We start from the raw sequence: 230686 nt of genomic DNA, 5'->3' as shown, positions 1-230686 counted from the left end.
GAAACCCTGATGCGATGGCAGGCCTAGCCGGGGCCACAGTTGCTGCCGCCAGGCCCTAAAAGAAAACGGCCCGGCCGCCGAAGCGACCAGACCGTTCTTCCTGTCGGGATGCAGGCCGGCTTACACGTAAGCCGCCAGCGCACCCTTCATCTTCTTCAGCGCAGCCGATTCGATCTGGCGGATACGCTCGGCCGACACGCCGAACTCCTCGGCCAGCGTGTGCAGCGTGGCGCCCGAGCCGTCGTCGTTGGCCAGCCAGCGCGCTTCGACGATGCGGCGCGAACGCGGGTCCAGTTTCGACAGGGCGGTCTCCAGGCCTTCCGACTGCAGGCGGGTGACCTGCTCGGCCTCCAGCACCCTGGTCGGTTCCTGCTGGTCCGACGACAGGTAGGCGATCGGGGCGAACTTGTCGTCCTCGTCGTCGGTCGGCGATTCGAGCGCGATGTCGCGGCCCGACAGGCGGGTTTCCATCTCGATGACTTCTTCGCGCTTGACGTCGAGCATCTTGGCCAGTTCGTCCACCTGGGCTGGCGACATGGCGTCCAGGCCGGTCTTGTTGCTGCGCAGGTTGAAGAACAGCTTGCGCTGGGCCTTGGTCGTGGCGACCTTCACCAGGCGCCAGTTCTTCAGGATGTATTCGTGCATCTCGGCCTTGATCCAGTGCATCGCGTACGACACGAGACGCACGCCCTGGTTCGGGTCGAAGCGCTTCACTGCCTTCATCAGGCCGATGTTGCCTTCCTGGATCAGGTCAGCGTGCGGCAGGCCGTAGCCGAGGTAGCCGCGCGCGATCGACACCACCAGGCGCAGGTGCGACAGGACCAGTTTTTGCGCCGCTTCCAGGTCATTCTTTTCCCGCAGCGACTTGGCCAGCGAGATTTCTTCCTCGTGGGACAGCATCGGCAGACGGTTGACGGCCGAGATGTAGGCGTCGATGTTGCCGAGATTGCCGGTGAAACCAAGTCCCAGAGCACGACTTCCAGCTGGAACCAATGCGGATTGTGCGGACATATTCATTTCCCTCGTAGTAATCTTGCTGCATCCTCAATGTGCCACGGACCCATGCCGCGCGACAGCAGCGTTACCGCCTGTTACTGGATGCTTTCCTTGATTTTCTCTGTATTCGAGTCATATATTAGCACTCTCCTGGGGTGAGTGCTAGGCAAGCCATCGCTTTGCCGGAATCGATTAAGTTTGGCTAAAGTATTGCCTGAGAGAATCAAAAACCTGTCGTTTCCACTGTAGAGCAGACGACCTTGATTCGATTGATTCAGCTCAAAAATGAGCCCAGAAGTACTGGAAAACCGCCTTGAAGACAGGTTAAAGGCGCGTCTTGACGCCTTCTGTTGGATGGCGCACGTTCGCTGGGGACGCTCTGTAGGATTTCAACCCGTCTGAGCGTAGGGAGGGACGGCTAAGCAGTTTCGCCAGAGGGCGCAAACCTTGTTGCAGGGTGGACGGCGCGTCCCTCCACCCTGCGGTCAGGTCAGGTCAACGTACCCGCGCCAGGTGGCGCTGCACCGACAGCATGGCGCCGATCAGGCCGAGTCCGGCGCTGATCGCCAGCACGCCGGCCATTTCCAGGGCGCCGAGCGGCGCCAGCTGGAACGCGGACTCGTACAGGCGTGCGAAGTCGGCGATGGCGCCGTTCAGGGGCGCCAGTCCCAGCGCCACCACGCCCAGCGCCACGGCGCCGGCGCACAGGCCGAGCAGGGCGCCCGTGTAATAGAACGGACGGTGGATGAAGTTGTCCGTCGCGCCCAGCAGCTTGGAAACGGCGATCTCTTCCTTCTGCGTCAGCACCTGCAGGCGGATCGTGTTGAACACGACCGCGATGACGACGATGCCGAGCGTGATGGCCAGCAGCAGCAGGGCCAGGCGCAGGACGTTCAGGGCCGCGGCGAGGCGCTTGACCCAGACCGAATCCACCTGCACCACATCGACGCCCGGCAGGGAGCGCAGTTGCTCGACCATGGCATCCACCTGGCCCGCGGCGCCGCTGCCGCCGAGCGTCATCTTGTAGCTGTCGGGCAGCGGGTTTTCCCCGAGCGTATCGATCACGTCGCCCAGGCCGCTCGTTGCCTTCATCGCGGCCAGCGCTTCCTCGCGCGGGACGAATTCGACATCCGCGCGCCCGCCCGTGGCGGCGATCGCCCGGATCTGCGGCGCCAGCGCGGCGGCTTCCTCGCGGGTGGCCTCCAGCTTCATGAACAGGCTGATCTCGGGATCGACCGACAGCTGTTGCGACAGCGGCCGCACGTTGTCGAGCAGGGTGATGCCGGCAAAGGGCAGGGTCAGCGCCAGGGCGATGACGACCACGTTGAACAGGAAGCTCCCGGGCGCCTTGCGCACGGTGGACAGCGCCGCGCCGAGCGCGAAGCGGTGCTGGCGGAACCACGGGCTCATACGGCGCCTCCGGGGCGGGCTGCATCGACAAGCTGTCCCTGTTCGAGGCGGATCACGCGCGCCGCGGCGCTGTCGAGCACCTGGTCGTCGTGGGTCGAGATCACGCAGGTCACGCCCACGGCATTGAAGGCGCGCAGCGCGTCGAGCACCTTGTCGGCCGCCACGCGGTCGAGGTTCGCGGTCGGTTCGTCGGCCAGGATGATCTGCGGGCGGTTGACGATGGCGCGCGCGACCGCCACGCGCTGCTGTTCGCCGCCGGACAGCTCCAGCGGCATCGCCCTGGCGCGCTCCAGCAGGCCGACCTTGTCGAGCGCCGCGCGGGCGCGCTGCTCGGCCTGCGCCCTGGGGGCGCCGGTGACGAGCAGTGGCAGCATCACGTTGCCGAGGATGTTGCGGTCGTTGAGCAGGCGCTGGTGCTGGAAGATCAGTCCCAGGTTACGGCGCAGGAAGGGGATGCCGGCCTTGCCGATGCGGCCGATGTCCTGGCCGTTGACGGTCACCGTGCCGCTGGTGGGACGCTCGACGGCGGCCACCATCTTCATCAGGGTCGACTTGCCGGCGCCGGACGGGCCGGCCAGGTAGACCAGCTCGCCCTTGGCGATGTCGAGGGACACGTCGCGCAGCGCGTAGGCATCGGTGGAATATTGTTTGGAGACGGACTGGAACTCGATCATGGGTGCCGTTCTGTTTAACCGAGCAAGGCGTCGACGAATTCTTCGGCGTCGAACGGCTGCAGGTCGTCCAGCTTCTCGCCCACACCGATGAAGTACACCGGCACCGGGCGGGTACGCGCGATCGCCGCCAGCACGCCGCCCTTGGCGGTGCCGTCCAGCTTGGTGATGATCAGGCCGGTCAGCTGCAGCGCATCGTCGAAGGCCTTTACCTGCGCCAGCGCGTTCTGGCCGGTATTGCCGTCGATGACGAGCAGGGTCTCGTGCGGCGCGCTTTCCATGCCCTTGCCGATCACGCGCTTGATCTTCTTGAGCTCTTCCATCAGGTGCAGCTGGGTCGGCAGGCGGCCGGCCGTGTCGACCATGACCACATCCACGCCCTTCGCCTTGCCCGACTGCACTGCGTCGAAGGCGACGGCGGCCGGGTCGCCCGACTGCTGCGAGATCACGGTGACGTTGTTGCGCTGGCCCCAGACCATCAGCTGCTCGCGCGCGGCGGCGCGGAAGGTGTCGCCGGCGGCCAGCAGCACCGACTGGTCGAAGCGCTGCATGTGCTTGGCCAGCTTGCCGATGGTGGTGGTCTTGCCGGCGCCGTTGACGCCCGCGATCATCATCACGAGCGGCTCGTGGCGGCCGAGTTCGAGCGGCTTTTGCAGCGGCTGCAGCATCTCGATCATCAGTTGCTTGAGCGCGGCCTTGACGGCGGCAGCGTCGAGCAATTTCTCTTCCTTGACCTTGCGGCGCAGGGCGGTGAGCAGGTGGTCGGTGGCGTCCATGCCGGCGTCCGACATCAGGAGCGCCGACTCGAGTTCCTCGTACAGGTCTTCGTCGATGCGCGCGCCGACGAACAGCAGCGACAGGTTGCTCGAGGTCTTGGACAGGCCGGCCTTCAGGCGCGCCATCCAGGAGCGCTTGCGCTCCGCCTCGGTGGTCGGGCGTTCGGCGGTTTCCGGGAACAGCTCCCCGGCGTCGGGCGTGCCCGGCGCAGCCAGCGGCGCGGTCGTGGAGACGGTAGGCAGCGCGCCGGGTACGAACATCGGCGCAGCCGGTTCGGATGCGGGTGCGCCAGGGACGGGAGCGGAGTCCGGCGCGCTCGGCGCGGCGACCTCGGTTTCCGGCTTCTTTCTTTTGAAGAAACTAAACATAGTGTGGGGGCGGATCCTGCGCTCAGTGCCGACTGGCGTCGGCGATGAAAAAAGTAGCGAATATTTTACCAGAGCAGCAAGACGATCCCGCCCTCGGTACCTACGCCGACGTTTGGAGATGCATCGAAGGAACTCCCTGTTGCGTGATTGATGAAACCGGCAGGCTACTCAACAGTGCGGAACTGGAAAACGATTGCGAACTGCGTTAAATTGAACACGGAGAGAGGAAACCTAAAAACCGAACAACGGGGACCAACCGTGAGAATCACGAATATCCTTAAGCGGCTCATCCATGGCGACGACGCCACGGGTGGCAGCGCCGCGGCTTTGCGCAACGTTATTGTGTGGGCGTTCATTGCCCTCGTCGCATTGTTCCTTACCAACTCGTCGAGCGAGGCGATCAGTTTCTTCGACAAACCGATCCCGCTGCCGGCCGAACTCGGCCTGGGCCAGTAGGGTGGCCGGCTCTGCCGGCCGCGCGTTCAGCTTACGTATGAACAAGCATCGCCGCTCATCGTAAGCCGGTTGAGCGCGCGCACGGCCAAGCCGTCCACCCTGCAAACGATGCGGGATCAGCGGCCGGCCTTGGCCGCTTCCGCCGCCTTGCGGATGGTTTCGAGCGACGCGTTCGGCGTGATGAGGTTGCCGTCGTAGCGCAGTTCGATGACTGCCGGCATCTTGCGCTCGTTCGCATGTGCCAGCGCGCGCTGCAGGGCCGGTGCGAACTCCTCGGTCTTCTCGACCACCTCACCGTGGCCGCCATAGGCGCGCGCCAGGGCGGCGAAATCCGGATTGTGCAGGCTCGTGCCCGACACGCGGCCCGGGTAGTCGCGTTCCTGGTGCATGCGGATCGTGCCGAACATGTTGTTGTTAAAGACCAGCACCACGACGCCGGCTCCATACTGTACGGCGGTCGCCAGTTCCTGCCCCGTCATCATGAATTCGCCGTCGCCGGCAAAGGTCACGACCGTGCGCTGCGGGTCGGCGATCTTGGCCATCACGCCGGCCGGCACCGCATAGCCCATGGCGCCGTTGGTCGGCGCGAGCTGCGTGCGCTTGCCGCCGTAGCGGTAGAAGCGGTGCGCCCAGGTCGCGTAGTTGCCGGCGCCGTTGGTGATGATGGTGTCGCGCGGCGCCTGGCGCATCAGTTCCTGCACCACTTCCCACAGGTCGAGCGGGGCGCCGCCTTCGCGGAAGATCGGCGGATGCGCCTGCCAGGCGGCCAGGTCGGCTTTCGCTTCCTCGACAGTATTTTTCCATGCCGTCGCGTCGACCGGCTCCATCGCGGCCAGCATGGCGCACACCTGCGGCGCGCCGCTGGCGATCATCAGGTCGGCCTGGTAGACGCTGCCCAGTTCATCCGGGTCGGCGTGGATGTGGACCAGGCGCTGGCGCGGCACCGGCGACGACAGCAGCGAGTAGCCGCTGGTGGTCATCTCGCCCAGGCGCGGGCCGATGGCGATGACCAGGTCCGCTTCCTTCACGCGCGCGGCCAGCTTCGGGTTGATGCCGATGCCGACGTCGCCCACGTAGTTCGGGTGTGCGTTGTCCAGCAGGTCCTGGAAGCGGAAGGTGCAGCCCACCGGCAGGTGGTTGGCTTCGGCAAAGCGTGCCAGGTCGGCGCAGGCCTGGTCGGTCCAGGAGCCGCCGCCGAGCAGCACGATCGGGCGCGCAGCTTGCGCCAGCATGCCGCGCAGCGTAGCGATCTGCGCCGAGGAGGGCGCCGCCTGCACCGGCTGGTAGCGGCGCGCATCGGCGACCGCCGCTTTGGTCACCAGCATGTCCTCGGGCAGCGCCAGCACCACCGGGCCGGGGCGGCCGCTGGTGGCGACCTGGAAGGCGCGCGCGATGTATTCGGGAATGCGGTCGGCGCGGTCGATCTGGGTCACCCACTTGGCCATCTGTCCGAACATGCGGCGGTAGTCGATTTCCTGGAAGGCCTCGCGGTCGATGAAGTCGCTGCCGACCTGGCCGATGAACAGGATCATCGGGGTCGAGTCCTGGTAGGCGGTATGCACGCCGATCGAGGCGTTGGTGGCGCCCGGGCCGCGGGTGACGAAACAGATGCCCGGCTTGCCGGTGAGCTTGCCGTAGGCCTCGGCCATGAACGCCGCGCCGCCTTCCTGCCGGTTGATCACGAAGCGGATATCCGAATCGTGCAGGGCGTCCAGCACGTCGAGATAGCTTTCGCCGGGCACGCCGAAGGCAGTGTCCACGCCGTGGGTATGGAGCGCATCGACCAGGATCTGGCCGCCGGTGCGGGAAGGGTGGGTCATGGTTGGGTCTCGTCCTTGATGGTTTTGCTATCCAAACATTCTATGTGGATGAGGTGGGGAAGGATTTTGAAATGGCGACACGAAATTTCAGAAAACGTGGTGCAAGCTTGACCTTGGTGGAACGCGACAGAATTGGATCCCCGCCTGCGCGGGGACGACGGGTTTATGGCTGAAGGCCGCGAACGCTTCTGTAGCCCGCACACTCAGCACGTCGTTCCCGCGAAGGCGGGCACCCAAGTTTGCATAAAAACCGACACCAACCCTTTCACCCGTCCAGCAGCATCCTCAATCGGTTACAATGCCCCCGTGAAGCAGGCCAGGCAGCCGCTGGCCGTCACCCTCGGGTGATGGCGGGAGGAAGGTCCGGACTCCACAGAGCAGGGTGACGGTTAACGGCCGTCCGCTGAAAGCCGCAAGGTATAAGGCGAGGAACAGGGCCACAGAGACGAGCGTATTAAGTTACGGTGAAACGCGGTAACCTCCACCTGGAGCAATTCCAAATAGGCACGCGTTGATGTTGCTCGCGGAGCGTGCGGGTAGGAAGCTTGAGCGCTGGAGTAATCCAGCGCCTAGAGGAATGGCTGTCATAGGGGCGTCCCGCAAGGGAGACCACTACACAGAATCCGGCCTATCGGCCTGCTTTACATGAATTCAGACGGTCCGTCAGGGCCGCAGCCTGGCGCTGGAGACAACGATGCAGAAATACATCCTGGCTCTCGACCAGGGCACCACCAGCTCGCGCGCCATCGTCTTCGACCACGAAGGCATCCCGGTCGCGAGAAGCCAGCACGAATACCCCCAGCACTTCCCCCGGCCCGGATGGGTCGAGCACGACGCGCTCGACATCTGGCACAGCCAGCTCGCCTGCGCGCGCGAAGCCTTGCGCGACGCCGGCATCGCGGCATCCCAGGTGGCGGCCATCGGCATTGCCAACCAGCGCGAAACCACGGTGCTGTGGGACCGCGCCACCGGCGAGCCGGTCGCCCGCGCCATCGTCTGGCAGGACCGCCGCACGGCCGACCTGTGCGACCGCCTGCGCGCGCAGGGCAAGGCCCCCGAGATCCAGGAGCGCACCGGCCTCGAAGTCGACGCCTATTTTTCGGCGACCAAGCTGCAATGGCTGCTCGAGCACGTGCCCGGCGCCCGCGCGCGTGCCGAGCGTGGCGAACTGGCGTTCGGGACGGTGGACAGCTGGCTCGTGTACCGCCTGTGCGGGCGCCATGTCACGGACGTGAGCAACGCGGCGCGCACGATGCTGTTCAACATCCACACGCTGCGCTGGGACGACACGCTGCTGGCGCTGTTCGGCATCCCGCCGGCGCTGCTGCCGGAAGTGGTCGCCAGTTCGGAAGTCGTCGGGCTGGCCGCCGAGGAATGGTTCGGCCATGCGGTCCCGATCGCCGGCATCGCCGGCGACCAGCAGGCCGCCACCTTCGGCCAGGCCTGCCACCGCAAGGGCCTGGTCAAGAATACCTACGGGACCGGCTGCTTCATGCTGATGCACGCCGGCGACGCGCCCCCCAGGTCGCACAACCGCCTGCTGGCCACCGTCGGCTGGACGGTCAAGGGAAGGACCGACTATCTCCTGGAAGGCAGCGTCTTCATGGCCGGCGCCACGGTGCAGTGGCTGCGCGACGGCCTGGGCATCATCAGGCAGTCCGGCGACGTGGAGGCGCTGGCCCTGAGCGTGCCGGACAGCGGCGGCGTGATGCTGGTGCCGGCCTTCACCGGTCTCGGCGCCCCGCACTGGGACCCCTACGCACGCGGCGCCATCGTCGGCATGAGCCGCGGCACGACCGCCGCCCACATCGCCCGCGCCGCGGTCGAGGCGATCGCCTACCAGAGCGCCGAGCTGCTCGCGGCCATGCAGAAGGACACGGCCTGCGCGGTCCTCGAGATCCGGGCCGACGGCGGCGCCGCGCGCAACGACCTCCTGATGCAGTTCCAGGCCGACCTGCTGGGCATCCCGGTGGTGCGGCCGCGCGTGCTCGAAACGACGGCGCTGGGCGCGGCCTACCTGGCCGGGCTGGCGGTCGGTTACTGGGAAACGGCACAGGACATCGCGCGCCAGTGGCGGGTCGAGCGGCGCTTCGAGCCGGCGATGGATGCGGGCCGCCGCGGTGAGTTGCTGGCGCGCTGGGGCAGGGCGGTCGAGCACGCCAAGGCGTGGGAGAACCCCTGAGGGCGCCGCCGCGCTTGCGCGAGCGCCCCTGCGCCGCCGGAACACATCAGGAAGCTGGCAAATCTGCTAAGGTAAGACCGGTGTGATCCTGGAGGACTTGTGGCATGACGTTCGACATCCCTGCCGCCGGCAGCGGACCTTACCTGACCCTGCTCGGCATTACCCTGTTGCCGGCGCTGCTGCCAGTGCTGCTTGCACGCCGCCGCACGCTCGCGGCCAACCTCAAGACCATGCTCGCCTGCGTCCTGCTGATCCTGCCGTTCACGGCCTTCCTCGCGGCCGACGTCTCGCGCAACAGCCTGCAGGTGCGCGACGGCAAAGTGCAGGTAAAAGCCGGCTACTTCCGCGAATACGAACGCAAGCTCGCCGACTTCGACCTGGCGGGCGCCCGCCACGGCAACTATGCGGCAATCGATCCGGCGCAGATCGCCTGGCGCAGCAATGGCGTCGGCCTGCCGGGCTATCTGGCCGGGCGCTTCACCGGGGAAGACCGCAGCAAGCTGTTCGTCGTGATGACCGACCGTGAGCGCGTCGTCTATCTGCCGGCGAAGGGCGGGCAATCGCTGCTGGTGAGCGTGAAGCAGGGCGAACAGCTGCTGGAGGCGCTGCGCAATGCGCAGCTGCAGCTGACCCGGCGCGACTGGCCGGTTGCCCAACCGTGCCCGGCATCGCATGCCGGATACCGTATGATCCCTGCAGGGTGGCGCGGCATGCCGCCGTTCGCATGGGAGGCAAGATGATGAGATTGGGAGACACGGATCCGCGCCTGGTCCAGAAGCTGGGCACGCTCTCGGCGCGGGTGGTCGAGGATGCGCTGGCGTCGGGCCTGACCTGGGACCAGGCGATCGTGGCCTTCGGTATCGCGGCAAAGGCAATGGCGGCCAAGGCTGCCAGCCAGGGCGGCGGCACGCCGGACGAGTACGCGCTGCATGCCGAAAAGCGCCTCAAGGAAGGAATGAACCGCAGCAGCGCTGTCCTGAAGGCCTATCTCCGCTAGGGCCGGCAGAGCCGACCACCTTACCCATCTAGAAACCGATGCGCGACTTGCCCGGCACCTGGCGCAGCCGGATGTCCTCCACCGTGACATGCGCGCGCCCATCGGCCACCGCGTGGCCGAGGCCATCGAGCAGCGTCTTGCGCAGGTCGCGCGGCGACACCCCCGCCAGTTTGTCGAGCACCTTGTCGGCCAGGTGATCGTCGAAGCCACCCAGGTTCAGTTCGCGCACCAGGCCGCGCACCATGCGCTGGGCGATGCCCGCCGCCTGCTCGGGCGTCGGCGCCGGCACCTCGTATACCGCCATGCGGTTGAGCAGCGGCGCCGGAATCCCTTCGACCGAGTTCGCCGTCAGCACCCAGAAGATTCGGCTGGCATCGACTTCCACATCGATGAACTCGTCGCGGAAGGCCTTCGAGGTTTCCGGCTCCAGTAACTGGTAGAGGGCCGCCAGCGGATCCGACTGGCTCGACCCGGTCGCCTTTTCCACTTCGTCGAGCACTACCACCGGGTTTGCGTACTGTCCGCGCACCAGGCGCTCGGCCACCTTGCCGCACTTGGCGCCGCGCCAGCTGGCCGAACTGCCGGTGATGACGAAGCCGGCCGACAGTGCGTTCATGCTGATCAGCTCGCACTCGGTCTGCATGACCTTGGCCAGCCGCTTGGCGAAATGGGTTTTTCCGACGCCCGGGCCGCCCAGCAGCAGGATCGGCATGACGTTGAAGCCCTTGTCCCCTGCATGCGCGAGGCGCAGGTAGCGCGCCAGGTCGTCCAGGACTTCGTCGAAATTCGGGCATTCCTCGAACAAGGGGTCGAGGGCGTCGATGGAGGAGGGGGTGGTGACGAAACGGTCGGCCCCGGTTTCCAGCATGCGCTCGTAGAAGGCTTCGAGATCCGGGGAGCGGCCGCGGCTGCGGTCGAGCGCTTCCTGAACTTCGATCAGGTCGTAGACCGCGCAGGTACGGGCGAGAGTGATGCTCACGTCTGTCTCCTCGGCAGACCTGGGTGCAAGGACCCGAGCTCCGCCAGCATGGCCCGCCCCGTCCGGCTGTGCCACCCCGCGAGCGGGCCGTATGCAGGATGGGTCATTGCCTTGCTTTGATCCTAACCCTTCCTGACGAGCCCCGCAATGTCGAAACGGGCAATGCTGCACACCAAAATTTGTTTCCACAAGTAAACAAACCAGGTCCGTATGAGGCAGATCAAACCAAATGTTGTCATTACAAGTGAGGTGGAACCTTCACTCCGTTTCCTAAGTGACTGATTTACGAGACATTTTACCTTGGCGAAGCCTTAACACATGCCGCTAAGTCCTTGGTTTCATTAGTAAATTTAGGAATTGCAAAGACCGAATTCGCTTGACCGTCAACATTGATTCCAATAAAGTGGGAAACAGTGTGAAAAAGTGTCGAATTGTGGGGGATTTCCGGAACCGCAAGCACTAAAAAATACTAAATTGATAACTCTCCAGACTAGGTAAATACGTGTTCCAGGGCGCGTCAGCGATCAATCTCGATGCTAAGGGAAGGATGTCGATTCCGGCAAAGCATCGTGACGCCCTCGCGGTCCAGTGCGAAGGACGGATGACCTTGACGAAGCATCCGCACGGTTGCCTGTTGTTCTTCCCACGCCCGGTGTGGGAACAGCACCGCGAGCAGATCGCCGGCTGGCCGATGTCGGCCAGGGCATGGCAGCGCATTTTCCTTGGTAACGCGTGCGATGTCGAGTTGGACAGCGCAGGCCGGGTGCTGATTTCGCCCGAGCTGCGCGCCGCCGTTGGGCTGGAGAAGGAAGTCATGATGCTCGGGATGGGGACCCATTTCGAGATCTGGGATGCCGCCAAGCTCGCCGAAAGCGAAGCTGAAGCCGTGGCCGGCGGCATGCCCGATGTGCTTTCCAACTTCTCTTTCTGAGGCGCCGATGACGGAAACAAGGACGGTGCCTGCATTCCAGCATCGCACGGTGTTGTTGGACGAAGCAGTCGATGCGCTCAACCTGGTGGGCGAGCGCATCAACGGTACTTATATAGATGGCACGTTTGGCCGCGGCGGACACAGCCGCCTGATCCTGTCCCGGTTGGGCGAACGCGGCCGCCTGGTGGCGTTCGACAAGGACCCGCAGGCGATTGCCACCGCAGAGGGGGTGAATGACCCCCGTTTCACGATCGTGCACGACAGTTTTGCCACGATGCTCGACGCGCTTGCCGCGCGCGGCATCAGCCAGGTGGACGGCATCTTGCTGGACCTTGGTATTTCGTCGCCCCAGGTGGACGACGCCACCCGCGGATTCAGTTTCCGGCAGGATGGCCCGCTCGACATGCGCATGGATACCACGCGCGGCATGTCGGCGGCCGACTGGCTGGCCACCGCGGCGGAACAACAACTGGAAAAGGTCATACGAGATTATGGAGAAGAGCGGTTTGCTTTCAAGATTGCAAAGGCGATTGTTGCTCGCCGGTCAATCGAGCCAATTTCGACCACACGACAGCTTGCCGCAATCGTGGCAGACGCGGTCAAAACCCGGGAAAAGGGCAAGGATCCGGCAACCCGGACCTTTCAGGCTATCCGGATTTTCATCAATAAGGAGCTTGAGGACCTCGAGCAAGGCCTGAGCGCGGCCTACGCCATGCTCGCGCCGGGCGCGCGCATGTCCGTGATCAGCTTCCATTCGCTGGAAGACCGCATGGTCAAGCAGTTCCTGGCATCCAAGGCCAAGGTCGAGCAGCCGGACCGCCGCCTGCCGATCCGCGCCGCCGACCTGCCGCAGCCCTTGATGAAGCTGGTCGCCAAGATCAAGCCGTCCGACGCGGAGGTCGGCGCCAACCCGCGCGCCCGCTCGGCGGTCCTGCGCGTGGCCGAGCGCCTGGGCGAGCACCTGGAGAGCGCGGCATGAGTGCCAAGCTGAGCATCGTGCTGACCGTGGTGCTGGTCGGCTGCGCGCTGTCGGTGGTGAACGCGCGCTACCAGGCGCGCCACCTGCTCATCGAGCTGGAGCGCCTGCAGCAGCATTCGCGCCAGCTGGAGATCGACTGGGCCCAGCTCCAGCTCGACCAGTCCACGCTCGGCAAGAACGAGCGCATCGAGCAGATCGCCCGCAACAACCTGAACATGGCTCCGCTGACCCCGGCCCGTACCCAGTACCTGACGGAAGGCGCGCAATGAGCCGGAGCGCACAACGGGCCAGCGCCCGCGTCGCCGCGTCCAAGGGCGTGGCCTTCTCCAAGAGTCCGGTGCTGGCCGTGAACGTGCCGAACTGGCGTTCGCGCCTGGTGCTGTTCGTGCTGTTCGCCGCATTCGCGGCGCTTGCCGTGCGCGCGCTCTGGCTGCAGGGCGTGTCCACGCAGTTCCTGCAAAAGCAGGGCAAGAGCCGCTACGAGCGCACGCTTGAACTGCCGGCCACGCGCGGCAAGATCATGGACCGCAACGGCGCCGTGCTGGCCTCGTCGCTGCCGGTCCGCGCGGTGTGGGCGATTCCCGAAGACCTGCTCAAGAATCCGCCCGGGAAGATCGCCGAACTGGCGCGCCTGCTCGAGATGCCGGAGGCGGACCTGCGCAAGAAGCTCGATTCGGACCGCACCTTCGTCTACCTCAAGCGCCAGGTGGAGATGCCGGTCATCGCCGAGATCGAGAAGCTCAAGCTCGGCGGCCTCGACACCCGCAAGGAATTCAAGCGCTTCTACCCGCAGGGCGAAGTGATGACCCACATGGTCGGCTTCACCAACGTCGAGGACGTCGGCCAGGAAGGCATGGAGCTGTTCCACCAGAAGTCCCTGATGGGCGTGCCGGGCAGCCGCCGCGTCATCAAGGACCGCCTCGGGCACATCGCCGAAGACCTGGGCATGTTCCGCGAGCCGCACCAGGGCAAGGACCTGACCCTGTCGATCGACAGCAAGCTGCAGTACATCGCCTTCACCAGCGTGAAGAACGCGGTCGAGAAGTTCAACGCCCAGGCCGGGGGCGCGGTGGTGCTCGACGTGCACACCGGCGAAGTGCTGGCCATGGCCAACTACCCCACCTACAACCCGAACGACCGCAAGAACCTGACCGGCGCCCAGCTGCGCAACCGCGTCATCACCGACACCTTCGAGCCGGGTTCGACCCTCAAGCCGATGACCGTGGCGCTCGGCCTGGAAAAGAAGAAGATCACGCCGGACACCGTGTTCGACACCTCGGGCGGACGCATCGTGGTGGGCGGCCGCCCGATCCGCGACATGCACCCGAAGGAAGCGCTCACGGTCAGCGGCATCATCCAGAAGTCGTCGAACGTCGGCACGGTCAAGATCGCCCAGATGCTCGAACCGAAGGACATGTGGGAGCTGTACACCAAGCTCGGCTACGGCCAGGCGCCGCGCTTCGGTTTCCCGGGCGCGGTGGCCGGCCGTGTGCGCCCATGGAAATCGTGGAAGCCGATCGAATATGCCAACATGTCCTTCGGCCACGGCCTGTCGGTGTCGCTGCTGCAGCTGGCGCGCTCGTACATGGTGTTCGCGCGCGAAGGCGACATCATCCCCTTGTCCTTCCTGAAGGTGACCGAAGAGCCGGTCGGCCAGCCGGTGATCTCGCCGAAGACCGCCGCCCAGGTGCGCACGATGCTGGAATCGGTCGTCGGCCCGGAAGGCACGGCATCGAAAGCCCAGGTCGCCGGTTACCGCGTCGGCGGCAAGACCGGCACCGCCGAAAAGATCGTCAACGGCCGCTACTCGAAGACTGACAACATCGGCTATTTCGTCGGCATCGCGCCGATGTCCAAGCCGCGCTTCGTCATCGCGGTCATGATCGACAACCCGAGGGGCGCGTTGCGAACCGGCGGCAGCGTCGCCGCGCCGACGGCTGCCGACCTTGCATCGAATGCGTTGCGGGCGGCAAACATACCGCCCGACTCCTCGGTGACCGACATCATCATTCCGGAACATCCCCTAGAGGAGAGCATGTGATGCTCATGAATGAGAACGACATCACCCAGCCGGACCTGGCCCGGCGGATCCGTGCCGCCGCCCCGGGCGGCCGTCTCGTTTCCGACTCCCGCCGCCTGAAGGCAGGCGACGTGTTCTTCGCCTATCCGGGCGAGGCTGCCGATGGCCGCAACTTCATCGCTGCGGCCATTGCCGCCGGCGCCGCCGCCGTCGTCTACGAAGAAAGCGGCTACACCTGGAATACGGAGCACGACGTCCCCCATTTCGCCGTCCCCGAGCTGAAGAAGAATGCGGGTCCGATCGCCCACGCCGTATTGAACTGCCCGGACGCGCAGATGTTCACCGTCGCCGTCACCGGCACCAACGGCAAGACCTCCTGCGCCGTATGGACCGGCCAGGCGCTGGCGCGCCTGGGCGAGACCGCGGCCGTGGTCGGTACCCTGGGCGTGGGCGTCATGAAAGGCAAGGGAAGCGCGGCCGAACCGCAGTTCGACGCCACCGGCTACACCACGCCGGACGCGGTGCTGCTCGCGCAGACACTGGCCGACCTGCGCGGCCGCGGCGCCACCGCGCTGGCCATCGAAGCCTCGTCGATCGGCCTGGTGCAGGACCGCGCCGCGGGGATGCATTTCGACGTCGCCATTTTCACCAACCTGACGCGCGACCACCTCGACTTCCATGGCAGCATGGAGAACTACGAAGCCGCCAAGGTCAAGCTGTTCGAGTGGGAAGGCCTGAAGCATGCGGTCGTGAACCTGGATGACCCGGCGGGCCGGCGCCTGGTGGCGCACCTGCGCGCGAACTTCGCCCAGCTGCCGGTCACCGGCTACACGCTCAAGAACGACACCGAGCAGGCCGCCATCGAAGGCGTGCGCATCCTGCGCGCCTCGCAGCTGCGCAGCCGTAACGCCGGCACCGAATTCCACCTCGATTCCCCGCTGGGCGCCGCCACGGTCAAGACCCGCCTGGTCGGCCATTTCAACGTCAGCAATGCGCTGGCGGTACTGGGTGCGCTGCTGGCGAAGGACGTGCCGCTCAAGCAGGCGGTCGATGCGATCGAGGCGCTGGTGCCGGCCCCGGGCCGCATGCAGCAGATCGGCGGCCAGGACGCGCCGATGGTCGTGATCGACTACGCCCACACGCCGGACGCACTGGAAAAGACGCTCGACGCCCTGCGCCAGGTCGCGCACGAACGCGGCGGCCAGCTGTGGTGCGTGTTCGGCTGCGGCGGCGACCGCGACCCGGGCAAGCGCCCGCAGATGGGCGCGGCTGCCGAGGCCGCCGACCACATCCTGGTCACCAGCGACAATCCGCGCAGCGAAGAACCTGCCGGCATCATCGCCCAGGTCGTCGCCGGCATCCGCAAGGAATACCAGGCCGTGGAGGACCGTGCCACCGCCATCCTGCTGGCCGTGAAGAATGCCGCCAAGCCGGACGTGATCCTGCTGGCAGGGAAGGGCCACGAGCCCTACCAGGAGATCAAGGGCAAGAAGATCCCGTTCTCCGACGCCGACCATGCTTCGCTGGCCTTGACCGCGCGGCTCACCATGATGAGGACCCACTGATGCGCGGTACGCTCGCACAACTCGCCGCGGCCATCCCGGGCGCACGGCTCGTGGGCGACGACGTCCCCTTCGTGGGCGTCTCGACCGACAGCCGCACGGCCAACGCCGGCGCGCTGTTCGTCGCGCTGCGCGGCGAGACCTTCGATGCGCACGACTTCCTCGACCAGGTCGCGGGACGCGGCGTGGCCGCGGTGGTGGTCCATGCGCTGCCGGCAGGCTGGACCCTGCCGGCCATCGTGGTGCCGGACACCCTGGTGGCGCTGGGCCGCATCGCCAATGCCTGGCGCAAGCACTATGCCATCCCCGTGATCGGCGTGACCGGCTCGAACGGCAAGACCACGGTCAAGGAAATGATCGCGTCGATCCTGGCCGCCGCGTTCGGCGACGAGGCGCGCCTGGCGACGCAGGGCAACCTGAATAACGAGATCGGCGTGCCGCTGACGCTGTTCCGCCTGGGCGCGCAGCACCGCGCGGCGGTGATCGAGATGGGCATGAACCATCCGGGCGAGATCGGTCGCCTGGCCGCCATCGCCGAGCCGACCGTCGCCATGGTCAACAACGCCCAGCGCGAGCACCAGGAATTCATGCACACCGTGGAAGCGGTGGCGCGCGAGAACGGGTCGGTCCTGGCGGCGCTGCCGGCGGACGGCGTCGCGGTGTTCCCGGGGGACGATACCTATACGGACCTGTGGCGCGGGATGGCCAGGAGTTCCACCCTGACGTTCGGCCTGACCAACGACTGTGACGTGAGCGCGACGTACACGTCGACCGGCTTCGGGAATGAAGTACGGGTCATCGCAGGCGGCGCGCTGTCGACGGTGAAGCTCGCCGCCGCCGGCGAACACAACGTGCGCAACGCGCTCGCCGCCTTCGCCTGCTGCCTGGCCGCCGGCATCCCCGCCGATGCCATCGTGCGCGGCCTGGAAAGCTTTGCCCCGGTCGGCGGCCGCCTGCAGCGCAAGCAGGCCGCGAACGGCGCCACCGTGATCGACGACACCTACAACGCCAACCCGGATTCGATGCGCGCCGCGATCGACGTGCTGGCCGCCTACCCGGCCCCGCGCATCCTGGTGGTGGGCGACATGGGCGAGGTCGGCACCCAAGGAAAAGAGTTTCATGAAGAAGTCGGTGCCTATGCCCAGGAGCGTGGCATCGACAACGTGCTCGCTTTTGGCGAACTGGCCCTCCACATTGCAAATGCGATGACGGCGTCGGGAGCACGGCATTACGAGCAGTTCGACGAATTATTGGCAGCACTGGATGTAACTCTGGGCGGCAACGCAGGTGCCAAATGCGACGCGACTGTGCTGGTGAAGGGCTCGCGCTTCATGAAAATGGAGCGCGTGGTCCAGCACCTGACTCAATCAAACCACCCAGGCAAGGACACCCACTGACATGCTTCTCTGGCTCGCCCAATATTTCCAGGACTACATCGGTCCGTTGCGCGTATTTAACTACATCACCTTCCGCGCGGTGTTCGCGACCATCACCGCGATCGCCATCGGCCTGATCTGCGGCCCGGCCGTCATCCGCAAGCTCACCGCCATGAAGGTCGGCCAGGCGGTGCGTACCTACGGCCCGCAGACCCACCTGGCCAAGCACGGCACCCCGACCATGGGCGGCGTGCTGGTCCTGATTTCGATCGGCATCTCGACCCTGCTGTGGTGCGACCTGTCGAACCGCCTGATCTGGCCGGTGCTGGTCGTGACCATGGGTTTCGGCGCCGTCGGCTGGGTCGACGACTACCGCAAGGTGGTCTACAAGGACCCGGAAGGCATGCGCTCGGGCGAAAAGTACTTCTGGATGTCGCTGATCGGCATCGCTTCGGCCCTGTACCTGGCCTTCTCGGTGTCGGCCGAGAATCCGTGGGAAGTGCTGCAACTGTTCTACGCCTGGGTGCAGTCGGGCTTCTCGATGACCCTGCCGCCCAAGGCCGACCTGATCGTCCCGTTCTTCAAATCGATCAGCTATCCGCTGGGCGTGTGGGGCTTCATCGCGCTGACCTACTGCGTCATCGTCGGTTCCTCGAACGCGGTCAACTTCACCGACGGCCTGGATGGCCTGGCGATCATGCCGACCGTGATGGTCGGCGGCGCGCTCGGCCTGTTCGCCTACCTGACCGGCAGCGTGACCTATTCGAACTACCTGTTCATTCCCTATATCCCGGGCGCCGGCGAACTCTTGATCTTCTGCGGCGCGATGGCGGGTGCGGGGCTGGCCTTCCTGTGGTACAACGCGCACCCCGCGCAGATGTTCATGGGCGACGTCGGCGCGCTGGCGCTGGGCGGCGCGCTCGGCACCATCGCCGTCATCGTGCGCCAGGAAATCGTCCTGTTCATCATGGGCGGCGTGTTCGTGGCCGAGACCCTGTCGGTGATCATCCAGGTGACCTGGTTCAAGTACACCAAGAAGCGCTACGGCGCCGGCCGCCGCGTGTTCCTGATGGCGCCGCTGCACCACCATTTCGAACAAAAGGGCTGGAAGGAGACCAAGGTCGTGGTCCGCTTCTGGATCGTCACCATGATGCTGGTCCTCGTGGGCCTGTCCACTCTGAAGCTGCGTTGAGATGACTTACGAAGGCAAATCCGCATTGGTGCTGGGCCTGGGCGAATCCGGGCTGGCGATGGCGCAATGGCTGGCCCGTTGCGGCGCGCGCGTGCGCGTGGCCGACACCCGCACCGAGCCGCAGCGCCTGTTCGCCCTGCGCCAGGCGGTGCCGACGGCCGAATTCGTCGGCGGGGACGCATCCGGCGCATTCGACGAAAGCCTGCTCGACGGCATGGACTTCGTCGCCGTCAGCCCGGGCCTGGCCCCGGAGCGCGAACTGGCGCGGATTGCGCCGGCCGCGCAGGAACGCGCCATCCCGGTGTGGGGCGAGATCGAACTGTTCGCCCAGGCGCTGGCGCACCTGCGCACTGAACGCGCTTATGCGCCGAAAGTCATCGCGATCACCGGCACCAACGGCAAGACCACGGTAACCAGCCTGACGGGCCTGCTGTGCCGCCGCGCCGGCCTGAGCACCCGCGTGGCCGGCAACATCAGCCCCGCCGCGCTGGACGTGCTGCGTGAATGCCTGGACGGCGACGAGCTGCCGCAGGCCTGGGTGCTCGAGCTGTCCAGCTTCCAGCTGCACACCACCGCCAGCCTGCAGGCCGATGCCGCAACGGTCCTCAACGTGACCCAGGACCACCTCGACTGGCACGGCAGCATGGATGCCTACGCAGCGGACAAGGCGCGCATCTTCGGCCCCGCGACGGTGCGCGTCCTGAACCGCAACGATGCGATCGTGATGCGCATGGGGCCGGCGGACACGCCGGCCGCCGACGTCCCGGCCTATACCTTCGGTACGGACGAGCCCCTTGAACCGGACAGCTTCGGCCTGCTCAACGAGCGTGGCGTGCTGTGGCTGGCCAATGCCGTGGCGCTGGATGACGAAGCACCGAAAAAACTGAAGAAGGGCGAACTGCCGCCGCCCGTGGAGGTCGCCGTCAACCGCCTGATGCCGGCCGACGCCCTGAAGATCCGCGGCCTGCACAATGCCTCGAATGCCCTGGCCGCACTGGCCCTGTGCCGCGCCTGCGGCTTGCCGCTGGCGCCGCTGCTGCACGGCCTGCGCGAATACGCGGGCGAGCCGCATCGCGTCGAACTGGTTGCCAGCATCGACGGCGTGGATTACTACGACGACAGCAAGGGCACCAACGTCGGCGCCACCGTCGCGGCACTGGAAGGCCTGGGCAAGGCCTTTGCCGGCGAAGACCAGCAGATCCTCCTGATCGCCGGCGGCGACGGCAAGGGCCAGGACTTCGCACCGCTGGCACTCCCGGCATCGCGCCACGTGCGCGCCGTGCTGCTGATCGGCCGCGATGCGCCTGCTGTCAGGGCCGCCATCGAGCCGACCGGCGTGCCGGTGTTCGACCTGCCCGGCCTGCCGGAAGCCGTGCGCCGCGCCGCCGGCCTCGCGCGCCCGGGCGACGCGGTGCTGCTGTCGCCGGCCTGCGCCAGCCTCGACATGTTCACCAACTACGCGCATCGCGCGCAGGTGTTCGTCGAGGCCGTGCGCGACATCGCACTGGAAAAAGGACAGGAGATCTGATGCCTTTCCAGATTCCATTCAAGTTCTCCGGATCGAGCAGCGACGCGACCATCGCGGCGCGCAGCCGCCCGTCGAAGATGATGGGCTACGACCAGCCGCTGGTCTGGGTCACCGTGCTGCTCATGCTGTTCGGCCTGGTGATGGTGTATTCGGCCTCGATAGCGTTGCCGGATTCGCCCAAGTTCGCCTACCTGGGCGACAAGAACGAATACTTCCTGTACCGCCAGGCGATGTACATTGCCGTCTCGATGGCGGCCGCCGCCGTGGTGTTCCAGATCCCGGTCGCCGTGTGGCAGAAATGGGCGCCGATGCTGTTCATCGGCACCCTGGTGCTGCTGGTGATCGTGCTGATCCCGGGCATCGGGCACTCCGTCAACGGCGCACGCCGCTGGCTGCCGCTGAAGTTCATGCTGCTGCAGCCGTCCGAGATCATGAAGATCGCCGTCGTCCTGTACGCGGCCGACTTCACGGTGCGCAAGCAGGAATACATGCACAAGCTGACCAAGGGCTTCCTGCCGATGATGGTCGCGATCGGCCTGGTCGGCGGCCTGCTGCTGATGGAGCCGGACCTCGGCGCCTTCGGCGTGATCGTCTGCATTGCGATGGGCATCCTGTTCCTGGGCGGGATCAACATCGTCTGGTTCGGCGGCATCGGCGCGCTGCTGGTGCTGATCTTCAGCACCATCATCGCGCTCTCGCCGTTCCGCCGCGCCCGCATGTTCGCCTACCTCGACCCATGGGAAGAGGGTAATGCGCTGGACAAGGCGTACCAGTTGACGCATTCCCTGATCGCCTTCGGGCGCGGCGAGTTCTTCGGCGTGGGCCTGGGCGGCAGCGTCGAGAAGCTGTTCTACCTGCCGGAAGCGCACACCGACTTCATCATGGCGGTGATCGGCGAAGAGCTCGGCCTGGCCGGGGTGCTGGTCGTGATCGCGATGTTCTACTGGCTCGTCAAGCGCGCCTTCGACATCGGCCGCCAGGCGATCGCCCTGGACCAGATCTTCGCCGGCCTGGCCGCGAAGGGGATCGGCATCTGGATCGGCGTGCAGACCTTCATCAACATGGGCGTGAATCTCGGCCTGCTGCCGACCAAGGGCCTGACCCTGCCGCTCATGAGCTTCGGTGGCTCGGGTGTGCTGTTCAACTGCGTCGGCCTGGCGATCCTGCTGCGGATCGATTACGAGAACCGGGTGCGCATGCGTGGGGGGCGGACATGAGTACGCAAACGAGCAAGCGCCTGATGATCATGGCGGCCGGCACCGGCGGCCACATCTTCCCCGGCATCGCGATCGCGCAGACCATGCGCGCGCGCGGCTGGGAAGTGTCGTGGCTGGGCACCGCGCACGGCATGGAAAAAGACCTGGTGCCGAAGGCCGGCATCGAGATGGACACCATCGACTTCGCCGGCCTGCGCGGCAAGGGGCTGGGCCATGCCGTCAGCGGCGCCTTCAAGATGGCCGGCGGTTTCCTTGCCTGCCGCCGCATCCTCGGCCAGCGCAAGCCGGACGTCGTGCTCGGCATGGGCGGCTACGTGACGGTGCCGGGCGGGATGATGGCGCGCGCGCGCGGGGTGCCGCTGGCGCTGGTGAACGCCGATGCGGCGCTGCTGCTGTCGAACAAGACCCTGGCCCCGATCGCCCAGCGCGTGCTGTTCGGCTTCCCGGCCGATTTCGGCAAGGCCGCCGGCAAGGCGGTCGTCACCGGCAACCCGGTGCGCCAGCAGATCCTCGACCTGCCGGCACCCGCGACGCGCTTTGCGGGCCGCAGCGGCCCGCTGCGCGTGCTGGTGGTGGGCGGCAGCCTGGGTGCCAAGGTGCTGAACGACAGCGTACCGGCCGCGCTCGCACAGATCGACCCGGCCTTGCGTCCCGTCGTGACCCACCAGTCGGGCAAGAAGAATATCGACGCGCTGCGTGCGGCCTACGCGCAGGCGGGGGTGCAGGCGAAGGTCGTCGACTTCATCGACGACATGGCGGCAAGCTACGCCGATGCCGACCTCGTGATCTGCCGCGCCGGCGCGATCACGGTGTCGGAACTGACGGCCGCCGGCGTGGCCAGCGTGCTGGTGCCTTTCGTGGCCAGCACCACCAGCCACCAGCGCGACAACGCGGTCTGGATGCAGGAACAGAAGGCGGCACGCTACCAGCCGCAGGGCGAACTGAATCCGCAGCGGCTGGCAAGCCTGCTGCAGACGACGTCGCGCGACGATTGCCTGGCGATGGCCCAGGCGGCGCACGGCGTGGGCAAGCGCGATGCCAACGAGGCGATCGCGCGCGAACTGGAAAAACTGGCGGGATGAACGGGAACCCATGAAACACAAGATCAAGAACATCCATTTCGTCGGCATCGGCGGCAGCGGCATGAGCGGTATCGCCGAAGTGCTGCTGAACCTGGGGTACAACGTGTCGGGCTCGGATCTGTCGAGCAATGCGGCCAGCCAGCGCCTGGCCGAGCTGGGCGCACGCGTGTATACCGGTCACTCGGCCGAGCACGTGGTCGGCGCCAACGTGGTCGTGACCTCGACCGCCGTCATTGACACCAATCCGGAAGTGGTGGCCGCCCGCGCCGCCAAGGTGCCGGTGGTGCCGCGCGCGATCATGCTGGGCGAACTGATGCGCCTGAAGCGCGGCATAGCCATTGCCGGCACCCACGGCAAGACCACCACCACCAGCCTGGTGGCGTCGGTGCTGGCGGCGGGCGGCATGGACCCCACCTTTGTCATCGGCGGGCGCCTGACGGCCGCCGGCGCCAACGCCAAGCTCGGTACCGGCGAGTACATCGTGGCCGAAGCCGACGAATCGGACGCGTCGTTCCTGAACCTGTCGCCGATGATCGAGGTGATCACCAACATCGACGCCGACCACATGGAGACCTACGAGCACGATTTCGAGAAGCTCAAGGCCGCGTTCGTGAACTTCACCCACCGCCTGCCGTTCTACGGCCGCGTGATGCTGTGCATCGACGATCCGCACGTGCGCGCCATCCTGCCGCAGGTGACCAAGCCGGTGACCACCTACGGCTTCTCGCCGGAAGCCGAAGTGCGCGCGCTCGACGCCCATGCAGAAGGCGTGCAGATGCACTTCACCGTGCGCCAGCAGGGCTACCCCGACACCAGGTTCGTGCTGGCCCAGCCGGGCATGCACAACGTGCTCAATGCCTGCTCGGCCATCGCCATCGCGCGCGAGATCGGCATCCCGGATGAAGCCACCAACCAGGGCCTGCAGAATTTCAGCGGCGTCGGCCGCCGCTTCACCCGCTACGGCGAAGTCGCGCTCCCCGGCGGCGGCAGCTTCACGCTGGTGGACGACTTCGGCCACCATCCGGTCGAGACCGAGGTCACGCTGGCCGCCGCGCGCGCAGCCTATCCGGGCCGCCGCCTGGTGCTGGCCTTCCAGCCGCACCGCTACAGCCGCACGCGCGACCTGTTCGAGGACTTCGTGAAGGTGCTGGCGACCCCGGACGTGCTGCTGCTGGCCGACGTCTACCCGGCGGGCGAGGCCCCGATCGTGGCCGCCGACGGCCGCGCCCTGGCGCGCGCGCTGCGCACCGGCGGCAAGGTGGAACCCATTTTTGTCGAGGCGATCGCCGACATGCCCGCAGCCATCCTGAACGTGGCGCGCGACGGCGACGTCGTCATGACCATGGGCGCCGGCTCGATCAGCGGCGTTCCTCATCAACTGACCAATGCAAAGGGCTGATATCGTGAACGCATCCACGGTGAATGTAAACTCGACCTTCGACCCGGCATCCTTCGGCAAGGTCGGCGTGCTGTTCGGCGGCCGCTCCGCCGAACGCGACGTGTCGATCATGTCCGGCACCGGCGTGCTGAACGCCCTGAGGAGCCGCGGCGTCGACGCCCATGCCTTCGATCCGGGCACCCAGAGCCTGGCCGAACTGGCCGAACAGCGTTTTGACCGCGTGTTCATCGCGCTGCACGGCCGCTACGGCGAAGACGGCAGCCTGCAGGGCGCCCTGGAGCAGCTCGGCATTCCATACACCGGCAGCGGCGTGATGGCATCGAGCGTCGGCATGGACAAGATCACCACCAAGAAGATCTGGAAGATGGACGAGATCCCGACGCCGGATTACGTGCAGATCGACCCGTCCACCGACCTCGACGAGGTCCTGGTCTCGCTCGGCCTGCCGATGATCGTCAAGCCGCCGCTCGAGGGCTCGACCATCGGCATCACCAAGGTCAACAAGGCCGACGAACTGAAGGCCGCGGTCGACCTGGCCATCGGCTTCGACCCGGTGGTGCTGGCCGAGGAATTCGTCACCGGCCGCGAGTTCACCGTCGCCGTGCTCGGCACCGGCAAGACCGCGCGTGCGCTGCCGATCGTCGAGATCGTGGCCCCGGAAGGCAACTACGACTACCAGAACAAGTACTTCACCGACGACACCAAGTACCACTGCCCGGCGCCGCTCGATCCGGCGCTGGCCGAAGAGATCCAGCGCCACGCCGTGAACGCCTATCGCGCGCTCGGCTGCGAGGGCTGGGGCCGGATCGACGTGCTGGTGCGGCAGGAGGACATGCGCCCGTTCCTGCTGGAGGTGAACACCTCGCCGGGCATGACCTCGCACTCGCTGGTGCCGATGGCCGCGCGCGCGGTGGGCATCAGCTACGAGGACCTGTGCCTGGAAATCCTGGCCTCGGCCCGCCTGAAGATGGCCAGGGTAAAGGAATAAGCACGCATGTGGCATGACGTCCGCGCCCTCAACGCAACCGCCAGCAGCCTGGTGGCGCTGGTGGTGCTCGCCTGTCTCGGGTCCGGCGTGTGGTGGCTGTCGCAGCTGCCCATGTTCTCGCTGCGCACGGTGACGGTGGAAAGCATGTACGGGATCGACCTGCGCCACGTGAACGAACTCACGGTGCGCAACGGCGTCATCGGCAAGATCCGCGGGAACTTCTTCACCGCGAACCTGGAGCAGGTGCGGGCCACGTTCGAGACCGTGCCCTGGGTGCGCCGCGCAACGGTGCGGCGCGAGTGGCCGAACCAGCTGGTGGTCGAGGTGGAAGAGCACGAGGCGCTCGGCACCTGGGGCGAGGATGGCCGCCTGCTGTCGGTCAAGGGCGATATCTTCACCGCCAACCTGGCCGAAGCCGACGACGACCATGAGCTGCCGGCCTTCGACGGCCCGCCCGGCAGCGAGAAGGAAGTGCTGGCGCGCTTCACCGAGCTGCGCTCGCTGTTCGCGCCCGTGCAACTGGTGCCGCAGGCGCTGTCGCTGTCCAACCGGTACGCCTGGACCGTGAAGCTGGACAACGGCATGAGCGTGGCGCTCGGCCGGGAACAGGACCGCGACATGCTCAAGAAGCGCGTGCAGCGCCTGGTGAGCGTCTACCCGCAGCTGGTCGCGCGGCTGCAGGAGGGACGCATCGACACCATCGACATGCGCTACCAGAACGGACTGGCGCTGTCGTCGGCGGCCCTGAGCGTGCCGGAAGACGCCACCAAGCCGGTGAAGCCGGCAAAGAAAAAACCGAATCAACCCAACAAAACAACCAAGCAAACATAAGCAGGCAACAGCAATGACAAAAGACGCGAAGAACCTGATCGTCGGCCTCGACATCGGCACCTCGAAGGTGGTGGCGGTCGTGGCCGAAGTGATGTCCGACGGACGCCACGAGGTGATCGGCCTCGGTCAGCACGAGTCGAAAGGATTGAAGAAGGGCGTGGTCGTGAACATCGAGGCCACCGTCGAGTCGATCCAGCGTGCGCTCGAGGAAGCGGAGCTGATGGCCGACTGCAAGATCCGCAACGTCTATGCTGGCATCGCCGGCAGCCATATCCGTTCGTTCAACTCGAGCGGCATGGTTGCGATCAAGGACAAGGAAGTCACCGCCACCGACGTGGCGCGCGTCATCGAGACCGCCAAGGCGGTCAACATCCCGACCGACCAGCAACTGCTGCACACCGTGCCGCAGGAATTCATCGTCGACAACCAGGAAGACGTGCGCGAACCGATCGGCATGAGCGGCATCCGCCTGGAAGTGCGCGTGCACATCGTCACCGGTGCGGTATCCGCGGTCCAGAATATTGTAAAGTGCGTGCGCCGTTGCGGGCTCGAGGTTTCGGACCTGATCCTGCAGCCGATGGCGTCGGCCGACGCCGTCCTGACCACCGACGAAAAAGAACTGGGCGTGGTCCTGATCGATATCGGCGGCGGCACCACCGACATCGCCGTGTTCTCGGATGGCGCCATCCGCCACACCGCCGTGCTGCCGATCGCCGGCGACCAGATCACCAGCGACATCGCGATGGCCCTGCGCACGCCCACCGGCGAGGCCGAGGACATCAAGATCCGCTACGGCGTGGCCAAGCAGGTGCTGGCCGACCCGGGCGAGACGCTCGAGGTGCCGGGGCTGGGCGACCGCGGTCCGCGCGCGCTGTCGCGCCAGGCGCTGGCGGCCGTGATCGAGCCGCGCGTGGAAGAACTGTTCGCGATGGTGCACACGGTGGTGCGCGAGTCGGGCTACGAGGGCGTGCTCTCGTCGGGCATCGTGCTCACCGGCGGCAGCTCGATCATGCCGGGCATGATCGAGATGGCCGAAGACATCTTCCTCAAACCGGCGCGCCTCGGCACGCCGGACTACCGCGGCCAGCTGGCCGACGTCGTGCGCAGCCCACGCTACGCCACGGTGCTCGGCCTGCTGCTGGAAGCGAAGAAGCAGTACCTGCGCGGACACATCGTCACGCGCCAGGACGGTTCGGTGAAGGCAGTGTGGCAGCGCATGAAGGAATGGATAGCAGGGAATTTCTAAAGTAGTGGTTCAGGGCATGAATTTTTTTGGTACGACAGTAGTAAATCGTTCACGGGTCAAGGTTTTTTAAATACAATCGCTACTTCCGGTCACGGGGCCTGTCAGGGGCCTGGCAAATCCCCGTGAGGGAAGCAGCATCTTGAATATTGGGAGTCATCATGGAGTTCGATATGGTCGATAACGCAGCACTGGGAACCGTTATCAAGGTCGTTGGCGTCGGCGGCGCCGGCGGCAATGCGGTTCAGCACATGATCAATAAGGGTGTGTCCGGTGTCGAGTTCATCGCCGCAAACACGGATGCGCAGGCTCTTGCCGCGTCGAGCGCCAACAACATCATCCAGATCGGCGAGTCCGGCCTGGGTGCGGGCATGCGTCCGGAAGTGGGCCGCCAGCTCGCCGAGCAGTCGCGTTCGCGTATCGAAGATGCGCTGCGCGGCGCGCACATGGTCTTCATCGCTGCCGGCATGGGCGGCGGCACCGGCACCGGCGCCGCACCGATCGTCGCCGAAGTGGCCAAGACCATGGGCGCCCTGACCGTTGCCGTGGTCTCCAAGCCGTTCTCCTACGAAGGCGAGAAGTGCATGCAGGTCGCCGAAGAGGGCCTGGAAGAGCTGACCAAGCACGTCGACTCCCTGATCGTCATCCTGAACGAGAAGCTGGAGGACATCTACGAAGACGAGTCGATGCTCGACTGGATGAAGCATGCCGACGACGTCCTGAACAACGCGGTCGCCGGTATCGCCGAGATCATCAACGTGCCGGGCCACATCAACGTCGACTTCAACGACGTGAAGACCATCATGAGCGAGCAGGGCAAGGCCATGATGGGCACCGCGACCGCGTCGGGCGTGGACCGCGCGCGCATCGCCGCCGAGCAGGCCGTGGCTTCGCCGCTGCTGGACGGCATCGACCTGTCGGGCGCCAAGGGCGTGCTGGTCAACGTGACCGCCAGCCGCGGCCTGAAGGGCAAGGAGATCAAGGAAGTCATGGCCGCCGTACGCGCCTTCGCCGCACCGGACGCATCGATCGCACAGGGCATCGCCTACGACGACGCGATGGGCGACGAGCTGCGCGTGACCGTGGTCGCGACCGGCCTGGGCAAGAACAAGAAGATCTCGCTGGTGCAGCCGCAGCAGGTGCTGCGCACCGGTACCCACGGCTACAACGCGCCGGTGATGGCCGGTGCCGCGACCATGACCGGCGGCGTGGCCATGGGCCACACCCAGGGCGACGCCATGGGCGGCATGAAGCAGCCGGCAGTGTGGCGCCGCGAGCAGGCATCGGAGCAGGTGCAGGCAATGCAGCGCAACGGCGTCGAGACCTACGACATCCCGGCGTTCCTGCGCAAGCAGGCCGACTGATTCGATATCAGTTGGAATATGAAAGGCCGGCGCGAGCTGGCCTTTTTCTTTGGTGCGGATCGTTCAGGCACGGTCGGCCGGCTACTTATGGACGTCATTCCCGCGAAGGCGGGAATCAACGTTCGTCTCACAGGCGCCAGCGCGTGCCGGAGTGGGTACGCAAGCAAAATTGGCTTCCCGCCTTCGCGGGAACGACGGTTTTGATGGCATCGGTGCGTAAAGAGGCAACTCTGCCCGTCATTCTGCAAGCTCGAAGCGAATCAGCGATAATTGCCGGATTCTCAAAACACAAAAAGGAACACGTCATGACCATCCAGATCGGCGACCGCCTGCCGGAAGGCACCCTGTCGGAATTCATCGAAACCGAAACCGCCGGCTGCTCGCTCGGCCCGAACACTTTCCAGGTGGCCGACCTCGTGCAGGGCAAGAAGATCGTCATCTTCGGCCTGCCGGGCGCCTTCACCCCGACCTGCTCGGCCCAGCACGTGCCGGGTTACGTGCAGCACGCAGAAAGCCTGAAGGCCAAGGGCGTCGACGAAATCTGGTGCATCTCGGTGAACGACGCCTTCGTCATGGGCGCCTGGGGCCGCGACCAGAAGGCCACCGGCATCGTGCGCATGATGGCCGATGGTAACGCCGCCTACTCGAAGGCCCTGGGCCTGGACGCCGACTTCTCGAAGCACGGCATGGGCACCCGCTCGAAGCGCTACTCGATGCTGGTCGAGGACGGCATCGTCAAGCAGCTCAACGTCGAAACCGCCGGCTTTGAAGTCTCGGGCGCCGAGAAGATGCTGGAGCAACTGGGCTAAGCACCCCCACGCTGATGCAAACGGCGCTGCGGCGCCGTTTTTCGTTCATCGAACGCCAGCCTTGAACATGGAAGCAATGCCTTGAAACGCCCCGCCGGAAACCTGTACAGCATCTACGCGATGATGCTGGCCGTCTTCATGTTCGCCCTGATGGACACGGTAATGAAAGTGCTGTCCCAGGATTATCCGGCGATCCAGGTGGCGGCGCTGCGTTCGCTCACCTCGCTGCCGCTGGTGGCGGCCTACGTGGGCTGGCGTATCGGCTACCAGGACATCTTCCGGATCCGCTGGCCGCTGCACCTGCTGCGCGCGGTGCTCGGCATCGCCATGCTGAGCTTTTTCGCCTTCGGCATCCGCAAGCTCTCGCTGGCCGAGGCGTACACGATCTTCTTCATCGCGCCCGCGCTCATCACCGCGTTGTCGGTCTGGTTCCTGAAGGAGCGCGTCGACCTGGCGCGCTGGATCGCCATCGCGGTGGGGCTGGGCGGCGTGCTGGTGGTGCTGCGCCCGAGCGGCGCCGGCTTTCTCACCATCGGCGGCCTGGCCGTGCTGGGCGCGGCGGCGATGTACGCCGTCTCGGCGATCACGGTCGGCATTCTCGCCCGTACCGATCGCAGCGAGCACATGGTGTTCTGGCTGATGGTGATGATGTCGATCGGCGCCGGGCTGCTGGCGGCGCCGGGCTGGGTGGCGATGCGCATGGCGGATATCCCGCTGCTGCTGGGACTGGCCCTGAGCGGCTTCATCGGCCAGCTGGCGATCACCGAGGCCTTCGCCAAGGGCGATGCATCGAGCGTGGCGCCCTTCGAATACACGGCCCTGGCCTGGGCGGTCGGGCTGGACTGGCTGCTGTGGCAGGCCCTGCCGGACGGCTGGACCATCGTGGGGGCGGCAATCATCATCGGCAGCGGCATGTATCTGATTCGCCACGAAAAGGTGCACGTCGAATCGGACCATCCGTAGAACCGGAGGGGCCGTCGGCGAGCCCGGAAGCGCTGGGCTATAATCGGCGGATGCTGAAACAACGAACCATCAAACAGGTCGTCCGCACCACCGGTGTGGGCGTGCACTCGGGCACCAAGGTCGAGCTGACCCTGCGTCCGGCTCCGCCGGGCGCCGGCATCACCTTCCGCCGCGTCGATTATGATCCCATCGTCGCCATCCCGAGCGCGGCCGACGTCGTCGGCGAGACCCGCATGGCCACCGTCCTGATCAAGGACGGTGCGCGCGTGTCCACCGTCGAGCACCTGATGTCCGCCTGCGCCGGTTTGGGCATCGACAATCTCACCGTCGACGTGACGGCCGAAGAGATCCCCATCATGGACGGCTCGGCCGCTTCCTTCGTGTTCCTGCTGCAGCAGGCCGGCCTGGAGGAGCAGGACGCGCCCAAGAAATTCATCCGCGTGCTCAAGGAAGTCGAGATCCGCCAGGGCACCGGCAACAACGAGAAGTGGGCGCGGCTGTCGCCGCACGAGGGCTTCAAGCTCGACTTCTTCATCGAATTCAACCACCCGGCCGTGGACGGCACCATGCAGCGCGCCTCGGTGGACTTCGGCGACGTCTCCTACGTGCACGACGTGGCGCGTGCGCGCACCTTCGGCTTCATGCAGGACGTGGAAACCCTGCGCGGCCTGGGGCTGGCGCGCGGCGGTTCGCTGGAGAACGCGATCGTGATGGACGAGTACCGTATCCTGAATGCGGACGGCCTGCGCTACGAGGACGAGTTCGTGCGCCACAAGATCCTCGATGCGATCGGCGACCTGTACATCGTCGGCCACCCGCTGCTGGCCAGCTACACGGCGCACAAGTCGGGGCATGCGCTCAACAACGAACTGCTGCGCAAATTGCTGGCGCAGCCGGATGCGTACGAGATCGTCACCTTCGAGTCGCTCGGGGAGGCGCCGCCATCGTATGTGCGGCAGATGACGCGCGAGTGGGCGCAGATGTGATGGGTACGGGCGTGCGGTAGTGGTGCGCATGCAAGATTGGATCCCCGCCTACGCGGGGATGACGGTCTCCAGGCTAGTGAATTAGCCGAGACTTTAACTAACGACCACTGCCCTTGGCACGTCGTTCCCGCGGAGGCGGGAACCCAAGTTCATAGCGGATCCGTAGCTCGTCCTTTAGAACGTCTAACAAAACTTTCAGGGCAAGGCGCAGCAGCGAAGACAGTACGCCTGTACGGCGATGCGGTGCAACGCAGCCATGGAGGTTTTGTTAGGGCGTCCTCCCATTGCTCTTGGTCAGCAAAGGGGACACTACTTCCTCTTCGCCGCCAGCCGCTTCAGCGCCGCCACCAGGTCCTTGTTCTGGTTCGTCTCCGGTAACGACTCCGCCAGTTCCTCGAACGCCTGCACCGCCGTCGGCGGCAGTTCCAGGATGCGCGGTTCCGGCTTCTCGGGCATGGCCCGCGCCACCTGCACCTTCAGGCGGATCGATTCCACCTGCCAGCCGCGCTGGACGAGCGAGGCCTGCAGCTTGGGCAGCATCTGTTTCATGCGCGCAGCCACGGCCGAACTCGGCACAGCCAGCACCAGCGCCCCATCCTGGAACGAGATCACGTCGGTGTTGCCGGCCATGACCGGCAGGATGGCGGCACAGTCCGATTGCAGGCGCGCCATGCGCATCGCCGCGGGCAGCAGGCTGGCCATGCGGTCGTTCTTGCGCAGGAAATCGGTCGCGACAATCGATGTCTGCCGGTTCTTGGTACCGTAGATGTGCACTGGGAGAATAAGGAAATCGTGGGAGGTAAAGCGCGATGCCACAACATACCACAGCTCGGAAGGATGCGGGGTGCATGGAAACGCATCCTGTCGCGTGCGCAGCGTGGGTCTCAGTGCAATTTGATAACATTCTGCTGCTCAAGAGTCTTGTTATCCAGCCCAACATCCCCAAGTATGGCCGGATCGCATGATAAAATTAGTAGCTTTTTGCCATAGGCGGTCTCCGGCGGGTCGTATTGACGACCTCCCCAGGCTCTTTTTGCGGCGTATTTTTTGTAGAAATTAAGCATGTCATTCCTGACCCAGATTTTCGGCAGCCGTAACCAGCGTCTGCTCAAGCAATACCAAAAGACCGTGCGTCAGATCAACGCGCTCGAGCCGCAGATGGAAAAGCTGTCCGACGCCGAACTCCAGGCCAAGACGCCCGAGTTCAAGGAGCGCCTCGCGGGTGGCCAGACGCTCGACGACATCCTGCCGGAAGCCTTTGCCGTCTGCCGTGAAGCGGCCAAGCGCGTCATGAAGATGCGCCACTTCGACGTCCAGCTGATCGGCGGCATGGTCCTGCATCAGGGCAAGATCGCTGAAATGGGCACCGGCGAGGGCAAGACCCTGATGGCAACCCTGCCGGTCTACCTGAACGCCCTGGCCGGCAAGGGCGTCCACGTCATTACCGTCAACGACTACCTGGCGCAGCGCGACGCCGAGTCGATGGGCCGCCTGTACGGCTGGCTCGGCTTGAGCACCGGCGTGAACCTGTCGCAGCTCGACCACGACAGCAAGCAGAAAGCCTACGCCTCCGACATCACCTACGGCACCAACAACGAGTTCGGCTTCGACTACCTGCGCGACAACATGGTGTACGACGCGCGCGAGCGCGTGCAGCGCACGCTGAACTTCGCCGTGGTCGACGAAGTCGACTCGATCCTGATCGACGAAGCGCGTACCCCGCTGATCATTTCCGGCCAGGCCGAGAACCACACCGACCTGTACCACCGCCTGAACGAAGTCCCGCCGCAGCTGACCCAGCAGATCGGCGAAGAGACCCCGGACGGCAAGGGCAAGATCGAAGTCCCGGGCGACTACACCAAGGACGAAAAAGCGCACACCGTGCTGCTGACCGAGGCCGGCCACGAGAAGGCCGAAGCCATCCTGACCAAGATGGGCCTGCTGCCGGAAGGCGCCTCGCTGTACGACGCGGCCAACATCACCCTGATCCACCACCTGTACGCGGCGCTGCGCGCCCACGTGCTGTACCACAAGGACCAGCACTACGTGGTGCAGAACGGCGAAGTGGTGATCGTCGACGAATTCACCGGCCGCCTGATGACGGGCCGCCGCTGGTCGGACGGCCTGCACCAGGCCGTCGAAGCCAAGGAAGGCGTGCGTATCCAGAACGAGAACCAGACCCTGGCCTCGATCACCTTCCAGAACTACTTCCGCATGTACGCCAAGCTGGCCGGCATGACCGGTACGGCCGACACCGAAGCCTACGAATTCCAGGAAATCTACGGCCTGGAAACCGTGGTCGTCCCGCCGAACCGTCCGTCGCAGCGCAAGGACCGCCAGGACCAGGTGTACAAGTCGGCCGAGGAAAAGTACAACGCGATGGTAAGCGACATCCGCGACTGCTACGAGCGCGGCCAGCCGGTGCTGGTCGGTACCACCTCGATCGAGAACTCGGAACTGCTGTCCGGCATCCTGAACAAGGCCAATCTGGCGCACAACGTGCTCAACGCGAAGCAGCACGCACGCGAGGCGGAAATCATCGCCCAGGCGGGCCGCCCGAAGATGATCACCATCGCCACCAACATGGCCGGCCGCGGTACCGACATCGTCCTGGGCGGCAACGTCGAGAAGCAGATCCAGCTCATCGAAGCCAATCCCGCGCTGTCGGATGCCGACAAGGCGGCGCAGGCCAAGCAGCTGCGCGACGAATGGCAGTCGCTGCACGACCACGTGGTGAGCGTGGGCGGCCTGCACATCATCGGTACCGAGCGCCACGAGTCGCGCCGGGTCGACAACCAGCTGCGCGGCCGTTCGGGCCGCCAGGGCGACCCGGGTTCCTCGCGCTTCTACCTGTGCCTGGACGATCCGCTGCTGCGCATCTTCGCCGGCGACCGCGTGCGCGCGATCATGGACCGCCTGAAGATGCCGGAAGGCGAGCCGATCGAGGCGGGCATCGTGACCCGTTCGATCGAAACCGCCCAGCGCAAGGTCGAGGCCCGCAACTTCGACATCCGTAAGCAACTGCTGGAATACGACGACGTCGCCAACGACCAGCGCAAGGTGATCTACACCCAGCGTAACGAACTGCTCGAGTCGACCGACATGGGCGAAACCATCGCTTCGCTGCGCGCAGGCGTGTTCACCGACCTGGTGCGCACCTTCGTGCCGGCCGAATCGGTGGAAGAGCAGTGGGACATCAAGGCCCTGGAAGACACGCTGGCGACCGAGTGGAGCCTGAACGTGCCGCTGCAGCAGATGCTGCAGGACGATCCGAACCTGAACGACGACGACATCCTCGAAGCCGTGCTGAAGGCGGCCGAAGAGTCGTACAACGCCAAGGTGGCGGTGGTGGGCCGCGAATCCTTCGGAGGCTTCGAGCGCAACGTCATGCTGCAGAGCGTGGACACCCACTGGCGCGAGCACCTCGCGGCGCTGGACCACCTGCGCCAGGGCATCCACCTGCGCGGCTATGCGCAGAAGAACCCGAAGCAGGAGTACAAGCGCGAAGCCTTCGAACTGTTCAGCGACATGCTGGACCGGATCAAGAACGAAGTGGTGCGCACCGTGATGACGGTCCGCATCCAGACCCGCGAGGAAGTCGAGGCGGCGGAAGCGGCCATGGCGGCGCAGGCGGCACACCTGGAGAACATCAACTTCCAGCACGCCGACTTCAACCCGTCGGCTGCGCCGGAAGAACTGCTCAACCCGAACCCGGTGCGCGCGGATTCGGCCCCGGTGGCGGCCGAGGACCACAACTCCTACCTGGGCATGAAGGTCGGCCGCAACGACCCGTGCCCGTGCGGCAGCGGGAAGAAGTTCAAGCAGTGCCACGGCAAGCTGGCGTGATCGCTGCGTAGAGGTAAACGGAAAACGGCCGGACTGGATGTCCGGCCGTTTTTTCATGTTCGCACCGCGATACGGAATCGGGCCCCGGCCCGCGCCGGGACCACATTGATCGACTCGGGTGCCTCGTCGTCTGTCCGAACCCTGTCGCCGAACTCGAAACCGTCGTTCCCGCGCAGGCGGGAACCCAATGTTGTGTGCCTACAGATAACGCCGATGGAAGCGGCTACCCAGGCGCGTCAGCACCTCGTACCCGATCGTCCCCGCGGCACTGGCCACCTCGTCCACCGTCTGGTGCGCCCCCATCAGTTCGACCTCGGCGCCAGGAACGATCCGTTCGGCAGGGATGCCTGTCACGTCCAGTCCCATGCTGTCCATCGACACCCGTCCCACGATCGGCACCTTGATGCCGTCCACGAACGCGAAACCGCGCCCCGACAGCGAACGCAGCCAGCCATCGGCATAGCCGACGGCCACGGTCGCGATGCGCCGTTCGCCCGCGCAGACGTGATGCGCGCCATAGCCGACCACGTCGCCCTCGCACACGCTGCGCACCTGCACCACGCGCGCGCGCAGCGACACCGCCTGGCGCAGCGGATTGGGCATGCCCGGCTGCGGGTTGATGCCGTACAGCGCCGCGCCCGGGCGCAGCAGGTCGTAGTGGTAGTCGGGCCCCAGGAACACGCCCGAGGAATTGGCCAGGCTGGCCGGCACGCCGGGCAGCACTTCGCGCAGGGTGTCGAAACGGCGGCGCTGCGCATCGTTCATCGGGTGGCCCGGCTCGTCCGCGCAGGCCAGGTGGCTCATCACGAGGGTGGGGCGCAGGCCCTGCAGCCAGTCGCTGGTCCTGCTGAGTGCCGCCAGGTCGGTGCTGGCGATGCCCATGCGCGACATGCCGGTGTCGAGCTGGATCGCGGCCGGCAGCTCGCGGCCGAGCTTGTGCGCCACGGTGCGCCATTCGTGCAGCTGGCCCGGATCGTTCAGCACCGGCGTCAGGTCGTACTGGAAGCATTCCTTCGCCGTGCCCGGCGGCGGGCCGTGCAGCACGTAGATTGCGCAGTGTTCCGGCACCAGTTGGCGCAGGCGGATGCCTTCCTCGAGGTGCGCTGTGAAGAACACCTTGCAGCCCTCCAGGGCCAGCGCCGGCGCCACCTGTTCCATGCCGATCCCGTAGGCGTCGGCTTTCATGACGGCCGCGCAGGCCCCCCTGGTCATGTTCGCGAGCTGCCGGTAATTGGCCCGGACCGCGCCCAGGTCGACCGTCAGCACCGCCCCGGCGCGGGGCGCTTCTACCGATTCCACCATGGAGCGTTACGCCTTGACCAGTTCCGGCGAAGCGCCGTGCGCCGGAACGCCGGCGTAGCGGAACACCGCGAGGTCGTCGGCGCGGATGGCCGGCTGCTTGCCGCTCACCAGGTCGGCGATCACGGCGGCCGAGCCGCAGGCCATGGTCCAGCCCAGGGTGCCGTGGCCGGTGTTGACGAACAGGTTGCGCAGCGGGGTCGGGCCGACCACCGGGGTGCTGTCCGGCGTCATTGGGCGCAGGCCGGTCCAGAACGATGCCTGGCTGGTGTCGCCGGCGCCCGGGAACAGGTCGTTGACGACCATCTCCAGCGTCTCGCGGCGCGCCGGGTTGGGGGCCTTGCTGTAGCCCGCGATCTCGGCCATGCCGCCCACGCGGATGCGGTCTTCGAAGCGGGTGACTGCGATCTTGTAGGTCTCGTCGAGGATGGTCGACACGGGCGCGCGGCTGGCATCCGTGATCGGGACGGTGATCGAGTAGCCCTTGAGCGGGTAGACCGGCAGCGTGAAGTGGTTCTTGAGCAGCAGGCGCGAATAGCTGCCCAGCGCCAGCACGTAGCGGTCGGCCGTCAACACTTCCTTGTCGGTGCGCACGCCGGCGATCTGGTCGCCGGTGGTGAGCAGTTCACGGATGTCGGAGTCGAACACGAAGCGCACGCCCAGGTCGCGCGCCATGACGGTCAGGCGGGTGGTGAACAGCTGGCAGTCGCCGGTTTCGTCGTTCGGCAGGCGCAGGCCGCCGACCAGGGTGCCGTGGCTGCCCAGTGCCGGCTCGGCCTTGCCCAGCTCGCGGCCGCGCAGCAGCTCGTATTCGACGCCGGCTTCCTTGAGTACTTCGATGTCCTTGCCGGCGCTTTCCAGCTGCTGCTGGGTTCGGAACAGCTGGATGGTGCCCAGGGTGCGGCCTTCGTATTCGATGCCGGTTTCCGCGCGCAGCTCGCGGATGCAATCGCGGCTGTACTCGGCCAGGCGCACCATGCGCTCCTTGTTGACGGCGTAGCGGTCCGCGGTGCAGTTGCGGTACATCTGCCACATCCAGGCAAGCTGGAACAGCGAGCCGTCCGGACGGATCGCCAGCGGCGCGTGCTTCTGGAACAGCCATTTCGCGGCCTTCAGCGGGATGCCCGGCGCCGCCCACGGCGAGGCATAGCCCGGCGAGATCTGGCCGGCGTTGGCGAAACTCGTCTCCAGGGCAGGGCCGGGTTGACGATCGATGACGGTGACGTCGTGGCCGGCCTTGGCCAGATAGTATGCGGTGGTGACGCCGACCACGCCGCTGCCCAGTACGAGAACTCGCATATTAGTGTGAAGATCCTGAAAAATTTCGAGGTTTAGGAAAGATTGCCATATTACCTGCGGCAGTGGAATAATGGTTCCTGTTATTACACAGGTTTTCAGTGAAAAATCATGCGCGTCCAAAAGAATTCCCACCGTGTGCTCGACAAGATCGATCTGCACATCCTGTCCATCCTGCAGGCCGATGCGCGGATCGTGATGAAGGACCTGGCCGAGCAGGTCGGGCTGTCGCTCACGCCCTGCATCGAGCGGGTCAGGCGGATGGAGCGCGACGGCGTGATCACCGGCTACCACGCACGGGTGAATCCCCAGGCGATGGGCCTGCAGATCCTGGTGTTCGTCGAGATCACGCTGCACCAGAAATCCGAAAAGGCCTTCGACCGCTTCCGCCGCGCGATGCTGGGGATTCCCGAGGTAATGGAATGTCACCTCGTATCTGGGGACTTCGACTACCTGATCAAGGCCCGCATCCCCGAGATGTCGGAATACCGGCGCCTGCTGGGCGAGATCCTGCACGTGGCCGACGCCGGGCAGTCGAAGAGCTACGTGGTGATGGAAGAGCTGAAGGAAACGCTGGCGCTGTCGATCCCGCGCTAGGAAGAAAAGCCGCAGGCCCGCGCGGACCTGCGGCCGATGATGCGGCCGGGGCGGCGCGCTTACCAGGCCATCTTGTTCCAGGTATTGTCGCCGACGATGCCGTCGGCGCTCAGGCCCTTCGAGGTCTGGAAGTTGCGCACGGCGGTGGCCGTGGCCGGGCCGAACACGCCGTCCACGCTGATGCCTGCGCCGCTCTCGTTGAGCTGGCTCTGCACCGCGCGCACCTTGGCGCCCGAATCGCCCTGCTGGGTGAGGATGGTCAGCGCCGGCCAGGTGGCGTTGCCGACGATGCCGTCCGCTCCCAGGCCGTGCGAGGACTGGAAGTTCTTCACCGCGTTCTGGGTGGCGGTGTCGAAACTGGCGTTCACGGTCAGCGAGTAACCCCACTGCTGCAGCAGGTACTGGATGGTGCGCACGCGCTCGCCCTTGTTCCCGTACTGGACCAGCGGCCAGCTCAATGTGGTGCCGGTGCCGCCACCGCCGCTGGTGCCGCCGGCGACCAGGGTCTTGTAGCGCGGCCAGTCCCAGCCCGAACCCGGGTCGGTGTGGCTCTGGTTGGCGTAGTTGACGTGGCCCTTGACGTTGTACAGCGAGTCGGCCGGCACCGCGTTCCAGCCGCTGCTGCCGTTGTACACCTTCTGCGCCAGGCCGCGCGAGGCGAGGATGTCGCGCGTGAGCGCCGCCGACGCGTTGTACATGGCGGTGGTGTACCAGGCCGAGGGATTGTTGACATAGCCTTCGTGCTCGATGCCGACGGTGTAGCCGTTCGAGTTCCCGACGTGCCAGGCCTTGTCGGCCTCGCGCACCATCTGGGTCACCTGGCCGTCCGAGGAGCGGATCACGTAGTGCGCGCTGACGCCGGCGCTGCAGTTCTGGAACCACGAGATCGAACCCGCGTACGAGCCCTGGGTGGTGTGCACGGTCACGTGGGTGACCGCTGCGCTGCGGCTCGAGTAGTTGCAGCTGGCGGCCGGGTTCCAGATGGCCGGCGGGTAGTCGGCCGAGGCGAGCGCCGGCTGGACCGATGCGGCAAGGCACAGGCCTGCGAATAGTTTGGCCAGGCTGCCTTTGGATAAGGTCTTCATGCGTGCTGTCTCCGTATGTTGTGCTTGTTATTTTTTATTCGGGGTGTCGACGAAATCCGGCGCCGAGATCTTCGGATCGGGCGTGCCGGTTTCGATCATGATGCGGCGCGCGGACAGCTTGCGCAGCTTGTCCTTGCCGTAGACCTTTTCCATCTCGACGTGCTTCTGGTCGATCTCGAACATGTTGCTGCGGCGGCCCTGGCGGATCGCGGTCAGGACCTCGTAGGTGTAGATCTGGGCGATCTCGGGCTGCGGGATGCCGCTGTAGCGCGCCACCGCGCTTTCCCAGTCCTCGAGGGGAAAGGCCTTGTTCTTGCGCGCGCCATAGTGCGCCAGCAGGGCGGCGGCGGCGCGAATGTTGGTGCGCGTGTCCGATGCGGCCTGTTCCGGCGTCACGCGGATGAGGGCGGCGCCCTGGACCAGCGACTGGCCGAAGTGGCCGTCGTTGCGCAGGCCCATGATGCCGTAGCTGATCGGCTGGCCGTGGTGCGATTCCACCTCGACTTCGGGCTCGCCGTTCTTCTTGCCCTTGCCCTTGGGGACGTGTGGGTGCCAGCGGGTTTCGGCGTAGGCGATCGACTGCAGCAGTTCGACCGGCACGTCGAACTCCTTCGACGCTTCCCTGAAATACTGCTTGTACTGCTTGGCCGATACGGTCAGTTCGGTGGGCGTGCCGTCGGCGAATGCCAGCGGCGCCGATGCCAGTCCGGCCAGGCCCAGGCCGAGCGCAACGAGCAGGCGCGCCTTTGCGGTGAATGTCATTGTTGTCTCCAGTTATTAGAAAAATCTCCTGGCAGCACGCCAGGAAGGGGGCTCCGGCGCGGTAAAACAACAAGTCGTTCCGGGCCTGATGAGTATATGCACACTCCGGCTGAGCAAAACGTAAAGGTTTGATTTAAAACAATATTTTGCGAAATATGAATCGTGCGCAAGGCGGGACTGAAAGTCGGTATATAAGCGCAAATTAACGAGGTCTAAGCAGGGGTTATCGCTTCATGCGGCCTGCATGAAAACGCCGAGGGCGGCGGCACGTTGCTGGCTTGCTCGCCCCGGCCGCCGCTGGCGTTACAATGTCGGATTCATCATCTTTCCACTACGAGATCGCCATGGCCGTCAATTCCCCCCTGCCAGTCGCAGCCGACCTGAAACCCGTCAACGGCATTGAAATCGGCTTCGCCGAAGCCGGTATCAAGAAGCCCAACCGCAAGGACCTCCTGGTGATGAGGCTGGCCGAGGGCGCGACCGTGGCCGGCGTGTTCACCAAGAACCGTTTCTGCGCCGCGCCGGTCCAGGTGAGCAAGGCCAACCTGGAAGCCGTGAAGGGCGGCGGCAAGCCGATCCGCGCGCTGGTGGTCAACACGGGCAATGCCAATGCCGCCACCGGCGAGCAGGGGCTGGCCAATGCGCAGGCCACCTGCGCGGAAGTGGCGAAGCTGCTCGGCCTGGACGCGCAGCAGGTGCTGCCGTTTTCCACCGGCGTGATCCTCGAACAGCTGCCGATCGATAGAATCATTGCCGGCCTGCCGGCCGCCGTGTCGAACCTGAAGGCGGACAACTGGTTCAACGCCGCCGAGGCGATCATGACCACCGACACCCAGCCGAAGGCGGCATCGCGTACGGTGACCATCGGCGGCCATACAGTCACCATGACCGGCATCAGCAAGGGCGCCGGCATGATCAAGCCGAACATGGCGACCATGCTGGGCTATCTCGCCATCGACGCCCGGGTCGCGCAGCCGGTGCTCGACGAACTCGTCAAGCACGCCGCCGACCACTCGTTCAACAGCATCACGATCGACGGCGACACCTCGACCAACGATTCCTTCATCATCGTGGCCACCGGCGCCGGCAGCCTGCACGTCGATACCGCCAGCGGCTTCGAGTATGAAGCGCTGAAGGCCGCTGTCACCGACATCTCGCGCAACCTGGCGCAGCAGATCATCCGCGATGGCGAAGGCGCGACCAAGTTCATGACCATCACCGTGGAGGGCGGCCGCGACGTCGAGGAATGCCGCAAGATCGCCTATTCGATCGCCCACTCGCCGCTGGTCAAGACCGCGTTCTTCGCGTCGGACCCGAACCTGGGCCGCATCCTGGCCGCCATCGGCTATGCCGGCGTGGACGACCTCGACACCGCCAAGCTCGACCTCTACCTGGACGATGTGTGGGTGGCCAAGAGCGGGGGACGCAACCCGGACTACAAGGAAGAGGACGGCCAGCGCGTGATGAAGCAGGCCGAGATCACCACCCGCGTGACGCTCGGACGTGGCGACGCCACCGCCACCGTCTGGACCTGCGACCTGTCGCACGACTACGTCTCGATCAACGCGGATTACCGTTCCTGATCCACGGGTTCACTACATGACCCCACTGGAACAGTTCCTGCACCGCGCCGAAGCCCTGCTGGCGCGGGTCGAGGCGGTGCTGCCGCCGGCGGTGCCGCGCGAACCGGACTGGAAGCGCAGCTTCGCCTTCCGCTGGCGCAAGCGCGTCAATGGCGGGGGCAAATACCTGGCGCCGGTGCTGCATGCGTCGACCATCCGCCTGGAAGACCTGCATCACGTCGATGCGCAGAAGCGCCAGATCGAGCAGAACACGCGCCAGTTCGTGGCGCGCAGGCCGGCCAACAACGTGCTGCTGACCGGCGCGCGCGGCACCGGCAAGTCGTCCCTCATCAAGGCCTGCCTGAACGGCTTCGCCGACCGGGGGCTGCGCCTGATCGAGGTGGACAAGGCCGACCTGGCCGACCTGCCGGACATCGTCGACCTGGTGGCCGGCCGCCCGGAGCGCTTCGTGATCTTCTGCGACGACCTGTCGTTCGAGGAGGGCGAGGCGGGATACAAGGCGCTCAAGGTGGCGCTGGACGGCAGCATCTCGGCCCAGTCGGACAATGTGCTGATCTACGCGACCTCGAACCGGCGCCACCTGATGCCGGAAAAGATGTCGGATAACGCCGGCTACCGGCACGGCGAGGATGGCGACCTGCATCCGGGCGAGACGGTCGAAGAGAAGATCTCGCTGTCGGAGCGTTTCGGCCTGTGGCTGTCGTTCTACCCGTTCCGGCAGGACGACTACCTCGGCATCGTCGCCCACTGGCTGGCCGGCTTCGGCTGCACGCCGCAGCAGATCGAGGCGGCGCGGCCGCAAGCCCTGCAATGGGCCCTGCAGCGCGGCTCGCGCTCGGGCCGGGTGGCGTGGCAATTTGCGAAGGACTATGCCGGCAGGCTGCCTGAGAGTGAAACGCATGACCGATGACGCACTGAACACACCCCTGGCGAAACCGGTCGACGTCGCGGTCGGCATCCTGATGCGCCCAAACGGCGACGTGCTGCTGGGCCAGCGCCCGGATGGCAAGCCGTACGCGGGCTACTGGGAATTCCCCGGCGGGAAAGTGGAGCCGGGCGAAGACATCTTCCACGCGCTGCAGCGCGAGTTCGTCGAGGAACTGGGCGTCGAGGTGCTCAGCGGCGAGCCGTGGTGCTGCGTCGAGCACGTGTACGAGCATGCGCACGTGCGCCTGTACTTCTACATTTGCCGCGCGTGGCGCGGCGAGCCGCAAAGCCTGGAAGGGCAGGCCTTTGCGTGGCAGGGCGGCTATAGCGTGAGCCCGCTGCTGCCGGCCACGATTCCCTTGCTGGAGTGGCTGGACCGGGTGCGTTTCGCTTGAGTCTTACGGGCTATTCACCGGCTGGTTGAACGCGTGGGCAGGAAACCTGCCCACCCTACGGCTATCGCTGTTCGTAGGGTGGGCGGCTTCGCCGCCAGGCTGCTACGCGTGCAGGCTTATTTTTCGTCGGACAGCGGATCGTCCTGCGCCTCGTTCGGGGTCGCGCCAGGGATCGTGTATTTTTCCTCGGCCCAGGCGCCCAGGTCGATCTGCTTGCAACGCTCGGAGCAGAACGGGCGGTACTTGTTCGCCGGGGTCCATTCGACCTTCTTGCCGCAGGTCGGGCATGCAACTACTGTCATCGGTCTATCAATCTACAATCAAACAATCAAACAATCAGAAATTACACAGGGTCAGGTCGAACGGCACGTCCGTCTCCAGCGCCTTCGGCTTGCAGTCGCCGTCGTGGCTGGTGAAGCGCACCCACAGCATGTACTTGTTGGCCGAGATCTCGGGAATCGCGCCCAGCGACTCGTCGAGCGACAGGCGCAGCATCTGGTACACCTTCCCTTGCAACATCTGCTGGTAGCTGCCGCCGACCGCGATCATCTTGACCGGGCCGCCGGAGTCGCGCAGCAGGCGCAGCACCAGGGCCAGGGCCTCGAACAGCGGCGCCAGCGGGGCGAACCAGGCCATGATGTCGGCATGGCGCTGTTCGGCCGGGCGCTTCTGCCAGGCATAGTATGAGGGCAAATCGAATTCGCAGGCGCCGCCCGGGATGATGGTGCGGCCGCGGATGCTCATCAGCCATTCGTTGTCGCGCACGTTCTGGCCGGTCTTGCCCTGCGCCGCGACCAGGGCGCCGCTCACGCTGTCGAGCTCGGACAGCACGGCATCGAGCATCTCGGTGGCGACATTGGGATTGCTGCGGTAGGACAGCAGGCTTTGCTTCTGGCGTTCGAGTTCCTGCAGCAGGTCGGACTTCAGGTCGGCGCGGCCGGCCACTTCCAGCATGTCGAAAATCGTGGCAAGCGCCACGTGGTGCTGCATCGGGTGCTCTTGTTGCACAAAAAACTTGAACTTCTCGTACAGGTCTTCCAGCCGCAACAACGTGCGAATCCGCTCGTTGAAAGGATATTCGTAGACGATCAAAATGACATTCCTCTGAATGTAGGCTGGCGAGCAACCCCGTGATTCTGAACCATGCTGCGCAAAATTACAAACCCTGCATTGGCTTTGTTACATTCCTTTGCTCTGCGATAAATATTTCGCATGCAATTGCTCGACTTGCGGGCGCAGCGCGTCCAGCCCATCGTCGTTCAGGATGACGTCGTCGGCGGCCGCCAGCCGCTGCGTGCGTGATACCTGGGCGGCCATGATGGCGCGCACCTGGGCTTCGCTCAGCCCGTTGCGCGCCATGACGCGCGCCACCTGCACTTCTTCCGGGCAGTCGATCGCCAGCACGCGGGTGACGCGCTCGCGCCAGGTGCCCGATTCGATCAGGAGGGGAACGGCGAAGATCACGTAGTCGCCGGTGGCGATGCTTGCGGCCGCAGCGGTGGCGTCGCGGATGCGCGGGTGCAGGATGGCCTCCAGGCGCGCCCGGGCGGTCGCGTCGGAGAACACCAGCGCACGCATTTTTCCACGATCCAGCGCCCCGTCAGGGGTGGCGAAGTCGTCGCCGAACTCGGCGAGCAATGCCGGCATGGCGGCGCCGTGCGGGGCCGTGAGCGCATGGGCGATCTGGTCGGTGTCGATGACCGAGGCGCCCAGGGCGGCGAACATGTCGGCCACGGTCGTCTTGCCGGAACCGATGCCGCCGGTGAGGCCGACGGAAAATGCGAGCTTGTGCTGTGGCGCCATCGTCAGCCTCAGCCGGCCACCACGGCCTGCAGGCCTTCGCTGAGGCGGCTGCCGTAGAGCAGGGCGATCAGGCCGGCCGCCGCCAGGTAGGGACCGAAGGGAATCGGCTTGTCGCGGCCGCGCTTGGCGAACACGATCAGGCTGATGCCGACGATCGCGCCGACCACCGAGGACAGCAGGATGATGGTCGGCAGCATCTGCCAGCCGAGCCAGGCACCCAGCGCGGCGAGCAGCTTGAAGTCGCCGTAGCCCATGCCTTCCTTGCCGGTGACCAGCTTGAACAGCCAATACACGGCCCACAGCACCAGGTAGCCGGCCGCCGCGCCGATGACCGCGTCCTGCAAGGGCACGAAGCTGCCGTTCAGGTTGACCAGCAGGCCGGCCCACAGCAGCGGATAGGTGAGGTCGTCCGGCAGCAGCTGGGTGTCGAAGTCGATGAAGGTCATCGCGACCAGCAGGTACAGGAACAGAAGCGTCGCCAGGCCCGCCATGCCGCTGCCGAAGGTCCAGACCAGCACGCCGGACAGGGTGCCGGTGAGCAGCTCGACGGCCGGATAGCGCGGCGAGATCGGGGCCTTGCAATTGCGGCACTTGCCGCGCAGGGCCAGCCAGCTGACGACGGGAATGTTCTCAAGCGCCGTGATCTGGTGGCCGCAGCAGGGGCAGGCCGAGCGCGGCACCATCAGGTTGTAGCGGTCGGTATGCGGCAGCTCCTTGCCGCTTTCCTGCGCGACGTAGTTATCGGATTCGCGCTGCATCATCTTCGGGATCCGGTGGATCACCACGTTCAGGAAACTGCCGATGAGCAGCCCGAACAGGGCGGCCACGAGCGTGGCGGACAAGGTCGCCGGCGGGGCGGACAGGAAGGATTCCAAAGGCATGGCGAGACGATCCGTGAATGAGCGGGAATGCAGCGAAAAAGATTCTTTACATCAATCTATTGTAGAGGTTTCCCTGTGATTTGGCGAAGCCTTCGCACCGGACCGCATCCTTGTGCGCCCATGCGACGCCATTGGCGCCCGATTGTGGCGGATCATGTGCCTACCCCGGCGCGCGGCTACGCTGGACTTTTGGACAAGTCCGGATGCCCGCAATGCCAAGCGCAACCCGCATGTCAACTTTCACTTTCCTGAACCATGCCTGCTTCATCGTGCGCACCGACGGCGCGCTGCTGGTCGCAGACCCCTGGCTCGAAGGCAGCGTGCTTGGCGATGCGTGGAGCCTGGTGGACGGCTCCACCAGCAGCGCGGCCCTGATGGCAGAGCTCAATGGGGCGAGCGTGCCGGTCTACATCTGGTGCTCTCGCGCCCAGCCGGACCGGTTTTCGCTGCCTTTCCTGCGACGTTTCCGGTCCGAGTTTCGCGGCATCGCCACCTTCCTCTATCGGCCCGGGCGCGATATGCGCATCAGCAATGAACTGCGCCGCCACCGGTTGCCGATGGCGGAGTGCCCGGAGGGCGTGACGGTCGGGCTGGCCGGCGACCTGCGCCTGACCGCGTTCGCCAACGGCGACGGCGATTCCTTCTGCCTGATCGGCTGCGGCGGCCGCAACATCCTGAACCTGGGCGACCGGGCACTGCCCACGATGGCAGCCTGCCAGGCCGCCGCCCCGCGTATTGCACAGCTTGCGCCGCGCATCGACCTGCTGCTCACTGGCTTCGGCAGCATGGGCTGGTGCGGCAATCCCGACGGGTTCGCCGAGCGTGAAGCGGCGGCGCAGGCCGCGGTCGGGCGGATCGCCGTGCAGGCCGAGCGCTTTCGGCCCAAGCTGGTGGTGCCCATCGCCTCGTTCGCGCGCTTCGCACGGGCCGACAACGTGTGGCTCAATGGCGGCAGGCTCATGCCGGCGGAGCTGCTGGAGCTGCCGCGGCTGGAAGGCGTGCGCGGGCTGATCCGCTTCCTGCCGCCCGGCGCGCGCATCGACCTGCAGCGCGATACGCCCGGCACGCTGGCGGCGCTGCACGAGGGGGCGGTCGGGCACTGGGCCAGGTGCTGGCGCAACCGGCCACCGCCCTTGCCGCGGCCGCCGCCGGCCTCGCTGGGCGAACTGAAGGCGGCGTTTTCCAGGTACCAGGAGCGGGTAGCGAGCGGTATGCACGTGCTGCCCTGGCTGCTCGAGGCGGTCGGCGCGCTCCGTCCCTTGCTGCTGCACCTGCCCGACCTGCGCCAGACCGTGGAGCTGTCGTACCGACGGGGCTTTCACCTGAAGCCGCGCACGGAGGGGACGAACTGCGCTGCCCACATCGCCATGTTTTCCGGCACCGCGCTGCAGCTGCTGCGCGCCGAGGACGGCTTCGATACGGTGTACGCGGGAGGGTGCTTCTGGACCATGCGGCGCAGCGGCCTGTCGAGCTTCGGGCGCTTCTTCCTGCCGCAGCGGATGAGCCGGCGCGGCGCCGACCGGCACCGGCCGCTGGCGATGGGGGGCTATTTGTGGCGGGCCCTGATGGGGAGGATGGCGCGGCAGCTGCAGGCGGCGCTGCGCTAGCCGCGCCGCCTGCCTGTGTGTCAGCTTGCCGCCACGGGTGGATCGTTGCGGGTCTTCCACAGCGAGTACAGCACGCCCGACAGGATCAGGCCACCGGTCACGGCCAGCGACAGCGCTGCCGGCACCTTGCCGCCGAACACGAAGTCGCCGAGGAAGATCTTCGAACCGATGAAGACCAGCACCGCGGCCAGCGAGTACTTCAGGTAATGGAAGCGCTCGACCATCGCGGCCAGGGCGAAGTACAGCGCACGCAGGCCCAGCACCGCGAAGATGTTCGACGTGTAGACGATGAACGGATCGCTGGTGATCGCAAAGATCGCCGGCACGCTGTCCACTGCGAACACCACGTCGGTCAGCTCGACCATGCACAGCGCCAGGAACAGCGGCGTGGCGAACAGCAGGGTCTTGCCGGGCTGGGCCGGATCGGGCTGGCGCACCAGGAAGGCATTACCGTGCAGGACCGGGGTAATGCGCAGGTGGCGCTTCAGCCATGCCAGGATCTTGCTCTCGCGGATGTCGTCGCTGCTGGTATCCACGAAGAACATCTTGATGCCGGTGATCACCAGGAAGGCGCCGAACAGGTACAGCGTCCAGTAATAACTTTCCACCAGCGCAGTGCCGGCCCCGATCATGATGCCGCGCGTGATGATGACGCCGAGGATGCCCCAGAACAGCACCCGGTGCTGGTAGAGCGGCGGGATCGCCAGGGTGGCGAAGATCAGCGAGATCACGAAGATGTTGTCCAGCGACAGGCTCTTCTCGATCAGGAAGCCGGTGTAGAAGTGCATGCCCTTTTCGCCGCCGAACTCGTGCCACACCCACAGGCCGAACAGCAGGCCTGCCGTCAGGTACAGTGCCGACAGCTTGAGGCTTTCCTTGACCCCGATGACGTGGTCTTTCTTGTTCAGCACGCCGAGGTCGAAAACCAGCAGGACCACGACGACCGTCAGGAAGATGATCCAGCTCCAGGCCGGTGTGCCCAGCCAGAGGGTGTGCAGCATGTCCATGATTGTCCTCGCTTATGTCGTTTTACGTTGACGGGTTATCGGTGATCGTTCAGGCTTCAGGCGAGCGCCGCGACCGGCGACGCAGCTGGCACCGTCGCGGCCGAGGCATCCTGGCCGAACCAGGCTTTGGCCGCGCGGCGCACCAGCGTGGTCTCGCGTCCATCGAGGTGGCCGTCCGCATGGACGATATCGACCATGGTCTTCCACAGGCAGATCTGCAGCAGCGGGTCGGTGATGTCGCGCAGCAGCGCGTCGATCTGGACCGGATCGAGTTCGACCATGCCGGCGTGGCGGTTGGCTGCGCCCAACAGGTCTTCGCACAACTGGCGCAAGGTCCGGTCGAAGGTCTCGTCGTCAACCGCCAGCGGCTCCAGGAAGGTCGCGGCGTGCATGGTGCGCACCTCGAGCGGGCTGATGTGGCCGTCCACGATCATGGTCAGGGCGAGCATCCGGCTGACGGCTTCGGGACTGTTGACTGCATAGACTTGCATGACTACCTCCATAAAATGATGTGCAGTCACTATAGGGGCGTGCCAATCTAAAGTAAAATCGATTAATCTTTAGTAAAGCGTAAGTTTTTGTTGAGGTTTCTTTCAGCCGTGATCAACTACAAGCATCTTCATTACTTCCATGCGGTCGCGACCCATGGCACCGTGGCGCGCGCGGCCGAGCACCTGCATGTGAGCGCGCAGGCCATCAGCATGCAACTGCAGGTGCTCGAGGACCAGCTGGGCGAGGAACTGTTCAAGAAAAAGGGCAGGGTGCTGGAGCTGACCGAGGCCGGCAAGACCGTGCTACGCTATGCCGAGCAAATCTTCGACCTCGGCAACGAGCTGGAACAGGCGGTGCGCCGGGGCGGCTTCACCGAGGAGGAAACGCTGCGGGTCGGCATCTGCGACATGATCGCCAAGACCATGGCCTTCCGCCTGCTGCAGCCGGCGCGCGAAGCCGGCCTGGCGATGCGCCTGATCTGCCGCGAGGGCCGCTTCGAGGACCTCATGGTCGACCTCACGGCGCACAAGCTCGACCTCGTGATTTCCGACCAGGGCCTGCCGACCGGCGGCACGATCCGCGGCTATACCCACCTGCTCGGATCGAGCACCCTGACGGTGCTCGGCCACCCGGACCTGTGCCGCGCCTGGCCGGGCGAGTTTCCCCAGCGCCTGAAGGGTGCGCCCTTCCTGCTGCCGGGACAGGATGCCGCCATCCACAGCCAGCTGGGCAGCTGGTTCGAGACCCATGGCCTGCGGCCGATCGTGGTCGGCGAATTCGACGACGGGGCACTGTTAAAATCCTTCGCGCGCGCCGGCACCGGCTTCATGGTGGTGCCGACGGTGCTCAGCGAGATCGTCGGGGCGGAGAACGAACTGGAAGCCGTGGGCATGATCGATTCGATCGTCGAGCAGTTCTACGCGGTGTCGGTGGAGCGGCGCGAGCACCATCCGGCGGTGCGCCGCATCCTGGAAAAGGCCGGGCAGGTGTTCGGCCGCACAGCTTGAAAAGAAGCAGGAAAGGTCCAAGGCATGGGATTCAATGTGGACGAACGCTATGTGTGCGAAGCAGAAAGCGCGCTCGGGGCAAGGCTGCCCGCCGCCTACCGCGCCGCCATGATGGCGAACAATGGCGGCAGCATCGACACCGACGACGAGGAGTGGACGCTGTTTCCGATCAGGGACGCGTCCGACAGGAAGCGCCTGGCGCGATCCTGCAACGACATCGTCACCGAAACGCAGTGCTGCCGTGAGTGGGGCGGTTTTCCGGCGGACGTCGTGGCCATCGCGGAAAACGGGGAGGGGGACTACCTGGTGCTGCGCCGCGAGGGCGACGCTTTCGCCCCCGCGCCGCAGGTGTGGCGCCACGAGACGCGCACGCTGGAGGACGCCCCCGCGGACTTGTTCGGTCCGCGGGGGTGAACCCGGCTGTCGCTTACCAGCTGTACGCCGCCTTCGCGTAGAAGTAGCGGCCGTTGTAGCCGTTCGGCGCATAGCCGCTGTAGCGGTTGATGCCGTTGTTGTTGAGGTTGCCCAGCGAGGTGATCTGGGCCGGCACGCGGTTGGTCGCGTTATCGATGCCCGCGCTGAGTTTCCATTGCGTCGACAGGCGCACGCTGCCCGACAGGTCGAGCACCCACTGCGGATCGTAGACCTGGTCCATGGCCGGGTCGTTCTGCGGCACCGTGAAGCTGCCGTAGCGGGTGAGGCCGGCGCGCGCGTTCCACTTGCCGGCGGTGTAGTCGGCCGACAGGTTCAGCTTGTCCTCCGGTGCGCCGACGGTGGCGCGCTGGATGGTCTGGCGGTCCAGCAGCACCAGCTTGTTCCGGCCCAGGAGCTCCGGGTTCGGCGACACGCGCAGCACGTCGGTCTTGTTGCGGTTATAGGCCAGCGTCAGGTCGAGGCGCTCGCCCTGGTTCAGGTTCAGGCGGTAGGTGCTCACCCAGTCCAGCCCACGGGTGCGGGTGTCGAGCGAGTTGGTGAAGTAGCGCGCCGCACCCACGTACACGCCCTGCGCCGCCAGGTCGTTGCGCAGGCCCGTGTTCGCCAGGTTCAGGTTACCCGAGAACAGGATGCGGTCGTCGATCTCGATCTGGTACAGGTCGAGCGAGCTGCTCAGGTTGCGGCTTGGCTGCCACTGCAGGCCAAGGCTCAGGTTGCGCGCTTTTTCCGCCTTGAGCGGCTGGGCGCCCAGCGCCAGCGCGGCCGGGCTGTCGACGGCGAAGGTGCCGGTTTCCACGGCCGTGTTCTGGCCATTGATCAGCATGAAGTTGGTGGTCGTGATCGTGTAGTGCTGCTGGGCCAGCGACGGCGCGCGGAAGCCCGACGACGCGGTGCCGCGGATCGCCACCTGGTCGTTGAACGCATAGCGCGCCGAACCCTTGGCCGAGGTCGTGCTGCCGAAGTCGCTGTAGCGCTCGTGGCGCAGGGCCACGCCGCCCGACAGCTTGTCCGTCACTTCCGCTTCCAGGTTCAGGTACACCGATTCGTTGTGGCGGCTGCGCTTGCCGGCGTCGGCAGGACGGAAGCCGCTGAAGCCCTGCGAGCCGGTGCCGATGTACGAGGCTTCCTCGCCGGCGCCGATCGCATAGCTTTCGCGGCGCGCTTCCAGGCCCGCGGCCACGGTCAGCGGGCCGGCCAGCCCGGCCACGGGGAACTCGCGCGCCACGTCCAGGTTGCCAAGGGTCTGGGTGCTGGTCAGCTTGCCGGCATAGAAGTGCGTCGGGCTGGTTGCGCCCAGGCTCTGGTTGACGGTGTTGTCGAGCTCGAGGCGGAAGGTGTTGCGGCCGTGGTTCACGCTCGCATCCCAGCGCCAGCCGGCCGCTTCGCCGCGCAGGCCGGTCACCAGCGACTGGTCAAGCGAGGTACTGTTCTGCATCGGCAGGAAGCCTTCCGGGAAGATGGTCGAACGCAGCGGGGCGGTCGGGCTGGTGCTGGTGTAGGCGGTGCGCCAGGTGGCGGCGGCCGAGGTGTCGCGCTCGCCGTAGTTGGCGAAGGCATACCAGTCGATGCTGTCGGTCAGCGCATACTGGCTGTTGACGAACACGGTGCGCGGCTTGCTGGCCGGGTCGCCGAGGCGCTGGTTGACCTGGCCGTAGCGCGGCTCGCGCGGGTTGCGCAGGTCGGCGCCGGCGCGGTTGGTCGGGTTGCGGTCGGCCACTTCGGCCGCCACGCGCACCCAGCCGCGCTCGCCCAGCGCAAAGCCGGCCGAGCCCTTCAGGCTGGCCTGTTCGCCGTCGCCGGCGTCGTACTGGCCGAAGCCCGCTTCGAGCTCGCCGCCATCGGCGCCCCGCTTCAGGATGATGTTGATCACGCCGGCGATGGCGTCCGAGCCGTACTGGGCGGCGGCGCCGTCGCGCAGCACCTCGATGCGGTCGATCGCGGTCATGGGAATCGCGTTCAGGTCGACCGGCGCCGAGCCGCGGCCGAGCGTGCCGTTGACGTTGATGACGGCCGAGGTGTGGCGGCGCTTGCCGTTGACCAGCACCAGGACCTGGTCGGGCGACAGGCCGCGCAGCTGCGCCGGACGCACCGCGTCGCTGGCGTCGGCGCCGGACGGGCGCGGGAAGTTGACCGACGGGACCAGGCGCCCGAGCACGGTCGCCAGCTCGGTCGAGCCGGAAGCCTGCAGTTCCTTGCCGCTGATGACATCGACCGGGGATTCGGTATCGAGCGTGCGGCGGTTCTTGGCAAAGGTGCCGGTGACGACGACGGTCTGGACCGCAGCGTCGGCTGCCGTTGCGGCTGGCGCCTGCTGGGCGTAGGCGGGCAGGCCCAGCGAGCCGACCAGGCTCAGCGCCAGCACGGCGCGCGCCGGGTTGGCGGTGGTGTGTTTGAAGCTCATGTGTTCTTTCGTTGATGCGGCAACCCGAGGTTGCAAGGGTGGGCACCTTAACAAACAGCAATGGGAGAGCGCCAATATTTGTTCGCACTATGCTTATGCATTGCGCATGAGTTTGTTTGTCTGTTGTGCGGGTGCTTGCGCACTGTTGAGGGCAAGCTGCGACGCCGTGATCTACTTGAGCATAAGGGCTGACGAGCTACCGTCCGCTGCGAGTCCAGAAACGATCATTTCCCAGGAGTCCAAATGCTGAGCGAAGCAGATTGCCGCCTTCGTGCCAAGCAATGTCTGACCCGAATAGCACAACAGTGTGGCGAGGACTTGGTACTGATGCCTTCCCCATTCGGGATGGCGACCACGCTAGCTTACACCTATCAAACGAAAGCGTACGTCGCAACAGGGGACTTCATCCATGCGTTGGCAGGCAACGGGCCGATCCTGGTAAACAAACTGACGGGGGCAGTCGAGGTCGCAGCGGCGGTATTCTCGACCGAAGACTCGATTCGAGCATTCGAGAACAGGGCCGGAAAGCCCACTTAGGTCGGTTGCAGCCGACTGCACTTCGTCAGTGACAGGCGCGCGTGGCCAGCCGATGGCAACTGCCGCAGTGAGCCTGTTCGAGCATCACTGCGAACCCGCTGCCGGTACTCCGCGAGACCACGCACCACCCGGCGCACCTGCAGCGGCAGGCGCAATCAAACCACCGACCCCAGCTTAAAGATCGGCAAGTACATCGCAATCACCAGCCCGCCGATCAAGACGCCCAGGATCACCATGATCAGCGGCTCCATCAGCGACGACAGCGCCGCCACCGCCTCGTCGACTTCCTCTTCGAAGAAATCGGCCACCTTGCCCAGCATGGCATCGAGCGAGCCGGATTCCTCGCCGATCTGCACCATTTGCGTGACCATGTTGGGGAACACGTTGGCGTTCTGCATCGAGATGGTCAGGCTGGTGCCGGTGCTGACCTCGGTCTGGATGCGCTTGGTCGCTTCCAGGTAGACGTTGTTGCCCGAGGCGCCGCCGACCGAGTCGAGCGCTTCGACCAGCGGCACGCCGGCGGCGAACATGGTCGACAGGGTGCGGGTCCAGCGCGCGATGGTGGCCTTGCGGATCACGGCGCCGAAGATCGGCACGCGCAGCAGGATGCGGTCCATGGCCTGCTGCATCTTCAGCGAGCGGCGCCAGGCCTGGAAGAAGAAGTACAGGCCCGCGAACAGCGAGCCGAAGATCATCCACCACCAGGCGACGAAGAATTCCGAGATGCCCATCACGATCAGGGTCGGCGCCGGCAGGTCGGCGCCGAAGCTCTTGAACACTTCCTTGAAGGCCGGGACCACCCAGATCATGATGACGGCCGTGACGATGAAGGCGATCGCCAGGATCGCGATCGGGTACATCAGGGCCGACTTGATCTTGGCCTTGATGGCCAGCGTCTTCTCCTTGTAGATCGCCAGGCGCGTCAAGAGGTCTTCCAGGATGCCGGCCTGTTCGCCGGCGCCCACCAGGTTGCAGAACAGCGGGTCGAAATACAGCGGGTACTTGCGGAAGGCGTTGTTCAGGCTGGTGCCGGTCTCGACGTCGGCGCGCAGGTCCATGATCAGCTTGGACATCGACGGGTTGGCGTGGCCCTTGCCGACGATGTCGAAGGCCTGCAGCAGCGGCACGCCGGCCTTCATCATGGTCGCCAGCTGGCGCGTGAACAGGGTCAGGTCCTTGTCGGTGATCTTCTTGCCGCTGCGGTAGGTCTTCTGCTTGACCTTGGTGACCAGGATGCCCTGGCGGCGCAGCGTGACATTGACGATGGCTTCGCCGCCCGCGCGCAGTTCGCCGCGCACGGTCTTGCCGGTCTTGTCCTTGCCTTCCCAGGCATAGACCTTTTCCTTGACCTGGGCGCGGCCCGGGCTTTTGGTGGGTGTGAGGCTTGCCATATGGGTCCCTGTGTTCCTGTTCGTCGCTTATTCGTTGGTACAGCCGAGCACTTCCTCGAGGCTGGTGAGCCCTTGCTTCACTTTCATCAGGCCGGAGCGGCGCAGCGAGTTCACGCCTTCCTTCTCGGCCTGTGCGGCGATCTGCATCGAGTTGCCGTTCGCCAGGATCAGGGCTTCGATGGCCGGTGAAATCGGCATGATCTGGTAGATGCCGACCCGGCCCTTGTAGCCCGAGCCCAGGCAGCGGTCGCAGCCTACCGGGCCGTAGGGCTTCCAGCTGCCATCGAAGTCGCTGTCGCGGTAGCCGGCCGCCACCAGCACTTCGCGCGTGGTTTCCAGCGGCTGCTTGCAGCTGCACAGGCGGCGCGCCAGGCGCTGGGCCGTGATCAGGATGACGGACGAGGCGATGTTGAAGGGCGCCACGCCCATGTTCATCAGGCGCGTCAGCGTCGACGGGGCGTCGTTCGTGTGCAGGGTGGAAAACACCATGTGGCCGGTCTGCGCGGCCTTGATCGCGATGTCGGCGGTTTCCAGGTCGCGGATCTCGCCGACCATGATGATGTCCGGGTCCTGGCGCAGGAAGGATTTCAGCGCCACCGGGAAGGTGAGGCCGGCCTTGTCGTTCACGTTGACCTGGTTCACGCCCGGCAGGTTGATCTCGGCCGGGTCTTCCGCGGTCGAGATGTTGATGCCGGGCTTGTTCAGCAGGTTCAGGCAGGTATACAGCGACACCGTCTTGCCGGAGCCGGTGGGGCCGGTGACCAGCACCATGCCGTAGGGGCGCGAGATCGCGTCCAGCAGCAAGGCTTTCTGCTCGGGGTCGTAGCCGAGCGAATCGATGCCCATCTGGGCCTGGGTGGCGTCGAGGATACGCATCACGGTCTTTTCGCCGAACAGCGTGGGCAAGGTGCTGACGCGGAAGTCGATGGTGCGGGTGGGGGACAGGATCAGGCGCATGCGGCCGTCCTGCGGCACGCGCTTTTCCGAGATGTCGAGCTTGGCCAGCACCTTGATGCGCGAAACGAGTTTCTCGCGGATCGACAGCGGCGGGTTCGCATGGTCGCGCAGCACGCCGTCCACGCGCATGCGGATGCGGTAGTACTTCTCGTAGGGCTCGAAGTGGATGTCCGAGGCGCCCAGCTGCACCGCGTCCATCAGGATCTTGTTCAGGAAGCGCACGATCGGCGCGTCCTCGACGTCGTTGGCCGAGTCGGGCGGCGCGACCGGCTGCGCCTCTTCCTCGGCGAACTCGATGTCGTTGTCGTCGCCCACCAGGTCGTTCAGGCTGTCGCTGGCGCTCTTGGCCAGGGTGGACAGCAGCTTGAGGAGGGCATCGTGCGGCACGATCACCGGCTCGACCGAGGCCTCGCTCTGGAACTTGATCTGGTCCAGCGCCTGGGTATTGGTCGGGTCGGACAGCGCCACCGACATCTTGTTGCCGCGCTTGGCGAGCGCGATCACCCGCTGCGCCTGCATCAGCTTGGCGTCGATGGCGGCGGATGGCAGCGATTCCGGTGCAAAGGCCGCGAGGTCGAGCAGGGGATAGCCGAAGGTCTCGGCGCAGAACGCGGCGAGGGCGCCGGGGGCGATGATGCCGCTCTCGAGCAGGGTGTCGATGAAGGCGGTCTTGTCGGTGGCAGCTTTTTTCTGCAGTGCGTCGGCCTGTCCCATGCTCAAGCGGCCGGCCTGCACGAGCGCACGGGCCAGGCTGGAGAGCGGCGTGCCGGTGGTCGTGTTGGGGAGGACTGCTGCCATAGAAGCCGGAAAAAGGGAATGCGACCTGGGTGGGGATGCTCTGGATGATGCCTACAGGCATCAAATTTGTAAAGGATTTGCGTCCAGGAAGATGCATACGCGCCACGTCATCAGGGTGGCGCGCAGGCTTTCATGGCAAGGGCGACAAGGCTTGTGGTTGGAGCGACAAGCATTGTGGTTCAGGTGACAAGCAGGTGTATTGACGGGAGTGGTAGGAGGACTTGACGCGAGTGGAGGTGCGAGGACACATTGGGGGCGCTGCAAAATTGGGTTCCGGCCTGCGCCGGAACGACGAGCCAAGGGCTTCAAGTCGGCTTGTGGTATTGCGTACACCACGGTTCGTCGTTTCCGCGTAGGCGGGAACCCCAGTTCGTCATGCGCTGCCGCAGCATCGCGGCAGCCGCCACTCTATAAATAAAGATCAGCGCAGCGCCAGGCGCTTGCCCGCGCCGGCCAGGGCTGGCGTGCCCGCTTCCAGCTTGAACACCGACAGCGCGCCCGTCAGCTGTGTGGTCTGGTCGGCCAGCGACTCCGCCGCCGCCGAGGCTTCCTCCACCAGCGCCGAGTTCTGCTGGGTCATCTCGTCGATGCTGCCGATGGCGCGGCCCATCTCGTCGATGCCGGCGCTCTGGCGGGCGCCGGCGGCGCTGATCTCGGCCATGATGGTCTGCACCTTGCGTACCGATTCCACGATCTGGCCCATGGTCACGCCGGCTTCGTCGACCAGCGCGCTGCCGGCGCTGACCTTCGACACCGAGTCGCCGATCAGTTCCTTGATCTCCTTGGCGGCGGCGGCCGAGCGCTGCGCCAGGTTGCGCACTTCGCCCGCCACGACCGCGAAGCCGCGGCCCTGTTCGCCGGCGCGCGCCGCTTCCACGGCCGCGTTCAGCGCCAGGATATTGGTCTGGAAGGCGATGCCGTCGATGACCGAGATGATCTCGACGATCTTGTTCGCCGAGTTGTTGATGTCGCCCATCGTGCTCACCACGCCGCCGACCACCTGGCCGCCGCGGGTGGCGATGCTGCTCGCGGTTTCCACCAGCGCGTTGGCCTGGGTGGCGGCGCTGGCGTTCTCGCGCACGGCGCCGGTCAGTTCTTCCATCGTGCGGGTGGTGCGGTCCAGGCTGGCGGCCTGCGATTCGGTGCGGCGCGCCAGGTCGGCGTTGCCGCTGGCGATTTCCGAGCTGGCCATGGCAATGGTGTCGGCCGAGGCCTTGATCTCGGCGACCAGCGTCGCCAGGCGGCCGCGCATCTCCTTCAGGGCCACCAGCAGGCTGCCGGTATCGCCCTTTTCGATGCGGATCTCGGTCGACAGGTCGCCGCCGGCGACGGCCTGCGCGATCTCGCGTGCGTATTCAGGCTCGCCGCCCAGTTGGCGCCAGATGGTGCGCACCACGAACCACGATATTACCGCCAGGGCAGCGATCACGATCAAGGCGGTCGCGATCATCGAGATCAGGACGTTCTGTACGCTGTTCTTGCTGCCTTCGATGCCGGCTGCGAACTGGCGCTGGGCCGCTTCGTTGACCTTGGCCAGGTCGCCGTTCAGGGTGGCGAGCGTCGACTGCATCTTGCCGACCACGGCCTGCGGGTCGCCTTCTTCCATCTCGAGCATGATACGCGCGGCCGACAGGGCCGGTGCGTAATAGGCGTCGAATTCCTTGCCCAGGCGGGCGCCGACTTCCTGCTGCCCCGGGATTTGCTTGAATTTTTCCAGCTTGGCGCGCAGCTTGTTGGCCTGCTCGCCGACCTGGCCGATCTTGTCCTTGTCGCCCTCGGCGACCGCGTCCTGCAGGCCGTCGGTGACGGCTGCGACGTCGAGAATGAGTGCCTTGGAAGCGTCGAGCACCGGATAGTCGACGCTGGCGGTCGTGGTGATCGAATTCAGCGCGCCGTTCGCGATCATCGCGCTGAAGCCGGCGCCGAGGCCGAAAATAATGGCGGAAATGACGGGCAGTGCCCAGATCCTGCGCTTGATGCTCATGGTGCTGTCTCCAGAATGCAGAAACCGCCGGCGGCACAAGGCCGTCGGCGGGTGCTACGAAGGTACGCTCTTGCTTACTGAGCCGTGTAGACGACCTTGACGCTGCCGTCGACGGCGCTCTTGTCGATGTAGCCGATGGCCTTCGGGTTGGCGGCGACGGCCGCCTTCACGGCAGCGCTGTCGGCGACTTCCTTCGGCATCGTGGCCTTGCCGGTGAAGACCAACTTGGACCACAGGGCCTTGGCCTGGGAGGCGTCCTTGTCCGCGACCTTCTTGTAGAACTCGGTGCGGATCGGGCTCGAATCGGCCTGGTCGATCGGGGTCATGCTCGAGGACTTACCGAGGAAGAACTGGGCGACCTGCTCCTTGGTCATGCTGCTTTCGGCAGCACCCTTGTTCACTACCACGACCACCTCGGCCATGGCCGGAACGGCGGCGCCCAGGGCGGCAACGGCGAACAGCTTTGCAATCATCTTGTTCATCGTCCGCTCCTTAGAACACGAAATCGAGGGCGACGGCGCCGACGGTCACGGTGTCCTTGAAGCCCGGCTGCGGGTTCAGGAACAGGCCAGTGCCGTTCTTCGGCTTGATGCGGTCGATCTGTACCTTCAAGGCCACCGAGCTGGCGAAGTCCCAGCGCACGCCGATGGTATTGGTCGACTGTTCGCCCTGGCCCACGCCGGTGTTCGGCAGGCGGCGCACGCCGGCGCCGAGCTGCTGCAGGGTCGGGGTGCAGGCTGCCGGGTAGCCGGGCGGGCAGGCTGCCGGCACGGTGTTGACGATGGCATTGTCGATCTTCAGGTTAGCGTGGCTGACGTAGGGCAGGAACTTGCCGATGCGGTAACCGCCCATCGCGTACCACGCAGTGGTGTCGTTGATGTAGCCGCTCTCGTTCTTGCGCTTTGCAAACTCGGATTGGACGACAATATTGTTCCAGTCCATTAGCAGGCCCAGCGAGCTGAAGGTGCCCTTGTCTTCGTCGGCTTCGATTTCGGTGGCCAGTGCGTTCAGCTGCGGCAGGCGATAGCCGGTACCGGCAGCACGCAGGCCGCCCACCAGGCCGTTGAGGTTGGCGTTGCCGCTGATGGTCATGTCGGTGCGGGCGTAGCCGCCGCGCAGGGTGAAGGGGCCGTGCTCGGCCACCACGTTCAGGGCAAGGATGTTCTTGCCGCGCGCATGCGTCGTATGGCTCAGCGGCGCCTTGGTGTTGCCGGCAGCCAGTTGCGAGGTCACGGTGGTGTCGCCGAAGCTGTGCTGCCAGGTGATGTCGGCGCCGTCGATGCTGCCCATCGGAATTTGCGAGTACAGCTCGGCCGGCGGACGCAGCATGGTGTTGGCATAGCCGACGTTGCGGTAGTCCGAGATCATGAACACCGGCAGGCCGACACGGCCCACGCGCACGCTCAGTTCATCGCTGAGGCGTGCCTTGGCAAATGCCCATGCCAGCTCGGCACCGAAATGGTCTTCGGCATCCTGGCGCACCAGCACCTGGCCGGTGAACGAGAGCCAGCTGTTGACCGACATGTCGGCCTGCAGGCCGAGGTTCGAGTCGATGCCGGTACGGAAATTCTTGGACGAGCCACTGCCCTGGTTCGGGCGGGCGAATTCGGCCTTGTCGGTGTCGGCGTAGGTCAGGGCGGCGGTGCCGAAACCGCTGACTTTCACTGGAGGGAAGCCGTTGCCGTCTTGCGCATGGGCCGTCACGGCTGCCAGCGGGAACGCCAGCAGGGTAGCAATTACACTTTTTTTCATCATCATTCTTGTTGCAAAAGCTGCTCGGGAAGAGAGGCGCTGAAAAGGCAGCAAACAGGTAGCGCCATGAAGCTCTGGCCCTAATTCTATCCACCGAGCAATTTTTGATGCAAGACAAATGATTACAATGCGAGATATTTCGTGTAGGAAAAAGACTACATGTTGTGTCTTTGAAACAGCGTGTTGTCAGTTTTAGTTCCACCAATGACAAGTAGTGCCGCCTGCCGGCAGCTGCGCCTGCATGGCACGGTGGATGATGCCGGCCCTGACGGCTTCGTCGGCATCGAAGATGCGGGCATTGCCCGTGAGGTTGGTGCGGATGTCGGTGGCGACGCCGGCGGCGGTGGTGGCGTCGAGGAAGATGCGGGCATAGCGTTCGGCGTCGAAATCGAGGCAGTCGCGCCATTCGGAGACGCGCGAATGGTCGGCCGCCACCAGGCTGCCGAAGCCCCAGTGCAGCGGATGGATCAGGAAACGGGTGCCGGGGCAGGCGTAGCGTTTTTGCCCGGCAAGGAAGATCACGACGGCGACCGACTCCACGCTGCCGATATTGAAGGTGGTGAGCGGCACCGGCAGCGACTTCAGGAAGAAATACAGCGCGAAGCCGGCGGTCATGTTGCCGCCTTCGCTGGACATGTGCAGTTCGATTTCGGTGGCGCCGTTCTGCAGCGCCTGCAGGCACAGGTTGCGCACCGTGCAGGCGGAGTTGTGGTTGATCGGCCCGATGAAATGAACGATGTGCAATGCCATGAGCTCTCCCGATGCGGTGAGCCCAAGGATAACGCGTTTGGGCGTCTTGCCGCGTCCGGATGGCGCTGGACGGCTTCTCCCTCAGCTTCCCCCTCAGCTCCCGCGATAGGTAGAGTACGACCACGGCGTCATCACCAGCGGCACGTGGTAGTTCTGCGCGCTGTCGAAGATGCCGAAGGCGATGGTCACGCGGTCGAGGAAGCGCGGGGAGGGCAGCTCGACGCCCTGGGTGGCGAAGTAGTCGCCGGCATGGAAGACGAGCTCGTAATGGCCGGTGCGCAACTGCTCGCCTTCCAGCAGCGGGGCGCCGCAGCGGCCGTCGCCGTTGGTGACATCCGTCTTGAGCAGGGTGCGGCCGCCGCCGGGTGCGTCAATGCGTGCGTCGAGCGCGTACAGCTCCACCTTGACGCCGGCGCCGGGCCGGCCGTGGGCGGTGTCGAGGACGTGGGTGGACAGTTTTCCCATATGGCTCCCATATTCCCTGGATGAGTTGAAGTATGCGGGCAATCATATACTGTTGTGGATCCTGCAATATATGATCGCCGATATACCCGCGTTTTCAATCCTCTTTCAACCTCGCTTCGCCGATATCCATGGACACCTACGCGAACTACCCGCGCGACCTCGTCGGCTACGGCCGCAACCCGCCGCACCCGCAATGGCCCGGCCGGGCGCGGGTCGCCCTGCAATTCGTGCTCAACTACGAGGAGGGCGGCGAGAACTGCGTGCTGCACGGCGACCCGGCGTCCGAAACCTTCCTGTCCGAGATCATCGGCGCGCAGGCGTTCCCGATGCGGCACATGAGCATGGAGTCGCTCTACGAATACGGTTCGCGCGCCGGGTTGTGGCGGGTGCTGCGCCTGTTCGAGGAGCGCCGGCTGCCGCTGACGGTGTTCGGCGTAGCGATGGCGCTCAAGCGCAACCCGGACGCGCTGGCCGCCTTCCGCGAACTGGGCCACGAGATCGCCTGCCACGGCCTGCGCTGGATCTCGTACCAGCATGTCGACGAAGACACCGAGCGCGCCCACATGCGGGAAGCAGTGCAGATCATCCGCGAGCTGACGGGAGAGGCGCCGCTGGGCTGGTACACGGGGCGGGATTCGCCCAACACGCGCCGCCTGGTCGTCGAGCACGGCGGTTTCGTCTACGACGCCGACCACTACGGCGACGACCTGCCGTTCTGGCAGCGGGTGGCCGTCAAGTCGCCCGGCGACGGGCCGGACAGCACGACGCACACCGTGCCGCACCTGGTGGTACCGTACACGCTCGACACCAACGACATGCGCTTCGCCGCCCTGCAAGGTTTTAACTCGGGCACCCAGTTCTTCGACTACCTGAAGGATGCCTTCGACGTGCTGTACCGCGAGGGCGACCCGAACGGCCTGGACCAACCGAAGATGCTGTCGATCGGCCTGCACTGCCGCTTGGTGGGGCGGCCGGCGCGGGCGGCGGCGCTGGCGCGCTTCCTCGATTACGTCGGCAGCCACGAACACGTCTGGATCGCGCGCCGCATCGATATCGCGCACCACTGGAAAACCGTGCATCCTTTCCTAGAATGAAAGGAGGCGGCGTTCCATTAGATATACGAATATATTGATAAGCAATATAAGGAAAATCTTATAAGTGTCCTGCCCGCAGGTGGTAGCCTTCCGCCCTTGGTTGAAAGTGAGCAAACATGTCAGAGCCGATCCGATTCTATTACCGCGGCGCCGTCCACGAAGTGCGGGACGTGGCACCGACGCAGACCGTCCTGCAGCACCTGCGCGAGGACCTGGGTTGCACCGGCACCAAGGAAGGCTGCGCGGAGGGCGACTGCGGCGCCTGCACGGTGGTGGTCGGCTCGCTGGAAAACGGCAAGCTGGAGCTGAAGGCGGTGAACGCCTGCATCCAGTTCGCCCCCACGCTCGACGGCAAGGCGCTGTTCACGGTGGAAGACCTGCAGCAAGCCGACGGCCGGCTGCATCCGGTGCAGCAGGCCCTGGTCGAGTGCCACGGCTCCCAGTGCGGCTTTTGCACGCCGGGCTTTGCGATGTCCCTGTGGGGAATGTACCTGAAGCAGGAAGGCCGCCAGCCCACGCGCTGCCAGATCGACGACGCGCTGTCGGGCAACCTGTGCCGCTGCACCGGCTACCGCCCGATCATCGACGCGGCCCGCCGCATGGTCGAGCTGCCGCCAGCGACGTTCGACCGTGCCGCGCTGGCCGAACGCCTGCAGGCCCTGCAGCGCGCCCACGGCTTCCGCTATGAAGCGAAGGGCGGGCGCTTCCACGTGCCGCGCACGCTCGACGAGCTGGTGCGCCTGCGCAGCGAACACCCGGGTGCGCTGCTGCTGGCCGGCTCGACCGACGTGGGCCTGTGGGTCACCAAGCACATGCGCGAACTGAACGACATCATCTACCTGGGCCAGGTCGAGGCACTCAAGTCGGTGGGCGAACACGAGGGCATGCTCGAGATCGGCGCCGGCGTGACGCTGAACGACGCCTACGCGGCCGTCTGCCGCCATTATCCCGACGAGCTGACCGAAATGTGGCAGCGCTTCGCCTCGCTCCCGATCCGCAACGCCGGTACCCTGGGCGGCAACGTGGCCAACGGCTCGCCGATCGGCGACTCGATGCCCTGGCTGATCGCGCTCGGCACGCAGCTCGTGCTGCGCGGCGCGGCGGGCGAGCGCGTGCTGGCGCTGGAAGACTTCTATCTCGGCTACCAGCAGAAGGACCTGCGCCCCGACGAATTCGTGCAGGCGCTGCGTATTCCATTGCGCCGCGCCGGCCTGCGCATGCGTACCTATAAATTGGCCAAGCGCTTCGACCAGGACATCTCGGCCGTGTGCGCCGCCTTCGCCATCACGCTCGACGGCGATACGGTAGCAGACGCGCGCATCGCCTTCGGCGGCATGGCCGCGACCCCGAAGCGGGCCGCCGGCGCCGAAGCGGCGCTCATCGGGCAGCCATGGAACGAGGCGAGCATGGGCGCGGCGATGGCGGCGTTGGCCCGCGATTACGCGCCCCTGAGCGACATGCGCGCTTCCAGCAGCTACCGCATGCAGGCCGCGCAGAACCTGCTGCGCCGCTTCTGGTTCGAGACGCGCGTGGACGATCCGCTGCCGGCAACCATGGTCAACGCCTTCGCGGCCGGCGCCTGAGTCAAGAAGGAGAACGGACATGAACGACGCAGGCACCCCGGAGCTGGCCGATGCGAACGGCGCGGCAAGCGCGGCAAGAGAGGCCGACGCGGCATGGAGCGAAGTCGGCCGCGCGCGGCCGCACGAGTCGAGCGTATTGCACGTGCTCGGCCAGGCCACCTATACCGATGACATTCCCGAGACCGCCGGCACGCTGCACGCGGCGCTCGGCCTGTCCAGCCGCGCCCACGCGCGCATCACCGCGATCGACCTCGCGCAGGTAGCCGCCAGCCGCGGCGTGGTGGCGGTGCTCACCGCGCGGGACATCCCGGGCCTGAACGATTGCGGCCCGATCATCCACGACGACCCGATCCTGGCCGATGGCCTGGTCCAGTATGTCGGGCAGCCGGTGTTCATCGTCGTCGCCGACAGCCACGACAACGCGCGCCGCGCCGCGAAACGCGCGCAGCTGACGTACGAGGACTTGCCGGCCATCCTCACGCCGCAGGAGGCGCGCGCCGCGCAGTCCTACGTGCTGCCGCCGATGCGCCTGGCCCGCGGCGACGCCGAAGGCGCCTTCGCCCGGGCGCCGTACCGCGTGAAGGGCGAACTGTACGTCGGCGGGCAGGAGCAGTTCTACCTGGAAGGGCAGATCGCCTACGCGATTCCGGGCGAGGACCGCGGCATGCACGTGTATTGCTCGACCCAGCACCCGAGCGAGATGCAGCACGTGGTCGCGCACGCGCTCGGCCTGCACTCGCACCACGTGGTGGTGGAGTGCCGCCGCATGGGCGGCGGCTTCGGCGGCAAGGAATCGCAGTCGGCCTTGTGGGCGTCCGCCGCGGCGATCGCCGCCGCGCGCCTGCGCCGCCCGGTCAAGCTGCGCGCCGACCGCGACGACGACATGCTCGTCACCGGCAAGCGCCACTGCTTCCACTATGAATACGAAGTCGGCTACGACCGCGAAGGACGCATCCTTGCGGCGAAGGTCGACATGGTCACCCGCGCCGGCTTTTCGGCCGACCTGTCCGGCCCGGTGGCCACCCGCGCCGTCTGCCACTTCGACAACGCCTATTACCTGTCGGACGTCGAGATCCGCGCCGCCTGCGGCAAGACCAACACCCAGTCGAACACCGCCTTCCGCGGCTTCGGCGGCCCGCAGGGTGCGATCGCCATCGAGTACGTGATCGACGAGATCGCGCGCAATCTCGGGCGCGACCCGCTCGACATCCGCCGCCTGAATTTCTACGGCAGCAGTGAGCTTGACGAGCGCAACGTCACGCCCTATGGCCAGGTCATCGTCGACAACGTCATCCACGAGCTCGTGGCCGAGCTGGAAGCGAGCAGCGACTACCGCGGACGACGCGCATCCATTGCCGATTTCAATCGCACCAGTCCCGTGCTCAAGAAGGGCCTGGCGCTCACCCCCGTGAAATTCGGCATTGCCTTCAACGTCACCCACCTGAACCAGGCCGGGGCGCTGGTGCACGTGTACGTGGACGGCTCGATCCTGGTCAACCACGGCGGCACCGAGATGGGGCAGGGCATCAACACCAAGGTGATGCAGGTCGTGGCGCACGAACTGGGCGTCGACCTCGGACGCGTGCGCGCCACCGCCACCAACACCAGCAAGGTAGCCAATACCTCCGCCACCGCGGCATCCACCGGCGCCGACCTGAACGGCAAGGCCGCCCAGGATGCCGCGCGCAAGATCCGCGACCGCCTGGCCGCATTCGTGGCCGCGCAGTTCGGCGGCGACGCTGCCGAGGTGCGCTTTGCGGACGACACCGTGTACGTGGCCGGCCAGGCGCTGCGCTTCGGCGAGGTGGTCGCCAAGGCCTACCTGGCGCGCGTGCAGCTGTGGTCCGACGGCTTCTACGCCACGCCCGGCCTGCACTGGGATCCGAAGACGATGAGCGGGCACCCGTTCTCATACTACGCGTATGGCGCGGCGGTGTCGGAAGTCATCGTCGACACGCTGACCGGCGAATGGAAGCTGCTGCGTGCCGACGCCTTGTATGACGCCGGCAACTCGCTCAACCCGGCCATCGATATCGGCCAGGTCGAGGGCGCCTTCATCCAGGGCATGGGCTGGCTCACCACCGAGGAACTGTGGTGGAACCCGGCCGGCAAGCTGATGACGCATGCGCCGTCCACCTACAAGATCCCAGGCATTTCCGACTGCCCGGAAGACTTCCGCGTGCGCCTTTTCAGGAACCGCAACGCCGAGGACAGCATCCACCGCTCCAAGGCGGTCGGCGAGCCGCCGCTGCTGCTGCCGTTCTCGGTGTTCTTCGCCATCCGCGACGCCATCTCCAGCGTGGGCAAGCACCAGGTCAACCCGCCGCTGAACGCGCCGGCGACGAGCGAAGAGATCCTGAAGGCGGTGGCGGCCGTGCAGGCCGCCACGGGCGCCCTCCCGGCCGCATGATGGACGACTGGCTTCCAGCGGCGCTGCGCGCGCCGGCGGTGCTGGTGACGGTGGCCCGCGTCGAGGGCTCCGTGCCGCGCGAGCCGGGTGCGCGCATGCTGGTGCAGGCGGGACGCTTCCACGGCACCATCGGCGGCGGACACCTGGAGCACCGGGCGCTGGAGATTGCGCGCGGCATGCTCGGGCAGGGCGGCGGCGACGCGCATATCGCGCGTTTTCCGCTCGGGCCGAGTCTCGGCCAGTGCTGCGGCGGCGTTGCCTACCTGGCGTTCGAGATGGCCGATCCGGAGCAGCTGGCGCTGCTCGACAAGCGCCGCAACGAAGACACCTGGCGCGTGGTATGCGTAGGGTGGGCGGCTTCGCCGCCCGCGCGTCCAAATCACGCCGGCGCAGAGGAAAATCATCCGACAGGGCGAGCGCTGCTTGAACGCGCGGCCGGCAGAGCCGGCCACCCTACGGCCCTGTTCGACGGCAGCGGGCGCCAGCTCGCTGGCGGAGACGTGCCCGCATTCGACCATGCCGCCGGCACCCATGTACTGGAGGAGGGCGGCCGCCTGTGGCTCGTCGATGCCGTTCTCGCCCCGCGCGAGCATCTGATGCTGTTCGGCGCCGGCCACGTCGGCGCGGCCATCGTGCGCGCGCTGGCCGGGCTGCCGTGCCGCGTCACCTGGGTCGACGAGCGCGACGCGCTGTTCCCGGCCGCCGTGCCGGCCAACGTGACGGTCGAGGCGACCGATACGCCCGAGGCGCTTGTTGAAAAAGCGCCACGCGGCACCAGCTTCCTGGTGATGACACACAGCCATGCTCTTGACCTGCGCCTGTCGCACGCGATATTGTCGCGCCCCTGCATGGCGCAGGCCGGCACTGGGCAAGCGGGCGCCGACTGGTTCGGCCTGATCGGCTCCGGCACCAAGCGCCGCCAGTTCGAACACCGCCTGCGCGAACGCGGCATCGCTGGCGCGCGCCTCGAGGCAATGGTCTGTCCCATCGGCTTGCCCGGCATCGAGGGCAAGGCCCCGGCCGTGATCGCGGCCTCCGTTGCGGCGCAGCTGCTGACCGTATGGGAAGCAGCTGCCCGCCAATCCGACGTTTCAACGGAAATCCACTCATGTCCACCGCACTGAACAACGTGCAAGCCTACCGTGCGAGCTTGCTGCATTTTCACGCCGACCCGGCCTTCCACGGCGAGGCCCATGCCTGGCACGAAGACGGCCTGCTGGTCGTCGAGGACGGCCGGATCAAGGCCGCCGGCGACCATGCCGCGCTCGCTTCGACCCTGCCGGCCGGGGTGACCCCGCTCGACTACCGCGGCCAGGTCATCACGCCCGGCTTCATCGACACGCACCTGCACTACCCGCAGACCGACATGATCGCCTCGCCGGCGCCCGGCCTGCTGCCCTGGCTCGAGACCTACACCTTCCCGACCGAGCGCCGCTTCGACGACCCGGCGCATGCGCGCGCGACCGCCGAGTTCTTCCTCGATGAGCTGCTGCGTTGCGGCACCACCACCGCCATTGTCTATTGCACCGTGCACCCGCAGTCGGTCGATGCCTTTTTCGAAGCGAGCGAGGCGCGCAACCTGCGCATGGTGGCCGGCAAGGTGCTGATGGACCGCCACTGTCCGGACTTCCTGCGCGACGTCCAGGGCGGCGTGGGCAGCAGCGCGGACCTGATCGCGAAGTGGCACAAGCGCGGCCGCCAGCTGTACGCGATCACCCCGCGCTTCGCCCCGACCTCGACCGACGCCCAGCTGCGCGCCACCGCCGAGCTGGCGCAAGCCTGGCCGGACACCTTCATCCAGACCCACGTCTCGGAAAACAAGGATGAGTGCAAGTGGGTGGGCGAGCTGCATCCGCAGGCCCGCAGCTACCTCGACGTGTACGAACGCTTCGGCCTGATGCGTCCGCGCGCGCTGTTCGGCCACTGCATCTGGCTCGACGACGAGGACTTCGCGCGCATGGCGGCGACCGGCTCGGCGGCCGCGGTGTGCCCGACCTCCAACCTGTTCCTCGGCAGCGGCCTGTTCGACTTCGAGAAGGCCGACGGCGCGCGCACGCTGCTCTCGCTCGGCACCGACGTCGGCGCCGGCACCTCGTTCTCGATGCTGCAGACCATGAACGAAGCCTACAAGGTGGCGCGCCTGAAGGGCAGCTACCTGCCGGCAGTGCGCATGTTCTACCTGGCCACCCTGGGCGCGGCCCGTGCCATGGGCCTGGAGGGCACGATCGGCAGTTTCGCGCCCGGCGCGGAAGCCGACTTCATCGTGCTCGACCCGAAGTCGACGCCGCTGCTGGCGCGCCGCACGGCGCACTGCGATTCGCTGGAAGAGCTGCTGTTCGCGCTGGCGCTGCTGGGCGACGACCGGGCGGTCAAGGCGACCTATTCGGCCGGCAGGCAGGTCCACGCCCGCGCATGATGTCGTAGGGTGGCCGGGTCTCCCGGCCGCGCGTTCAAGGGACGGATGAAAATCCGCACAGGCAGCATTGCCGTGATGTGAACGCGCGGTCGGCGAAGCCGACCACCCCGACGATAGCGATATTGCCAACGGTAACTCAACCGTATAGAGTTGCGCGGTCATGCAGGCGCCAGCCTGCCCTTGTTTGCACCAGTAACCGCACCAGAAAGTCCGATCCATGACCATCAAACTGACCGGCAGCATCCTGCTCGCCCTGGCCGTCGCCGGCGCCCCGCAGGCGCTGGCCAAGGGCCCGGCATCGAACGCCAACGAGGCCGCCACCGCCCGCCACTACGCCGGCCTGATCGCCGGCGAGCCGAAGACGTCCGAGCTGACCCTGTTCTTCACCCAGATGCCGAAGGGCGGCGACCTGCACCACCACTATTCGGGTTCGGTGTATGCCGAGACCTACGTGAACTTCCTCGACAAGCAGGGCCTGTGCGTCGACAAGCGCACCTACCGCATCGAGACCAACAAGGAAGTGGTCGCGGCCGAGCGCGCCAAGCCTGCCGCCGAGCGCAACTGCCTGTCCACGGCCGAGGTGTATGCCGACGACTACACCTACCGCGAGCTGCTGCAGCGCTGGTCGAACAAGGATTTCAATAACCACGGCGCGATCCAGCCGCCGCCGGACCGCCTGTTCTTCCAGACCTTCGGTTTCTTCGGCCCGGTGTCGAACGCGAATTTCCGCGAAGGCCTGCAGGAGCTGAAAAACCGCGCGATCCTGGAAAACGTCAGCTACATCGAGACCATGTTCAAGATGTCGCCCTTCGTCGTCAGCAAGGATTTCGACACCCTTGCCTGGCAGAACGCCAACGACGACAAGGCCTTCGACGCCCAGATGGGCGCCTGGCTGGCAGTGCTCGAGCAGGATGCGGCCTTCAGGAAGTCGACCGAAGACTTCGTCAACAAGATCCACGAGGCGGCCGAAGGCATCGACGACGAGCGCTTCACCATGCGCTACCAGACCTACGTCGTGCGCCTGATGAACCCGTCGCAGGTGTTCTCGTCGATGGTGTCAGGCTTCAAGGCTGCGGAAATGAGCGACAAGATCGTCGGCGTGAACATCGTGGGGCAGGAGAGCACCATGGTGTCGATGCGCGACTATTCGCTGCACATGAAAATGTTCCGTTTTCTGAAGTCGCGCTACCCGGACGTCAAGGTTGCAATGCACGCGGGCGAGCTCGCGCTGGGCGACGTGCCGCCGGAAGGCCTGAAGTTCCACATCGACCAGGCCCTCGTGATCGCCGGCGCCAACCGCATCGGCCACGGCATCGACCTGGCGCACGAGACCAATGCGCTCGCGATCATGGCGAAGATGCGCAAGGATGACATCCCGGTCGAGATCAACCTGACCTCGAACGCCTTCATCAGCGGCATCGAAGGCGCGAACCACCCGGTCACCCTGTACCGCAAGTATGGCGTGCCCTACGTGATCTCCACCGACGACGCCGGCGTCACCCGCCACAGCCTGTCGCACGAGTACGTGCAGTTCGCCAGCCGCTACAAGCCGGACTATGCGGAGATGAAGAAGACCTCGTACAACAGCATTCGCTACGCCTTCCTGCCAGTGGCAGAAAAACAACGACTGACCCGTCAGCTGGATCAACGCTTCATCGAGTTCGAAGCGAAGATTGCCGGGCTGGCGAAGCTGCAGGCCGTAGCCAAGTAAAACCTTGTAGACCGCTGCAAATGGCGATCCGGAGCCCTTCCGGATCGCCTGCCCGTCACCGCGGCCAGGTGACTTTTTGGCATTGAATTAGTAAAAATTCATGTTTTGTGGCCTTCGTGCTACAAATTCTCTTCTTCCTTCCCCGCTTTAACGAAATTCTTACTAAAAAAATTTCGTCCAGGAATGCCGCCCTTATAATCCCGCCTTGTGATTTTGCTGGGGATTTCCCTTACTTTGTAGCGTAGTAACAACGTGCTGGAGCGTATTTATACGACAAACGTATAAATATCGAAACCAAAACGAATTTGCCGGTTTGTCAACGCTCATGCATATTCGGGTATTGACGCCGCCAGGCATGCACCGTTTTCACACCATGCCGTCTGTAACTTCATTGTCATACGAGCACGTTACACTTGCCGCCGCCAGCCGGCAGGCCGCCGGCGCTACATGCAGCAAATAAAGATTGCAGTACTGTAAGAGAGGGGCAACCGTCGGCTGCCCGTTATAACTATTAAGTTAATTTTGGGGTTATCAATGATCACTCAACAACAGATCCGGCTCACCAAGCTTGCGCTGGCTTTGTCGGTTGCGTTGGCCGCTACGCCGTCCTTCGCACAGAACACCACCTCGGCCATCGGCGGCCGTATTTCGAGCGCTGACGGCACCCCTGCCGCTGGCGCCCAGGTGCAGATTGTTCACGCCGAGTCCGGTTCTGTCAGCAATGTCGTCACCGATGCGGAAGGCCGTTACGTAGCGCGCGGCCTGCGCGTCGGCGGTCCGTACACGATCGTCATCACCAAGGGCGGCGTCACCGAGCGCCGTGAAAACGTGTTCGTCCAGCTGGCCGAAACCGCCGCTGTGGATGCGACCCTGGGCCAGCAGATGCAGACCGTCACCGTGACCGGTTCGGCAGCGCGCTCGGAGATCTTCTCGAACCAGACCATGGGTTCGGTGACCAGCATCTCGCGCGCCGACCTGGAAACCCAGGCATCGATCAACCGTAACCTGCAGGACTTCGCGCGTATCGACCCGCGCGTCTCGCAGACCGACAAGGAACGCGGCGAGATGTCGGTGGCGGGCCAGAACTCGCGCTACAACTCGATGACCATCGACGGCGTCGCCATCAACGATACCTTCGGCCTGGAAGCCAACGGCAGCCCGACCGCCCGCCAGCCGATCTCGATGGAAGCGATCGCCTCGGTGCAGGTGAACGTCGCCAACTACGACGTGACCCAGCGCGGCTACACCGGCGCCAACGTCAACGCCGTCACCAAGTCGGGTACCAACGTGTACCACGGCGGCGCCTACTACGTGACCCGCGACGACCGCCTGGTCGGCCAGCGTTACAACCAGGCCACCGACAGCTACACCGATGCCCCGGAATTCAAGGAAAACACCAAGGGCCTGTGGGTCAGCGGCCCGCTGATCCAGGACAAGCTGTTCTTCTTCGCCCTGGCCGAAAATTTCGAAAGCAGCCGTAGCGGCCCGGACTTCGGCCCGATCGGCGCGAACACCGGCACCACCATCGGCATCAGCCCGACCCAGATCAATCGCCTGCGCGACATCGCCCAGAGCCGCTATAACTTCGACCTTGGCAGCACCGAGATCCCGGCCGGCACCAAGATGAAGTCGGAAGAGCGCATGATCAAGCTCGACTGGAACATCAGCGACGACCACCGCGCCAACTTCCGCTACTCGAAGACCTCGCAGAACGAGCCGATCTTCCCGGGCTTCTCGAACAGCGGCGTGTCGCTGAGCTCGCAGTTCTACAAGCAGGACAAGACCATCGAGACCATGGTCGGCCAGGTGTTCTCGGACTGGACCCAGAACTTCTCGACCGAATTCAAGATCTCGCAGCGCGATTATGACTCGGTGCCGATCAACAACGCTCAGCTGCCGACCATGTCGTTCCAGTTCAGCGGCGCCCTGCCACCGGACGCGCCAAGCGGCACCCGCACCGGCAACCGTTTCCTGAACACCGGTACCGAGAACAGCCGTCATAACAACGTGCTGGGCACCAAGACCCTCGACCTGTACGCGGGCGCCAACTACATGATGGGCGACCACGAGATCAAGTTCGGCGCCGATTACACCCAGAACAAGGTCTACAACGCGTTCCTGCAGAACGTGTTCGGCAACTACACCTTCGCCTGCGACAACAACTTCAGCTACACCTTCGGTTCGATCAACTGCGCCACCGCGACGGCGTCGCAGATCAACGAAGCGATCTACGAGAACTTCTCGCGCGGCCGTCCGACCTCGTACACCGTGCAGCTTCCGGTCGCCGGCGGTTCGCTGAACAACGCGATCGCCCAGTTCACGATGAAGAACACCGGCCTGTTCCTGCAGGATAACTGGACCGTCAACAAGAACCTGACCGTCAGCGCCGGCGTGCGCGTCGACCTGACCGCCGTGGACAACACTCCGCTGCGCAATGCGGGCGTCGCCCAGCCGACCATCGCCGGCAATGCCGCGACCTTCGTGCGTCAGACCGGCGGCTACGGTGTCGACAACACCCAGACCTTCGACGGCAACAAGCTGTGGCAGCCGCGCGTCGGCTTCAACTACAAGTTCGACTCGGCGCGCCCGATGCAGCTGCGCGGCGGTGTCGGCCTGTTCCAGGGCGCGGCGGCGACCGTCTGGATGTCGAACCCGTTCTCGAACACCGGCGCGGCAACCCGTATCGTTACGTGCTCGGGCTCGGGCGCGACCCGCTGCCCAAGCACGGACGGCACCTTCACCCCGGACGTGAACGCCCAGCGTACCGTGAGCGGCGCCACCCCTGCCTCGAACGTCGACATCCTGTCGCCGGACCTGAAGCAGCCGTCGATCTGGAAAGCCAACCTGGCATTCGAGCATGAACTGCCATGGAACGGCCTGGTGTTCGGCGCCGAGCTGCTTGCGACCCAGAACAAGGACGCGATCTTCTACCAGAACCTGAACCTCGGCGCACCGACCCGCATCGGTACCGATGGCCGCGAGCTGTACTACAACGCCAACGGCCTGAGCGCGTCCTGCTACACCTTCACCAACAACTCGGTGGGTAATGCAACGGGCTGCCAGAACACCGCCAAGGCGCTGTCGAACCTGAGCTACAACAACGTGCTGCTGGCCAAGGGCACCAGCAAGGGCGACGCCCAGATCGTGACCCTGTCGGTGACGAGCCCGACCCGCAAAGGCTTCGGCTGGTCGGTGGCCTACTCGCACACCAACGCGACCGAAGTCTCGCCGCTGACGTCGTCGACCTCGAACTCGAACTGGTCTGGCCGCTCGGTCTTCAACCCGAACGAGGAAGTCGCCGCCAACTCGTCGTACCTGGTAAAGGACCGCATCAATGCCCGCCTGTCGTGGGAGAAGCGCTTCTTCGGCAATTACCGCACCCGTCTCGGCGTCTTCTATGAAGGCCGTGAAGGCAAGCCGTACAGCTGGACCATCAACAACGACCTGAACGGCGACGGCCTGGCCGGCAACGACCTGATGTACATCCCGACGGCCTTCGGTTCGGGTGAAGTCGTGTTCTTCGGTGACACCGCGACCAACAAGACCAATGAGACCCGCTTCTGGGACGTGGTCAACGCCAACAAGGTCCTGCGCAATGCGAAGGGCGGCGTGGTCGAGCGTAACAGCGACTTCTCGCCGTGGACCAACAGCTTCGACGTGAAGATCACCCAGGAACTGCCGGGCTTCATGGCCAAGCACAAGGCCAGCTTCTCGCTCGACATCCTGAACTTCGGCAACCTGCTGAACAAGAAGTGGGGCCGTATCGAAGAAGTGGGCTTCCAATCGGCCGGCGCCCAGGCGCGCAGCTTCGTCGACTACGCCGGCCTGGATGCACAGGGTCGCTATGTGTACGCAGTGCGTAACAACGTGGAAGACCTGAACGTGCGCCAGTCCAAGGGCGAATCGCAGTGGGCCATCCAGGCAACCGTCAAGTACGAGTTCTGATCGATTCGCTTGATGTCACGCTTGTGATGTAGAGAACGGCCGGTGGCGACACCGGCCGTTTTTTCATGGGTGAAGGCCCCGCTTTCCGGCCCTGTAAGGATGGCCGGCAGGCGGGACCCCATGTGATAATGCGGGCGGCTCGACGAGCCTCCCGTCCCTGATCGAGAATATTCCATGACCGTTTCCCTGCACGTCCCGGCACGACTCCCGGCACGACTTTCCTGCGTCGCATTTGCCATCGCCTCTGCCCTGAGCGTGGCCGGCTGCACCACCACCGCGAGCCGCGAGCCGGTGACCATCAACCTGGTCGCCATCAACGATTTCCACGGCAACCTCGAGCCGAGCCGCTACACCCCGACCGGCCTTGATGGCGCCAAGGAACAGGCGATCCGCGCCGGCGGCATCGAGGCCGTGGCGGCGGCGCTGCAGGCCTGGCGCAAGGAGGACAAGGATCTGCTGTTCGTCTCCGCAGGCGACCTGGTAGGGGCCAGCCCCGCGCTGTCCTCGCTGTGGGCCGACGAGCCGACCATCGAGGCGATGAACATGCTGGACCTGCGCGCGAGCGCGGTCGGCAACCATGAGTTCGACGCCGGCCGCAAGGAGCTGCTGCGCCAGCAGCACGGTGGCTGCGATTCGCCGCGCCCCGCCAAGGCCTGCCAGATGGGTCCGGACTTCAAGGGCGCCAAATTCACCTACCTGGCGGCCAACGTCATCGACAGTGCGACCGGCAAGCCTTTTATTCCCGGGTACAAAATCGAGACCGTCAAGGGCGTGAAGGTCGGTTTGGTGGGCGTGGTGCTGCAGGATACCCAGTCGGTGGTGATGGCATCGGGCATCGCCGGCCTGGCGTTCGGCGACGAGGCCGAAGCGATCAACCGGGCGATTCCGGAGATGCGCCGCCAGGGAGCGGACGTGATCGTCGCCCTGGTGCACGAGGGCGGCACCACGACCGACAACCCGATGCAGCCGGACTGCGCCAACCTGAAGGGCCCGGTGGTCGACATCGCGAAGAAGCTGGACCCGGTCGTCAGGCTGGTGATCTCGGGCCACTCGCACCAGGGCTACCTGTGCAACGTGGACGGCCGCATCGTGACCCAGGCCGGCTCCTACGGCCACCTCGCGACCCGCATCGCCATGCAGGTGGACACGGCCAGGGACCGGGTGACCGGCCTGCGGGTGGAGAACGTCGTGCTGAAGCCGGGCGACTTCCCGGCCGACGCCCGGATGACCGCGTTCATGGCCTCGGTGAAGGAGCGCAGCCGCGCCGCCCTGATCCGTCCGGTGGCGCGCCTGGCGAGCGCACCCGTGCTGCGCATGCAGAACGAGGCCGGCGAGGCTCCGCTCGGCAGCCTGATCGCCGACGCCGTGCTGGCGGCGACCCGCAACGTGGGCGCGCAGATCGGCTTCATGAACGAAGGCGGCATCCGCAAGGATCTGGAAGCGGGGCCGGACAACGTGGCGGCCTTCGGCCAGGCCCAGGCTGTGCTCCCGTTCGGCAATACGCTGGTGGTCATGGACCTGACCGGCGCCCAGATCCGCACGCTGCTCGAACAGCAGTGGCGCTCGGCGTCGCCGAACGGTTCGATGCTGCAGGTCTCGAACGGTTTCAGCTACCGCTGGGACGCGAAGCGCCCGGTCGGCAGCCGCGTGCTCGACATCACCCTGGACGGCAAGCCGCTGGAAGCGGGCAAGACCTACCGCGTCGTCGCCAACGACTTCCTGGCCGAAGGCGGCGACAACTTCCCGGAATTTGCCAAGGGCAGCAACCGCCTCGAGACCGGCTTGCTCGACCTCGACGCGTTCACCGAATACCTGCGCAACATCGAGGGGCAGGGCGCGTCGCTGGCGCCGGCCGCGCCGCGCATCATGAAGGCACAATAAACAGCTGTACGCCAAACCGAAGGAAGATCATGAAGAAACTAGCATGTGTACTCGCGCTGACCGGCGCATTCGCATCGTTCGATGCCGCGGCCTGGGGCCGTGACGGCCACAAGGCGGTCGGCGCCATCGCCGACAAGCTGCTCAAGGGCACCCGGGCGCAGAAGGAGATCGCCCTGCTGCTCAAGCCGGGCGAGACCCTGGAATCGGTCGCCAACTGGGCCGACTGCGTCAAGGGCACGTTCTGCGGCGAGCAGACCCAGGAGATGGTCGAGTACGTCAACGGCAACCCGCAGCACGACAAGTACCACTACACCAACGTGCCGTTCCAGCACGACCACTACGATGACCACGGCGTGGGCAGGACGGGCGTGGACATCGTGCAGACGCTGCGCCAGTGCATCGCGGTCCTGCAAGGCAAGCTAGACCCGGAACTGAATCCGCACAAGTTCACGAAGCGCCAGGCGCTGATCCTGCTCGCGCACTTCGCCGGCGACATCCACCAGCCGCTGCATGTGGGCGCGGCCTACGTCGGCAAGGACGGCAAGTTCGTGGCGCCGAAGACCCAGGACGAGGTGAACGAGACGACCATCTTCGACACGCGCGGCAGCAACAACCTGTTGCTGGACGATGCGAGGCTGACCGAACTGGCGGCCGGCCTGATCCCGGCGGGCGAGCCGGTGCCGGTGAAGGAAGGCGTGCCGAAGGCGTTGACCAAGCCGTTCCACTCTTACTGGGACAGTACCACGGTCGACTATGCCTTCCGCCGCATCCAGACCAGGACCGCGGACCAGTTCGCGGACAAGGTCATCAGCGGCAACATGCAGATCCCGAAGATCGAAGGAGATCCGATCGTCGCGCCTTACGCATGGGCCAACCACTCGCTGTTCGTGGCCAAGCAGGCGTTTGCCGGCGTCACGCCGGGCAAGCTGGTGCCGCAGACGAGCAAGAAGGGCGAGACCTACTATACCTTCGCGCTGGAAGTGCCGGCCAACTACCCGGTGCCGAGCTCGGAGATTGCAAAGCAGCAGTTGATCAGGGGCGGGTACAACCTGGCGGCGATCCTGCAGGCGATTTATCCGGAAAAGGGCTGATCGTTCGTCGAGCGTAGTCAGCTCTACAATTCCTTAGTCGGCTTCAGGACCGTCGTTGCCGCCAATGGCGGCAATGACTCCCGGCCTGCGGGAGGAGGTTGACGGGCGCGGATGTCGGCAAACGCTGCCGCTATCCGTCGTGCGTCTGCGCGGCGCATCACCTTCCCGCTCTTGGATAGAATCCGGCTCACCACCGACCTTTCCAAGCCAATATGAGCTCCCATCTGAAGGCCGCCCTCGCCGCCGCCTGCCTCATCTTTCCCGCCGCCGCCTTCGCCCAGACGGACCCCGAACGCGATCTCCCCCTGTGGGAACTCGGCGTGGGCAGCGCCGCCCTGTCCACGCCCGCCTATCCGGGGGCCGACGCGCGCGAGTCGCGCCTGCTGGTCTTCCCCAACATCGTCTACCGCGGCCAGATCCTGCGCGCCGACCGTTCCGGCATCAATGCGCGCCTGTTCCGCAGCGACCAGGTGGAACTGGATATCGGCTTCGCAGGTGCGCTGCCGTCCGATTCCGACGACGTCGATGAACGCGAAGGCATGCCCGACCTCGGCCCGCTGGTGGAGTTCGGCCCGCGCCTGAAGGTCCGCCTGGCCGACCTGGGCGGCAACCGTCGGCTGCGCGCCGAACTGCCGCTGCGCGCGGTGATCGAGGCGCGCGGAGGACTGCACAACCGTGGCTATACTTTCGAGCCGCGCCTGGCCTACGAAATGGCGGGCGAAGGCGGGCTGTGGACGCTGGAGACGAACCTGTCGGTGGTGCTGGGCGACCGCAAGATCCACCGCCACTTCTACGAAGTGGCGCCACAGCATGTGACGGCAACGCGCCCGGCCCATGCGGCCGATGCGGGCCTGCTGCTGACGCGCCTCGGCCTGTTCGGATCGCGGCGGATCGACGAGGACGTGCGGGTGTTCGGCTACCTGCGCTACGAGAGCTACAAAGGGGCGGCGAACCGCGACAGTCCATTGCACGTGAAGGACAACGGGGTGTCGGGCGGGGTGGGGGTGATGTGGACCTTCAAGCGCTCCGCCGCGCGGGCGCGTGGCGCTGGAACGGTCGATCCGGGCCTGCAGTAAAGACCGTGCGGGGCCGCACGGTCGGCGTGGCGCCCGGGCGGCGCAGGGCCGGTCCGGGCGATGGCCGTATTACTTGGAAGCGTCCTTGCTGTCTTTTTGCGAGGACTTCTTGTCCTGCTTGGCCTGCTTGGCGTCGGCCTTGTCGGTCTTGTCGGCCGCCGATGCCGAAGTCGCCGGGGTGGCCGGAGTAGCGGCCGTTGCCGGGGAGGCCGCGGTTGCCGCGGTCGAGCCGGTACCGCCGGTGGCTGCGGAATCCGTGGTGGCGTCGGTTTCGTTTGCCGGGGTGGTCGGCATTGCCGGGGTAGCGGCGGTTGCCGGAGTCGCCGGGGTGGCTGGCGTTGCCGGGGTGGTGGTCTGGGCGTATGCCGAGGTAGCGGACAGAGCGACGATCAGGGTAGCAATAGCTTTCTTCATTGGATGAATCCTTTCTGGTTCGGTTCTGGCGTACGTTTATCGTGTCACCTGGACATTCAACGGGCGGCGGATGAGCCCTGTTGACGGGCTTTACAAAGGCTTACGGTAGTCACATTTGCTAACAAAGTCCGCAATTAAGCATGACGAGGGGCAAAAAAAATGGCCTGCGGATGCAGGCCATTTTTTTGCATAAGACAGTCTCAGCGCGATTTCACGAAGGGCTTGCCCAGCGCCTTCGGCGCAACCGACTTGGCCATCAGGCCGGCCAGCACGATCACGGTCACGACGTACGGGATCATCTGGATCAGCGAACCCGGGATGCGGCCCACCACCGGCAGGTCGACGCCTTCGATCTGGATCTGCACCGCCGAGAAGAAGCCGAACATCAGGCAGCCCAGCACGGTCTGCACCGGACGCCAGTTGCCGAACACCAGCGCCGTCAGCGCCAGGTAGCCGGCGCCGGCCGACATGTCGCGCAGGAAGAAGCCGCTCTGGACGATCGACAGGTAGGCGCCCGAGAACGAGCACAGCACGCCGGCGATGATCATCGCCACATAGCGGGTCTGCTGCACCGAGACGCCGGCCGCGTCGGCCGCATGCGGGTTTTCTCCGCAGGCGCGCAGGCGCAGGCCGAAGCGGCTGTGGAACAGCACCCAGTGCACCACCGGCAGCAGCAGGAAGGCCAGGTACACGAGCACCGAGTGGCCGCCGATCACGCTGCCGTACAGCCAGCCGACGAAGGGGATGTCGGCCAGCAGCGAGGTGCCCGGCAGGACCACGTCGGTCAGGCGCGCCTCGCCCAGGTCCGGCGTGCGGCCGCCCTGCTGGAAGAAATACTGCGCCACCACGAAGGTCAGGCCGCTCATGGCGATGTTGATCGCGATGCCCGCGACCAGCTGGTTGCCCTTCTGGGTGATCGACACGAAGGCCTGCACCATGGCCAGCAGCACGGACACCATGATGCCGGCGGCGATGCCGAGCCACGGGTCCTGGTAGGTGTAGGCGACGCCGGCCGACACGAAGGCGGAGGCCAGGATCTTGCCCTCGAGGCCGATGTCGACCACGCCGCTGCGTTCGGCGAACAGGCCGGCCATCGCAGCGAAAATCAGGACCGGCGCATTGCGGATCGTCGAGACGACGATACTGGCGAACTGGAAGTCTTCCATGGCTTAACCCTTAGTTACCTTTACGTGTTGCGTTGATCAGCTTCAGGACCGCCGGCGCGTACAGGTTCTCCATCGCGCCGCAGAACAGGATGATCAGTCCCTGGATGAAAATGAAGGTCTCCTGCGGGATGTTCGGCTTTTCCAGCGACAGGTCGAAGCCGCCCTGGATCAGCGCGCCGAACAGGACCGACGACAGGAAGATGCCCACCGGGTTCTGGCGGCCCATCAGGGCGATCGCGATGCCGATGAAGCCGGCGCCGGCAGGGAAGTTCAGGCTCAGGTAGTGGGTCGAGCCGAGGATCGAGTTGACCGCCGCCAGGCCGGCGAGGGCGCCCGAGATCAGCATCGCGACAATGATCATGCGGCTGATGCGCACGCCGGCGTAGTGGGCCGCGTGCTGGTTCAGGCCCGTGGCCTGCAGCTTGTAGCCCCACGAGGAGCGCGACATCACGACGCCGTAGATCACCAGGGCCACGATGGCCAGCAGGAAGGAGATGTTCAGCGGCGTGTCGCCCAGCGCCGGGAACCAGTCGACCAGGCGCGGCATCCAGGCCGCCTCGTCGAACACGCGGCTGGCCGGGTTCTGGTCGCCCTCGGGGATGAGGTGGGCCACGATGAGGTAGTTCATCAGGTTCGCGGCGATGAAGTTGAACATGATGGTCGTGACCACCACGTGGCTGCCGCGCTTGGCCTGCAGGTAGCCGGGCAGGAAGGCCCAGCCCGCGCCGAACACCGCGCTGGCGACCATCGCCAGCGGGATCAGGAGCCAGGGCGAGAGGGTGGCGTCGAACGACAGCATGGCCAGAGTCAGGCCCAGGCCGCCGAGGTACATCTGGCCTTCGGCGCCGATGTTGAACAGGCCCGCCTTCATCGCCACCGAGACCGCGAGGCCGGTGAAGACGAAGGTGGAGGCGTAGAACAGCGTGTAGCTCAGGCCTTCCGGATTGATGACGGCGCTGTTGATCAGGATCTGCAGCGATTCGACCGGGCTTTCGCCCAGCAGGTGGATGACGAGCGCCGCCACCAGCAGCGCCGACAGCAGGTTCAGGACGGGCAGGACGAAGCCGGAAGCCCAGCGTGGGAGTTCAGTGGTTTTCATGAAGGTTCGTCTCTCACTACGACTTGTGCATCCCGCCCATCAGGAGGCCGATGCGGGTGGTATCGAATTCATCGATGCTCAGTTCGCCGGTGACGCGGCCGCCGGAGACGACCACGATGCGGTCGGCCAGCGCGCGCACTTCCTCCAGCTCGGTCGACACCAGCAGGATCGCCACGCCTTCGTCGCGCAGGCGCAGCAGCTGGGTGTGGATGCTTTCGATGGTGCCGATGTCCACGCCGCGGGTCGGCTGGCCGACCAGCATCAGCTTCGGGCTAGCCGACACTTCGCGCGCGATCACCACCTTCTGCTGGTTGCCGCCGGAAAGCAAACCGATGCGCAGGTCAGGGTTCTTCGGGCGCACGTCGAACGCTTCCAGCAGGTGGGCGCAGCGCTTGGCGATGGCGTCGAAGTCGAACAGGCCCAGCTTGTTCCTGACGCGGTCCTGGTAGCCGAACACGGTGTTCTGCATCACCGAGAAATCCTTGATGACGCCGTCGCGCAGGCGATCTTCCGGCACGTGGCCGATGCCGAGCTCGCGGAATTCGGCGGGCAGGCCGTCGGCGTTGGCGCGGCGCGCGTAGGGCAGCTCCTTGCCGAGGAATGCGACGCTGCCGGACGTCGGCAGGCGCATGCCCGACAGGATTTCCATCAGCTCGCTCTGGCCGTTGCCCGATACGCCCGCGATGGCGACGATCTCGCCGGCGCGCACCGTGAGGTCGATGTCGGCCAGGAGCTTGACCTTGTGCTTGTCTTCCAGCTGCAGGTTTTTCACCTGCAGCACCGGCGCGCCGGGCTGGTACGGCTTGCGCGGCAGGTTGCCCTCGATCGGGCGGCCGACCATCATGTTGGCCAGCTGTTCCTTCGAGGTGTCCTTCGTCGCCACGGCGCCGACCACGCGGCCGGCGCGCATCACCGTCACCTGGTCGGTGATCTCCATGATCTCGCCCAGCTTGTGGGTGATCAGGATGATGGTCTTGCCCTGTTCCTTGAACAGCCGCAGGATCTCGAACAGCGAGGCGGTTTCCTGCGCGGTGAGGACGGCGGTCGGTTCGTCGAGGATCAGGATCTCGGCGCTGCGGTAGATCTGCTTGAGGATCTCGACGCGCTGCTGGGCGCCCACCGACAGGTCGTGGATGGTGGCCAGCGGATCGACGTCGAGGCGGTATTTGGCGCAGATTTCGCGCAGCTTCGCTTCCGTCTCGGCGCGCTTGGCAGCCAGCTTGAATCCGCCCTCGGTGCCGAGCATGACGTTGTCGAGCACGGTCATGTTCTCGACCAGCATGAAGTGCTGGTGGACCATGCCGATGCCCATGGCAATCGCCTCGAACGAGGTGCGGATCTGGCGCTCCTGTCCGTTGATCAGGAGCTGGCCGCTGTCGGCATGGTAGTAGCCGTACAGGATGCTCATGAGGGTGGACTTGCCCGCGCCATTTTCGCCGATCACGCCGTGGATCGAGCCTTTGGCGATCGAGAAGCTGACGTCAGCGTTCGCCTGCACGGCCCCGAAGGCCTTGCTTATGTTGCGAAATTCTACGGCTGGCTGCATTGCGATCAGTAGTAAGGTAGTGGTAAATGCGGGGCGCACCAAATGCGGTGCGCTTCATTCAAAAGCGCGCCGGGCCGGGTTCACCGGCGCGGCGCGCTTTTTCTCCAAGGAGGGGTGAATCAGATCGGGCAGCTGCCTGCGGTGCGGTAGTCGACGACCTTGATCTTGCCGTTGATGATGTCGGTGCGCACGGCGTTCACGCGCTTTTCCATCTCCGGCGTGACGACCATGCGGTTGTCCTTGTCCAGCACCCAGTCCACGCCGCCTTCCTTCAGGCCCTTGTAGACGACGCCCGGCTTCCAGGTGCCGTTCTTCTGTGCCATGAACGAATCGTAGACGGCAATGTCCACACGCTTGACCATCGAGGTCAGCATCGAGCCCGGATGCAGGTAGTTCTGGTTCGAATCGACGCCGATCGCCAGCTTGCCCTTGGTCTTGGCCATCTGCAGGGCGCCCATGCCGCTGCCGCCCGCGACCGCGAAGACGACGTCCGCGCCGCGGTCGAACTGCGCACGCGCCAGTTCGCCGCCCTTGGCCGGGTCGTTCCATGCGGCGGCGGTGGTGCCGACCATGTTCTGCATGATTTCGATCTTCGGATGCTGGGCCTTCGCGCCTTGCGCGTAGCCGCAGGCAAAGGCGCGGATCAGCGGAATGTCCATGCCGCCGACGAAGCCCAGCTTCTTCGACTTGGATGCCATGGCGGCGGCGACGCCGACCAGGTAGGAGCCTTCCTGCTCCTTGAACATCACCGAATTGATGTTGTTACCCTGCGCGATGCTGTCGACCAGCACGAAGCGCACGTTCGGGAATTCCTTGGCGACCTTCTGGACCGCCTGGGTCTGCGAGAAGCCGATCGCGGCGATCATGTCGACCTTCTTGCGGGCCAGGCCGCGCATGACCTGCTCGGCCTGGGTGTCGCTGTTGGCCTGCACTTCGAAGACCTTGATGCCGGTTTCCTTGGTGAAGCGCTGCAGGCCTTCGAACGCCGACTGGTTGAACGATTTGTCGAACTTGCCGCCCGCATCGTAGACCATGCCGAGCTTCGGTGCCGCGGGCGCCGCATTGGCGATCCCTGCGCTGCCGGCGACGCACAGCGCCGCAATGGTCATGGTGAGTTGCTTGAGTTTCATGAATGAGGCTCCTGGAATTTCGATATTGTACCCGGCCCAACCGTAGGCTTGGAACGGGCTGCGCAAGCTGCATCGACCACGACGCTGACGCAGGCTGGACCATGCGATGCGCATTGTGTCAGCCGCGCGGCGTGCGAGGGGTTACGATTTGTATCGCGACGATGACTCTTTCGGCAGCGCTTGATGCCCCACGTGTGTCGTGTGGCTCGCCAGCAACAAACCGGCGCAAAGAATCGGCCACGATGCCGCGCATGAGGAATACCTGGACCTACGCAGCTCAGCCTATCAAATATGCATCAAGCGACATATTGATGACAAATACGATTTTACTTGGCAATTTATTCCAAGGAAATATAACTGCTGACAATTTTCAGCAATTATTTTGAAATAGCAACGATCTTGTCGCCGGCGAGGGAGGCGGGGGACGCGTGCCGGTCTGCTTTCGGGCCGACTTCGGGGCCGACTTCGGCCGACACGGCCGGTGCGTCGGCAGGCGGCAGCGCCGGGGTGCCGACGGGCTGGGCGAACTGGCGCGTGAGGAAGCCGGCGATCAGCGCCTGGGTCGCTTCCAGGTAGGGGATGTTCATGTGATCCGAACCGGGCACGGTGTCGTCGGCCACCAGGGTGGCGAGTTTCCCAACCAGCTGGTCGGTGTGCGAGTGCGGCACGACGTCGTCTTCAAGCGCGCGCAGCACGTAGGTCGGGGCCGTGAGCGAGGGCGCGTACTTGATCGACTCGAACCGGTGGCTCAGCATGTACTCGATCGGCATCACGCGGAAACGCCGCTTGGCGATCGCCAGGATCGAATCGTAGGGCGTGAGCAGGACCACCGAGTGGACCGGACGCTCCTTGGCCACCTGCACGGCAACGCCCGAGCCCAGGCTGCGGCCGACGACCGCGATGCGCGCCGCGTCGACCTGGCCGAGGGCGGCGAGCCAGTCGTACAGGGTGCAGCCGTCGTCGATCATGTGGATTTCGGCGGGGACGCCGTGCGACTGGCCGTAGCCGCGGTAGTTCATCACGAGCACGGTCATGCCGGGGAACAGCTTGCCGGCGTCGCGCACGACCCAGGAGACTTCTTCGGAACGGCCGCCGAAATACAGCACGGCGGGACGCGGCCCCGGCACCAGCGGAGTCAGCAGCCAGCCGCACAGGCGGGTGCCGTCCCTGGCGCGCAGGACGACGGGACGGGTGCGGTGCCCGCTGCTGCGCGGGCTTTCGACTTCGGGCTTGATGCAGGGGTTGAACACGAGGCGGCGCTGGTTGGCCGCCACGGCAGCCGTCAGGGTCAGCCAGAGAAAGCTGGCAAACCCCGTGATCCCCGCCGCCATTTTCTTCGAAGTGTCCATGGCCCCAGTCTACCTCTGCGGGAAACCTTTGTTCTGTGCGGCATTTCGCTCAGTGGGCAGCGCGTTCGATGGATAACGGAACAGTTGGGTTAACGCAACAGTGAGTGTTCGCTGGAAGGGGTGCGGATGAATGGGGAGACGGCGGAGCCCCAGGCTCCGCCGTGGTGACTGCGCTGCTTATTTCGGCGGGTGCACGGACGACGGGCCGGCGGCCACGTACTGCTCGACGTCGGTGACGGTATGGTCGATGCGCACGTCCTCGTGGTTGGCGTGGACGCCCGCTTCGACATGCTCGCCCGCAGTGCCTTCGGTACCCGACATGCGCCTGCCCAGGTATTCCGAGGCCAGCACGCCGGCGGCGGACAGTGCGGTGAGTGCCAGCGAGCCGCCGCGTGCGTGGGTGCCTTGCCGGCGCAGCACCAGGTTGGCCGCGCCGACGAGGAGGGCGCCGGCGGTCAGGGCCGCATGCAGCTGGCTGTCGTGCCTGGCCTCGCCTTCCGGCTTGTCGGCCACGTACTCCGCCACGCCGGCGACACCGGCCGCCAGCCCGCCGACGATGCCGCCGGCCATGCTCAGGTAGGAGGCCTTGGCATAGTCTTCGTCGCCGGTGGCGCTGTGCATGGCGTCGAGGATGAAACCGAAGGGAATGAGGACGGCCGGCGCCGCGCTCATGATCGTGTGCAGAGGTTGGCCGGCGATGGTGATCTTGTTCATTGGCGTGCTCCTGGCGTTGGTTGCTGTCGGGATGAGTTTGACATAGCGAGGGGGAGCGGGACGCGCGCTTGGGAGTTGGCGCCGCCATTTCTCCTGCCGATGCAGTAAGATCGCCCATTCCGGCCCTTGCCGCCATTACATCGGAGTCCCCGTGCACTATCTGCTCATGTATGACCTCGCTCCCGACTACCTCGAACGCCGCGGCGAATTCCGCGACGCCCACCTGAAGCTGGCCTGGGAGGCGCAGGAGCGCGGCGAACTGGTGCTCGCCGGCGCGATGGCCGAGCCGGCCGACCACGCCGTCCTGGTGTTCAGCTGCGATTCGCCCCAGACCGTCCAGATGTTCGCCGCCAAGGACCCGTACGTGACCCACGGCCTGGTGCGCTCCTTCCATGTACGGCAGTGGAACACGGTGGTCGGCAAGGATGCCTTCAACCCGGTCCGCCCCGGTTGAGTTTGCTGGTAGTAAATATGTGCTGAACATCGGGTAAGATTGCCCGGCTTTCAACTGAGCCGGAGAGTCCATGCAATCTGCCGTCAATCTTTGGCCGCTGCTCGGCGTGGCCGTCGTCGTCGCCGGCTTCCTGCTGCGCGCCAACCCGGTGCTGGTGGTGGTCGCGGCCTGCGGCGTCACCGGCGCCGCCGCCGCGATGCCGGTCATTGCCATGCTCGAGTCGCTCGGCACGGCATTCGTCAAGACGCGCAACCTGCCGCTGATCCTGCTGCTGCCGCTGGCCGCCATCGGCCTGCTGGAGCGCTTCGGGCTGCGCGAGCGCGCCCAGACCGCCATTGCGAAGGTGCGCTCGGCCACGGCGGGGCGCCTCCTGATCGTCTACCTGTTCGCCCGCGAGACCTCGGCCGCGGCCGGATTGACCAGCCTGGGCGGCCAGGCCTCGATGGTGCGCCCGCTGGTGGCGCCGATGGCCGAGGCCGCGGCCGAAACGCAGTTCGGCAAGCTGCCGGCGCCGGTACGCCACCGCATCCGCGCCATGTCGGCGGCCACCGACAACGTCGGCCTGTTCTTCGGCGAAGACATCTTCGTCGCCTTCGGGGCGATCGTGCTGATGCACACCATCCTGACTGCAGAGGGCATCGCCGTCGACCCGCTGCACATCGCGCTGTGGGGCATTCCGACCGCGGTCACGGCCTTCATCATCCATGCCTGGAACCTGCGCCGCCTCGACGCCGGGATCGCCCGCGAGATGGAGAAGATGGAGAAGGGCGAGAAGGGAACGAAGGGGACGAAGGGGGCGCAAGAAGCATGATCACGCTCGAATTCTTCTATGTGCTGGTCGGCCTGCTGCTGGCGGCGGTGGCGGTCATGAACCTGGTCGACCGCAGCAACCCGCGCCGTTTCACCACCGCGCTGTTCTGGGGGCTGTATGCCTTGCTGTACCTGGCAGGCGAGCGCATGCCGCCCGCGTACGTCGGTGCGCTGATGATCCTGATGGCGCTGCTGGCCGGCTTCGGCGGCGTCGCCGCCGGCAAGGCGAAGCTGCCGCCGGAAGAAGCACGCCGCGCCAGCAGCCAGCGGCTGGGCAATAAACTGTTCATCCCGGCCTTGCTGCTGCCGCTGGTGACCATGATCGGCGCGACCCTGCTCGACGAGGTGCAGGTGGGCGCGCTGCCGCTGCTCGACCCGAAGCACCTGACCCTGGTGAGCCTGGGGTGCGGCGCGCTGGCGGCGCTGGCGGCGGCCTGCTGGCTGGCCCGCGCCACGCCGCTGCAGGGCGTGCGCGAGGCGCGCCGGCTGGTCGATGCGATGAGCTGGGCCGTCGTGCTGCCGCACATGCTGGCCGTGCTCGGCCTGCTGTTCACCGAAGCCGGCGTGGGCAAGGCAGTGGCGCACGTGACGACCTCCTACATCGGCATGGATTCGCGCTTCGTCGCGGTGGCGGTGTTCTGCATTGGCATGGCCCTGTTCACCATCGTGATGGGCAACGGCTTCGCCGCCTTCCCGGTGATGGCGGGCGGCGTCGGCATCCCGGTGCTGGTGGGCGTATATGGCGCCAACCCTGCCGTGATGGCGGCGATCGGCATGTTCAGCGCCTATTGCGGTACATTGATGACGCCGATGGCGGCCAACTTCAACATCGTGCCGGCCGCGCTGCTCGACCTGCCCGACAAGAACGCCGTGATCCGGGCCCAGATTCCGACGGCGCTGCCGCTGCTGGTGGCGAACATCTTCCTGCTGTACTTCCTGATGAACAAATGACGACCAAGACCGTTTTACTGACCGGCTTCGAACCTTTCAATCGCGCCGCCATCAACCCGGCCTGGGAAGCCGTGCGCGCGCTGGAAGGGTGGCGTGGCGACGGCTTCCGGGTCGAGGTGCGCCAGCTGCCCTGCGTGTTCGGCGAGGCCAACCGGGCCTTGTCCGCCCTGGTGGACGAACTGGCTCCTAGCGTCGTCATCGCCGTCGGCCAGGCCGGCGGACGGGCGGAGATCTCGGTGGAGCGGGTGGCGATCAACATCGACGACGCATCGATCCTGGACAACGCCGGCCAGCAGCCGGTGGACCGGCCGATTCACGAAGACGGACCGGCGGCCTATTTCACCACGCTGCCGATCAAGGCAATGGTGGCGGCGATGCGCGAGCGGGGATTACAGGCGGGGGTGTCGCAGACGGCGGGAACCTTCGTGTGCAACCATGTGTTCTACGGACTGATGCACCACCTGGCCGGAAGCGGGCGCGCGGTGAAGGCGGGCTTCATCCACGTGCCTTTCCTGCCGGAGCAGGCCCTGGTGCGGGAGGACGATCCGCCGTCGATGGCGCTTGAGGACATCGTCGCGGGAATCCGGATCGCGGTCGAGACGGCATTGAGCGTGGAACGCGACGTGGCGCACGCGGGTGGCGCGACGCACTAGTCGACGCACGGTCCGCGTGGCTGCCTTGCCGGGGCGGGTGCCCCGACAAGGCGATCAGTCAGGCAATTAACGCTTGTCTTGCATCTTCTCGCCCGCGCGCTCCAGGGCGGCGCCGGTCTTGTCGGCAGCCTTGTCGGCGCCTTCCCTGACGTTGGCCGCGGCTTCACGGGTTTCCTGGCGCACTTCGGCACCGGCTTCGCGCATGTTTTCGCCGGCTTTGTCGGCGGCTTGCTCGATGTTCTCGCCTGCGCGGTCGGCTGCGGCGTCGACGCGTGCGGCTGCGTTTTCGGTCGCGTTCTCGACATTCTGGGCCGCTTCGCGGGTTTCCTGTGCAGCGTTGGCCGCAGCGTTGTCGACAGCGGCGCCGGCTTCCTGCGCCGGGCCCATGTTCGGGTTGTCGTCAGTCTTCTTGCAGCCGGTGGCGAGCATGGCGACGGACAGCATCAGGGCGGAGAGGGTGATGGTGGTTTTCATGGTGTGCTCCTTGTAAAGGTCGTCTGGTTGTTCATGTTTTGACAAGAGTTTGCACCAAGATATGCCTGGGGACGGTGCGCGAAGTAACGCAGAATAAAGAAAAGTGGTCCTTTAAATAAGATTTATTGAAACTGTTCTTTCAATAACTTTTAGCAAAACACTGGTCTTTACGCAAGAATGCTAGGATGACCGGATGGACCGACGAAACGACTACAAGACCGCGCTGCTCATCGATGCAGCCATCCACGAGGCCGCCAGCGAAGGGCGCCCGCGTGCGGCGACCGAACTCGCCAGGATCGGCGTGCCGCTGGAAGTGACGATGCGCGTGCTGACGCGCCCGAGCGAGCGGCGGCACCAGATTGCCTCGCTCAGCACGGTGGCGGTCGAACTCAAGCGGCAGTAGCTTCCGACCCTGGCTTGCGCGTCAACCGGAGCGTATCGCCCTCAGGCTGTTTTTTCGTCGGGGAACAGGATGTTCAGGAAGGCGCGCACCACCGGCGCATCTCCCTCGACCGGGTAAGCGATATAGAGGTTGGCCGACGGCGGGTTGGTGCGGATCGGCAGGAAGCGCACGCCCGGCCAGCCGATGCGGCTGGTGGTCTGCGGCAGCAAGGCCACGCCCAGGCCGGCGCCCACCATCGCCAGCAGGGTCTGCGGCTCGGCCGCTTCCTGAAAGATCGTCGGCTGGAAGCCGGCGTTGACGCAGCACTGGATCAGGTAGCGCGGCTCGGCCGACTGGTCCAGGTGCAGGGTGAGCATCGGTTCATTGGCAATGTCCATCAGCTCGATGTCGTCGTTGGCGGCAAGCGGATGGCGCGCGTTGATCGCCACGCACACGTTCTCGCGGAAGCACAGGTCCTGGCGCAGGTTGGCCTGCTTCAGCACGTCGGGCTCGATGCGCGGCTCGCGCCAGAAACCGACGTCGATCTGCTTGGCGCGCAGCGCTTCCCACTGGTCGTTCGGGCCCAGTTCGTGGAGGGTCCAGGTCACGCGCGGGTACTGGCTCTGGAACTGTTCCAGCAGGCCCGGAATCGGGCCCCACATCGCCGAGCCGACGATGCCCACGCGCAGGCGGCCCACTTCGCCGCGGTCGATCTGGCGGATGGTGTCGATCGTCATGCGCATCCTGGCCAGCAGTTCGGCCGCTTCCACCATCAATGCCTTGCCCGCCACCGTCAGCTCGAAGCTGCGCGTGGTGCGGGTGAACAGGCGCACCCCCAGCTCGCTCTCGAGCTTCATGATCTGCTGGCTCAGCGGCGGTTGCGAGATGTGCAGGCGTTCGGCCGCGCGGCTGAAGCTTTTTTCTTCGGCCACCGCGAGGAAGTACCTCAGCTGTTTCAGGTCGATCGACATGGTCCGTTTCGAGCGTTACGCGTTCAGGGGGGCATTCAACGCAGCCGCCAGGCGCGCGCCCACCAGCGCGTTGTGCTTGACCAGTGCGATGTTGGTGGCCAGGCTGCGGCCTTCGGTCAGTTCCTTGATGCGTGCCAGCAGGAAAGGCGTGACCGCCTTGCCTTTCACGCCTTGCGCGTCGGCTTCGCCCAGCGCCTGCCGGATGATGGCGTCGATCTCTTCGGTCGGCATCGCGGATTGCGGCGGCACCGGGTTGCTCACCACGACGCCGCCCGCCAGGCCGAGCTGCCACTTGGTACGGATGAAGGCTGCCTGTTCTTCCGGGGTGTCGAGCTGGAAGTCGGCCTTGAAGCCGCTGTCGCGCGTGAAGAAGGCCGGGAAGCCCGGCTGGCCGACGCTCACCACCGGCACGCCGTGGGTCTCGAGGTATTCGAGGGTCAGGCCGATGTCGAGGATGGACTTCACGCCGGCGCAGACCACGGCCACGCTGGTGTGGCTGAGTTCCTGCAGGTCGGCCGAGATGTCGAAGCTGGTCTCGGCGCCGCGGTGCACGCCGCCAATGCCGCCGGTGACGAATACTTCGATGCCCGCCAGTTGGGCGCAGATCATGGTGGCGGCCACCGTGGTGGCGCCGAGTTTTCCGGTCGAGAGCACGTAGGCCAGGTCGCGGCGGCTGACTTTCATCGCATCCGGCGACGCGCCGAGCAGCTCGAGCTGCTCGTCGTTCAGGCCGACGCAGATCTTGCCGCCAATGATGGCGATGGTCGCCGGCACGGCGCCGGCGTCGCGGATGATCTGCTCGACTTCGCGCGCGGTCTGCACGTTCTGCGGGTAGGGCATGCCGTGCGAGATGATGGTCGATTCGAGCGCGACGACGGGCTTGCCGGCAGCGCGCGCGGCCGCCACTTCGGGCGAGAACAGGAGGAAGGATTGCATGATTAGTCCAGTGTGAGTTCGTTGTCGGAGCCATCGAGATGGCCGGGTTCGAGCGCCGGGCAGACGGTCTGCTCGCACTCGATGGTCATGGCGGACAGCTGCAGGCCGCGGCGGCAGGCCAGGGCGAGGTGGCTGCCGTCCTTGTCGCCGCCTTCGCCTTCGCCGCCGCTGTGCAGCGACCAGCAGACGGCGGCAGCGAAGGCGTCGCCGGCGCCGGTCACGTCCACCACGCTCACCGCGGGGGCGTCGAGGCGCATCACGCCCGTGGGGGAGGTGTACATGACGCCGCGCGCGCCGCGCGTGACGATCACGTCCCGCACGCCCTGGCGCTGCACTTCTTCGCAGGCGGCGCCGATGGCGGCATCGCTGTCGAGCGCGCGACCGACGCGGGCCGCCAGTTCGCCTTCGTTCAGGATCAGGAGGCGCAGGCCGAGCAGGTTCTGCGGCAGGTGCGCCATCTTCGGTTCCGACACCGCCACCAGCACCAGCGGCACGCCGTCGCGCACTGCGTCGTCGAGCAGGGCGGCGACCGTGTCGTGCGGCAGGTTCAGGTCGGCCACGACCAGTGATGCACCGGCGCGCTGCTGCTGGCGCGTGGCGAGGAAGGCGGGCGTGAGCAGATCGTTGAGCGCCATGTCGGCCAGCGCCACCACCATCTCGCCGTCCTGGTCCAGCACCGCGGTATAGGTGCCGCTGCTGACGCCATCCAGGCGCAGCGCGCCACGCGTATCGATGCCGGCATCTTCGGCATGGGCGAGCAGGGCGCGGCCGGAGGCATCGTTGCCGACCGCGGTAATCAGGGCCACCGGGGCGCCCAGGCGCGCCAGGTTCTCGGCGATGTTGCGGGCGACGCCGCCGAAGGATTCATCCTGCGCGGCCGGGTTCGAGGTGCCGAGCGTGAGCTTCTTGATGCTGCGCAGCTTGCGGTCGAGGTTCGCGGCGCCGATGCACAGGATCGGGCGCTGGTCCGGCAGCACGTAGGCGCGCCCCAGGATGCGGCGTTCACGCACCAGGGTGGCGATGTAATTGGCCACGGCCGAGCGCGACAGCCCGAGCTGGGTCGCAAGGTCCTGCTGCGAAATGAAGGGATTCGCGCGGATCAGCTCGTACAACTGTTCTTTCTTGGTCAGCTCGGTCACGGTGAGGCTCTGCTTATCGTAGGATTAACGCTTGGGAACAAACAAAAGTTTATCGATACTAGATAAATGTTTTGCAAGTGTCAAACACTCTCTGCGTTTATCTGCATGTTGATGTATCTGCATGACAAAGATACACCGTTTGATTTATTTTTAAAACCAATAAATCGGCAAGAAAAATGGTATTTGCCATACATATCGGCCCTCATGCATAGTTATAATATTCCGGCTGATATGTGCTCTCTGGCTGCTGTTCAGCGGTAATGAGCCCAACGCAACACCTATACCAGCCCTCCTCACGTCTCCCGATCCGCACACAACAAGGAACAACCATGTTCAGCAACACTCCATTCGAAGCCGCAGAAGTCATCAAAGCCCGCAAGCCGGGTTTCGAGCCGCGCGCAGCACTGATCCTGGGCTCGGGCCTGGGCGTGCTGGCCGAGCAGATGACGGATGCCGTCTCGATCAGCTACGCCGACCTGCCGGGATTCCCGATCAGCACCGTGCACGGCCACGCGGGCGAACTGGTGCTGGGCACCCTGGCGGGTGTCCCGGTCGTGTGCATGAAGGGCCGTGGCCACTTCTACGAAGGCTACGGCGCCGCGGTGATGACTTCCGCCGTGCGCACGTTCAAGCTGATCGGCTGCGAAATGCTGCTGGTGACCAACGCCGCCGGCTCGCTGCGCCCTGAAGTGGATGCCGGCAGCGTCGTGGTCCTGAACGACCACATCAACCTGCTGCCGGGCAGCCCGATGGCTGGCCCGAACGACGAGCGCTTCGGCCCGCGCTTCTTCAGCATGGCCAACGCCTACGACGCCGACCTGCGCGCCCTGATCAAGGAAACCGCAGCAAGCAAGGGCATCACCCTGCACGAAGGCGTGTACCTGGCCTGCCCGGGCCCGAACTTCGAGACCGCCGCCGAAATCCGCGCGTTCAAGGCGCTCGGCGCCGACGTGGTCGGCATGTCGGTGGTGCCGGAAGTGATCTCCGCGCGCCATTGCGGCCTGAAGGTTGCCGGCATCTCGGCGATTACCAACCTGGCCGAAGGCCTGACCCCGTTCCCGCTGTCGCACGAGCAGACCCTGAAGTACGCCGCGATCGCGGCCAAGGACCTGGTCACCCTGATCCACTCCTTCATCGAGCGCCTCGGTTCGACCCCGCGCGCTGCAGCCTAAGCATTCACATCCATATCGAGCGATTCCATGTCACGCGCATTCATCCTCCTGCTTGACTCCTTCGGCCTGGGCGCGCTGCCCGATGCCGACAAATACGGCGATCTAGGTGCCAACACCTTCGGCCACATCGCGGCCTGGGCCGCGAACGAGGGCAAGCCGATGGCGCTGCCGAACCTGGAGCGCCTCGGGCTCGCCGCCGCTGCCCACAAGGCGAGCGGCGAATGGGCGCCGGGCTTCAGCCGGCGCGACGGTTTCACCGGCGCCTGGGGCGTCGCCCGCGAGCAGTCCACCGGCAAGGACACGCAGAGCGGCCACTGGGAGATCGCCGGCGTGCCGGTGCTGTTCGACTGGGGCTACTTCCCGAAGACGGTGCCGTCCTTCCCCGCAGAGCTGACCGACAAGCTGCAGGAGATCACCAAGGTACCGGGCTGGCTCGGCAACTGCCACGCCTCGGGCACCACCATCATCAACGAACTGGGCGACGAGCACGTCGCTACTGGCCGTCCGATCCTGTACACCTCGGCCGACTCGGTGCTGCAGATCGCCGCGCACGAGGAGCACTTCGGCCTGGAACGTTTGTACGAAGTCTGCGAGGCCGCGTATGAGCTGGTCAAGCCCTACAACATCGGCCGCGTGATCGCGCGCCCGTTCGTTGGCGAGAAGGGCAACTACAAGCGCACCAGCAACCGCCACGACTACGCCGTGCCGCCGACCGCACCGACCCTGCTCGACCACGTCAAGGATGCGGGCGGCGAGGTCATCGCCCTGGGCAAGATCAGCGACATCTTTGCTGCGCAAGGCGTGACCCAGCTGATCAAGGGCGCCGACAACATGGCCCTGTTCGACCGCCTGGTCGAAACCGCCGACACTGCGCCCTCGAAGTCGCTCACGTTTGTCAACTTCGTCGACTTCGACATGCACTTCGGCCACCGCCGCGACGTCGCCGGCTATGCGAACGCGCTGCACGAGCTGGATGCGCGCCTGCCGGAATTCATGGCCAAGCTGAAGGACGGCGACCTGGTCGTCATCACCGCCGACCACGGCTGCGACCCGACCGCACCCGGCTCGGACCACACGCGTGAACATATCCCGATGATCTTCTTCGGCCCGAACGTCGCCGCGCAGGAACTGCCGATCGCGAATACCTTCTCCGATATCGGCGCAACCCTCGCCAAGCACCTTGGCGTCAAACCACTTTCGAACGGAACCGCACTGCTATGACCCAGCCCCTGGACTTCAAACGTAACACCGCCGTCGGCCTCGACCTCGGGCTGGTCAAGCATGTCAAGGTGAACCGCAACGCGGCCGACCGCCGCGCCGCCAGCCTGGCGAACCGCCGCACCGTCAAGAAGGAATACCAGGCCGCCTGGCTGGTGCGCGCCATCGAGTGCATGGACCTGACGACGCTCGGCGGCGACGACACCCCGGGCCGCGTCGAGCGCCTGTGCATGAAGGCGATGCGCCCGCTGCGCGCCGACCTGATGCAGGCACTGGGCCTGGAAAGCCTCACCACCGGCGCCGTCTGCGTGTACCACGAGATGATTCAACCCGCCGTCAAGGTCCTGCAGGGCCGCCTGCCGATCGCCGCCGTGTCGACCGCCTTCCCGGCCGGCCTGTCGAGCCTGGAAACCAAGATCCGCGAGATCGAACTGTCGGTGGCCGCCGGCGCGACCGAGATCGACATCGTGATCACCCGCCAGCACGTCCTGCTAGGTAACTGGCAGGCCCTGTACGACGAGATGGTGGCCTACCGCCAGGCCTGCGGCGACGCCCACGTGAAGGCGATCCTGGCCACCGGCGACATCGTCACCCTGGACAACGTGGCCAAGGCCTCGATGGTCTGCATGATGGCCGGCGCCGACTTCATCAAGACCTCGACCGGCAAGGAAGGCGTCAACGCCACCATCCCGGTGTCCCTGGTGATGACCCGCGCGATCCGCGACTACTACGAGCAGACCGGCTTCCAGGTCGGCTACAAGCCGGCCGGTGGCGTCTCCACCGCCAAGGCCGCGCTGCAGTACCTGACCGTGATGAAGGAAGAACTCGGCAACGAATGGCTGCAGCCGCACCTGTTCCGCATCGGCGCGTCGAGCCTGATGACCGACATCGAACGCCAGCTCGAACACTACGTGACCGGCAACTACTCGGCCGCCCATCGCCACGCGCAACCATAAAACAGCAACGGATTCGTCATGCCCACTATTAAAGAGATTCTTCAGACTATGGATTACGGCCCCGCACCAGAAAGCACCAAGGAAGCGAACGCGTGGCTGGACCAGCATGGACGCCGTTTTGGCCTGTTCATCGATGGCGCGTGGACCGAAGCTGCCACCACCTTCGCCACCAGCAACCCGGCCGATGCCAGCGAGCTGGCCCAGGTGACGCAGGCAACGAGCGACGACGTGGAACGCGCCGTGCAGGCCGCGCGCCGCGCCCAGCCGGGCTGGGTGGCCCTCGGCGGCCATGGCCGCGCGCGCGTCATGTATGCGGTGGCACGCCTGCTGCAGAAGCATGCGCGCCTGTTCGCGGTGCTCGAAACCCTCGACAACGGCAAGACCATCCGCGAAACCCGCGATGCCGACCTGCCGCTGGCCGCGCGCCACTTCTACCACCACGCCGGCTGGGCCTCGCTGCAGTCGGAAGAATTCGCGGACTACCGCGCCGTGGGCGTGGTCGGCCAGATCGTGCCCTGGAACTTCCCGCTCTTGATGCTGGCATGGAAGATCGCCCCGGCCATGGCGGCCGGTAACACCATCGTGTTCAAGCCGGCCGAGTTCACGCCGTTGACCGCGCTGCTGTTCGCCGAGATCTGCCAGCAGGCCGGCGTCCCGAGCGGCGTGGTCAACATCGTCACCGGCGACGGCGCCGTGGGCGAAGCCATCGTCAAGCACCCGGGCATCGACAAGCTGGCCTTCACCGGCTCGACCGAAGTGGGCCGCATCATCAGGAAGGCCACCGCGGGCACCGGCAAGAAGCTGTCGCTGGAACTGGGCGGCAAGTCCCCGTTCATCGTGTTCGACGACGCCGACCTGGACGCGGCCGTGGAAGGCCTGGTCGATTCGATCTGGTTCAACCAGGGCCAGGTGTGCTGCGCCGGTTCGCGCCTCCTGGTGCAGGAATCGGTCTACGAGCGCTTCATTGCAAAAGTAAAGGCGCGCATGCAGAACCTGCGCGTGGGCTCGCCGCTGGATAAATCGAACGACATCGGCGCGCTGGTCGATCCGATCCAGCAGCAGCGCATCCACGCGCTGGTGGAATCGGCACGCCTTGAGGGTTGCGACGTGTGGCAGCCAAGCTGCGAAGCACCGACCGCCGGTTCCTGGTACCTGCCGACCCTGATCCTAGGGGCCTCGACCTCGGCCGCCGTGGCGCAAGCCGAGATCTTCGGCCCGGTGCTGGTGGCGATGAGCTTCCGCACGCCGAGCGAAGCGGTGCAGCTGGCGAACAACACCGTGTACGGCCTGGCCGCCTGCGTGTGGTCGGAATCGATCTCGCTGGCGCTGGACGTGGCGCCGCAGATCAAGGCTGGCGTGGTATGGATCAACACCGCCAACCAGTTCGACGCAGCCTGCGGCTTCGGCGGCTACAAGGAATCGGGCTTCGGCCGCGAAGGCGGCAAAGAGGGCATGGTCGAGTACCTGACGCCGCTGGCGGAAGACGCGCGCCCGGCGGCGCCGGTCGTCACGGCAGTTGGCTCGAACCAGGGCCGTGTGAAAGCGTCGGAAGAAGGCAACCCGTTCGCCGTGGACCGCACCGCCAAGCTGTACATCGGCGGCAAGCAGGCGCGCCCGGACGGTGCCTACAGCCGCGCGATCATGGGCGCCAACGGCGCCTTCCTGGCCGATATCGGCGAAGGCAACCGCAAGGACATCCGCAACGCCGTGGAAGCGGCGCACAAGGCTTCCGGCTGGGCCAAGGCCACCGCGCACAACCGCGCCCAGGTGCTGTACTACATCGCCGAGAACCTGGCGATCCGCGCCGACGAATTCGCCCAGCGCATCGCCGCGCAGACCGGCGCCAAGGATGCGGCACGCGAGGTGCAGGCATCGATCGAGCGCCTGTTCTACTGGGCCGCATGGTGCGACAAGTACGACGGCCTGGCCCACCAGCCGCCGATGCACGGCATCACCGTGGCCCTGAACGAGCCGGTCGGCGTGATCGGCATCATCTGCCCGAACGAGAACCCGCTGCTGGGCTTCATCTCGCTGGTCGCTCCCGCACTTGCCCTGGGCAACCGCGTGGTGGCGGTGCCGTCGGAAACGGCGCCGCTGTCGGCGCTCGATCTGTACCAGGTGCTGGACACTTCGGACCTGCCGGGCGGCGCGCTGAACATCGTCACCGGATCGAGCTCCGAACTGGCGCGCACGCTGGCGTCGCACGCGGACGTGGATGCGGTGTGGCGCCACGACGGTTCGGCGGAAGGTTGCGCGGAAGTGGAGCGCTTATCAAGCGATTCGCTCAAGCGTACCTGGGTTGGCGGCGCCAAGGGCCGTGACTGGTTCGATGCGAAGCAGGCGTGCGGCCGCACGGTGCTGCAGCATGCGAGCCAGGTGAAGAACGTCTGGATTCCGTACGGCGTCTGATACCAATAGCTTCGAAACCGTCATTCCCGCGAAGGCGGGAATCCAATTTCGTAGCGCGCTACTTACGTCAAGCGTAGGCAGTACGCATAGAAACTTGGATTCCCGCCTGCGCGGGAATGACGTTTTGGAGATAACACTGAAAACGGTTTATAAGGAAGCATCATGTTCCTCCCCCAAGAAATCGTCCGCAAAAAGCGTGACGGCGGCATCCTGAGCGCCGAAGAGATCCAGTTCTTCGTGCGCGGCATCCCGGACGGCAGCACCACCGAAGGCCAGATCGCCGCGCTGGCGATGGCCGTCTACTTCAACGACATGACCATGGACGAGCGCGTCGCCTTCACGCTGGCGATGCGCGATTCCGGCCTGGTGATGGAATGGAAATCGCTGGACCTGCCGGGCCCGGTGGTCGACAAGCACTCGACCGGCGGCGTCGGCGACGTGGTCTCGCTCATGCTGGGGCCCATGATCGCGGCCTGCGGCGGCTTCGTGCCGATGATCTCGGGCCGCGGCCTGGGCCACACCGGCGGCACCCTGGACAAGTTCGATTCGATCCCGGGCTACAGCACCGTGCCCGATCCGGACAAGTTCCGCCAGGTGGTGAAAGACGTGGGCGTGGCCATCATCGGCCAGACCGCCCAGCTGGCGCCGGCCGACAAGCGCTTCTACAGCATCCGCGACACCACGGCGACGGTCGAGTCGGTGGCCATGATCACCGGGTCGATCCTGTCGAAGAAGCTGGCCGCCGGCCTGGATGCGCTGGTGATGGACGTGAAGGTCGGCAGCGGCGCCTTCATGCCAACCTATGACAAATCGGTGGAGCTGGCCGAGAGCATCGTCCACGTCGGCAACGGCGCCGGCACCCGCACCTCGGCCATCCTGACCGGCATGAACGAGTCGCTGTGCCACGCCGCCGGCAACGCCGTCGAAGTGCGCGTCGCGATCGACTACCTGACCGGCAAGTCGCGACCAAGCCGCCTGCATGAAGTGACGATGGCCCTGTGCGCCGAGATGCTGGTCATTTCCAGCATCGCCGCCAACGAAGGCGAAGCCCGCGCCAAGCTGCAGGCAGCCCTCGATTCGGGCGAAGCGGCCGAGCGTTTCGCGCGCATGGTCACCGCCCTGGGCGGCCCGGCCGACCTGATGGACAAGCCGGATGCGCACCTCGAGACCGCGCCGGTCATCGTGCCGGCACCTAGCCTGCAGGCAGGCTACGCGACCGCGGTCGATACCCGCGGCCTGGGTCTGGCGGTGGTGGCGCTGGGCGGCGGCCGCGTGCGTCCGCAGGACACGATCGACTTTGCCGTCGGTCTCACCAACCTGGTGGAACTGGGCGACACGATCGCAGTCGGCCAGCCGCTGGCGATGGTGCATGCCCGCACGCAGGAAGCTGCCGAGCAGGCGGTGCGCCAGGTGCAGGCGGCCTACCAGATCGGTGCAGAGAAAGCGGCCGCCGAGCCGATGATCTACAAGACCATCCGTCCTTGAGGGATCGAGCATGAAATACGCAAAACTCATCGACGAAGCTAGAGCCGCGCGCGAACTGGCCTACACCCCGTACTCGAAGTTCCAGGTCGGCGCCGCGCTGGAATGCAAGGACGGCCGCATCTTCCGCGGCTGCAACATCGAGAACGCGTCCTACGGACTGTGCAACTGCGCCGAGCGCACCGCGTTCTTCAGCGCCATCGCGCACGGCTACAAGCCGGGCGACTTCACGGCGCTGGCCGTCATCGGCCAGACCGAGGGGCCGATCGCTCCTTGCGGCGCCTGCCGCCAGGTGATCCTGGAACTAGGTGGTAATGCATTGCCCGTGGTGCTGACCAACCTGAACGGCGATGTGTTCGAGACCACGGCTGCCGAGCAGCTGCCGAACGCGTTTGGCGGGCGGGACCTCAACACGTAAGCAGCCGCATGAGGACCGCAAGAGCTAGGGCGGTCTCACGGTGATGAACAAGCGCTGCATGCGGAAACGCTGCAGCGCTTTTCTTTTGGCCCTGCAGCGGGCCGCCCATCGCGGTTCGGATTAATCCGAGCGATTTCATCCATCTCCGAATCACTGTGTCCGCGCCGAGTCAGTTTCATGCTTGTCGTCAAGCAGCCTGATCCTTCGCAACAGTGGCATCGGCAACTCGACGTGTAATCAACGAGTTGACTTTGCACATAGGAACGGAGGAAACGATGTTGGAGCATGCCCGCGAATCCAGCCTGCTTGCGTCGCTGAGCCGTTTTACGCAAGACACGCGCCTGCTCAGGCTGACGACGCCCCTGGGTACCGACCTGTTGGCGGAGTGCGTACGGGGCGAGGAGGGCATCAGCGAAGGCTACTGCTTCCGGATCGACGCCTTGTGCACGGATGCCCATGTGCCGCTGAAATCGCTGGTCGGACAACCCGCGCTGCTGCAGCTGTTGACCGCCACCAGCCACGACGACTTGCGTCCCTTTCACGGATACGTCACCGCCGCCGACATGACCGGCGCGAACGGCGGCTTCGCGCGCCATGTCCTGCGCATCGAGCCCTGGACCCGCTTCCTCTCGTTCGGCCGCGACAGCCGGGTGTTCCAGGACATGACGGTGTTCGACATCCTGGAGGTGGTTTTCGGCAGCTATGCAGGCCGGGGCAGGGTCGCACCCGCATGGCGTTTCGAGCTCGCCGACCGCGCCGTCTATCCGAAGCGCAGCCTCACCACGCAGTACCAGGAAAGCGACCTTGCCTTCGTCGAACGCCTCATGCACGAGGAGGGGCTGTTCTACTTCTTCGAGCACGGCGGCGACGCGGACAGCCCCTCGCTGGGCAGCCACGTGATGGTCATCGCCGACCATAACGGGGCGTTCGCGCCGAACGTCCAGGATTCGGTCGCGTTCACCCGTCCCGGCGCGGTCATGCAGGCTGACAGCATCGACCGCTGGCGCAGCGAATGCCACCTGTCCACGAATGCGGTCGAGATGGGCAGCTGGGATTACCGGACGGCGCGCCAGCGCCAGGTCCAGGCTGCGGGAACCGGCATCGACGGCCCGCTCCTGTGCAGCCGCGATGCGCCGGGCGTCTATGCCTGGGAGAACCGCGAGCAGGGCCAGCGCATCGCAAGGAACCAGATCGAGGCGATCGAAGCCGCGCGCCACGTGCACATCGGCGCCGGGACGGTGCGGACCTTCGCGCCAGGCACCACCTTCACGCTGCACGGCCACGCCAGGTTCGACAGCGCGCACGGCGACGATGGTCGCACCTTCCTGATCGTGCGCACGGTACACCTGATGCACAACAACCTGAGTGCCGACATGCTCGACAACGTCGCCAAGCTGCTGGGGCCGGGCATCGTGGCCGCGACCGATGCCGATGAGCCGGGCTGGAAGGCGGCGCGTCCCGCCAGCGGCGAGCGGCCGCTGTATCGCAACCGCATGGACGCCATCCTGGCCAGCCTTCCATACCGCAGCAGCGGCATGCACCGCAGCGGCCGCATCCTCCATCCGCGCCCGACGGTGCGCGGCCAGCAGACCGCTATCGTGGTGGGAGCGCCTGGGGCGGTGGTGCATACCGACCGGGACCACCGCATCAAGGTGCAGTTCCACTGGCAGCGGGGCGCAGCCAGCCATGGCCGCAGCGATCATCCGCATCCCGACGGGCACACCGGCGCCCCTGGCGACGACAGGGCCGGCACCTGGGTGCGGCTGGCGACGCCGGTCGCCGGTGCCAACTGGGGCAGCAACATGGTCCCGCGCGTGGGACAGGAAGTGCTGGTCGATTTCCTCGAGGGCGACATCGACCGGCCCGTGGTGATCGGCAGCCTGTACAACGGACGCGGGCAGCCCGATGCGCAGTACAACCAGGCCGCGTACGGCGCCGGGGCGGCAACCGGCAACGCGCCACCGTGGTTTCCGGGCGAGGACGGTGGCCACGGGCACCCGGCGGTCCTGTCCGGCTTCAAGTCGCAGGCCATGCAGGCCAGCCAGGCCGGCGCCGGCGCCTATAACCAGCTGGTGTTCGACGACAGCGAAGGGCAGGCGCGCATTGCCTTGCAGCACCACACGAAGGCGCACGATGGAGCGGCCGAACTGAACCTGGGACACCTGCGGCACCAGAGCGATAACGAACGGCTGCAGACGGTGGGCTTCGGCGCCGAGCTGAAGGCGGCGAACAGCGTGGCGCTTCGCGCAGGGCAAGGCATGTTGCTGTCGAGCGATGCGCGCCATGGCGGCAATGGCAACCAGCTCGACTCGCGCGAAGCGCTTGCCCAGGTCGCGGCGAGCCAGCAGTTGCAGCTTGGCCTGGCGTCGCAGGCGCAGAAACACAACGCCAAACTGAAGGACGAGCCGGCGCCTGAGGAACTCCTTGCGATCAAGCAGATGGGCCATAGCGCCGAGGTGCTCGAGGCGACGCAGGCGGCCGCCGGCGGCCAGCAGGAGGCCGCAGCATACAGCGAGCCGCACCTGCAGCTGTCGAGTCCATCCGGCATCGTCGCGACCACACCCCTGGACGCCGTGCTGGCTGCGGGCACGACCAGCAGCATCGTCGCCGGGCAGGATATCAATCTCGCCGCGCAGGGCAATGCGTCCACGCTGGCTGCGGATGGCATCAGCCTGTTCACCTACGGTAAGGCTACCAACAAAGACAAACCCAACCAGGAAGCCGGCATCAAGCTGCATGCGGCCAGCGGGAAGCTGAGCACGCAGAGCCAGTCGGGGACGACGTCGATCACCGCCGACAAGACGGTGACGGTGGCCAGCGTGACCAAGTCGGTGGCGATTTCTGCGCCGAAGAAGCATGTGTTGCTGACGGCGCAGGGGGCGTACATCAAGCTCGAAGGGGGGAATATCGAGGTGCATGCGCCGGGGAAGGTGGAGTTCAAGGCGAGCAAGAAGGAGTTGGCGGGGCCTGTCAGTGTTCCGGGTGTCGACCTCGCCATGAAAGTCTCCGAGTTGAATATCAAGCGTGACCTGGAGATTGAATTCGTGGACGCGGATGGCAACGTGCTGACCGATGAGCCGATTAATCTGAACTTCTCGAATGGAGCAGAAAAAAAGGTGGTGCTGGACGGTAGCGGCAAGGCACTGATCAAGAACGCTCCTCTTGGACCATTCGGCGCAAAGCAGCCACGACGCAAGTGAGGATCAGCAATGGGCGCGAAAAAATCAAATGCGGCATTGAACGCGAAGGTGCAGGAAGTATGCATCGACCTGCCAGGTGAGCGTGTGCAGTGCTGGCGATCGAGCGACAACGTCAAGGTCATCCTGCGCAAGCACCGTGACGTCATCTTCGATATCAACCTGAAGGCCGACACGACTTACACAGTCGAATCAAAATCGGAATTCTATAGTCCTCGCGAGAAGAAATTGCTGAGAAAGGCAAACTTCTTTGATGGCGAGCGGTTTCAAATATGGGTTGGCCGGGAGTTCAAGGGGGAACTCGTATTGAGCGTCAACGGGGCGGTCATAGGGCGATATAAAGTCATCGACCTCGACGCGACGAGTTATGGCGCTGACCCCAAGGAAAAGCCTGAGCCGCTCTTAATAGTGTTGGGGCAGAGTGTACAAACGGCTTCGTCAACGCGTGTCGGCGGTAGTCCCACGAATTATTGGAAAAGTCATCAAGATATCTTCGCGGTGGCGCAACCAAAGATGTCTATTTTGACAACCGCAAGTTATACTCGATTCGACTACTTGTATCCACCAGAGCCGCCCGTAGTGAAAGATTACGTCGCGGTGGCTGATGTAAAACCTGACGAAATCAGGCCAGACGTTTTAATGAAACTCGAAGCAGGCCCGGTCACTGGAAAGCCGGGGGAGTTGTTTTCGGCTAGTCCGAAAAATGGGCTTTGTTGCGTAAATCAGGCTCGACCAGCGTAGAACCCGCAGGTCTGGTAGCCTGAACGGATGAAACCAGCTCCACAGAAGTACCGCACGACGAACTGGAAGACGTACAACGAAGCCCTCAAGGCACGCGGCTCGCTGCTGATCTGGCTTGATCCAACGATGAATTGGCACGGCCAGCCGAGCGGCAAACGCGGGCGTAGCCAGACGTTCAGCGACGAGGCGATTCAGTTCTGCCTGAGCATCAAGTGCCTCTTCAATTTACCACTGCGGCAGGCCATGGGCATGGCGCAAAGTTTGCTGCACCTGGCCGGGCTCGATTGGCCGGTGCCGGACTACAGCACGGTCAGCCGGCGCCAGAAGACGCTGCAGGTCGCCATTGGAGCGGTGCCGACCACGACGGGACTGCATCTGCTGGTGGATAGCACGGGTATCAAGATGCTGGGCGAAGGCGAGTGGAAGACGAAGAAGCACGGCGCGGAATACCGCCGTCAATGGCGCAAGGTGCACCTTGGGATCGACGCGTCCACGTTGGAGATCCGAGCCATGGAGGTGACCGACAACAGCATTGGCGATGCGCCTGTCCTGCCAGCGCTGCTCGACCAAATTCCTGTCGATGAGAAGATTGCCAGCGTCAGCGGCGATGGCGCTTATGACACGAAGGACTGCCACGAGGCCATCGCCCGGCGTGCCGCTCAAGCCATCATCCCGACCCGCAAGAATGCCAAACCCTGGAAGGCAAATCGCTGCGGTGCCGATGCGCGTAACGAGATACTGCACACGACACGCAGGCTGGGCCGGGCGATCTGGAAGAAATGGAGCGGTTACCACCGGCGCAGCCTTGTCGAAACCAAGATGCGCTGCTTCAAACTGCTGGGCGAACGCGTCATGGCGCGTGACTTCGACCGTCAGGTCGCCGAACTACAAGTGCGGGCTGCCGTGCTCAACCGCTTTACTCGGCTTGGTACCCCGATTACGGTCCCAGTGTTGTAAAACGAACTACAAATAGCGTCAGCTCGGCCTTCGCTCGATTTGCTCAACAAAGCCCCGCGCTACCTGTATCGGCCTGCCAATTTGGGAAAGGCAAGAATACAAGGGGTGAATCTGGAGGCCAGGTTATCCGGTAAAGATGCTTGGGCTTCACTGCCCGAGCTGGAACTCTATGGGAGCCTGGGCCTGGCTCGATCCGAACTCGACGATATCCCCGGGCCTGACAATCGTGTCGAAGGGCAGTCACCCTTGCGCGCAAAATTCGGCGGCGGGTATCAGTTTCGATCATTGCCGCTGAAGCTGAGATTCGATCTGAGTTATTTGCCCGGCGATTGGTGGCGCGAAAGCGCCAGCCAACGCGTATTCGAATCGAGCAAGCTCACAGTGGGGGGCAATGCAAGTTGGGATGCGGATAAGGACACACGAGTTGTTGTGAGTCTGGACAATCTCCTTTCCCGCAAGCGACACAGGACGGACGAGTACCTGCAAAGCGAAGGAATGGTACGACGCTTGTCCAGCTCCGACGACCACGCTCGCATATCGATTCGTCTGGAGAAAAAACTATAATTTTTGGAAAAAGGTGGCCGTTTGTTAGCGAAACGATTTGAAGCTATAAATGTTGCGGTAATTATAGTAACCGTTGTAATAGCAGTAATTATCGGTGGAAAATTGCCACATCTGATCAAGCAGTGGCGCGGACCATTCACCGCCGGCGACTTCACGACGCATATTGTTCAGCAACCGCATAAGCTCACTCTGTATGGAACAACCACGTGCGAGCACTGCGCGTCCGCGCGTGCATATCTCGTTTCCGCAGGCGTGCCGTTCAACGATATGTTGATCGATCAATCTGCGACTGCGAAAGATCAATTCAGAAAGCTTGGGAAAAACGCGGTTCCCATTTTGGTGTCGGAAGACCGATTTGTTCTAGGTTTTAACGTAAAGCACTATCAAGAATTCTTGAATTGCTAAAAAAGTGACGGGAATAGGTATGAAAAGAATGTTGACGCTGTTTGTCGTTGCGGCCGTGTTGCCGAGCATTGTATCTGCACAGGTGCGTGAAAGACCCAGGAAGGAGTGCTTTCGTACTTGCCTGAGTGTCGATCCTACTCCTCACAAAGGACGCTATGAAGAAAAACTGGCCGCGATTCGAGAAAGCAAGAAGCGGGAAACCGATGTTCGAAAGTTGGAGCAATTGAATGAGGCTGAGCAGCACCTGACCGAAAAGCATCTCGATTCGGTCGACAACATGTGTCACAAGATTTGCGACCAGAATCCGGAGGAATAGCATTGCCGACTGGCTGCAGAGCAACAGCTTGAAGGGCGGCTCGGAGGACGATCACATCTGCTGGAACAGATGCCCGTGGTTGCGGCTCACTTCCAGCTCGCCGGGGAAGTTGCGCAGCCGGACCATCTGCCGCCCGCGCAGGTCGCGGAACACCTCGGCGATCGCATCGACCCGCACCAGGGTCGAGCGGTGGATGCGCCAGAATTCGTCCGGGTCCAGCTCGTCCGCCAGTTCCTTGAGCGTCTTGCGGATCAGGAGCTGGGCGGTGGCGGTCTGCACGCAGGTGTACTTGTCTTCAGCCTGGAAGAACAGGATCTCGCGCGTACTCACCATGCGCAGGCTGCCGCCCACCTGGGCCTGGATCCAGCGCAGGTAGTTCGGTTTTGCCGGCCCGCCCTGCTTGAGCAGGGTGCCCAGCTCGGCCAGCTGGGCGCTGATGTCCTGCGGCGCGCGGGTCAGCCGCGTGCGCAGCCGTTCGCAGGTGGTCTGCAGGCGTGCCGGCGTCACCGGCTTGAGCAGGTAATCGATCGCGCCCTGCTCGAAGGCGTCCAGCGCGTACTGGTCGTAAGCGGTGGCAAAGACGATGTGGCAGCGGCCGTTGAGCTGGCGCGCCGCCTCGATGCCGCCCATGCCGGGCATGCGGATGTCGAGGAAGGCGATGTCGGGCTGGTGCTGCTGCGCCAGCGCCAGGGCGTCGGCGCCATTGGCGGCTTCGGCCACGATGCGCAGCTCGGGCCAGGCTTCCCTCAGGCGCATGCGCAGCTGTTCGCGCAGCGGCGCTTCGTCGTCGGCGATCAAGGCAGTCGGGGCGCTCTGGCTCATCAGTCGAACTCCGTCATCCGGTAGGGCAGGCGGATCGAGGCGCAGGCGCCGCCGCCCGGGGGCATCTCGATCACCAGCTCGGCATCCTTCCCGTAGAGCAGGGACAGGCGCTCGCGGATGTTGGCCAGGCCCACGCCCTCGTCGGCATGCAGGTTGATGCCAACGCCATCGTCGCACACGTCGACATGCAGCGTCGCGCCTTCCACGTGGGCGCGCACCAGCACCGTGCCGCCCGCCACCTTGGGCTCCAGGCCGTGCTTGATCGCGTTCTCGATGAGCGTCTGCAGCATCATCGGCGGGAAGGGCGCGCTGCCGAGGAAGTCCGGCACCTCGAAGCGTACGGCCAGGCGTTCCTTCATACGCGCCTGCATGATCGCCAGGTAGGCACGCGACAGCTCGACCTGCTTGCCGAGCGTGCCGCCGCCACTGGCGCGCATCTGCGGCAGCGACGAGCGCAGGTATTCGATCAGGTGCGCGTGCACGCGCGCCGCTTCCTTCGGGTCGGTCTCGATCAGCTGGCCGATCAGCGCCAGCGTATTGAACAGGAAGTGCGGCTCGACCTGGGCCTGCAGCGTGGCCATCCGCGCTTCCATCAGGCGCCGTTCCAGCGTGGCGACGTTGGCCTTGTCGGAGGCTTCCTTGGCCTGCAGTTCGGCGCGTCGCTTGCCGCCGGCCAGCACCTTGACCCCGAACGAGATCAGGATGAACCAGATCGCCGGATCGGTGAGCTGGAACGAGATGCCGAACACGAACACCAGGAACCAGGTCACGTACAGCTGACGCCACTCGACCATGGCCAGCCAGTCGAAGAAGGCCCACCACAGGGCGCTCGCTTCGCTGACGGCATCGCGCACGAAGTCGAGTGCGCGGTTGATCGGGGCGGCAGCCATGGCTTACTCCACGATCTGTTGCGGGCGGCGGCCGAACAGGGCGCCGGCGACGAACTTGAGCAACAGCAGGCCGACGAACAGCGCGAGCACGACCGGCACGATGGTCAAGAGGCAGGCCAGCACGATCGCAATGCCCAGCAGGGAAGGCCAGCGCAGGGCGGCCAGGGTGCGGGCGCCGGTGCGCACGGCGCGGTGGCATTTGCGGCCGATGACTTCCATGTCGGCGATGAACGATTGAAAGCGCGCCTGGCGCGGGCTGGTGGATTTCATCTGTTGCGTCCTTCAGTTGAGTTGGTAGCGCTACTCTAGGACGTGCATACCGGCCGCACCATCGTCATCCGACGAAGTGTCGAAAAAACGGGTCTGGCGGTACTGGGAGCGGATGAACGGGGCGTCAATACGCGCGGCAGCGGCACTCAGCGGCCGCCGCGCTCGTCCCAGTAGCGCCGCAGCAGGCCGTAGTTGATGGTGTCGGCCATTTCGCCATGCACGAACCAGCGCTCGGGCATATAGCCTTCCTTGCGAAAGCCCATCCGCTCCAGCACGGCGCTTGATGCGGCGTTGCGCGGGTCGATGTCGGCCTCCACACGGTTCAGGCGCAGCTCGTGGAAGCCGTAGTCCAGCGCCGCGCCGAGCGCCTCGACGGCGTAGCCCTTGCCCCAGTGCGCGCTGGCGAGCGCGTAGCCGAGTTCGCAGCGGCGGTTCTTGGGGAACATGTGATGCAGGTTGACCGTACCGATCAGGCCACCCGTTGCCGCCAGTTCGATGCCGAAGCGTACCTCGGACTGCTCGCGGTAGCACGCGAGGGCACTGGCGATGGCCTCCTCGGCACAGGCGATCGAGGTCCACGGCTCGGCACTCCAGTAGCGCACCACTGCCGGGTCCGAGAAGACGGCGTAGAGGTCGGCCGCGTCGCCTGGAGCGAGCGGGCGCAGGGTGAGGCGGTTGGTGGTGAGGATGGGCGTGGCGAAATTCGACACGGGGGTGGACACTGGACTGGACATGGTAAAACCTGAATTTGTGGCAGAAATGATAACACTTCCCTGCCGCCGCGTCCTATCTATCAGAAGTGACAGCTTGCAAAGGGATGGCCTGTGACGCTAGCGCCCGTACCACCAGCTCGCCGACCAGCCGCTCCGCGTCCTCGAAGTCTGCGCCGGTCAGCTCGGGCCGGCCCAGCACCAGCGCCATCTGCGGCGCGAAGTCGGCGTACGACTGCGTCATTGCCCACAAGGCGAACAGCAGGTGGGTGGCATTCACCCGGGCGATGCGTCCGTCCGCCATCCAGCGCTCGAACACCTCGATATCGCGGCGCAGCAGCGGGACCACGCGCGCGCGGATTTGCTCGCCGTAGAACTTGGCGCCGCCGATGACTTCCATGGCATACACGCGCGACGCCCACGGCTGCTCGCGCGAGAAGCGCAGCTTGGCGGCGACATAGGCGCGCAGCACGTCGGCAGGCGGCCCGTCGGCGTTCGCCAGGTGCGCCATGCGTTCGAGCCAGTCGTCGAGCACATCGTCGAGCACGCGCTGGTAGAGGCTGGGCTTGGTCGGGAAGTAGTACAGCAGGTTCTGCTTCGAGATGCCGGCCCGCCCGGCGACGGCGGCGATGGTCGTGCCTTCGAAGCCGCATTCGGCGAACAGGCGGGTGGCGGCCAGCAGGATCGCGGCTTCGACCTTGTCGCGCCTCCTGGCGCTGCAGGTAGCGTGGATGTCCATGGTGTCCTCAGCGGTGCTGGCGCAGGAAGGCGAGCAGTTGCGGGTTGGCCGCATAGGCGGCATTGAAGCGGAACCAGATCCGGCCCGGTGTGCGCTGCGTGAAGAATTCGCCGGGCGCGAGCAGGATCCCGGCTTTCAAGGCTGCGTCGGCAATGCTGCGGCCGTTGCGCGTTGCCGTCGGCGCATCCAGCCAGCCGGCGCTGACGAACATGCCGCCGCGCGGACGGGCCAGCGGACGCATCCCGAGGCCCTGCAGGGCCTCGAGCGTGCGCTCGCGCGCATCGCCCAGCTGGCCGGTCAGGCGCTCGACCATGCGCCGGTAGCCACGCGTGCTGGTGGCATCCAGCACGGCCCGCTCGTTGATCTCGGACGTCGTCAGTCCCGTCAGCATCTTCACGCGCAGCAGTTCCGGCGCCAGCGAGCGCGAGGCGCACAGCGAGCCGACGCGCAGCACCGGGGACAGCGTCTTGGAAAAGCTGCCGACCCGGATCACGCGGCGCAGCCCGTCCATCGCGGCGAGCGAGGCCTCGCCGGGGGCGGCCAGCTCGCGGTAGATGTCGTCTTCCACCAGCCAGAAGTCGAACTGCTCGGCCAGCGCGAGCAGCCGGTGCGCCTGGGCCGGCGACAGCGAGGTGCCGAGGGGATTCTGCAGCACCGTGTTGACGAACATGAGCTTGGGGTGCAGCTGCGCGGCCTGGCGCGCCAGTTCTTCCATGTCCAGGCCGGCTTCGCTGCGCGCAATGCCCACCGGGACGCAGCCGTGGTGGCGCACCAGCGCCAGCAGGTTGCTGTAACCCGGATCTTCCACCAGCACCACGTCCCCGGGACGGGTCAGCGTGCGCAGCACCAGGTCGAAGGCATGGGTGGCGCCGTTGGTCAGCAGGACTTGGTCGGGCTCGACGGGGAACAGCTCGCCGGACAGGCTCGTGGCCAGGTGCTGGCGCAGCGCGGGAAAGCCGAGCGGGTGGCCGTAGCCGCGCAGGCGGCCGGCCGGGATTTTCATGGCATGGCGCACCGCATCGAGGATGGTGTTCTCGCCATACCATTCGGGCGGCAGCCAGCCGGCGCCGACGGGCAGGGCCTCGGCCTGGCCGGAGTACAGGTCCGGCGCCAGCGCGTCGATCTCGGATTGCAGGCTGGGCGCAGAAGGCGCGGTGGGTGCCTGCGGCAGGCTGCGCGTAACGAAAAAACCGGAACCGCGGCGTGAGGAGAGCAGTCCCGACTGGTGCAGCCGCTCATAGGCTTCGACCACCGTGAATGTGCTGACGCCATTGCACTTTGCGAATTGTCTAACCGAGGGCATTTTCGTGCCGGCACCGAGCTGACGCTCGTTTACCATCGCCGAGATGGCCGCCACGATCTGGTCGACCAGGCTGCCGCGCTTGCCCCTGTCGATCGCGAGCACTGGCCACACCGGATCACTTGTTTCGCAAGGAAATTCGTCTGTCAAAACAGCTTCATCCATCGTGCCGCTCCACGCTACCGGTTGCAACTGTACAGGTTAAGCTGACTGTACGGTTGGGTTGTTTTGCCGTCGGTGTATCTGTGCCGGTGTTGCCTTGCTGACTATTATTGATCAATATTTTGCCAATTGGTAAAAATTTCGCCAACATGGCGGGGAGAGACGCATGAACGAGTCCAGGCCCAAGTCGATGTCGTCGTTTTGGATGCCCTTCACCAATAACCGCGACTTCAAGGCCAGTCCACGGCTTCTGGTATCAAGCGAAGGGATGTATTACAAGGATGTGGACGGCAACAGCGTGCTCGATGGCACCGCCGGCCTCTGGTGCGTGCCCTGCGGCCACGCCCAGCCGAAGATCACGGCGGCCGTGAGCCGGATGGTCGGCCAGCTCGACTTCGCGCCCACCTTCCAGATGGGCCACCCGGCCGCCTTCGACCTGGCCGAGCAGCTGATGGACTACACCGGCCACAAGTTCGGCCACGTGTTCTACACGAATTCCGGTTCGGAGGCGGTGGATACCGCGCTCAAGATCGCGCTGGCCTACCACCGTGCGCGCGGCGAGGGCGGGCGTACGCGCCTGATCGGCCGCGAGCGCGGCTACCACGGCGTCGGTTTCGGCGGCCTGTCGGTGGGCGGCATCGGCAACAACCGCAAGAGCTTCGGCCCGCTGTTGCCGGGCGTGGACCACCTGCCGCACACGCACAACCTGCTCAAGAACGCCTTTTCGCGCGGCGAGCCGGACTTCGGTGTCGAACTGGCGGACGAGCTGGAGCGCCTGGTGACGCTGCACGACGCCTCGACCATCGCCGCCGTGATCGTCGAGCCGGTGTCCGGTTCCACCGGCGTGCTGGTGCCGCCGAAGGGCTACCTCAAGCGCCTGCGCGAGATCTGCGACAAGCACGGCATCCTCCTGATCTTCGACGAAGTGATCACCGGTTTCGGCCGCCTGACCACCCCCTTCGCGAGCGACTATTTCGGTGTCGAGCCGGACATGATGACGACCGCCAAGGGCCTGACCAACGGCGTGGTGCCGATGGGCGCCGTGTTCTCGAAAGCCTTCATCCACGATGCCTTCATGGATGCGCCGGCCGGCATCGAGCTGTTCCACGGCTACACCTATTCGGGCCACCCGCTGGCCTGCGCGGCCGGTCTCGCCACGCTCGAGGTGTTCCGCGAGCAGGGCATCGTCGAGCATGCCAGGGAACTGCAGCCCTACTTCGAGGACGCACTGCACTCGCTGCGCGGCCTGCCGCACGTGATCGACCTGCGCTCGATCGGCCTGGTGGCCGGGATCGAGCTCGAATCCATTCCCGGCAAGCCGGGCGCGCGTGCCTACAGCGCCTTCAAGAAGGCGTTCGCGGACGGCATCCTGATCCGCGTGACGGGCGACATCATCGCGCTGTCGCCGCCGCTCATCCTGACCAAGCAGCATATCGACGAGCTGTTCGGCAAGCTTGCCAACGTACTGAAAAACCTGGACTGACCATGACCCTGATTTCCCATTTCATCAACGGCCAGCCGGCGCACGCGGAAGGCGCGCGCCAGGCCGACGTTTTCAATCCGGCGCGCGGCGAGCCTTGCGCCAGGGTGGTGCTGGCCGAGCCGCGCGACGTGGACGCCGCCGTCGCCGTGGCCGCAGCCGCGTTCCCGGCCTGGGCCGCCACGCCGCCGCTGGCGCGTGCCCGCATCCTGTTCAAGTACCTGCAGCTGTGCCAGCAGCACACCGACGAATTCGCCGCGATGGTCACCCGCGAGCACGGCAAGACCTTCGCGGATGCGCAGGGCGAAGTCGCGCGCGGCATCGAGGTGGTGGAGTTCGCGGTCGGCATCCCGCAGATGCTCAAGGGCGAGTTCACCGACCAGATCGCCCGCGGCATCGATGCCTGGTCGATGCGCCAGCCGCTCGGCGTGGTGGCCGGCATCACCCCCTTCAATTTTCCCGTGATGGTGCCGATGTGGATGTTCCCGGTTGCGATCGCGTGCGGGAACACCTTCGTACTGAAACCTTCGGAGCGCGACCCGTCGCCTTCGCTGCTGCACGCGCGCTTGCTGAAGGAGGCGGGGCTGCCCGACGGCGTGTTCAACGTGGTACAGGGCGACAAGGTGGCGGTGGATGCGCTGCTCGACCACCCGGACATCCAGGCCATCAGCTTCGTCGGCTCGACGCCGATCGCCGAGTACATCTACTCCCGCGCGTGCGCCAATGGCAAGCGCGTGCAGGCGCTGGGCGGCGCCAAGAACCACATGGTCGTCATGCCCGACGCGGACATGGAGATGGCGGTCGATGCGCTGGTCGGCGCCGCCTACGGCTCGGCCGGCGAACGCTGCATGGCGATCTCGGTGGCGGTGGCCATCGGCGATGCGGGCGACCAGCTCGTTGCCGCACTGGCCGAGCGTACCGCGAAGCTGAAGATCGACGACGGCATGGCCGAAGGCGCGGAGATGGGGCCGGTGGTGACCGCTGCCGCCAAGGAGCGCATCGAGCGGCTGATCGGGCAGGGCGTGGAGCAGGGCGCCACGCTTGTGGTCGACGGCCGCGGCTACCGGGTGGACGGTTGCCCGAACGGCTTCTTTGTCGGCGGCACGCTGTTCGACCATGTCACGCCCGACATGACGATCTACCAGGAAGAGATCTTCGGCCCGGTGCTGTGCGTGGTGCGCCTGCCGGATGTGGGACGCGCGGTGGAACTCATCAACGCCAACGAATACGGCAACGGCGTCGCCATCTTCACGCGCGACGGCGGGGTGGCGCGCGAGTTCGTGCGCCAGATCGAGGTCGGCATGGTGGGCGTGAACGTGCCGCTGCCGGTGCCGATGGCCTTCAACAGCTTCGGCGGCTGGAAGCGCAGCCTGTTCGGCGACCACCACGCCTACGGGCCCGAAGGTGTGCGTTTCTATACCCGCCACAAGGCGGTGATGGAGCGCTGGCCCAACACTGCCAGCAGCGGGCCCCAGTTCGCCTTCCCGCAGATGAAGTAGGGGTAGAAGCAGGGGCGGGGCATTGCGTCGCACCCGGCCGCAGCATGTCGTCGATTCATACGCAGTTCGTCCAACGATAAGGGATGCACATGATCGAATCACTCCAGCACCTGCCGCCAGCGGCAGGGTCGAACGGCGAGCTCGCCTCGCAATTCACCGACCTGGCGCCGCCGCTCACCGCGCGCCAGGCCGCCGTCGAGGCGGCGCGCTGCCTGTACTGCTACGACGCTCCCTGCATGAATGCCTGCCCGACCGGTATCGACGTGGCGAGCTTCATCCGCAACATCCACGATGGGAACATCGATGGCGCCGCCCACGGCATCCTGAAGGCCAACATCTTCGGCGGCAGCTGCGCCCGCGTGTGTCCTACCGAGATCCTGTGCGAGCAATCCTGCGTGCGCAACAACCCGGCCGAGCGCGAACCGGTGCGCATCGGCCTGCTGCAGCGCTACGCGATCGACAACGCCCGCTTCGCCGGGCACCCCTTCCAGCGTGCCCCTTCCACCGGCAAGGTCATCGCCGTGGTCGGCGCAGGCCCTGCCGGCCTGTCCTGCGCGCACCGCCTGGCCATGCTGGGCAACGACGTGGTCGTGTACGAAGCGCGCCCGAAGGCGGGCGGCCTGAACGAATACGGCATCGCCCGATACAAGCTGCCGGGCGACTTTGCAAAGCAGGAAGTGGATTTCCTGATGTCGGTCGGCGGCATCCACATCGAGTACGGCCGCAAGCTGGGCGAGAACCTCAGCCTGGCCGAGCTGCATACCCGCTATGACGCCGTTTTTCTCGGCATCGGTTTGCAGGCCAGCCGCGCCCTCGGCCTGACTGGCGAAGATGCGCCGGGCTTGATGCCTGCCGTCGACTACATCGCCGCGCTGCGCCAGGCCGGCGACCTGTCCGTGCTTCCGGTACCGCGCCGCGCCGTCGTCATCGGCGCCGGCAACACGGCGATCGACATGGCGGTGCAGATCAAGCGCCTCGGCGCCGAGGACGTGACCCTGGTGTACCGCCGCGGCCTGGAGTCGATGAGCGCAACCAGTCACGAGATCGAGATCGCCAAGGCGAACTTCGTGCGCATCCGCACCTGGGCCGCGCCGCTCGAGGTACTGCTGGACGAGCAAGGGCGCGTGGCCGGCATGCGCTTCGAGCAGACCCGCATGGAAGAGGGGCGGCTGGTGCGCACGGGCGGCTTCATCGAGATTGCGGCCGACGCCGTGTTCAAGGCCATCGGCCAGAGCATGGACGATGCCGGTTTCAATGAACCGCTGGCACGCGAGCTCATTGGCCAGCAGCGGCGTGAAGGCGACCGCATCCGGATCGACAGTCGCTTCCGCACCGCGCTGCCGGGCATCTATGCGGGCGGCGACTGCGTCGCGCCGGGACAGGACCTGACGGTCCAGGCAGTCCAGCACGGCAAGCTGGCGGCACTGAGCATCCACGAAGACATCCAAGCCAAGATGGAGGCAGCATGGCCGACCTGAGCATCGACTTCTGCGGTATCAAGTCCCCGAACCCGTTCTGGCTGGCCTCCGCGCCGCCGACCGACAAGGCCTACAACGTCGTGCGCGCTTTTGAAGCAGGGTGGGGCGGCGTGGTGTGGAAGACCCTGGGCGAAGACCCGCCGGCGGTCAACGTCTCGTCGCGCTACTCGGCCCATTACGGCAAGAACCGCGAGGTCATCGGCTTCAACAACATCGAGCTGATCACCGACCGCAGCCTGGAAATCAATCTGCGCGAGATCACGCAAGTGAAGAAGGACTGGCCGGACCGCGCCATGATCGTCTCGCTGATGCTGCCGTGCGAGGAAGCGCCGTGGGCCGCGATCCTGCCGCTGGTCGAGGCGACCGGCGCCGACGGCATCGAGCTGAACTTCGGCTGCCCCCACGGCATGCCCGAGCGCGGCATGGGCGCGGCGGTGGGCCAGGTGCCCGAATACGTCCAGATGGTGACGGCCTGGTGCAAGAAGCACACGCGCCTGCCGGTGATCGTCAAGCTCACGCCGAACATCACCGACGTGCGCGCTCCGGCCCGTGCGGCGCTGGCCGGCGGGGCGGATGCGGTATCGCTCATCAACACGGTCAACTCGATCACCCACCTCGACCTCGACCGTATGGTGGCTTACCCGGTCGTGGGCGGCGCCAGCACCCATGGTGGCTACTGCGGCTCGGCGGTCAAGCCGATCGCCCTGAACATGGTGGCGGAAATCGCGCGCGACTCGGCTACCTGCGGCCTGCCGATTTCCGGCATCGGCGGCATCGGCAACTGGCGCGACGCGGCCGAGTTCATTGCCCTCGGCGCCGGCTCGGTACAGGTGTGCACGGCGGCGATGCTGCATGGCTTTCGTATCGTCGAAGAGATGAAGGACGGCCTGTCGCGCTGGATGGACAGCAAGGGCTACGAGAACATCGCGGCGTTCTCGCGCAAGGCCGTGCAGAACACCACCGACTGGAAGTACCTGGACATGAATTACCAGGTCATCGCCCGGATCGACCAGGACAAGTGCATCAAGTGCGGCAAGTGCTACGTGGCCTGCGAGGATACCTCGCACCAGGCCATCGCGCGCGCGGTGGACGATGCGGGCAATCGCCGCTACGAGGTCATCAACGCCGAATGCGTGGGCTGCAACCTGTGCGAGATCACCTGTCCGGTCGAGGCCTGCATCACGATGGTGCCGCAGGACAGCGGCAAGCCTTACATGAACTGGACGCAGGATCCGCGTAATCCTCGAGCGGAGCCCGCTGTCGTGTGAATTGCCGGTTACGTAGGGTGGGCGGGAGACCCGCCCACCCTACGAAAAGCATCTGTAATGACGATTGCGCTACACTCGGTCGCACCGATTTGCAACCGACGAGGAGAGTCCGACCGTGACCACGCAACACCATGCGCAACCTGGCGCAAGCCCCGACCTCTGGAACCACGACCTGGCCCCGACGACGCCGGCGCAGCGCACCTGGCGCTGGTACCACTTCGCCGCCCTGTGGGTCGGCATGGTGATCAGCATTCCCGCCTACATGCTGTCGTCCAGCCTGATCGAAAGCGGGATGTCGGCCTGGCAGGCGGTGGCCACGGTATTCCTGGCAAACGTGATCGTGCTGGTGCCGATGCTCCTGGTCGGCCACGCCGGCACCAAGTACGGCATTCCCTACGCGGTGCTGGCGCGCGCCTCCTTCGGCACCCGTGGCGCGCGGCTGCCCGCGCTGATGCGCGCGGTCGTGGCCTGCGGCTGGTACGGCATCCAGACCTGGTTCGGCGGCAGCATGATCTATACGCTGCTCGGCGTCCTGATGGGCGCCCCGCTCGGCGGAGAAAATCTGCCGGGCCTGGGCATCAACCTCGGCCAGCTGGCCTGCTTCCTGGGCTTCTGGGCGATCCAGATGTACTTCATCGTGCACGGCATGGAATCGATCAGGAAGCTCGAAACGTACACTGCGCCGCTGAAGATCGCGATCTGCTTCCTGCTGCTGTGGTGGGTGTACGACAAGGTGGGCGGCTTCGGCCCGCTGCTCGAACAGCCCTCGCAGTTCGTGGAAGGCGGACCGAAGGCCGGCCTGTTCTGGAGCGTGTTCTGGCCGTCCTTGACGGCGATGATCGGCTACTGGGCCACGCTGGCGCTGAACATCCCCGACTTCACCCGCTTTGCGAAAACCCAGCGCGACCAGGTGGTGGGCCAGACCCTCGGCCTGCCGCTGCCGATGGGCCTGCTCGCGGCGCTGGCCGTCACCGTCACGTCGGCCACCATCGTCCTGTACGGCAAGGCACTGTGGGACCCGGTCGACGTGGCCAGCCGGATGACCGGCGTGGCGGTGCTGGTCGCCCTGCTGATCCTGATGATCGACACCGCCAGCGTCAACCTGGCGGCCAACCTGGTCGGCCCGGCCTACGATTTCTCGGCGCTGTCGCCGAAGCGCATCTCGTACCGCACCGGCGGCTACATCACCGCCGGCATCGCGCTGGCCATGATGCCCTGGAAGATACTCGAGACGACCCAGAACTACATCTTCATCTGGCTGACCGGCTACTCGGCCCTGCTCGGGCCGATCGCCGGGATCATGATCGTCGACTACTACCTGCTGCGCAACACCAGGCTCGACGTCGCCCAGTTGTACCACGAGGGCGGACCCTATTCGTACAAGGGCGGCTGGAACATCGCCGCCCTTGTGGCCTTCGCTGCCGGGGTGCTGCCCAACCTGCCGGGCTTCCTGAACGCGGCGCTGCCGGAAGCGTTCCCGGACGTGGGCGAGGTTTTCAAGACCATCTATACCTATGCCTGGTTCGTGGGCGTGGTGATCGCGGCCATCGTGTACGGGGTGATGATGAAAGGCCGCACGGCGCCGGCCCAGCGCGTGGCAGGCAACGGGGCGGGCGGCGCAGCGAACAACTATCCAACCTGAAGGGAGTGTCCATGACGACGATGATACGTGGCGGTACCGTGGTGAACGCCGACCGGGCGTTTCGCGCCGATGTCCTGTGTTTCGGCGACAAAGTGGTGGCGGTCGGGGAGAACCTGGATGCGCCTGCCAACGCCACGATCATCGATGCGCACGGCCAGTACGTGATGCCGGGCGGGATCGACACCCACACCCACATGCAGCTGCCCTTCATGGGCACCGTGACGATGGACGACTTCTACACCGGCACCGCGGCGGGCCTGGCGGGCGGCACGACCACCATCATGGATTTCGTCATTCCCGACCCGAAGCAGTCGCTGCTCGACGCCTTCCACACCTGGCGCGGCTGGGCGCGCAAGGCCGCCGGCGACTACACCTTCCACGTGGCGGTAACCTGGTGGGACCCATCGGTGCACGAAGAGATGGGCGTGCTGGTGCGCGAGCATGGCGTGAACAGCTTCAAGCACTTCATGGCCTACAAGAACGCGATCATGGCGGACGACGAGACCCTGGTAAGAAGCTTCCGCCGCGCGCTCGAACTGGGCGCCATCCCGACGGTGCACGCCGAGAACGGCGAGCTGGTGTACCAACTGCAGCAGGAACTGCTCAAGAAGGGCATCCGCGGCGCCGAAGCCCACCCGCTGTCCCGGCCGCCGGAAGTCGAGGCGGAAGCGGCCAACCGGGCGATTGCGATCGCCAACGTGCTGGGCACGCCGGTCTACATCGTGCACGTGTCCTGCGCCGAATCGCTGGAGGCGATCCAGCGCGCCCGCGCCAGGGGACAGCGCGTGTACGGCGAAGCCCTGGCCGGCCACCTCGTCATCGACGACAGCGTCTACCGCCACCCCGACCCGGACTTCGCGCGCGGCCACGTCATGAGCCCGCCGTTCCGGAGCAGCCACCACCAGCAGGCCTTGTGGCAGGGCCTGCAGGGCGGAAACCTGCATACTACGGCGACCGATCACTGCACCTTCTGCGCCGAGCAGAAGGCGGCCGGCAAGGACGATTTCACGAAGATCCCCAACGGCTGCGGCGGCGTCGAGGAACGCATGGCCGTGGTGTGGGATGCCGGCGTGAACACGGGGCTCCTTACGCCCTCCGAGTTCGTGCGCGTCACGTCCACCAATGCGGCGCAGATCTTCAACATGTATCCGCGCAAGGGCGTGGTCGCCGTCGGCGCGGATGCCGACATCGTCGTGTGGGACCCGGCGGGCACCCGCACGATCTCGGCTGCAACCCAGCATTCGAAGGGCGGCTTCAACGTGTTCGAAGGCCGCACGGTGCGTGGCGTCCCGACCCATACGGTCGCCGCCGGCAAGCTCGTGTTCGAACGGGGCGAGCTGCGCGCGGAAAGCGGCGCCGGCCGCTACATCGAACGCCCGGCCTTCACCGCCACCGTCGCCTGACCCGATTTCTCAAAGGGGGAGCCGCAATGAACGCACCGCACAAGGATGGGCTGCACATGGACAAGCTGTACAAGGGTGAGCTTTACGTCAATGGCGATCGCCTGTGGAAGTCGCTCATGGACCTGGCCGCGATCGGCGCCACCGAGAAGGGCGGCGTCAAGCGCCTGGCCCTGACGGACCTCGACCGGCAGGGCCGCGACCTGGTGGTGCGGTGGGCGCGCGATGCCGGCATGTCGGTCACGGTCGACCAGATCGGGAACGTCTTCATGCGCCGCGAAGGGCGCGATCCGCTGCTCCCGCCGATCGTCACCGGCAGCCACGTGGACACCCAGCCCACCGGCGGAAAGTTCGACGGCAACTACGGCGTGCTGGCCGGGCTGGAAGTGGTGCGCACCCTGAACGACCTGGGCATCCAGACCGAGGCGCCGATCGAGGTCGCGTTCTGGACCAACGAAGAAGGGTCGCGCTTCGTGCCGGTGATGATGGGCTCGGGCGTGTTCTGCGGCGCCTTCAGCCTGGAAACCGCCTACGCCGCCTGCGACACGGAGGGAAAAAGCGTGCGCGAGGAGCTGGAGCGGATCGGCTACCTCGGCACGCAGGTGCCGGGCCGGCATCCGATCGGGGCGTACTTCGAGACGCACATCGAGCAGGGCCCGGTGCTGGAAGACGCCGGCAAGGTGATCGGCGTGGTGCCGGCCGTGATGGGTCTGTCGTGGTACGACTGCGTCGTCACCGGCATGGAAGCGCATGCCGGGCCGACGCCGATGGGGCTGCGCCGCGACGCGCTGCAGGTGGCCACGACCATCATGCAGGAGGTCGTGGACATCGCGAACCGCTACCCGCCCTACGGACGCGGGACGGTCGGCATGGTACAGGTGTTCCCGAACAGCCGCAACGTCATTCCGGGCCAGGTCAAGTTCAGCATCGACCTGCGCAACGTGAGCGACGAGCTGTTGAACACGATGCACGAGGAGATGCTGGCTTTCGTGGCGGCCGCGCGCAAGGCAAGCGGCCTGGCAATCGAGGTCGAACGCGTGTCCTATTACCCGCCATGCCCGTTCCATCCAGATTGCGTGAACGCCGTGCGCGCCGCCACCGAGAAACTGGGCTATTCGTCGATGGACGTGGTCTCCGGCGCCGGCCACGACGCCATCTACGCGGCGCGCGTGGCGCCGGCGGGGATGATCTTCGTGCCCTGCAAGGACGGCATCAGCCACAACGAGATCGAGGATGCGCAGCCGGCCCACCTCGAGGCAGGTTGCAACGTGCTGCTGCACGCGATGCTCGAACGCGCCGGGGTTGCTGTCTGAGCTGCGTGTGCCGGCATGCGTGCACCGGCATCCGCGTACTTGAACAGTCGAGCGTGGCGACGTCATCCGTATTTTATTGGCATTATTCCCGGGTGATCTCGGGAGGAGCGGCATGGAGTGGATGGAGCGGAGCTGGCTGACAATACAGGATGAATTTTCGGACCTGGGCAATGTGGAGGACATCACCCGCATTGTCGTGCGCCTGCTGGTGGCGGTGGTGCTGGGCGGGATGCTCGGCTACGAGCGCGAGTCGGTCGGCGCCTCGGCCGGTTTGCGCACCCATATGCTGGTGTCGCTCGGCTCTGCGATGTTCGTGCTGATCCCCTTGCAGGCGGGGATGGAAATCGGCGACATTTCACGCGTCCTGCAAGGCGTCACGGCCGGTATCGGCTTCATCGGCGCCGGCGCCATCCTCAAGCACTCGAACAAGAACGATATCAGGGGCGTCACCACGGCCGCCAGCGTGTGGCTGACCGCCGCCGTCGGCATTGCCGCGGGCATGGGGCGGGAAGCCACGGCGGTACTGAGCGCACTGTTCGCGCTCGTGATCCTGTCGATCCTGCGGGCTACGCCGAAGAACTGAGGGGGAGGCGACCGGGAGGCGGGCTCGCCTAGAAGCGGCGCAGGAAGTCGAGCAGCACCTCGCCCGCGACCTCGGCGTCGTCCGCCGTCATGGTCTCCAGCGGATTGTGGCTGATGCCGCCGTTGCCGCAGCGCGTGAACAGCATCGCCACCTCGGTGACCTGCGCCATCTCCATGGCATCGTGCCCGGCGCCGGACAGCAGGTCGAAGCGCGGCAGGCCGGCGCGTTCGATGGCCGTACCCAGCCGCTCCATCAGCCGCGGCGAGCAGGGCGCCGCGTCGGCTTGCACCAGTTTCCAGAGTTTCTCGTCGATGCCGCGCCGTGCGCAGATGGCGCTAATGCCTGTCAGGATGTCGTCCACCGCGGCCAGGCGTTCTTCGTCAGTGGCGGCGCGAATGTCGAGCGACAGGCGGCAGGCGCCGGGCACCACGTTGACCGAGCCGCCCGGCACCTCGAGCTGACCGACGGTGCCGACCAGCGAGCCGCGCCCACTGCAACGCCGCTCAACCAGCAGCACGATCTCGGCGGCCGCCACGGCGGCATCGCGGCGCATGCCCATCGGCGTGGTGCCGGCGTGGCTGGCCACGCCTAGCAGCTCGACCAGGTAGCGCGAGCTGCCGGCGATCGCCGTCACCACGCCCACCGGCAGGCCATGCTCCAGCAGCACCGGTCCCTGCTCGATATGGACTTCGATAAAGCCGAGCAGCGATGCAGGATCGCGCGCGATGGATGCAATCGCGGCCGCGTCGTGCCCGGCCGCGGCCAGCGCTTCGCGCATCGTGACGCCGTCGCCGTCCTGCTGGTCCAGCAAGGCCGGATCGAAGCGGCCCGTGATGGCGCTGCTGCCCAGGAAGGTGCTGCGAAAGCGCACGCCTTCCTCTTCCGCGAAGCCGACCACCTCGAGGTGATAGGGCAGGCGCTCGCCGCGCTGGTGCAGGTGGCGCACCAGCGCGATTGGCAGCAGGATGCCGAGCCGGCCATCGTACTTGCCGCCGTTGCGCACGGTGTCATAGTGGGAACCGGTCATCAACACCTTCGCGTCCGGCTGCACGGCGGCGTAGCGCCCGACCACGTTGCCGACCGCGTCGATGTGGACATTCATGCCGGCGTCAATCATCCACTGCGCCAGCTGATCTGCCGTGCGCCGGTGCGCCGCCGTCATGTAGGCGCAGGTGAGGTTCTCTTCGCCGTCGCTGATGGCGGCAAGCAGCTCGGCCCAGTCCATCACCTGCGGGCCGAACCTGAGCTGCACGCCCAGCAGCGCGTTCAGGCGGATTTCGGCGATGCGATGCACCTGGCGCAAGCATTCCGCCATCTCGCCGGCGCGCGCATTCTTCAGCCTGCGCGCAAAGGTCTCGATGATGGCGGCACGCGCCAGGCCGCGCCCGGTCGGTCCCTTCACCGCGAGGATGAACGGGAAACCGAACTTCTCGTTGTACCGTGCGTTCAGGTCGTGCAGCAGTGCGTATTCTTCGGGGCTGCAGCGGTCCAGGCCGGATGCGGCCTGCTCGCCCGTCGATTCCGCCGTCAGTTCCCCCGCGATGGCCGCCTTGCCGGCCAGCTCCGGGTGCGCACGCAGCAGGGACAGCTTCTCGTCTTCCTGCGCCCCCGTCACGACCGCCTGCAAGGCCTGCTTCAGCGCGGCGATGGTAGGAAAGGGCCGCAGCGCGGCCGCACGCTGCGCGATCCAGGGCGAGTGTTCGTAGATGCCGCGCAGGGCCGCCACGAATGCATCGGGCGCGCAGCTGTTCAGGTCTTCCAGAGTGGTCATGGTCGGCATCGCCTTATTGAAGCCATCGATGATAAATCCTGCAAGCTTGCCGAGTTATACGCCTGTCCGCATAAGCGGTATTGCGTTTATTTGGGCATGAGCGCGCGTGCCGCCGCACTGACCTGGTCGCGCAGCCATTTGTGCTCGGACGATTGGTGCACGCGCTGGTGCCACAGCTGGTAGAAGCGCATCGGCGGGAACTTGATCGGCACCGTGAAGCTCTTGAGCGGCAGCGTGCGCTCGTAGAAGCGGATGAACTGACGGCCGGTGGTCAAGACCAGGTCGCTCTGGGTCAGCATGTAGGGGATGACGCCGAAGTAGGGCGACTCCACCGCCACCTTGCGCTGCATCCCCTGGCGGTCGAGCCAGGCGTCGATCACGCCGTGGTAGCCCGGCAGCATCTGCGACGGCGCCACGTGCGGCAGCGACAGGTAATCCTCGACGGTCATGGCATCGGAGGCGGTACGCCGCGCGTACGGGCTGTCGGCGCGCATGGTGCAGATGATCGGGTCTTCGAACAGCTTCGACATGTGCAGGTGCGCCGGCGGTTCGTCCCAGTTGGCGATCACCAGGTCGATCTCGCCGTCGGACAGCATGCGCAGGTAGTCCAGTCCCGGGCCCAGGCTGTGGATCACCACCTTGCTGCCCGGGGAACCGCGGCGCAGGGCGGCCACCACGTTCGGCAGGAACTGGGTGTCGAGGTAGTCGGGGGCCGCGATGTGGAAGGTGCGCGTCGCCTCTTCGGGCACGAAGGGCGACTTCTTCACGAACAGGCCCTCGGCTTCGTCGAGGATGCGCTTGGCCGGCTTGAGCAGGGTCTCGCCGTGCTGGGTCGGCACCATGCCGCGCGCGCCGCGCACCAGCAGCGGGTCGCCGGTCAGCTCGCGCAGCTTGCGCAACGAGGCCGAGATAGAGGGCTGCGGCTGGTTCAGCTTGAGCGCCACGCGCGAGACGTTCTTCTCCACCAGCAGCAGGTAGAGGATGCGGATCAGGTGCAGGTCGAGGTGCTGGGGCAGGCTGGACATTGCTGGGCGTATGGCAGGGCGTATATCAATTCGGTTATGTCGAATATACGCTACTTTTCATGTTGTAGAAATTGAAATCAAGTTATTGTCGAGGAATACCGCAACCAGGGAGCGCCATGGACTTGTTTGGATATCTTGGGCCATATGGCCTCGAATGGCTCAACATGCTCGTGCGCTGGCTGCACATCATCACCGGCATCGCCTGGATCGGCGCTTCCTTCTACTTCGTCTGGCTAGACAACTCCATCCGGCCGCCTGCGCCGGGTTCCGAGCTGGCGAAGAAGGGCGTGGCCGGCGAGCTGTGGGCGGTGCACGGCGGCGGCTTCTACAACCCGCAGAAATACCTGGTGGCGCCCGCCGAGCTGCCGAAGGAACTCCATTGGTTCAAGTGGGAGGCGTATTCGACCTGGATTTCCGGCTTTGCACTGCTGGTCATCGTCTATTACCTGAATGCGCAGGCCATGATGGTCGACCGCAGCGTGGCCGACCTTTCGAGCTGGCAGGCGGTCGGCATCGGTCTGGGCAGCCTGGTGGTCGGCTGGGTCGTCTACGACCTGCTGTGCCGCTCGCCCCTGGGCAAGCACGAACTGGCGCTCGGCCTCGTGGTCTTTGCCTTCCTGGTGGCGAGCAGCTACGTGCTCACCCAGCTGCTGAGCGGGCGCGCCGCCTACCTGCACGTGGGCGCCATGATCGGGACCATGATGGTGGCGAACGTCGCGATGCTGATCATCCCGGGCCAGCGCAAGATGGTGAACGCGATGATGGCGGGGCAAAAGCCCGACCCGGTCCACGGCATCAAGGCCAAGCAGCGCAGCGTCCACAACAACTACTTCACGCTGCCGGTGCTGTTCATCATGATCAGCAACCACTATGCGATGACCTACCGCCACGAGTATTCCTGGGCGGTGCTAGGCGTGATCATGGCGGCGGGTGTGCTGATCCGCCACTTCTTCAACCTGCGCCACAAGGGGCGCGTCGAGTGGCGCTATCCGATTGCCGGTGTGTCCCTGCTGCTGGGTGTCGCGGTCGCGATCGCGCCGAAGGCGCCGGTGCAGGCACAAGCGGCTGCCGGCGCGGCGCAGGGACCGGACGAGGCTGCGCGCTTCGCCCAGGTGCGCACGATCATCGACCAGCGCTGCGTGTCCTGCCATGCGCAGCAGCCGACCCAGCCCGGCTTTGCTACCGCGCCGTCCGGCATCATGCTGCACACGCCGGAACTGCTCAAGCAGAACGCGATGGCCATCTACCAGCAGACGGTGCAGACCAAGGCGATGCCGCTGGCGAACCTCACCAACATGACCGATGCCGAACGGGCGCAGGTGGCGGCCTGGTTCGAAGCCGGTGCGAAGACCGGCAATAACGGAGCAGGGAAAAACTGATGGACAAACAGACACGAGAACGTTTGCTGGCCTGGATCGACGATCATTTCGACGAGGAGGTCGGCTTCCTGCAGCAGGTCATCCGCATCCCGACCGACACCCCGCCCGGGAACAATGCGCCGCACGCCGCGGCGGTGGCCGCGATGCTGGAGCAATACGGCTGGACAGCCGAGCAGCACGCGGTGCCGGAGCAGAGCGTGCGCGACCACGGCATGGAGAGCATCACCAACCTGATCGTGCGCCGTCCCTATGGCGCGGGCGGGCCGACGCTGGCGCTGAACGCGCACGGCGACGTCGTGCCCCCGGGCGAGGGATGGACGAAGCCGCCCTATGGCGCCGAGATCTTTGACGGCGCCATCTACGGCCGCGCCGCCGCGGTGTCGAAGAGCGACTTCGCCACCTACGTGTTCGCCGCGCGCGCGCTGGAGGCGCTGGGCGTGCCGCTCAAGGGAGCGCTCGAATTGCACTTCACCTATGACGAGGAATTCGGCGGCCTGCTCGGCCCCGGCTGGCTGCTCGAGCAGAACCTGACCCGGCCGGACTACGTGATCGCGGCCGGCTTCGGGTACAACATCGTCACGGCGCACAATGCCTGCCTGCAGCTCGAGATCACCGTGCACGGCAAGGCCGGCCACGGCGCCATGCCCGAAACCGCGGTGGACGCGCTGCAGGCCGCCGCGCGCATCCTGAACGCGCTCTACGGACAGTTGCCCGAGCTGAAGAAGATCAAGTCGCGGGTACCGGGAATCGATTCGCCCACGATGCTGGTCGGCCACATCATTGGTGGCACCAACACCAACGTGGTGCCGGGCAAGGTGGTCATGAAGATGGACCGCCGCATGATCCCCGAAGAAGACCCGGTGGCGGTCGAAGCGCAGGTGCGCGCGCTGGTCGAGGGCGCGGTGGCCGGCATGCCGGGCATCCGGCTGGAGATCCGGCGCCTGCTGCTGTCGCAGGCGCTGCGTCCCCTGCCGGGTTCGGACAAGCTGGTGGCGAGCCTGCAGCAGCACGGGCGCGCGGTGTTCGGCGAAGAGATCAGCGCGCAGGGCACGCCGCTGTATGCGGACGCGCGCCTGTACGGCGAACGCGGCATCCCCACGGTGATGTACGGCGCCGGCCCGCGCACGGTGCCGGAATCGAACGCGAAGAAAGCCGACGAGCACCTGGTGCTGGACGACCTGCGCAAGGCCACCAAGGTGGTGGCGCTCACGCTGCTGGACTTCCTCGCGGCCGGGTGAGTGCAAGCCAGACGCCGGTCAGCGCGGCACGATGGCGAATTGCGGACCGGCTCCGTAATCCGGCTTGACGCTGCGCGCCATGAACTGCTGCCATGCCTTCCTGCCGGGCTCTCCCAGCGCATCGGCGGCATAGGCCAGGGCCGGCTGCATGTTCGAGGGATAGCCCGAGTGGCCCGATGAGTACCCTGTCATTTCACCGGTGCGCAGCTTGAGCGCGGCAGCCATCTCGGGGCCGGCGCAGGGCAGGGCGCGCATGTCCGGCTTGATGCTCGCGCGGTAGGCTTCGCCGATGGTGCCGTAGAAGGACGCCGTATCGCTGTCACGCACCAGCATGCTGTACATCGCGCCGTGGATCCAGCACGTGCCGTCGCCGATCATGCGCATCACCGGGAACTTCGCCTTCCAGCGCAGCAGTTCGCGCGCCTTGCCGAAGCCCAGTTCGGCGACATGGCCGGCAGCGGAGGTGAAGAAGTCGTCCTGCCACGGTGCGATGCCGCGCTTTTCGTTGTACCCGAGTGCGTAGCCATTGACGATGATGCCAAGGGCATTGGCCCGCGGATTATGCGTGTAAGTGCCGTTGTACCAGTCGAGGTTGTCGTCGAGGATCTGCAGGAAGTGGCGCTTGAGCGGGTGCGCGTCCGGCGTGATGTAGGCCGCCTGGCCGAGCGTGCGCAAGGCCCATGCCTGGCCGCGGACCTGTTCGGGCTTGAGCAGGCCTTTGCGGTTCTCGCGGTAACCCGGGTTGGATGCGAACACGTCGTACATGGCCCAGAACTGCAGCTCTTCCAGGTGGTAGTGGTCGCCCGTGACCAGATAGGGCAGGTAGGAGAAGGCCGGCTGGTGGGAGATGTCGTGCTGGTTCGGCGTGGCGCACGCACCCGGGCGCGCGCATGCCGGGAACAGCTCGCTCTTGCCGGTCGCCGGGTTGCGCGCGTCGCTCGGCGTCCCGACGCGGGTCATGTAAGGGTAGTCGAGCAGGCTCACCGGCAGGTCGGTACGGCGGTCCCGGTAATGCATCGACCAGCTGCCTGCCAGGTCGGCCGTTCCCATCGTGACGGCGTGCGCGCGCCGGTCCATCCCCAGCAGGTACATGGCGGCCCAACCGGGCAGCAGGCCGATGTCCGGACGCCCGCCGGTGGTCGGCATGCCGCGCAGGGCCTGGCCGGTGCCCATCGGTTCGGTCTTCGCTCCCTTCCAGTCCGCATGCATGCGCGCCAGCGCCGTTTCATCGACCGTGACCGACTGGTCGTAGTTGGGCAGCGCCATCGATGCGATCAGTTGCCGGGTGTCGTGCCGGACATGCACCGACGGCGCGTCGCCCCACCAGGACAGCTTGCGCCAGCGCGCATGATGATAGTGTTCCAGCGCGGGTTTGCTGTACACCTCGGCATCCCCCACCGTGATACGCGCGTCGTAGGTGAAGTTCTGCGGCGCGGGCTCGAAGGCCCAGTTGTTCTCCACCGTGACGTCGACGCGCGCCCGGTCCAGCGCCGGATACCAGCGCACGGCGAACCTGGCCGCCAGGTGCGGGTGGGGGCGGCCATCGGCATCGGTTAGCGGCGCGGACGCATGCCATTCCTGCGCCACCGGTCCGTCGAGCCAGGGCGCCGTCCGGCTCCTTGCCAGCAGCGGCTTCACGCTGGCGCTGTAGGTTTTCCCCTCGAACCTGGCCTCAATCCTGGCATCGAAACCCTTGCGCAACAGCGTCTCGGCGCTGCGCTTGCCGTCTGCATCGGCTGCACCGGATGCCCCGGCCACGCCGAACAGCCCCACGGCTACCGGCTTCGCCGGCGCAAGCCGCGCCAGCACCAGCGAGACAAGCGCGTGCCTGACGGAGCCGTCGGGGTGGCGCGCCTTGATGTCGGCCTGCACCGGTATCGTGCTGCCATCGGCAAGACGGGCCTGCAGCCGCTCGCCGCGCTTGAGGGCGCCGACGCCGAACACCTGGCCGAAGGTGACGGGAACGCTTGCCTGGTCCTTGCCGCCGCTGTCCTCGAAGACCAGCGTCGCCAGCGCGCCCGGTATCGCCTTGTCACGCACGTGCTCGCGCGCGGCATCGTCCTGCGCGCCTCCTGCATTCGCCTGGCCGGGCGAGGCATTCCCATACCGGAGTTCGACGACACGCGCCGCATCGAGGCCGCCACCGGCGGGGAGGGACTGGCTGCGGGCGTCCACGCACAGGGCGGCGCACAGGAAGACGACGACGAAACGGATGGCAGGCATGGGCAGGTCGTTGGCGGATAAAAAAGAAAGGCGCCCGAAGGCGCCTTTCATCTTAACCGCTTACTGCTTGAGCGTGCGCTCGAACAGCTGGTAGATGCGGCGGTACTGGTCGTACCAGGCTTCCGGCTGCACGTAGGCGTGGCGCTCGAGCGGGTAGCTGGCCAGTTCCCAGTTGTCCTTCTTCAGCTCGATGAGGCGCTGCGCCATGCGCACCGAATCCTGGTAGAACACGTTGTCGTCGATCATGCCGTGGGCGATCAGGAGATGGCCCTGGAGCTTGTCGGCGTACTCGATCGGCGACGAGATCCGGTAGGCCTCCGGGTCGATGTCCGGCGTATTCAGGATGTTCGAGGTATAGCCGTGGTTGTAGGTCACCCAGTCGGTCACCGGACGCAGCGCCGCGCCCGCCTTGAAGGTTTCCGGGGCGCGCATCAGGGCCATGAAGGTCATGAAGCCGCCGTAGCTGCCGCCGTAGATGCCGACGTTCCTGGCGTCGCCCTGGTGGTTTGCCACCATGTAGTTCACGCCGTCGATGTAGTCCACCAGCTCCGGATGGCCCATCTGGCGGTAGATCGCGGTGCGCCACTTGCTACCGTAGCCTTTCGAGGCGCGGAAGTCCATGTCGAGCACGATGTAGCCCTTCTGGACCAGCAGGTTGTGGAACATCTGTTCGCGGAAGTAGTTCGGGTAGCGCTTGCTGACGTTCTGCAGGTAGCCGGCGCCGTGCACGAACATCACCACCGGATACTTCTTGCCCGGCTCGAGCTGGGCCGGGCGGTACAGCTTGGCCCAGACCGGGTCGCCGCCCGCGCTCGACGGTACTGCCACGTACTGCGGCTCGATCCACTGGCGCGCCTTGAAGTCCGCAGTGCGGGTGTCGGTGAGCTTGACGGCCGCGCCGCCGCTTGCCGGCACGGTGGCCACCTGCACCGGGGTATAGCTGCTCGAGTAATGCACCAGCAGCTTGCGCTCGTCCGGCGACAGGCGGAAGCGCTCGACGCCGTCGAGCTGGGTCACTTCGCGCACCGTGCCGTTCCTGGCGTCCACGGCGCAGACTTCGTAGTCGCCCGGCGTCGCGCGGTTGCACATCACCCAGGCCATGCGGCCGTCATGCGACCAGGTCACGTCCGAGGCTTCCCACTTGCCCGAGGTGAGGGCACGAGGTGCAGCCATATTCGCGCCCCCGCCGGCATCCTGGGTGTACAGGTGCGAGTAGCCGCTTTCCTCGGACAGGTACCACAGCGTGCGGTTGTCCGGCAGCCAGCCGAATTCGCTGTTGTCGTAGTTGACCCAGGCCTGGTCGGTCAGGCGATGCAGCGGCTTGAGCCTGGTCGCCTGGAGGTCGACAGTGGCGATCCAGCGGTCCTTGTTGTCCACCGAACGCAGCATGACGGCGACATTGGCGCCGTTCGCGCTCCATGCGATCGCCCGGGCGCCGTCGCCGATGCGTACCGGACGGTTGCCCTTGAGCGGCTCCTTCTTGGCGGCCGCGCGCAGCTCGGCCAGCGGGTCGGTCGTGATCCCGGGCAGCACGTCGAAGGACAGGTCCTGCACCGCGTTGGTGCGCAGGTCGACCAGCTTCAGTGCATGCGGCGCCGGCATGTTGCGGCCGACGCGGGTGCGCTGGTCGTCGAATTCCTCGTAGCCCGATTCGGTCACGTAGCGCGGCATCTTGCCGACGCGGCCCTTGTCGCCGTTCTTCGGCGCGGTGACCACCAGCAGCCAGCGGCCGTCGGGCGACAGCGCGCTGCCCTCGATGGTGACCTTGTCGCCCAGGTAGACCGGGGCCGGCGGCAGCGACGGGTCGATACGGCGTTGTTCGTTCAGGCGCTCGCGCAGGGCGTCGCGCTCGTCCTTCTGGCGCTTGAGGGTGGCGATCAGGCGCAGTTGCTGGTCGCGCAGCGGATCATCCTCGTTCACCGCCGGGTCCTTGGCGGCGCGCGGCAGCGCGACCGGGCCGACCACCTTGCTCGCGCGATCCCAGGCGTACCAGTCGGTGCCGATGCGGTAGTGGACGCTGCGCTCGTCGCTGGAGTACTGCGGCGCTTCCAGCCTGCTGGCGCCGCGCGTGATCTGCACCAGTGCGCCACTCTTCAGGTCGCGCTCGAACAGGTCGCCGTTACGCAGCATCAGGGCGCGGGTCTGGCTGCGGTCATAGATGAACTGGTCGCCGTCGATCTTCGGCAGTTCGGCGTCCGCTACCAGTTTCGGCTTGCCGTCCTGGGCGACCTGCCAGGTATCGCGGATCGGCGAACCGGTGCGCTTCTGCTTGTAGAACACCTGCTTGCCGTCCCAGCTGAACCAGGCGGTTTCCACCGGGGTGCCGATCCAGTCGGGGTGGGACATGGCCTGGTCGAGGGTGATGGGCGTGGACGCCGCCGCGTACTGCAAGGGCAGGACGAGGAGCGCTGCGAAGAGCGTGAGTGCAGGTGTGCGCATTGTATGTATAGGAACTGAGGGAGCTGATTGAAAGGAAATAGCTTTCTTGCCAGAAAATGCGGATGCATTCTAGCTCAGTCCCCCCGGCCGCGGTGAAGCGAAACAAGCTGCTTGCGAACATAAAAAAACAGCGCCGGCGTACGTACGTACGGCCGGCGCATGCATATACACAGGGTGTTGCAGTGCAGCGTTCAGGCTAGCTTGCGCGGCCCCTTGGGCGAGCGCGGCAGGAACATGGCCACGCGTACGGCGACGGCCAGCACGGCCAGGAGGACAACGATGGTGTCGATGACGTTCATGCCTGGCTCCTGTCAACCGCGGATGGCGGGAGCCCAGCCGCCGTGTGCGGCATAGAGTTCGATCGAAAAGCTGCGTACTGCGTTGAGGGCACTGGCGAAGAAGCGGCGGATGCTTGCCATGGTGGTTCTCCTGTAAAGACTGCGATGTTGCGATGCAGTATAAGGCGTGCCGTGCCATAAATAAACTTTTGGTTCGTGATTACTTCGATAAAGGGGGTGAATAATTGTCGAGTTTAGCCCGCAGGAGATATTTACGTGGCGAATGTCTCTTGAGCGCCACTGTGAATAAGGCGGGCACGGCAGTGAAGTATCGGTAACGATCCTTCGCGAGGTGGTGCGAATCTTGCATCACGTAGCGGCATGAAACCGCAAGGCAGTGCCTCCCCTCATCTGCGTATCGTCGTCGTCAATCCCGCCCAGGCAGCCGCCGGGAGCGGCGGGGAGGCGCCTGCCGGGCAGGCCCTTCGCAGCGCCGCGCTGCGCATCGGCCTACTTGAATCGGGCTACGACCTGGTCGCCTCGTTGCCGGCCGACGTGTTCCTGCCGCAGCGGATCGCCCAGCTGCAGCCGGACCTGATCATCGTGGACAGCGAGTCCGATGCGCGCGACATCCTGGAACACATCGTCATCGCAACACGCGACGAGCGGCGCCCGATCGTGCTGTTCACCGAGGACGACGCACCGGCGAGCATGGACGCGGCGCTCGAGGCGGGCGTGTCGGCCTATATCGTGGCGGGCCTGCACCCGGGGCGCGTCAAGCCGGTGCTCGACGTGGCGCTGGCGCGCTTCCGGCGCGAGCGCAAGCTGCTGGACGAGCTGGAAGGCACGCGCCAGAAACTGGCCGAGCGCAAGCTCGTCGACCGCGCCAAGGGCCTCGTCATGGCGCGCTACCGGCTCACCGAAGAGCAGGCCTACCAGCGCCTGCGCAGCATGGCCATGAACAAGAACATGAAGCTGGCGGAGATCGCCCAGCGCCTCATCGACGTGGAAGACCTGCTCGGCTGAAGCCGGTAAGGAAGGTAGAGGAGTACGCATTGGACAAGAAGGCAGGACTGGAAGCCGGCGGCGCATGGATCGCCGGTTCGGACGCTCCGGAGAGGACCCTGGTGCGCATCGGTTTCATGCCCCTGGCAGATTGTGCGCCGGTGGTGATGGCGTCGGTGCTGGGTTTTGACGAGAAATACGGGCTGCGCTTCGAACTGAGCCGCGAGCTGTCCTGGACCGGCATGCGCGACCGGCTGGTGGCGGGCGAGCTCGACGCCGCGCACGTCCTGCTCGGCCTGCTGTACGGCTTGCAGATGGGGATCGGCACGCGGGCGCGCCAGATGGCGGTGCTGATGAACCTGAACCAGAACGGGCAGGGGATCACGCTGTCGCGCGCGCTGGCCGGCAAGCTGGACGACGGCATGGGCTTGGCGGCCGGCCTGGCCAGCCGGTTGCGGGAGGAGAAGCGGCGCCCGACCTTCGCCCACACCTTCCCGACCGGGAACCACGCGATGTTCCTGTATTACTGGCTGGCGGCGGCGGGCATCGATCCGTTCGAAGATTGCGATGCCGTCACCGTACCGCCCGGCCAGATGGCGTCCAGCCTGGCTGCCGGCCACATGGACGGCTTCTGCGCCGGCGAGCCCTGGGGCCAGCGCGCGCTATGCGAGGGCGCCGGCGCCCTGGCCGTGTCGAGCGAGGCGATCTGGCCCGACCATCCGGGCAAGGTGCTGGGCGCCAGCGCCGGTTTCGCGGCGGCGAACCCGCACACCTGCCGCGCCATGGTGGCGGCCCTGCTCGATGCCGCACGCTGGCTGGACGCGTCGCGCACCAACCGCGAAGCGGCGGCCGAGGTGCTGGCCAGTCCCGCCTATGTCAACGCCGACAGGGACCTGCTCCAGTACTGCCTTGCGGGCCGCCCGTGCGAGCCGGGCGGCTGGCGCGGCCACAACGGGTTGCGCTTCTTCGCTGATGGAGAAGCCAGCTTCCCCTGGCTGTCCGACGGCATGTGGTTCCTGACCCAGCAGCGGCGCTGGGGACTGCTGCGTGCCGACCCGTCCTACCGCGCGATCGCGGCGGAGGTGAACCGCATCGACCTGTACCGGGATGCGGCGGCCATGGCCGGTGTCGGCGTGCCGGATGGCGTCATGCGCAGTTCGGTATTGCTCGACGGGCGCGTCTGGGATGGCGGCGACCCGGCCGGCTACGCCGCTTCGTTCGCGCGCACGGCCTGATACGGTGCGCGCCTGCCTTCCATTCGTGCTTCATTCGCGTGCATGTTGCACTGCAATGTAGCGCGCACTGCGCCGCTTCAAAGGGCGCGCGCCCTGGAGAGCCTGTGGCACGCCTCTTGCTCATATTCCGCTGAAGGATCAATGGCGATCCTCCGCACGCAGCGCTTCAAGCATTACGCACATTCGTCGCCGGTCTGACGAGGGACCGGTAAAACAGGACAACGGCGTCCGCAGCTTCCCGCCTAAAGGGCAGGAGCGCGGACGCCGTTTTGTTTTCCAAAGGAAGAAACATGGCCAATACATTGGACAATAAGGCGGACAGCATCAAGCTTTTCTCGTTCGATACGGCGCCGATGCGCGCCTTCCACCTGACCTGGGTGGCCTTCTTCGTCTGCTTCTTTGCCTGGTTCGCCTGCGCGCCGCTCATGCCGGTGATCAAGGGCGAATTCGGGCTGTCGATGGAGCAGGTCGCCAACATCAACATCGCGGCCGTCGCCATCACGATCTTCGTGCGGCTGCTCATCGGCCCGCTGTGCGACCGCTACGGCCCGCGCAAGACCTATACCGGCCTGCTGCTGCTCGGATCGATCCCGGTGCTCGGCGTGGCGATGGCGCAGAGCTACGAGAGCTTCCTGCTGTTTCGCCTCGGGATCGGCGCGGTCGGCGCAAGCTTCGTCATTACCCAGTACCACACCTCGGTGATGTTCGGCCCGAACGTGGTCGGCACCGCCAACGCGGCGGCGGCAGGCTGGGGCAACAGCGGCGGCGGCGCGGCGCAGGCCTTGATGCCGTTGCTGCTGACCGCCGTCACCATGCTCGGCGTGTCGCAAGCCTTCAGCTGGCGCGTGGCGCTGGTGGTGCCGGGCCTGATGATGATCGTGATGGCCTTCTTCTACTGGCGTTACACGCAGGACTGCCCGGCCGGTAACTACGACGAACTGCGCGCCAAGGGCGAGCTGCCGCAGGGTTCGAAGGGCGGCTGGGCGAGCTTTCGCGAGGCCTGCCGCAACTACCGCGCCTGGCTGCTGTTCGTCACCTACGGCGCCTGCTTCGGCATCGAGATCTTCATCCACAACATCGCCGCGGTGTACTACGTCGAGCACTTCGGCCTGTCCCTGGGCGCCGCCGGGCTGGCAGCCGGCAGCTTCGGCCTGCTGGCGCTGTTTGCCCGCGCCCTGGGCGGCTGGCTGTCGGACCGCGCTGCCCGTGGCGGGAAGCTGAACAGCCGCGTCACCGTGCTGTTCGTCCTGATGATCGGCGAGGGCCTTGGCCTGCTGTGGTTCGCCAACGCCGACGGCATCGTCTATGCCGTGATCGCCATGCTGTGCTTCGGCCTGTTCACCCACATGGCCTGCGGCGCGACCTATGCGCTGGTGCCCTTCGTTGCGCCGAAGGCGCTCGGCGGCGTGGCCGGCATCGTCGGCGCCGGCGGCAATGTCGGCGCCGTGGCGGCCGGCTTCCTGATGAAGGGGACCGGCGACATCGCCCAGACCCTGACCATTCTCAGCGTGCTGGTGCTGGCCTCGAGCCTGTGCGCCATCGCCGCCCGTTTCACCATGACGGCCGCCTCGGAAACGCCGGGCGCACCGGCCGTCTCTGCAGCCTGAGGAGTAGCGCAATGCATATCGTCGTCGTCGGCCACGGCATGGTGGGCCACAAGTTTGTCGAAACCTTCGCAAGCAGCGCAGACCCCGAGCTGCGTGTGACCATTCTCGGAGAAGAGCGGCGCCCGGCATACGACCGGGTCCACCTGTCCGAATTCTTCACCGGGAAAAGCGCGCAGGACCTGTCGCTGGTGGCGCCCGGCTTTTTCGACAATGAGAAACTGTGCCTGCGCCTCGGCACCCGCGTGACCGGCATCGACCGCGAGGCGCGCCGGGTGCTGCTGGCAGAAGGCGAGCCGGTCAGCTACGACAAGCTGGTGCTGGCCACCGGTTCCACGCCCTTCGTGCCGCCGGTTCCGGGCGCGGACCGCAAGGACTGCTTCGTCTACCGCACCATCGAAGACCTGGAAGCGATGAGCGAGTGCGGCGCCCGTTCGCGTACCGGCGTCGTTGTGGGCGGCGGCCTGCTCGGCCTGGAATGCGCCAAGGCGCTGCGCGACCTGGGCCTGCAGACGCATGTGGTGGAATTCGCGCCGCGCCTGATGGCGGCGCAGGTCGATGAGCCGGGCGCCCGCGTGCTGCGCAACAAGATCGAAGAGCTCGGCGTGCAGGTGCACACCGGGAAGAACACGCTGGCCATCGTCGACGGCGAGGAAGCGACCCACCGCATGCAGTTCGCCGACGGCACTTACCTGGACGCCGACATGATCGTGTTCTCGGCCGGTATCCGCCCGCGCGACGAGCTGGCGCGCACCAGCGGCCTGGCCCTCGGCCAGCGCGGCGGCATCGTCATCGACGAGCGCTGCCTGACTTCCGACCCGCATATCTACGCCGTCGGCGAATGCGCTTGTTGGCGCGGTCAGCTGTTCGGCCTGGTGGCGCCGGGCTATGACATGGCGCGCACCGCCGCGAAGCATATCCTGACCGGCGAGGGCGGCTTCTCCGGCGCCGACATGAGCACCAAGCTGAAACTGATGGGCGTGGACGTGGCGAGCATCGGCGACGCCCATGGCGTGACGAATGGCTGCCGCAGCTACCAGTTCCTGGATGAGCGCAAGCAGCTCTACCGCAAGATCGTCACATCGGAGTGCGGCAAATACCTGCTCGGCGCCGTGCTGGTGGGGGACGCTTCGCCTTACGGCGAACTGCTGCAGATGATGCTGAACCGGATCGCGCTGCCGGCATCGCCCGAGGTGCTGATCCTGCCGCAACTGGAAGGCGCCGTGCGCCCCGCCCTGGGCGTGGATGCGTTGCCAGCCGCCGCCCAGATCTGTTCCTGCAACGACGTCTCGAAGGGCGCGCTGTGCGAGGCTGTGGCGGGCGGCGCCGGCACCATCGGCGCGCTGAAGAGCTGTACGAAAGCCGGCACCGCCTGCGGCGGCTGCGTGCCCCTGATGACCCAGGTGATGAACGCCGAGCTGGCGCGCCTGGGCGTGGAAGTGAAGGACCACCTGTGCGAGCACTTCGCCTGCTCGCGCCAGGAGCTGTACCACATCGTTCGCGTGGAAGGCATCCGCAGCTTCGGCGAACTGGTCGCCCGTCACGGCAAGGGCCTGGGCTGCGACATCTGCAAGCCGGTGGTCGCGAACATCCTGGCATCGAGCTGGAACGACTTCGTGCTCAAGCCCGAGCACGCCAGCCTGCAGGACTCCAACGACTACTTCCTCGGCAACATCCAGAAGGACGGCACCTATTCCGTGGTGCCGCGCATGCCGGGTGGCGAAGTGACGGCCGACGGCCTGATCGCGGTGGGACAGGTGGCGAAGAAATACGGGCTGTACACCAAGATCACGGGCGGCCAGCGCGTCGACCTGTTCGGTGCCCGCCTGGAGCAGTTGCCCGACATCTGGGAAGAGCTGATCGCGGCCGGTTTCGAATCGGGACACGCCTACGGCAAGTCGCTGCGCACCGTGAAATCCTGCGTCGGCTCGACCTGGTGCCGCTACGGCGTCGGCGACAGCCTGGCGTTCGCGATCGCGCTGGAGAACCGCTACAAGGGCCTGCGCGCGCCGCACAAGATCAAGTTCGGCGTATCCGGCTGCACCCGCGAGTGCGCCGAGGCGCAGGGCAAGGACGTGGGCCTGATCGCCACCGAAAAGGGCTGGAACCTCTATGTCTGCGGCAACGGCGGCATGAAGCCGCGCCACGCGGAACTGATCGCCTCCGGCATCGACGACGCGACCGTGGTGAAACTGGTCGACCGCTTCCTGATGTTCTACGTGCGCACCGCGGGCCGCCTGCAGCGCACCAGCGTCTGGCGCGAGAACCTCGAAGGCGGGCTGGACTACCTGAAGGCGGTGGTGGTCGAGGACAAGCTGGGCATCGCCCATGAGCTGGAGGCGCAGATGCAGCACGTGGTCGACACCTACGCCTGCGAGTGGAAGGAAGCCGTGACCAATCCGGACGTGCGCCGCCGCTTCCGCCACTTCGTCAACAGCGAAGCCGTGGACAGCAATGTCGTGTTCGTGCCGGAGCGCGGCCAGATCCGCCCGGCCAATCCCGAGGAGCGGCGCGGACGCGTCATCCCGATTGCCGCCAGCGCGGCCTGACCATCATTCAGGAGTAAGCCATGCACCGAGATCCACAGCTTGAACTGAGCCAACTGCAAAACTGGACCGCCGTCTGCGCCCTCGACGACATCGTGCCGGACACCGGCGTCTGCGCGCTGCTGGACGGCCGCCAGGTGGCCGTGTTCCGCATAGGCGGCGAGGAAGCGCGCGTCTTCGCCATCGACAACTTCGACCCGAACGCGCAGGCCGCCGTGCTGTCGCGCGGCCTGGTGGGCAGCATCGGGGAGCGCATCGTGGTCGCCTCGCCCATCTACAAGCAGCATTTCGACCTCCACAGCGGCGAATGCCTGGAAGCGCCCGAGCATTCGGTGGCCAGCTACCCGGCCCGCGTGGAAGGAGGCAAGGTATGGATCGCACCGTAATCGCCTCAACCAGGCAGCGCCTGGTCGTCGTCGGCAACGGCATGGCCGGCATGCGCACCGTCGAAGAGCTGCTCAAACTCGACGCCGGCATGTACGACATCACCGTGTTCGGTCTTGAACCGCGCGTCAACTACAACCGCATCATGCTCTCGCCCGTCCTGGCGGGCGACAAGAAGGCGGAGGACATCGTCCTGCGTACGCGTGAATGGTATGAGGAGAACGGCATCGTGCTGCACGCCGGCGACCCGGTGGTGGCGATCGACCGTTCGCGCCGCATCGTGCGTGCCCGCTCGGGCCTGGCTGTTGCTTATGATCGACTTCTGCTGGCGACCGGCTCCAGTCCCGTCATCGTCCCGGTGCCGGGCGCGCAGCTGGAGGGCGTGATCGGCTTTCGCGACCTGGACGATGTGGACGCGATGCTGGCCGCCGCCCGGCGCGGCGGCAGCGCGGTCGTCATCGGCGGCGGCCTGCTCGGGCTGGAAGCGGCGAACGGGCTGCTGCGCCGCGGCATGCAGGTGACCGTCGTGCACCTGACCGGCAGCCTGATGAACCAGCAGCTCGACCCGCAGGCGGCGCTGCTCTTGAGGAGGGCGCTGGAGCGGCGCGGCCTGCGCATCCTGTTGCAGGCGCAGACCGAGGCGATCCTCGGCGAGGGGAAGGTGGCGGCCGTACGCTTTGCCGATGGGCTGGAAGTGCCTGCCGACCTCGTCGTCATGGCGGCCGGCGTGCGCCCGAACGTGGCGCTGGCACGCGAGGCAGGCCTGCATTGCGAGCGCGCCATCGTGGTCGACGACACCCTGCAGACCTACGACCCACGCGTGTACGCCGTGGGCGAATGCGTCCAGCACCGCAAGGCCACCTTCGGGCTGGTGGCGCCGATCTGGGACCAGGCGCGCGTGTGCGCCGCCCACCTGGCCGGCCTTGGCCACCGCCGCTACGTGCAGCAGGCCACCGCCACCAAGCTGAAGGTCACCGGCATCGACCTGTATTCGGCCGGCGACATTGTCGGCCTGGAGGGCAGCGAAGACCTGGTGCTGCGCGACCGCCATGCCGGCGTCTATAAACGCCTGGTGCTGGCCGGGAACCGCGTCACCGGCGCGGTGCTCTACGGCGACGTGTCGGACGGTCCCTGGTACTTCGACCTGATCCAGCGCGGCGCCGATGTGTCGACCTTCCGCGACCGCCTGCTGTTCGGTCCCGGCCTGTGCGAGGCAGCGTGATGGGAACGCCAGTGATCCCGATTGCCGCCGCAGTGCGCACCACCTGTCCCTACTGCGGCGTGGGCTGCGGCATCAAGGCCACGCCGATGGAAAACGGCGCCCTGATCGAGGGCGACCCGGAGCACATGGCCAGCCGCGGCCGCCTGTGCGTCAAGGGCTCGGCGCTGGGCGAGACGCTCGGGCTGGACGGTCGCCTGCTGGCTCCAGCCATCCGTGAGCATGACAAGCTGCGCACTTTGCGTACAAGCAGCTGGGACGAAGCCCTCGACACGGTCGCGTCGCGCTTTGCCTCCATCATCGCCGAGCACGGCCCGGATGCGGTGGCGCTGTACGTCTCCGGCCAGCTGCTGACCGAGGATTATTACGTCGCCAACAAGTTCATGAAGGGCTACGTCGGCAGCGCCAACATCGACACCAATTCGCGCCTGTGCATGTCGTCCGCCGTGGCCGGCCACAAGCGCGCCTTCGGCGAAGACCTGGTGCCGGGCTGCTACGAAGACTTCGAACTGGCCGAGCTGGTCGTGCTGGTCGGCTCGAACACGGCCTGGTGCCACCCGACGCTGTTCCAGCGCATCACGAAGGCAAAAGAAGCGCGGCCCGGCCTGCGCATCGTCGCGATCGACCCGCGCCGCACCGCCACCTGCGAGCTGGCCGACCTGCACCTGCCGGTCAAGGCGGGCACCGACGTCTGGCTGTTCAACGGTTTGCTCAGCTACCTGGCGCGCAGCGGCGCGGCCGACGATGCCTTCGTGGCGGCGCATACCGCCGGCCTCGACGCGGCCCTGGCCGAGGCGGACGGATGCGCCAGCATCGAGTTCGTGGCGCGCACCTGCGGCGTCGATCCGCGCCTGCTCCTCGAGTTCTACGAGATGTTCGCCGCGACCGGCAGGGTCGTCACCGCGTTCTCGCAGGGCGTCAACCAGTCCTCCAGCGGCACGGACAAGGTCAACAGCATCATCAACTGCCACCTGCTCACGGGACGCATCGGCAAGCCGGGCATGGGGCCGTTCTCGCTGACCGGCCAGCCGAACGCGATGGGTGGCAGGGAGGTGGGCGGCCTGGCCAACATGCTCGCCGGCCACCTCGACCTCGACAAGCCGGCCCACCGCGAGGCCGTGCGCAGCTTCTGGGATGCGCCGCGCATGGCAAGCAAGCCGGGCCTGAAGGCGGTGGACCTGTTCCGCGCGATCGAGGAGGGCAAGGTCAAGGCGGTGTGGATCATGGCCACCAACCCGGTGGTCAGCCTGCCGGACGCCGACCAGGTCAAGCGCGCCCTGGCGCGCTGCGAACTGGTGGTGGTATCGGACGTGACCGCGAACACCGATACCGCCGCGTTCGCCCATGTGCTGCTGCCGGCGCTGGGCTGGGGTGAGAAGGATGGCACGGTCACCAATTCGGAGCGCTGCATTTCGCGCCAGCGCGCCTTCCTGCCGGCGCCGGGCGAAGCGCGCGCGGACTGGCAGGCGATCTGCCAGGTGGCGCGGCGCATGGGGTACCAGGGCTTCGATTACGCTGGCGCGCACGCCATCTTCGACGAGCATGCCCGCCTGTCGACCTGGCGCAACGGCGAACCGGGGCTGGAGCGCGCTTTCCGACTCGACGGCCTGGTGGGCATGGAGCGCGCCGCCTACGACGCCCTGGCGCCGCTGCAGTGGCCCGTGCGGCACGAGCGCGAAAGTACGCCGCGCTTGTTCGCCGACGGCCGCTTTGCCCATCCCGACGGCAAGGCACGCTTCATCGCCACCGCACCGCGTGCGCCGGTGCATGCGCCGGGAGGAGAATTTCCGCTGGTGCTGAACACCGGCCGCCTGCGCGACCAGTGGCACACGATGACGCGCACCGGCAAGTCGCCGCGCCTGGCGGGCCACGCGCCCGAGCCCTTCATCGACCTGCATCCGCACGATGCCTTGACAAGCGGCGTGCGCGACGGCGAGCTGGCGCGCATCACCAGCCGCTGGGGCGCCATGGTGGCGCGGGTGGCGCACAGCGGCGGCATCGCCCGTGGCGCCGCCTTCGTGCCGATCCACTGGAACGGCCAGACCGCGTCGGACGCGCGCGTCGGCGCCGTGGTCAACCCGGAAGTCGACCCGGTGTCGGGCGAGCCGGAGTTCAAGCACACGCCGATACGCGTCGAACCCTTCGGCGTGGCCTGGCATGGCTTCGTCCTCAGCCGGGAAGCGCTGGACCTGGAGCGCGTCGCCAACTGGACGCGGGTGCGCGGCGCCGGTTTCGTGCGCCATGAACTGGGAGGCCGGGAGCCGGTGTCGCCGGAATGGGCGCGCGGCCTGCTCGGCGCCGACGATGAAGCGGACTGGATCGAGTACGAGGACAAGGCGGAGGGCATGCTGCGCTGCGCGCTGCTGGTGGACGGGCGCCTGGAGGCCTGCCTGTTCGTGTCGCGCAGGCCCGACCTGCCGGCCCGAACCTGGCTGGGCGGCCTGTTCGAACTGGAGACGCTGTCTCCGGCGGACCGCGCCACGCTGCTGGCGGGGCGCCCGAAAGCCGCGGGCCGCGACCCGGGCCCGACGGTGTGCTCCTGTTTCGGCGTGGGCCGCAACACGATCTGCAGCGCGATCGCGCAACAGGGATTCACGGATGCCGCGCAGGTGACCGCCTGCCTGCGGGCCGGCGGCAACTGCGGCTCCTGCCTGCCGGAGATCCGGCAGTTGCTGGCCGTAGCCCGCCCGGCCTAGCGCAGCGTCCGTGCGAAGAAGGCGTCGGTGCGGCTGTTGGCCAGCTTCGCATCGGCGTCGTCGTAGTGGTTGCCGCCGGGGCGGGCAAAGGCGTGGTTGCGGCCCGGGTAGGTGTACAGCTCGACGTCCGGCTTGCCCGCCAAAGCGCCGCGGATCGTGGCCTGTGCATCCTTGCCGATGTATTCGTCCTCTTCCGCCAGGTGGTAGAGCAGGGGCTTGGTGATGTTGCCGGCTTCGCCGATGTACTTGTCGGTGCCACCGCCGTAATACGCCGCGAATGCATCCCCGTCGGTGCGCGCCGCGCTCAGGAAGGTCATCAGGCCGCCCAGGCAGTAGCCGGTCACGCCGACCTTGCCGTTCGCGTCGTGCATCGTGCGCGCGGCGCGGATGGCCAGGCCGATGTCCTGCACGCCCTTGTCGACGTCATAGGCCTTGTACAGCGCGAAAGCCTTTTCCCAGTCGCCTTCCCGGGCTTCCGACAGGAACACGCCCGGTTCGATGCGCCAGAACAGGTCCGGGCAGACGGCGATGTAGCCGCGCGACGCGTAGTCGTCGGCGATGCTGCGGATGCCGGCGTTCACGCCGAAGATTTCCTGCAACACGATGACGACCGGATGCGGGCCGGGTGCGGTGGGACGGGCGACGTGGCAGACGAAGCTGCCGTCGGTGGTTTGTACCTGCAGGTGTTCGCTCATGCGACTTCCTTTCGTGGTGAAACAAGAGGTGACGGTGAGCGCCTGATCATAAGCGCAAGCCGGCGGGGCCCGCGTACGAATGAAGAGCGGAAATGAAAAAAGCCAGATCGGCTGAGGCCTGATCTGGCTTTTCGAATTCGTGGTCGGGGTGAGAGGATTCGAACCTCCGGCCTCTACGTCCCGAACGTAGCGCTCTACCGGGCTAAGCTACACCCCGACGGTTTGAGACTTCGTTTCCGAAATCTCGGGAAGGCATTACTATAATTTGCTTAGTGGTTCCTGTCAACAGCGAAGCTGCAGAGCTGGAGCAGGCTGGCCTTGTACGCGTTGTCCGGCAGGTTCGCAATCGCTTCGGCCGCGCGGCGGGCGGCCTGTTCCGCCTGCTGGCGGGTGTAGTCCAGGGCGCCGCTCGAGGTCACCGCCGCCAGGACCGCCTCGAATTGCTCCTCGTCGCCGTGCTCGATGCAGTTGCGCACCAGCTGGCGCTGTTCTGGCGTGCCGTGTTCCATCAGCCAGATCAGGGGCAGGGTGGGCTTGCCCTCGCGCAGGTCGTCGCCCAGGTTCTTGCCGATCTCGGCGGCGTCGCCCGCATAGTCGAGCACGTCGTCGATCAGCTGGAAGGCGGTGCCCAGCGAGCGGCCGTATTCGCCGGCTGCGGCGATCTGCTCGTCGGTCGCACCCGCCACCAGCGCACCCAGTTCGGCGGCAGCCTCGAACAGCTTGGCGGTCTTGGAGCGGATCACGGTGAGGTAGCTCTCGTGGGTCACGTCCGGGTCGTGCATGTTCAGCAGTTGCAGCACTTCGCCTTCCGCGATCACGTTGGTCGCGTCGGACAGGATGCGCATCACGCGCATGTCGTCGAGGCTGACCATCATCTGGAACGAGCGCGAGTACAGGAAGTCGCCCACCAGCACCGAGGCGGCATTGCCGAACAGCGCGTTGGCGGTCTGGCGTCCGCGGCGCATCGAGGATTCGTCGACCACGTCATCGTGCAGCAGGGTTGCGGTGTGGATGAACTCGACCACCGCTGCCAGCTCGTGGTGCGCCGTGCCGCGGTAACCGTAGGCGTTCGCCAGCAGCAGCACCAGTACCGGCCGGATGCGCTTGCCGCCGGCGCCGATGATGTACTCGGCGATCTGGTTGACCAGGCTCACTTCCGAGTGCAGTCGCTGTCGGATCACCGTATTGACGGCCTCCATGTCGGTGGCGATCGATTGGGCGATGGTGTTCTGTGCGTGTTGGGTAGCGGCTGACAAGGCGAACCTGCGATAACGGTGAGTAGTTGCGCGGTGGCGTGGCGCAGTGACATGGGTTGAGTGCGGCGATTATACGACATGCAAGGGGAGGGCGTCCCACTGATGGCCTGCAGGCACTGGATGCAGCGCCATTGTCATTACGGCAGCGTTGACTTTGCGCTACGCCAACAACACAAACTGCCGCCGATCGTCAAGGCCTTTTGACGCGCTGCAGCGAGTTATGTATAATCCCCTGTTCCCCGGCATCCGAACAGTCCAGCGTCTCGACGCCGGCGGGATTCTTTTAACATTTGATGAGGTTTCAATCATGTACGCGGTCATAAAAACCGGTGGCAAGCAATACAAAGTTGTCGCTGGCGAAAAACTCAAAGTAGAACAGATACCTGCTGACATTGGTTCCGAACTCACCATCGATCAAGTTCTCGCGCTCGGCGCGGGCGACAGCATCAAGTTTGGTGCTCCGCTGGTCGAAGGTGCCTCGGTCCTGGTGAAAGTTGTTTCCCACGGTCGCCACGACAAGGTCCGCATCTTCAAGATGCGCCGTCGTAAGCACTACCAGAAGCGTCAGGGCCATCGCCAGAACTTCACCGAAATCCAGGTGGTGTCGATCAACGGCTAAGCGCCGACTGATCCACCAGGTTCATTCATCAAGGAGCAAATAAATGGCACACAAAAAAGGTGGCGGTACTACCCGCAACGGCCGTGACTCAGAAAGCAAACGCCTTGGCGTGAAAGTCTACGGCGGCCAGGCGATCAACGCCGGCGGCATCATCATCCGTCAACGCGGCACCCCGGTGCGCGCTGGCGCCAACGTCGGCACCGGCAAGGACCACACCCTGTTCGCGCTGGTCGACGGTACCGTCAAGTTCGTCAAGCAAGGCGTGGGCTCGAAGCAGTTCGTGACCGTCGTTGCTAACGAAGCAGTCGCAGCCTAATTATTTAGGTCCGCGCCGCGCGAAGCGGCGCTCTTTGTAAGGCGCAAGCCTTCCATCGAAAGGCTCTGCCCACGGTAGGGCCTTTTTAGTTTTTATCGGTCACCATCATGAAGTTTATCGACGAAGCAAGAATTGAAGTCATCGCCGGCGACGGCGGCAACGGGTGCGCCTCGTTCCGCCGCGAGAAGTTCCGCCCATTCGGCGGCCCGGACGGCGGCGACGGCGGCAAGGGCGGCTCGATCTACGTCGTGGCCGACCGCAACATCAACACCCTGGTGGACTTCCGCTATTCGAAGACCCACACCGCCCGCAACGGCGAACCGGGCCGCGGCTCGGATTGCTACGGCAAGGGCGCCGAGGACGTCACCCTGCGCATGCCGGTCGGCACCCTGATCGTGGACGACGTCAACGGCGAGATCATCGCCGACCTGACCGAGCACGGCCAGACCGAACTGCTGGCCAAGGGCGGCGAGGGCGGCTGGGGCAACATCCACTTCAAGACCTCGACCAACCGCGCGCCGCGCCAGAAGACCGAAGGCAAGGCCGGCGAGCGCCGTACCCTGCGCCTCGAGCTGAAGGTGCTGGCCGACGTGGGCCTGCTGGGCATGCCGAACGCCGGCAAGTCGACCTTCATCACTGCCGTCTCCAACGCCAAGCCGAAGATCGCGGACTACCCGTTTACCACCCTGCACCCGAACCTGGGCGTGGTGCGCGTGTCGCACGAGAAGAGTTTCGTCATCGCCGACATCCCGGGCCTGATCGAAGGCGCGGCGGAAGGCGCGGGCCTGGGCCACCAGTTCCTGCGCCACCTGGCGCGTACCGGCCTGCTGCTGCACATCGTCGACCTGTCGGGCTTCGATGAGAAAGTCGATCCGGTCAAGGAAGCCAAGGCCCTGGTCAAGGAACTCGAGAAGTACGACGAGGAGCTGCTGAACAAGCCGCGCTGGCTGGTGCTGAACAAGCTCGACGTGCTCGACGAGGCCGAGCGCAAGAAGCGCGTGAAGGACTTCGTCAAGCGCATGGCCTGGAAAGGCCCGGTGTTCGAGATCTCGGCATTGAACCGCGAAGGCTGCCAGGACCTGGTCAACGCGATCTACCTGCACCTGGAAGAGAAGCGCCAGAACGCGCACCGCGCCGAAGAAACCTCGATGACCGAGGAAGCGCGCGGCATCCACTCGATCGATCCAAGCGATCCCCGCTTCAAGATCCACGAAGACTAAGTTGACGACGCAGCTGGCCAAACCCGCTTTGAACCGCGGCTGGCTGCGTGGCCAGCTGCTGCACCTCGTCGCCACCGCCAGTTCGCTGGCGGCCCTGGCGGCCCTGCTCGATCCCGACCGCGTCGCGTCGGCGATGGGGCTGTTTCTCGTCGGCGTGAACGGCTACAGCCAGTTCTACGCCATCTATGTGGGCCTGCGCCTCGCTACCGCGATGCTGGCCTACCTGGCAGCCAGGCAGGGCGACCAGCCCATCCTCGGCGACCTCACAGCATTGTTCCTCCTGGCCCAGCCGGCCGGGCGCCTTGTCGCGGCCTTCGCGATCGGGTTGCCGAAGGGGGTATTATTAGCAATCTGCGCGGTCGAGCTCCTGGCGGGACTTTCCCTGCTGGCCTTGCGGCCGCGAGGAAAATTCCTGTCGCCATGAACTCAGCTCTCCAGCAAGCCTCCCGCATCATCGTCAAGGTCGGTTCCTCGCTCGTCACGGACGAGGGCAGGGGGCTGGATCACGCCGCCATCGCCCGCTGGGCGTCCCAGATCGCCGCCGTGCGCAGCCTCGGCAAGGAAGTCGTGCTGGTGTCGTCCGGCGCCATCGCCGAAGGCATGCTGCGCCTCGGCTTTGCCGCGCGCCCCACCGACATCCACGAACTGCAGGCATGCGCCGCCTGCGGCCAGATGGGCCTGGCGCAAATCTATGAAAGCAGTTTCCGCACACACGGCGTCAAGACCGCCCAGGTCCTGCTGACCCATGCCGACCTGGCCGACCGCGAGCGCTACCTGAACGCGCGCTCGACGCTCACGACGCTGCTGCGCCTGGGCGTGGTCCCGATCATCAACGAGAACGACACCGTCGTCACCGACGAGATCAAGTTCGGCGACAACGACACGCTCGGCGCGCTCGTGGCCAACCTGATCGAGGCCGACGTGCTGGTGATCCTCACCGACCAGCGCGGCCTGTTCTCGAGCGACCCGCGCAAGGACCCGAATGCGACCCTGATCGCCCAGGCGCAGGCCGGCGACCCGGCGCTGGAAGCGATGGCCGGCGGCGCCGGCAGCAGCATCGGGCGCGGCGGCATGCTAACGAAGGTGCTCGCCGCCAGGCGCGCGGCGCGCTCGGGCGCCCATACCGTCATTGCCTGGGGCCGCGAGGAAGACGTGCTCACGCGCCTGGCCGGCGGCGAGATGATCGGCACCCAGCTCACCGCACCCACCGGCCGCCTGACCGCGCGCCGCCAGTGGATGATCGACCACCTGCATACCACCGGTGAAGTCGTGATCGACCAGGGCGCGGTGCAGAAGCTCACGCGGGAAGGAAAATCGCTGCTGCCGATCGGCGTGGTCGCCGTGCGCGGCGAGTTCGGCCGGGGCCAGGTGATCACCTGCATCGACGAAGCGGGCCGCCCGCTGGCGCGCGGCCTGACCAATTATGCGAGCAACGAAGTGCGGCGCATCATGCGCCACTCGTCGGCTGAGATCGAACGCATCCTGGGATATGTCGAGGGGCCGGAGCTGGTGCATCGGGATAATCTCGTCTTGCTGTAGTTGCAGCAGCCGCATTGATGTTGCCTCTAGGAGCGTGGCCGACATGCCAGCCGCCCCTGGGGTAAGATGCACAACGCGCCATGCCGGCGCGTTTTTTTCATCCATTCACGAAGCCCATGACCATCACTTCCCCACTCGCCGTCGTCCAGGCGCAGCTCGATGCCTACAACGCCAAGGACCTCGATGCGCTGATGAGCACCTATGCCCCGGACGCGCAGCAGTTCACGCTGCACGGCGCCCTGCTGGCGCAGGGGCACGACCAGATTCGCCCGCGCTACCAGGAACGCTTCGCCGAACCCGACCTGCAGGCGCGCCTGCTTACGCGCTCGGTACTCGGCAACTTCGTCACCGATCTCGAGATCGTCACCCGCAACTTCCCGGAAGGCCTGGGCACGGTGGAGATGCTGTGCGTGTATGAAGTGATCGACGGGCGCATCGTGCGCGCCTCGTTCGCCACCGGCGAAAAGCGGCTTTACCCCAATTCCGCTGCCTGAGACGCCAGGCCGGCGGCCGGATCCATCACGCCGGCCGGCGCCGGCGTCTTGTCCTTGAATTCGCACAGGTCGTTGATCAGGCAGTTCCAGCACTTGGGCTTGCGCGCGACGCAGGTGTAGCGGCCGTGCAGGATCAGCCAATGGTGGGCATCAATCAGGAAATCCTTCGGCACGAATTTCAGGAGCTTCTGTTCGACGATGTCGACGTTCTTGCCCGGCGCGATCTTCGTGCGGTTCGAGACGCGGAAGATGTGCGTGTCCACCGCCATGGTCGGCTCGCCGAAGGCCGTGTTGAGCACCACGTTGGCGGTCTTGCGGCCCACGCCCGGCAGGCCTTCCAGCGCCTCGCGCGAGCGCGGCACCTCGCCGCCGTACTGCTCCACCAGGATCCGGCAGGTCGCCATGACATTGGCGGCCTTGGTGTTGTACAGGCCGATGGTCGAGATATAGGTCTTGAGCTCGTCCAGCCCCAGGTCGAGGATGGCCTGCGGCGTGTTGGCCACCGGGTAGAGCCGGCGCGTGGCCTTGTTGACGCCGACGTCGGTCGATTGCGCCGACAGCAGCACCGCGATCAGCAGTTCGAAGGGCGTCGTGAATTCAAGTTCGGTGGTCGGTTTCGGGTTGGCCGCGCGAAAGCGCGTGAAGATTTCTAGGCGTTTGGCTGGGTTCATCGCGTCGTCAAGCTCGCTGTCGCTGTTTTTACTCTTTGCTCAGTCTTTGCCCGGCGGGTTGCCTGCCGCCTTCTGGCGGGCGCGTTCCATCGCTGCGGCGATGATGGCGCGCTTGCGCTCCTTTTCGGCCAGCTCTTCCGGCGTGTTGGCGCTTTCCGCCGTCACCGCGCGCATCTTCTCCAGCGCCTTGGCCGCCAGGCGCGCATCGTTCTCTTCGCGTTCGCGGCGCAGCCGTTCGGTACGGAAGTCGTGGCGGGCGCGGGCCGCGTCGGCGGCTTCCTGCGACCACGCCGACCAGCCGGTCAGCTCGCCCGTCACCGGCACCATCGAGATGCAGTCGACCGGGCAGGGCGCCACGCACAGGTCGCAGCCGGTGCACAGGCTCGGCAGGATGGTGTGCATCTGCTTGGCCGCGCCCATGATGGCATCCACCGGGCAGGCCTGGATGCACAGCGTGCAACCGATGCACAGCGACTCGTCGATGAAGGCAACCGGGCGCGGGCGCTCGATGCCGTTGGCCGGGTTGATCGGGATGACCGGACGGCCGGTCACGGAGGACAGGCGGCGCACGCCTTCCATCCCGCCAGGCGGACACTGGTTGATCTCGGCTTCGCCGCGCGCGATCGCCTCCGCATACGGCCGGCATGCGGGATAGCCGCACTTCGTGCATTGCGTTTGCGGCAGCTGGTCTTCGATCAGGTCGGCGAGGGTCTTGGTCACGGCGTGGACGAACAGGCAAAGCGCACATTATCCGCCAAAAACGCAGGCCATGCGCAGCCGGCGCGGGAGACGGCATTGCGGCGCAACCAGCGTGCCCGAGCGAACAGACTGTGCCGCCCGTGCGTGATGTACTGGGACTTCGACGCTGACTCAGGAGGTCATATGAACAAATTGATCGTTCCGGCCTTGCTTGCTGCGGTCCTGGCCGGCGGCGCCGCTGCCCAGGTCAGCCAGCGCAGTGCACATAGTGAGCAGGAAGCGCGGCTGCAACAGGCCAGGCAGGCCGCCAAGGCCGGACACTACCGCAGCGTGGAAGCCAGCGGGCAGCTCAAGCGCGGCGAGCAGCTGCCGCCACGCTACCGCACGCATCATTACGTGGTGGAGAACTGGAAGGCGCACCGCCTGCCGGAGCCGCCACGCGGACACCAATGGGTGCAGGCGGGGAGCGACTATGCGCTGGTGGCGATCGCGACGGGAGTGGTGACGGAGGTGCTGGTGGGGCGGTAAACGCTTGCGTTATTGGTGCGCATGCCGAATTGGGTTCCCGCCTGCGCGGGAACGACGGTCTTTAAGCGAGCGGGACTGACCGCGCTCGGTATTGCCCACGTTCCTTGGCACGTCATTCCCGCGAAGGCGGGAATCCACGTATCGTTGAACAGTCGGTAGCCAGGAACAAAAATGCCGGAGGGAGCTCCGGCATTTTCACGTCATTCACGCATGCTTGCGAATGAACTCGCCAATCTTCGGGCAGATGATCTCGCGCCAGCGGCGGCCCGAGAAGATGCCGTAGTGGCCGCATTTCGGTGCCACGAATTCCTGGTGCATCTCCGGCGGAATGCCGGTGCACAGGTCGTGCGCGGCGCGGGTCTGGCCCAGGCCCGAGATGTCGTCCAGCTCGCCCTCGACGGTGAACAGCGCCACCGTCTTGATGTCCTGCGGACGTACCAGCTGGCCGCCGACCTCCCAGGTGCCTTTCGGCAGGCGGTGTTCCTGGAACACGGTCTTGATCGTCTCGAGGTAGTACTCGGCCGGCATGTCCAGCACGGCGTTGTACTCGTCGTAGAACTGGCGGTGCGCCTCGGCCGAGTCGTCGTCGCCGCGCACCAGGTGCTGGTAGAACTCGCGATGGCTCTGGGCGTGGCGGCCCGGGTTCATCGCAATGAAGCCGGCGTGCTGCAGGAAGCCCGGATAGACCTTGCGGCCGAAGCCCGGATAGTTTCCCGGCACCGAGTAGATCACGGTGTTCTCGAACCACGAGAAGGGCTTCTCGACCGCCAGGTCGTTGACCGCGGTCGGCGACTTGCGCGGGTCGATCGGGCCGCCCATCATCGTCATCGTCTTCGGCAGCTTCGGGTCGTTATTGGTCGCCATCAGCGAGATCGCGGCCAGCACCGGCACGGTCGGCTGGCACACCGAGATCACGTGTACCTCGGGGCCAAGGTGGCGGATGAAGTCCTGGACGTAGTAGACGTAGTCGTCGAGGTGGAACGGACCCTTGGAGAGCGGCACCATGCGGGCGTCGATCCAGTCGGTGATGTAGACGTCATGCTCGACCAGCAGGGCGCGCACGGTGTCGCGCAGCAGGGTGGCGTGGTGGCCCGAGAGCGGCGCCACGACCAGCACGCTCGGCTGCTCCAGCGCGGCGAAGTCCTTGTCGCTCAGGTCTTTTTTGAAATGAATGAGTTTGCAAAACGGCTTCTCGACGACGGTGCGTTCCATGATGCCGACGTCGGCATCCTTGATACGCACGGTCTTGATGCCGAACGCAGGCTTTTCGTAATCCTTGCCGAGGCGGTACATCAGCTCGTATCCGGCAGCGATACGTTGCGAGAACGGCGTGTGCGCGAATGGCGAAACAGGATTGGAGAAGAGTTTCGAGGACGCATCGGCCCACTGCATCAGCGGGGTCAGGAAGGAGCGTTGCATCTCGTGCAGTTGGTAAAGCATAAATAATTCCTTCGGGTGGACTAGGCGTCGCAATCGTTTGCGCATGCTCTCAGTCAATTATAGGGGATAGTGATTTACTTGTGGAAACAGTCGTTTTCACATCCCGTTTGCATAGAACAGTTGTAGCATATTTGCGCAACACCATTCGGTGAGGCGGCCCACATAAGCAGGTAGGCCATGTCCGACATGGTTTTTTCGTCGTACGGGACTAACTGAACACAGGCTGAAGGGCGAATAAAAAGCGGGCAATAAAAAATGCCGCCGGGCTTGCGCCGGGCGGCATTTTTACCAAAAGGTAACTCAGTCGAAGACCGGGGTCTCGACGCCGAGAATCTTGTGCAGTTTCGGCGACGTGGTCGTGTACTGCATGTGGATCTTCTTGTCCGGGAAGATGTACGGGGCGGCGCCGAAGGCAGCCAGGGCCGCTTCGTGGAAGCCCGACAGGATCAGCTTCTTCTTGCCCGGGTAGGTGTTGATGTCGCCCACGGCGAAGATGCCCGGCACGTTGGTCTCGAACTTCTCGGTGTCCATCACCTTGAGCTGCTTGCGCTCGATGTCCAGGCCCCACTCGGCGATCGGGCCCAGCTTCGGCGACAGGCCGAAGAAGACCATCAGCATGTCCAGCGGCACGCGGCGGGTGACGCCGTCGGCGCCGGTAACCTTCACTTCGCTCAGCTTGCCGTCCTTCTCGTCGAAGCCGGTGACCTGGCCGGTGATCAGCTGCATTTCGTAGTCTTCGCACAGCTGCTTCATCTTGGCAACCGAGGCCGGCGCGGCGCGGAAGTCTTCACGGCGGTGCACCAGCACGACCGATTCGGCCTTGCCGACGAAGTTCAGGGCCCAGTCCAGCGCGGAGTCGCCGCCGCCGCAGATGACCAGGTTCTTGCCTTCGAACAGCGCCGGATCCTTGACGCGGTAGAACAGCTGGCTGTTCTCGAACTTCTCGATGCCCTCGACCTTGATCGTGCGCGCCTGGAACGAGCCGACGCCGGCAGCGATGAAGATGGTCTTGGTGATGAAGCGGGTCCCGGTCGAGGTCTCGACGTTGAAGCGGCTGTCTTCGCGGCGCTGCACGGTCGTGACTTCCTGGCCGAGGTGGAAGGTCGGCTCGAACGGCTCGATCTGCTTGAGCAGGTTGTCGGTCAGCTCCTGGCCGGTGCAGACCGGCACGGCCGGGATGTCGTAGATCGGCTTGTCCGGATACAGTTCGACGCACTGGCCGCCGACGGCCGGCAGCGAGTCGATGACGTGGGCCTTGATCTCGAGGAGGCCGAGTTCGAAGACCTGGAACAGGCCGACCGGACCGGCGCCGATGATCACGGCATCGGCTTCGATCGCGCCGGCGAACGAGCTGTTGGGAGCGATGCTGCCCGCTTCGTGGGAGGCACTGATAGTCATGCTTAACTTTCTGTGGATATGGGAATGAGTGGGACGATGGCCGCTAGTGTGCCATGGTTGACGAACGTGCGCAGGCGATGGGCCCGGATGGGCCCGGCCGCGCATGCGCGGCGCCCGCGTGGATCAGCGGGCCAGCTGGTCCAGCTTGTCCTTGACGTCTTTCCACTCTTCGGCGTCTGGCAATGCCGGCTTGGTCTTGGTGATCGACGGCCAGAAGCGCGCGAGTTCCGCGTTCAGCTTGATGAATTGCTGCTGGTCCGACGGCACGTCTTCTTCCGCGTAGATCGCATTCACCGGGCACTCGGCCACGCAGACGGCGCAGTCGATGCACTCGTCGGGATCGATGGCGAGGAAATTCGGGCCTTCCCGGAAACAATCTACCGGGCATACATCGACGCAGTCGGTGTAGCGACAACGGATGCACGATTCGGTGACAACGTGGGTCATAACAGTCCTATTAGTTGGTGGAGTGTCGCGTCGCCGGGGCACCGTGCACCTTTCGAGGTGCCCGACGAGTGGGCCGGCCGGACATGGCAAAGCACTGTATTTTAGGGCAATTCGGGTTTTCCTTCAAATTGGGCTTATACACAATATATATAAGCAAATGTGGAGTGCACTTGCCGATGCAACAATCCCGGGGCGCCGCCGACGCACCGGGATTGCCCTTCAGGCACTGCTGCGCAGCCGGTCCAGCAGGGCCTGCCAGTCGCCCCCGCTGCCGTCCTCGCGCACGAACACGGTGTGGCAGCGCCGGCCGTCCTCCACCGTGATTTCCCAGCGCGGCATGTCGGCGCCGACCGCGCAGGCGGGAGCGCTCGAAAAGAAATCGAGCCGGCCCAGCAGGTCTTCGATCTCGCCGCCGTCGGCACGGGCGGCGGTATCGAGGTCGTAGGCTTCGGCCAGGCCGGCGAAACCGCCACAGGCGCGGGCGCTGATCTTCATGACTCTTCCGCAAAGCCGCCCACCGCGGCCACCGGGACAGCCGCCACCGGCACCACCGCCACCGCCGGCATCACGCATTCGCCGAGGCGGCCGTTGGCGGCGCACCAGCGCGCCAGCGCCTGCGCTTCCAGGTCGAGCACCCGGTCGGCCTTGTAGTACTCGGGCAGGTTCATGGTGCCGCAGCAGGTGCGCCGGTCCTGGCGCGCGCCCGGCGCGTCGCATACCTTGGCCGCGAGCGGGGTGCAGGCCAGGCCGGCCAGCGACGCGGTAGTCGCGTCCGGCAGCTCGACCACGTCGCGGCGCGCGAACTGGTTGCGCACGAAGGCCGCGTAGATGTCCGGCTTGCCGTCCTCGCCCAGGATGCGCAACATCTGGTTGACCACGTCCACGTAGGTCGCGGCCCTGTCGGGCGCGGCGATGAGGGCGCGCAGCAGCAGGCCGCGCAGGTAGGCGGCCACTCGATGCAGGACCGCGGCGTCGTCGTCGAGGGCCGGGTTGCGCTCGTGGGCGAACATGTCCGCCAGGATGTCGTACACGGCGCCGGTGAACACCTGCGAGATCGCGTGCACCTGGGTGCCGGCCTGGCCGAGCGTGAGGTCGTTGTCGGCGTTGCGCAGGCCGGTAGGATTGCCCAGGGCCAGCCCGAACTGCTCGGCGACGTCGACCAGGAAGTTCTTGTCGTGCAGCTGCGCCTTGGTCTGGGCGACCACGGCCTCGCACTGGTCGAGCTGCGACAGCGCCAGGAAGATCGCGGTCAGGTCGCCGAAGGCTTCGTGCAGGCCGCCGGTCTGGGGCGGGGCGTCGGCCAGCAGCCACTGCGGCTTGAGCCCGTCGAGCACCGCATGCGCGGTCTCGTGGGCCACGATGTCGAAGGAACGGCAGGTGTACACGCGCGCTGCTTCATCCGTCTTCGTATCCGCCATCGCACCTGTCTTTTCGTTCATCTTTTGTCCGATGGGGATGAAATCGCCGAACTTCAGGCAGGCCTGGTTGCGGCTGTAGAACGCGTTCATCACGTTCGGCAGGCCGTGGGGAAAGATGCTCAGCGGGCGCGTATCCATGCTGGTGTTCCACTGCCAGGGCAGCGGCATGTCGATGCCGGCCGCGCCCAGCGAACGCTGGTACATCGTCAGGGTCTGGCGCACCACGGTGAAGGTGTGCACCGCATCGAACTGCGGGGTGTCGGGCTGGGTGACGAAGTCGCCGAAGGCGTTCGGCTCCACCGGGTCGATGCCCGGCACGCCCGCCGCGATGCGGGCGTCGCGCGGCCCGGCCAGCACCGCGCCCGGCAGGTAGGCGCGGCGGGTGCCGATCTCGCCGACCGACGGGTCCTGCTTCCACATCAGCACGCGTGCTCCCATGGCGTGCGGCAGCGCAGGGGGCTCGACGTGGGCCTCGTCGTCGACTCCTGCGCCGGACGGTTCCGGCTTTCCATCCGGGCCGGCCGGCTGCTCGAGAAGCCGGGCGGTACGGTGCTGCTGAAGATAGGGGGCGCTGGGCGTGGGGATGAAGCGGACCGGCGGCTGGCCATGCTCGGGTGTGGCCAGTTCGTCCGGCAAGAGGGCACCTGGTTCCATGACGGCTCCTTGCGAAATGTCGGGCGGCGCTCTCATGTTGGCGCGCCCTGCGGCGCGAGCATTGACTATAGTCAATTGATTTGGATCGGAGCCGAAGGCATCGCTGGACTGGCCTAGTCTGCTTCCAACTGGCATCATGGCGGATTGTCTCGCAACGATTTAAGGAAGGATCAGCCGGAATGTCGGAAATTAGCATCATCCAGGAACACAACCTGAGCCCCGAACAGGCGCGCACGGCGGCCCAGCAGGTGGCGCAGCGGATTGCCAGCGAATATGGCCTGGAATGCAAGTGGGATGGCGACGTGTTGCGCTTCGGACGCAGCGGCGTGGAGGGGGCCCTGACCCTGGAGGACCAGCGTGCCGCGATGCGGATTCGCCTGGGATTCTTCATGGGCGCATTCGCCTCGGCCATCGAAGCCAAGGTGGCGGAAAAGATGCGCAAGGTGTTCGTGCCGGCCTGAACCGGCACCGGCCGCCGCAGGGCGGCGGCCAGGAGGGTATCAGCCCTTCAGTTCCTCGATCAGGTCGATGTACTGCTGCATGGCGTCTTCCTGCGAGGTGCCCTTCAGGTTGGCCCAGGCATCGTACTTGGCGCGGTTGACGAAGTCGGTCATGCCCGGGCGCTCGCCGGTGACGTCGCCGCTCGAGCCCTGCTTGTACAGCGCGTAGATCTTCAGCAAGGTCATGTTGTCCGGGCGTTCCGGCAGATTCTTGGATTCGGCCTGGGCCTGGGCGAACTGTTCCTGCAAGCTCATGAATACTCCTGTGTTGGTTGCGTTGGCAATGTGGTAAGACAGGAGAAGATCTTAGCGCAGGAGGGGCGCGTCCACCGCCAAACGGGGCGAACTTTAGAGGAAATGCTCGGCTGTAGGCGTGATCTGGTCCAGTGGGCCAGATCACGCTTCGCCGATCGCGCGTCCAACGTATTCGAGCAGATGCGGCGCGTCTGATCACACGCTGGTTGAACGCGCGCACGGCAAAGCCGTGCACCCTACGCGTTGCTTAAACGGCCAGCAGTTCCACGTCGAAGATCAGGGTGGCGTTCGGCGGGATCACGCCGCCGGCGCCGCGCGCGCCGTAGCCGAGGCTGGCCGGGATGGTCAGGCGGCGCTGGCCGCCGACCTTCATGCCCTGCACGCCTTCGTCCCAGCCGCGGATCACGTGGCCGGCGCCCAGTGCGAACTGGAACGGGTCGTTGCGGTCCTTGCTCGAATCGAACTTGGCGCCCTGGCTGCCGTCGTCGTTGCGCAGCCAGCCGGTGTAGTGGACGGTGACGTGCTGGCCGGCTTTCGCCTCGGCGCCGGTGCCCGGGACGGTGTCTTCGTACTGCAGGCCGGAATCGGTGGTAATGGTGGACATGGTCTTCCTTGTTGTTCGGGGTTGAGCGGCGATTGTAGTGCAAGGTTTGTCAAAGCGCCATCGAGGGGCGTGTCGCGCGTCCCTGCGGCGCTGCCTGCGATGTGGGTAGAATGGCAAACCAGGATTCCCGACAAGGAGCATGGATGCCACGTGTTTTTGACCCGACCCGCCCGGTGCCGCCATGAAGGGCGTCGGCACCGCCTACCGGCGCGCCCTGCGCGCCCAGTTCTCGCGCCGCATGCTGCTGCTGTCCGGCGCGCCGCTGGCGCTGTCGCTGCTGCTGTGGGGCGCGCTGCTGTGGACCGGCCTGCAGCCGCTGCTCGACTGGCTGCACGGCGCCTTCGCGCAGTACGAGATCTTCCAGTCGAGCAGCAATGTGCTGTCCATGCTCGGCCTGGGCGTGCTGAAGGTGATGGTGGTGCCGCTGGTGGCCATCGCGCTGCTGCTGCCGCTGATGATCGGCTCGGCGCTGCTGTTCATGGGCGTGATCGCCATGCCCGTGATCGAAGGCCACGTCGGCAGGACACAGTACCCGAAGCTGGAGAAGAAGCAGGGCGGCTCCTTCCTCGGCAGCGTCGCCATCAACGTCGGCAGCACGACGGTGTTCGCGGTGCTGTGGCTGCTGACGCTGCCGCTGTATGCGGTGCCGCCGGTGGCCTGGCTGGTGCAGGCCTGCCTGTGGGCCTGGGTCACCTCGCGCGTGATGAGCTACGACGCGCTGGCGGCGCATGCCAGCCCGGACGAGCGGCGCGCATTGATGCGCCACCACCGTGGCGCGCTGCTGGCGATCGGTTTCGCGTCCGGCCTGGCCGGCGCGCTGCCCGGCATCGCGTGGATGGGAGGCGCGGTGCTGTCGATCGTGCTGTTCCCGTTCCTGGCGATGCTCTCGCTGTGGTTGTACGTCATGATCTTCCTGTTCGCCGGGCTCTGGTTCCAGTATTACTGCCTGGGTGCGCTGGAAGAGCTGCGCGAGACCGGATTGGCGCCGGCGGGGCAGGCATGAACCGCGGCCTGAAGCGCGGGCCGCAAGCGCAGGCTGTGGCACACTGGCCCGGCATGCACGAGGAGGAGACATGGAATTCGGCCTGATCGTCGTCGGCGACGAGATCCTGTCCGGCAGGCGCCAGGACAAGCATTTTGCAAAAGTGGTCGAGCTGCTCGGCGCACGCGGCCTGCAGTTGGCCTGGGCCGAGTTCGTCGGCGACGACCCGGGGCGCCTGACCGCGCTGCTGCGGCGCAGCTTCGCAGGCGGAGACATCGTGTTCTCCTGCGGCGGAATCGGCGCCACGCCGGACGACCACACGCGCCAGTGCGCGGCCGCGGCGCTCGGGCTGCCGCTCGTGCTGCACCCGGAAGGGCGCGTCAATATCGAAGAGCGCATCAGGGAAACGGCGAGGGAAGCCGGCCACGAGCCGGATTTCGGTGCGCCCGACAACCTGCAGCGCCTCAAGATGGCCGAGTTCCCCGAAGGCGCCGGCCTGATCCCCAATCCCTACAACCGCATCGCCGGCTTCACCGTCGCCCATCATCACTTCGTGCCGGGCTTTCCCGTGATGGCCTGGCCGATGATCGAATGGGTGCTCGACGCCCATTATCCCCATTTGTTCCACGCCGCTGTCCACCTGGAGCGTTCGCTGCTCGTTTACGAGCAGGCGGAGGCCGCACTCACTCCGCTCATGGAAGCGCTGCAACGCGACTACCCCGGCGTGCGCGTGTTCAGCCTGCCCAGCGTCGGCGATGCGCAGACCCGCCGTCATATCGAACTGGGGGTGAAGGGCGAGCCCTCCAAAGTCGAGCTTGCTTTCGATGCAATGCAGGCCGAACTGCAGAGTCGCGGCGCCGAATTCCGGCTGTTGTAGGACTGCATGCCGTTCAGCTAACTCTGCCGTTGTTTTTTTGCGAAAATACTTCGCGCGCATCAAAATTGTTAAACCGTGTCTCGCGCCGGTCGTATTGATGTGGTGGAATGATACCTATGGAGGTGCAATCCTGAGTGAGTTTGCGCCGTACATTTTTGCAAACTGACGAGGACCCAATCACTCGAACGGACCAGCAGCAAGGATGGCGGGGCAGGTTGGCGGGGATTGAGCGCGTAATGATTCAAACCGGTTGAGCCATCATGGAAAGTATTCGCCGTTTAGGACGGCCCAGTAATGTATTCCGCGCGGTCGGCAAGTGGCGCGGACGTCCCGCCCAGGCCATGGCCGGCGGCACCCCTGCGCTCGCATCCGCGGGCGGCAACGACGTTCCCCTGTATGAAGCCTATCCCCACCTGGCGTCGGTCGGTGGCGGCGCGCCCGGCAGGGCGCCCGGCGGTTCCCCCGTGCCTCCGTCGGAGGGACCCGAAGACCACGGCACACCCGAACCGGCGCCGCGCAAGCGCCGCTTCAGGACCTGGTTCTACGTCACGCTCCTGATCCTGCTGGTGCTGCTGGGAGGCTGGGGCGCGTTCGAGATCCGCACTTCGCGCCTGCAGGCCCGGATCTTCGCCGAGATGGCCGGCGACCTGAGCTTCCGGATGGAGAAGGGACCGAGCCCGGCCATCCGCTTCCCGGCCGCCAGCCCGTTCGACACGCGCCTGGGCTACGCCGGCCTGCCGGCCTACCTGGAGCGGCTGCAGGCACGCGGCTACCATATCGACGCGCAGGCGCGCATCTCGCCCAAGATGGTCGAGATGGCCGACCTCGGCCTGTACGCGACCTACCACGAGAAAACCAAGGTCGGCCTCGAGATCCTCGACTGCCGCGCCCAGCCGATGTTCACCTCGCGCTTCCCCGAGCGCTTCTACCATACCTTCGACGACGCGCCGCAGCTGTTGGTGCAAAGCCTGCTCTTCATCGAGAACCGCGAGCTGCTCGACCCGGCCTACCCGCACCGCAACCCGGCGGTGGAGTGGGACCGCTTTTCGAAAGCGGTATTCGACAAGACCCTGAGCAGCGTCGGCCTGGGCGGCGGCGGCCGCGTTGCCGGCGGCAGCACGCTGGCGACCCAGATCGAGAAATACCGCCACTCGCCGGAAGGCCGTACCGGTTCGCTGCACGACAAGCTGATCCAGATGGCATCGGCCACGCTGCGTGCCTACCAGGACGGCGAGGACACCAGCCGCGCGCGGCGCCAGATCGTGCTCGACTACCTGAATACGGTGCCGCTGTCGGCCAAGCCGGGTTACGGCGAAGTCAACGGCATCGGCGACGGCATGTGGGTCTGGTACGGGCGCGACTTCGACAAGGTCAGCAAGATGCTCAAGGGCCCGATGGACACCCCGGAAGCCGTCACCGCCTACAAGGAAGCGCTGTCGCTGATGATCGCGCAGCGCCGCCCGGCCTATTACCTGGGCGCCGGCGAGCAGGACCTCGAAAGGCTCACCGACAGCCACCTGCGCGTGCTGGCGCAGTCCGGCGTGATCTCGCCGCAGCTGCGCGACGCCGCCCTGCAGGTGCGGCTCAATCCGGCCCAGGGTTCAGGCGTGGCCCCGCCGGGCGCCGACGCCTTCGTCTCGCGCAAGGCCGCCAACGCGGTGCGCAACCACCTCGGCTACCTGGTGGGCGACTCGCGCCTGTACAACCTCGACCGCCTCGACCTGTCGGTGGTCTCGACCCTCGACTCCCAGGTGCAGCAGGCCGTCACCGATGCGCTGCGCAAGATGTCCGATGCCGAACACGCGAAGACCGCCGGCCTCACCGGCAAGGGCCTGCTCGGCAACGGCGACCCGGCCCAGGTGGTCTACAGCTTCACGCTGATGGAGCGCGGCGAGCACGTGAACTACCTGCGCGTCCAGACCGACAACTACGACCAGCCGCTCGACATCAACGAGGGCGCGAAGCTCGACCTGGGTTCGACCGCCAAGCTGCGCACCCTGGTAACCTACCTCGACATCGTCGACCAGCTGCACAAGCGCTACGAACCGATGGATAGAATCGGCCTGATGGGCGTGAATGCCGACCCGAAGGACCGCATGACCCAGTGGGCGGTCGAATACTTCCAGGCGCTGCCGGACGGCGCCGACCGCGGCCTGGCGCCGATGCTGGCCGCGGCGATGGAGCGCAGGTATTCCGCCAACCCGGGCGAAGCCTTCTTCACCGGCGGCGGCCTGCACACCTTCGGCAACTTCAGCAGGCTCGACAACAGCAAGATCATGACGGTCACCGAGGCGCTGCGCAATTCGACCAACCTCGTGTTCGTGCGCATGATGCGCGACGTGGTGCGCTACTACATGTTCCAGCTGCCGGGCTCCTCGGCCCAGCTGCTGGCCGACGCCGACGACCCGCGCCGCGCCATGTACCTGTCGCGCTTTGCCGACCGCGAAGGCAAGGACTTCCTGGCCAAGTTCTGGAACAAGTACAAGGGCAAGTCGCCGGCCGAGATCGAGGCGCTGCTGTTCTCCGGCGTGCGTCCGTTCGCCTCCAAGCTGGCCGCCGCGCACCGGACGGTCGCCCCGGAGGCCACGCTGGCGCAGTTCGGCGAGTTCATCCACAAGTCGCTGCCGCCGTCGAACGACATGGAGCCGGACCGCATCCCCAAGATGTACGAGATGTACGATCCACGCAACATGTCGCTGGCCGACCGCGGCTACGTGGCCTCGGTGCACCCGCTCGAACTGTGGCTGGTGGGCTACCTGCGCACGCACCCGAAGGCCGGCTGGACCGAGATCACCAACGCCAGCGTCAAGGAACGCCAGGAGGTGTACTCGTGGCTGTTCAAGACCCACCGCAAGCACGCGCAGGACAAGCGCATCGCCGGCCTGCTCGAAGTCGAGGCCTTCCTGAAGATCCACGCGCAGTGGAAGAAGATGGGCTACCCGTTCGAGTCGCTGGTGCCGTCGTATGCGACGACGCTGGGCGCCTCGGCCGACCGTCCGGCCTCGCTGGCCGAACTCATGGGCATCATCGTCAACGGCGGCGTGCGCAAGCCCGTCGAGCGCATCGACTCGCTGCACTTCGCAAAGGACACGCCCTATGAAACCCTGGTCAAGCGCACCAAGGGCGGCGGCAAGGAGCAGGTGCTGGCGCCCGAGGTGGCGCGCGTGGTCGCCGATGCGATCCAGGGGGTCGTCACCGACGGCACCGCCAAGCGCGTGAAGACCGCCTTCGTGCAGTCCGACGGCAGCGTCATCGCCGTGGGCGGCAAGACCGGCACCGGCGACCAGCGCTTCGAGGTGTACGCACGCGGCGGGCGCGTGATCGAGTCGCGCTACGTGAACCGTTCGGCGACGTTCGTGTTCAACATCGGCGAGCGCTTCTTCGGCAGCATGACCGCCTACGTGGCAGGCCCGCAGTCCGGGAACTACGACTTCACCAGCGCATTGCCGGTGCAGCTGCTCGCCAACCTGTCGCCAAGCATCATGCCGATGATCGAGCCGCCGGCCGGCAGCATCGCCGCCCAGCGCCAGTGCGTCCGCTGAAGGGACGCACTGGCGATCCGGGCGGCGCGGTCCAGCGCGCGGTGACCCGCATGCGCCAGTTCAGCATGGTGTCGCTGCGCGACCTGCTGGTGGCGTCCGGGCCGACGCTGCTGGCGGTCGTTGCGGTGGCGGTACTGGCCTACCTGTGGGTCGATCCGGCGCCGCCGCGCCGGCTTACCATGGCCACCGGCCAGTTCAACAGCGCCTACGAGGAATTCGGCCGCCAGTACGGCCGGCTGCTTGCGCGCGACGAGATCACGCTCACCCTCCAGCCGTCGCTCGGCTCGCACGACAACCTGCAGCGCCTGGTCGAGGGCAAGGCCGACATTGCCTTCGTGCAGAGCGGCTCGACGGCCGAAGGGCAGGCGGAACAGGCCGGGCTGGTGTCCCTGGGCAGCCTGTTCACCGAACCGGTCTGGCTGTTCCTGCGCGAAGGTGCGAAGGTGGCGCACCTGACCGACCTGAAGGGCAAGCGGATCAACCTAGGGCCCGAAGGCACCGGCGTGCCGCGCCTGTTCCGCCAGGTGCTGGACGCCAACGGCATCGAACCGGGCGAGCTGCGCATCGGGTCGCTGGAAAACACCCCGGCCACGGTGGAGCTGCTGGAAGGGCGCATCGACGGGCTGGTGTTCAGCTCGGCCCCGGAAGCGCCCCTGATCCAGATGCTGCTGCAGACGCCCGGCATCAGGCTCTTCAACTTCGCCCAGGCCGACGCCTACACGCGGCGCCTGCCGTTCCTGACGCACGTGGTGCTGCCGCGCGGGATCGTCGACCTCGGGCGCGACATCCCGGCCCAGGACTACCACCTGATCGCCCCCACCGCCACCCTGGTGGCGCGGGAAGACCTGCATCCGGCGCTCATCGGCCTGCTGGTGAAGTCGGCGGGAGAGATCCACGGCAAGGCAGGGTGGTTCCAGCAACAGGGGCAGTTCCCGTCGCCGAAGTACAGCGAAATCCCGGTGGCGCAGGAAGCGGCGCGCTACTACCGCGACGGCCCGCCCTTTATGCAGCGCTACCTGCGCTTCTGGCTGGCCAACCTGTTCGAGCGGCTGTGGGTGGTGGCGGTGGCGCTGGCGGCGCTGCTGATCCCTTTGTCGAAGATCGTTCCGCCGATCTACGTGTGGCGCGTGCGTTCGCGCGTGTACCGCTGGTATGGCGAACTGCGCAAGGTGGAGCAGGCGCTCGAAGGCAGCGGGCCGCAGGCGCGCGACAGCCTGCGCGCCGGGCTGTTGCAGCGCCTCGACGAGATCGAAGAGCACGTCAACCACATCTCGATCCCGCTGGCCTACGCGGAAGAGCTGTACCGCCTGCGCAGCCACATCAACTTCGTGCGCGAGCGGGTGCACGGCACGATCGACCGGCATGGCATGGCGACCATGTCCACGGCCAGCGCTTGACTGACTGGCAACTAGCCGGGGAAACCGATTACACTGGCGGTCTTTGTCCCTGCACTCCGAAGGAAGCCATGATCCGCCGTCCGTTTTCCGTTCTCGCCCTCAGTGTGATGCTGGCCTGCGCCGCAGGCGCGCAGGCCGCGACAGCCGCCGCCCACGCTGCCGACACGCCTGCCCAGAAGCGCAATCCGCGCGAGCACTACACCAAGTACGAGTACCGCATCCCGATGCGCGACGGCGTGAAGCTGTTCACCACGGTGTACATGCCAAAGGACGGCTCGAAGCCTTATCCCTTCCTGGTGCAGCGCACCCCGTACAGCGCCGGCGTGTACGCGCAAGGCGAGCGGCGCTACGGCGTGGACTGGTTCCCGGCATCGCTCGGCCCTTCGCGCGAACTGGAGGATGCGGGTTATATCTTCGTCACCCAGGACGTGCGCGGGCGCTACATGTCCGAAGGCGTCTGGCAGGAGATGACCCCGCACGCGAATGCCAAGCGCGCGCCCGGGGAGGGGCAGGAGAGTGAGGACATGCACGACACCGTCGAGTGGCTGCTCAAGCACGTCCCGAACAACAACGGCCGCGTCGGCATCTGGGGCATCAGCTACCCGGGCTTCTATACGGCGGCCAGCGTCATCGACTCGCATCCGGCGGTCAAGGCCGCCTCGCCGCAGGCGCCGATCGCGGACCTGTACATGGGCGACGATTCCTATCATGGCGGCGCCTTCATGCTGGCAGCGAACTTCGATTTCTACGCCTCCTTCGTTCCGCAACAGAACCCGACCCTGCCTTCGAAGGACCGTTCCGGCTTCGACTACGGCGAGGCCGACGGCTACGACTTCTTCCTCAAGCACCTGACCCTGCCGAACATCCTGGCCACCATGAGCGACGAGCAGCGCGCGCTGCTGGTGCCGACCATCGAGCACGACACCTACGACGAGTTCTGGCGCATGCGCGCCATCGCGCCGCACATGAAGAACGTGAAGGCGGCGGTGCTGACCGTGGGCGGCTGGTTCGATGCCGAAGACCCGGCCGGCCCCTTCCTGATCCATGACGCGGTCGGAAAACATAACCCGAAGACGTCCAACACGCTGGTGATGGGGCCGTGGGTGCACGGCGGCTGGGCGCGTGGCGACGGCGCCCGCCTGGGCCACGTGCAGTTCGACGCGAAGACCAGCGAGTACTTCCGCCGCGAGATCCAGTTCCCCTTCTTCGAGCAGCATCTCAAGGGCGTGAAGCCGGCCCGCACGCTGCCGAACGTGACGGCGTTCGAGACCGGCACCAACGTCTGGCGCAGCTATGCCGCGTGGCCGCCGGCCCCGGCCAGGGCGCGCACGCTGTACTTCGGGCCAAACGGCACGCTGGATTGGAAGCAGCCCGCCGCCGCGGGCGCCGGCTACGGCGCGGGCTATGACGAATATGTGGCCGACCCGCGCAAGCCGGTGCCCTTCATCGGCTACGCCGCGACCGGCATGCCGCGCGAATACATGGTGTCGGACCAGCGCTTCGCCGCTACCCGCCCGGACGTGCTGGTCTACCAGAGCGCGGTGCTGGAAGAGGACGTGACCATCGCCGGGCCGGTGGTGCCGAAGCTGTTCGTGTCCACCACCGGCACCGACGCCGACTGGGTGGTCAAGCTGATCGACGTGTATCCGGCCGAGTATCCGACGCCGGCTGCACAGGCCATGGGCAACGACGTGCCGCCGCCGGCGGCCAAGCTTGGCGGCTACCAGCAGCTGGTGCGCGGCAATCCGCTGCGCGGCAAGTTCCGCAACAGCTTCGAGAAACCGGAGCCGTTCACGCCCGGCAAGCAGGAAGCGATCAGCTTCGACATCGGCCAGGTCAACCATACTTTCCGGCGCGGCCACCGCATCATGGTGCAGGTGCAGAGCTCGTGGTTCCCGCTGATCGACCTGAACCCGCAAACCTTCACCCACATCCCGAAGGCCAAGCCGGAAGATTTCATCAAGGCGACCCAGCGCGTGTACCGCGCACCGGGCGCGGCGTCCGGCCTGCAGCTGATGGTGATGCCGACCCACTGACGCCAGCGAGGCAGGCGGCCATGCCGCCTGCCGCTGCGATCAGCGCCGGCGCCTGCGGCCGTGCCCCGGACGCGCACCGGGGAAGAGGGCGGCGCGCACCGCCCGGCGCAGCGTGGTCGCCGGCACCAGGTCGACGGCCAGCGCGCGCAGGCGCGCCGCTTCCGCTGCCCGGCCACGCTGTTCGAGCACCATCAGCACCTGGCGCACGTCGTTCGCGTAGATATCGACCTGCGCGGCAATGTACATGGTGCGCGCATATTGCCTGCGCCAGCGCTCGAACACTTTCATGAGGAAGCGGCTGCGCTCGCGGATGGTTTCCTCGGGCGTGGGCAGCAGGCGCTCGGCCAGCGCATGATCTCCGGCGGCGATAATGGCCGGCAGCACGAGGCTGGCCGAAGCCAGCAGCAGCGCCGGGTCGGCTTTCTCGAGCGCGACGCACAGGGCATGCGTGTCCGCTACCTGGCCCAGTTCATCGTCGATGGCCACGACGTCGTGCAGCAGTCCGCGCGTGCCCTGGCCCGCCAACAGCAGGGCGGCATCGCGCTCGCGCACCCGGAGCAGGGCCTCGCGCGCCGGCGGATAGTCGGCGGCAAGATCAACCCAGGCGCCCAGCGCGTAGGACAGGCGTACGCCGTACAGCGAAGGCATTTCCTCCAGCGCGTGGTCGTGGAACCACTGGAACTCGCGCAGGGCTTCCTCGTACCTGCCTTCGTGCGCCAGCTCGGAGGCGGCATCGAGCCGCGCGCGCGCATCCATGCTCATGCCCCGATCCAGGGCAGGCCGGCCTTGCACCAGCCGCCGACGGTCTTGCGGTGGCCGTTCGCATCGCGGTCGCCCTCGAAACCTTCGAGGATGTCGTAGGACTCGGCAAAACCCTGCTCGGTCGCCACGCGCGCGCTGTGGCGCGAGCGCACGCCCGAGCGGCACAGGAACAGCAGCACCTCGTCCTTGCGCGCCACCTGCTCGAGCTGCGCGCCGAAGTCGGGATTGGGCTGGCCGCCCGGGTAGGTGGCCCACTGCACCGCGACATGCTGGGCGTCGGGAATGGCCACGCGGCCAACCCAGTCGCGCTCGGCATTGGTGCGCACATCGACCAGTTTCACGCGAGGGTCCAGGCGCAGGAGCGCGAACGCTTCTTCGGGCGTGACGGCGCCGGCATACGGCTGGCCGGCGCTACGCTGGCGCGCGCTGGCAAGGATGGATTCGGTAGTGGTCATCGTGTTCGGTCCGGTTTAGAACAAGAAAAGCGTTGCACCAACTTGGTTCGGTGTATCCTGCGCTGCGATGGTGCATCGGCGGGCATTGTGCACCAAATCGGTGCGATCGCGCTGCAATGCACGCATGTGGTGAAGGTCGATTGTAGAAGCAAATGCAAGGGCTTTCCAACGAAGCATTGGGCATTTGCTCATAACGGTAGGTTGGCACGCTTCATGCTTTGAAGTAGAGCAAGTTGTCGCGCCGTGATGCAATCTGGGCGACACCCCCTTTTCAATCAGGAGATACGAATGGCAAAGACGGCTGCAGACGTAATTCAACTCATCAAAGACAACGAAGTGAAGTTCGTTGACCTGCGCTTCGCGGATACCCGCGGCAAGGAGCAGCACGTGACCGTCCCCGTGTCGCACTTCGACGAAGACAAGTTCGAGTCGGGCCACGCCTTCGACGGTTCGTCGATCGCCGGCTGGAAGGGTATCGAAGCCTCGGACATGCTCCTGCTGCCAGACCCGAACACCGCCAACCTCGACCCGTTCATGGAAGAGACCACCCTGTTCATGCAGTGCGACGTGATCGAACCGGCTGATGGCAAGGGCTACGACCGTGACCCGCGCTCGATCGCCAAGCGCGCCGAAGCCTACCTGAAGTCCTCGGGCGTGGGCGACACCGCCTACTTCGGCCCGGAACCGGAGTTCTTCATCTTCGACTCGATCCGCTGGAAGATCGACATGTCGGGCTGCTTCGTAAAGATCGACTCGGACGAAGCCTCGTGGTCGACCGACAAGCAGATCGAAGGCGGCAACAGCGGCCACCGTCCGACCGTCAAGGGCGGCTACTTCCCGGTCCCGCCGGTCGACAGCTTCCAGGACATGCGCTCGGAAATGTGCCTGATCCTTGAATCGATGGGCATCCCGGTCGAAGTGCACCACCACGAAGTGGCCGGCGCCGGCCAGAACGAAATCGGCACCAAGTTCTCGACCCTGGTTGAGCGCGCCGACTGGACCCAGAACATGAAGTACGTGATCTGGAACGTGGCCCACAGCTACGGCAAGACCGCAACCTTCATGCCCAAGCCGATGGCCGGCGACAACGGCTCGGGCATGCACGTGCACCAGTCGATCTGGAAGGACGGCAAGAACCTGTTCGCGGGCGACGGCTATGCCGGCCTGTCGGAGACCGCGCTGTTCTACATCGGCGGCATCATCAAGCACGCCAAGGCGCTGAACGCGATCACCAACCCGGGCACCAACTCGTACAAGCGCCTGGTGCCGGGCTACGAAGCGCCGGTCAAGCTGGCGTATTCGGCCAAGAACCGCTCGGCCTCGATCCGCATCCCGCACGTGGCCAACCCGAAGGGCCGCCGCGTCGAAGTGCGCTTCCCGGACCCGCTGGCCAACGTCTACCTGTGCTTCGCCGCGCTGATGATGGCCGGCCTGGACGGCATCCAGAACAAGATCCACCCGGGCGAAGCCGCCACCAAGGACCTGTACCACCTGCCGCCGGAAGAAGACAAGCTGATCCCGACCGTCTGCGCCTCGCTGGAAGAAGCACTCGAAGCCCTGGACAAGGACCGCGAGTTCCTGACCCGCGGCGGCGTGTTCAGCGACAGCATGATCGACGCCTACATCGAGCTGAAGATGCAGGAAGTGCAGCGCATGCGCATGACCCCGCACCCGGCCGAATTCGACATGTACTACTCGTCGTAATCGGAATGGCAACAGCCTGTTACGCAGGATCGTTGCGCTCATGCGTCAGCGGGCGTAAGGGTCTGTAACAAACGCGGGGAAAGCGAGGGCTTTCCCCGCGTTGTTTTTGGGATCGGGTATAGTCGCGGTGGGCTACACTTCGTGCACGTTTATTGTGCAAATTGATTTCTGATGGGAAAGACAATTACTGTTATCCGGCGCTTCGGCGCGGTCCTGGCAGCGGGCCTGGCGCTCCACAACGGGGCGCAAGCGCAGAGCGTCGTCTACAAGTGCGTGGACGAGCAGGGCCGGGTCGAGTTCACCGACACCAGTCGCCGCGGCTGCAAGGCGCTCGACCTGCCGGGTTACGCGCCGCCGCCGCCGCGCGCCTCCGCGCCGATTCCGGCGGTGCGCCCGAGCAGCCCGGGGCCGGCCTCGAGCGTGACGCCGGCCAGCTTCCCGCGCGTGGACACGGCCCAGCAGCGCGCCCGCGACGACGAGCGCCGCGAGATCCTGAACGACGAGCTGCGCCTGGAGCAGAAGAAGCTGGCCGACCTGCGCCGCGACTTCAACAACGGCGAGCCCGAGCGCCAGGGCAACGAACGCAACTACGCCAAGTACCAGGAGCGCGTGGCCGGCATGCGCGACGAGATCGGCCGCACCGAGCGCAACATCGAGGCGCTGCAGCGCGAGATCGCGAATATCCGATGAGCGTGAACCGATGAGCGCGACGCCGTCCCGTTTCGCCGGCCTCGACCTGCTGGGTTCGGGCGTCCTGCTGCTCGGGCCGCAGGTCGACGTGCGTTACGCTAACCCGGCCGCCGAGAACCTGCTCGAACTGTCGCTCAAGTCGCTGCAGCGCTGCCCGCTGCCGGAACTCTTCACCAATGGCCACGAACTGGCCGCGCTGTGCGCGCAGGCGCTGGCGCACCAGTACGCCGACCTGCGCCAGGACCTGACCTTGCTGCGCACCGGGCGCGAGCCGCTGCACGTCAACAGCATCGTCACCGCGCTCGTGGACGGCGAACTGCTGGTCGAGCTGCGCGAGAACGTCCAGCAGCTCAAGCTCGACCGCGAGGAGCGCATCCTCGACCAGAGCCAGGCCAACAAGGAACTGATCCGCAACCTGGCCCACGAGATCAAGAACCCGCTCGGCGGCATCCGCGGCGCGGCGCAGCTGCTGGAGCTCGAGTTGCCGCCGCAGCACCCGGCCGACCTGAAGGAATATACCCAGGTGATCATCAAGGAGGCCGACCGCCTCCAGACCCTGGTCGACCGCCTGCTGGCGCCGCATCGAAAACCCCATATCGTGGGCGACGTCAACATCCACGAAGTCTGCGAGCGCGTGCGCAGCCTGATCCTGGCCGAATTCCCGACGGGGCTCACCATCCGGCGCGACTACGATGCCTCGATCCCCGAGTTCCGGGGCGACATGGAGCAACTGATCCAGGTGGTGCTGAACATCGCCCACAACGCCGCCCAGGCGCTGGCCGGGCGCATCGCGGCGGGCGACGCCGAGATCGTGCTGCGCACCCGCGTGGCGCGCCAGGTCACCCTGGCGAAGGTCCGTTACGGGCTGGCATTAGATTTGCATATCATCGACAATGGACCGGGCATCGCTCCCGAGATCCGCGACCGTATCTTCTATCCGCTCGTCTCCGGGCGCGAAGGCGGCAGCGGCCTCGGGTTGACGCTGGCGCAGACCTTCGTGCAGCAGCACCTGGGTGTGATCGAGTGCGAAAGCCGGCCTGGACTGACGGATTTCCGGATCCTGCTGCCGCTGCCGTAAGAAACGGCGGCACGGGCGCAGGCTCTGCCGTGAGTCCCCATTGAATCGTAGGGCGCGAACGACGGGAACCACGAACACATGAAACCAATCTGGATTGTCGACGACGACGCATCGATCCGCTGGGTACTGGAAAAAGCTCTGGCGCGCGAAAGCCTGGAGACCCGCAGCTTCGCCAACGCGCGCGAGGCCCTGGCTGCCTTCGAGACCGACACGCCGCAGGTGCTGGTGTCGGACATCCGCATGCCCGGCGAATCCGGCATCGACCTGCTTGCCGCCGTCAAGGCGCGCCACCCGGGGCTGCCGGTCATCATCATCACCGCATTCTCCGACCTCGACTCGGCGGTTGCCTCGTTCCAGGGCGGCGCCTTCGATTACCTGGCCAAGCCCTTCGACATCGACCAGGCGGTGGCCCTGATCCGCCGCGCGCTGGAGGAGAGCCTGCGCGAAGCCAGCGTGGAATCGGCGCCGGCCGAGACCCCCGAGATCCTCGGCCAGGCGCCGGCCATGCAGGAAGTGTTCCGCGCCATCGGCCGCCTGTCGCAGTCGAACGTGACGGTCCTGATCACCGGGGAGTCGGGCACCGGCAAGGAGCTCGTCGCGCGCGCCCTGCACAAGCACAGCCCGCGCGCCCAGCAGCCCTTCATTGCGCTGAACACGGCGGCGATCCCGAAGGACCTGCTGGAATCGGAACTGTTCGGCCACGAGCGCGGCGCCTTCACGGGCGCGCAGGCGATGCGGCGCGGCCGCTTCGAGCAGGCCGAGAACGGCACCCTGTTCCTGGATGAGATCGGGGACATGCCGTTCGATCTGCAAACCCGGCTCCTGCGGGTGCTCTCGGACGGCCACTTCTACCGCGTCGGCGGGCACCAGCCGGTGAAGGCCAACGTACGCGTGATCGCTGCCACGCACCAGAACCTGGAGCAGCGCGTGCGCGACGGACTGTTCCGCGAAGACCTGTACCACCGCCTGAACGTGATCCGCCTGCGCCTGCCGTCGCTGCGCGAACGCAGCGACGATATCCCGCTGCTGGCGCGCCACTTCCTGGTGCAGAGCGCACACCAGTTGGGCGTCGAACCGAAGCGCCTGAGCGAACCGGCCATGCGGTACCTGGCCGGCCTCGAGTTGCCGGGCAACGTGCGCCAGCTGGAAAACCTGTGTAACTGGATCACCGTGATGGCGCCCGGCCAGACGGTCGAGGTCAAGGACCTGCCGCGCGACCTGACCCAGGGGCAGGCCGCACCGGCGCAGGCACCGGCGCAGGACGCGGCGCCGACCGGGACGCCGGCGTCCAGCCAGCATGCGGCGGCGCAGGCCAGTGCGCCGCCGTCGCCGGACGGCTGGATCGGCCTGCTCGAGCTGCAGGCCGCCGGCATGCTCGGCGCGGGCCAGGTGGACGTGATGGACACGCTCGGCCGCCAGTTCGAATCGGCCCTGATCAAGACCGCCCTGAAGTACACGCACGGGCGCAAGAACGACGCCGCGATGCGGCTCGGGATCGGGCGCAACACGATCACCCGCAAGATCGTCGAGCTCGGGATCGACGGGGCACGGGACGAGTGAGGGGGCGAAGGCGGCCGATGGTGTAAGCTGGCGCTTCTTGCAAGCTGCATCCCAGCGTCAACCCGTAGCCCATCCCACCCATGCTGATCAACTGTGTCGCCTATCAGGAAGGTAAGAAGCTGTCCGACATCCCGGTCGAGGACATCAGCGAGTACCTGAAACACCCCGATACCTTCGTCTGGGTCGCCCAGCGCGACCCCGGCCAGGACGAAATCGCCATCATGCAGGGGGAGTTCGGCCTGCACGAACTGGCGGTGGAGGACGCGGCGCGCGGCCACCAGCGCCCCAAGATGGAGGAGTACGGCGACTGCGTGTTCGTGATCGTGCACATCATCGAATTGAACGGCGACGAGCTCAGTGCCGGGGAGCTGGCCATCTTCGCCGGACCCAATTACGTGCTGTCGGTGCGGCGCGATGCCAACCAGGGTTTCCTGGGCGTGCGCGCCCGCGCCGAGCGCGAACCGCACCAGCTGAAGAAGGGCGCCGGTTTCGTGCTGTACGCGCTGGTCGATGCGGTCGTCGACCGTTACTTCCCCGTGGTCGACATGCTCGAATCCGAGCTCGAATCGATCGAGGACCACATCTTCGGCCAGAATGGCGGGCAGCGCGCCAACATCGAACGCCTGTACGAGCTCAAACGCAAGTCGCAGACGCTGCGCCACGCGGTGGTGCCGCTGATGGACGCAATCGGGCGCCTGCATGGCGGGCGGGTGCCGGAAGTGGTGGCCGAGACCCAGGACTACTTCCGCGACGTCCACGACCACCTGCTGCGCATCCTCGGCCGGCTGGACGCGGTGCGCGACACCATCAACACCGCGATCCAGGTGACGCTGTCGATGGTGGCGATCGAGGAGAACGACATCAGCAAGCGGCTGGCCGCCTACGCTGCGATCTTCGCCGTGTTCACCGCGTTCGCTGGCGTGTGGGGCATGAATTTCGAATTCATGCCGGAGCTGAAGTGGAAATACGGTTATCCGATGGCGCTGCTCACGATGGTCGGCGTGTGCAGCTACCTGTACTGGCGCTTCAAGAAGGCGGGGTGGATCTAGCAGCGAGTGATGCTGCTTGCACGCGTGGGCGGAAAACCCGCCCACGCTACGACTTCTTGCCCGCCGTGGCCGCCGCCCCGCCGCAGGCCACGATCACGAGCGCGATCGCCAGCCACTGCATGCCCGTCAGGCGCTCGCCCAGCACGATCCAGCCTGCCAGCGCCGCGAACGCCGGCCCGGCGCTGACCAGGATGCCGAACACGCGCCGCGGCAGGCGCGCCAGCGCCGCCATCTCGAGTGAATAGGGCAGGGCGCTCGACAGCACTGCCACCGCCAGGCCGCCCGCCAGTACCGAAGGCAGGAGCAGGGCGCTGCCGGCATGCGCCACGCCGACCGGCACCGTGAACAGCGCCGCCGCCAGCATGCCCCAGGCGACCGCCTGCCCGCCGCCGAGGCCTGACACCCGCTTGCCGTACACGATGTACATCGCCCAGCAGAAGGCCGCGCCGAGCGCATAGGCCACGCCCGTTGGGTCGAGCGGGGCGACGCCGTCGTGCACCGGGGCCAGCAGCCACAGGCCGAAGGCGGCGAGCAGCACCCAGCCGAAATCGCGCGCGCGGCGCGAGGACAGCACCACCACCGCGAGCGGACCGACCACTTCGATGGCCACCGCGATCCCGATCGGGATGCGGGCGAAGGCGCCGTAGATCAAGAGGTTCATGCCGCCCAACATCAACCCGTAGACCATGAGGTTGAGCGCGTCGCGCCGCGAGGGGAGGGTGCGCCACGGCCGCACGATGGCCAGCATCAGCGCGGCAGCCAGCCCGACGCGCACGGCCGTCACGCCCTGGCTGCCCACCAGCGGGAACAATCCCTTGGCCCAGGCGGCGCCGGCATTCACCGACACCATCGAGGCCAGGATCGCCAGGCCGGGACCGAGCGTGCCGGACCGGCCTTCGGTTGCGTTCACGCGGCCATCGCCAGCGCCACGGCTTCGGCGACGCGGATGCCGTCCACCGCCGCCGACATGATGCCGCCGGCGTAGCCGGCGCCTTCGCCGGCGGGGAACAGGCCGCGCGTGTTCAGGCTTTGCAGGTCGCCGTCGTTGCGCTTGATGCGGATCGGCGACGAAGTACGGGTCTCGACGCCGGTCAGCACCGCGTCTTCCTTGTAGTAGCCCTTGATCTGCTTGTCAAAAGCGACGAACGCTTCGCGCAGCGCGAGAATCGCGTAGTCCGGTAGCGAAGGCGCCAGGTCGGTCAGGTGCACCGCCGGCCGGAACGAGGGGATCACCGAACCGAACTCTTTCGATGCCACGCCACGCACGAAGTCGCCCATCAGCTGGCCCGGCGCGTCGTAGTTGCTGCCGCCCAGGACGAAGGCGCGCGACTCCAGCTCGCGCTGGAAGTCGATGCCGGCCAGCGGGTGGCCCGGATAGTCCTCGGGCGTGATGCCCACCACGATGGCGCTGTTGGCGTTGCGCTCGTTGCGCGAGTACTGGCTCATGCCATTGGTGACGACGCGGCCTTCCTCGCTCGATGCCGCCACGACGGTGCCGCCCGGGCACATGCAGAAGCTGTAGACCGAACGGCCGTTGGAGGCGTGGTGCACGATCTTGTAGTCGGCCGCGCCGAGCAGCTTGTTGCCGGCGTTCGGGCCGAAGCGGCAGACGTCGATCAGCGACTGCGGGTGCTCGACGCGGAAGCCGATCGAGAAGGGCTTGGCCTCGATGTAGACGCCGCGGTCGTACAGCAGCTGGAAGGTGTCGCGCGCGCTGTGGCCGATCGCCATCACCAGGTGACGGGTGGGAATCTCCTCGCCGCTGGACAGGCGCACGCCCTGTACCTGGCGCACGCCGTTTTCTTCCGAGACGAACACGTCGTCGACCCGGGTCTCGAAGCGGATTTCGCCGCCCAGGGCAATGATCTCGGCGCGGATCTGCTCGACCATCTTGACCAGGCGGAAGGTGCCGATGTGCGGCTTGCTGACGTACAGGATCTCTTCCGGCGCGCCGGCCTTGACGAACTCGGTCAGCACCTTGCGGCCGTAGTGCTTCGGGTCCTTGATCTGGCTGTACAACTTGCCGTCCGAGAAGGTGCCGGCGCCGCCTTCGCCGAACTGCACGTTCGACTCGGTGTTGAGCTTGCGCTTGCGCCAGAAGCCGAAGGTGTCGACGGTGCGCTCGCGCACGATCTTGCCGCGTTCCAGCACCAGCGGATTCAGGCCCATCTGGGCCAGGATCAGGGCCACGAACATCCCGCAAGGGCCCATGCCGACCACGACCGGGCGCGGCGTGCCCGGCGCCGGTTTCGCGGCGGGGACGAACTTGTAGTTGGTATCGGGTGCAGGAATGACGTACTGGTCCTGGGCAAAACGCGCCAGCACGGCACTTTCATTACGCACCTCGACGTCGATCGCATAGATCAGGACGATGGCTGCCTTCTTGCGCGCGTCATAGCTACGCTTGAATACAGTAAAGCCGAGCAGGTCTGCGTCGTCGATGCCGAGGCGGCGGACGATGGCTTCACGCAGCGCGGATTCAGGATGATTCAGCGGGAGTTTGAGTTCGTTTATTCGGAGCATCTTGGGCTGGAGCGAGGGCTGTGCCGCCGTCCGGATCGGCGCCGGAGGCATATCAGGCAAACCGTTATTTTACCGCGTTATGGCAGGCCCTGGCTGGGCAGGGAGGGGAAGAGCAAACGTTCCTCGGGCAGCCCGCGGCGAGAATGAACCATTCTCGGTGCCCCCTTGCAAAAACTTTCTATTTTGGAAGAAAAATACTTGTACTTCATTGGAACGACGCTTGTATGGGCGAGTAGTCGTGTGAATTTTTCCGGACACAAGATTCTCGAATACTCTCCAATTTCCATAATAAATTTCGTATTTACGGAGTGATGTAGAACGAAATATAGAAAATCTTTGTAAATATGGATTCTTATGCACGGGGAATAATCGCAAAACAAAGTGTTGTATGCATGCGAAAACGATTCTTCTTGTTGTTGACGACGCAACTTTGCACATGTTTCCATGAGGAAGTTGAACTGGAACTCCCAGCAAGACGAGGAATACCCATTCCTGAATAAACCTGTCTGGAGAAGACTTGTTGAGCTCGACCCCAGTCATGCACGTGGAAATGTCGCGTCAGCATGATCGACAGCGAGCTCTTCGTTGGAGATGCTCCCGGCAATAACAACAATTTAGGGGAACCACATGTTGAGAAAAACTGTAGTAGCACGTGCATTGTCCATCGCCTTCAGTACTGCGGCGCTGGCGGTCGCGGTCGTCCCGCCGGCCATGGCACAGTCGAACGCTACCGGCGTCATCGCCGGCAAGGTCGATGCGGCTGCCGGCGCGTCGGTCGTCGTAACCAATGTCGAGACCGGCCTGCGCCGTTCCGTCTCCGTCGAGAGCGGCGGCACCTACCGCGCTTCGGCCCTGCCGCCAGGCCGTTACCGCGTCGAACTGGTCCGTAACGGCAGCGTCGCCAACACCTCCGAAGTCGACGTCATCCTCGGCCAGACCGTGGACGCGTCCTTCGGCGGCGTGTCCACCGTCCAGGTGACTGGCCGGCGCACCCGTATCGACGTGACGAATGCGACCAACAGCACGGTGTTCACTGCCAAGGAACTGGCCCAGCTGCCGGTCCAGCAGAACCTGACCGCGGTCGTGCTGCTGGCACCGAACACCACCCAGGGCGATTCCGCATTCGGCAACACCGCCTCGTTCGGCGGCTCGGGCGTGTCGGAGAACTCGTTCTACCTGAACGGCTTCCCGATCACCAACCCGCTGAGCCAGCTGGGATCGATGGAACTGCCGTTCGGCTCGATCCAGCAAGCTTCGGTGATGACCGGCGGCTTCGGCGCCGAATTCGGCCGTTCGATCGGCGGCGTGATGAGCCTGACCTCGAAGAGCGGTACCAACACCTGGGAAGCGGGTGCGCTGTACAGCATCACCCCGTCCGAGTTGCGGGAAGATTACCGCAACTCCGTGTATCCGGTCACCGGCGGCAATCCCAACACCGACGGCAAGCTGCGTATCCGCTACGACAACCGCGAAGTCGAAACCCACCAGTACGGCGCCTACGTGGGCGGCCCGATCATCCGTGACAAGCTGTTCATGTTCGTGTCGGCCGAGCGCTACACCACCCGCGACGCGTATGCCGGCATGACCACCGCGGCAAGTGCGGCGAACGTCAACCAGGGCGGCTGGAACGTCAACAAGGGCATGGATAACCGCTGGCTGGGCAAGATCGACTGGAACATCACCGACAACCATCGTCTCGAGTTCACGTCGGCCGGTAACGAAAACCGCAAGCGCTACCAGACCTACGGCTATACGCTGAACCCGAACAACCCGAATGCGCTGGCGCAGATGGACGGCGTGCCGAACGGCCAGATCTACACCTCGGCGCTGACCCGCAACCTGGGTCCGACCGACCCGTCGTACACCGGTACCCCGGGCGCGAAGCTCAACATGGCGCGCTACGTCGGCAACATCACCGACGACCTGACCATCACCGCCCTGTACGGCGAGATGAAGACCGAACGCGGCACCACCTACGAGCGCCTCGGCGCCAACTCGGGCGGCATGGGCGGCCTGCCGGCAGGCGTCCAGTGGACGACCACCGGCCGCTGGCCGGCGATCAACCAGGCCCTGTACCGCCAGTACAACTTCTTCGGGGGTGGCCGCAGCCTGAACGAGGCGTCCGACACGGTGCGTGCAGGCCGCCTGGACATCGAATACAGGATCGGTTCGCACACCATCCGTGCCGGTGTCGATTCGGCCAAGCTGGATAGCGTCGGCGCAGGCTATTCGACCAGTGGCGGTTCGACCTGGACCTATCGCAACGTCAACAACCCGAACATCTCGAGCCCGCTGTCGGGCTCCCGTCCGGCGATCCTGGCGAACTACGGCGGCTCCGGCACGGCAGGCTACTTCGTGCGCCAGCGCATCTTCAGCTCGATCACCGATGCAGCCTCGACCCAGAACGCGCAGTACATCGAGGACCGCTGGCAGGCAACCAAGAACCTGCTGCTGACCATCGGCGTGCGTAACGACGCCTACACCAACTCGAACGGCGACGGCGAGAAGTTCATGGACATGGACAACCAGCTTGCCCCGCGCTTCTCGGCAGCCTGGGACGTGAACGGCGATGCTTCGTTCAAGGTGTTCGGTAGCGCCGGCCGCTACTACCTGCAACTGCCGACCCAGGTAGCGGCGCGTGCGGCTTCGCGCTCGACCTTCACCGACCAGGACTTCACCTACACCGGCGTCGATCCGACCAACGGCGCACCGCTGGGCCTGGTGGCGATCAACACCCCGTACTCGGCAAACGGCGAATACGGCCAGAAGAAGGACCCGCGCGCGGTGGTCTCGCAGAACCTGAAGCCGAATTACCAGGATGAAATCACCCTGGGCTTCGAACGTGCATGGAGCGCCGACCTGAACTTCGGTGGTCGCCTGACCTATCGTAAACTGGGCGCCGGTATCGACGACAGCTGCGATTGGCGTCTCCTGTACGACCATGCTCGCAGGAACGGCATCCCCGTCGGCGACTCGCACGCTATGGGCTGCTTCATCTTTAATCCAGGCAAGGATGCTGTCGTCTGGATCGACGGAAATGACGAGTTCGCTCAACCGGTCGTCACCGGCAAGGGCCGCATGGTGACCATCACCGCTGCCGAACTCATGCAGCCGAAAGCCGAACGTACGTACAAGGCGCTGGACCTGTTCCTGGAGCACCCGATGCGCAATGGCTGGTATGGCCGCATCAACTACACCTGGTCGCGCAGCGAAGGCAACATGGAAGGCCAGACCCGTTCGGATACCGGCCAGTCGGACGTCGGTACTTCGGCAGGCTGGGACTTCCCGGAGTTCGCAGTCGGTGCTCACGGCTTGCTGCCGAATGACCGCGAGCACCAGCTCAAGGCATTCGGCTACTATCAGCTGACCCCGGAAGTTACTCTGGGCGCCAATGCGCTGATCCAGTCGGGCCGTCCGAAGAGCTGCCTGGGCACCAACAATGCCTGGGATGCGGGCGAGGATCCGAGCTGGGCGCTGGGTTACGAGCTGGGCGGACCGGGCTATGGTCCTGAGTACTTCTTCTGCGGCGGCAAGTTCACGCCGCGTGGCTCGCTCGGCCGCATGCCGACCGAGAAGCGCCTCGACCTGTCGGCATCGTACGCGCCGGCACTGCTCACGGGCCTGCAGATGAAGGTCGACGTGTACAACGTCTTCAACTCGCAGACGCCGCGTTCGCAAACCGCAACGTATGACGCCGGCGACGAGACCCAGGTTGCTCCAACCTACAACATGCTGGGCCAGTTCATGGCGCCGCGCTCGGTCCGCTTCACGGTCGAGTACAACCGCCGCTTCTAAGCGGGTGCCGGCTGGAAGGACCCACCCTTCGGGGTGGTTCCTTATCGCTGAGGCAAGCTTCACGGCCCGGTCGACGTTGTCGGCCGGGCCGTTCTTCATCCGGCGCACCGGCATGCATGTCACGCTCCACTACGCGTTCGCATTCTCCCGAGTCGGCCGCTTCTTTCGCCAGTCGGGCCTGAATCGCAGCTTCCTGCCGGCTGTCGTGCGGCGGCAGCAATGCCCTGCTATCTATATATATAACCGGCATGCGTCCGGCGTCCGGCTCACATCCCGCCCCACAGCCCCCCGAGCATGGCCAGCGCCGCCAGCGCCGCGGTCTCGGTGCGCAACACCCGCGGGCCGATCGACAGGGCGATGGCGCCGGCTGCGACGGCGGCGTCCTCCTCCTCCGCGGTGAAGCCGCCTTCCGGCCCGACCATCAGCGTCAGCGCCTGGGGACCGCCGGCTTGCGCCCATTGCGCCAGGGAGGACTCCGCGCGCGGGCTGAGCAGGATGCGCGGGGCAGGCGAGGGCGCTGCAAGCCAGCGCCCGAATTCCGCCACCGGCGCCAGGCCCGCCAGCCGGTTGCGCCCGCACTGCTCGGAGGCGGCCACGATCACGCCCTGCCAGTGGGCGTGGCGCTTTTCGGCGCGCTCGCCGGACAGGCGCACCACGCTGCGCCGGGCCGCCAGTGGTTCGATCCGCGCAACGCCCAGTTCGATTGCCTTCTCGATGATCCAGTCCATCTTCGACCCCTCCGGCAGGCCCTGGGCCAGGGTGACGGCATAGGGCAGCTCGACCTCGACCGCCTCGTGGGCGAGGACCGTCGCGCTTGCGCGTTTCTTGCCGATCTCGGCAAGAAGCGCCGCGTACTGGCCGCCGCGGCCGTCGAACAGGGTGAGGGCGTCGCCCGGTTGCATCCGGACCACATGCAGGTGGTGGGCGACGGAGTCGGGCAGGTCGACGCTGGCGCCGGCGGCGAGCGGTCCTGGACAGTAAAAACGGGGCATGCGGCTCCTGGAGGGCGTACAAAACCTGCATTTTAATTCGGCAGCAGGCTGCTCTGGTAAAATACCGGGTTACGGCCAGCTGCACCGCCACCGCTTTCCAATCAAGACCACCGCAGACCACGGTAACTTTCATGAAATCTACGCAAACCACTACCCTGATGGCCAACGCGATCCGCGCGCTGGCGATGGACGCCGTCCAGAAAGCCAACTCGGGCCACCCGGGCATGCCGATGGGCATGGCCGAGATCGGCGTCGCGCTGTGGGACAAGCACTACCGCCACAACCCGGCCAATCCGGGCTGGTTCAACCGCGACCGCTTCCTGCTGTCGAACGGCCACGGCTCGATGCTGCACTACGCGATGCTGCACCTGGCCGGCTACGACCTGACGATGGACGACCTGCGCGCCTTCCGCCAGCTGCACTCGAAGACCGCGGGCCACCCGGAAGTGGGCATCACCCCGGGCGTGGAAACCACCACCGGCCCGCTGGGCCAGGGCATTGCGAACTCGGTCGGCATGGCGCTGGCCGAATGGCTGCTGGGCTATGAATTCAACCGCCCGGGCTACGACGTGGTCGACCACTACACCTACGCCTTCCTGGGCGACGGCTGCCTGATGGAAGGCATCTCGCACGAGGTGGCCTCGCTGGCCGGCACCCTGCGCCTGAATAAACTGATCTGGCTGTACGACGACAACGGCATCTCGATCGACGGCCGCGTCGAAGGCTGGTTCACCGACGACACCCGCAAGCGCTTCGAAGCCTACGGCTGGAACGTGATCGGCCAGATCGACGGCCACAGCGTGAGCGCCGTGTCCGAGGCCATCGAGCAGGCAAAACAGTCGGACCGTCCGACCCTGATCATGTGCAAGACCATCATCGGCAAGGGCGCCCCGAACCTGGAAGGCGGCGACAAGGTCCACGGCGCCCCGCTGGGCGACAAGGAAATCGCGGCAGTACGTACCCACCTGCTGTGGGACCCGATCCCGTTCGACATCCCGGGCGAAATCTACGAAGCGTGGGATGCGAAAGCGCGCGGCGCGCAGTTCGAGGGCGAGTGGAACACCCTGTTCGAGGCCTACCGCGGCGCACACCCGGAACTGGCCGCCGAATTCGAGCGCCGCATGAAGGGCGAACTGCCGGGTAACTTCAACGAGGTGCTGGACGCCGCGATCGCCACCTGCATCGAGAAGAAGGAAACCATCGCCACCCGCAAGGCCTCGCAGAACGCGATCCAGGCGCTGGCCCCGATCCTGCCGGAATTCCTGGGCGGCTCGGCCGACCTGACCGGCTCGAACCTGACCAACTGGAAGGAATCGGTAGCGGTGCGCTCGGGCATCCCGGGCAACCACATCAACTACGGCGTGCGCGAATTCGGCATGGCCGCGATCCAGAACGGCGTCGCCCTGCACGGCGGCTTCATTCCGTTCGGCGCGACCTTCCTGACCTTCTCGGACTACAGCCGCAATGCGCTGCGCATGGCCGCGCTGATGAAGATCCGTTCGCTGTTCGTGTTCACCCACGACTCGATCGGCCTGGGCGAAGACGGCCCGACCCACCAGTCGATCGAGCACGTCTCGTCGCTGCGCCTGATCCCGAACCTGGACAACTGGCGTCCGTGCGACACGGTCGAGTCGCAAGTGGCCTGGGGTGCCGCCGTGCAGCGCAAGGACGGTCCGTCGACCCTGATCTTCTCGCGCCAGAACCTGCCGTTCATGGAGCGCGACGCAGCAAGCGTGGCGAACATCGCCAAGGGCGGCTACGTGCTGCGCGACGCCGCCGATGCGAAGCTCATCCTGATCGCGACCGGTTCGGAAGTCGAACTGGCGGTCAAGGCTGCCGATGCGCTGGCGGCCGAGGGCATCGCCGCGCGCGTGGTCTCGATGCCGTCGACCGACGTGTTCGAGCGCCAGGACGCCGCCTACAAGGCCAGCGTGTTGACCCGTGGCACGCCTCGTGTTGCCATCGAAGCCGGCGTGACCGATTTCTGGTACAAGTACGTGGGCCTGGAAGGCGCCGTGGTCGGCATCGACACCTTCGGCGAATCGGCGCCGGCGCCGGTGCTGTTCAAGCACTTCGGCTTCACCGTCGAGAACGTGGTTGCCAAGGCCAAGGCTGTCGTCGCAGCGTGATGTGATTCGGAACGGGCCGCTGCATGCGGCCCGTTTGTCAAAGATCTTCGGTACGAAAAAAAGCTTTTTTTTAATCAGGAGCAGAGTATGACGATCAAGGTAGCAATCAATGGTTATGGCCGCATCGGCCGCAACATCCTGCGCGCCTTCTACGAAGGCGGCAAGAAGCAAGACATCCAGATCGTGGCGATCAACGACCTCGGCAATGCCGAATCGAACGCCCACCTGACCCGCTACGACACGGCCCACGGCAAGTTCCCGGGCACCGTGACGGTGGAAGGCGACAACATGATCGTCAACGGCGACAAGATCCGCGTGTTCGCGCAGCGTAACCCGGCCGAGATCCCATGGGGCGAGCTGGGCGTGGACGTGGTGCTCGAGTGCACCGGCTTCTTCACCACCAAGGAAAAGGCTTCGGCCCACCTGAAGGGCGGCGCCAAGAAGGTCATCATCTCGGCACCGGGCGGCAAGGACGTCGACGCCACCATCGTGTACGGCGTCAACCAGGACGTGCTGAAGTCGACCGACACCGTGATCTCGAATGCTTCGTGCACCACCAACTGCCTGGCCCCGCTGGTCAAGCCGCTGCACGACGCCATCGGCCTGGAAACCGGCCTGATGACCACCGTGCACGCCTACACCAACGACCAGGTGCTGACCGACGTGATGCACGAAGACCTGCGCCGCGCCCGTTCGGCCACCCAGTCGATGATCCCGACCAAGACCGGCGCCGCCGCCGCGGTCGGCCTGGTGCTGCCGGAACTGAACGGCAAGCTGGACGGCTTCGCGATCCGCGTCCCGACCATCAACGTGTCGATCGTCGACCTGTCGTTCATCGCCAAGCGCGACACCACCGTCGACGAAGTCAACCAGCTCATGAAGTCGGCGTCGGAAGGTGCCTTGAACGGCATCCTGACCTACAACACCGACCCGCTGGTCTCGGTGGACTTCAACCACAACCCGGCATCGTCGAACTTCGACGCCACCCTGACGAAAGTCTCGGGCCGCCTGGTGAAGGTCTCGTCGTGGTACGACAACGAGTGGGGCTTCTCGAACCGCATGCTCGACACCACCGTCGCGCTGATGAACGCCAAGTAATTTCGGCGCAGTATCATGAAAAAAACCGGCCCAGGCCGGTTTTTTTCTTCAGAAATGTAGGGTGGTCGGCTATGCCGACCGCGCGTTCACAGCAAGGATGCGCTGTCGCTGAGCATGTCGGAGTCGGACGCGCGGCCGGCGAAGCCGGCCACCCTACGTAAGAGGTGGAGCCTCACGCATTTGGCCAGGGCGTCAGGATCTCGACGCCGTTCTTCGTCACCGCCACCATGTGCTCCCACTGGGCCGACAGCGAACCGTCGCTGGTGACCACGGTCCAGCCGTCCTCCAGCTGGTCGACGTCGGCGCCGCCCAGGTTGATCATCGGCTCGACGGTGAAGGTCATGCCTTCCTTGAGCAGCAGGCCGGTGTTCGGGCGCCCGTAATGCAGCACCTGCGGCTCCTCGTGGTAGACGCGGCCGATGCCGTGGCCGCAGTACTCGCGCACCACCGAGTAGCCGGCGCCTTCGGCCAGCTTCTGGATCGCGTGGCCGACGTCGCCCAGGCGCGCGCCCGGGCCAACCTTGCGAATGCCCGCCATCATCGCCTCATAGGTGGTGTCGACCAGCTTCCGGGCTTCCGGCGATGGCGTTCCTGCGAAATACATGCGGCTGGTGTCGCCGTGCCAGCCGTCCTTGATCACGGTGACGTCGATGTTGATGATGTCGCCGTCCTTCAGCACTTCCTTCTCGCTCGGGATGCCGTGGCAGACCACGCCGTTGACCGAGGTGCACAGGGTCTTGGGGAAGCCGTGGTAGCCGACGTTGGCCGGAGTGGCCTTCTGCACCTTGCGGATGTATTCGTTGCAGCGCCGGTCCAGTTCCTCGGTGGAGACGCCGGGAACGACGTATTCCCTGATCATTTCCAGCACCTCGGCGGCGAGGCCGCCGGCGACGCGCATCTTCGCGATGTCCTTGTCGTTCTTGAGTTTGATTGCCATTGTGTGTGTCGTGTTGATGACGGCCGCGCCGTCCAATCCGCCATGATACCCCAGCGGGCCTGCCGCCGGCTGCCCATGAAAAATGCCCGCCAGGCGAACCTGGCGGGCATCTCGACGTCTAGACGGTCAGCCCTTGCGGGCCTGCGCCATTAGAACGACTGGTTGTAGCGGACGTAGATGAAGCGGTCCAGCGACATGTCGGCGTCGACCGACGAAGCGCTTGCCTGGGTGTTGTACACGATGCGCGGCTTCTTGTCGAAGACGTTGTTCATGCCGACCAGGATGCGGCCGTTCCACGCGGTCTTGTAGCCGACGCTCAGGTCATGGAAGGTAACCGAACCCAGCTTGTTGCCGCCGGTGCCCCAGTCATCGCTGACGTAGTCAGGCATGTTGCACTCGACGGTCGAGCTCCAGCACTGGTCCTTGACCGGGCTGTAGTAGCGGAAGCCCCAGGTGGCGCTCCAGTTGCCCATGTTCCAGTCGACCGAGTTGTTCGACTTCACGCGGTTGTAGAAGTACTCGCCGGCGTAGTTGTTCCACTCCTGGTCCGAACCGCTGCGGGTACGGAACTTGTCGACATACGAGGTTTCGCTACGCAGGCCGAACTGGCCGTAGGCGGTACGCGGCAGGCGGTAGTTAATCGCCAGGTCCAGGCCCTCGGTTTCCATCTCGCCCAGGTTGGCGTTGCCGCGCGACAGCTGGTTGATCTGGCCGGTGACCGGATCGCGCTGGATCACGCTGCAATAGTTGGTGTTGCCGTTGATGAAGCACTGGTTGGCGACGTAGCTCGCGCTGATCGCGGTGATGCGGTTCTTGATCTCGATGTTGTACCAGTCGAGGCCGACGCTGAAGCCAGGCAGGTACGACGGGCTGTAGACGAAGCCGGCGGTCTTGGTGATCGCGGTCTCCGGCTGCACGAACGCATTGCCGGCGCCCGACTGGAAGGCCACCAGGGACTGGGTACCGGTCGAGCCGGCGATCGGGCCGCCCGACTGCAGCTGCTGGCGGTAGTTGGCCGGGGTGCCGCGCACGCCGGCGAAGCCGCCGGTGCAGCGTGCTGCCACTGCCGAATTGCGCGAGGCTTCGCCGAACACGGTATCGCACGGGTCCAGGAAGGTGTCGAAGGACTGCGAACCGCCGCCCGAGACGTCGTTCAGGGTCGGTGCACGGAAGCCTTCGGCCCAGGTACCGCGGACCAGCACATCCTTGACCGGCTTGTACATGAAGCTGGCCTTGCTGTTGTTGGTCACGCCGAAGTTGCTGTAGTCCGAGTGGCGGGTCGCCAGGTTGAAGCTCAGCATCTCGGCGAACGGCTGGTTCTTCAGCACCGGGATGTTCAGCTCGGCGTAGGCTTCGCGCACGGTGTAGCGGCCGTGAGTCGGCTGGCCCGACAGGTTGGTCGAGTAGCCCGACTGCGAGAACTGGTCAGGCACGTCCGAGCCCTTGACTTCGCGGTGCTCGATGCCGACTGCCACGCCCAGCGCGCCGGCCGGCAGCTGGAACAGTTCGCCTGCCAGGTTGGCGGTGGCGCTGTTGATGGTCGAGCCGTAGGTCTTGGCGCCCGAGGTGTTGATGTAAGCCAGCGCCTCCGGGGTCGAGGCCGACGGGCCGCCCAGGATGTCGAACGGGACGCAATCGGCGAACGGGATCGGCGAGGTCGGGGTGCCGCACTGGACGCGGCCCGAAGCGTTCATGAACGACGGCCCGAGGGCGCGCTTCAGGGTCAGCAGGTTGATGTTGCCGGTGTCGCGCGCGGTGCCGGAAACCTTGTTGTGGTTGTAGCCGATATCCCAGTTCCAGGCCAGGTCACGGAACGAGAACTCGCCTTCCAGGGTCGCATCGACGTGCAGGGTGCGGTTTTCGTTCTCGGTGAGGCGCGGGATCTCGATGGTACGGCGGGCAAAGAACAGGTCCTGGCCATTGCCGGCGCCGGCAACCTGGTTGCCGTACGGGTTGTAGTAGTTGTCCTTGTCGATGTAGACCGGGTACTTGGCCTGGCTGGTCGACTGCAGCGGGTAGCCGGCGATCTGGCGGACCGAATCACGCTGCGAGTACATCGCGGTGGTCTTCAGGCGCATGTCTTTCGGCAGCGCGATCTCGCCCTTGACGAACAGCGTGTCGAGCTTGCTCGGCGACAGCAGGTGCATGTCCTGGGTCGAGTTGTAGAAGTCGTCGTAGTTCGTGCTGCTGTAGGCGTGGTAGTTGTTCGGGTCGCGCGAGTTGGCGCCGACGCCCTGACCATTCCAGCTGCCAGTGTGGTTGAGCACGCGATTGAAGCCGCCGTTGGCCGGATTGGTGTTCTGGCCGCCGGTGGCGGTCAGCGGGGTGATACGGCCCCATGGACCGCCGCCCAGGCCTGCGGTGCGGTGCGCCGGGCCGTAGGAGGTCTCGGTGATTTCACGGCTCGACGGCCACACGACGCCCTGCGTGGTGTGCGACAGGCCGAACATCAGCGACGCCTTGTCGTTGCCGGCGCCGTAGGTCAGCGAGAAGTCCTTGTTCTGGCCGTCGCCTTTTTCGTTGGCGCCGGTGTACAGGGAAATCTGGCCACCTTCCATGTTCTTCTTCAGGATGATGTTGACCACGCCCGCGATCGCGTCGGAGCCGTAGATCGACGAAGCGCCGTCCTTCAGGATTTCCATGCGCTCGATCATGGCCGACGGGATGGTCGACAGGTCGGTGTAGCCGGCCACGGTCTGGGTCCAGCGCTTGCCGTCCACCAGCACCAGCAGGCGGTTCGCGCCCAGGTTGCGCAGGCTGACGTACTGGCCGCCGGCTTCGGTGTTCGAGGTCAGCGAACCGCTGCGGCTGAAGCCAGGCGCGCCGGCCGACGACAGGTTGTTGAGGATGTCGCCAACGGTGACCAGACCCGTCTTCTGGATCTGTTCCTGGCTCATGACCTGGATCGGCTGGGCCGTTTCCAGGTCCACCTGGCGGATACGCGAACCGGTCACTTCGACGCGCTGCAGCGGGGCCGAGGTCTCTTGTGCGATCGCGGCGGTCATGCCGAGGGTCATACCGCCCAGGCAGATCACGCGGATCGACCGGGACAAGATTGTTTCCATCATGTTGCAAAACTCCTTGGGTGAAAACAGGGCCGTACTGCTCGTGGCAGCGCAGCCGCAGGGAAGGTCGCTGGGCGACATACTCAAAAACTGATCAGGTCTATGCTGAACGAATTTTCAAGTTAGCAATAGAATCATCCTCGATGCCGCACTGTCAATGAAACTTGCAATTGAAAATCACGAAATGTTGCTAAATTGTGTATTTACGCAATTTCTTCTGTGACACTCTTGACGGGTAACTAAATTTACTAGCAAACGAAAAAAGCCCGCCCGGCTTGCGCCGGACGGGCTTTTTGCGCAATTAAATTGCGTTGAACTAGCTAATCAAGTGATCAGAAGTTCTGGTTGTAGCGCACGTAGAAGAAGCGGTCGATCGGCAGGTCGGCATCGACGTAGGTCGAGGACGCTGCGCCGAGGACGGTGAAGCGCGGCTTCTTGTCGAAGGCGTTATTGACGCCAACGCGCACATTGCCGTTCCATGCGAACTTGTAGCCGACGCTGATGTCATGGAAGGTCAGCGAGGACAGGCGGTTCGCGCCGTTCGAGGTGGCGCCCGGACGACGGGTCTCCAGCTCGTTGCACTGCCAGCGGTTCGGGATGCTCAGGCAGGTGTCGGTAACGTCGCTCAGGAAGCGGACACCCCAGGTAGCGCTCCAGTTGCCCAGCGCCCAGTCGGTGGTCAGGTTCGACTTCCAGCGGTGGAAGTCATAGTCGCCCGAAAAATCGATCCACTGCGCGGTGGCGTTGCTCTTGGTCGAGTACTCGTCCAGGTAGGTAGTCTCGCTGCGCACGTTGACCTGGCCCCACGAGAAGCGCGGCAGGCGGTAGCGCAGTTCGACGTCCACGCCTTCGGTCTTGATCTGGCCCAGGTTGGCGTTACCGCGGCGCACGTCGGTGACCATGCCGGTCGCGTCACGGGTGACGAGCGAGCAGAAGTCGGTCAGGCCCTGGTTGTAGCATTCGCCCAGGACGTAGTTCGACGACACGGAAACGATCCGGTTGTTGACCGTGATGCTGTACCAGTCGACCGCCGCCGAGAAGCCCGGAACGAAGGACGGGTTGAACACCATGCCCAGGGTACGGGTGATCGCGGTTTCCGGCTGCAGGAACGCATTGCCGGCGTTGACGTTGAACGGCACCGAGGTCTGCACGCTCGAGCTCGAGCTGATGTTGGCGCCGGTCTGGGTCTTCTGGCGGAAACTTGCCGGAGTGCCGCGGATGCCGCCGATGCCGCTGTTGCAGCGGCCCAGCACCGTGGTGTTACGCGCCGCGTCGCCGTAGACGGTGTCGCACGGATCCAGGTAGGAGTCGAAGGATTGCTGGCCGCCGCCGAAGGAGTCACCCACGGTCGGTGCGCGGAAGCCTTCCGCCCAGGTGCCGCGGAACATCACGTCCTTGGTCGGGCGGTAGGTGAAGCTGGCCTTGCTGTTGTTGGCCGAGCCGAAGTTGCTGTAGTCCGAATAACGGGTGGCCAGGTTGAAGGACAGCGATTCGACGAACGGCAGGTTCTTCAGGACGGGGATGTTCAGCTCGGCGTAGGCCTCGCGCACGGTGTAGCGGCCGCGGGTCGGGTTGCCGGCCAGGTCGGTCGAGAAGCCCGAGCGCTGGAATTGGCCCGGCAGGTCCCAGCCTTCCACGGTACGGTGCTCGATACCGGCTGCGGCGCCGAGGGCGCCGGCCGGCAGCTGGAACAGTTCGCCGCTGAGGTCGGCGGTCGCGCTGTCGACCTTGCTGCCATAGGTATAGCCGCCCGTCGACATGACGTAGTCCAGTGCTGCCGGGGTCGAGGCCGACGGACCGCCCAGGATGTCCCATGGGGTGCATTCCGCCAGCGCGATCGGGGCGTTCGGGGTGCCGCACTGGACCACGCCGGCGGCATTGCGGAAGGATGGGCCGAGGGCCTTCTTCAGGTTCAGCAGGTTGAGGTTACCCGTGCCCATGGTGTCGCCGTCGACCTTGCTGTGGTTGTAGCCCACGCTCCAGTTCCACGGCAGCGAGCGCAGTTCGAAGTCGCCCGACAGGGTGGCGTCGATGTGCAGGGTGCGGTTGGTGTTCTCGGTCACGCGCGGCACTTCGATGGTGCGGCGGTAGAAGTACAGGTCCTGGCCAAGGCCGGCGCCGGCAACCTGGTTGCCGTACGGGTTGAAGTAGCTGTCCTTGTCGATGTAGACCGGGTACTTGCTTTGCGATTGCGAGTTCAGCGGGTAGCCGGCGGTGGTCGACACGCCCTTGCGCGACGCGTACATCGCGGTGGTCACCAGGCGCGTGTTGTAGGGCAGCTGCAGTTCGCCCTTGGTGAAGATGGTGTCCAGCTTGGACGGCATCGCGAACACCATCTGGCGGGTGGTGTTGAAGTTGTCGGCCGGGATCGGGCCGGACGCCGGCACCGCATGGTAGTTGGCCGGGTTGCGCGAATCCTGGCCGACACCTTCGCCGAGCTGGTCGCCGGTATGGTTCAGGATGCGGTCGAAGCCAGTGGCGCCGCCAGTAGTGGCGTTGACCTGGCGGATACGGCCCCATGGACCGCCGCCCAGGCCTTCGAGCGGGAATTCGCTGGTGCGCGAGTAGCTGGTGAACTCGCGGTCACGCGACCAGACGGCGCCGGTTTCGGTATGCGACAGGCCGAACATCAGCGAAGCCTTCTCGTTGCCGGCGCCGTAGCTCAGCGAGAAGTCGCGGTTCTTGCCGTCGGCGACGTCTTCGTTGCGGCCGGCGTAGATGCTCAGTTGGCCGCCTTCCATCGACTTCTTCAGGATGATGTTGACAACACCCGCAATCGCATCGGAGCCGTAGATCGAGGAAGCGCCGTCCTTCAGGATTTCCATGCGCTCGATCATCGACGACGGGATGGTCGACATGTCGGTCAGGCCGGCCACGGTCTGGGTCCAGCGCTTGCCGTTGACCAGCACCAGCAGGCGCTGCGAGCCGAGGTTACGCAGGTTGGCGTACTGACCGCCGTTCTCGCGGTTCGAGGTCAGGGAGCCGCCCTTGCTGAAGGCCGGGGAGCCGGCCGAGGACATGTTGGCGATGATGTCGCCGACGGTGACCAGACCGGTCTTCTGGATCTGCTCCTGGGTCATCACCTGAATCGGCTGCGCGGTTTCCAGGTCGACCTGGCGGATACGCGAACCGGTGACTTCCACGCGCTGCAGCGGTGCTGCGGCTTCCTGGGCGAAGGCCGCCATCGAATGGACGGCGAGGGCGACCGCCACGGCGATCTTGGTACGTTGTTGCATGTGTTCTCCATCTCGCGCCGCCCCGGGTAGGGCGGCGGGTTTGTTTTTAAAAAGTTGCAACCTGTGCGACCAGCACACCGCGGGTAACGATGTTGCTGGGTACATACACAACTCTATAAGATCATTCTATGTTGACAAGTGTCAATATCTGTAAGGACATTCTCTGTCCAAAAAACAACACTTGGTAGCAAGAAATCTCTGACCCCTAAGTCAGCAGGAAAGAAGCGCACGGCAAGGGTGCGCATGGGAGGAGAAATGGTCATGCGCGGTGCATGGCGCACCGCGGCGGGGCGGCGGCTTCAGCCGCCGAAACAGGCTTGCCACAGGCGCAGCACGCTGTCCGGATGGGTACCCAGCAGGGCGGGTGCGACGCGCGCCTTTTCCTGCCCCTGCAGCCGTACCTGGTGCTGGAGCTTGCGCATTGCACGGTAGGCGTCGGCCACGCTGGAAGCCAGCGCCGGGTCGATCAGGCCGAGTCCGCCGCACAGGCGCAGCAGCGCGATGTTGCCGGTATTTACCGTCAATTGCGGGTAATTTGCCGCATGACGCAGCACCAGATACTGGACAATGAACTCGATGTCGATCATCCCGCCCGGGTCCTGCTTCAGGTCGAACAGCGTCGTGCGGTTGACGCTGGCGTCGCGCATGCGCTTGCGCATCGCCACCACATCGTCCTTCAGGCGCGCTTCCATGCCGCTCCTGTCCTTGCGCAGCACCTTGTCGCGGATCGCCTCGAAGCGCGCGCCGATGTCCGCATCGCCGGCGCAGAAGCGGGCACGGGTCAGGGCCTGGTGTTCCCAGGTCCAGGCGGCATTGTCCTGGTAGCGCTCGAAGGCAGCCACGGTCGACACCAGCATGCCGCTGGCCCCGTCCGGGCGCAGGGCGGTGTCGATGTCGAACAGGATGCCGGCCGCCGTGTGCGCCGTGTTCCAGGTGATGAAGCGCTGCGCCAGTTTCGCGTAGTTCGACGGCGCCATCTCGTCGTCGTCGTCGAACAGGAAGATCACGTCGAGGTCGGACACGTAACCGAGTTCCTTGCCGCCCAGCTTGCCATAGGCGATGACCGCGAAGCGCGGCTCCTCGCGGTGGCGGGTGGCGACCGTGCGCCAGGCATGGCGGATGGTGGCGCCGACGATGGTGTCGGCCAGCAAGGACAGGTGGTCGGCCAGGCGCTCCACCGACAGTTCGCCCGCCAGGTCCAGCGCCAGCAACCGGAACAGCTGGGCATGGTGGGTCTCGCGCAGGATGTCGAGCTGGCGCTCGGTATCGCCGGCCGCCGCGGACAGCTGGGTGTCCAGCGCCTGCGCCAGCAGGGCCATGTCGCCGGCGCCCTCGTTGCGGTCGTCGAGCAGCTCGTCGAGCAGGATCGGGTGCTGGGTCAGGAAGGTTGCCGCCCAGCCGCTGGCATTGATCATGCGGATCACGCGCTCGAGCGTGTGCGGGTATTCGGTCAGCAGCGACAGGTAGGCCGAGCGGCGTGCGATCGCCTCGAAAAAGTCGAGCAGGCGCCCGAGCGTGGCGGCATGGCTGCCGATGCCCGCTTCGCGCACCACGGTGGCGATCTGGCCAAGGGCGGCGTCGCCCAGCGCCAGCAGGCGGGCGCGGCTGGCCTCGGGCAGGCTGGACAGGCGCGGGCCCTGCAGCGTCGCCACCAGGCGCGCGCCGGCCGTGGCCGGGTCGTCGTAGCCGAGCCCGGCCAGGCGGCTGCGGATCGCGTCGAGGTTTTCCGGGTCGTCGGCCAGGGTGGGCGTGTCGGGGTCGGCGCTTTCGCTCTTGTCGGCGAAGATCGCGTCGAACTGGGCCGCGACAAAGCTGCGCTGCTGCTCGAGGCGGGCGAGCAGGGTGGGCACGTCCGGCAGGCCCATCCAGCGCGCCACCGTCAGGCGGTCGTCCTCGCTGGCGGGCAGGGTGTGGGTTTGCGCGTCTTCCAGGTATTGCAGGCGGTGTTCCAGGTTGCGGAGAAAAGTGTAGGCGTCGAGCAGGCGTTCGACCGTGTCTTGCGGCAACAGCTCGCGTTCGGCCAGCAGGTGCAGCGTCGTCCGGGTGGAACGTTCGCGCAGGGCCGGGTCGCGCCCGCCCCGGATCAGCTGGAACACCTGGGCCAGGAACTCGATCTCGCGGATCCCGCCGCGGCCGAGCTTGACGTTGTGGCTGCGTTCCGGGTGCAGGCGTTCCTGGCGCTTGACCTCGGCGCGGATCTGGGCGTGCATGTTGCGGATCGCATCGATCACGCCGAAGTCGAGGTAGCGGCGGAACACGAAGGGACGCACGATGGCGTCCAAGGCCGCGATGTCTTCCGGGTCGCCGGTGACTGCGCGCGCCTTGACCCAGGCATAACGCTCCCACTCGCGGCCCTGCACAATGAGGTATTCCTCGACCATGTTCAGGCTGGCCGCGAGGGGGCCGGAGTTGCCGTTGGGGCGCAGCGCCATGTCCACCCGGAACGTGAAGCCATCCTCGATGATCTCGGACAGGGCGGCATTCAGGCGCCGGCCGAGGCGCACGAAGAACTCGTGGTTGGACAGCTGGCGCTGGCCGGGGGCGGCGGCGGTCTCGCCGTCCTCCGGATAGACGAAGATCAGGTCGATGTCCGACGAGACATTGAGTTCGCCTCCGCCACCCTTGCCCATGGCCAGCACCATCAACTGCTGCGGGCGGCCGGATTCCTCGCCCGTGGGCATGCCGTGTGCGGCGACCAGTTCTTCGGTGAGGGCGGCGGCATGGGTACGGATGGCGAAGTCGGCAAAGCGGGTCATCGCGGTCACCACTTCGTCGAGGCTGGCCTGGCCCGAGAGGTCGCGCCGGATGATGGCGCAGACGAGCAGGTTGCGCAGGCGGCGCATCGCACGCGGCAGCGGCAACCCGGCGGCAAGTTCGCGCGCCAACGCCGCGCCGAGGTCGGCCTCGGCCAGCGATAATCGGGCCATGTCGTCGAGCAGGGCAGGGCGGGCGGGATCGGCGCCCAGCCAGCGTTGGAGGAAGCGCGAAGCGCGGTCCGGCGATTCGGCGCGGTCCGATGGTTCGGCCGGCGGGGCAGGGTTCATGGTGTCCGATCCAGTGTGCGTTTTTGCCGTCCGGCAGGCATTGGTGCGGTAGAATTGCCCGCCGTGCTGCCCCGGTCAGCACGATGGTAAGGTAGACGCCGTGCCCCTTGCAAGCGACCTGTTATTAAAGAAACTATTTACGGCGAAGCCTTTTTGAGCAACTTGATGGACAACCCGCAACCGCAGGCGGTCAGCGAGCACCTCCCGCCTAGCCAGGCGCGGATGCGCTGGCAGCGCCTGCGTGCGGCCTATCGCTATGCGAACCTGGCCTCGCACCATGTCCTCGGCTTCACCATCAAGCTGTTGCTGTTCGTCTATTTCGTGCTGGCCCTGCTGTTCCTGGTGCTGCGCTACGCCATCCTTCCGAATATCGACCTGTACAAGAGCGACATCGAAGCGGCCGCCGGGCGCGCGCTCGGCAACCGGGTCACGATCGCCCGCCTGGAAGCGTCCTGGCAGGGCATCCACCCGGCGCTGTCCCTGGGCGACGTGCGCCTGATCGACCCCGGCGGACGCCAGGTGCTGGCCCTGCCCGAGGTCTCGGCGGCGCTGTCGTGGTGGAGCCTGGCCGCATTCGAGCCGCGCCTGCATGCGCTCGAGATCCGGCGTCCGCAGCTGGACGTGCGCCGCGGCCGCGATGGCGTGCTGAGCGTGGCCGGCGTACGGCTCGACCCGGACAAGAAGGAAGATGGCGGCGGCGCCGACTGGCTGCTGCGCCAGCGCGAGATCGTGATCCGCGACGGCCGGGTGGACTGGACGGACGAGCTGCGCGGAACGCCCACGCTGGCGCTCAGCGACGTCACGATGGCGCTGCTGAACCGCTTCGGCGGCGGGCACCGTTTCGCGCTGCGCGCCACGCCGCCGCGCGCGCTGGGCCGCCCGCTCGACGTGCGCGCGCGCTTTCGCCACCGTTTCGGATCGCGTCCGTCCGACATCACGCGCTGGAAGGGCGAGCTCTACGTCGACCTGCGCGACACCGACCTGGCCGCCTGGAAGCAGCACCTCGACATTCCATACCAGCTCACCAGCGGGCACGGTTCGCTGCGCGCCTGGCTGAACTTCGACCAGGCCCGGGTGGCCGGATTCACTGCCGACGTGGCGCTGGCCGGCGTCAATACGCGCCTGGAGGCCACGCTCGCGCCGCTCGAACTGGCGCTCGTCAAGGGCCGTCTGGCGGCGAGCGAGGAACTGCTGCCGGGGCGGGACGAAGGCAAGCCGACCTTCGGCGCCCACGGCCACACGCTCAGCCTGACGGATTTCACGGTGACGACGCGCGACGGCCGCACCTTGCCGCCGGCCACGCTCGAGCAGAGCTGGCGCCCCGCCGAGCCTGGCGGCCGCCCCGAGCAGGGCAGGCTGAGCGCGCGCCAGCTCGACATCGGCGCGCTGGCGGCGCTGGCTCACACCCTGCCGCTGCCGCCGCAACAGCGCCAGATGCTGGCCGACTACGCGCCGCGCGGGCAACTGCTGGATGTGACGGCCGAATGGGAAGGGCACTACCCGGCCTTGCGCGGCTTCCGCATCCGCGGCGACGTGGCCGGACTGGCGCTGAACGCCCAGGCCGCGCGTCCGGCCATTCCCGCGCAGCCGGCCCGGCCCGGGCAGCCGGCACACATGGCCATGCCGGCGCTGCCGGCACGCCCGGCCACGCCGGGTTTCCAGAACCTGAGCGGCAGCATCGACGCCAACGAGCGCGGCGGCAGCGTGACGGTCGATTCCGAAGCGCTGGTGCTGCACATGCCGGCGTGGTTCGCCGAGCCGGCCATGCCGCTCGACCGGCTCGCCCTGAAGGCGCGCTGGACCTACGATCCCGGCCAGCAGTTGCTGGTCGAGGTCGAGAACCTGGCGTTCGCACAGGGCGAATTGCATGGCGCGCTGTCCGGACGCCATATGCTGCCGCTGGCGGCCGTGGACGGGAAAAGTCCAGGCCCGGGCGTGGCCGACTTTACCGGCAGGCTCGACGGCTTCGCGATCGCCGGCATCGGGCGTTTCCTGCCATTGGCCACGCCCGAGCACCTGCACGAGTGGCTGACCGGCGCCCTGCAGGGCGGCACCTTGCGCGACGCGAGCTTGCGCCTGCGCGGCGACCTGGCGGCCTTCCCGTTCCGCGCCACCAGCCTGCTCGAGCGCGCACGCGGCGAATTCCACGTGGCCGGACGCCTCGAGAACGCCCGGCTCGAATATGCGCCGGGCCACCGGCACGCCGACGGTACGCCGCTCTGGCCGCTGGCCGAGCAGATCAACGGCCGGATCGCATTCGACCGCGCGCGCATGGAAATCCACGGCGACAGCCTGCGCACGATGGGCGTGGCGCTGTCGAACGTGAAGGCGGTGATTCCGGACCTGGGCGCGGGAGAGCACAACATGCTGGAGATCGACGGCGTGGCGGCCGGCCCGCTGCAGGAATTCCTGCGCTACGTCGCGGCCAGCCCGGTGATCGACTGGATCGGCCACTTCACCGAAGACACCCGCGCCGGCGGCAATGCCCGCCTCGGGCTGAAGCTGCGCATGCCGCTGGAGCACCTGCCGGAAACCAAGGTGCAGGGCAGCCTGCAACTGCAGGGCAACGACATCAGCCTGTTCCCCGAGCTGCCGCTGCTCCAGGCCGCGCTGGGCCGGATCGACTTCCACGAACACGGCTTCAGCCTGAACGGCGTGGGCGCGAGCTTCCTGGGCGGGCCGCTGTCGCTGGGCGGCGGTACCCAGCGCGACGGCAGCATCGCGATCCGGCTCGGCGGTACCTTGTCAAGCGAGGGCATGCGCCGTACGGCGCCGATGCCGGCCCTGGGCCGGCTGGCGGCGCGCATGTCGGGCAGCACGCCCTACACCGGCGTGGTCGCGGTGCGCGAAGGACGGCGCACCGTCACGCTCGAATCGAACCTGGTCGGCCTGGGTCTGGAGCTGCCGGTGCCGCTGAACAAGCCGCAGGCGGATGCGCTCCCGCTGCGTTTCGTGCTGTCCGGCGAGCCGACCGTGAACGACGTGGCGCGCGACGACATCCGGATCACGCTGGGCGACGGCATCTCGGCGCGCTACCTGCGCGAAAAGCAGGGACACGGCCCGTGGCTGGTCCGGCGCGGCGGCATCGGCGTGAACGTGCCGGCGCCGGTGCCGGACAGCGGCATGATGGTCCACGTGAACATGCGCGCGCTGAACGTGGACGGGTGGATCGCGGCCGGCAAGGCCATCGCGGGCGACGACGACGGCGACGCGCCGGGCACCGCGGCCGGCACGGACGGCGAAGGCGGATTTGCCCAGTACGTGGTGCCGACCGTGCTGGCGGGCCGGGTCGCCGAACTGACCGTCGCCGAGCGGCGCATGGCCGACGTGGTGCTGGGCGCGACGCACCTGAAGGACACCTGGCAGGCCAGCCTGCAATCGCGCCATGCCAGCGGCCACGTGACCTGGCTCGAGTCCGGCAGCGGGCAAGGGCTGGGCAAAGTGACGGCGCGGCTGGCCTCGCTGGTGATCCCGGAGTCGGATGAAGCCGAAGTCAAGAACCTGCTGGAATCGAACCGCGGCGCGAGCGCCACCATTCCTTCGCTCGACATCATCGTCGACCAGTTCCAGTTGTTCGACAAGCGGCTCGGCCGCCTGCAGCTGCAGGCGAGCAACGTGCCGGCGCGGGCCGGGCGCGAATGGCGCATCGACCGCCTGGCGCTCGACAGTCCGGACGGCCAGCTCAAGGCCAACGGCCGCTGGCTGACCAAGGATGGCAAGAGCAACACCAGCCTGAACTTCGTGCTCGACATCGATGACGCCGGCAGGCTGCTCGATCGCCTGGGGTTCCCCGAAACCTTGCGCCGCGGGAAGGGCAAGATGTCGGGCGACATTGCCTGGAGCGGCCTGCCGTACGCGATGGACATTCCGAGCCTGTCGGGCCAGATCGAAATGAACGTCGAGTCGGGTCAGTTCCTGAAGCAGGATCCGGGAGCGGCCAAGCTGCTCGGCGTGCTGAGCCTGCAGGCGCTGCCGCGCCTGCTCAAGCTGGATTTCCACGACGTGTTCTCGGAGGGCTTGGCGTTCGACGGCATCAGCGCCAACGCCATCATCGAGCGTGGCGTGCTGCGCACGGATAACCTCAAGATGCACGGGGTGGCCGCCACCATCCTGATGGACGGCACGGCGGATATCGCCAACGAAACCACGAACCTGCGGGTGGTCGTGATCCCGGAATTTAACCTCGGTACCGGGTCGTTCGTGTATGGCCTGGCGGTGAACCCGGTGATCGGGATCGGCAGTTACCTGGCGCAGCTGTTCCTGCGTGCGCCGGTGATGAAGGCGCTGACTTACCAGATGCGGATCTCCGGGCCGTGGAAGTCGCCGACCATCACCAAGCTCGACAATCCACCGCCGCCCCCGGCGGCGCGTCCCAGGGCGAAGAAAGAATGACATGAAAGGATCGACATGACGACAGTAGCCGCAGTACAGATGGTTTCCACCCCACAGGTAGCGGACAACCTGGCGACGGCGCGCCGGCTGGTAGCGCAAGCGGCCGGCGAAGGTGCGCAACTGGTCGCGCTGCCCGAATACTGGCCGATCATGGGCATGAGCGACAGCGACAAGGTGGCGCATGCCGAGCGGCAGGGCAGCGGCCCGATCCAGGATTGCATGGCGGAGCTGGCGCGCGAGCACGGCATCTGGCTGGTCGGGGGCACCCTGCCGCTGGTGTCGCCCGACGCGGGCAAGGTGCTCAATACCACCCTGGTATACGACCCGCAGGGCCGGGAGGTCAGCCGCTACGACAAGATCCACCTGTTCGGCTTCAACAAGGGCAGCGAATCCTACGACGAGGCGCGCACCATCGTGCCGGGGGAAAGCGTGGGCAGTTTCGAAGCGCCGTTCGGCCGCGTCGGCCTGTCGGTATGCTACGACCTGCGCTTCCCGGAGCTGTACCGCGCGATGGGCGAGTGCGCCCTGATCGTGGTGCCGGCCGCGTTCACCCACACGACCGGCCTGGCGCACTGGGAAGTGCTGCTGCGCGCCCGCGCCATCGAGAACCAGTGCTACGTGCTGGCCTCGGCCCAGGGCGGCACGCACGTCAATGGCCGCCGCACTTTCGGGCACAGCATGCTGATTGATCCCTGGGGCGAGGTGAAGGCCGTGCTGCGCGAAGGCGAGGGCGTCATCAGCGGCCAGCTCGACGCGGCTTTCCTGGCCGGGGTGCGCGAGAGCCTGCCGGCACTGCGGCATCGCAAGCTGTAGCTAAAAAGTAGGGTCAGAGTCGAATTATTCGCCAAGAGCTCAGCGGTAAATAACGCTGAGCTTTTTTCTTCATTCGATCAAGTTCCAAAAAGACCGTACCAAACAAATTGACTCTGACCCTGATTGTTGGGTGGGTGCTGCGGAGCTGCCATGTGTCCGGTACGATGCAGCCGGATATGGCACAATGCCTTTTCCATAGGAAGACCGAACGCAAAATGAAACCATTCGAACCGAACCTTTCCTCCCTGGCTGTCGCACGCGACGTGCTGTTGACGCCTTTCGGCCTCGACGAGGACAAGCTCCTCAAAGCGCTGGGATCGATGTTCACGCACAAGGTCGACTACGCCGACCTGTATTTCCAGTTCACCAAGAGCGAAGGCTGGAGCCTCGAAGAGGGCATCGTCAAGACCGGCAGCTTCTCGATCGACCAGGGCGTCGGCGTGCGCGCCGTCTCGGGCGACCGCACCGCCTTTTCGTATTCCGACGATATTTCCGAAGCGGCGCTGCTGGACGCGGCAGCCGCTACCCGTACGATCGCACGCGCCGGCGCCGGCAAGGTGAAGATCGCCACCGCGGCGCGCCCGACCGGCGGCCGCTCGCTGTACCTGCCGCACGATCCGCTGGCTTCGCTCGACGCTACCGAGAAGGTGCGCCTGCTCGAACGCGTCGAGAAGATGGCGCGCGCCAAGGACCCGCGCGTGGTGCAGGTCATGGCGGGCCTGGCCGGCGAATACGACGTGGTGCTGGTGGTGCGCAGCGACGGCGTGCTGGCGGCCGACATCCGTCCGCTGGTGCGCGTGTCCGTGACCGTCATCGCCGAGCAGAACGGCCGGCGCGAAGTCGGCTCGTCCGGCGGCGGTGGCCGTTACGACTACGGCTATTTCAGCGACGAGCTGCTCGACCGCTATGCAACCGAGGCGGTCAAGTCGGCCTGCGTCAACCTGGAAGCGCGCCCGGCGCCGGCCGGCCCCATGACCATCGTGCTCGGCCCGGGCTGGCCCGGCGTGCTGCTGCACGAGGCGGTGGGCCATGGCCTGGAAGGCGACTTCAACCGCAAGGGCTCGTCGGCCTACGCCGGCCGCATCGGCGAACGCGTGGCCGCCAAGGGCGTCACCGTGGTCGACGACGGCACCCTGCAGGACCGCCGCGGCTCGCTGAACATGGACGACGAAGGCAACCCGACCCAGTGCACGACCTTGATCGAGGACGGCATCCTGAAGGGCTATATCCAGGACACGATGAACGCGCGCCTGATGAAGATGCCGGTCACCGGCAACGCGCGCCGGGAGTCCTTTGCCCACCTGCCGATGCCGCGCATGACCAACACCTACATGCTGGCCGGCGACAAGGATCCGGAAGAAATCCTGGCCTCGGTGAAGAACGGCCTGTACGCGGTGAACTTCGGCGGTGGCCAGGTCGACATCACCAACGGCAAGTTCGTGTTCTCGGCCAGCGAAGCCTACATGATCGAGAACGGCAAGATCAGCTACCCGGTCAAGGGCGCGACCCTGATCGGCAACGGTCCGGAAGTGATGAACAACATCTCGATGATCGGCAACGACATGCGCCTGGACTCGGGCGTGGGCGTATGCGGCAAGGAAGGCCAGAGCGTGCCGGTGGGCGTCGGCCAGCCGACCCTGCGCATCGATGGCGTGACCGTCGGCGGCACGGCCTGAACTTCGGCCTGACATTCGGCCTGCCGCGCCACTAGCGGTGTAATTAGCGGCGCAATCACTGTTACCCCAACGCCCGGCGCAAGCCGGGCGTTGTCATTTCCGCGACCGTTATTCCAGCGCCGCTAATTGAAGCGGTAGTTCACGCGCATATAGACCGTCAGGCCGAGCGGGTCGGTGTAGCGGGGGTCGTAGCCGAGCTGGAAGTTGGTGACCTGGTTGGTGAACGGCGGCTCCTCGTCGAACAGGTTCTTGACGCCCGCCGTGAACTCGGCCTTCTTGTTGCCCGTATAGGTGGTCGACAGCGACCAGGTCGAGTAATGCTTCACCTTGTTGAAGAACTCGGGGGCCACCGCCGTGTTCTGGTCGGTGTAGTGCGACATGTAACGGTTGGCCAGGTTGAAGCTCCAGTCGCCGCGCGTCAGGCTGAAGAGCAGGTTGTGGCGCCAGCGGAACACGGGCGTGGCATCGGCGTAGCGCCCGGCATTCTGCGTGAACGGCCCGCCCGGCTCGTTCTGGTAGTCGTACTTGTTGACGTAGGTGCCGTCGAGGTTGACGCTGAAGTTGCCGAAGCGCGTACGCGGCATCCGGTAGGCCAGCGACAGGTCGAGGCCGCGCGTCTTGACTTCGCCGAGGTTGTCGGTGATGGCCAGCACGTAGAGCAGGTTGGTGCCGGCCGGGTCGTAGACGAACAGGTCGCGGTACTTGGCAAAGTTGCCGAACAGGGTCTGCTCGGCCAGCGCATTGATCTGGTCTTTCAGGCGGATGTCCCAGTAATCGAGCGACAGCGTCAGGTTCTGCAGCGGTTCGAAGACCACGCCGGCGCTGTAGGTGCGCGAGCGTTCCGGGGACAGATCGGGGTTGCCGCCCTGGCGCACCAGTTGCTGCTGGCCGCAGGCAACGTTCGGGTTGGCGCCAGGCGCCGGTACGCCGTTCGGGCACAGCAGCGGATCGTCATACGTGTCGGAACTGTTGGTGGTCGATTGCGGGCCGTAGAGGTCGAACAGCGTCGGGGCGCGGAAGCCCCTGTTGAAGGAGCCGCGCACCAGCAGCTGCCGGGTCGGCTGCCAGCGCAGCGCCACCTTCGGATTGAAACTGCCGCCGACGTCGCTGTAGTGGTCGTAGCGCGCGGCGAAGTTGAGCTCGAGGTTCTTGATGACCGGGACGTTCACTTCGCTGAAGACGGCCCAGATGCTGCGTGCGCCGGACTGGTCCTGCGCATCGGCGTAGCCGGAACTGGAGGCCTGCGAGGCCAGTTCGCGGTTGACGAAGTACTTGGCGCGGTCGCGCCGGAACTCGGCGCCGATCGCAAAGCCGAGCGGGCCGCCGGGCAGCGTCATCAATTCGCGGCTGGCGCGCGCATCGACCGCGGCGCTGTGGATGCGCGCGTGCAGGTATTCGCCCGACAGGATGGAGTTGTTCAGGTAGGCGGTGCCTTCCGGGTTCTGCGGGCCGAACGGGTTCAGGATGCCGGCGCCGACGCCGTCGATGATGCGCTGGTCGACGACGTAGCCGCCGTTGAAGACACTGCGCGCCTTGCCCAGCGAGTACGAGACCGAGGTGTTGTAGTCCCAGCCGGCCAGGGTGCCTTCGAGGCCGGCCAGCAGGCGGTCGGTGATGCTGGCGTCGAAGGTGTTGCGCCGACCTGTTTCCAGCGGCCGCCAGGAGATGTCGAGCGGCTCGCCGGTCAGGCCGGGGAAGGCCGGCACGATGCCGTTGCCGGGATAATAGGGGCTGGCGCCCGTCATGATCACGCCGATGTTGGACAGTGGAGGCGGCGCCACCTGGGACACGGTGGTGCTGCGCCCGTGCACGAATTCCAGGCTGCCGGTGTGCTCGCCGAACTTCCTGTTGAGCCTGGCCATGGCGCTGAACTGGCGCGTCTTGGGAATGTTGTCGACGTAGCGCGTGTAGTCGAAGGCGCACAGCGGCGCCCCCTCCAGCGGCACGGACTCGGGCGGTTGGCAGGCCGGGTAGGCCGGGTTGCCGCTGACGCCGAGGTCGGAGAAGAAATTGGCGGGGAAGGTCGTGCCGCTGACTTCGAACATCCCGTGCTCGGGACGGATGCCGCTGTTCGAGAAGCTGCGCTCGGTCGAGCGCAGCGCGCTCTGCTGGTGCCAGTCGATGACGCCCCACATGCTCAGGCCGTCGCGCTCGAGGTCGCCCCAGCCGCCCGACAGGTTCACGCGCTGCTCGCTGCCGCCGCCCTGGCGCCAGGGCTCGTAGCCTTCGAAGGCGATTGCCGCGCCCTCGACCGAACGCTTGGTGATGAAGTTGATCACGCCGCCGATGGCGTCGGTGCCGTAGATGGCGGAGGCGCCATCGCGCAGCACTTCGACGCGCTCGAGCGCCGCCACCGGGATGATGTTGAGGTCGACGGTATCGGCGAAATACGGGTGGTTCGCCAGCCGCCGGCCGTTGAGCAGCACCAGGGTCTTGTCGCCGCCCAGGCCGCGCAGGTCGGCGGTGGCGCGCCCACCGGTGCCGGCCCCGACCGCCGACGACGACACCGTCGAGGTCTGGTTCATCGGTATCGCATTGAGCACTTCCTGCGCCGTCGCCAGGCCCTGCTTGGCGAAGTCGGCCGCGCGGATCGTCGTGATCGGCAGCGAGGTTTCCGCCGCCAGGCGCCGGATCGACGAACCGGTGATCTCGACACGCTGCATCGGCGCCGTGCTGGGTGTCGGCGGCGGCTGCAGCCCGGGCGGCGAGGTCTGGGCCAGGAGCGGCTGGGCGCACAGCACGAGGCCGGCGGCCGAACCGCCGGCGAACAGCCGGCGCAGGGTGCGGGACAGGGTGGTTTCGGTCATGTTCGGCTCCAGGTCGTGGCACAGGCGGGTGGCACGGAAGATGTACGGGAAGACGTGCGCAGCCGCCCTCCCTGCGGGTGCAGGGAGGGCGGCTGTGGCGCGGCGTGGGTCGCGCCGGCCCGGACGGCGTCAGAAGGTGTAGCGCGCTCCCAGGGTGGCGAAGCGGCCGATGGCGCCGTAGTAGTCGAGCGGGTTGTACGACACCGCGCCGTAGGTGAGCGGGTCGAGCGGCGCACGCTTGTCGAACAGGTTCTGGATCGAGCCGAAGATCTCCCAGCGCTGCTGCGGCTTCCAGCGGAAGGTCAGGTCGACTGTCGTGAACGAGGCCAGTTCGCAATCGGTCGGCGCATCGTTACCGTTGGCGAAGTGGGTGGCGCAGCCGGCCGGATCGTTCTTGAACAACGTGTTGTCGATGCGTCCACGGTAGTTCACGTTGGCCGACACGCGCCAGTTGCTGCGCTCCCAGGTGGCGCGCAGGTTGGCCTTGTGGTCGGGCGTGCCGACGCAGTTGGTCACGTCGCAGTTGCCGTGGGTGCCTGCGTAGTCGCGCGTGCTGCCGTCCTGTTCGGTACGCTCCCATTTGTCGAGGAAGGTGTACTTGGCGTCGAACACCAGGTTGCCGTACCCGCCCGGCAGCGGGAAGCTCTGGCGCGCATCGAGGTCGATACCGCGTACCTTGGTGCTGGCCGAGTTGACGTAGCGCGCCAGTACGGCGGTGATGGCGCCCGGGTCGCCCGGGATTCCCGGGTCGGCCGTGGTCGGGTCACGCGCCACGCTGCCGGCGGCAATTGCCGCATCGAGCTGCTCCTGGTTGATTTCGTTCTTGCGCTTGATCTGCCAGAAGTCGAGCGAGATGCTGGTGCGCGGCAGCGGGTCCCAGATCACGCCGACGTTCCAGCTCTTGGAGCGCTCCGGGCTCAGGGCCGGGTTGGGCGAGGTGATGACGGCGACCGAGGCCGTGCTGCAGGTGCCGGGTACGCCCAGGGCGCAGCGCAGCGGGTCGCTGGCAGTGGCGAACGCGGCCAGGCCGCCGACGCCGTTCTCGGCCGGGCTGGGGGCGCGGAAGCCGCGGGCGAAAGTCGAGCGCAGCGCGAAGTTGCGCACCGGGGTCCATTTGATGCCGGCCTTCGGCGTCCACGCATCGCCGACGTCGGTGAAATGGTCGTAGCGCATGGCGCCGGTCAGTTCGACGCCGGGCCACACCGGCGCCAGCACCTCTCCGTACAGGGCGGCCACGTTGCGCTGGCCGTTGTAGGCCGAGTAGCCGAGGCCGATGATGTTGCCGCGCTCGGTGCCCGTGGTCGGTTCCAGTTCGGCCGATTCGTGGCGGAACTCGGCGCCCACCGCGACCCCGAGCGCACCGCCGGCCAGCTTGCCGAACTCGCGCGTGGCCTTGAAGTCGAGCTGGGCGATCTCGGTATGGGCGTCGTTCTCGATCTGCGGCGACAATGCGGCGTAGACCGCCGGCGAGTTCAGGCCCGCGTTCTCGGCGATGCGCCAGTAGGTGCCCGGCGGCAGCGCGCGGTAGCCGGGGCTGTTCGCGATGGCCGCCGTGACGTTGGCCGGGCTCGGGTCGAGCAGGGCGAAGGTGGCGTCGCGCGCGAGGTAGCCGTTGCGCTCGTTCTTCACGTTGCTGCGCGAATAGAGCAGCGAGCCGTCCCATTCCCAGCCGGCCATTTCGCCGCGCAGGCCGAACAGGGCGCGCGTAAATAGCGATTCGATGTCGGAACGGCGCGGCCCGACGTCGGCGGCGAGGTAGCGCAACCGTGCCGGGGTGCCGAAGTACGGGTTGTCGGGATGGGTGGCGCCGAACTGCACGCCGGCGTTGCTGACCGGGCCGCCCGGATAGCCAACCGATCCGCTGATCGTGGACGGCGTGGCGGACGACTGCGTCAGGTTGGTGTACAGATTGAGTTCGCCGTATGCCTCGAGCCCGGGCCGCACCTGCGCGGTGCCGCGGCCGAACAGGGATACGTACTCGGTCTTGGGCTGGATCTGGCTGTACAGGAAGGCGGCGTCGACCAGGCAGCCGCCGCCCGGGTCGCCCTGCGGGTGATTGGTGAAGTTGCCGCAGGCCGCGCCCGGGAAGGTGCGGGTGAAGCCCTCCCCGGCCAGGTTGCCGCGGTTGTAGTAGTTGAACGTATTCGGGTTGCGCACGTTGCCGTTGATGGCGCTGCCCGCGGCATTGTTGCCGACGATCGCGCCGGTGCCGCCCAGCGCTTCCTGGGCCGAGAAGCCCCAGGGCCGCAGGTCGTTCTTGCCGATCCAGCCGCGGTTGCCGCGTTCGCGGTTGAAGATGGCGTCGGTGCGCTTGTATTCGAAGTTCAGCAGCACGTTGTAGCGGTCGGCATCGAGGTCGCCCTTGCCCCAGGTGAGGGCAACGTTGTGGTGCTGGCCGTCGCCGGCTTCGCCGGTGCCGACCATGGCGCGCGCCGTGGTGCCCTGGAAATCGCGTCGCAGGATGATGTTGACCACGCCGGCGATCGCATCGGAGCCGTAGATCGCCGAGGCGCCGTCCTTCAGGATCTCGACGCGCTCGACGGCATCGGTCGGGATCACGTTGAGGTCGGCGAACACCTTCTGGCCGTCGTCGGCCAGGCCGTAGGGCGCCATGCGGCGGCCGTTGAGCAGGACCAGCGTCGAGGCGGTACCAAGCCCGCGCAGCGAGATGCCGGAGGCGCCGGCGGCGAAGCCGCTGCCGAAATTGACCGGTACCGAGCCCTGGTTGTCGACGGCGAGCGTCTGCAGGAATTCGGCCACGGTGGTCTTGCCCGAACGTTCGATGTCGGCGCGGTTCACGGTCAGCACCGACGAGGCGGTTTCGGCCTGCGCGCGCCGGATGTTCGAGCCGGTGATCTCGACACGTGCGATGGGTTTCGGCGCCGCTTCCTGCGCCAGCACTTCGGGCGGTATGGCCATCAAGGCCAGGCCGACGGCGCCGCCGCCGGCGAAGATGCGCCGTACGGCGCGGGAGAGCTGGGTTTCAGTCATGTCCGGACTCCATTGGTTGGGTTGTTCCCACTGCGTGCGTCTTCTTGATCCCGATCAAATGCCTACGAGACTTTTCTTACGAGAAAACAAGATGAAGACGGAACAGTCGGGGCTTGAGACGACTTTTGCACCGATCAATGAACGGCGACTGATCCTGATCAAGGTGTGCAAAAAGGGACCGAACCCCTGTAGGATTCCCGCAACCGCTCGCCAAATCCGTTGGCTGCAAGTGGCAGGCGGTGTGGCGAGGCGTCCACGGCCAATGTGCCCGGACAAAAGGCTTGCCAATGTTCATGCAATGGCGTTATAGTCAATCGGACATGGCCAATCACGGCCAGACGGACCTTTCATGCGCCAGCACGTTTTCTTTACCTGCTATTTTTACTTTAGCCATTCCAGCCCTCAGGCGGTGGAGTAGCGGCAGGTTCACGCGAGATTCAAGAACAGTCCGACGCAATCCAGACAAACCGCCAGCGATGGCGGTTTTTTGTTTTCCAGCCCCAGCCAAACACGATACGGAGTACAGCATGCCTCGCACCGACGACTTACGCATCCGCGAAATGAAGGAACTGACGCCGCCCTCGCACCTGATCCGCGAGTTCCCGGTGACCCCGGCGGCGGAGCAGACCGCGGCAAACGCGCGCGTGGCCCTGCACCGCATCCTGCACGGCCAGGACGACCGCGTGATGGTGGTGGTCGGCCCGTGCTCGATCCACGACCCCAAGGCGGCGCTCGAGTATGCGCGCGGCCTGGCGGTGCAGCGCGAGCGCTTCAAGGGCGAGCTCGAGATCATCATGCGCGTGTACTTCGAGAAGCCGCGCACCACGGTCGGCTGGAAGGGCATGATCAACGATCCGTACATGGACAACAGCTTCCGCATCAACGACGGCTTGCGCATGGCTCGCGAGCTGCTGCGCGACATCAACGAGCTGGGCCTGCCTGCCGGCACCGAGTTCCTCGACGTGATCAGCCCGCAGTACATCGCCGACCTGGTGAGCTGGGGCGCGATCGGGGCCCGCACCACGGAGTCGCAGGTGCACCGCGAGCTCGCGTCCGGCCTGTCGTGTCCGGTCGGCTTCAAGAACGGTACCGACGGCAACATCAAGATCGCAGCCGATGCGATCAAGGCATCGTCGCAGCCGCACCACTTCCTGTCGGTGACCAAGGGCGGACATTCGGCGATCGTATCGACGTCCGGCAACGAGGACTGCCACATCATCCTGCGCGGCGGCAAGGCCCCGAACTACGACGCGCTCAGCGTCGAGGAAGCCTGCAAGCAACTGGCGGCCAACGGCCTGGCCAGCCGCCTGATGATCGACGCCTCGCACGCCAACAGCAGCAAGAACCCGCAGAACCAGGTGCCGGTGTGCGCCGACATCGCGGCCCAGATCGCGGCCGGGGACGACCGCATCGTCGGCGTGATGATCGAGTCGCACCTGGTGGGCGGCAGGCAGGACCTGGTGCCGGGCAAGGAGCTGACCTATGGCCAGTCGGTGACCGACGGCTGCATCGATTGGGAAACCAGCATCGGCGTGCTGGACGGGCTGGCGGCCGCGGTGCGGCAGCGCAGGCTGCGGCAGGAGTGAAGATGTCCGCGCCTCCCGGCGTGGATCGGCAATAAAAAACGGCGCACTCGATGAGTGCGCCGTTTTTATTTGACTCGCCGGATTAGAACTTGGCGGTCAGGTTCAGGAAGATATGACGGCCCATGGCGTCATACACCTGCGGGTAGGTGTTGCCGTTGCCGAACACCGCGGCCACGACACCGGTCACCGGCGGATCCCGGTCCAGCGCGTTGTTCATGCCCACGCGCAGGGTCAGGTTCTTGTTCATCGCCCACTGGCCCACCAGGTCCAGGTAGTCGCGTGCCGCCAGGCGTTCGTCAGCCGGTTCGAAGTCGGTGGCCAGCAGCGGATTGTCGCTGGTGGCGTCGAGCTTGACCGAATTGATGTGGCGCCAGGTCACGCCCAGCTCCAGGCCGCGCCATGGCGTGGCCCAGACGGCGCGCACCTTGTGGCGCCACTTCGGCAGCGGGGTGCCGCAGGCGGTGCCGTGCAGGCCGGCGCAGTCGTACTCGCCCGAACCCGGGAAGTCCTCGGCCTTGAATTCCTTCAGGTAGGTGCCGATGAAGGACAGGTCGAGGCCGCCGTATCCGCCCATCTTGAAGCCGTAGTTCGCGCCCAGGTCGAGGCCCTTGGTCGAGTTCATGCCCAGGTTCTGGTTGGTCGCGACGATGCGGCCGGCCGGCAGCGCCCACAGGGTACCCAGGCGGTCACGCTGGATCAGGGAGCAGAACGTCGGATCGCCGGTCTGGAGGCACTGGGTCAGGGTGGTCGAGGCCGGCAGGCCGCCGATCGTGCCCTCGACCTTCATGTCGAACGCGTCGATGGTCAGGCTCAGGTTGCGCATCGGGGTCAGCACCAGGCCCAGGGTGAACGAGTCCGACTCTTCCGGCGCCAGGTTGGCGTTGCCGCCGACGATCTGGTTGTACTGCTGCGCCGGGCTGTCTTCGATGCGGCCGTACTGTGCCTGCGTCACGCCGGTAAGGGCGCACTGGGTGAACGAAGCGGTCGGGTTGGCACCGGCGCACGGGTCGTTGGCCATGCCGAACAGCGCCAGGCCCTGCGGCGTGAACAGTTCGACCACGTTGGCGGCACGCGCCGCGCGCTGGTAGCTGAAGCGCACCTTGGCTGCCTGCACCGGCGACCATTCGGCGCCGAAGCCGTACGAGCTGGTCTTCTGGCCGGTCGAGTAGTCCGACTTGCGGTAGGAACCGGTCAGGGTCAGCGAGTCGGCGAACGTCAGCTTCTCGAGCACCGGGATGCGCGCTTCGGCGTAGTAGTCGCGTACGCTGAACTGGCCGGCCACGCCCAGGGTCGGGCCGCCCTGGCCGGCCAAGTCGCCGGTCTCGAAGGCGGTGTCGGTGGCCAGGTCGAGCTTCTCGGTGCGGTGTTCCCAGCCGAATGCAAGGCCGACGCCGCGGCTGGAGGTCGGCAGCTTGATGCCGTATTCGCCCAGGTCGGTCGACAGGTTAATGCCCTGCACGGTCTGCGAGGTGCTGCCCTTCTGGAAGCCCGGGGTCTGCAGGTATTTCAGTGCTTCCGGCGTCACCGCTCCCAGCGCCCAGATGTTGTACGGGACGCAGTTCGGATCGGTGCCGTCGACGACGCTCTGGCAGACCGGCTGGCCGTTGGCGCCGGTGACGACGTTCAATGCGCGGCCGATACGCTGGTTCGAGAAGTCGTTGAAGTAGGTTTCCGAATACAGTACCTTGCCGGCTTGCAGGAAGGCGTCGTAGTTCCAGTTGCCGATGTCGCCCTTGATGCCGATCACGCCGCGGTACGAGGTGTGGCGCTGGTCGTCCTGGCGGCCGCCGCCTTCCACGTTGCGGCGGAAGATGATGGCCTCGGCGGTGTCGCCCGGCGCGTTCAGGCCGAGGTCGCGGCGCCAGGCCGGGCTCAGGAACGGGTTCTCGAAGCGGATTGCGTTCGCGCCCGAGGCGTCGAAACCGAACAGGCCGGAAGGGGCGATCTGCGCGACGGTGTGGTCGTCGTGGAAGCTGGCCTCGGTGTACAGGCGGGCGTTCTCGTTGATGTCGAAGTGGGTGAAGCTGCTGAAGGTGTAGCGCTCCGACGGACGGCGGAAGTAGTTCAGCGGACCGTAGTTGTACTGGTCGGTGGCCGCGACGTACGGACGGGTATTGCCGGCCGCATCGGCGACGGTGCGCTGGCCGGCGTCGGTGAAGAAGCGGCCCGGGAAGCTGGTGCCCGAACCGCCGCAGTTGAAGGTGTTGCCCGAGCTGAAGCCGTCCAGCGAGCAGGACGTGAAGTCGCGCTGCGACTGCAGCAGCGGGTCTTCCTTCTTGTAGCCGAAGAAAGCGACCGCGTTGCCGCGGCCGTCGGCGAAGTTACCGCCCAACAGCAGGTTGGCGTCCTTGATCTTGCCGTCGGCGCCGATATCGCCCGGGACCGGGAAGTTGCGGCGCTGGGCCGCCTGGGCTGCCGGGCCGCCTTTCTGCTCATGGTTGTAGAACGCGTAGTTGGTTTCCAGCTGCACGCCCTGGAAATTGTCGTTCATGATGAAGTTGACCACACCCGCGACCGCGTCCGAGCCGTAGATGGCCGAGGCGCCGCCGGTCAGCACTTCGACGCGCTTGATCAGCGCTGCCGGAATCTGGTTCAGGTCGGCCGCGGTGTTGCGCGGCGAGCCTGCCGGCAGGCGGCGGCCGTTGACCAGCACCAGGGTGCGGTCGGCGCCGAAGTTGCGCAGGTTGACGGTTGCGGTGCCGGACGAGCCGTTCGAGATCGAACCGCCCTGGTCGGCGAACACCTGCGGCAGGTTGTTCAGCAGGTTTTCCACCGAACGCGTGCCTTCCAGCTTGATGTCCTTGGCGCCGACCACGGTCACCGGGCTGACGCTTTCCAGGTTGGCGGTCGCGATGCGCGAACCGGTCACTTCCACGCGCTGCAGTTGCTGGCCTTCGCCGGAGGCGGCTTGCTGCGCGTCCTGCGCATAGGCGGAGGCGGCAAATGCCATGCCGCCCGCGAACATCAATCGTACCGAACGGGACAATACTGTTTCAACCATCATGTCGAGATTCCCAGGTAGGCTCTGCGGTTCTTTTTTTGGCGTCGACCGCAAAGATGATTCAATCACACTGCCATCGCTTGTATAGACGGCATCTTTTCCTGCTCGGCAATAAAAACATTTCTGTACTTACATTGTCAATTGTAAATATTAGGCAAGATAAAAAAACAACTCTTGCGCGGACATATTTACAAAATCTGCCAATTAAGTTATGGAATGGAAATAAAATGGAATAGACGGGTGTAGCCACGCCCACCTGCCGGGCAGCGGCAATATGCGCTATCGTTACGCCTCTTCGTCCGCCCGCCGACAACCTCGACCCGGGCTGTGCATGCGGTGCATATCTTCAGGAGTTCCATGCTTAGCTTTATCCTGCGGCGGCTGTGGCAGATGCTGCCGACCATGCTCGGGGTGGTGGTGCTGGTGTTCGTGCTGTTCAACTGGGTCGGCGGCGACCCGGCTTACCTGCTGGCGGGGAAGATGGCCGACACCGCCGCCATCGAGAACATCCGGCGCCAGCTCGGCACCGACCAGCCATATACTGTCCAGTTATGGATCTTCATCAAGCAGATCCTGAGCTTCGACTTCGGCAATGCATGGAGCACGGGCGAGCCGGTGTCGCAGATCCTTTCCAGCCGCCTGGGCCCGTCGCTGACGGTGCTGGTGCCGCTCACCATCCTGGAAACCCTGTTCGGCATCGCGCTGGCCCTGGCCATCGCTTTCGTGCGCGGCTCGCTGACCGACCGCGCCGTGATGGTCGCGTGCACGGTCGGGATGTCGATCTCGATCCTGGTCTACATCATCGTGTTCCAGTACGTCTTCGCCTATAAGCTGGGGCTGTTCCCGGTACAGGGCTGGGGTAACGGCCTGGGTGAAAACCTGCTGCGATACGCGCTGCTGCCCATCATCATCGGCCTCGCCGTATCGATCGCGCCGACCCTGCGCCTGTATCGTAGTTTCGTGCTCGACGAAGTGGGGCAGGACTACGTGCGCACCGCGCGCGCCAAGGGCCTGAGCGAGCGCCGCGTGGTCTGGGTGCACGTGCTGCGCAATGCGGCGATCCCGATCATCACGCACGTGATGGCCAACCTGCCGGCGCTCCTGATCGGGGCCTTCCTGCTGGAGCGTTTCTTCGGGATCCCCGGCATCGGGCGCGAAGTCATCCTGGCCGTCGAGCGCAGCGATTTCCCGGTGATCAAGGCGATCACGGTGTACGTGGCCGCGGCCACCATGGTGTTCAATCTGCTGGCCGACCTGCTGTACCAGGCGGTGGACCCGCGCGTGCAACTCAAATAAGCTGGAACAAGGATGCCATGACGACGCATGCCGACTCACCTGGTTCATGGGCGCTCGCCTGGCGCCGCCTGCGCGCCGACCGCATCGCCATGGGCGCGCTGGCCGTGGTGGCGGGCTTTCTCCTGATGGTCGTTCTGTCCGGCGCCGGCCTGGTGGCCGCCGACTGGGAAGAGGAGGTGGCGGTGAATTACGCGCCGCCGACGTTCGTGGGCGCCGACGCTGCCGCGCGCGCGCTCGCCGCGGCCCAGCTGCCGCGCGAGACGCCGCCGAATGCCTTCGACCCGCTGGCCGCCGACCTGGCCGAGCTGAAGGACCAGGTGCGTGCCGCGCACCCGCCCGTCGAGAAGGCGACCACGCTGCCGTTCGGCGCCGACAAATGGGGCCACGATATCGTCAAGAAGACCATCAAGGGCGGCGAGACCTCGATCGTCGTCGGCCTGGTGGCGGCTTTCGTCGCGGTGGCCCTGGGCACGCTGTTCGGGGCGCTGTCGGGCTTCTACGGCGGAATCGTGGACGACCTGTTCAACTGGTTCTACAGCATCTTCACCTCGATCCCCTCGATCCTGATGATCCTGACGGTGGCCGCCGTGCTGCAGCACAAAGGCGTCATGACCATCGTGCTGATCCTCGGCCTGACCGGCTGGACCGGACCCTACCGCCTGATGCGCGCCGAGTACATCAAGCACAAGGCGCGCGAGTACGTGATGGCGGCCGACGCCATCGGGGCCTCCGCCCGGGCCCGCATGTTCGGCCACATCCTGCCCAATGTCTCGCACGTGGCGCTGGTGCAGATGTCGATCCTGGTGGTCGGCTTCATCAAGGCCGAGGTGATCCTTTCTTTTCTCGGCTTCGGCGTGCCGGTCGGCGTGGTGTCGTGGGGCAGCATGCTGAACGAAGCGCAGAACGAGCTCATCCTGGGCAAGTGGTGGCAGCTGGCCGCAGCGGCCGGCGCGATGGCGCTGCTGGTGACGGCGTTCTCGCTGTTCACGGATGCATTGCGCGACGCGCTGGACCCGAAGTTGAAATGAGGTGCGCAGGATGACGGACGAACAGAACATGCTGCTGCAGGTACGCGACCTGCGCATTTCCTTCCGCGTCGACAGGAAGAACACGGTCGAAGCCGTGAAGGGCATCTCCTTCGACGTGCCGGGCAACAGCACGGTGGCGCTGGTGGGCGAATCCGGCAGCGGCAAGTCGGTCAGCTCGCTCGCGGTGATGGGCCTGCTGCCGGCGGAGACCACCATCATCCACCCGGGCTCGCGCGCGCTCTTCGGTGGCCGCGAGCTGCTCGCGCTGCCCTCGGCCGCGCGCCGGGAACTATGCGGCAAGGAGATCGCGATGATCTTCCAGGAACCGATGTCCTCGCTCAACCCGGTGTTCACGGTAGGCTTCCAGATCGGCGAAGTACTGCGCCGGCACATGGGCATGACGAGGAAGCAGGCGCGGGCGCGCACGCTCGAACTGCTGGCCGAAGTCGGCATACCCGATCCCTTGGTGAAGATCGACGCCTACCCGAGCCAGATGTCGGGCGGCCAGCAGCAGCGCGTGATGATCGCGATGGCGATCGCCTGCGAGCCCAGGCTCCTGATCGCGGACGAGCCGACCACGGCGCTCGACGTGACCATCCAGAAAGCCATCATGGAGCTGATCGCGCGCCTGCAGGAGGCGCACCGGATGTCGGTGCTGTTCATCACCCACGACCTCGGGCTGGTGGGCGAGATCGCCGACCGGGTGATCGTGATGCGCCATGGCGAAGTGCGGGAGGAGGGGACGGCTGCCCAGGTGTTTGGCGCCCCGGCCGATGCGTATACCCGTGCCCTGCTGCACTGCCGCCCCAGGCTCGACGAGCGCCCGGTGCGCCTTCCCGTGATCGACGACTACCTCGGCGGCAAAGTGGCGCCGGAGCAGGCGCTGCCGCAGCGCACGCGCGGCAGTGCGCCGGACGATGAACCGGTGCTGGTGGTGCGCAACCTTGCCAAGAGCTTCTGGCTGCGCGACGGCCTGTTCCGGAAACGCGAGTTCAGGGCGGTCAAGGATGTGTCCTTCACCCTGGCGCGCGGCAAGACGCTGGGCGTGGTGGGCGAATCCGGCTCGGGCAAGACCACGGTCGGCCTGACCTTGCTGCGCCTGCACCGCGCCACCGGCGGCAGCGCGCTGTTCGACGGCAAGGACATGTTGACGATGTCCGACCGCGACTACCAGGCCTACAAGCGGCGCATCCAGATCATCTTCCAGAACCCGTACGCGTCGCTCAACCCGCGCTTCACGGTCGGCCAGATCCTGCTCGAGCCGATGCGCATCCACCGCATCGGCGCCGATGACCGCGAGCGCACGGAAATGGCGCATGACCTCCTCGGGCGGGTCGGCCTGCCGGAACAGGCCTTCCACCGCTACCCGCACGAGTTCTCGGGCGGCCAGCGCCAGCGCATCGCCATCGCGCGCTGCCTGACGATGAAGCCGGAGATCCTGGTGTGCGACGAGTCGGTCTCGGCGCTGGACGTGTCGGTGCAGGCCCAGGTGCTGAACCTGCTGCAGGACCTGCAGGACGAATACGGGATGAGCTACATCTTCATCTCGCACGATCTGTCGGTGGTGAAGTACATCGCCGACCAGGTGATGGTGATGCATCACGGCAGCGTGGTCGAGATGGCGGATTCGGACGAACTGTACCGCAATCCGCAGCATGCATATACGCGGACGCTGCTGGCGGCGATCCCGCGCGGCGCATAGGCGCCGTAGGGACGACGAAACAACACGGCCGCCTGCGACGCCGCCGAAACTGGACTACACTATCCCGATGCCCCAGCTGGTCGACCTGCTCCAGACCTACGGTGTGCTGATCGTGTTCGGCATCGTCCTTGTCGAACAGTTCGGCCTGCCGATCCCTGCCTTCCCGATCCTGGTGGTGGCGGGCGCGCTCTCGGTCGGCGGCGACGTCAGCTGGCCGTTGGCCATGCTGGCGGCGGTAGGCGCCTGCCTGGTCTGCGACCTGTTCTGGTTCCGCGCCGGACGCTTCTACGGCAAGCGCATCCTGCGCCTGCTATGCAAGATCTCGCTGTCTCCCGATTCCTGCGTCAGCCAGACCGAGGACCGCTTCCGCCGATTCGGCGTGAAGTCGCTGCTGGTCTCGAAATTCATCCCCGGATTCAACACCGTCGCGGCGCCGCTGTCGGGCGCCATCGGCACCGGTACGCGCGCATTCCTCGCATTCTCGGTCGCCGGGACGGCGCTCTGGAGCGGTACCGGCATCCTCCTCGGCATCCTGTTCCATGAGCGTGTCGCAGACCTGCTCGGCCTGCTCGAGGCGATGGGCGGCACGGCGCTGTCCGTCATCGCCGTGTTGCTGGCGCTGTTTGTCGCCGTCAAGTATGCCGAGCGGCGCCGCGCCCGGGCCCGCAGCGCGGTACCGCGCATCGAGATCGGGGAGTTGGCCGCGCTGATCGACGGCGGCCACGATCCGGTCATCATCGACGCCCGCAGCTTGACGGCGCAGGCCCTGGAAGCGGCCATTCCCGGCGCAGTGGTGTTCCAGTCCTGCGCGCCGGACCAGCTGATGGCCACCATCGACAAGGACCGCCACGTCGTCATCTACTGCAGCTGCCCGAACGACGTCACGGCCGCCGAGGTGGCGAAACAGTTCCTGGCCAACGGTTTCCAGCGCGCCCGTCCCCTGAAAGGCGGGCTCGATGCCTGGAACGCCCGGCACCGTCCAAGCCCGGCGTTGGAACCGGCACCGTGCTGATTAAGTAGTTCGACTACTTCATGCGAAAGGCGAGGGCGTTGTAATGGACCTGCAATTTTTCTCGATATGTACCTAAACTACAAAATGTACTTGTAAAAGCGTTACAAAGTTTAGTAAGCTTGGTCATCGTTTCTTCATTTGCAGCAATGACCGCCTTCCCATCCAGCCTGCCATCCCTGTCGCCGCCCCATGCCGGCGGCGCACGCCTGCTCGCCGACATCGGCGGCACCAATGCCCGTTTCACGCTGGAGGTGGGGCCCGGGCGGTTCGAGGCGATCGAAGTCCTGCCCTGTAACGCCTATCCGACGCTGGCCGACGCCGTGCGCGCCTACCTGGCGCTGCCGCGGGTTCAGGTGGCAAATCCCATGCTGCATGCCGGCATCCGCCATGCGGCGATTGCCATCGCCAACCCGGTCGTCGGCGACCAGGTACGCATGACCAACCACCACTGGGCATTCTCGATCGAAGCGCTGCGCCAGGAGTGCGGCTTCGACACGCTGGTGGTCGTGAACGATTTTTCGGCGCTGGCGCGCTCGCTGCCGCATCTCGGCAACCAGAAGCGCCAGGTCGGCGGCGGCGCGCCCGTGCCAGATGCGCCGCTGGGCCTGCTGGGCGCAGGGACCGGCCTGGGCGTGTCCGGTCTGATCCCGGCGCCGGCGCCGGCAGCGGGCGGACAAGCCGCAGGATGGACGGCGCTGCGCAGCGAAGGCGGCCATGTCAGTTTCTCGCCGGTCAACGAGCTCGAAGTCGCCATCCTCCAGTATGCCTGGCGCGAGTTCGAGCACGTCTCGGCCGAGCGCCTGCTGTCGGGCGCCGGCGTGGAACTGATCTACCGCGCGCTCGCGCAGCGCGCCGGCCGTCCCGGTGAGCGCCTCGATGCGCCGGAAATCTCGCGCCGAGCCCTGGCCGGCGAGTGCGCACTGTGCGACGAGGTGCTGGAAGCTTTTTGCGGCATGCTCGGCACGGTCGCCGGCAACCTCGCGGTCACGCTTGGCGCCCAGGGCGGCGTGTATATCGGCGGCGGTATCGTGCCACGCCTGGGCGAGCGCTTCGCGGCCTCGTCTTTCCGCCGCCGCTTCGAGCAGAAGGGGCGCTTCAGCGGCTACCTGGGGCAGGTCCCGACCTATGTCATCACCGCGGACTACCCGGCCTTCCTGGGCGTGTCGGCGATTTTGTCGGAAAAACTGTCGGCGCCTTAACCAAATAAGGCAAATAAGGAACAACCTGCGCCGCGTACGGACGGCGCCTTGTCCGTTTGCGGGTTTTATCGGTTACAATGGCTGTCAATTGCCGGAAACGTTGCCGTCACCCGCTTTTCCTGCCCGTGGCGCGCGTCGCCGGGCAAGCCTCCCGGCGCCGTATGAGCGTGGCGCGCGTTTCACCTGCGATACCAACAGCGATCGCCCGCCTGGCACGCGGGCAGCCCGTGGCCGACGCCAAGTCTGCCACCTTGAACGTCTGTCACTTTATGTCAGCCCGGCGCATCCAGGCCCGGGTCCACGGATTCCAGTTTTTGCGTGCAGTACCTCGCACCGCGGCCCGACGGTCTTGCGGCTGGCAACCGGGTTATTGCCGATGCGTCGGTTTTGTTTTGATGTTCTTTTGCATTCTAAGCGTGACGACACCGCGATATGAATACTGACGAGGCCAAGCGCGTCCTCGAGACCGCCTTGCTGTGTGCGCGCGAGCCGATGACGATCCACGGCATGAAGAAGCTCTTCGCCGAGGTCGACGCCAGCGGCCGCCAGTTGAACCCCGGTGTCGGTAGCGACACGATTAAGATCTTGCTGGAAGAATTGCGCCAGGACTGGCAGGGGCGCGGCATCGAGATCGTCAGCCTGGCTTCCGGCTGGCGCTTCCAGAGCCGGCCCGAGATGAAGCCTTACCTCGACCGCCTGTCGCCCGAGAAGCCGCCGAAGTATTCGCGCGCGACGCTGGAGACGCTGGCGATCATCGCCTACCGCCAGCCGGTCACGCGCGGCGACATCGAAGAGATCCGCGGCGTAGCCGTGAATTCGCAGACGATCAAGATGCTGGAAGACCGCGGCTGGATCGACGTGCTTGGCCACCGCGAAGTGGTGGGGCGTCCGGCGCTGCTGGGCACCACCAAGCAGTTCCTGGACGACCTGGGCCTGGCATCGCTGTCGCAACTGCCGCCGCTGCAGGCGGTCAACGACGGCCCCGACAGCCGCAGCCTCGAGGCGCTGGAAGCGGCGCTGAAGGAAAACTTTGACAAGGCAGACGCCGGCGCGCCTGCACACGACGATACAGACACCGAGACGGGCCTTATGCCTGTCGACGTCACTCTCCTTGACCGGAATTTTGACCATGAGACGGCGGCAGCCGCTGGGCCGGGTCAGCATAATAAAGATACGAACGATGAACCCAACTGAACCGAACGACACCCTGCCTGCGGATGCAGGCGAAGGCGTGGCCGCCGTGCCCGCCAAGCCGAAGCGTACCCGCAAACCCGCCGCTGCCAAGGACGAGGCCCAGCAGCCGGAAGCCGCCGCCAAGCCCGCAGCGAAATCGACCCGTACCCGTACCCGCAAGGTCGCTGATGCCGAGACCCCGGCGGCCCAGGCTGCCGAAGGCGCAGCCGTGAACGAGGTCGCGGGCGGAGTTGCTGCCGACACCGCCGCTGCGCCTGCCCCGAAGGCCCGCAAGCCGCGCGCCGCCAAGGCCGCTCCGGCGCCAGCCGAGGTCCAGCCTGCCGCCGAGGCGCCGGCTGCCGCACCGGTGGTCGAAGCCGCCCAGGGCGAGCAGCGCAAGCCGCGCGGCCCGCGCCAGATGCGCGAGAAGCGCCAGGAGCGTGAAGCGCGCCTGCAGGAGCAGCGCGCCGCCAATCCGGAATCTGCGGAAGCTGCGGAGGCCGCGACCGAAGCGGCCCCGGTCCCGGCCGAGGCAGGACAAGCCCAGCCGGAAGGCAGGCGCGAGCAGCGCGGCCGCGGCCAGCAGAAGCAGCGGGGCCAGCAGGGTGAGCAGCAAGCCCAGCAAGGTCAGGGTGTCAAGCAGCAGGCCCAGGGTGGCAAGCAGCAGGGCAAGCAGCAAAAAGGCAAGCTGCAAGGCAAGCAGGGCGGGAAGCAGCAGGGCGGCAAGGGTAATGATGCCGACGCCGTGTTCTCGTTCGTCACCTCGGACGATTTCGACGCCAACGATGGCGGCCGTGGCAAGGGCCCGGCCAAGCCCGTGCGCCGCGACCTGACCGCCGAAGACGACGCGCCGAAGCTGCACAAGGTGCTGGCCGAAGCCGGCCTGGGATCGCGCCGCGACATGGAAGAGCTGATCATCGCCGGCCGGGTGTCGGTCAATGGCGAGCCGGCCCACATCGGCCAGCGCATCCTGCCGACCGACGCGGTGCGCATCAACGGCAAGCTGATCCAGCGGAAGGTGAACAACAACAAGCCGCCGCGCGTGCTGGTGTACCACAAGCCGGCCGGCGAAATCGTCAGCCACGACGATCCGGAAGGCCGCCCGTCGGTGTTCGACCGCCTGCCGACCATGAAGGCCGGCAAGTGGCTGGCCGTGGGTCGTCTCGACTTCAACACCGAGGGCCTGCTGCTGTTCACGACCTCGGGCGACCTCGCGAACCGCCTGATGCACCCGCGCTACAACATCGACCGCGAATACGCGGTGCGTACGCTCGGCGAGCTGGAAGAAGGCATGCGCCAGAAGCTGCTGGCCGGCGTGGAGCTGGAAGACGGCCTGGCTTCGTTCTCGAAGATCCAGGACGGCGGCGGCGAAGGCATCAACAAGTGGTACCGCGTGGTGATCGGCGAAGGCCGCAACCGCGAAGTGCGCCGCATGTTCGAGGCGGTCGGCCTGACCGTCTCGCGCCTGATCCGTACCCGCTATGGCGCCATGACCCTGCCCACCGGCCTGAAGCGCGGCCGCTGGGAAGAACTGCAGGAGAACGACGTGCGCGCGCTGCTCGCGGCGTTCGGCGTGGAGAAGAAGGGTGGTGGCGCGGGAAGCGAGCACGGCGCGGGCAAGGGCAAGGCCGGCGCCAAGGGCGGGCGTGACGACGCGCGCCGTTCGGACGGCAACCGCATCGACCGCGCCGACGCTAACCGCAATGTCGATCCGTTCGGCCCACCGGTGGTGCGTGTCGGCACCGGCCGCCCGCAAGGCCCGGCCGTGCCGGGCGGACGTGCGCAAGGGCAGGGTCCGCAGGGTGCGGCGAAGAAGGGTCGCAGCGAGGGTCGCGGCGGCAATGCCGCCCCCTTTGGCGCCAAGCAGAGCAACCGCCCGCGCCAGCCGGACCCGCTGCAGACCACCTTCGGTTTTGCCGGCACCGGCGGTGGACGCCGCGGCGGCCAGGGTCCGCGCGGTTCCGAACACGGCCTGCCGCGCCGCGGACGCCGCGGCTGAGCGGATTCTCCTGCGAGGCCGGGCAAGAATTTCCCGCGCCTCCCGGGCACGCGATGCAGCAATGCCGTAAAATGGCGGCCATGCCCCGCTATGGTCATCCTGCCAACTGTTGCTTTTCACTTCATTTGCCAAGCCATTTTTGGTCCGGCGATTGCGAGGGAAGCAGGATGGCTGTATAATTTGCAGCCTAATCAAAGTTCTTCCCAGTATTTACTTGGTGCAAGTGCTTTCATCTGGTTGGGTTGTGAATACAAAAAGATGGGCAGATGCCCATTTTTTTTTTGGTAAATCGTTTTAAAGCCCTGGAGAAGTGACGTGCAGCAGTTTGAATTAATCGCCAAGACAGTAGCCGGCCTCGGCTACGAACTCGTCGACGTCGAACGGGGTGAGCGCGGGATCCTGCGCGTCTATATCGATTTTCCGGCGGACGTCGTGGAAGAGAAGGGCCCGATCACGGTCGAGGACTGCGCCACGGTGAGCCACCAGTTGTCGCACGTTCTCACCGTCGAGAACGTGGACTACGAACGGTTGGAGATTTCGTCGCCGGGCCTCGATCGCCCGGTGCGGACCCTGGCCGACTTTGCGCGTTTCGCCGGGCACGAGTGCACGGTCAAGCTGCGCGTCGCGATGCCGGGCACCGCGAACAGGAAGACCTTCACGGGCATCCTGCGCGGCGTCGAGGGCGACAAGGTCGGTCTGGAATTTGAAAATAAAGATGGCGCAGCGTTGTTGGAATTTACGCTGGCCGAATTGGACAAGGCACGTCTGGTGCCACAGGTGGATTTTAGGAGTCGCAAAGCATGAGTCGCGAAATTTTGTTACTGGTGGATGCGCTCGCGCGCGAAAAGAACGTCGATAAGGAAGTGGTTTTCGGAGCGCTCGAATTCGCGCTCGCGCAAGCCACGAAAAAACGCTATGAAGGCGATGTCGACATTCGCGTGGCGATCGACCGCGACACCGGCGAATTCGAGACCTTCCGCCGCTGGCACGTCGTTCCCGACGAGGCCGGCCTGCAGCTGCCCGACCAGGAAATCCTGCACTTCGAAGCCAAGGAACAGATTCCGGACATCGAAGTGGACGAGTACATCGAAGACCCGATCGAATCGGTCGAGTTCGGCCGCCGCTTCGCACAGGATACCAAGCAGGTCGTGCTGCAGCGCGTGCGCGATGCCGAGCGCGAGCAGATCCTGCAGGACTTCCTCGAGCGCGGCGATTCGCTCGTGACCGGCACCATCAAGCGCATGGAGCGCGGCGATGCGATCGTCGAGTCGGGCAAGATCGAAGCGCGCCTGCCGCGCGACCAGATGATCCCGAAGGAAAACCTGCGCATCGGCGACCGCGTCCGTGCCTACATCCTGCGCGTGGACCGCAACATGCGCGGCCCGCAGGTGATCCTGTCGCGCACCGCGCCGGAATTCATCATGAAGCTGTTCGAGCTGGAAGTGCCGGAAATCGAGCAGGGTCTCCTGCAGATCAAGTCGGCTGCCCGTGATGCCGGCGTGCGCGCCAAGATCGCGGTGTACACCGCCGACAAGCGCATCGATCCGATCGGCACCTGCGTCGGCATGCGCGGCTCGCGCGTGCAGGCCGTGACCGGCGAGCTGGGCGGCGAGCGCGTGGACATCGTGCTGTGGTCGGACGATCCGGCCCAGTTCGTCATCGGCGCGCTGGCCCCGGCCAACGTCTCGTCGATCATGGTCGACGAGGAAAAGCACGCCATGGACGTGGTGGTCGACGAAGAGAACCTGGCAATCGCGATCGGCCGTTCGGGCCAGAACGTGCGCCTGGCCTCGGAACTGACCGGCTGGAAGATCAACATCATGACGGCCGAGGAATCGGCCAACAAGGTGGCCCAGGAAACGGCGGCAATCCGTACGCTGTTCATGGAAAAGCTGGACGTCGACCAGGAAGTGGCGGACATCCTGGTGGAAGAGGGCTTCTCGAGCCTTGAAGAAATCGCTTACGTACCTATTTCCGAGATGCTGGAAATCGAATCGTTCGACGAAGACACCGTCAACGAACTGCGCACCCGTGCCCGCGACGCACTGGTGACCGAAGCGATCGCTTCCGAGGAAGGCCTCGAGGGCATGGAAGAAGCCCTTGTCAACCTGGAAGGCATGGACCGCACCACCGCGGGCAAGCTCGGCCTGGCTGGCATCAAGACGGTCGAAGCATTCGCGGCACTCGCCTACGACGAATTCGGCGCCATCCTGGCGTTGCCGTCCGACCGTGCCCGCGACCTGATCAAGAACGAATTTAATGATGTGACCGACGAAGAGATGAAGCTGGTCGACAGCAAGTACGATGACCGCGCCAAGGCGCTGCAGGCGAAAGCCTGGAGCCTGGCAGAAACGGCCAAGGCGTAATTTGCAAATCTTTATCATCTCAGCGACACATAGAAAAGAGGACTGAATGGCGAGTAACAACGTAGCCCAATTTGCCACCGAACTGAAGATGCCCGCAGACCTGCTGCTGACACAGCTGCGCTCGGCCGGCGTCGAAAAAAGTTCGACGTCAGATCCCTTGTCAAAAGATGATAAGGATAAGCTGCTGAACCACCTGCGCCGTACCCACGGCGCCACCGAAACCGGTGAGAAGAAGAAGATCACGGTGACCCGCAAGGAAACCACCGAGATCAAGCAAGCCGATTCGAGCGGCAAATCGCGCACCATCCAGGTGGAAGTGCGCAAGAAGCGCACCTTCGTCCAGCGTGATGACCTCGTCACCACGCCGAAGGCTGCTGCGCCGGTGGTCGATGCCGCCGAGCAGGCACGTCGCGACGAAGAGGCGCGCCGCCAGGCCGAGCTGATCGCCCGCCAGGAAGCGGACCTGCGTGAAAAGCAGGAGCGCCTGGCCAAGCTCGAGGAAGAAAAGGCTGCCCAGGCCAAGGCTGCCGAAGAGCAGGCCAAGCGCGAAGCCGAAGAACAGGCCAAGCGCGACGCCGCCGCCAAGGCCGCCGCTGCGGCGCCGGCTCCGGCTGCTGTGCCGGCTGCTGCGCCGAATGCCGCGAATGCCGCTGCCGAAGAGAAGGCCAAGCGCGACGCCGAGGAAGCCAAGAAGCGTGCCGAGGACGCCGCCCGCGAAGCGGCCGAACGCGCTGCCGCCACCGAGCGCGCACGCAAGGCCGTGGCCGACGAAGTGGCCCAGATCAAGGCCATGATGAGCCAGCCGCGCCGCGTCATCAAGGCGCCGGAACCGGTCGCCAAGCCGGCGGCGCCTGCGGCACCGGCCGGTACCCTGCACAAGCCCGCGGCCACCGACAAGAAGCCGGTCGAAGCCAAGAAGGACGATGCCAAGAAGCCGGGCGACAAGAAGTCGATCAAGTCGGCCAACGTGTCCTCGACCTGGTCGGACGACGCCAAGAAGCGCGGGGCGCCGGGCGGCAACAAGGGCCGTGGCGGTCCGGGCGCGAGCACCGGCCGTGACGGCTGGCGCAGCGGTGGCCGCAGCGGCGGACGCCGTTCGCACAGCGATGACCGCGAAACCAACTTCCAGGCGCCGACCGAGGCGATCGTCAAGGACGTGCACGTGCCGGAAACCATCACCGTCGCCGAACTGGCGCACAAGATGTCGGTGAAGGCGTCGGAAGTCATCAAGCAGCTGATGAAGCTGGGCCAGATGTGCACCATCAACCAGGTGCTGGACCAGGAAACCGCGATGATCGTGGTGGAAGAGATGGGCCACAAGGCCTTCGCCGCCGCCGTGGACGATCCGGAAGCGATCCTGGCCGACCAGGGCGAGCACGCCGAGTTCGAGGCCAAGCCGCGCGCGCCGGTCGTGACCGTCATGGGCCACGTCGACCACGGCAAGACCTCGCTGCTGGACTACATCCGCCGCGCGAAAGTGGCTGCGGGCGAGGCCGGCGGCATTACCCAGCACATCGGTGCATACCACGTGGACACCCCGCGCGGCATGGTCACCTTCCTGGATACCCCGGGCCACGAGGCGTTCACCGCGATGCGTGCCCGCGGCGCGAAAGCGACCGACATCGTCATCCTGGTGGTGGCGGCGGACGACGGCGTGATGCCGCAGACCAAGGAAGCGATCGCCCACGCGAAAGCCGCCGGCGTGCCGCTGGTGGTGGCGATCAACAAGATCGACAAGCCGGGCGCCAACACCGACCGCGTCACCCAGGAACTGGTGGCCGAAGGCGTGGTGCCGGAAGAATACGGCGGCGATTCGCCGTTCGTCCCGGTGTCGGCCAAGGTCGGTACGGGTATCGACGACCTGCTGGAGCAGGTGCTGCTGCAGGCCGAGGTGCTGGAACTGACCGCGCCTAGCGAAGCGCCGGCACGCGGCCTGGTGGTCGAAGCGCGCCTGGACAAGGGCCGCGGCCCGGTGGCGACGATCCTGGTGCAGTCGGGTACCCTCAAGCGCGGCGACGTCGTGCTGGCGGGTTCCTCGTTCGGCCGCGTCCGTGCGATGCTCGACGAAAACGGCAAGTCGGTGACCGAAGCCGGTCCGTCGATTCCGGTCGAGATCCAGGGCCTGACCGAAGTGCCGAGCGCCGGTGAGGAAGCGATGGTCATGGCGGACGAGCGCAAGGCGCGCGAGATTGCCCTGTTCCGTCAGGGTAAGTTCCGCGACGTCAAGCTGGCGAAGCAGCAGGCCGCCAAGCTGGAGAACATGTTCGACCAGATGGCCGAAGGCGAAGTCAAGAACCTGCCGCTCATCGTCAAGACCGACGTGCAGGGTTCGCAGGAAGCGCTGGTGGGTTCGCTGCAGAAGCTGTCGACCTCGGAAGTGCGCGTCCAGATCGTCCACGCGGCGGTCGGCGGCATCACCGAATCGGACGTCAACCTGGCGACCGCCTCAAAAGCGGTCATCATCGGCTTCAATGCGAGGGCCGACGCCCAGGCGCGCAAGCTGGCCGAAGCCAACGGTGTCGACATCCGTTACTACAGCATCATTTACGATGCGATCGACGAGATCAAGACCGCACTGTCGGGCATGCTGGCGCCGGAGAAGCGCGAGACCATCACCGGCCAGGTCGAGATTCGCCAGGTCATCCTGGTCTCGAAGGTCGGCGCGATTGCGGGCTGCCTGGTCACCGACGGCGTGGTCAAGCGTACCTCTTCGGTCCGCCTGCTGCGCAACAACATCGTCGTGTGGACCGGCGAGATCGACTCGCTCAAGCGCTTCAAGGACGATGCGAAGGAAGTGCGCGCCGGCCTCGAGTGCGGCCTGTCGCTGAAGAACTACAACGACATCCAGGTTGGCGACACCCTGGAAGTGTTCGAAGTCACGGAAGTGGCGCGTACGCTGTAATTCCGGCACTTGGCGTACCATGAGGGCCAGGACGCTTCGCGGCGAATGCCGCGAGGGGCCTGGCCCTTGTTTTTTAGGGGCCGAGTAAAGGTGGAACATTAGTTCGCCCATGCCTTGGCCGACAGCCTTGAGACCGTCGTTCCGGCGAAGGCCGGAACCCAATTTCGTCCCGCTGCCACAGTCCCCGACCGCAGGTGGCCCGCACGCAAAATTGGATCCCGGCCTGCGCCGGGATGACGTGCGAAGGGAGGAGGTCGGGTGAACCTGGCCACAGATCGCCCGGCGACATCAAAAGAACAACACATAAAGCACCATCATGGCAAAACACAGCAAAAGCATCCCCCAACGCGGCCTGCGCGTCGCCGACCAGATCCAGAAAGACCTGTCGGAACTGATCGCCTTCGAACTGAAGGACCCGCGCGTCGGCATGGTCACCATCAGCGAAGTCCAGCTGACCCCGGACTACGCCCACGCCAAGGTCTACTTCACCCTGCTCAAGGACAGCAAGGAAGAAGTGAAGCAGACCCTCGACGGCCTGTCGAAGGCGGCCGGTTACCTGCGCAACCAGCTCGGCAAGCGCCTGCACATCCACACGCTGCCGCAGCTGCACTTCGTGCACGACACCTCGACCACCCGCGGCCTGGCCATGTCGGCGCTGATCGACCAGGCCAACGCGGTGCGCGCGGCGGACTTCGGCCAGGACGCGCCGAACACCGACACGGACGCGGATTCGGAGTGAACGCCCGCCCGCCCAAGAAGCCGCGCGACCCCGTCGATGGCGTGCTGCTGCTCGACAAGCCGGTCGGCCTGTCCTCGAACGACGCGCTGCTCAAGGCCAAGCGCGTGTTCAACGCCAAGAAGGCCGGCCACACCGGCACGCTCGACCCGTTCGCCACCGGCCTGCTGCCGCTGTGCTTCGGCGAAGCCACCAAGTTCTCGCAGGACCTGCTGGAAGCCGACAAGACCTACGAAGCGACCGTCCACCTCGGCATCATGACCACGACCGGCGATACCGAGGGCGAGGTCATCGAGCAGCGCGAGGTGGACGCTACCCTGGAGCACATCGAAGCGGCGCTGGCGCGCTTTCGCGGCCCGATCCTGCAGGTCCCGCCGATGTATTCCGCGCTCAAGCGCGACGGCAAGGCGCTGTACGAGTACGCGCGCGAAGGCATCACACTCGAGCGCGAAGCCCGGTCGGTGACGATCCACGCTTTGTCCCTGGTGGAATACGCCGCGCCTTACCTGAAGATCCTGGTCACCTGCAGCAAGGGCACCTACGTGCGCGTGCTGGGCGAGGATATCGGCGCGGCGCTCGGCTGTGGCGCCCACCTGAACGCGCTGCGCCGGGTGCAGGTCGGGGCGCTGACAACCGACAGGATGATCACCCTCGAGGAACTGCAGGCGCATCCGGATCCGCACACGCTGCTAGCGCCCGTCGATGCGCTGCTGTCGAGCTTTCCCTCGGTCGAGCTCACGCCGGAGCTGGCGAAGCGCTTCCTGAACGGCCAGCGCCTGGCGCTCGGCAAGGAATCGGTGATGGTCCCGGTCGAACTGGGCAGGGTGCGCGTCTACCACGACGGCAAGCTGCTGGGCACGGCGAACCTGCAGGAATACGCGATCCTGGCGCCGGAACGGCTGATCGCGACAGCCCAGTAAGCGCTCGCCGCGCGCCGCCGGAAACGGGATGAAGAACGCACACATGGGGCCCGCCGCGGCGGGTCTTGAAAACCGCTACTGCGTCCCCATCTTGTTTTTCGTCCCGGAATGGGCAGCCCCGAGCTGCCTGGCGGCGTCCGGACTGTCATCATCCTTCAATATCCCGCCGCTACACTCGCAGGCATCATCCGGCCCCTGAACCGGTCCGCCGGCGGCAAATCGTTTAAAAAAACCGCGCCTTTCCCCCTTCGCTGCAACGCAGCAAGCGCGATAAGCATGCTATAGTAGCGGGTTACGGAAATCGGTAATGCGCCGCATCGTCACCGCTTCCATCCATCACGCAACATTCACTGTTGAAAACACACATGTCAGACACCAAACGCGCGATTCGTAATATCGCAATCATCGCCCACGTTGACCACGGCAAGACCACCCTGGTGGACCAGCTGCTGCGCCAATCGGGCACCTTCCGTGAAAACCAGGCGGTGGACACCCGCGTGATGGACTCGAACGACCTCGAAAAGGAACGCGGCATCACGATTCTGTCGAAGAATTGCGCGGTCGAGTACGAAGGCACCCACATCAACATCGTCGACACCCCGGGCCACGCCGACTTCGGCGGCGAAGTCGAGCGCGTGCTGTCGATGGTGGACTCGGTGCTGCTGCTGGTCGACGCCCAGGAAGGCCCGATGCCGCAGACCCGTTTCGTGACCCGCAAGGCGCTGGCCCTGGGCCTGAAGCCGATCGTCGTGGTCAACAAGATCGACCGTCCGGGCGCGCGCGCCGACTGGGCGATCAACCAGACTTTCGAACTGTTCGACAAGCTGGGCGCAACCGACGAGCAGCTGGACTTCCCGATCGTCTACGCCTCGGGCCTGAATGGCTACGCCGGCATGGACGAAAGCGTGCGCGGCGGCGACATGAAGCCGCTGTTCGACGCGATCCTGAAATACGTGCCGGTGCGTGACGACAACCCGGACGGCCCGCTGCAGATGCAGATCACCTCGCTGGACTACTCGTCCTACGTCGGCAAGATCGGCATCGGCCGCATCAACCGCGGCCGCGTCAAGCCGGGCATGGACGTGCTGGTCGTGAACGGCCAGGATGACAAGAACCCCATCAAGGGCCGCATCAACCAGGTGCTGAACTTCAAGGGCCTGGAGCGCGTGCAGGTGGAAGAAGCCGTCGCCGGCGACATCGTGCTGATCAATGGTATCGAAGACATCGGCATCGGCGTGACCGTGACCGCCGTGGATACCCCGGAAGCGCTGCCGATGCTGACCGTCGACGAGCCGACCCTGACCATGAACTTCATGGTCAACACCTCGCCGCTGGCCGGCCGCGAAGGCAAGTTCGTCACCAGCCGCCAACTGCGTGAGCGCCTGGAGCGTGAGCTCAAGGCCAACGTGGCGCTGCGCGTGCTGCCGACCGACGACGACACCGTGTTTGAAGTGTCCGGCCGTGGTGAACTGCACCTGACCATCCTGCTGGAAAACATGCGCCGCGAAGGCTTCGAGCTCGCGGTGTCGCGTCCGCGTGTGGTGTTCAAGGAAATCGACGGCGTCAAGTGCGAGCCGTACGAGAACCTCACCGTCGACGTCGAAGAAGTGAACCAGGGCGGCGTGATGGAAGAACTGGGCCGCCGCCGTGGCGACCTGCAGAACATGGAATCGGATGGCAAGGGCCGTGTGCGCCTCGAGTACCTGATCCCGGCGCGTGGCCTGATCGGCTTCCAGGGCGAATTCATGACCCTGACCCGCGGCACCGGCCTGATGAGCCACGTGTTCCACGAGTACGCACCGGTCGACAACACGAAGGGCGACCTTGCCGGACGCCGCAACGGCGTACTGATCTCGCAGGACGACGGCGCTGCCGTGGCCTACGCGATCTGGAAGCTGCAGGACCGCGGCCGCATGTTCGTCGAGCACAACACCCCGGTGTACGAAGGCATGATCATCGGCATCCACTCGCGCGATAACGACCTGGTCGTCAACCCGATCAAGGGCAAGCAGCTGACCAACGTGCGTTCGTCGGGTACCGACGAAGCCGTGCGTCTGGTGCCGCCGATCCAGATGTCGCTGGAATACGCCGTCGAGTTCATCGAGGACGACGAACTGGTCGAGATCACGCCGAAGTCGATTCGCCTGCGCAAGCGCTTCCTGAAGGAGCACGAGCGCAAGAAGGCCAGCCGGGAAGGCGCGTAAGCGAGCCCGGCACCCCGGTGCGATGAAAAACCGCTGCTTGCAGCGTAATGCCGTTCAGTTAAGGTAGCTTCTTGACCTTCCGGACAGCATAACGCTTCGGCGTTGCCTTGACGGCCCGGTCGCATTTGCGGCCGGGCCGTTCGTCTTTCAGAAGGCTAACCAGCCTTT

The 230686-nt window shown here is 65.8% G+C and carries 187 protein-coding genes, 1 tRNA gene and 1 other RNA gene (1 of these 189 cut by a window edge); 116 read left to right on the top strand and 73 right to left on the bottom strand.

The genetic code is table 11. The features are described from left to right. Positions 1–27: the 3' end of a GNAT family N-acetyltransferase gene (locus tag ACFFJK_RS05150; RefSeq protein WP_379678066.1), read on the top strand. It extends 372 nt beyond the left edge of the window; 27 of the gene's 399 nt are visible here — the last part of the coding sequence; the start codon falls outside the window, past its left edge; its stop codon occupies positions 25–27. Positions 28–120: 93 nt separating this feature from the next. Here ACFFJK_RS05150 and rpoH read toward each other — a convergent pair whose 3' ends face one another. From rpoH to ftsY, 4 genes are all read right to left on the bottom strand, one after another. Continuing rightward, on the bottom strand, positions 121–1011 hold the full coding sequence (gene rpoH / locus ACFFJK_RS05145; protein WP_379678065.1) for an RNA polymerase sigma factor RpoH: 891 nt from the start codon (positions 1009–1011) through the stop codon (positions 121–123). 480 nt (positions 1012–1491) lie between these two features. Continuing rightward, a complete protein-coding gene (gene ftsX / locus ACFFJK_RS05140) occupies positions 1492–2406 on the bottom strand; it encodes a permease-like cell division protein FtsX (RefSeq protein WP_379678063.1) in 915 nt (304 codons plus the stop codon). Continuing rightward, on the bottom strand, positions 2403–3080 hold the full coding sequence (locus ACFFJK_RS05135) for a cell division ATP-binding protein FtsE (RefSeq protein ID WP_379678060.1): 678 nt from the start codon (positions 3078–3080) through the stop codon (positions 2403–2405). The genes ftsX and ACFFJK_RS05135 overlap by 4 nt, the downstream gene beginning before the upstream one ends. A gap of 14 nt (positions 3081–3094) precedes the next feature. Next, positions 3095–4222 (bottom strand): signal recognition particle-docking protein FtsY, encoded by a 1128-nt coding sequence (ftsY, locus tag ACFFJK_RS05130; RefSeq protein WP_379678059.1) that lies wholly within the window; start codon positions 4220–4222, stop codon positions 3095–3097. A gap of 44 nt (positions 4223–4266) precedes the next feature. On the opposite strand from ftsY, the gene ACFFJK_RS05125 reads away from it, so the two are divergent. Both ACFFJK_RS05125 and ACFFJK_RS05120 read left to right on the top strand, forming a co-directional pair. Next, entirely contained in the window at positions 4267–4431 is a 165-nt protein-coding gene (locus tag ACFFJK_RS05125; protein ID WP_379678058.1) for a hypothetical protein, read from the top strand. A 49-nt stretch (positions 4432–4480) separates the two neighbouring features. Continuing rightward, the gene (locus tag ACFFJK_RS05120; RefSeq protein WP_379678057.1) at positions 4481–4678 is read left to right on the top strand and encodes a hypothetical protein; all 198 of its coding nucleotides are present in this window, start codon (positions 4481–4483) and stop codon (positions 4676–4678) included. Positions 4679–4794: 116 nt separating this feature from the next. Here the strand turns inward: ACFFJK_RS05120 and ACFFJK_RS05115 are convergent, their stop codons facing one another. Then, positions 4795–6498, bottom strand: a complete 1704-nt coding sequence (locus tag ACFFJK_RS05115; RefSeq protein ID WP_379678056.1) for a thiamine pyrophosphate-binding protein — start codon at positions 6496–6498, stop codon at positions 4795–4797. A gap of 308 nt (positions 6499–6806) precedes the next feature. Between ACFFJK_RS05115 and rnpB the strand changes: the two genes are divergently transcribed. From rnpB to ACFFJK_RS05095, 4 genes are all read left to right on the top strand, one after another. Continuing rightward, an RNA gene (gene rnpB, locus ACFFJK_RS05110) (RNase P RNA component class A) lies at positions 6807–7145 on the top strand. 47 nt (positions 7146–7192) lie between these two features. Next, positions 7193–8680, top strand: coding sequence for a glycerol kinase GlpK (gene glpK, locus ACFFJK_RS05105; RefSeq protein ID WP_379678055.1), 1488 nt, complete (start codon positions 7193–7195; stop codon positions 8678–8680). A gap of 104 nt (positions 8681–8784) precedes the next feature. Further along, the gene (locus ACFFJK_RS05100; protein WP_379678054.1) at positions 8785–9420 is read left to right on the top strand and encodes a PH domain-containing protein; all 636 of its coding nucleotides are present in this window, start codon (positions 8785–8787) and stop codon (positions 9418–9420) included. Next, positions 9417–9677 carry a hypothetical protein gene (locus ACFFJK_RS05095; RefSeq protein ID WP_379678053.1) on the top strand — a complete coding sequence of 87 codons (261 nt, stop codon included), beginning with the start codon at positions 9417–9419 and terminating at the stop codon, positions 9675–9677. Before ACFFJK_RS05100 ends, ACFFJK_RS05095 begins: the two co-directional genes overlap by 4 nt. Before the next feature lie 28 nt (positions 9678–9705). On the opposite strand, the gene ACFFJK_RS05090 is transcribed toward ACFFJK_RS05095, so the two are convergent. Further along, entirely contained in the window at positions 9706–10656 is a 951-nt protein-coding gene (locus tag ACFFJK_RS05090; RefSeq protein ID WP_379678052.1) for an AAA family ATPase, read from the bottom strand. Positions 10657–11158: 502 nt separating this feature from the next. Between ACFFJK_RS05090 and mraZ the strand changes: the two genes are divergently transcribed. The 18 genes from mraZ (at position 11159) to lpxC (ending at position 31126) form a co-directional block, all read left to right on the top strand. Then, positions 11159–11587, top strand: coding sequence for a division/cell wall cluster transcriptional repressor MraZ (gene mraZ, locus ACFFJK_RS05085; protein WP_379678051.1), 429 nt, complete (start codon positions 11159–11161; stop codon positions 11585–11587). 7 nt (positions 11588–11594) lie between these two features. Continuing rightward, positions 11595–12566: a 16S rRNA (cytosine(1402)-N(4))-methyltransferase RsmH gene (gene rsmH / locus ACFFJK_RS05080; RefSeq protein WP_379678050.1), complete on the top strand. Its 972-nt coding sequence runs from the start codon at positions 11595–11597 to the stop codon at positions 12564–12566. After that, positions 12563–12835: a cell division protein FtsL gene (gene ftsL / locus ACFFJK_RS05075; protein ID WP_379678049.1), complete on the top strand. Its 273-nt coding sequence runs from the start codon at positions 12563–12565 to the stop codon at positions 12833–12835. Before rsmH ends, ftsL begins: the two co-directional genes overlap by 4 nt. Continuing rightward, positions 12832–14607, top strand: coding sequence for a peptidoglycan D,D-transpeptidase FtsI family protein (locus ACFFJK_RS05070; protein WP_379678048.1), 1776 nt, complete (start codon positions 12832–12834; stop codon positions 14605–14607). The genes ftsL and ACFFJK_RS05070 overlap by 4 nt, the downstream gene beginning before the upstream one ends. Before the next feature lie 5 nt (positions 14608–14612). After that, positions 14613–16151: a UDP-N-acetylmuramoyl-L-alanyl-D-glutamate--2,6-diaminopimelate ligase gene (locus ACFFJK_RS05065; protein ID WP_379678271.1), complete on the top strand. Its 1539-nt coding sequence runs from the start codon at positions 14613–14615 to the stop codon at positions 16149–16151. Further along, positions 16151–17545 carry a UDP-N-acetylmuramoyl-tripeptide--D-alanyl-D-alanine ligase gene (locus tag ACFFJK_RS05060; protein WP_379678047.1) on the top strand — a complete coding sequence of 465 codons (1395 nt, stop codon included), beginning with the start codon at positions 16151–16153 and terminating at the stop codon, positions 17543–17545. Before ACFFJK_RS05065 ends, ACFFJK_RS05060 begins: the two co-directional genes overlap by 1 nt. Before the next feature lies 1 nt (position 17546). After that, a complete protein-coding gene (gene mraY, locus ACFFJK_RS05055; protein WP_379678046.1) occupies positions 17547–18716 on the top strand; it encodes a phospho-N-acetylmuramoyl-pentapeptide-transferase in 1170 nt (389 codons plus the stop codon). A 1-nt stretch (position 18717) separates the two neighbouring features. Then, positions 18718–20244: a UDP-N-acetylmuramoyl-L-alanine--D-glutamate ligase gene (gene murD, locus ACFFJK_RS05050; RefSeq protein ID WP_379678045.1), complete on the top strand. Its 1527-nt coding sequence runs from the start codon at positions 18718–18720 to the stop codon at positions 20242–20244. Next, complete coding sequence (gene ftsW / locus ACFFJK_RS05045) at positions 20244–21461, top strand: putative lipid II flippase FtsW (RefSeq protein WP_379678044.1); 1218 nt, start codon at positions 20244–20246, stop codon at positions 21459–21461. The genes murD and ftsW overlap by 1 nt, the downstream gene beginning before the upstream one ends. Continuing rightward, the gene (murG, locus tag ACFFJK_RS05040) at positions 21458–22543 is read left to right on the top strand and encodes an undecaprenyldiphospho-muramoylpentapeptide beta-N-acetylglucosaminyltransferase (protein ID WP_379678042.1); all 1086 of its coding nucleotides are present in this window, start codon (positions 21458–21460) and stop codon (positions 22541–22543) included. Before ftsW ends, murG begins: the two co-directional genes overlap by 4 nt. Positions 22544–22553: 10 nt before the next feature. Continuing rightward, the gene (gene murC, locus ACFFJK_RS05035) at positions 22554–23942 is read left to right on the top strand and encodes a UDP-N-acetylmuramate--L-alanine ligase (RefSeq protein WP_379678040.1); all 1389 of its coding nucleotides are present in this window, start codon (positions 22554–22556) and stop codon (positions 23940–23942) included. 4 nt (positions 23943–23946) lie between these two features. Beyond that, positions 23947–24930 (top strand): D-alanine--D-alanine ligase, encoded by a 984-nt coding sequence (locus tag ACFFJK_RS05030; protein WP_379678038.1) that lies wholly within the window; start codon positions 23947–23949, stop codon positions 24928–24930. A gap of 6 nt (positions 24931–24936) precedes the next feature. After that, positions 24937–25761: a cell division protein FtsQ/DivIB gene (locus ACFFJK_RS05025; RefSeq protein ID WP_379678037.1), complete on the top strand. Its 825-nt coding sequence runs from the start codon at positions 24937–24939 to the stop codon at positions 25759–25761. A gap of 13 nt (positions 25762–25774) precedes the next feature. Beyond that, positions 25775–27007: a cell division protein FtsA gene (ftsA, locus tag ACFFJK_RS05020; protein ID WP_231059350.1), complete on the top strand. Its 1233-nt coding sequence runs from the start codon at positions 25775–25777 to the stop codon at positions 27005–27007. Positions 27008–27165: 158 nt separating this feature from the next. Beyond that, positions 27166–28368: a cell division protein FtsZ gene (ftsZ, locus tag ACFFJK_RS05015; protein WP_379678036.1), complete on the top strand. Its 1203-nt coding sequence runs from the start codon at positions 27166–27168 to the stop codon at positions 28366–28368. Positions 28369–28673: 305 nt separating this feature from the next. Next, complete coding sequence (locus tag ACFFJK_RS05010) at positions 28674–29177, top strand: peroxiredoxin (protein ID WP_379678035.1); 504 nt, start codon at positions 28674–28676, stop codon at positions 29175–29177. A 120-nt stretch (positions 29178–29297) separates the two neighbouring features. Further along, entirely contained in the window at positions 29298–30140 is an 843-nt protein-coding gene (locus ACFFJK_RS05005) for a DMT family transporter (protein ID WP_379678270.1), read from the top strand. A 50-nt stretch (positions 30141–30190) separates the two neighbouring features. After that, positions 30191–31126 (top strand): UDP-3-O-acyl-N-acetylglucosamine deacetylase, encoded by a 936-nt coding sequence (gene lpxC, locus ACFFJK_RS05000; protein ID WP_379678033.1) that lies wholly within the window; start codon positions 30191–30193, stop codon positions 31124–31126. Between the two features lie 309 nt (positions 31127–31435). On the opposite strand, the gene ACFFJK_RS04995 is transcribed toward lpxC, so the two are convergent. Both ACFFJK_RS04995 and ACFFJK_RS04990 read right to left on the bottom strand, forming a co-directional pair. Next, on the bottom strand, positions 31436–31900 hold the full coding sequence (locus ACFFJK_RS04995) for a DciA family protein (RefSeq protein WP_379678031.1): 465 nt from the start codon (positions 31898–31900) through the stop codon (positions 31436–31438). A gap of 110 nt (positions 31901–32010) precedes the next feature. Further along, on the bottom strand, positions 32011–32190 hold the full coding sequence (locus ACFFJK_RS04990; RefSeq protein ID WP_379678030.1) for a hypothetical protein: 180 nt from the start codon (positions 32188–32190) through the stop codon (positions 32011–32013). On the opposite strand from ACFFJK_RS04990, the gene secA reads away from it, so the two are divergent. Continuing rightward, positions 32189–34972, top strand: a complete 2784-nt coding sequence (gene secA, locus ACFFJK_RS04985) for a preprotein translocase subunit SecA (protein ID WP_379678029.1) — start codon at positions 32189–32191, stop codon at positions 34970–34972. The genes ACFFJK_RS04990 and secA overlap by 2 nt on opposite strands. Before the next feature lie 198 nt (positions 34973–35170). On the opposite strand, the gene alr is transcribed toward secA, so the two are convergent. Together alr and ACFFJK_RS04975 are read right to left on the bottom strand one after the other, a co-directional pair. Beyond that, positions 35171–36274 (bottom strand): alanine racemase, encoded by a 1104-nt coding sequence (gene alr, locus ACFFJK_RS04980; protein ID WP_379678028.1) that lies wholly within the window; start codon positions 36272–36274, stop codon positions 35171–35173. A 6-nt stretch (positions 36275–36280) separates the two neighbouring features. Beyond that, on the bottom strand, positions 36281–37570 hold the full coding sequence (locus ACFFJK_RS04975; RefSeq protein ID WP_379678027.1) for a D-amino acid dehydrogenase: 1290 nt from the start codon (positions 37568–37570) through the stop codon (positions 36281–36283). A gap of 108 nt (positions 37571–37678) precedes the next feature. On the opposite strand from ACFFJK_RS04975, the gene ACFFJK_RS04970 reads away from it, so the two are divergent. After that, complete coding sequence (locus tag ACFFJK_RS04970; RefSeq protein WP_379678025.1) at positions 37679–38164, top strand: Lrp/AsnC ligand binding domain-containing protein; 486 nt, start codon at positions 37679–37681, stop codon at positions 38162–38164. Between the two features lie 59 nt (positions 38165–38223). Here the strand turns inward: ACFFJK_RS04970 and ACFFJK_RS04965 are convergent, their stop codons facing one another. Together ACFFJK_RS04965 and ACFFJK_RS04960 are read right to left on the bottom strand one after the other, a co-directional pair. Further along, positions 38224–39249 (bottom strand): peptidoglycan recognition protein family protein, encoded by a 1026-nt coding sequence (locus tag ACFFJK_RS04965; RefSeq protein ID WP_379678023.1) that lies wholly within the window; start codon positions 39247–39249, stop codon positions 38224–38226. 27 nt (positions 39250–39276) lie between these two features. Then, the gene (locus tag ACFFJK_RS04960; protein ID WP_379678021.1) at positions 39277–40011 is read right to left on the bottom strand and encodes a transglycosylase SLT domain-containing protein; all 735 of its coding nucleotides are present in this window, start codon (positions 40009–40011) and stop codon (positions 39277–39279) included. A gap of 344 nt (positions 40012–40355) precedes the next feature. Here ACFFJK_RS04960 and argJ point away from each other — a divergent pair, with 344 nt between their 5' ends. Genes argJ through ACFFJK_RS04945 form a run of 3 tightly spaced genes read left to right on the top strand, consistent with a single transcriptional unit; the run spans position 40356 to position 42916 of the window. Next, positions 40356–41594 carry a bifunctional glutamate N-acetyltransferase/amino-acid acetyltransferase ArgJ gene (argJ, locus tag ACFFJK_RS04955; RefSeq protein WP_379678020.1) on the top strand — a complete coding sequence of 413 codons (1239 nt, stop codon included), beginning with the start codon at positions 40356–40358 and terminating at the stop codon, positions 41592–41594. Positions 41595–41610: 16 nt separating this feature from the next. Then, the gene (locus ACFFJK_RS04950) at positions 41611–42504 is read left to right on the top strand and encodes an ATP-binding protein (protein WP_379678019.1); all 894 of its coding nucleotides are present in this window, start codon (positions 41611–41613) and stop codon (positions 42502–42504) included. Next, positions 42494–42916 (top strand): NUDIX domain-containing protein, encoded by a 423-nt coding sequence (locus ACFFJK_RS04945; RefSeq protein WP_379678017.1) that lies wholly within the window; start codon positions 42494–42496, stop codon positions 42914–42916. Before ACFFJK_RS04950 ends, ACFFJK_RS04945 begins: the two co-directional genes overlap by 11 nt. Before the next feature lie 116 nt (positions 42917–43032). Here ACFFJK_RS04945 and yacG read toward each other — a convergent pair whose 3' ends face one another. From yacG to ACFFJK_RS04925, 4 genes are all read right to left on the bottom strand, one after another. Then, a complete protein-coding gene (gene yacG, locus ACFFJK_RS04940) occupies positions 43033–43218 on the bottom strand; it encodes a DNA gyrase inhibitor YacG (RefSeq protein ID WP_379678016.1) in 186 nt (61 codons plus the stop codon). Between the two features lie 34 nt (positions 43219–43252). Then, a complete protein-coding gene (gene zapD, locus ACFFJK_RS04935) occupies positions 43253–44008 on the bottom strand; it encodes a cell division protein ZapD (protein WP_379678015.1) in 756 nt (251 codons plus the stop codon). Between the two features lie 87 nt (positions 44009–44095). Then, a complete protein-coding gene (gene coaE, locus ACFFJK_RS04930) occupies positions 44096–44719 on the bottom strand; it encodes a dephospho-CoA kinase (RefSeq protein ID WP_379678014.1) in 624 nt (207 codons plus the stop codon). 8 nt (positions 44720–44727) lie between these two features. Then, positions 44728–45600, bottom strand: coding sequence for a prepilin peptidase (locus tag ACFFJK_RS04925; RefSeq protein WP_379678013.1), 873 nt, complete (start codon positions 45598–45600; stop codon positions 44728–44730). A gap of 230 nt (positions 45601–45830) precedes the next feature. Between ACFFJK_RS04925 and ACFFJK_RS04920 the strand changes: the two genes are divergently transcribed. Further along, positions 45831–47207: a hypothetical protein gene (locus ACFFJK_RS04920; RefSeq protein WP_379678012.1), complete on the top strand. Its 1377-nt coding sequence runs from the start codon at positions 45831–45833 to the stop codon at positions 47205–47207. A gap of 20 nt (positions 47208–47227) precedes the next feature. Here the strand turns inward: ACFFJK_RS04920 and ACFFJK_RS04915 are convergent, their stop codons facing one another. Together ACFFJK_RS04915 and ACFFJK_RS04910 are read right to left on the bottom strand one after the other, a co-directional pair. Continuing rightward, on the bottom strand, positions 47228–48214 hold the full coding sequence (locus ACFFJK_RS04915; RefSeq protein ID WP_379678011.1) for a TerC family protein: 987 nt from the start codon (positions 48212–48214) through the stop codon (positions 47228–47230). Between the two features lie 56 nt (positions 48215–48270). Further along, positions 48271–48705: a tellurite resistance TerB family protein gene (locus tag ACFFJK_RS04910; protein WP_379678010.1), complete on the bottom strand. Its 435-nt coding sequence runs from the start codon at positions 48703–48705 to the stop codon at positions 48271–48273. A gap of 108 nt (positions 48706–48813) precedes the next feature. Here ACFFJK_RS04910 and ACFFJK_RS04905 point away from each other — a divergent pair, with 108 nt between their 5' ends. Together ACFFJK_RS04905 and ACFFJK_RS04900 are read left to right on the top strand one after the other, a co-directional pair. Then, a complete protein-coding gene (locus tag ACFFJK_RS04905) occupies positions 48814–49713 on the top strand; it encodes a LysR family transcriptional regulator (protein ID WP_379678009.1) in 900 nt (299 codons plus the stop codon). Positions 49714–49737: 24 nt separating this feature from the next. Continuing rightward, a complete protein-coding gene (locus tag ACFFJK_RS04900) occupies positions 49738–50127 on the top strand; it encodes an SMI1/KNR4 family protein (protein ID WP_379678008.1) in 390 nt (129 codons plus the stop codon). 13 nt (positions 50128–50140) lie between these two features. Here ACFFJK_RS04900 and ACFFJK_RS04895 read toward each other — a convergent pair whose 3' ends face one another. Further along, positions 50141–52549 carry a TonB-dependent receptor plug domain-containing protein gene (locus tag ACFFJK_RS04895; protein WP_379678007.1) on the bottom strand — a complete coding sequence of 803 codons (2409 nt, stop codon included), beginning with the start codon at positions 52547–52549 and terminating at the stop codon, positions 50141–50143. Between the two features lie 243 nt (positions 52550–52792). Between ACFFJK_RS04895 and ACFFJK_RS04890 the strand changes: the two genes are divergently transcribed. Further along, positions 52793–53086 (top strand): hypothetical protein, encoded by a 294-nt coding sequence (locus tag ACFFJK_RS04890; protein WP_379678006.1) that lies wholly within the window; start codon positions 52793–52795, stop codon positions 53084–53086. A 155-nt stretch (positions 53087–53241) separates the two neighbouring features. Here ACFFJK_RS04890 and ACFFJK_RS04885 read toward each other — a convergent pair whose 3' ends face one another. The 7 genes from ACFFJK_RS04885 to uraH form a co-directional block, all read right to left on the bottom strand. Then, positions 53242–54477 carry a type II secretion system F family protein gene (locus ACFFJK_RS04885; RefSeq protein WP_379678005.1) on the bottom strand — a complete coding sequence of 412 codons (1236 nt, stop codon included), beginning with the start codon at positions 54475–54477 and terminating at the stop codon, positions 53242–53244. Between the two features lie 27 nt (positions 54478–54504). Next, the gene (gene pilB, locus ACFFJK_RS04880; RefSeq protein WP_379678004.1) at positions 54505–56232 is read right to left on the bottom strand and encodes a type IV-A pilus assembly ATPase PilB; all 1728 of its coding nucleotides are present in this window, start codon (positions 56230–56232) and stop codon (positions 54505–54507) included. Between the two features lie 421 nt (positions 56233–56653). Next, positions 56654–58216, bottom strand: coding sequence for a methyl-accepting chemotaxis protein (locus ACFFJK_RS04875; RefSeq protein ID WP_379678003.1), 1563 nt, complete (start codon positions 58214–58216; stop codon positions 56654–56656). 74 nt (positions 58217–58290) lie between these two features. Further along, positions 58291–58698: a hypothetical protein gene (locus ACFFJK_RS04870; RefSeq protein WP_258827768.1), complete on the bottom strand. Its 408-nt coding sequence runs from the start codon at positions 58696–58698 to the stop codon at positions 58291–58293. Between the two features lie 10 nt (positions 58699–58708). Then, positions 58709–59968, bottom strand: coding sequence for a hypothetical protein (locus tag ACFFJK_RS04865; RefSeq protein WP_379678001.1), 1260 nt, complete (start codon positions 59966–59968; stop codon positions 58709–58711). A gap of 192 nt (positions 59969–60160) precedes the next feature. After that, positions 60161–60718 (bottom strand): ClpP family protease, encoded by a 558-nt coding sequence (locus tag ACFFJK_RS04860; protein WP_379677999.1) that lies wholly within the window; start codon positions 60716–60718, stop codon positions 60161–60163. A 93-nt stretch (positions 60719–60811) separates the two neighbouring features. Continuing rightward, a complete protein-coding gene (uraH, locus tag ACFFJK_RS04855) occupies positions 60812–61183 on the bottom strand; it encodes a hydroxyisourate hydrolase (protein WP_379677998.1) in 372 nt (123 codons plus the stop codon). Between the two features lie 128 nt (positions 61184–61311). Between uraH and puuE the strand changes: the two genes are divergently transcribed. The 10 genes from puuE to ACFFJK_RS04805 all read left to right on the top strand — a co-directional run bounded on the left by puuE (position 61312) and on the right by ACFFJK_RS04805 (position 78390). Next, positions 61312–62277 (top strand): allantoinase PuuE, encoded by a 966-nt coding sequence (puuE, locus tag ACFFJK_RS04850; protein ID WP_379677997.1) that lies wholly within the window; start codon positions 61312–61314, stop codon positions 62275–62277. Between the two features lie 116 nt (positions 62278–62393). Next, positions 62394–63860, top strand: coding sequence for a xanthine dehydrogenase small subunit (gene xdhA, locus ACFFJK_RS04845; protein ID WP_379677996.1), 1467 nt, complete (start codon positions 62394–62396; stop codon positions 63858–63860). Positions 63861–63879: 19 nt separating this feature from the next. Continuing rightward, positions 63880–66270, top strand: coding sequence for a xanthine dehydrogenase molybdopterin binding subunit (xdhB, locus tag ACFFJK_RS04840; RefSeq protein ID WP_379677995.1), 2391 nt, complete (start codon positions 63880–63882; stop codon positions 66268–66270). Then, the gene (gene xdhC, locus ACFFJK_RS04835) at positions 66270–67394 is read left to right on the top strand and encodes a xanthine dehydrogenase accessory protein XdhC (protein ID WP_379678269.1); all 1125 of its coding nucleotides are present in this window, start codon (positions 66270–66272) and stop codon (positions 67392–67394) included. Before xdhB ends, xdhC begins: the two co-directional genes overlap by 1 nt. Next, entirely contained in the window at positions 67379–68686 is a 1308-nt protein-coding gene (gene guaD, locus ACFFJK_RS04830) for a guanine deaminase (RefSeq protein ID WP_379677994.1), read from the top strand. Before xdhC ends, guaD begins: the two co-directional genes overlap by 16 nt. Positions 68687–68903: 217 nt before the next feature. Beyond that, the gene (locus ACFFJK_RS04825) at positions 68904–70397 is read left to right on the top strand and encodes an adenosine deaminase (RefSeq protein ID WP_379677993.1); all 1494 of its coding nucleotides are present in this window, start codon (positions 68904–68906) and stop codon (positions 70395–70397) included. A 534-nt stretch (positions 70398–70931) separates the two neighbouring features. Beyond that, positions 70932–74342, top strand: a complete 3411-nt coding sequence (locus ACFFJK_RS04820) for a TonB-dependent receptor (RefSeq protein WP_379677992.1) — start codon at positions 70932–70934, stop codon at positions 74340–74342. A 174-nt stretch (positions 74343–74516) separates the two neighbouring features. Next, positions 74517–76223 (top strand): bifunctional metallophosphatase/5'-nucleotidase, encoded by a 1707-nt coding sequence (locus ACFFJK_RS04815; protein ID WP_379677990.1) that lies wholly within the window; start codon positions 74517–74519, stop codon positions 76221–76223. Between the two features lie 29 nt (positions 76224–76252). Continuing rightward, complete coding sequence (locus ACFFJK_RS04810) at positions 76253–77314, top strand: S1/P1 nuclease (RefSeq protein WP_379677989.1); 1062 nt, start codon at positions 76253–76255, stop codon at positions 77312–77314. Positions 77315–77526: 212 nt separating this feature from the next. After that, complete coding sequence (locus tag ACFFJK_RS04805) at positions 77527–78390, top strand: MipA/OmpV family protein (protein ID WP_379677988.1); 864 nt, start codon at positions 77527–77529, stop codon at positions 78388–78390. A 69-nt stretch (positions 78391–78459) separates the two neighbouring features. Here ACFFJK_RS04805 and ACFFJK_RS04800 read toward each other — a convergent pair whose 3' ends face one another. From ACFFJK_RS04800 to ACFFJK_RS04770, 7 genes are all read right to left on the bottom strand, one after another. Then, positions 78460–78804: a hypothetical protein gene (locus ACFFJK_RS04800; protein ID WP_379677987.1), complete on the bottom strand. Its 345-nt coding sequence runs from the start codon at positions 78802–78804 to the stop codon at positions 78460–78462. Between the two features lie 200 nt (positions 78805–79004). Beyond that, positions 79005–79970, bottom strand: coding sequence for an ABC transporter permease (locus ACFFJK_RS04795; RefSeq protein ID WP_379677986.1), 966 nt, complete (start codon positions 79968–79970; stop codon positions 79005–79007). 10 nt (positions 79971–79980) lie between these two features. After that, the gene (locus tag ACFFJK_RS04790; RefSeq protein WP_379677985.1) at positions 79981–81069 is read right to left on the bottom strand and encodes an ABC transporter permease; all 1089 of its coding nucleotides are present in this window, start codon (positions 81067–81069) and stop codon (positions 79981–79983) included. A gap of 16 nt (positions 81070–81085) precedes the next feature. Further along, the gene (locus tag ACFFJK_RS04785; protein ID WP_379677984.1) at positions 81086–82615 is read right to left on the bottom strand and encodes an ABC transporter ATP-binding protein; all 1530 of its coding nucleotides are present in this window, start codon (positions 82613–82615) and stop codon (positions 81086–81088) included. A gap of 119 nt (positions 82616–82734) precedes the next feature. Further along, the gene (locus ACFFJK_RS04780) at positions 82735–83745 is read right to left on the bottom strand and encodes a BMP family lipoprotein (RefSeq protein WP_379677983.1); all 1011 of its coding nucleotides are present in this window, start codon (positions 83743–83745) and stop codon (positions 82735–82737) included. Between the two features lie 377 nt (positions 83746–84122). Next, positions 84123–85094: an alpha/beta hydrolase gene (locus ACFFJK_RS04775; RefSeq protein ID WP_379677982.1), complete on the bottom strand. Its 972-nt coding sequence runs from the start codon at positions 85092–85094 to the stop codon at positions 84123–84125. 177 nt (positions 85095–85271) lie between these two features. After that, a complete protein-coding gene (locus ACFFJK_RS04770) occupies positions 85272–85808 on the bottom strand; it encodes a DUF2231 domain-containing protein (protein WP_379677981.1) in 537 nt (178 codons plus the stop codon). A gap of 151 nt (positions 85809–85959) precedes the next feature. Here ACFFJK_RS04770 and ACFFJK_RS04765 point away from each other — a divergent pair, with 151 nt between their 5' ends. From ACFFJK_RS04765 to pcp, 4 genes are all read left to right on the top strand, one after another. After that, positions 85960–86262 carry a YciI-like protein gene (locus tag ACFFJK_RS04765; protein WP_379677979.1) on the top strand — a complete coding sequence of 101 codons (303 nt, stop codon included), beginning with the start codon at positions 85960–85962 and terminating at the stop codon, positions 86260–86262. A gap of 70 nt (positions 86263–86332) precedes the next feature. Continuing rightward, entirely contained in the window at positions 86333–87073 is a 741-nt protein-coding gene (locus ACFFJK_RS04760) for a DUF969 domain-containing protein (protein ID WP_379677978.1), read from the top strand. Further along, the gene (locus ACFFJK_RS04755; RefSeq protein ID WP_379677977.1) at positions 87070–88023 is read left to right on the top strand and encodes a DUF979 domain-containing protein; all 954 of its coding nucleotides are present in this window, start codon (positions 87070–87072) and stop codon (positions 88021–88023) included. The genes ACFFJK_RS04760 and ACFFJK_RS04755 overlap by 4 nt, the downstream gene beginning before the upstream one ends. Further along, positions 88020–88676, top strand: a complete 657-nt coding sequence (pcp, locus tag ACFFJK_RS04750) for a pyroglutamyl-peptidase I (protein ID WP_379677976.1) — start codon at positions 88020–88022, stop codon at positions 88674–88676. The genes ACFFJK_RS04755 and pcp overlap by 4 nt, the downstream gene beginning before the upstream one ends. A gap of 66 nt (positions 88677–88742) precedes the next feature. Here pcp and ACFFJK_RS04745 read toward each other — a convergent pair whose 3' ends face one another. Then, the gene (locus tag ACFFJK_RS04745; protein ID WP_379677975.1) at positions 88743–89150 is read right to left on the bottom strand and encodes a hypothetical protein; all 408 of its coding nucleotides are present in this window, start codon (positions 89148–89150) and stop codon (positions 88743–88745) included. A 193-nt stretch (positions 89151–89343) separates the two neighbouring features. Between ACFFJK_RS04745 and ACFFJK_RS04740 the strand changes: the two genes are divergently transcribed. Beyond that, the gene (locus ACFFJK_RS04740; RefSeq protein ID WP_379677974.1) at positions 89344–89553 is read left to right on the top strand and encodes a hypothetical protein; all 210 of its coding nucleotides are present in this window, start codon (positions 89344–89346) and stop codon (positions 89551–89553) included. A 41-nt stretch (positions 89554–89594) separates the two neighbouring features. Here ACFFJK_RS04740 and ACFFJK_RS04735 read toward each other — a convergent pair whose 3' ends face one another. The 3 genes from ACFFJK_RS04735 to ACFFJK_RS04725 are packed head-to-tail and all read right to left on the bottom strand — an operon-like array spanning position 89595 to position 92578. Further along, positions 89595–90503: a LysR family transcriptional regulator gene (locus tag ACFFJK_RS04735; protein ID WP_379677973.1), complete on the bottom strand. Its 909-nt coding sequence runs from the start codon at positions 90501–90503 to the stop codon at positions 89595–89597. 15 nt (positions 90504–90518) lie between these two features. Next, positions 90519–91439, bottom strand: coding sequence for a pseudouridine-5'-phosphate glycosidase (locus ACFFJK_RS04730; protein ID WP_379677972.1), 921 nt, complete (start codon positions 91437–91439; stop codon positions 90519–90521). 2 nt (positions 91440–91441) lie between these two features. Next, positions 91442–92578, bottom strand: coding sequence for a carbohydrate kinase (locus ACFFJK_RS04725; protein WP_379677971.1), 1137 nt, complete (start codon positions 92576–92578; stop codon positions 91442–91444). 329 nt (positions 92579–92907) lie between these two features. On the opposite strand from ACFFJK_RS04725, the gene xapA reads away from it, so the two are divergent. The 12 genes from xapA (at position 92908) to ACFFJK_RS04665 (ending at position 106413) form a co-directional block, all read left to right on the top strand. Further along, positions 92908–93750 (top strand): xanthosine phosphorylase, encoded by an 843-nt coding sequence (gene xapA, locus ACFFJK_RS04720; RefSeq protein WP_379677970.1) that lies wholly within the window; start codon positions 92908–92910, stop codon positions 93748–93750. 27 nt (positions 93751–93777) lie between these two features. Continuing rightward, positions 93778–94971: a phosphopentomutase gene (locus ACFFJK_RS04715; protein WP_379677969.1), complete on the top strand. Its 1194-nt coding sequence runs from the start codon at positions 93778–93780 to the stop codon at positions 94969–94971. Continuing rightward, positions 94968–95924, top strand: a complete 957-nt coding sequence (gene deoC, locus ACFFJK_RS04710) for a deoxyribose-phosphate aldolase (protein ID WP_379677968.1) — start codon at positions 94968–94970, stop codon at positions 95922–95924. The genes ACFFJK_RS04715 and deoC overlap by 4 nt, the downstream gene beginning before the upstream one ends. An 18-nt stretch (positions 95925–95942) precedes the next feature. Then, positions 95943–98333, top strand: coding sequence for an aldehyde dehydrogenase family protein (locus ACFFJK_RS04705; RefSeq protein WP_379677967.1), 2391 nt, complete (start codon positions 95943–95945; stop codon positions 98331–98333). Between the two features lie 162 nt (positions 98334–98495). After that, a complete protein-coding gene (gene deoA / locus ACFFJK_RS04700) occupies positions 98496–99818 on the top strand; it encodes a thymidine phosphorylase (RefSeq protein WP_379677965.1) in 1323 nt (440 codons plus the stop codon). 10 nt (positions 99819–99828) lie between these two features. Next, positions 99829–100233 carry a cytidine deaminase gene (locus tag ACFFJK_RS04695; protein ID WP_379677964.1) on the top strand — a complete coding sequence of 135 codons (405 nt, stop codon included), beginning with the start codon at positions 99829–99831 and terminating at the stop codon, positions 100231–100233. A 275-nt stretch (positions 100234–100508) separates the two neighbouring features. Next, entirely contained in the window at positions 100509–103433 is a 2925-nt protein-coding gene (locus ACFFJK_RS04690; RefSeq protein WP_379677963.1) for a type VI secretion system Vgr family protein, read from the top strand. A gap of 9 nt (positions 103434–103442) precedes the next feature. Further along, complete coding sequence (locus ACFFJK_RS04685; RefSeq protein ID WP_379677962.1) at positions 103443–104171, top strand: hypothetical protein; 729 nt, start codon at positions 103443–103445, stop codon at positions 104169–104171. A gap of 27 nt (positions 104172–104198) precedes the next feature. Then, the gene (locus tag ACFFJK_RS04680) at positions 104199–105128 is read left to right on the top strand and encodes an IS5 family transposase (protein WP_379677961.1); all 930 of its coding nucleotides are present in this window, start codon (positions 104199–104201) and stop codon (positions 105126–105128) included. A 39-nt stretch (positions 105129–105167) separates the two neighbouring features. After that, the gene (locus tag ACFFJK_RS04675) at positions 105168–105692 is read left to right on the top strand and encodes a TonB-dependent receptor domain-containing protein (RefSeq protein WP_379677959.1); all 525 of its coding nucleotides are present in this window, start codon (positions 105168–105170) and stop codon (positions 105690–105692) included. Between the two features lie 3 nt (positions 105693–105695). Next, positions 105696–106097 (top strand): glutaredoxin family protein, encoded by a 402-nt coding sequence (locus tag ACFFJK_RS04670; RefSeq protein ID WP_379677958.1) that lies wholly within the window; start codon positions 105696–105698, stop codon positions 106095–106097. Between the two features lie 19 nt (positions 106098–106116). Continuing rightward, a complete protein-coding gene (locus ACFFJK_RS04665) occupies positions 106117–106413 on the top strand; it encodes a hypothetical protein (protein ID WP_379677957.1) in 297 nt (98 codons plus the stop codon). Positions 106414–106464: 51 nt separating this feature from the next. Here ACFFJK_RS04665 and ACFFJK_RS04660 read toward each other — a convergent pair whose 3' ends face one another. The 6 genes from ACFFJK_RS04660 to ACFFJK_RS04635 form a co-directional block, all read right to left on the bottom strand. Next, complete coding sequence (locus ACFFJK_RS04660) at positions 106465–107235, bottom strand: LytR/AlgR family response regulator transcription factor (RefSeq protein WP_379677956.1); 771 nt, start codon at positions 107233–107235, stop codon at positions 106465–106467. Then, on the bottom strand, positions 107235–108125 hold the full coding sequence (locus ACFFJK_RS04655; protein WP_379677955.1) for a sensor histidine kinase: 891 nt from the start codon (positions 108123–108125) through the stop codon (positions 107235–107237). Before ACFFJK_RS04655 ends, ACFFJK_RS04660 begins: the two co-directional genes overlap by 1 nt. 3 nt (positions 108126–108128) lie before the next feature. Next, positions 108129–108395, bottom strand: a complete 267-nt coding sequence (locus tag ACFFJK_RS04650) for a hypothetical protein (RefSeq protein ID WP_379677954.1) — start codon at positions 108393–108395, stop codon at positions 108129–108131. Positions 108396–108541: 146 nt separating this feature from the next. Beyond that, positions 108542–109129: a GNAT family N-acetyltransferase gene (locus tag ACFFJK_RS04645; protein ID WP_379677953.1), complete on the bottom strand. Its 588-nt coding sequence runs from the start codon at positions 109127–109129 to the stop codon at positions 108542–108544. Positions 109130–109181: 52 nt separating this feature from the next. Beyond that, the gene (locus ACFFJK_RS04640) at positions 109182–109844 is read right to left on the bottom strand and encodes a TetR/AcrR family transcriptional regulator (protein ID WP_379677952.1); all 663 of its coding nucleotides are present in this window, start codon (positions 109842–109844) and stop codon (positions 109182–109184) included. Positions 109845–109851: 7 nt separating this feature from the next. Continuing rightward, positions 109852–111258, bottom strand: coding sequence for an aminotransferase-like domain-containing protein (locus ACFFJK_RS04635; RefSeq protein ID WP_379677951.1), 1407 nt, complete (start codon positions 111256–111258; stop codon positions 109852–109854). Between the two features lie 214 nt (positions 111259–111472). Between ACFFJK_RS04635 and aptA the strand changes: the two genes are divergently transcribed. The 8 genes from aptA to ACFFJK_RS04595 all read left to right on the top strand — a co-directional run bounded on the left by aptA (position 111473) and on the right by ACFFJK_RS04595 (position 121969). Further along, positions 111473–112789 carry an omega-aminotransferase AptA gene (gene aptA / locus ACFFJK_RS04630; protein ID WP_379677950.1) on the top strand — a complete coding sequence of 439 codons (1317 nt, stop codon included), beginning with the start codon at positions 111473–111475 and terminating at the stop codon, positions 112787–112789. Between the two features lie 2 nt (positions 112790–112791). Next, the gene (locus tag ACFFJK_RS04625) at positions 112792–114285 is read left to right on the top strand and encodes a CoA-acylating methylmalonate-semialdehyde dehydrogenase (RefSeq protein WP_379677949.1); all 1494 of its coding nucleotides are present in this window, start codon (positions 112792–112794) and stop codon (positions 114283–114285) included. A gap of 89 nt (positions 114286–114374) precedes the next feature. After that, a complete protein-coding gene (locus ACFFJK_RS04620) occupies positions 114375–115763 on the top strand; it encodes an NAD(P)-dependent oxidoreductase (protein ID WP_379677948.1) in 1389 nt (462 codons plus the stop codon). After that, the gene (gene preA / locus ACFFJK_RS04615) at positions 115751–117031 is read left to right on the top strand and encodes an NAD-dependent dihydropyrimidine dehydrogenase subunit PreA (protein ID WP_379677946.1); all 1281 of its coding nucleotides are present in this window, start codon (positions 115751–115753) and stop codon (positions 117029–117031) included. Before ACFFJK_RS04620 ends, preA begins: the two co-directional genes overlap by 13 nt. Before the next feature lie 115 nt (positions 117032–117146). Then, entirely contained in the window at positions 117147–118673 is a 1527-nt protein-coding gene (locus ACFFJK_RS04610) for an NCS1 family nucleobase:cation symporter-1 (protein ID WP_379677944.1), read from the top strand. 11 nt (positions 118674–118684) lie between these two features. Beyond that, positions 118685–120076, top strand: coding sequence for a dihydropyrimidinase (gene hydA, locus ACFFJK_RS04605; RefSeq protein WP_379677942.1), 1392 nt, complete (start codon positions 118685–118687; stop codon positions 120074–120076). 56 nt (positions 120077–120132) lie between these two features. Further along, on the top strand, positions 120133–121386 hold the full coding sequence (locus tag ACFFJK_RS04600; RefSeq protein ID WP_379678268.1) for a Zn-dependent hydrolase: 1254 nt from the start codon (positions 120133–120135) through the stop codon (positions 121384–121386). A gap of 112 nt (positions 121387–121498) precedes the next feature. After that, positions 121499–121969 carry an MgtC/SapB family protein gene (locus tag ACFFJK_RS04595; RefSeq protein WP_379677941.1) on the top strand — a complete coding sequence of 157 codons (471 nt, stop codon included), beginning with the start codon at positions 121499–121501 and terminating at the stop codon, positions 121967–121969. A gap of 28 nt (positions 121970–121997) precedes the next feature. Here the strand turns inward: ACFFJK_RS04595 and ACFFJK_RS04590 are convergent, their stop codons facing one another. Then, positions 121998–123740: an allantoate amidohydrolase gene (locus tag ACFFJK_RS04590; RefSeq protein ID WP_379677940.1), complete on the bottom strand. Its 1743-nt coding sequence runs from the start codon at positions 123738–123740 to the stop codon at positions 121998–122000. Positions 123741–123826: 86 nt separating this feature from the next. Beyond that, positions 123827–124765: a LysR substrate-binding domain-containing protein gene (locus ACFFJK_RS04585; protein WP_379677938.1), complete on the bottom strand. Its 939-nt coding sequence runs from the start codon at positions 124763–124765 to the stop codon at positions 123827–123829. Between the two features lie 116 nt (positions 124766–124881). On the opposite strand from ACFFJK_RS04585, the gene ACFFJK_RS04580 reads away from it, so the two are divergent. Together ACFFJK_RS04580 and ACFFJK_RS04575 are read left to right on the top strand one after the other, a co-directional pair. Continuing rightward, complete coding sequence (locus tag ACFFJK_RS04580; RefSeq protein ID WP_379677937.1) at positions 124882–126144, top strand: urate hydroxylase PuuD; 1263 nt, start codon at positions 124882–124884, stop codon at positions 126142–126144. After that, on the top strand, positions 126144–127382 hold the full coding sequence (locus tag ACFFJK_RS04575; protein WP_379677936.1) for a M20/M25/M40 family metallo-hydrolase: 1239 nt from the start codon (positions 126144–126146) through the stop codon (positions 127380–127382). The genes ACFFJK_RS04580 and ACFFJK_RS04575 overlap by 1 nt, the downstream gene beginning before the upstream one ends. Positions 127383–127400: 18 nt before the next feature. On the opposite strand, the gene ACFFJK_RS04570 is transcribed toward ACFFJK_RS04575, so the two are convergent. Then, a complete protein-coding gene (locus ACFFJK_RS04570) occupies positions 127401–129605 on the bottom strand; it encodes an RIFT barrel domain-containing protein (protein ID WP_379677935.1) in 2205 nt (734 codons plus the stop codon). Between the two features lie 60 nt (positions 129606–129665). Next, on the bottom strand, positions 129666–132044 hold the full coding sequence (locus ACFFJK_RS04565) for a S9 family peptidase (protein WP_379677934.1): 2379 nt from the start codon (positions 132042–132044) through the stop codon (positions 129666–129668). 659 nt (positions 132045–132703) lie between these two features. On the opposite strand from ACFFJK_RS04565, the gene ACFFJK_RS04560 reads away from it, so the two are divergent. The 7 genes from ACFFJK_RS04560 to ACFFJK_RS04530 all read left to right on the top strand — a co-directional run bounded on the left by ACFFJK_RS04560 (position 132704) and on the right by ACFFJK_RS04530 (position 143011). Continuing rightward, positions 132704–133348 (top strand): ANTAR domain-containing response regulator, encoded by a 645-nt coding sequence (locus tag ACFFJK_RS04560; protein ID WP_379677933.1) that lies wholly within the window; start codon positions 132704–132706, stop codon positions 133346–133348. 29 nt (positions 133349–133377) lie between these two features. Further along, positions 133378–134562 (top strand): CmpA/NrtA family ABC transporter substrate-binding protein, encoded by a 1185-nt coding sequence (locus ACFFJK_RS04555; protein ID WP_379677932.1) that lies wholly within the window; start codon positions 133378–133380, stop codon positions 134560–134562. A gap of 302 nt (positions 134563–134864) precedes the next feature. After that, the gene (locus ACFFJK_RS04550; protein ID WP_379678267.1) at positions 134865–136169 is read left to right on the top strand and encodes an MFS transporter; all 1305 of its coding nucleotides are present in this window, start codon (positions 134865–134867) and stop codon (positions 136167–136169) included. 11 nt (positions 136170–136180) lie between these two features. Then, positions 136181–138715: a nitrite reductase large subunit NirB gene (gene nirB / locus ACFFJK_RS04545; RefSeq protein ID WP_379677931.1), complete on the top strand. Its 2535-nt coding sequence runs from the start codon at positions 136181–136183 to the stop codon at positions 138713–138715. A 20-nt stretch (positions 138716–138735) separates the two neighbouring features. Continuing rightward, complete coding sequence (gene nirD / locus ACFFJK_RS04540) at positions 138736–139098, top strand: nitrite reductase small subunit NirD (RefSeq protein ID WP_379677930.1); 363 nt, start codon at positions 138736–138738, stop codon at positions 139096–139098. Beyond that, on the top strand, positions 139083–140318 hold the full coding sequence (locus ACFFJK_RS04535) for an NAD(P)/FAD-dependent oxidoreductase (RefSeq protein ID WP_379677929.1): 1236 nt from the start codon (positions 139083–139085) through the stop codon (positions 140316–140318). The genes nirD and ACFFJK_RS04535 overlap by 16 nt, the downstream gene beginning before the upstream one ends. Then, the gene (locus ACFFJK_RS04530; RefSeq protein WP_379677928.1) at positions 140318–143011 is read left to right on the top strand and encodes a molybdopterin-dependent oxidoreductase; all 2694 of its coding nucleotides are present in this window, start codon (positions 140318–140320) and stop codon (positions 143009–143011) included. Before ACFFJK_RS04535 ends, ACFFJK_RS04530 begins: the two co-directional genes overlap by 1 nt. Here the strand turns inward: ACFFJK_RS04530 and ACFFJK_RS04525 are convergent. The 3 genes from ACFFJK_RS04525 to ispB all read right to left on the bottom strand — a co-directional run bounded on the left by ACFFJK_RS04525 (position 143008) and on the right by ispB (position 144962). Further along, positions 143008–143706 (bottom strand): dienelactone hydrolase family protein, encoded by a 699-nt coding sequence (locus ACFFJK_RS04525; protein WP_379677927.1) that lies wholly within the window; start codon positions 143704–143706, stop codon positions 143008–143010. The genes ACFFJK_RS04530 and ACFFJK_RS04525 overlap by 4 nt on opposite strands. Before the next feature lie 140 nt (positions 143707–143846). After that, a tRNA-Pro gene (locus ACFFJK_RS04520) sits at positions 143847–143923 on the bottom strand. 52 nt (positions 143924–143975) lie between these two features. Then, the gene (gene ispB / locus ACFFJK_RS04515; protein WP_379677926.1) at positions 143976–144962 is read right to left on the bottom strand and encodes an octaprenyl diphosphate synthase; all 987 of its coding nucleotides are present in this window, start codon (positions 144960–144962) and stop codon (positions 143976–143978) included. A gap of 307 nt (positions 144963–145269) precedes the next feature. Between ispB and rplU the strand changes: the two genes are divergently transcribed. The 6 genes from rplU (at position 145270) to ACFFJK_RS04485 (ending at position 149150) form a co-directional block, all read left to right on the top strand. Further along, positions 145270–145581: a 50S ribosomal protein L21 gene (gene rplU, locus ACFFJK_RS04510; RefSeq protein WP_027865917.1), complete on the top strand. Its 312-nt coding sequence runs from the start codon at positions 145270–145272 to the stop codon at positions 145579–145581. A gap of 43 nt (positions 145582–145624) precedes the next feature. Next, a complete protein-coding gene (rpmA, locus tag ACFFJK_RS04505) occupies positions 145625–145897 on the top strand; it encodes a 50S ribosomal protein L27 (RefSeq protein WP_005668438.1) in 273 nt (90 codons plus the stop codon). Between the two features lie 107 nt (positions 145898–146004). Then, positions 146005–147117 carry an Obg family GTPase CgtA gene (gene cgtA / locus ACFFJK_RS04500; protein WP_379677925.1) on the top strand — a complete coding sequence of 371 codons (1113 nt, stop codon included), beginning with the start codon at positions 146005–146007 and terminating at the stop codon, positions 147115–147117. 1 nt (position 147118) lies between these two features. After that, the gene (locus ACFFJK_RS04495) at positions 147119–147541 is read left to right on the top strand and encodes a hypothetical protein (protein ID WP_379677924.1); all 423 of its coding nucleotides are present in this window, start codon (positions 147119–147121) and stop codon (positions 147539–147541) included. Beyond that, entirely contained in the window at positions 147538–148656 is a 1119-nt protein-coding gene (gene proB / locus ACFFJK_RS04490) for a glutamate 5-kinase (protein ID WP_379677923.1), read from the top strand. The genes ACFFJK_RS04495 and proB overlap by 4 nt, the downstream gene beginning before the upstream one ends. 116 nt (positions 148657–148772) lie before the next feature. Further along, positions 148773–149150, top strand: coding sequence for a nuclear transport factor 2 family protein (locus tag ACFFJK_RS04485; RefSeq protein WP_379677922.1), 378 nt, complete (start codon positions 148773–148775; stop codon positions 149148–149150). Here ACFFJK_RS04485 and nth read toward each other — a convergent pair. Both nth and rsxB read right to left on the bottom strand, forming a co-directional pair. Next, positions 149129–149821 (bottom strand): endonuclease III, encoded by a 693-nt coding sequence (gene nth / locus ACFFJK_RS04480; protein WP_379677921.1) that lies wholly within the window; start codon positions 149819–149821, stop codon positions 149129–149131. The two genes, ACFFJK_RS04485 and nth, sit on opposite strands and share 22 nt — an antisense overlap. Before the next feature lie 39 nt (positions 149822–149860). Beyond that, positions 149861–150541: an electron transport complex subunit RsxB gene (gene rsxB / locus ACFFJK_RS04475; protein ID WP_379677920.1), complete on the bottom strand. Its 681-nt coding sequence runs from the start codon at positions 150539–150541 to the stop codon at positions 149861–149863. Positions 150542–150703: 162 nt separating this feature from the next. Here rsxB and ACFFJK_RS04470 point away from each other — a divergent pair, with 162 nt between their 5' ends. Then, positions 150704–151048 carry an RcnB family protein gene (locus ACFFJK_RS04470; protein ID WP_379677919.1) on the top strand — a complete coding sequence of 115 codons (345 nt, stop codon included), beginning with the start codon at positions 150704–150706 and terminating at the stop codon, positions 151046–151048. Between the two features lie 204 nt (positions 151049–151252). Here ACFFJK_RS04470 and ACFFJK_RS04465 read toward each other — a convergent pair whose 3' ends face one another. The 5 genes from ACFFJK_RS04465 to ACFFJK_RS04445 all read right to left on the bottom strand — a co-directional run bounded on the left by ACFFJK_RS04465 (position 151253) and on the right by ACFFJK_RS04445 (position 156405). Beyond that, on the bottom strand, positions 151253–152488 hold the full coding sequence (locus ACFFJK_RS04465) for a polyhydroxyalkanoate depolymerase (RefSeq protein WP_379677918.1): 1236 nt from the start codon (positions 152486–152488) through the stop codon (positions 151253–151255). A gap of 300 nt (positions 152489–152788) precedes the next feature. Then, on the bottom strand, positions 152789–153886 hold the full coding sequence (locus ACFFJK_RS04460; protein ID WP_379677917.1) for an NAD(P)/FAD-dependent oxidoreductase: 1098 nt from the start codon (positions 153884–153886) through the stop codon (positions 152789–152791). A 123-nt stretch (positions 153887–154009) separates the two neighbouring features. Next, the gene (gene fdxA / locus ACFFJK_RS04455; RefSeq protein WP_379677916.1) at positions 154010–154333 is read right to left on the bottom strand and encodes a ferredoxin FdxA; all 324 of its coding nucleotides are present in this window, start codon (positions 154331–154333) and stop codon (positions 154010–154012) included. Between the two features lie 219 nt (positions 154334–154552). Next, the gene (locus ACFFJK_RS04450; RefSeq protein WP_379677914.1) at positions 154553–154828 is read right to left on the bottom strand and encodes a protealysin inhibitor emfourin; all 276 of its coding nucleotides are present in this window, start codon (positions 154826–154828) and stop codon (positions 154553–154555) included. After that, positions 154825–156405, bottom strand: a complete 1581-nt coding sequence (locus ACFFJK_RS04445; protein ID WP_379677912.1) for a gluzincin family metallopeptidase — start codon at positions 156403–156405, stop codon at positions 154825–154827. Before ACFFJK_RS04445 ends, ACFFJK_RS04450 begins: the two co-directional genes overlap by 4 nt. A gap of 179 nt (positions 156406–156584) precedes the next feature. On the opposite strand from ACFFJK_RS04445, the gene ACFFJK_RS04440 reads away from it, so the two are divergent. Further along, positions 156585–156866: a polyhydroxyalkanoic acid system family protein gene (locus ACFFJK_RS04440; protein WP_379677911.1), complete on the top strand. Its 282-nt coding sequence runs from the start codon at positions 156585–156587 to the stop codon at positions 156864–156866. A 39-nt stretch (positions 156867–156905) separates the two neighbouring features. Here the strand turns inward: ACFFJK_RS04440 and ACFFJK_RS04435 are convergent, their stop codons facing one another. Further along, positions 156906–157160, bottom strand: coding sequence for an acyl-CoA-binding protein (locus ACFFJK_RS04435; protein WP_379677910.1), 255 nt, complete (start codon positions 157158–157160; stop codon positions 156906–156908). Positions 157161–157407: 247 nt separating this feature from the next. Next, positions 157408–157764, bottom strand: a complete 357-nt coding sequence (locus ACFFJK_RS04430; RefSeq protein ID WP_379677909.1) for an FKBP-type peptidyl-prolyl cis-trans isomerase — start codon at positions 157762–157764, stop codon at positions 157408–157410. Positions 157765–157945: 181 nt separating this feature from the next. Between ACFFJK_RS04430 and ACFFJK_RS04425 the strand changes: the two genes are divergently transcribed. From ACFFJK_RS04425 to ACFFJK_RS04405, 5 genes are all read left to right on the top strand, one after another. After that, complete coding sequence (locus ACFFJK_RS04425; RefSeq protein ID WP_379677908.1) at positions 157946–158767, top strand: EI24 domain-containing protein; 822 nt, start codon at positions 157946–157948, stop codon at positions 158765–158767. A 70-nt stretch (positions 158768–158837) separates the two neighbouring features. After that, entirely contained in the window at positions 158838–159623 is a 786-nt protein-coding gene (locus ACFFJK_RS04420) for a competence/damage-inducible protein A (RefSeq protein ID WP_379677907.1), read from the top strand. A gap of 260 nt (positions 159624–159883) precedes the next feature. Then, positions 159884–163165 carry a transglycosylase domain-containing protein gene (locus ACFFJK_RS04415; RefSeq protein ID WP_379677906.1) on the top strand — a complete coding sequence of 1094 codons (3282 nt, stop codon included), beginning with the start codon at positions 159884–159886 and terminating at the stop codon, positions 163163–163165. Positions 163166–163215: 50 nt separating this feature from the next. Continuing rightward, positions 163216–164562: a TAXI family TRAP transporter solute-binding subunit gene (locus tag ACFFJK_RS04410; protein WP_379678266.1), complete on the top strand. Its 1347-nt coding sequence runs from the start codon at positions 163216–163218 to the stop codon at positions 164560–164562. Between the two features lie 68 nt (positions 164563–164630). After that, on the top strand, positions 164631–166598 hold the full coding sequence (locus tag ACFFJK_RS04405) for a CocE/NonD family hydrolase (protein WP_379677905.1): 1968 nt from the start codon (positions 164631–164633) through the stop codon (positions 166596–166598). Between the two features lie 39 nt (positions 166599–166637). Here ACFFJK_RS04405 and ACFFJK_RS04400 read toward each other — a convergent pair whose 3' ends face one another. The 3 genes from ACFFJK_RS04400 to ACFFJK_RS04390 are packed head-to-tail and all read right to left on the bottom strand — an operon-like array spanning position 166638 to position 168202. Beyond that, complete coding sequence (locus ACFFJK_RS04400) at positions 166638–167360, bottom strand: hypothetical protein (RefSeq protein WP_379677903.1); 723 nt, start codon at positions 167358–167360, stop codon at positions 166638–166640. Continuing rightward, a complete protein-coding gene (locus ACFFJK_RS04395) occupies positions 167357–167815 on the bottom strand; it encodes a rhodanese-like domain-containing protein (protein WP_379677902.1) in 459 nt (152 codons plus the stop codon). The genes ACFFJK_RS04400 and ACFFJK_RS04395 overlap by 4 nt, the downstream gene beginning before the upstream one ends. A gap of 15 nt (positions 167816–167830) precedes the next feature. Continuing rightward, positions 167831–168202: a hypothetical protein gene (locus ACFFJK_RS04390; protein WP_379678276.1), complete on the bottom strand. Its 372-nt coding sequence runs from the start codon at positions 168200–168202 to the stop codon at positions 167831–167833. Between ACFFJK_RS04390 and glnA the strand changes: the two genes are divergently transcribed. From glnA to corA, 5 genes are all read left to right on the top strand, one after another. Further along, a complete protein-coding gene (gene glnA / locus ACFFJK_RS04385; protein ID WP_379677901.1) occupies positions 168104–169519 on the top strand; it encodes a type I glutamate--ammonia ligase in 1416 nt (471 codons plus the stop codon). The two genes, ACFFJK_RS04390 and glnA, sit on opposite strands and share 99 nt — an antisense overlap. Before the next feature lie 171 nt (positions 169520–169690). Further along, positions 169691–170209, top strand: a complete 519-nt coding sequence (locus tag ACFFJK_RS04380) for a DUF4124 domain-containing protein (RefSeq protein ID WP_379677900.1) — start codon at positions 169691–169693, stop codon at positions 170207–170209. Positions 170210–170219: 10 nt separating this feature from the next. Then, entirely contained in the window at positions 170220–171287 is a 1068-nt protein-coding gene (glnL, locus tag ACFFJK_RS04375; protein WP_379677899.1) for a nitrogen regulation protein NR(II), read from the top strand. A gap of 78 nt (positions 171288–171365) precedes the next feature. Then, positions 171366–172847, top strand: a complete 1482-nt coding sequence (gene ntrC, locus ACFFJK_RS04370) for a nitrogen regulation protein NR(I) (RefSeq protein ID WP_379677898.1) — start codon at positions 171366–171368, stop codon at positions 172845–172847. An 80-nt stretch (positions 172848–172927) separates the two neighbouring features. Then, on the top strand, positions 172928–173896 hold the full coding sequence (gene corA, locus ACFFJK_RS04365; RefSeq protein ID WP_379677897.1) for a magnesium/cobalt transporter CorA: 969 nt from the start codon (positions 172928–172930) through the stop codon (positions 173894–173896). Between the two features lie 46 nt (positions 173897–173942). Here corA and ACFFJK_RS04360 read toward each other — a convergent pair whose 3' ends face one another. Next, entirely contained in the window at positions 173943–174746 is an 804-nt protein-coding gene (locus ACFFJK_RS04360; RefSeq protein ID WP_379678265.1) for an EamA family transporter, read from the bottom strand. 56 nt (positions 174747–174802) lie between these two features. Then, entirely contained in the window at positions 174803–176419 is a 1617-nt protein-coding gene (locus ACFFJK_RS04355) for an NAD(P)/FAD-dependent oxidoreductase (protein WP_379677896.1), read from the bottom strand. Positions 176420–177046: 627 nt separating this feature from the next. On the opposite strand from ACFFJK_RS04355, the gene ACFFJK_RS04350 reads away from it, so the two are divergent. Next, entirely contained in the window at positions 177047–180214 is a 3168-nt protein-coding gene (locus ACFFJK_RS04350; RefSeq protein WP_379677895.1) for a TonB-dependent receptor, read from the top strand. Positions 180215–180480: 266 nt separating this feature from the next. On the opposite strand, the gene ACFFJK_RS04345 is transcribed toward ACFFJK_RS04350, so the two are convergent. Then, positions 180481–181206: a 16S rRNA (uracil(1498)-N(3))-methyltransferase gene (locus ACFFJK_RS04345; protein WP_379677894.1), complete on the bottom strand. Its 726-nt coding sequence runs from the start codon at positions 181204–181206 to the stop codon at positions 180481–180483. A gap of 131 nt (positions 181207–181337) precedes the next feature. On the opposite strand from ACFFJK_RS04345, the gene tkt reads away from it, so the two are divergent. Next, positions 181338–183335 (top strand): transketolase, encoded by a 1998-nt coding sequence (tkt, locus tag ACFFJK_RS04340; RefSeq protein ID WP_379677893.1) that lies wholly within the window; start codon positions 181338–181340, stop codon positions 183333–183335. An 87-nt stretch (positions 183336–183422) separates the two neighbouring features. Next, on the top strand, positions 183423–184433 hold the full coding sequence (gap, locus tag ACFFJK_RS04335; RefSeq protein ID WP_379677892.1) for a type I glyceraldehyde-3-phosphate dehydrogenase: 1011 nt from the start codon (positions 183423–183425) through the stop codon (positions 184431–184433). A 172-nt stretch (positions 184434–184605) separates the two neighbouring features. Here the strand turns inward: gap and map are convergent, their stop codons facing one another. The 4 genes from map to glnE all read right to left on the bottom strand — a co-directional run bounded on the left by map (position 184606) and on the right by glnE (position 194715). Further along, entirely contained in the window at positions 184606–185370 is a 765-nt protein-coding gene (gene map, locus ACFFJK_RS04330) for a type I methionyl aminopeptidase (RefSeq protein WP_379677890.1), read from the bottom strand. Between the two features lie 149 nt (positions 185371–185519). Beyond that, positions 185520–188438: a TonB-dependent receptor domain-containing protein gene (locus ACFFJK_RS04325; protein ID WP_379677889.1), complete on the bottom strand. Its 2919-nt coding sequence runs from the start codon at positions 188436–188438 to the stop codon at positions 185520–185522. 329 nt (positions 188439–188767) lie between these two features. Then, the gene (locus ACFFJK_RS04320) at positions 188768–191671 is read right to left on the bottom strand and encodes a TonB-dependent receptor domain-containing protein (protein ID WP_379677888.1); all 2904 of its coding nucleotides are present in this window, start codon (positions 191669–191671) and stop codon (positions 188768–188770) included. A 299-nt stretch (positions 191672–191970) separates the two neighbouring features. Continuing rightward, a complete protein-coding gene (gene glnE, locus ACFFJK_RS04315; protein ID WP_379677887.1) occupies positions 191971–194715 on the bottom strand; it encodes a bifunctional [glutamate--ammonia ligase]-adenylyl-L-tyrosine phosphorylase/[glutamate--ammonia-ligase] adenylyltransferase in 2745 nt (914 codons plus the stop codon). 165 nt (positions 194716–194880) lie between these two features. Here glnE and ACFFJK_RS04310 point away from each other — a divergent pair, with 165 nt between their 5' ends. The 3 genes from ACFFJK_RS04310 to tldD all read left to right on the top strand — a co-directional run bounded on the left by ACFFJK_RS04310 (position 194881) and on the right by tldD (position 201596). Beyond that, positions 194881–199107, top strand: coding sequence for a YhdP family protein (locus tag ACFFJK_RS04310; protein WP_379677886.1), 4227 nt, complete (start codon positions 194881–194883; stop codon positions 199105–199107). 15 nt (positions 199108–199122) lie between these two features. Continuing rightward, complete coding sequence (locus tag ACFFJK_RS04305) at positions 199123–199920, top strand: carbon-nitrogen hydrolase family protein (protein ID WP_379677885.1); 798 nt, start codon at positions 199123–199125, stop codon at positions 199918–199920. 215 nt (positions 199921–200135) lie between these two features. Further along, complete coding sequence (gene tldD / locus ACFFJK_RS04300) at positions 200136–201596, top strand: metalloprotease TldD (RefSeq protein WP_379677884.1); 1461 nt, start codon at positions 200136–200138, stop codon at positions 201594–201596. 122 nt (positions 201597–201718) lie between these two features. Here tldD and ACFFJK_RS04295 read toward each other — a convergent pair whose 3' ends face one another. From ACFFJK_RS04295 to ACFFJK_RS04285, 3 genes are all read right to left on the bottom strand, one after another. Then, on the bottom strand, positions 201719–204403 hold the full coding sequence (locus ACFFJK_RS04295; protein WP_379677883.1) for a TonB-dependent receptor: 2685 nt from the start codon (positions 204401–204403) through the stop codon (positions 201719–201721). 129 nt (positions 204404–204532) lie between these two features. Next, the gene (locus tag ACFFJK_RS04290) at positions 204533–207394 is read right to left on the bottom strand and encodes a TonB-dependent receptor (RefSeq protein WP_379677881.1); all 2862 of its coding nucleotides are present in this window, start codon (positions 207392–207394) and stop codon (positions 204533–204535) included. Positions 207395–207722: 328 nt separating this feature from the next. Further along, positions 207723–207923: a hypothetical protein gene (locus tag ACFFJK_RS04285; RefSeq protein ID WP_379677880.1), complete on the bottom strand. Its 201-nt coding sequence runs from the start codon at positions 207921–207923 to the stop codon at positions 207723–207725. Here ACFFJK_RS04285 and aroG point away from each other — a divergent pair. Further along, a complete protein-coding gene (gene aroG / locus ACFFJK_RS04280) occupies positions 207922–208980 on the top strand; it encodes a 3-deoxy-7-phosphoheptulonate synthase AroG (protein ID WP_379677879.1) in 1059 nt (352 codons plus the stop codon). The two genes, ACFFJK_RS04285 and aroG, sit on opposite strands and share 2 nt — an antisense overlap. Before the next feature lie 82 nt (positions 208981–209062). On the opposite strand, the gene ACFFJK_RS04275 is transcribed toward aroG, so the two are convergent. Then, a complete protein-coding gene (locus tag ACFFJK_RS04275; protein WP_379677878.1) occupies positions 209063–211930 on the bottom strand; it encodes a TonB-dependent receptor domain-containing protein in 2868 nt (955 codons plus the stop codon). Positions 211931–212338: 408 nt separating this feature from the next. Between ACFFJK_RS04275 and ACFFJK_RS04270 the strand changes: the two genes are divergently transcribed. The 13 genes from ACFFJK_RS04270 (at position 212339) to typA (ending at position 230518) form a co-directional block, all read left to right on the top strand. Continuing rightward, complete coding sequence (locus ACFFJK_RS04270; RefSeq protein WP_379677877.1) at positions 212339–213277, top strand: ABC transporter permease; 939 nt, start codon at positions 212339–212341, stop codon at positions 213275–213277. Positions 213278–213294: 17 nt separating this feature from the next. Next, complete coding sequence (locus tag ACFFJK_RS04265; protein WP_379677876.1) at positions 213295–214305, top strand: ABC transporter permease; 1011 nt, start codon at positions 213295–213297, stop codon at positions 214303–214305. A gap of 10 nt (positions 214306–214315) precedes the next feature. Further along, the gene (locus ACFFJK_RS04260) at positions 214316–216007 is read left to right on the top strand and encodes an ABC transporter ATP-binding protein (RefSeq protein WP_379677875.1); all 1692 of its coding nucleotides are present in this window, start codon (positions 214316–214318) and stop codon (positions 216005–216007) included. A 67-nt stretch (positions 216008–216074) separates the two neighbouring features. After that, complete coding sequence (locus ACFFJK_RS04255; protein WP_379677874.1) at positions 216075–217019, top strand: rhodanese-like domain-containing protein; 945 nt, start codon at positions 216075–216077, stop codon at positions 217017–217019. A 146-nt stretch (positions 217020–217165) separates the two neighbouring features. Next, positions 217166–218218 carry a glucokinase gene (locus ACFFJK_RS04250; RefSeq protein ID WP_379677873.1) on the top strand — a complete coding sequence of 351 codons (1053 nt, stop codon included), beginning with the start codon at positions 217166–217168 and terminating at the stop codon, positions 218216–218218. Between the two features lie 432 nt (positions 218219–218650). After that, on the top strand, positions 218651–219412 hold the full coding sequence (gene scpB / locus ACFFJK_RS04245; protein ID WP_379677872.1) for an SMC-Scp complex subunit ScpB: 762 nt from the start codon (positions 218651–218653) through the stop codon (positions 219410–219412). Continuing rightward, the gene (rluB, locus tag ACFFJK_RS04240) at positions 219399–221390 is read left to right on the top strand and encodes a 23S rRNA pseudouridine(2605) synthase RluB (protein ID WP_379677871.1); all 1992 of its coding nucleotides are present in this window, start codon (positions 219399–219401) and stop codon (positions 221388–221390) included. The genes scpB and rluB overlap by 14 nt, the downstream gene beginning before the upstream one ends. 315 nt (positions 221391–221705) lie before the next feature. Continuing rightward, complete coding sequence (rimP, locus tag ACFFJK_RS04235) at positions 221706–222194, top strand: ribosome maturation factor RimP (protein ID WP_379677870.1); 489 nt, start codon at positions 221706–221708, stop codon at positions 222192–222194. Then, positions 222191–223756, top strand: coding sequence for a transcription termination factor NusA (gene nusA, locus ACFFJK_RS04230; protein ID WP_379677869.1), 1566 nt, complete (start codon positions 222191–222193; stop codon positions 223754–223756). Before rimP ends, nusA begins: the two co-directional genes overlap by 4 nt. 46 nt (positions 223757–223802) lie before the next feature. Continuing rightward, positions 223803–226658: a translation initiation factor IF-2 gene (infB, locus tag ACFFJK_RS04225; protein ID WP_379677867.1), complete on the top strand. Its 2856-nt coding sequence runs from the start codon at positions 223803–223805 to the stop codon at positions 226656–226658. A 316-nt stretch (positions 226659–226974) separates the two neighbouring features. Continuing rightward, a complete protein-coding gene (gene rbfA / locus ACFFJK_RS04220) occupies positions 226975–227397 on the top strand; it encodes a 30S ribosome-binding factor RbfA (protein WP_379677866.1) in 423 nt (140 codons plus the stop codon). Beyond that, a complete protein-coding gene (gene truB / locus ACFFJK_RS04215) occupies positions 227394–228314 on the top strand; it encodes a tRNA pseudouridine(55) synthase TruB (protein WP_379677865.1) in 921 nt (306 codons plus the stop codon). The genes rbfA and truB overlap by 4 nt, the downstream gene beginning before the upstream one ends. A gap of 365 nt (positions 228315–228679) precedes the next feature. Then, positions 228680–230518, top strand: coding sequence for a translational GTPase TypA (gene typA / locus ACFFJK_RS04210; protein ID WP_379677864.1), 1839 nt, complete (start codon positions 228680–228682; stop codon positions 230516–230518). The last annotated feature ends 168 nt before the right edge of the window (positions 230519–230686 follow it).

It is taken from the genome of Massilia consociata, assembly GCF_042432755.1.
In the GTDB taxonomy this organism is placed as follows: domain Bacteria; phylum Pseudomonadota; class Gammaproteobacteria; order Burkholderiales; family Burkholderiaceae_D; genus Telluria; species Telluria consociata.
The sequence above is the reverse complement of the archived record's forward strand: the minus strand, read 5'-3'. Positions and strand labels throughout refer to the sequence as shown.

Coding starts and splice junctions, on each gene's coding strand:
- rpoH (WP_379678065.1), bottom strand. CDS start 1,011: ATGTCCGCACAATCCGCATTGGTTCCAGCTGGAAGTCGTGCTCTGGGA.
- ftsX (WP_379678063.1), bottom strand. CDS start 2,406: ATGAGCCCGTGGTTCCGCCAGCACCGCTTCGCGCTCGGCGCGGCGCTG.
- ACFFJK_RS05135 (WP_379678060.1), bottom strand. CDS start 3,080: ATGATCGAGTTCCAGTCCGTCTCCAAACAATATTCCACCGATGCCTAC.
- ftsY (WP_379678059.1), bottom strand. CDS start 4,222: ATGTTTAGTTTCTTCAAAAGAAAGAAGCCGGAAACCGAGGTCGCCGCG.
- ACFFJK_RS05125 (WP_379678058.1), top strand. CDS start 4,267: ATGAAAAAAGTAGCGAATATTTTACCAGAGCAGCAAGACGATCCCGCC.
- ACFFJK_RS05115 (WP_379678056.1), bottom strand. CDS start 6,498: ATGACCCACCCTTCCCGCACCGGCGGCCAGATCCTGGTCGATGCGCTC.
- glpK (WP_379678055.1), top strand. CDS start 7,193: ATGCAGAAATACATCCTGGCTCTCGACCAGGGCACCACCAGCTCGCGC.
- ACFFJK_RS05100 (WP_379678054.1), top strand. CDS start 8,785: ATGACGTTCGACATCCCTGCCGCCGGCAGCGGACCTTACCTGACCCTG.
- ACFFJK_RS05095 (WP_379678053.1), top strand. CDS start 9,417: ATGATGAGATTGGGAGACACGGATCCGCGCCTGGTCCAGAAGCTGGGC.
- rsmH (WP_379678050.1), top strand. CDS start 11,595: ATGACGGAAACAAGGACGGTGCCTGCATTCCAGCATCGCACGGTGTTG.
- ftsL (WP_379678049.1), top strand. CDS start 12,563: ATGAGTGCCAAGCTGAGCATCGTGCTGACCGTGGTGCTGGTCGGCTGC.
- ACFFJK_RS05070 (WP_379678048.1), top strand. CDS start 12,832: ATGAGCCGGAGCGCACAACGGGCCAGCGCCCGCGTCGCCGCGTCCAAG.
- ACFFJK_RS05065 (WP_379678271.1), top strand. CDS start 14,613: ATGAATGAGAACGACATCACCCAGCCGGACCTGGCCCGGCGGATCCGT.
- ACFFJK_RS05060 (WP_379678047.1), top strand. CDS start 16,151: ATGCGCGGTACGCTCGCACAACTCGCCGCGGCCATCCCGGGCGCACGG.
- mraY (WP_379678046.1), top strand. CDS start 17,547: ATGCTTCTCTGGCTCGCCCAATATTTCCAGGACTACATCGGTCCGTTG.
- murD (WP_379678045.1), top strand. CDS start 18,718: ATGACTTACGAAGGCAAATCCGCATTGGTGCTGGGCCTGGGCGAATCC.
- ftsW (WP_379678044.1), top strand. CDS start 20,244: ATGCCTTTCCAGATTCCATTCAAGTTCTCCGGATCGAGCAGCGACGCG.
- murG (WP_379678042.1), top strand. CDS start 21,458: ATGAGTACGCAAACGAGCAAGCGCCTGATGATCATGGCGGCCGGCACC.
- murC (WP_379678040.1), top strand. CDS start 22,554: ATGAAACACAAGATCAAGAACATCCATTTCGTCGGCATCGGCGGCAGC.
- ACFFJK_RS05025 (WP_379678037.1), top strand. CDS start 24,937: ATGTGGCATGACGTCCGCGCCCTCAACGCAACCGCCAGCAGCCTGGTG.
- ftsA (WP_231059350.1), top strand. CDS start 25,775: ATGACAAAAGACGCGAAGAACCTGATCGTCGGCCTCGACATCGGCACC.
- ftsZ (WP_379678036.1), top strand. CDS start 27,166: ATGGAGTTCGATATGGTCGATAACGCAGCACTGGGAACCGTTATCAAG.
- ACFFJK_RS05010 (WP_379678035.1), top strand. CDS start 28,674: ATGACCATCCAGATCGGCGACCGCCTGCCGGAAGGCACCCTGTCGGAA.
- ACFFJK_RS05005 (WP_379678270.1), top strand. CDS start 29,298: ATGATGCTGGCCGTCTTCATGTTCGCCCTGATGGACACGGTAATGAAA.
- lpxC (WP_379678033.1), top strand. CDS start 30,191: ATGCTGAAACAACGAACCATCAAACAGGTCGTCCGCACCACCGGTGTG.
- secA (WP_379678029.1), top strand. CDS start 32,189: ATGTCATTCCTGACCCAGATTTTCGGCAGCCGTAACCAGCGTCTGCTC.
- ACFFJK_RS04990 (WP_379678030.1), bottom strand. CDS start 32,190: ATGCTTAATTTCTACAAAAAATACGCCGCAAAAAGAGCCTGGGGAGGT.
- alr (WP_379678028.1), bottom strand. CDS start 36,274: ATGGTGGAATCGGTAGAAGCGCCCCGCGCCGGGGCGGTGCTGACGGTC.
- ACFFJK_RS04975 (WP_379678027.1), bottom strand. CDS start 37,570: ATGCGAGTTCTCGTACTGGGCAGCGGCGTGGTCGGCGTCACCACCGCA.
- ACFFJK_RS04970 (WP_379678025.1), top strand. CDS start 37,679: ATGCGCGTCCAAAAGAATTCCCACCGTGTGCTCGACAAGATCGATCTG.
- ACFFJK_RS04965 (WP_379678023.1), bottom strand. CDS start 39,249: ATGAAGACCTTATCCAAAGGCAGCCTGGCCAAACTATTCGCAGGCCTG.
- ACFFJK_RS04960 (WP_379678021.1), bottom strand. CDS start 40,011: ATGACATTCACCGCAAAGGCGCGCCTGCTCGTTGCGCTCGGCCTGGGC.
- argJ (WP_379678020.1), top strand. CDS start 40,356: ATGGCCGTCAATTCCCCCCTGCCAGTCGCAGCCGACCTGAAACCCGTC.
- ACFFJK_RS04950 (WP_379678019.1), top strand. CDS start 41,611: ATGACCCCACTGGAACAGTTCCTGCACCGCGCCGAAGCCCTGCTGGCG.
- ACFFJK_RS04945 (WP_379678017.1), top strand. CDS start 42,494: ATGACCGATGACGCACTGAACACACCCCTGGCGAAACCGGTCGACGTC.
- yacG (WP_379678016.1), bottom strand. CDS start 43,218: ATGACAGTAGTTGCATGCCCGACCTGCGGCAAGAAGGTCGAATGGACC.
- coaE (WP_379678014.1), bottom strand. CDS start 44,719: ATGGCGCCACAGCACAAGCTCGCATTTTCCGTCGGCCTCACCGGCGGC.
- ACFFJK_RS04925 (WP_379678013.1), bottom strand. CDS start 45,600: ATGCCTTTGGAATCCTTCCTGTCCGCCCCGCCGGCGACCTTGTCCGCC.
- ACFFJK_RS04920 (WP_379678012.1), top strand. CDS start 45,831: ATGTCAACTTTCACTTTCCTGAACCATGCCTGCTTCATCGTGCGCACC.
- ACFFJK_RS04915 (WP_379678011.1), bottom strand. CDS start 48,214: ATGGACATGCTGCACACCCTCTGGCTGGGCACACCGGCCTGGAGCTGG.
- ACFFJK_RS04910 (WP_379678010.1), bottom strand. CDS start 48,705: ATGCAAGTCTATGCAGTCAACAGTCCCGAAGCCGTCAGCCGGATGCTC.
- ACFFJK_RS04900 (WP_379678008.1), top strand. CDS start 49,738: ATGGGATTCAATGTGGACGAACGCTATGTGTGCGAAGCAGAAAGCGCG.
- ACFFJK_RS04895 (WP_379678007.1), bottom strand. CDS start 52,549: ATGAGCTTCAAACACACCACCGCCAACCCGGCGCGCGCCGTGCTGGCG.
- ACFFJK_RS04890 (WP_379678006.1), top strand. CDS start 52,793: ATGCTGAGCGAAGCAGATTGCCGCCTTCGTGCCAAGCAATGTCTGACC.
- ACFFJK_RS04885 (WP_379678005.1), bottom strand. CDS start 54,477: ATGGCAAGCCTCACACCCACCAAAAGCCCGGGCCGCGCCCAGGTCAAG.
- pilB (WP_379678004.1), bottom strand. CDS start 56,232: ATGGCAGCAGTCCTCCCCAACACGACCACCGGCACGCCGCTCTCCAGC.
- ACFFJK_RS04875 (WP_379678003.1), bottom strand. CDS start 58,216: ATGAGCATCAAGCGCAGGATCTGGGCACTGCCCGTCATTTCCGCCATT.
- ACFFJK_RS04870 (WP_258827768.1), bottom strand. CDS start 58,698: ATGAACAAGATGATTGCAAAGCTGTTCGCCGTTGCCGCCCTGGGCGCC.
- ACFFJK_RS04865 (WP_379678001.1), bottom strand. CDS start 59,968: ATGAAAAAAAGTGTAATTGCTACCCTGCTGGCGTTCCCGCTGGCAGCC.
- ACFFJK_RS04860 (WP_379677999.1), bottom strand. CDS start 60,718: ATGGCATTGCACATCGTTCATTTCATCGGGCCGATCAACCACAACTCC.
- uraH (WP_379677998.1), bottom strand. CDS start 61,183: ATGGGAAAACTGTCCACCCACGTCCTCGACACCGCCCACGGCCGGCCC.
- puuE (WP_379677997.1), top strand. CDS start 61,312: ATGGACACCTACGCGAACTACCCGCGCGACCTCGTCGGCTACGGCCGC.
- xdhA (WP_379677996.1), top strand. CDS start 62,394: ATGTCAGAGCCGATCCGATTCTATTACCGCGGCGCCGTCCACGAAGTG.
- xdhB (WP_379677995.1), top strand. CDS start 63,880: ATGAACGACGCAGGCACCCCGGAGCTGGCCGATGCGAACGGCGCGGCA.
- xdhC (WP_379678269.1), top strand. CDS start 66,270: ATGGACGACTGGCTTCCAGCGGCGCTGCGCGCGCCGGCGGTGCTGGTG.
- guaD (WP_379677994.1), top strand. CDS start 67,379: ATGTCCACCGCACTGAACAACGTGCAAGCCTACCGTGCGAGCTTGCTG.
- ACFFJK_RS04825 (WP_379677993.1), top strand. CDS start 68,904: ATGACCATCAAACTGACCGGCAGCATCCTGCTCGCCCTGGCCGTCGCC.
- ACFFJK_RS04820 (WP_379677992.1), top strand. CDS start 70,932: ATGATCACTCAACAACAGATCCGGCTCACCAAGCTTGCGCTGGCTTTG.
- ACFFJK_RS04815 (WP_379677990.1), top strand. CDS start 74,517: ATGACCGTTTCCCTGCACGTCCCGGCACGACTCCCGGCACGACTTTCC.
- ACFFJK_RS04810 (WP_379677989.1), top strand. CDS start 76,253: ATGAAGAAACTAGCATGTGTACTCGCGCTGACCGGCGCATTCGCATCG.
- ACFFJK_RS04805 (WP_379677988.1), top strand. CDS start 77,527: ATGAGCTCCCATCTGAAGGCCGCCCTCGCCGCCGCCTGCCTCATCTTT.
- ACFFJK_RS04800 (WP_379677987.1), bottom strand. CDS start 78,804: ATGAAGAAAGCTATTGCTACCCTGATCGTCGCTCTGTCCGCTACCTCG.
- ACFFJK_RS04795 (WP_379677986.1), bottom strand. CDS start 79,970: ATGGAAGACTTCCAGTTCGCCAGTATCGTCGTCTCGACGATCCGCAAT.
- ACFFJK_RS04790 (WP_379677985.1), bottom strand. CDS start 81,069: ATGAAAACCACTGAACTCCCACGCTGGGCTTCCGGCTTCGTCCTGCCC.
- ACFFJK_RS04785 (WP_379677984.1), bottom strand. CDS start 82,615: ATGCAGCCAGCCGTAGAATTTCGCAACATAAGCAAGGCCTTCGGGGCC.
- ACFFJK_RS04780 (WP_379677983.1), bottom strand. CDS start 83,745: ATGAAACTCAAGCAACTCACCATGACCATTGCGGCGCTGTGCGTCGCC.
- ACFFJK_RS04775 (WP_379677982.1), bottom strand. CDS start 85,094: ATGGACACTTCGAAGAAAATGGCGGCGGGGATCACGGGGTTTGCCAGC.
- ACFFJK_RS04770 (WP_379677981.1), bottom strand. CDS start 85,808: ATGAACAAGATCACCATCGCCGGCCAACCTCTGCACACGATCATGAGC.
- ACFFJK_RS04760 (WP_379677978.1), top strand. CDS start 86,333: ATGCAATCTGCCGTCAATCTTTGGCCGCTGCTCGGCGTGGCCGTCGTC.
- ACFFJK_RS04755 (WP_379677977.1), top strand. CDS start 87,070: ATGATCACGCTCGAATTCTTCTATGTGCTGGTCGGCCTGCTGCTGGCG.
- pcp (WP_379677976.1), top strand. CDS start 88,020: ATGACGACCAAGACCGTTTTACTGACCGGCTTCGAACCTTTCAATCGC.
- ACFFJK_RS04745 (WP_379677975.1), bottom strand. CDS start 89,150: ATGAAAACCACCATCACCCTCTCCGCCCTGATGCTGTCCGTCGCCATG.
- ACFFJK_RS04740 (WP_379677974.1), top strand. CDS start 89,344: ATGGACCGACGAAACGACTACAAGACCGCGCTGCTCATCGATGCAGCC.
- ACFFJK_RS04735 (WP_379677973.1), bottom strand. CDS start 90,503: ATGTCGATCGACCTGAAACAGCTGAGGTACTTCCTCGCGGTGGCCGAA.
- ACFFJK_RS04730 (WP_379677972.1), bottom strand. CDS start 91,439: ATGCAATCCTTCCTCCTGTTCTCGCCCGAAGTGGCGGCCGCGCGCGCT.
- xapA (WP_379677970.1), top strand. CDS start 92,908: ATGTTCAGCAACACTCCATTCGAAGCCGCAGAAGTCATCAAAGCCCGC.
- ACFFJK_RS04715 (WP_379677969.1), top strand. CDS start 93,778: ATGTCACGCGCATTCATCCTCCTGCTTGACTCCTTCGGCCTGGGCGCG.
- deoC (WP_379677968.1), top strand. CDS start 94,968: ATGACCCAGCCCCTGGACTTCAAACGTAACACCGCCGTCGGCCTCGAC.
- ACFFJK_RS04705 (WP_379677967.1), top strand. CDS start 95,943: ATGCCCACTATTAAAGAGATTCTTCAGACTATGGATTACGGCCCCGCA.
- deoA (WP_379677965.1), top strand. CDS start 98,496: ATGTTCCTCCCCCAAGAAATCGTCCGCAAAAAGCGTGACGGCGGCATC.
- ACFFJK_RS04695 (WP_379677964.1), top strand. CDS start 99,829: ATGAAATACGCAAAACTCATCGACGAAGCTAGAGCCGCGCGCGAACTG.
- ACFFJK_RS04690 (WP_379677963.1), top strand. CDS start 100,509: ATGTTGGAGCATGCCCGCGAATCCAGCCTGCTTGCGTCGCTGAGCCGT.
- ACFFJK_RS04685 (WP_379677962.1), top strand. CDS start 103,443: ATGGGCGCGAAAAAATCAAATGCGGCATTGAACGCGAAGGTGCAGGAA.
- ACFFJK_RS04680 (WP_379677961.1), top strand. CDS start 104,199: ATGAAACCAGCTCCACAGAAGTACCGCACGACGAACTGGAAGACGTAC.
- ACFFJK_RS04665 (WP_379677957.1), top strand. CDS start 106,117: ATGAAAAGAATGTTGACGCTGTTTGTCGTTGCGGCCGTGTTGCCGAGC.
- ACFFJK_RS04660 (WP_379677956.1), bottom strand. CDS start 107,235: ATGAGCCAGAGCGCCCCGACTGCCTTGATCGCCGACGACGAAGCGCCG.
- ACFFJK_RS04655 (WP_379677955.1), bottom strand. CDS start 108,125: ATGGCTGCCGCCCCGATCAACCGCGCACTCGACTTCGTGCGCGATGCC.
- ACFFJK_RS04650 (WP_379677954.1), bottom strand. CDS start 108,395: ATGAAATCCACCAGCCCGCGCCAGGCGCGCTTTCAATCGTTCATCGCC.
- ACFFJK_RS04645 (WP_379677953.1), bottom strand. CDS start 109,129: ATGTCCAGTCCAGTGTCCACCCCCGTGTCGAATTTCGCCACGCCCATC.
- ACFFJK_RS04640 (WP_379677952.1), bottom strand. CDS start 109,844: ATGGACATCCACGCTACCTGCAGCGCCAGGAGGCGCGACAAGGTCGAA.
- aptA (WP_379677950.1), top strand. CDS start 111,473: ATGAACGAGTCCAGGCCCAAGTCGATGTCGTCGTTTTGGATGCCCTTC.
- ACFFJK_RS04625 (WP_379677949.1), top strand. CDS start 112,792: ATGACCCTGATTTCCCATTTCATCAACGGCCAGCCGGCGCACGCGGAA.
- ACFFJK_RS04620 (WP_379677948.1), top strand. CDS start 114,375: ATGATCGAATCACTCCAGCACCTGCCGCCAGCGGCAGGGTCGAACGGC.
- preA (WP_379677946.1), top strand. CDS start 115,751: ATGGCCGACCTGAGCATCGACTTCTGCGGTATCAAGTCCCCGAACCCG.
- hydA (WP_379677942.1), top strand. CDS start 118,685: ATGACGACGATGATACGTGGCGGTACCGTGGTGAACGCCGACCGGGCG.
- ACFFJK_RS04600 (WP_379678268.1), top strand. CDS start 120,133: ATGGACAAGCTGTACAAGGGTGAGCTTTACGTCAATGGCGATCGCCTG.
- ACFFJK_RS04595 (WP_379677941.1), top strand. CDS start 121,499: ATGGAGTGGATGGAGCGGAGCTGGCTGACAATACAGGATGAATTTTCG.
- ACFFJK_RS04590 (WP_379677940.1), bottom strand. CDS start 123,740: ATGACCACTCTGGAAGACCTGAACAGCTGCGCGCCCGATGCATTCGTG.
- ACFFJK_RS04585 (WP_379677938.1), bottom strand. CDS start 124,765: ATGTCCAGCCTGCCCCAGCACCTCGACCTGCACCTGATCCGCATCCTC.
- ACFFJK_RS04580 (WP_379677937.1), top strand. CDS start 124,882: ATGGACTTGTTTGGATATCTTGGGCCATATGGCCTCGAATGGCTCAAC.
- ACFFJK_RS04575 (WP_379677936.1), top strand. CDS start 126,144: ATGGACAAACAGACACGAGAACGTTTGCTGGCCTGGATCGACGATCAT.
- ACFFJK_RS04570 (WP_379677935.1), bottom strand. CDS start 129,605: ATGCCTGCCATCCGTTTCGTCGTCGTCTTCCTGTGCGCCGCCCTGTGC.
- ACFFJK_RS04565 (WP_379677934.1), bottom strand. CDS start 132,044: ATGCGCACACCTGCACTCACGCTCTTCGCAGCGCTCCTCGTCCTGCCC.
- ACFFJK_RS04560 (WP_379677933.1), top strand. CDS start 132,704: ATGAAACCGCAAGGCAGTGCCTCCCCTCATCTGCGTATCGTCGTCGTC.
- nirB (WP_379677931.1), top strand. CDS start 136,181: ATGCATATCGTCGTCGTCGGCCACGGCATGGTGGGCCACAAGTTTGTC.
- nirD (WP_379677930.1), top strand. CDS start 138,736: ATGCACCGAGATCCACAGCTTGAACTGAGCCAACTGCAAAACTGGACC.
- ACFFJK_RS04535 (WP_379677929.1), top strand. CDS start 139,083: ATGGATCGCACCGTAATCGCCTCAACCAGGCAGCGCCTGGTCGTCGTC.
- ACFFJK_RS04530 (WP_379677928.1), top strand. CDS start 140,318: ATGGGAACGCCAGTGATCCCGATTGCCGCCGCAGTGCGCACCACCTGT.
- ACFFJK_RS04525 (WP_379677927.1), bottom strand. CDS start 143,706: ATGAGCGAACACCTGCAGGTACAAACCACCGACGGCAGCTTCGTCTGC.
- rplU (WP_027865917.1), top strand. CDS start 145,270: ATGTACGCGGTCATAAAAACCGGTGGCAAGCAATACAAAGTTGTCGCT.
- rpmA (WP_005668438.1), top strand. CDS start 145,625: ATGGCACACAAAAAAGGTGGCGGTACTACCCGCAACGGCCGTGACTCA.
- cgtA (WP_379677925.1), top strand. CDS start 146,005: ATGAAGTTTATCGACGAAGCAAGAATTGAAGTCATCGCCGGCGACGGC.
- proB (WP_379677923.1), top strand. CDS start 147,538: ATGAACTCAGCTCTCCAGCAAGCCTCCCGCATCATCGTCAAGGTCGGT.
- ACFFJK_RS04485 (WP_379677922.1), top strand. CDS start 148,773: ATGACCATCACTTCCCCACTCGCCGTCGTCCAGGCGCAGCTCGATGCC.
- nth (WP_379677921.1), bottom strand. CDS start 149,821: ATGAACCCAGCCAAACGCCTAGAAATCTTCACGCGCTTTCGCGCGGCC.
- ACFFJK_RS04470 (WP_379677919.1), top strand. CDS start 150,704: ATGAACAAATTGATCGTTCCGGCCTTGCTTGCTGCGGTCCTGGCCGGC.
- ACFFJK_RS04465 (WP_379677918.1), bottom strand. CDS start 152,488: ATGCTTTACCAACTGCACGAGATGCAACGCTCCTTCCTGACCCCGCTG.
- ACFFJK_RS04460 (WP_379677917.1), bottom strand. CDS start 153,886: ATGACTATCAGTGCCTCCCACGAAGCGGGCAGCATCGCTCCCAACAGC.
- fdxA (WP_379677916.1), bottom strand. CDS start 154,333: ATGACCCACGTTGTCACCGAATCGTGCATCCGTTGTCGCTACACCGAC.
- ACFFJK_RS04450 (WP_379677914.1), bottom strand. CDS start 154,828: ATGAAGATCAGCGCCCGCGCCTGTGGCGGTTTCGCCGGCCTGGCCGAA.
- ACFFJK_RS04445 (WP_379677912.1), bottom strand. CDS start 156,405: ATGGAACCAGGTGCCCTCTTGCCGGACGAACTGGCCACACCCGAGCAT.
- ACFFJK_RS04440 (WP_379677911.1), top strand. CDS start 156,585: ATGTCGGAAATTAGCATCATCCAGGAACACAACCTGAGCCCCGAACAG.
- ACFFJK_RS04435 (WP_379677910.1), bottom strand. CDS start 157,160: ATGAGCTTGCAGGAACAGTTCGCCCAGGCCCAGGCCGAATCCAAGAAT.
- ACFFJK_RS04430 (WP_379677909.1), bottom strand. CDS start 157,764: ATGTCCACCATTACCACCGATTCCGGCCTGCAGTACGAAGACACCGTC.
- ACFFJK_RS04425 (WP_379677908.1), top strand. CDS start 157,946: ATGAAGGGCGTCGGCACCGCCTACCGGCGCGCCCTGCGCGCCCAGTTC.
- ACFFJK_RS04420 (WP_379677907.1), top strand. CDS start 158,838: ATGGAATTCGGCCTGATCGTCGTCGGCGACGAGATCCTGTCCGGCAGG.
- ACFFJK_RS04415 (WP_379677906.1), top strand. CDS start 159,884: ATGGAAAGTATTCGCCGTTTAGGACGGCCCAGTAATGTATTCCGCGCG.
- ACFFJK_RS04410 (WP_379678266.1), top strand. CDS start 163,216: ATGCGCCAGTTCAGCATGGTGTCGCTGCGCGACCTGCTGGTGGCGTCC.
- ACFFJK_RS04405 (WP_379677905.1), top strand. CDS start 164,631: ATGATCCGCCGTCCGTTTTCCGTTCTCGCCCTCAGTGTGATGCTGGCC.
- ACFFJK_RS04400 (WP_379677903.1), bottom strand. CDS start 167,360: ATGAGCATGGATGCGCGCGCGCGGCTCGATGCCGCCTCCGAGCTGGCG.
- ACFFJK_RS04395 (WP_379677902.1), bottom strand. CDS start 167,815: ATGACCACTACCGAATCCATCCTTGCCAGCGCGCGCCAGCGTAGCGCC.
- glnA (WP_379677901.1), top strand. CDS start 168,104: ATGGCAAAGACGGCTGCAGACGTAATTCAACTCATCAAAGACAACGAA.
- ACFFJK_RS04380 (WP_379677900.1), top strand. CDS start 169,691: ATGGGAAAGACAATTACTGTTATCCGGCGCTTCGGCGCGGTCCTGGCA.
- glnL (WP_379677899.1), top strand. CDS start 170,220: ATGAGCGCGACGCCGTCCCGTTTCGCCGGCCTCGACCTGCTGGGTTCG.
- ntrC (WP_379677898.1), top strand. CDS start 171,366: ATGAAACCAATCTGGATTGTCGACGACGACGCATCGATCCGCTGGGTA.
- corA (WP_379677897.1), top strand. CDS start 172,928: ATGCTGATCAACTGTGTCGCCTATCAGGAAGGTAAGAAGCTGTCCGAC.
- ACFFJK_RS04360 (WP_379678265.1), bottom strand. CDS start 174,746: ATGGTGTCGGTGAATGCCGGCGCCGCCTGGGCCAAGGGATTGTTCCCG.
- ACFFJK_RS04355 (WP_379677896.1), bottom strand. CDS start 176,419: ATGCTCCGAATAAACGAACTCAAACTCCCGCTGAATCATCCTGAATCC.
- ACFFJK_RS04350 (WP_379677895.1), top strand. CDS start 177,047: ATGTTGAGAAAAACTGTAGTAGCACGTGCATTGTCCATCGCCTTCAGT.
- ACFFJK_RS04345 (WP_379677894.1), bottom strand. CDS start 181,206: ATGCCCCGTTTTTACTGTCCAGGACCGCTCGCCGCCGGCGCCAGCGTC.
- tkt (WP_379677893.1), top strand. CDS start 181,338: ATGAAATCTACGCAAACCACTACCCTGATGGCCAACGCGATCCGCGCG.
- gap (WP_379677892.1), top strand. CDS start 183,423: ATGACGATCAAGGTAGCAATCAATGGTTATGGCCGCATCGGCCGCAAC.
- map (WP_379677890.1), bottom strand. CDS start 185,370: ATGGCAATCAAACTCAAGAACGACAAGGACATCGCGAAGATGCGCGTC.
- ACFFJK_RS04325 (WP_379677889.1), bottom strand. CDS start 188,438: ATGATGGAAACAATCTTGTCCCGGTCGATCCGCGTGATCTGCCTGGGC.
- ACFFJK_RS04320 (WP_379677888.1), bottom strand. CDS start 191,671: ATGCAACAACGTACCAAGATCGCCGTGGCGGTCGCCCTCGCCGTCCAT.
- glnE (WP_379677887.1), bottom strand. CDS start 194,715: ATGAACCCTGCCCCGCCGGCCGAACCATCGGACCGCGCCGAATCGCCG.
- ACFFJK_RS04310 (WP_379677886.1), top strand. CDS start 194,881: ATGGACAACCCGCAACCGCAGGCGGTCAGCGAGCACCTCCCGCCTAGC.
- ACFFJK_RS04305 (WP_379677885.1), top strand. CDS start 199,123: ATGACGACAGTAGCCGCAGTACAGATGGTTTCCACCCCACAGGTAGCG.
- tldD (WP_379677884.1), top strand. CDS start 200,136: ATGAAACCATTCGAACCGAACCTTTCCTCCCTGGCTGTCGCACGCGAC.
- ACFFJK_RS04295 (WP_379677883.1), bottom strand. CDS start 204,403: ATGACCGAAACCACCCTGTCCCGCACCCTGCGCCGGCTGTTCGCCGGC.
- ACFFJK_RS04290 (WP_379677881.1), bottom strand. CDS start 207,394: ATGACTGAAACCCAGCTCTCCCGCGCCGTACGGCGCATCTTCGCCGGC.
- aroG (WP_379677879.1), top strand. CDS start 207,922: ATGCCTCGCACCGACGACTTACGCATCCGCGAAATGAAGGAACTGACG.
- ACFFJK_RS04285 (WP_379677880.1), bottom strand. CDS start 207,923: ATGCTGTACTCCGTATCGTGTTTGGCTGGGGCTGGAAAACAAAAAACC.
- ACFFJK_RS04275 (WP_379677878.1), bottom strand. CDS start 211,930: ATGGCATTTGCCGCCTCCGCCTATGCGCAGGACGCGCAGCAAGCCGCC.
- ACFFJK_RS04270 (WP_379677877.1), top strand. CDS start 212,339: ATGCTTAGCTTTATCCTGCGGCGGCTGTGGCAGATGCTGCCGACCATG.
- ACFFJK_RS04265 (WP_379677876.1), top strand. CDS start 213,295: ATGACGACGCATGCCGACTCACCTGGTTCATGGGCGCTCGCCTGGCGC.
- ACFFJK_RS04260 (WP_379677875.1), top strand. CDS start 214,316: ATGACGGACGAACAGAACATGCTGCTGCAGGTACGCGACCTGCGCATT.
- ACFFJK_RS04255 (WP_379677874.1), top strand. CDS start 216,075: ATGCCCCAGCTGGTCGACCTGCTCCAGACCTACGGTGTGCTGATCGTG.
- ACFFJK_RS04250 (WP_379677873.1), top strand. CDS start 217,166: ATGACCGCCTTCCCATCCAGCCTGCCATCCCTGTCGCCGCCCCATGCC.
- scpB (WP_379677872.1), top strand. CDS start 218,651: ATGAATACTGACGAGGCCAAGCGCGTCCTCGAGACCGCCTTGCTGTGT.
- rluB (WP_379677871.1), top strand. CDS start 219,399: ATGAACCCAACTGAACCGAACGACACCCTGCCTGCGGATGCAGGCGAA.
- nusA (WP_379677869.1), top strand. CDS start 222,191: ATGAGTCGCGAAATTTTGTTACTGGTGGATGCGCTCGCGCGCGAAAAG.
- infB (WP_379677867.1), top strand. CDS start 223,803: ATGGCGAGTAACAACGTAGCCCAATTTGCCACCGAACTGAAGATGCCC.
- rbfA (WP_379677866.1), top strand. CDS start 226,975: ATGGCAAAACACAGCAAAAGCATCCCCCAACGCGGCCTGCGCGTCGCC.
- typA (WP_379677864.1), top strand. CDS start 228,680: ATGTCAGACACCAAACGCGCGATTCGTAATATCGCAATCATCGCCCAC.